The organism is Microbulbifer maximicatervae (SeqCode), assembly GCF_052467065.1.
The window spans coordinates 858,871-1,089,556 of record NZ_CP174299.1; the positions used below are offsets into that span (position 1 = coordinate 858,871).

190 protein-coding genes, 1 other RNA gene and 1 pseudogene (1 of these 192 cut by a window edge) are annotated in these 230,686 nt (G+C 48.3%); 114 read left to right on the forward strand and 78 right to left on the reverse strand.

What is annotated here, in order from left to right:
• The 3 genes from ACJJI1_RS03905 to ACJJI1_RS03915 form a co-directional block, all read left to right on the forward strand.
• A protein-coding gene (locus tag ACJJI1_RS03905; RefSeq protein WP_444958599.1) for a LysE family translocator crosses the window boundary here: on the forward strand, window positions 1-544 show its 3' portion. It extends 59 nt beyond the left edge of the window; only the last 544 of its 603 coding nucleotides appear in the window; its start codon lies beyond the left edge, outside the window; the stop codon is at window positions 542-544.
• Window positions 545-626: 82 nt separating this feature from the next.
• Complete coding sequence (locus ACJJI1_RS03910) at window positions 627-1,040, forward strand: VOC family protein (RefSeq protein WP_282931346.1); 414 nt, start codon at window positions 627-629, stop codon at window positions 1,038-1,040.
• A gap of 80 nt (window positions 1,041-1,120) precedes the next feature.
• A complete protein-coding gene (locus ACJJI1_RS03915; RefSeq protein WP_444915587.1) occupies window positions 1,121-1,846 on the forward strand; it encodes a dienelactone hydrolase family protein in 726 nt (241 codons plus the stop codon).
• Window positions 1,847-1,938: 92 nt separating this feature from the next.
• On the opposite strand, the gene soxR is transcribed toward ACJJI1_RS03915, so the two are convergent.
• A complete protein-coding gene (gene soxR / locus ACJJI1_RS03920) occupies window positions 1,939-2,427 on the reverse strand; it encodes a redox-sensitive transcriptional activator SoxR (protein ID WP_282931344.1) in 489 nt (162 codons plus the stop codon).
• An 84-nt stretch (window positions 2,428-2,511) separates the two neighbouring features.
• On the opposite strand from soxR, the gene ACJJI1_RS03925 reads away from it, so the two are divergent.
• From ACJJI1_RS03925 to ACJJI1_RS03945, 5 genes are all read left to right on the forward strand, one after another.
• Entirely contained in the window at window positions 2,512-2,667 is a 156-nt protein-coding gene (locus ACJJI1_RS03925) for a hypothetical protein (RefSeq protein ID WP_282931343.1), read from the forward strand.
• Between the two features lie 18 nt (window positions 2,668-2,685).
• On the forward strand, window positions 2,686-3,909 hold the full coding sequence (locus ACJJI1_RS03930; protein ID WP_444958600.1) for an MFS transporter: 1,224 nt from the start codon (window positions 2,686-2,688) through the stop codon (window positions 3,907-3,909).
• Window positions 3,910-4,001: 92 nt separating this feature from the next.
• On the forward strand, window positions 4,002-4,967 hold the full coding sequence (locus ACJJI1_RS03935; RefSeq protein WP_444958601.1) for an ABC transporter ATP-binding protein: 966 nt from the start codon (window positions 4,002-4,004) through the stop codon (window positions 4,965-4,967).
• Window positions 4,964-5,725, forward strand: a complete 762-nt coding sequence (locus tag ACJJI1_RS03940; RefSeq protein ID WP_413663248.1) for an ABC transporter permease — start codon at window positions 4,964-4,966, stop codon at window positions 5,723-5,725. Before ACJJI1_RS03935 ends, ACJJI1_RS03940 begins: the two co-directional genes overlap by 4 nt.
• Window positions 5,726-5,783: 58 nt before the next feature.
• Window positions 5,784-6,248: a GFA family protein gene (locus tag ACJJI1_RS03945; RefSeq protein ID WP_444958602.1), complete on the forward strand. Its 465-nt coding sequence runs from the start codon at window positions 5,784-5,786 to the stop codon at window positions 6,246-6,248.
• Here ACJJI1_RS03945 and ACJJI1_RS03950 read toward each other — a convergent pair.
• Complete coding sequence (locus tag ACJJI1_RS03950) at window positions 6,229-6,861, reverse strand: TetR/AcrR family transcriptional regulator (RefSeq protein WP_444958603.1); 633 nt, start codon at window positions 6,859-6,861, stop codon at window positions 6,229-6,231. The genes ACJJI1_RS03945 and ACJJI1_RS03950 overlap by 20 nt on opposite strands.
• Before the next feature lie 134 nt (window positions 6,862-6,995).
• On the opposite strand from ACJJI1_RS03950, the gene ACJJI1_RS03955 reads away from it, so the two are divergent.
• Both ACJJI1_RS03955 and ACJJI1_RS03960 read left to right on the forward strand, forming a co-directional pair.
• Window positions 6,996-8,114 carry an efflux RND transporter periplasmic adaptor subunit gene (locus ACJJI1_RS03955; protein ID WP_444958604.1) on the forward strand — a complete coding sequence of 373 codons (1,119 nt, stop codon included), beginning with the start codon at window positions 6,996-6,998 and terminating at the stop codon, window positions 8,112-8,114.
• Window positions 8,115-8,233: 119 nt separating this feature from the next.
• Entirely contained in the window at window positions 8,234-11,353 is a 3,120-nt protein-coding gene (locus ACJJI1_RS03960) for an efflux RND transporter permease subunit (RefSeq protein ID WP_444958605.1), read from the forward strand.
• Between the two features lie 64 nt (window positions 11,354-11,417).
• Here the strand turns inward: ACJJI1_RS03960 and ACJJI1_RS03965 are convergent, their stop codons facing one another.
• The 3 genes from ACJJI1_RS03965 to ACJJI1_RS03975 all read right to left on the reverse strand — a co-directional run bounded on the left by ACJJI1_RS03965 (window position 11,418) and on the right by ACJJI1_RS03975 (window position 14,769).
• Complete coding sequence (locus ACJJI1_RS03965) at window positions 11,418-12,320, reverse strand: MBL fold metallo-hydrolase (RefSeq protein WP_444918141.1); 903 nt, start codon at window positions 12,318-12,320, stop codon at window positions 11,418-11,420.
• Between the two features lie 57 nt (window positions 12,321-12,377).
• Window positions 12,378-13,169: a glycerophosphodiester phosphodiesterase family protein gene (locus ACJJI1_RS03970; protein WP_444918142.1), complete on the reverse strand. Its 792-nt coding sequence runs from the start codon at window positions 13,167-13,169 to the stop codon at window positions 12,378-12,380.
• Between the two features lie 163 nt (window positions 13,170-13,332).
• Window positions 13,333-14,769, reverse strand: a complete 1,437-nt coding sequence (locus ACJJI1_RS03975) for a hypothetical protein (protein WP_444958606.1) — start codon at window positions 14,767-14,769, stop codon at window positions 13,333-13,335.
• A gap of 868 nt (window positions 14,770-15,637) precedes the next feature.
• Here ACJJI1_RS03975 and ACJJI1_RS03980 point away from each other — a divergent pair.
• From ACJJI1_RS03980 to ACJJI1_RS04035, 12 genes are all read left to right on the forward strand, one after another.
• Window positions 15,638-16,069 (forward strand): response regulator transcription factor, encoded by a 432-nt coding sequence (locus ACJJI1_RS03980; protein WP_282931332.1) that lies wholly within the window; start codon window positions 15,638-15,640, stop codon window positions 16,067-16,069.
• Window positions 16,066-16,494: a CsgE family curli-type amyloid fiber assembly protein gene (locus ACJJI1_RS03985; RefSeq protein WP_413663257.1), complete on the forward strand. Its 429-nt coding sequence runs from the start codon at window positions 16,066-16,068 to the stop codon at window positions 16,492-16,494. Before ACJJI1_RS03980 ends, ACJJI1_RS03985 begins: the two co-directional genes overlap by 4 nt.
• On the forward strand, window positions 16,494-16,913 hold the full coding sequence (locus ACJJI1_RS03990) for a curli assembly protein CsgF (protein WP_413663258.1): 420 nt from the start codon (window positions 16,494-16,496) through the stop codon (window positions 16,911-16,913). Before ACJJI1_RS03985 ends, ACJJI1_RS03990 begins: the two co-directional genes overlap by 1 nt.
• Before the next feature lie 32 nt (window positions 16,914-16,945).
• Complete coding sequence (locus tag ACJJI1_RS03995; RefSeq protein WP_413663259.1) at window positions 16,946-17,818, forward strand: CsgG/HfaB family protein; 873 nt, start codon at window positions 16,946-16,948, stop codon at window positions 17,816-17,818.
• 59 nt (window positions 17,819-17,877) lie between these two features.
• The gene (locus ACJJI1_RS04000; protein ID WP_444958607.1) at window positions 17,878-18,420 is read left to right on the forward strand and encodes a hypothetical protein; all 543 of its coding nucleotides are present in this window, start codon (window positions 17,878-17,880) and stop codon (window positions 18,418-18,420) included.
• Between the two features lie 467 nt (window positions 18,421-18,887).
• Window positions 18,888-19,910 carry a hypothetical protein gene (locus tag ACJJI1_RS04005; protein ID WP_444958608.1) on the forward strand — a complete coding sequence of 341 codons (1,023 nt, stop codon included), beginning with the start codon at window positions 18,888-18,890 and terminating at the stop codon, window positions 19,908-19,910.
• Window positions 19,911-20,356: 446 nt separating this feature from the next.
• The gene (locus ACJJI1_RS04010; protein WP_444918146.1) at window positions 20,357-21,376 is read left to right on the forward strand and encodes a hypothetical protein; all 1,020 of its coding nucleotides are present in this window, start codon (window positions 20,357-20,359) and stop codon (window positions 21,374-21,376) included.
• Window positions 21,377-21,619: 243 nt separating this feature from the next.
• Entirely contained in the window at window positions 21,620-22,501 is an 882-nt protein-coding gene (locus ACJJI1_RS04015) for a hypothetical protein (protein WP_444958609.1), read from the forward strand.
• Window positions 22,502-22,912: 411 nt separating this feature from the next.
• Complete coding sequence (locus ACJJI1_RS04020) at window positions 22,913-23,797, forward strand: hypothetical protein (protein WP_444958610.1); 885 nt, start codon at window positions 22,913-22,915, stop codon at window positions 23,795-23,797.
• Between the two features lie 306 nt (window positions 23,798-24,103).
• The gene (locus tag ACJJI1_RS04025; protein ID WP_444958611.1) at window positions 24,104-24,994 is read left to right on the forward strand and encodes a hypothetical protein; all 891 of its coding nucleotides are present in this window, start codon (window positions 24,104-24,106) and stop codon (window positions 24,992-24,994) included.
• A gap of 295 nt (window positions 24,995-25,289) precedes the next feature.
• Complete coding sequence (locus ACJJI1_RS04030; RefSeq protein ID WP_444958612.1) at window positions 25,290-26,171, forward strand: hypothetical protein; 882 nt, start codon at window positions 25,290-25,292, stop codon at window positions 26,169-26,171.
• A gap of 446 nt (window positions 26,172-26,617) precedes the next feature.
• Window positions 26,618-27,493, forward strand: a complete 876-nt coding sequence (locus ACJJI1_RS04035) for a hypothetical protein (RefSeq protein WP_413663268.1) — start codon at window positions 26,618-26,620, stop codon at window positions 27,491-27,493.
• Window positions 27,494-27,542: 49 nt separating this feature from the next.
• Here ACJJI1_RS04035 and greA read toward each other — a convergent pair whose 3' ends face one another.
• The 7 genes and pseudogenes from greA to dapB form a co-directional block, all read right to left on the reverse strand.
• On the reverse strand, window positions 27,543-28,019 hold the full coding sequence (gene greA, locus ACJJI1_RS04040) for a transcription elongation factor GreA (RefSeq protein WP_413663270.1): 477 nt from the start codon (window positions 28,017-28,019) through the stop codon (window positions 27,543-27,545).
• An 87-nt stretch (window positions 28,020-28,106) separates the two neighbouring features.
• Entirely contained in the window at window positions 28,107-31,334 is a 3,228-nt protein-coding gene (carB, locus tag ACJJI1_RS04045; protein ID WP_444958613.1) for a carbamoyl-phosphate synthase large subunit, read from the reverse strand.
• A 112-nt stretch (window positions 31,335-31,446) separates the two neighbouring features.
• A complete protein-coding gene (gene carA, locus ACJJI1_RS04050) occupies window positions 31,447-32,595 on the reverse strand; it encodes a glutamine-hydrolyzing carbamoyl-phosphate synthase small subunit (protein ID WP_444958614.1) in 1,149 nt (382 codons plus the stop codon).
• Between the two features lie 330 nt (window positions 32,596-32,925).
• Complete coding sequence (locus ACJJI1_RS04055; protein WP_444958615.1) at window positions 32,926-33,501, reverse strand: YfiR family protein; 576 nt, start codon at window positions 33,499-33,501, stop codon at window positions 32,926-32,928.
• Window positions 33,502-33,669: 168 nt separating this feature from the next.
• Window positions 33,670-34,578 carry a 30S ribosomal protein S6--L-glutamate ligase gene (gene rimK / locus ACJJI1_RS04060; RefSeq protein ID WP_413665891.1) on the reverse strand — a complete coding sequence of 303 codons (909 nt, stop codon included), beginning with the start codon at window positions 34,576-34,578 and terminating at the stop codon, window positions 33,670-33,672.
• A gap of 129 nt (window positions 34,579-34,707) precedes the next feature.
• Window positions 34,708-34,992, reverse strand: a pseudogene (locus tag ACJJI1_RS04065) (ATP-dependent zinc protease family protein); the annotation flags it as partial.
• Between the two features lie 224 nt (window positions 34,993-35,216).
• Entirely contained in the window at window positions 35,217-36,032 is an 816-nt protein-coding gene (gene dapB, locus ACJJI1_RS04070) for a 4-hydroxy-tetrahydrodipicolinate reductase (protein ID WP_444958616.1), read from the reverse strand.
• 232 nt (window positions 36,033-36,264) lie between these two features.
• On the opposite strand from dapB, the gene ACJJI1_RS04075 reads away from it, so the two are divergent.
• Window positions 36,265-36,714 (forward strand): hypothetical protein, encoded by a 450-nt coding sequence (locus tag ACJJI1_RS04075; RefSeq protein WP_444911507.1) that lies wholly within the window; start codon window positions 36,265-36,267, stop codon window positions 36,712-36,714.
• Between the two features lie 125 nt (window positions 36,715-36,839).
• On the opposite strand, the gene dnaJ is transcribed toward ACJJI1_RS04075, so the two are convergent.
• The 3 genes from dnaJ to grpE form a co-directional block, all read right to left on the reverse strand.
• Window positions 36,840-37,964, reverse strand: coding sequence for a molecular chaperone DnaJ (gene dnaJ, locus ACJJI1_RS04080; protein WP_282931314.1), 1,125 nt, complete (start codon window positions 37,962-37,964; stop codon window positions 36,840-36,842).
• Between the two features lie 228 nt (window positions 37,965-38,192).
• A complete protein-coding gene (gene dnaK / locus ACJJI1_RS04085; RefSeq protein WP_282931313.1) occupies window positions 38,193-40,139 on the reverse strand; it encodes a molecular chaperone DnaK in 1,947 nt (648 codons plus the stop codon).
• A gap of 123 nt (window positions 40,140-40,262) precedes the next feature.
• Entirely contained in the window at window positions 40,263-40,883 is a 621-nt protein-coding gene (gene grpE, locus ACJJI1_RS04090; RefSeq protein ID WP_282931312.1) for a nucleotide exchange factor GrpE, read from the reverse strand.
• A 228-nt stretch (window positions 40,884-41,111) separates the two neighbouring features.
• Between grpE and recN the strand changes: the two genes are divergently transcribed.
• Window positions 41,112-42,779 (forward strand): DNA repair protein RecN, encoded by a 1,668-nt coding sequence (gene recN / locus ACJJI1_RS04095; protein ID WP_444958617.1) that lies wholly within the window; start codon window positions 41,112-41,114, stop codon window positions 42,777-42,779.
• A gap of 280 nt (window positions 42,780-43,059) precedes the next feature.
• Window positions 43,060-43,659, forward strand: coding sequence for a 1-acyl-sn-glycerol-3-phosphate acyltransferase (locus ACJJI1_RS04100; RefSeq protein ID WP_413663277.1), 600 nt, complete (start codon window positions 43,060-43,062; stop codon window positions 43,657-43,659).
• A gap of 50 nt (window positions 43,660-43,709) precedes the next feature.
• Here ACJJI1_RS04100 and fur read toward each other — a convergent pair whose 3' ends face one another.
• Entirely contained in the window at window positions 43,710-44,120 is a 411-nt protein-coding gene (gene fur, locus ACJJI1_RS04105; RefSeq protein WP_282931309.1) for a ferric iron uptake transcriptional regulator, read from the reverse strand.
• 278 nt (window positions 44,121-44,398) lie between these two features.
• Between fur and ACJJI1_RS04110 the strand changes: the two genes are divergently transcribed.
• Window positions 44,399-44,743, forward strand: a complete 345-nt coding sequence (locus ACJJI1_RS04110; protein WP_413663278.1) for an outer membrane protein assembly factor BamE — start codon at window positions 44,399-44,401, stop codon at window positions 44,741-44,743.
• Here ACJJI1_RS04110 and ACJJI1_RS04115 read toward each other — a convergent pair.
• Both ACJJI1_RS04115 and ACJJI1_RS04120 read right to left on the reverse strand, forming a co-directional pair.
• Entirely contained in the window at window positions 44,740-45,093 is a 354-nt protein-coding gene (locus ACJJI1_RS04115) for an RnfH family protein (protein ID WP_413663279.1), read from the reverse strand. The genes ACJJI1_RS04110 and ACJJI1_RS04115 overlap by 4 nt on opposite strands.
• Window positions 45,090-45,530 carry a type II toxin-antitoxin system RatA family toxin gene (locus ACJJI1_RS04120; protein WP_444958618.1) on the reverse strand — a complete coding sequence of 147 codons (441 nt, stop codon included), beginning with the start codon at window positions 45,528-45,530 and terminating at the stop codon, window positions 45,090-45,092. Before ACJJI1_RS04120 ends, ACJJI1_RS04115 begins: the two co-directional genes overlap by 4 nt.
• Window positions 45,531-45,720: 190 nt before the next feature.
• On the opposite strand from ACJJI1_RS04120, the gene ACJJI1_RS04125 reads away from it, so the two are divergent.
• The 8 genes from ACJJI1_RS04125 to ACJJI1_RS04160 all read left to right on the forward strand — a co-directional run bounded on the left by ACJJI1_RS04125 (window position 45,721) and on the right by ACJJI1_RS04160 (window position 54,993).
• A complete protein-coding gene (locus ACJJI1_RS04125) occupies window positions 45,721-47,139 on the forward strand; it encodes a sodium-dependent transporter (RefSeq protein WP_413663281.1) in 1,419 nt (472 codons plus the stop codon).
• A gap of 15 nt (window positions 47,140-47,154) precedes the next feature.
• Window positions 47,155-47,634, forward strand: a complete 480-nt coding sequence (smpB, locus tag ACJJI1_RS04130; RefSeq protein WP_282931304.1) for an SsrA-binding protein SmpB — start codon at window positions 47,155-47,157, stop codon at window positions 47,632-47,634.
• 40 nt (window positions 47,635-47,674) lie between these two features.
• Window positions 47,675-49,021, forward strand: a complete 1,347-nt coding sequence (locus tag ACJJI1_RS04135) for a sodium-dependent transporter (protein ID WP_444958619.1) — start codon at window positions 47,675-47,677, stop codon at window positions 49,019-49,021.
• A 173-nt stretch (window positions 49,022-49,194) separates the two neighbouring features.
• Window positions 49,195-49,584, forward strand: a transfer-messenger RNA (tmRNA) gene (ssrA, locus tag ACJJI1_RS04140).
• A gap of 135 nt (window positions 49,585-49,719) precedes the next feature.
• Window positions 49,720-49,998: a site-specific integrase gene (locus ACJJI1_RS04145; protein WP_157954157.1), complete on the forward strand. Its 279-nt coding sequence runs from the start codon at window positions 49,720-49,722 to the stop codon at window positions 49,996-49,998.
• Between the two features lie 180 nt (window positions 49,999-50,178).
• Window positions 50,179-50,772: a hypothetical protein gene (locus ACJJI1_RS04150; RefSeq protein WP_444915563.1), complete on the forward strand. Its 594-nt coding sequence runs from the start codon at window positions 50,179-50,181 to the stop codon at window positions 50,770-50,772.
• Between the two features lie 459 nt (window positions 50,773-51,231).
• Window positions 51,232-51,684 (forward strand): nucleoside deaminase, encoded by a 453-nt coding sequence (locus ACJJI1_RS04155; protein WP_444958620.1) that lies wholly within the window; start codon window positions 51,232-51,234, stop codon window positions 51,682-51,684.
• 747 nt (window positions 51,685-52,431) lie between these two features.
• Window positions 52,432-54,993 (forward strand): hypothetical protein, encoded by a 2,562-nt coding sequence (locus tag ACJJI1_RS04160; RefSeq protein ID WP_444958621.1) that lies wholly within the window; start codon window positions 52,432-52,434, stop codon window positions 54,991-54,993.
• Between the two features lie 578 nt (window positions 54,994-55,571).
• Here the strand turns inward: ACJJI1_RS04160 and ACJJI1_RS04165 are convergent.
• A complete protein-coding gene (locus ACJJI1_RS04165; protein ID WP_444958622.1) occupies window positions 55,572-56,459 on the reverse strand; it encodes a LysR family transcriptional regulator in 888 nt (295 codons plus the stop codon).
• Between the two features lie 110 nt (window positions 56,460-56,569).
• Here ACJJI1_RS04165 and ACJJI1_RS04170 point away from each other — a divergent pair, with 110 nt between their 5' ends.
• The 9 genes from ACJJI1_RS04170 to ACJJI1_RS04210 all read left to right on the forward strand — a co-directional run bounded on the left by ACJJI1_RS04170 (window position 56,570) and on the right by ACJJI1_RS04210 (window position 66,035).
• The gene (locus ACJJI1_RS04170) at window positions 56,570-57,544 is read left to right on the forward strand and encodes an MBL fold metallo-hydrolase (RefSeq protein WP_444958623.1); all 975 of its coding nucleotides are present in this window, start codon (window positions 56,570-56,572) and stop codon (window positions 57,542-57,544) included.
• 82 nt (window positions 57,545-57,626) lie between these two features.
• Window positions 57,627-59,459 carry an amidohydrolase gene (locus ACJJI1_RS04175; RefSeq protein WP_444958624.1) on the forward strand — a complete coding sequence of 611 codons (1,833 nt, stop codon included), beginning with the start codon at window positions 57,627-57,629 and terminating at the stop codon, window positions 59,457-59,459.
• A gap of 56 nt (window positions 59,460-59,515) precedes the next feature.
• A complete protein-coding gene (locus tag ACJJI1_RS04180) occupies window positions 59,516-60,739 on the forward strand; it encodes an MFS transporter (protein WP_444958625.1) in 1,224 nt (407 codons plus the stop codon).
• Window positions 60,740-61,451: 712 nt separating this feature from the next.
• Window positions 61,452-62,297 carry a pirin family protein gene (locus ACJJI1_RS04185; RefSeq protein WP_444958626.1) on the forward strand — a complete coding sequence of 282 codons (846 nt, stop codon included), beginning with the start codon at window positions 61,452-61,454 and terminating at the stop codon, window positions 62,295-62,297.
• Between the two features lie 847 nt (window positions 62,298-63,144).
• Complete coding sequence (locus ACJJI1_RS04190; RefSeq protein ID WP_444958627.1) at window positions 63,145-64,134, forward strand: restriction endonuclease; 990 nt, start codon at window positions 63,145-63,147, stop codon at window positions 64,132-64,134.
• Between the two features lie 204 nt (window positions 64,135-64,338).
• Entirely contained in the window at window positions 64,339-64,629 is a 291-nt protein-coding gene (locus ACJJI1_RS04195) for a hypothetical protein (RefSeq protein ID WP_444958628.1), read from the forward strand.
• Between the two features lie 96 nt (window positions 64,630-64,725).
• Window positions 64,726-65,061 (forward strand): AHH domain-containing protein, encoded by a 336-nt coding sequence (locus ACJJI1_RS04200; RefSeq protein WP_444958629.1) that lies wholly within the window; start codon window positions 64,726-64,728, stop codon window positions 65,059-65,061.
• Complete coding sequence (locus ACJJI1_RS04205; protein ID WP_444958630.1) at window positions 65,042-65,620, forward strand: hypothetical protein; 579 nt, start codon at window positions 65,042-65,044, stop codon at window positions 65,618-65,620. Before ACJJI1_RS04200 ends, ACJJI1_RS04205 begins: the two co-directional genes overlap by 20 nt.
• A gap of 82 nt (window positions 65,621-65,702) precedes the next feature.
• Window positions 65,703-66,035 carry a hypothetical protein gene (locus ACJJI1_RS04210; RefSeq protein ID WP_444958631.1) on the forward strand — a complete coding sequence of 111 codons (333 nt, stop codon included), beginning with the start codon at window positions 65,703-65,705 and terminating at the stop codon, window positions 66,033-66,035.
• A 434-nt stretch (window positions 66,036-66,469) separates the two neighbouring features.
• On the opposite strand, the gene ltrA is transcribed toward ACJJI1_RS04210, so the two are convergent.
• Window positions 66,470-67,768 (reverse strand): group II intron reverse transcriptase/maturase, encoded by a 1,299-nt coding sequence (gene ltrA / locus ACJJI1_RS04215; protein WP_282931929.1) that lies wholly within the window; start codon window positions 67,766-67,768, stop codon window positions 66,470-66,472.
• A 729-nt stretch (window positions 67,769-68,497) separates the two neighbouring features.
• On the opposite strand from ltrA, the gene csrA reads away from it, so the two are divergent.
• Window positions 68,498-68,707: a carbon storage regulator CsrA gene (gene csrA, locus ACJJI1_RS04220; RefSeq protein ID WP_282931298.1), complete on the forward strand. Its 210-nt coding sequence runs from the start codon at window positions 68,498-68,500 to the stop codon at window positions 68,705-68,707.
• Between the two features lie 140 nt (window positions 68,708-68,847).
• Here csrA and ACJJI1_RS04225 read toward each other — a convergent pair whose 3' ends face one another.
• Window positions 68,848-69,852 (reverse strand): serine hydrolase domain-containing protein, encoded by a 1,005-nt coding sequence (locus ACJJI1_RS04225; RefSeq protein ID WP_444958632.1) that lies wholly within the window; start codon window positions 69,850-69,852, stop codon window positions 68,848-68,850.
• 282 nt (window positions 69,853-70,134) lie between these two features.
• The gene (locus ACJJI1_RS04230) at window positions 70,135-70,986 is read right to left on the reverse strand and encodes an alpha/beta hydrolase (protein WP_444958633.1); all 852 of its coding nucleotides are present in this window, start codon (window positions 70,984-70,986) and stop codon (window positions 70,135-70,137) included.
• 220 nt (window positions 70,987-71,206) lie between these two features.
• Here ACJJI1_RS04230 and ACJJI1_RS04235 point away from each other — a divergent pair, with 220 nt between their 5' ends.
• Window positions 71,207-73,372, forward strand: coding sequence for a winged helix-turn-helix domain-containing protein (locus ACJJI1_RS04235; protein WP_444958634.1), 2,166 nt, complete (start codon window positions 71,207-71,209; stop codon window positions 73,370-73,372).
• A 116-nt stretch (window positions 73,373-73,488) separates the two neighbouring features.
• On the opposite strand, the gene ACJJI1_RS04240 is transcribed toward ACJJI1_RS04235, so the two are convergent.
• The gene (locus ACJJI1_RS04240; RefSeq protein WP_444958635.1) at window positions 73,489-74,412 is read right to left on the reverse strand and encodes a LysR family transcriptional regulator; all 924 of its coding nucleotides are present in this window, start codon (window positions 74,410-74,412) and stop codon (window positions 73,489-73,491) included.
• Between the two features lie 146 nt (window positions 74,413-74,558).
• Here ACJJI1_RS04240 and ACJJI1_RS04245 point away from each other — a divergent pair, with 146 nt between their 5' ends.
• Entirely contained in the window at window positions 74,559-75,683 is a 1,125-nt protein-coding gene (locus ACJJI1_RS04245) for an alkene reductase (protein ID WP_444958636.1), read from the forward strand.
• A gap of 323 nt (window positions 75,684-76,006) precedes the next feature.
• Here the strand turns inward: ACJJI1_RS04245 and ACJJI1_RS04250 are convergent, their stop codons facing one another.
• Window positions 76,007-78,796, reverse strand: coding sequence for an Ig-like domain-containing protein (locus tag ACJJI1_RS04250; protein WP_444958637.1), 2,790 nt, complete (start codon window positions 78,794-78,796; stop codon window positions 76,007-76,009).
• Window positions 78,797-79,437: 641 nt separating this feature from the next.
• Between ACJJI1_RS04250 and ACJJI1_RS04255 the strand changes: the two genes are divergently transcribed.
• The 5 genes from ACJJI1_RS04255 to ACJJI1_RS04275 all read left to right on the forward strand — a co-directional run bounded on the left by ACJJI1_RS04255 (window position 79,438) and on the right by ACJJI1_RS04275 (window position 87,350).
• Window positions 79,438-79,797: a hypothetical protein gene (locus ACJJI1_RS04255; RefSeq protein WP_413663301.1), complete on the forward strand. Its 360-nt coding sequence runs from the start codon at window positions 79,438-79,440 to the stop codon at window positions 79,795-79,797.
• Window positions 79,798-79,911: 114 nt separating this feature from the next.
• Window positions 79,912-80,292, forward strand: a complete 381-nt coding sequence (locus tag ACJJI1_RS04260; RefSeq protein ID WP_413663302.1) for a DUF5329 family protein — start codon at window positions 79,912-79,914, stop codon at window positions 80,290-80,292.
• A 26-nt stretch (window positions 80,293-80,318) separates the two neighbouring features.
• Complete coding sequence (locus tag ACJJI1_RS04265) at window positions 80,319-80,879, forward strand: DUF4166 domain-containing protein (RefSeq protein ID WP_444958638.1); 561 nt, start codon at window positions 80,319-80,321, stop codon at window positions 80,877-80,879.
• Between the two features lie 107 nt (window positions 80,880-80,986).
• Window positions 80,987-84,004, forward strand: a complete 3,018-nt coding sequence (locus tag ACJJI1_RS04270; protein WP_444958639.1) for a DUF2339 domain-containing protein — start codon at window positions 80,987-80,989, stop codon at window positions 84,002-84,004.
• A gap of 145 nt (window positions 84,005-84,149) precedes the next feature.
• On the forward strand, window positions 84,150-87,350 hold the full coding sequence (locus tag ACJJI1_RS04275; protein WP_444958640.1) for a DEAD/DEAH box helicase: 3,201 nt from the start codon (window positions 84,150-84,152) through the stop codon (window positions 87,348-87,350).
• A gap of 204 nt (window positions 87,351-87,554) precedes the next feature.
• Here the strand turns inward: ACJJI1_RS04275 and ACJJI1_RS04280 are convergent, their stop codons facing one another.
• Window positions 87,555-88,424 (reverse strand): alpha/beta fold hydrolase, encoded by an 870-nt coding sequence (locus tag ACJJI1_RS04280; RefSeq protein WP_444958641.1) that lies wholly within the window; start codon window positions 88,422-88,424, stop codon window positions 87,555-87,557.
• Window positions 88,425-88,798: 374 nt separating this feature from the next.
• Here ACJJI1_RS04280 and ACJJI1_RS04285 point away from each other — a divergent pair, with 374 nt between their 5' ends.
• The 12 genes from ACJJI1_RS04285 to mnhG all read left to right on the forward strand — a co-directional run bounded on the left by ACJJI1_RS04285 (window position 88,799) and on the right by mnhG (window position 98,923).
• Complete coding sequence (locus tag ACJJI1_RS04285) at window positions 88,799-89,536, forward strand: OmpW/AlkL family protein (protein ID WP_444958642.1); 738 nt, start codon at window positions 88,799-88,801, stop codon at window positions 89,534-89,536.
• Between the two features lie 172 nt (window positions 89,537-89,708).
• On the forward strand, window positions 89,709-90,143 hold the full coding sequence (locus ACJJI1_RS04290; protein ID WP_444940761.1) for a DoxX family protein: 435 nt from the start codon (window positions 89,709-89,711) through the stop codon (window positions 90,141-90,143).
• Window positions 90,144-90,182: 39 nt separating this feature from the next.
• Window positions 90,183-91,154: a glutathione S-transferase family protein gene (locus ACJJI1_RS04295; RefSeq protein ID WP_444958643.1), complete on the forward strand. Its 972-nt coding sequence runs from the start codon at window positions 90,183-90,185 to the stop codon at window positions 91,152-91,154.
• Between the two features lie 101 nt (window positions 91,155-91,255).
• Window positions 91,256-92,158, forward strand: a complete 903-nt coding sequence (locus ACJJI1_RS04300; protein ID WP_444940759.1) for a LysR family transcriptional regulator — start codon at window positions 91,256-91,258, stop codon at window positions 92,156-92,158.
• Window positions 92,159-92,267: 109 nt separating this feature from the next.
• The gene (locus tag ACJJI1_RS04305; protein WP_444940758.1) at window positions 92,268-92,960 is read left to right on the forward strand and encodes a pirin family protein; all 693 of its coding nucleotides are present in this window, start codon (window positions 92,268-92,270) and stop codon (window positions 92,958-92,960) included.
• Between the two features lie 219 nt (window positions 92,961-93,179).
• A complete protein-coding gene (gene mbhE, locus ACJJI1_RS04310) occupies window positions 93,180-95,465 on the forward strand; it encodes a hydrogen gas-evolving membrane-bound hydrogenase subunit E (protein ID WP_444940757.1) in 2,286 nt (761 codons plus the stop codon).
• Window positions 95,462-95,881 (forward strand): Na+/H+ antiporter subunit B, encoded by a 420-nt coding sequence (locus tag ACJJI1_RS04315; protein ID WP_444915528.1) that lies wholly within the window; start codon window positions 95,462-95,464, stop codon window positions 95,879-95,881. Before mbhE ends, ACJJI1_RS04315 begins: the two co-directional genes overlap by 4 nt.
• Window position 95,882: 1 nt before the next feature.
• The gene (locus tag ACJJI1_RS04320) at window positions 95,883-96,257 is read left to right on the forward strand and encodes a Na+/H+ antiporter subunit C (protein ID WP_444907269.1); all 375 of its coding nucleotides are present in this window, start codon (window positions 95,883-95,885) and stop codon (window positions 96,255-96,257) included.
• Entirely contained in the window at window positions 96,254-97,759 is a 1,506-nt protein-coding gene (locus ACJJI1_RS04325; protein WP_444958644.1) for a Na+/H+ antiporter subunit D, read from the forward strand. The genes ACJJI1_RS04320 and ACJJI1_RS04325 overlap by 4 nt, the downstream gene beginning before the upstream one ends.
• Window positions 97,760-97,780: 21 nt before the next feature.
• A complete protein-coding gene (locus ACJJI1_RS04330) occupies window positions 97,781-98,254 on the forward strand; it encodes a Na+/H+ antiporter subunit E (protein WP_413663317.1) in 474 nt (157 codons plus the stop codon).
• Window positions 98,254-98,589, forward strand: coding sequence for a cation:proton antiporter (locus ACJJI1_RS04335; RefSeq protein ID WP_413663318.1), 336 nt, complete (start codon window positions 98,254-98,256; stop codon window positions 98,587-98,589). The genes ACJJI1_RS04330 and ACJJI1_RS04335 overlap by 1 nt, the downstream gene beginning before the upstream one ends.
• Complete coding sequence (mnhG, locus tag ACJJI1_RS04340) at window positions 98,579-98,923, forward strand: monovalent cation/H(+) antiporter subunit G (protein ID WP_413663319.1); 345 nt, start codon at window positions 98,579-98,581, stop codon at window positions 98,921-98,923. The genes ACJJI1_RS04335 and mnhG overlap by 11 nt, the downstream gene beginning before the upstream one ends.
• Window positions 98,924-98,926: 3 nt before the next feature.
• Here mnhG and ACJJI1_RS04345 read toward each other — a convergent pair whose 3' ends face one another.
• Genes ACJJI1_RS04345 through ACJJI1_RS04360 form a run of 4 tightly spaced genes read right to left on the reverse strand, consistent with a single transcriptional unit; the run spans window position 98,927 to window position 101,688 of the window.
• Window positions 98,927-100,027, reverse strand: a complete 1,101-nt coding sequence (locus tag ACJJI1_RS04345) for a 5-(carboxyamino)imidazole ribonucleotide synthase (RefSeq protein ID WP_444958645.1) — start codon at window positions 100,025-100,027, stop codon at window positions 98,927-98,929.
• A gap of 12 nt (window positions 100,028-100,039) precedes the next feature.
• On the reverse strand, window positions 100,040-100,531 hold the full coding sequence (gene purE / locus ACJJI1_RS04350) for a 5-(carboxyamino)imidazole ribonucleotide mutase (RefSeq protein ID WP_282931253.1): 492 nt from the start codon (window positions 100,529-100,531) through the stop codon (window positions 100,040-100,042).
• A gap of 6 nt (window positions 100,532-100,537) precedes the next feature.
• Window positions 100,538-101,467 carry a sodium-dependent bicarbonate transport family permease gene (locus ACJJI1_RS04355; RefSeq protein ID WP_282931252.1) on the reverse strand — a complete coding sequence of 310 codons (930 nt, stop codon included), beginning with the start codon at window positions 101,465-101,467 and terminating at the stop codon, window positions 100,538-100,540.
• A 2-nt stretch (window positions 101,468-101,469) separates the two neighbouring features.
• The gene (locus tag ACJJI1_RS04360) at window positions 101,470-101,688 is read right to left on the reverse strand and encodes a hypothetical protein (RefSeq protein WP_444918188.1); all 219 of its coding nucleotides are present in this window, start codon (window positions 101,686-101,688) and stop codon (window positions 101,470-101,472) included.
• Between the two features lie 113 nt (window positions 101,689-101,801).
• Here ACJJI1_RS04360 and ACJJI1_RS04365 point away from each other — a divergent pair, with 113 nt between their 5' ends.
• The 3 genes from ACJJI1_RS04365 (at window position 101,802) to ACJJI1_RS04375 (ending at window position 106,330) form a co-directional block, all read left to right on the forward strand.
• A complete protein-coding gene (locus ACJJI1_RS04365) occupies window positions 101,802-102,731 on the forward strand; it encodes a LysR family transcriptional regulator (protein WP_444940755.1) in 930 nt (309 codons plus the stop codon).
• A 322-nt stretch (window positions 102,732-103,053) separates the two neighbouring features.
• Window positions 103,054-103,818 (forward strand): OmpW/AlkL family protein, encoded by a 765-nt coding sequence (locus tag ACJJI1_RS04370; protein WP_444958646.1) that lies wholly within the window; start codon window positions 103,054-103,056, stop codon window positions 103,816-103,818.
• A 151-nt stretch (window positions 103,819-103,969) separates the two neighbouring features.
• Window positions 103,970-106,330: an autotransporter family protein gene (locus ACJJI1_RS04375; protein ID WP_444958647.1), complete on the forward strand. Its 2,361-nt coding sequence runs from the start codon at window positions 103,970-103,972 to the stop codon at window positions 106,328-106,330.
• A gap of 80 nt (window positions 106,331-106,410) precedes the next feature.
• On the opposite strand, the gene ACJJI1_RS04380 is transcribed toward ACJJI1_RS04375, so the two are convergent.
• Together ACJJI1_RS04380 and ACJJI1_RS04385 are read right to left on the reverse strand one after the other, a co-directional pair.
• Window positions 106,411-107,328, reverse strand: coding sequence for a glycosyltransferase family A protein (locus tag ACJJI1_RS04380; protein ID WP_444958648.1), 918 nt, complete (start codon window positions 107,326-107,328; stop codon window positions 106,411-106,413).
• Between the two features lie 211 nt (window positions 107,329-107,539).
• A complete protein-coding gene (locus ACJJI1_RS04385; protein WP_444892036.1) occupies window positions 107,540-108,442 on the reverse strand; it encodes a bile acid:sodium symporter family protein in 903 nt (300 codons plus the stop codon).
• Window positions 108,443-108,705: 263 nt separating this feature from the next.
• Between ACJJI1_RS04385 and ACJJI1_RS04390 the strand changes: the two genes are divergently transcribed.
• The 10 genes from ACJJI1_RS04390 to ACJJI1_RS04435 all read left to right on the forward strand — a co-directional run bounded on the left by ACJJI1_RS04390 (window position 108,706) and on the right by ACJJI1_RS04435 (window position 120,164).
• A complete protein-coding gene (locus ACJJI1_RS04390; protein ID WP_444958649.1) occupies window positions 108,706-109,659 on the forward strand; it encodes a DUF1853 family protein in 954 nt (317 codons plus the stop codon).
• A gap of 124 nt (window positions 109,660-109,783) precedes the next feature.
• Complete coding sequence (locus tag ACJJI1_RS04395) at window positions 109,784-110,341, forward strand: GbsR/MarR family transcriptional regulator (protein ID WP_282931244.1); 558 nt, start codon at window positions 109,784-109,786, stop codon at window positions 110,339-110,341.
• 317 nt (window positions 110,342-110,658) lie between these two features.
• Entirely contained in the window at window positions 110,659-112,047 is a 1,389-nt protein-coding gene (locus ACJJI1_RS04400) for a cytochrome ubiquinol oxidase subunit I (RefSeq protein WP_444896088.1), read from the forward strand.
• Window positions 112,044-113,063: a cytochrome d ubiquinol oxidase subunit II gene (cydB, locus tag ACJJI1_RS04405; protein WP_444915521.1), complete on the forward strand. Its 1,020-nt coding sequence runs from the start codon at window positions 112,044-112,046 to the stop codon at window positions 113,061-113,063. Before ACJJI1_RS04400 ends, cydB begins: the two co-directional genes overlap by 4 nt.
• Before the next feature lie 205 nt (window positions 113,064-113,268).
• The gene (locus ACJJI1_RS04410; RefSeq protein ID WP_413663333.1) at window positions 113,269-113,961 is read left to right on the forward strand and encodes a TetR/AcrR family transcriptional regulator; all 693 of its coding nucleotides are present in this window, start codon (window positions 113,269-113,271) and stop codon (window positions 113,959-113,961) included.
• A 314-nt stretch (window positions 113,962-114,275) separates the two neighbouring features.
• Window positions 114,276-114,527, forward strand: a complete 252-nt coding sequence (locus ACJJI1_RS04415; RefSeq protein WP_282931240.1) for an HP1242/YdcH family protein — start codon at window positions 114,276-114,278, stop codon at window positions 114,525-114,527.
• Window positions 114,528-114,610: 83 nt separating this feature from the next.
• The gene (locus tag ACJJI1_RS04420; protein ID WP_444958650.1) at window positions 114,611-115,213 is read left to right on the forward strand and encodes a glutathione S-transferase N-terminal domain-containing protein; all 603 of its coding nucleotides are present in this window, start codon (window positions 114,611-114,613) and stop codon (window positions 115,211-115,213) included.
• A 291-nt stretch (window positions 115,214-115,504) separates the two neighbouring features.
• Window positions 115,505-117,088 carry an ethylbenzene dehydrogenase-related protein gene (locus tag ACJJI1_RS04425; protein WP_444958651.1) on the forward strand — a complete coding sequence of 528 codons (1,584 nt, stop codon included), beginning with the start codon at window positions 115,505-115,507 and terminating at the stop codon, window positions 117,086-117,088.
• On the forward strand, window positions 117,088-117,729 hold the full coding sequence (locus ACJJI1_RS04430) for an Lcl C-terminal domain-containing protein (RefSeq protein WP_444958652.1): 642 nt from the start codon (window positions 117,088-117,090) through the stop codon (window positions 117,727-117,729). Before ACJJI1_RS04425 ends, ACJJI1_RS04430 begins: the two co-directional genes overlap by 1 nt.
• Before the next feature lie 86 nt (window positions 117,730-117,815).
• Window positions 117,816-120,164 carry a DNRLRE domain-containing protein gene (locus tag ACJJI1_RS04435; RefSeq protein ID WP_444958653.1) on the forward strand — a complete coding sequence of 783 codons (2,349 nt, stop codon included), beginning with the start codon at window positions 117,816-117,818 and terminating at the stop codon, window positions 120,162-120,164.
• 140 nt (window positions 120,165-120,304) lie between these two features.
• Here ACJJI1_RS04435 and ybaK read toward each other — a convergent pair whose 3' ends face one another.
• Entirely contained in the window at window positions 120,305-120,772 is a 468-nt protein-coding gene (ybaK, locus tag ACJJI1_RS04440) for a Cys-tRNA(Pro) deacylase (protein WP_444959359.1), read from the reverse strand.
• Between the two features lie 337 nt (window positions 120,773-121,109).
• Here ybaK and katG point away from each other — a divergent pair, with 337 nt between their 5' ends.
• Entirely contained in the window at window positions 121,110-123,383 is a 2,274-nt protein-coding gene (gene katG / locus ACJJI1_RS04445) for a catalase/peroxidase HPI (protein ID WP_444958654.1), read from the forward strand.
• Between the two features lie 73 nt (window positions 123,384-123,456).
• Here the strand turns inward: katG and ACJJI1_RS04450 are convergent, their stop codons facing one another.
• Window positions 123,457-125,664: a S9 family peptidase gene (locus ACJJI1_RS04450; protein ID WP_444958655.1), complete on the reverse strand. Its 2,208-nt coding sequence runs from the start codon at window positions 125,662-125,664 to the stop codon at window positions 123,457-123,459.
• 412 nt (window positions 125,665-126,076) lie between these two features.
• On the opposite strand from ACJJI1_RS04450, the gene ACJJI1_RS04455 reads away from it, so the two are divergent.
• Window positions 126,077-126,490: a hypothetical protein gene (locus tag ACJJI1_RS04455; RefSeq protein WP_444958656.1), complete on the forward strand. Its 414-nt coding sequence runs from the start codon at window positions 126,077-126,079 to the stop codon at window positions 126,488-126,490.
• Window positions 126,491-126,628: 138 nt separating this feature from the next.
• Here the strand turns inward: ACJJI1_RS04455 and fghA are convergent, their stop codons facing one another.
• The 3 genes from fghA to ACJJI1_RS04470 form a co-directional block, all read right to left on the reverse strand.
• Window positions 126,629-127,486 (reverse strand): S-formylglutathione hydrolase, encoded by an 858-nt coding sequence (fghA, locus tag ACJJI1_RS04460; RefSeq protein WP_444958657.1) that lies wholly within the window; start codon window positions 127,484-127,486, stop codon window positions 126,629-126,631.
• 14 nt (window positions 127,487-127,500) lie between these two features.
• A complete protein-coding gene (locus ACJJI1_RS04465; protein WP_413663342.1) occupies window positions 127,501-128,634 on the reverse strand; it encodes an S-(hydroxymethyl)glutathione dehydrogenase/class III alcohol dehydrogenase in 1,134 nt (377 codons plus the stop codon).
• 174 nt (window positions 128,635-128,808) lie between these two features.
• The gene (locus ACJJI1_RS04470) at window positions 128,809-129,822 is read right to left on the reverse strand and encodes an AraC family transcriptional regulator (RefSeq protein ID WP_444958658.1); all 1,014 of its coding nucleotides are present in this window, start codon (window positions 129,820-129,822) and stop codon (window positions 128,809-128,811) included.
• Between the two features lie 233 nt (window positions 129,823-130,055).
• Here ACJJI1_RS04470 and ACJJI1_RS04475 point away from each other — a divergent pair, with 233 nt between their 5' ends.
• Complete coding sequence (locus tag ACJJI1_RS04475) at window positions 130,056-130,298, forward strand: DUF6868 family protein (RefSeq protein ID WP_444911533.1); 243 nt, start codon at window positions 130,056-130,058, stop codon at window positions 130,296-130,298.
• A 145-nt stretch (window positions 130,299-130,443) separates the two neighbouring features.
• On the opposite strand, the gene ACJJI1_RS04480 is transcribed toward ACJJI1_RS04475, so the two are convergent.
• The 3 genes from ACJJI1_RS04480 to ACJJI1_RS04490 form a co-directional block, all read right to left on the reverse strand.
• Window positions 130,444-131,019 carry a PhnA domain-containing protein gene (locus ACJJI1_RS04480; protein ID WP_444911534.1) on the reverse strand — a complete coding sequence of 192 codons (576 nt, stop codon included), beginning with the start codon at window positions 131,017-131,019 and terminating at the stop codon, window positions 130,444-130,446.
• Between the two features lie 272 nt (window positions 131,020-131,291).
• Window positions 131,292-131,708: a CBS domain-containing protein gene (locus ACJJI1_RS04485; RefSeq protein ID WP_108734525.1), complete on the reverse strand. Its 417-nt coding sequence runs from the start codon at window positions 131,706-131,708 to the stop codon at window positions 131,292-131,294.
• A gap of 74 nt (window positions 131,709-131,782) precedes the next feature.
• On the reverse strand, window positions 131,783-132,211 hold the full coding sequence (locus ACJJI1_RS04490; protein WP_282931225.1) for an Hsp20/alpha crystallin family protein: 429 nt from the start codon (window positions 132,209-132,211) through the stop codon (window positions 131,783-131,785).
• Between the two features lie 316 nt (window positions 132,212-132,527).
• Here ACJJI1_RS04490 and ACJJI1_RS04495 point away from each other — a divergent pair, with 316 nt between their 5' ends.
• A complete protein-coding gene (locus ACJJI1_RS04495) occupies window positions 132,528-132,965 on the forward strand; it encodes a host attachment protein (RefSeq protein ID WP_413663346.1) in 438 nt (145 codons plus the stop codon).
• 52 nt (window positions 132,966-133,017) lie between these two features.
• Here ACJJI1_RS04495 and yihG read toward each other — a convergent pair whose 3' ends face one another.
• Complete coding sequence (yihG, locus tag ACJJI1_RS04500) at window positions 133,018-133,920, reverse strand: 1-acylglycerol-3-phosphate O-acyltransferase, YihG family (RefSeq protein ID WP_444958659.1); 903 nt, start codon at window positions 133,918-133,920, stop codon at window positions 133,018-133,020.
• Window positions 133,921-134,490: 570 nt separating this feature from the next.
• Between yihG and ACJJI1_RS04505 the strand changes: the two genes are divergently transcribed.
• The 3 genes from ACJJI1_RS04505 to ACJJI1_RS04515 all read left to right on the forward strand — a co-directional run bounded on the left by ACJJI1_RS04505 (window position 134,491) and on the right by ACJJI1_RS04515 (window position 136,475).
• A complete protein-coding gene (locus ACJJI1_RS04505; protein WP_413663348.1) occupies window positions 134,491-135,159 on the forward strand; it encodes a hypothetical protein in 669 nt (222 codons plus the stop codon).
• A gap of 134 nt (window positions 135,160-135,293) precedes the next feature.
• Window positions 135,294-135,899 carry a cytochrome b gene (locus ACJJI1_RS04510; protein ID WP_444958660.1) on the forward strand — a complete coding sequence of 202 codons (606 nt, stop codon included), beginning with the start codon at window positions 135,294-135,296 and terminating at the stop codon, window positions 135,897-135,899.
• Between the two features lie 12 nt (window positions 135,900-135,911).
• Window positions 135,912-136,475, forward strand: a complete 564-nt coding sequence (locus tag ACJJI1_RS04515) for a YceI family protein (RefSeq protein WP_108734532.1) — start codon at window positions 135,912-135,914, stop codon at window positions 136,473-136,475.
• 48 nt (window positions 136,476-136,523) lie between these two features.
• On the opposite strand, the gene ACJJI1_RS04520 is transcribed toward ACJJI1_RS04515, so the two are convergent.
• A complete protein-coding gene (locus ACJJI1_RS04520) occupies window positions 136,524-137,918 on the reverse strand; it encodes a cytosine permease (protein WP_444958661.1) in 1,395 nt (464 codons plus the stop codon).
• A 715-nt stretch (window positions 137,919-138,633) separates the two neighbouring features.
• Between ACJJI1_RS04520 and ACJJI1_RS04525 the strand changes: the two genes are divergently transcribed.
• The 3 genes from ACJJI1_RS04525 (at window position 138,634) to ACJJI1_RS04535 (ending at window position 144,995) form a co-directional block, all read left to right on the forward strand.
• Window positions 138,634-139,608, forward strand: coding sequence for an FHA domain-containing protein (locus ACJJI1_RS04525; RefSeq protein WP_444934196.1), 975 nt, complete (start codon window positions 138,634-138,636; stop codon window positions 139,606-139,608).
• 107 nt (window positions 139,609-139,715) lie between these two features.
• The gene (locus tag ACJJI1_RS04530) at window positions 139,716-142,298 is read left to right on the forward strand and encodes a protein kinase domain-containing protein (protein WP_444958662.1); all 2,583 of its coding nucleotides are present in this window, start codon (window positions 139,716-139,718) and stop codon (window positions 142,296-142,298) included.
• 204 nt (window positions 142,299-142,502) lie between these two features.
• Complete coding sequence (locus tag ACJJI1_RS04535) at window positions 142,503-144,995, forward strand: protein kinase domain-containing protein (RefSeq protein WP_444959360.1); 2,493 nt, start codon at window positions 142,503-142,505, stop codon at window positions 144,993-144,995.
• A gap of 25 nt (window positions 144,996-145,020) precedes the next feature.
• Here the strand turns inward: ACJJI1_RS04535 and ACJJI1_RS04540 are convergent, their stop codons facing one another.
• The gene (locus ACJJI1_RS04540; RefSeq protein WP_444958663.1) at window positions 145,021-145,536 is read right to left on the reverse strand and encodes a hypothetical protein; all 516 of its coding nucleotides are present in this window, start codon (window positions 145,534-145,536) and stop codon (window positions 145,021-145,023) included.
• Window positions 145,537-146,765: 1,229 nt separating this feature from the next.
• Here ACJJI1_RS04540 and ACJJI1_RS04545 point away from each other — a divergent pair.
• The 6 genes from ACJJI1_RS04545 to ACJJI1_RS04570 all read left to right on the forward strand — a co-directional run bounded on the left by ACJJI1_RS04545 (window position 146,766) and on the right by ACJJI1_RS04570 (window position 154,090).
• Entirely contained in the window at window positions 146,766-148,547 is a 1,782-nt protein-coding gene (locus tag ACJJI1_RS04545) for a trans-sulfuration enzyme family protein (RefSeq protein WP_444958664.1), read from the forward strand.
• 110 nt (window positions 148,548-148,657) lie between these two features.
• Window positions 148,658-149,956 carry a S1C family serine protease gene (locus ACJJI1_RS04550; RefSeq protein ID WP_444958665.1) on the forward strand — a complete coding sequence of 433 codons (1,299 nt, stop codon included), beginning with the start codon at window positions 148,658-148,660 and terminating at the stop codon, window positions 149,954-149,956.
• Window positions 149,947-150,987 carry an FHA domain-containing protein gene (locus ACJJI1_RS04555; RefSeq protein ID WP_444958666.1) on the forward strand — a complete coding sequence of 347 codons (1,041 nt, stop codon included), beginning with the start codon at window positions 149,947-149,949 and terminating at the stop codon, window positions 150,985-150,987. Before ACJJI1_RS04550 ends, ACJJI1_RS04555 begins: the two co-directional genes overlap by 10 nt.
• A complete protein-coding gene (gene hisC, locus ACJJI1_RS04560; RefSeq protein WP_444915501.1) occupies window positions 150,984-152,057 on the forward strand; it encodes a histidinol-phosphate transaminase in 1,074 nt (357 codons plus the stop codon). The genes ACJJI1_RS04555 and hisC overlap by 4 nt, the downstream gene beginning before the upstream one ends.
• A gap of 76 nt (window positions 152,058-152,133) precedes the next feature.
• A complete protein-coding gene (mepA, locus tag ACJJI1_RS04565) occupies window positions 152,134-153,075 on the forward strand; it encodes a penicillin-insensitive murein endopeptidase (RefSeq protein WP_444958667.1) in 942 nt (313 codons plus the stop codon).
• A 4-nt stretch (window positions 153,076-153,079) separates the two neighbouring features.
• On the forward strand, window positions 153,080-154,090 hold the full coding sequence (locus tag ACJJI1_RS04570; RefSeq protein WP_413663360.1) for a D-alanine--D-alanine ligase: 1,011 nt from the start codon (window positions 153,080-153,082) through the stop codon (window positions 154,088-154,090).
• A gap of 53 nt (window positions 154,091-154,143) precedes the next feature.
• Here ACJJI1_RS04570 and ACJJI1_RS04575 read toward each other — a convergent pair whose 3' ends face one another.
• Entirely contained in the window at window positions 154,144-154,713 is a 570-nt protein-coding gene (locus ACJJI1_RS04575; RefSeq protein ID WP_282931208.1) for an HNH endonuclease, read from the reverse strand.
• 796 nt (window positions 154,714-155,509) lie between these two features.
• Between ACJJI1_RS04575 and ACJJI1_RS04580 the strand changes: the two genes are divergently transcribed.
• The 7 genes from ACJJI1_RS04580 (at window position 155,510) to tcuB (ending at window position 164,818) form a co-directional block, all read left to right on the forward strand.
• Complete coding sequence (locus ACJJI1_RS04580; RefSeq protein WP_444958668.1) at window positions 155,510-156,997, forward strand: PQQ-dependent sugar dehydrogenase; 1,488 nt, start codon at window positions 155,510-155,512, stop codon at window positions 156,995-156,997.
• A 50-nt stretch (window positions 156,998-157,047) separates the two neighbouring features.
• Window positions 157,048-157,362 (forward strand): exodeoxyribonuclease VII small subunit, encoded by a 315-nt coding sequence (locus tag ACJJI1_RS04585; protein ID WP_413663362.1) that lies wholly within the window; start codon window positions 157,048-157,050, stop codon window positions 157,360-157,362.
• Window positions 157,363-157,377: 15 nt separating this feature from the next.
• Complete coding sequence (locus ACJJI1_RS04590; protein ID WP_444959361.1) at window positions 157,378-158,271, forward strand: polyprenyl synthetase family protein; 894 nt, start codon at window positions 157,378-157,380, stop codon at window positions 158,269-158,271.
• 95 nt (window positions 158,272-158,366) lie between these two features.
• Window positions 158,367-160,283: a 1-deoxy-D-xylulose-5-phosphate synthase gene (dxs, locus tag ACJJI1_RS04595; protein ID WP_444958669.1), complete on the forward strand. Its 1,917-nt coding sequence runs from the start codon at window positions 158,367-158,369 to the stop codon at window positions 160,281-160,283.
• 140 nt (window positions 160,284-160,423) lie between these two features.
• On the forward strand, window positions 160,424-162,274 hold the full coding sequence (locus tag ACJJI1_RS04600) for a DUF885 domain-containing protein (RefSeq protein ID WP_444958670.1): 1,851 nt from the start codon (window positions 160,424-160,426) through the stop codon (window positions 162,272-162,274).
• Window positions 162,275-162,354: 80 nt separating this feature from the next.
• Entirely contained in the window at window positions 162,355-163,764 is a 1,410-nt protein-coding gene (gene tcuA, locus ACJJI1_RS04605) for an FAD-dependent tricarballylate dehydrogenase TcuA (RefSeq protein ID WP_444958671.1), read from the forward strand.
• Window positions 163,751-164,818, forward strand: a complete 1,068-nt coding sequence (gene tcuB, locus ACJJI1_RS04610) for a tricarballylate utilization 4Fe-4S protein TcuB (RefSeq protein WP_444925948.1) — start codon at window positions 163,751-163,753, stop codon at window positions 164,816-164,818. Before tcuA ends, tcuB begins: the two co-directional genes overlap by 14 nt.
• Window positions 164,819-164,836: 18 nt before the next feature.
• Here the strand turns inward: tcuB and ACJJI1_RS04615 are convergent, their stop codons facing one another.
• The 4 genes from ACJJI1_RS04615 to ACJJI1_RS04630 all read right to left on the reverse strand — a co-directional run bounded on the left by ACJJI1_RS04615 (window position 164,837) and on the right by ACJJI1_RS04630 (window position 170,789).
• On the reverse strand, window positions 164,837-166,915 hold the full coding sequence (locus ACJJI1_RS04615; protein WP_444958672.1) for a TonB-dependent receptor: 2,079 nt from the start codon (window positions 166,913-166,915) through the stop codon (window positions 164,837-164,839).
• Window positions 166,916-167,499: 584 nt separating this feature from the next.
• Window positions 167,500-169,434 (reverse strand): biosynthetic arginine decarboxylase, encoded by a 1,935-nt coding sequence (gene speA / locus ACJJI1_RS04620; protein WP_444958673.1) that lies wholly within the window; start codon window positions 169,432-169,434, stop codon window positions 167,500-167,502.
• Between the two features lie 10 nt (window positions 169,435-169,444).
• Entirely contained in the window at window positions 169,445-169,774 is a 330-nt protein-coding gene (locus ACJJI1_RS04625; protein ID WP_444958674.1) for a DUF2218 domain-containing protein, read from the reverse strand.
• 331 nt (window positions 169,775-170,105) lie between these two features.
• Window positions 170,106-170,789 (reverse strand): response regulator transcription factor, encoded by a 684-nt coding sequence (locus tag ACJJI1_RS04630; RefSeq protein ID WP_444958675.1) that lies wholly within the window; start codon window positions 170,787-170,789, stop codon window positions 170,106-170,108.
• 476 nt (window positions 170,790-171,265) lie between these two features.
• Between ACJJI1_RS04630 and ACJJI1_RS04635 the strand changes: the two genes are divergently transcribed.
• The 6 genes from ACJJI1_RS04635 (at window position 171,266) to ACJJI1_RS04660 (ending at window position 180,083) form a co-directional block, all read left to right on the forward strand.
• Complete coding sequence (locus tag ACJJI1_RS04635; protein ID WP_444958676.1) at window positions 171,266-172,648, forward strand: MATE family efflux transporter; 1,383 nt, start codon at window positions 171,266-171,268, stop codon at window positions 172,646-172,648.
• Window positions 172,649-172,773: 125 nt separating this feature from the next.
• The gene (locus ACJJI1_RS04640) at window positions 172,774-174,621 is read left to right on the forward strand and encodes an IucA/IucC family protein (RefSeq protein WP_444958677.1); all 1,848 of its coding nucleotides are present in this window, start codon (window positions 172,774-172,776) and stop codon (window positions 174,619-174,621) included.
• Window positions 174,608-176,527 (forward strand): IucA/IucC family protein, encoded by a 1,920-nt coding sequence (locus tag ACJJI1_RS04645; protein WP_444958678.1) that lies wholly within the window; start codon window positions 174,608-174,610, stop codon window positions 176,525-176,527. Before ACJJI1_RS04640 ends, ACJJI1_RS04645 begins: the two co-directional genes overlap by 14 nt.
• A complete protein-coding gene (locus ACJJI1_RS04650) occupies window positions 176,511-177,818 on the forward strand; it encodes an AMP-binding protein (RefSeq protein WP_444958679.1) in 1,308 nt (435 codons plus the stop codon). Before ACJJI1_RS04645 ends, ACJJI1_RS04650 begins: the two co-directional genes overlap by 17 nt.
• Window positions 177,819-177,861: 43 nt before the next feature.
• On the forward strand, window positions 177,862-179,238 hold the full coding sequence (locus ACJJI1_RS04655; RefSeq protein WP_444958680.1) for a DUF6005 family protein: 1,377 nt from the start codon (window positions 177,862-177,864) through the stop codon (window positions 179,236-179,238).
• On the forward strand, window positions 179,235-180,083 hold the full coding sequence (locus ACJJI1_RS04660) for a sugar phosphate isomerase/epimerase family protein (RefSeq protein ID WP_444958681.1): 849 nt from the start codon (window positions 179,235-179,237) through the stop codon (window positions 180,081-180,083). The genes ACJJI1_RS04655 and ACJJI1_RS04660 overlap by 4 nt, the downstream gene beginning before the upstream one ends.
• A gap of 53 nt (window positions 180,084-180,136) precedes the next feature.
• Here the strand turns inward: ACJJI1_RS04660 and ACJJI1_RS04665 are convergent, their stop codons facing one another.
• Both ACJJI1_RS04665 and ACJJI1_RS04670 read right to left on the reverse strand, forming a co-directional pair.
• Entirely contained in the window at window positions 180,137-181,024 is an 888-nt protein-coding gene (locus ACJJI1_RS04665; protein WP_413663377.1) for a carbon-nitrogen hydrolase, read from the reverse strand.
• Window positions 181,025-181,083: 59 nt separating this feature from the next.
• The gene (locus tag ACJJI1_RS04670) at window positions 181,084-182,118 is read right to left on the reverse strand and encodes an agmatine deiminase family protein (RefSeq protein WP_444934215.1); all 1,035 of its coding nucleotides are present in this window, start codon (window positions 182,116-182,118) and stop codon (window positions 181,084-181,086) included.
• A gap of 475 nt (window positions 182,119-182,593) precedes the next feature.
• On the opposite strand from ACJJI1_RS04670, the gene ACJJI1_RS04675 reads away from it, so the two are divergent.
• Window positions 182,594-182,911 carry a DMT family transporter gene (locus tag ACJJI1_RS04675; RefSeq protein WP_108734565.1) on the forward strand — a complete coding sequence of 106 codons (318 nt, stop codon included), beginning with the start codon at window positions 182,594-182,596 and terminating at the stop codon, window positions 182,909-182,911.
• A gap of 39 nt (window positions 182,912-182,950) precedes the next feature.
• Here the strand turns inward: ACJJI1_RS04675 and rsgA are convergent, their stop codons facing one another.
• Window positions 182,951-184,069: a ribosome small subunit-dependent GTPase A gene (gene rsgA / locus ACJJI1_RS04680; protein WP_444958682.1), complete on the reverse strand. Its 1,119-nt coding sequence runs from the start codon at window positions 184,067-184,069 to the stop codon at window positions 182,951-182,953.
• Window positions 184,070-184,659: 590 nt separating this feature from the next.
• Here rsgA and pulA point away from each other — a divergent pair.
• Both pulA and ACJJI1_RS04690 read left to right on the forward strand, forming a co-directional pair.
• A complete protein-coding gene (pulA, locus tag ACJJI1_RS04685) occupies window positions 184,660-187,986 on the forward strand; it encodes a pullulanase-type alpha-1,6-glucosidase (protein WP_444958683.1) in 3,327 nt (1,108 codons plus the stop codon).
• 151 nt (window positions 187,987-188,137) lie between these two features.
• Complete coding sequence (locus ACJJI1_RS04690; protein ID WP_444958684.1) at window positions 188,138-189,412, forward strand: amidohydrolase family protein; 1,275 nt, start codon at window positions 188,138-188,140, stop codon at window positions 189,410-189,412.
• Window positions 189,413-189,537: 125 nt separating this feature from the next.
• Here ACJJI1_RS04690 and ribA read toward each other — a convergent pair whose 3' ends face one another.
• From ribA to ACJJI1_RS04755, 13 genes are all read right to left on the reverse strand, one after another.
• Window positions 189,538-190,152 (reverse strand): GTP cyclohydrolase II, encoded by a 615-nt coding sequence (gene ribA, locus ACJJI1_RS04695; protein ID WP_444958685.1) that lies wholly within the window; start codon window positions 190,150-190,152, stop codon window positions 189,538-189,540.
• Between the two features lie 17 nt (window positions 190,153-190,169).
• Window positions 190,170-190,805 carry a retropepsin-like aspartic protease family protein gene (locus ACJJI1_RS04700; protein WP_444918235.1) on the reverse strand — a complete coding sequence of 212 codons (636 nt, stop codon included), beginning with the start codon at window positions 190,803-190,805 and terminating at the stop codon, window positions 190,170-190,172.
• 17 nt (window positions 190,806-190,822) lie between these two features.
• Window positions 190,823-191,311, reverse strand: coding sequence for a phosphatidylglycerophosphatase A family protein (locus tag ACJJI1_RS04705; protein ID WP_444958686.1), 489 nt, complete (start codon window positions 191,309-191,311; stop codon window positions 190,823-190,825).
• Between the two features lie 42 nt (window positions 191,312-191,353).
• The gene (thiL, locus tag ACJJI1_RS04710; protein ID WP_444958687.1) at window positions 191,354-192,295 is read right to left on the reverse strand and encodes a thiamine-phosphate kinase; all 942 of its coding nucleotides are present in this window, start codon (window positions 192,293-192,295) and stop codon (window positions 191,354-191,356) included.
• Between the two features lie 10 nt (window positions 192,296-192,305).
• Window positions 192,306-192,749: a transcription antitermination factor NusB gene (gene nusB / locus ACJJI1_RS04715; RefSeq protein WP_444958688.1), complete on the reverse strand. Its 444-nt coding sequence runs from the start codon at window positions 192,747-192,749 to the stop codon at window positions 192,306-192,308.
• Between the two features lie 69 nt (window positions 192,750-192,818).
• Entirely contained in the window at window positions 192,819-193,289 is a 471-nt protein-coding gene (gene ribH / locus ACJJI1_RS04720) for a 6,7-dimethyl-8-ribityllumazine synthase (protein ID WP_108735355.1), read from the reverse strand.
• 77 nt (window positions 193,290-193,366) lie between these two features.
• Window positions 193,367-194,488 (reverse strand): bifunctional 3,4-dihydroxy-2-butanone-4-phosphate synthase/GTP cyclohydrolase II, encoded by a 1,122-nt coding sequence (gene ribBA, locus ACJJI1_RS04725; protein ID WP_413663385.1) that lies wholly within the window; start codon window positions 194,486-194,488, stop codon window positions 193,367-193,369.
• A 78-nt stretch (window positions 194,489-194,566) separates the two neighbouring features.
• Window positions 194,567-195,229: a riboflavin synthase gene (locus ACJJI1_RS04730; protein WP_108734575.1), complete on the reverse strand. Its 663-nt coding sequence runs from the start codon at window positions 195,227-195,229 to the stop codon at window positions 194,567-194,569.
• Window positions 195,229-196,374 carry a bifunctional diaminohydroxyphosphoribosylaminopyrimidine deaminase/5-amino-6-(5-phosphoribosylamino)uracil reductase RibD gene (gene ribD, locus ACJJI1_RS04735; RefSeq protein WP_444958689.1) on the reverse strand — a complete coding sequence of 382 codons (1,146 nt, stop codon included), beginning with the start codon at window positions 196,372-196,374 and terminating at the stop codon, window positions 195,229-195,231. Before ribD ends, ACJJI1_RS04730 begins: the two co-directional genes overlap by 1 nt.
• Entirely contained in the window at window positions 196,371-196,838 is a 468-nt protein-coding gene (gene nrdR, locus ACJJI1_RS04740; RefSeq protein ID WP_108734577.1) for a transcriptional regulator NrdR, read from the reverse strand. The genes ribD and nrdR overlap by 4 nt, the downstream gene beginning before the upstream one ends.
• Before the next feature lie 153 nt (window positions 196,839-196,991).
• Window positions 196,992-198,260, reverse strand: coding sequence for a serine hydroxymethyltransferase (glyA, locus tag ACJJI1_RS04745; protein WP_108734578.1), 1,269 nt, complete (start codon window positions 198,258-198,260; stop codon window positions 196,992-196,994).
• A 219-nt stretch (window positions 198,261-198,479) separates the two neighbouring features.
• A complete protein-coding gene (locus tag ACJJI1_RS04750) occupies window positions 198,480-198,977 on the reverse strand; it encodes a porin family protein (RefSeq protein WP_444958690.1) in 498 nt (165 codons plus the stop codon).
• Between the two features lie 149 nt (window positions 198,978-199,126).
• Window positions 199,127-199,615 (reverse strand): outer membrane beta-barrel protein, encoded by a 489-nt coding sequence (locus ACJJI1_RS04755; protein WP_444918239.1) that lies wholly within the window; start codon window positions 199,613-199,615, stop codon window positions 199,127-199,129.
• 480 nt (window positions 199,616-200,095) lie between these two features.
• On the opposite strand from ACJJI1_RS04755, the gene ACJJI1_RS04760 reads away from it, so the two are divergent.
• Window positions 200,096-200,671 carry a hemerythrin domain-containing protein gene (locus ACJJI1_RS04760; RefSeq protein ID WP_444958691.1) on the forward strand — a complete coding sequence of 192 codons (576 nt, stop codon included), beginning with the start codon at window positions 200,096-200,098 and terminating at the stop codon, window positions 200,669-200,671.
• Between the two features lie 29 nt (window positions 200,672-200,700).
• Window positions 200,701-201,144: a SpoIIAA family protein gene (locus ACJJI1_RS04765; RefSeq protein WP_282931190.1), complete on the forward strand. Its 444-nt coding sequence runs from the start codon at window positions 200,701-200,703 to the stop codon at window positions 201,142-201,144.
• A 68-nt stretch (window positions 201,145-201,212) separates the two neighbouring features.
• Here the strand turns inward: ACJJI1_RS04765 and ACJJI1_RS04770 are convergent, their stop codons facing one another.
• The 4 genes from ACJJI1_RS04770 to ACJJI1_RS04785 all read right to left on the reverse strand — a co-directional run bounded on the left by ACJJI1_RS04770 (window position 201,213) and on the right by ACJJI1_RS04785 (window position 205,102).
• Entirely contained in the window at window positions 201,213-201,914 is a 702-nt protein-coding gene (locus ACJJI1_RS04770) for a putative adhesin (protein WP_444958692.1), read from the reverse strand.
• 369 nt (window positions 201,915-202,283) lie between these two features.
• A complete protein-coding gene (locus ACJJI1_RS04775; protein ID WP_444934223.1) occupies window positions 202,284-202,946 on the reverse strand; it encodes a putative adhesin in 663 nt (220 codons plus the stop codon).
• A 397-nt stretch (window positions 202,947-203,343) separates the two neighbouring features.
• Window positions 203,344-204,066, reverse strand: a complete 723-nt coding sequence (gene fnr, locus ACJJI1_RS04780) for a fumarate/nitrate reduction transcriptional regulator Fnr (RefSeq protein WP_444896046.1) — start codon at window positions 204,064-204,066, stop codon at window positions 203,344-203,346.
• Between the two features lie 169 nt (window positions 204,067-204,235).
• Complete coding sequence (locus ACJJI1_RS04785; protein WP_444958693.1) at window positions 204,236-205,102, reverse strand: SDR family oxidoreductase; 867 nt, start codon at window positions 205,100-205,102, stop codon at window positions 204,236-204,238.
• Window positions 205,103-205,404: 302 nt separating this feature from the next.
• Here ACJJI1_RS04785 and ACJJI1_RS04790 point away from each other — a divergent pair, with 302 nt between their 5' ends.
• A complete protein-coding gene (locus ACJJI1_RS04790; protein WP_413663394.1) occupies window positions 205,405-206,427 on the forward strand; it encodes an adenosine deaminase in 1,023 nt (340 codons plus the stop codon).
• A 52-nt stretch (window positions 206,428-206,479) separates the two neighbouring features.
• Here ACJJI1_RS04790 and fnr (ACJJI1_RS04795) read toward each other — a convergent pair whose 3' ends face one another.
• From fnr (ACJJI1_RS04795) to ACJJI1_RS04815, 5 genes are all read right to left on the reverse strand, one after another.
• Complete coding sequence (fnr, locus tag ACJJI1_RS04795; RefSeq protein WP_238152063.1) at window positions 206,480-207,151, reverse strand: fumarate/nitrate reduction transcriptional regulator Fnr; 672 nt, start codon at window positions 207,149-207,151, stop codon at window positions 206,480-206,482.
• Between the two features lie 127 nt (window positions 207,152-207,278).
• Complete coding sequence (gene hemN / locus ACJJI1_RS04800; RefSeq protein ID WP_444907212.1) at window positions 207,279-208,661, reverse strand: oxygen-independent coproporphyrinogen III oxidase; 1,383 nt, start codon at window positions 208,659-208,661, stop codon at window positions 207,279-207,281.
• 123 nt (window positions 208,662-208,784) lie between these two features.
• Entirely contained in the window at window positions 208,785-209,483 is a 699-nt protein-coding gene (locus ACJJI1_RS04805; RefSeq protein WP_444918245.1) for an OmpW/AlkL family protein, read from the reverse strand.
• A 397-nt stretch (window positions 209,484-209,880) separates the two neighbouring features.
• The gene (gene mmsB / locus ACJJI1_RS04810) at window positions 209,881-210,786 is read right to left on the reverse strand and encodes a 3-hydroxyisobutyrate dehydrogenase (protein ID WP_444958694.1); all 906 of its coding nucleotides are present in this window, start codon (window positions 210,784-210,786) and stop codon (window positions 209,881-209,883) included.
• Window positions 210,787-210,858: 72 nt separating this feature from the next.
• Window positions 210,859-211,965 carry an enoyl-CoA hydratase/isomerase family protein gene (locus ACJJI1_RS04815; RefSeq protein ID WP_444958695.1) on the reverse strand — a complete coding sequence of 369 codons (1,107 nt, stop codon included), beginning with the start codon at window positions 211,963-211,965 and terminating at the stop codon, window positions 210,859-210,861.
• 180 nt (window positions 211,966-212,145) lie between these two features.
• On the opposite strand from ACJJI1_RS04815, the gene ettA reads away from it, so the two are divergent.
• The gene (gene ettA, locus ACJJI1_RS04820; RefSeq protein ID WP_444907208.1) at window positions 212,146-213,810 is read left to right on the forward strand and encodes an energy-dependent translational throttle protein EttA; all 1,665 of its coding nucleotides are present in this window, start codon (window positions 212,146-212,148) and stop codon (window positions 213,808-213,810) included.
• A gap of 2,777 nt (window positions 213,811-216,587) precedes the next feature.
• Here the strand turns inward: ettA and ACJJI1_RS04825 are convergent.
• From ACJJI1_RS04825 to ACJJI1_RS04835, 3 genes are read right to left on the reverse strand one after another with little or no spacing between them, the layout of a single operon-like run.
• Window positions 216,588-218,705, reverse strand: a complete 2,118-nt coding sequence (locus ACJJI1_RS04825) for an ATP-binding cassette domain-containing protein (RefSeq protein ID WP_444958696.1) — start codon at window positions 218,703-218,705, stop codon at window positions 216,588-216,590.
• Window positions 218,695-221,427, reverse strand: a complete 2,733-nt coding sequence (locus tag ACJJI1_RS04830; protein ID WP_444958697.1) for an ATP-binding cassette domain-containing protein — start codon at window positions 221,425-221,427, stop codon at window positions 218,695-218,697. The genes ACJJI1_RS04825 and ACJJI1_RS04830 overlap by 11 nt, the downstream gene beginning before the upstream one ends.
• Window positions 221,428-221,429: 2 nt before the next feature.
• Window positions 221,430-222,614, reverse strand: coding sequence for an HlyD family secretion protein (locus tag ACJJI1_RS04835; protein WP_444958698.1), 1,185 nt, complete (start codon window positions 222,612-222,614; stop codon window positions 221,430-221,432).
• 963 nt (window positions 222,615-223,577) lie between these two features.
• Here ACJJI1_RS04835 and ACJJI1_RS04840 point away from each other — a divergent pair.
• A complete protein-coding gene (locus tag ACJJI1_RS04840) occupies window positions 223,578-223,895 on the forward strand; it encodes a hypothetical protein (RefSeq protein ID WP_444907204.1) in 318 nt (105 codons plus the stop codon).
• A 107-nt stretch (window positions 223,896-224,002) separates the two neighbouring features.
• Here ACJJI1_RS04840 and ACJJI1_RS04845 read toward each other — a convergent pair whose 3' ends face one another.
• From ACJJI1_RS04845 to ACJJI1_RS04855, 3 genes are all read right to left on the reverse strand, one after another.
• Complete coding sequence (locus tag ACJJI1_RS04845; RefSeq protein WP_444958699.1) at window positions 224,003-224,953, reverse strand: outer membrane beta-barrel protein; 951 nt, start codon at window positions 224,951-224,953, stop codon at window positions 224,003-224,005.
• A 180-nt stretch (window positions 224,954-225,133) separates the two neighbouring features.
• On the reverse strand, window positions 225,134-227,008 hold the full coding sequence (locus tag ACJJI1_RS04850; RefSeq protein ID WP_444958700.1) for a TonB-dependent receptor: 1,875 nt from the start codon (window positions 227,006-227,008) through the stop codon (window positions 225,134-225,136).
• Between the two features lie 364 nt (window positions 227,009-227,372).
• On the reverse strand, window positions 227,373-228,074 hold the full coding sequence (locus ACJJI1_RS04855; RefSeq protein ID WP_444907202.1) for a glutamine amidotransferase-related protein: 702 nt from the start codon (window positions 228,072-228,074) through the stop codon (window positions 227,373-227,375).
• 315 nt (window positions 228,075-228,389) lie between these two features.
• Between ACJJI1_RS04855 and ACJJI1_RS04860 the strand changes: the two genes are divergently transcribed.
• Entirely contained in the window at window positions 228,390-229,991 is a 1,602-nt protein-coding gene (locus ACJJI1_RS04860; RefSeq protein WP_444896033.1) for an AbgT family transporter, read from the forward strand.
• Window positions 229,992-230,686: the final 695 nt, after the last annotated feature.

Sequence of the window (230,686 nt, forward strand, 5' to 3'; positions counted from 1 at the left end):
GGTGAATATGGTTATCATTTCCTCTGGGGTGAATTATGGATTTATCCGCACCTTGCCCTTTGTATCAGGAGCCACAATAGGCTTTACACTGTTACTTGCAGCTATAGGCCTTGGGCTCTATCAGGCAATAGAAATTTATCCCCAGTTACTACGATATGTTGCGATACCAGGATCAATTTATGTGGCCTATATCGGCTACCAAACAGCGGCTGCACCTACTAATCATGCGGATATTGAGCAGTTACAGAAACCACGCTTTTACCAGGGGTTTTTATTGCAATGGCTCAATCCGAAGGCCTGGATCGCCAGCCTTTCTGGAGTGGCTATTTTCTCCAGCAGCGATAACCACAGCAATTTACTCTCATTCACCCTGATTTACTTTCTGGTTTGCTACATCTCATTAAGTATTTGGGCTATTGCCGGGGATCGAGCTAGCTTACTATTAGGGAGTCAATACCGGCGCAAAGTATTTAACAGATCCATGGGGAGCCTTCTGATTATTTGCGCTACCTACCTTCTCTATAGCCAGGCTTTTACAGATTAACTTAAAATTTCTAACATTTAATTCACTCGACAACTACCTTAGGGTCCACCTAGTCTTAGTAAAAACTAAGCTTGGGCCGCCTATGATTAAGCTCCACCATATTGACCATATTGTATTGCGTGTCCAATCCCTAAAACCCATGCTCGACTTTTACCAAAATATTCTTGGATGCAGCATTGTGCGCCAACGGGACGATATTGGCCTCTACCAACTCCGCGCAGGCACTTGCATGATAGATTTAGTGCCAGTTGATAAACCTATCGGCCAGAGAGGGGGAGCAGCACCGGGAAAGGAAGGACGGAACCTGGATCATTTTTGCTTCCGGGTTGAACCCTTTAATCCAGAGAGTATCCAGGCCTTTTTAGCGCAGGAACAGGTAAAGTTTTCGCCAGCAGAAGAGCGCTTTGGCGCCGATGGAATTGGCCTGTCAATTTACATCTCAGATCCCGAGGACAATGTGATTGAGCTGAAAGGGCCACCCACTGGCAACAACTGAAGTTTGTGCCACGCTTGCGGAGTAGCCGGGCCCTTACCGGTTTCCCAACGACTCTTTCTCGATCAGCCAGGCGACTCACTATGGAAGCGGAAGTAATTGACTACACCGTAAACGGGGATACTTTTTGCGGATATCTCGCATGGGATGAAAATATCAGTGACAAACGGCCGGGGGTTTTACTGGTACACGAATGGTGGGGGCACAATGCCTTTGTTCGCGAGCAGGCGGAGAAGCTGGCCAACTGCGGCTACCTCGCTTTTGCAGTGGATATGTTTGGCGCAGGCAAACAGACCGATGATCCACAAGAGGCACAGCAGTTCAGGGATGAAGCCCTGAAGGACCCGGTCGCCCTTGAAGCGCGCTTCCGCACAGCATTATCACTGCTCCAGCAGCGGCCCCAAGCAGACCCGGATCAGGTCGCAGCACAGGGCTATTGTTTTGGCGGCGGAGTCGTACTCGCTATGGCTCGAGTCGGCGTGGACTTGCGCGGCGTAGTCAGTTACCACGGGGCACTGGCAAGAAGTACGCCCGCACAAAACAAACCTATTAATGCTGAAATACAGGTCTACACCGGCGGCGCCGATGTGATGGTTCCACCGGACCAGGTCGGCCAGTTTGTTACTGAAATGCAGGAATCCGAAGCCAAATTAACTCTGGTCAGTTACCCGGGGGTCCTACATGGATTCACCAACCCCTGTGCAACAGACCGGGGAGAAAAGTTCGGCCTGCCGCTGGCCTATAACCGTGAAGCCGCTGAAGACGCCTGGCGGGGAACACTGGCGTTTTACGAGAAGATTTTCTCCTGAAGTGAGCGCCGGAAAACCGCTATCAGCCTTTTAGCGCGATAAAAGTACGCCTTGGGAGTTGGTAGCAGTACTCGTGTATTGCTACCACTTTCCTACTCGGTCAAATCCAAATATCGAGCTCCCCCTCCCTGCTCCGCAGCTTCATCCCCGGGATTCCGTAAAGGGCATTTCTGCATAGACAAACAACCGCAGCCAATACATCCCTCAAGGTCATCGCGCAACTTGGTTAACTGCTGGATACGCTGATCCAACTCTTCACGCCAGTGAGAAGAGAGTGATGACCAATCCCCCGCATTGGGCGTGCGCTTATTGGGAAGCTCCCCGAAGGCCTCGCGTATTTCCGACAATGGAATCCCGGTACTCTGGGCCACCTTGATAATGGCCACTCGTCGCAACACATCCCGTGAGTAACGCCTTTGATTTCCGGAGGTCCGCCAACTGGCAATCAGGCCTTTGCTTTCATAGAAATGGAGGGCGCTGACTGCCACGCCGCTGCGCTCGGCCACCTCGCCAACAGTCAGCTCCCGCTTGATTTGTTTTGACTTTACCGCTCCTTTTTCGGCCGATTCTTCAGCTGCCATAAAAATGCCCACCAACCATTGACCTAAACATTAGTTGAGGTTTTACACTGCTGCGCAACCTAATGCAAGCGAGGGAGAAAAGTGATGGAAAAGCACCAAGCAAACGGCGTTGCGCAACCAGCCGGTCAAGCCACCCCAAACCTGTTCTTACTACTAGTGGCAGCTGCAAGCCTGAACCCCAAATTTGCTAATGAAATACGCGAGTCTGGAGATACCGCGAAGAGAAACCCTGGGACCTAGAAGCAGCGACTAATAATCATGAAGCACACGACCAGCGGGATACCGTCTCAGAGCCGTATCACATTACTGTGCCTGGCAGCACTCACTATCATGTCGGGGGCCACTGTAGCCCCGTCACTACCTGCACTGCAGCAGTATTTCTCAGGGACACCCAATAGTGATTTGTGGAGCCGACTGGTAGTGACCCTACCCGCTTTGAGCATCGCCCTCTGCGCTCCATTAGCAGGCTGGATAGCTGATCGCCATGGCCGCCTGCAATTATTGAAAGCAGCCCTGGTACTCTATGGACTATCCGGTCTACTAGCCCTATTTCAGGATAATCTCGCAGGTATCCTGACTAGCCGCCTACTATTGGGAGTTGCCGTGGCCGGAACAATGACCTCGGTAACAGCCCTGGTGGGGGATTATTTCAGCCGGGAGCAACGCCTAACTTATTTGAGCCAGCAGAGTACTTTTATCAGTATCGGTGGGGTCGTATTTCTAACCCTGGGCGGACTACTGGCCAGCTTACATTGGCGCGCCCCCTTCGCAATTTACTTGTTGGCCTTACTACTAGTTCCAGCAGTTAAAATTTTCCTTTGGGAGCCCGTGCGAATAAGGCCTTTCAAGCACAGAGACCCAAAAAAAGAAAAGCAGGCTAACCCGCTTGCATTTTATGCACTACTGGCGGCGGCAACTTTAAATAGCCTGGCTTTTACCCTGATTCCAACTCAGATCCCGTTTTACTTGCGCGAGATAGAAATCTCCTCACCCAGCCTTATTGCTATGGCTATCGCCTCCAGTAATATTATGGGAGCCATCGCCTCATTACTGATTTACCGGCGAGCCCGGAATCAACTGGGAGTGCTCGGCGTTTTTATCGCAAGCTTTACTATTATGGCCGCCAGCTTTGGGCTGCTCGCCGGTGCTCAAAACCTGACGGAAATAGTTGCTTTTATTGCCCTCTACAGACTTGGAATGGGTACCCTGATACCACATATCTTTTCTACGGCTCTCGAGTCTGCTCCGGAGTCAAAAAGAGGGAAAACTGCGGGATTTCTGACGACTGGAATTTTTCTTGGGCAATTTATTTCGCCTTTCATCAGCCAGCCCTGGATTGATAAAATGGGATATTCCAGTGCATTTTCATACATGGCTTTAATTTTGGTGTTCGCCGCCTCCAGCGCGGCTTTGATATACATCATTAAAATTAAAAAAGAATTCTCATTGGCATATACTTCCGGGCTGGGATCAGGAAACTGATCCGACAGGAAAGGTATTCCTCCTTTCTGCCCGATAAATCCACCTGACAACACACAGCCAAAGCCGTACGGTAATTTTGGCAAGGAGAAAAAGTGGAATCGATTATTTCCATAAAAGGCTTGGGAAAAACCTATGCCGAGGGGTTTACCGCCCTGAAGAATATCGACCTGGAAATTCAGCGGGGAGAACTCTTTGCCTTGCTCGGCCCCAATGGCGCGGGCAAGACAACCATGATCAGCATTATCTGCGGCATCGTAAATCCGAGCTGCGGTGAGGTCACTGTCAATGGTTACAATATTCAGCGGGACTATCGCAATGCCCGCAATGAGATTGGTCTGGTGCCCCAGGAGATATCCACCGATGCCTTTGAAACCGTTTGGGCGGCAGTGAAATTCAGCCGCGGTCTATTCGGCAAGGCTCCCAATCCCACCTATCTGGAGAAAATTCTACGGCAGCTCTCCCTATGGGAGAAAAAAGATAACAAAATTATTACGCTTTCAGGAGGAATGAAACGCCGCCTGATGATCGCCAAAGCGCTATCCCACGAGCCCAATGTGCTCTTCCTCGACGAACCCACCGCCGGGGTCGACGTAGAGCTGCGCCAGGATATGTGGCAAATGGTGCGCGAACTGAAAGAGTCGGGGGTAACCGTTATCCTCACCACCCACTATATCGAAGAGGCCGAGGAAATGGCCGATCGTGTCGGTGTTATCAATCACGGCCAACTGGTTCTGGTTGAGGAGAAAAATGCACTGATGAAGAAAATGGGGGAGAAAGAACTCAGCCTGCAATTGCCCACACCACTGCAACAAATTCCAGAGAGTCTTGCTGACCTGCCACTCAGTCTCAGCAGCGATGGCAGCCAGCTGGTTTATCGCTTTGATATCAAAAGCGAAGACACTGGTCTTGCGGAATTTCTGCGCCGTTTAAATGCCGCCGATATTGAATTCCGCGATTTACACACCCGGGAAAGCTCCCTGGAGGAAATTTTCGTCAACTTGGTTCACGGTGCCCGCCTTGAACGGGAAGAGCAGCTCAGTAAGGAGGCACAGGCATGAATTGGTATGGAATTGGCGCCATCTATAAATTTGAGATGGCCCGCACCTGGCGCACCCTAATGCAGAGCATCGCCTCACCGGTGCTCTCCACATCTCTCTATTTTATTGTGTTTGGTGCGGCGATTGGATCGCGTATGGGGGATATCGACGGGGTCAGCTATGGGGCCTTTATTATTCCAGGATTGGTAATGCTCGCACTGCTCAGCGAGAGTATTTCCAACGCCTCTTTCGGAATATTTTTCCCTAAGTTTTCCGGCACCATTTATGAAGTACTGTCCGCTCCCATATCCTCCTTCGAAATCGTCACCGGATATGTGGGTGCCGCAGCGACAAAGTCCATTTTATTGGGGCTGTTGATATTGCTGACCGCTCGCTTTTTTGTGGATTACGAAATTGTACACCCCTGGTGGATGCTGACATTCCTCGCGCTGACTGCCGTCACTTTTAGCCTGTTCGGATTTATTATCGGAGTTTGGGCCGATGACTTTCAGAAGCTGCAAGTTATTCCGCTGATGATTATTACGCCGCTCACTTTTCTCGGCGGTGCATTTTATTCGATCAGTATGCTGCCGGAAATGTGGCAAAAAATTACCTTGTTCAACCCGGTAGTTTATTTGATCAGCGGCTTCCGCTGGGCTTTTTACGGCGTAGCCGATGTTAACCTGGGGCTGAGTATCGGCATGACTTTGCTCTTTCTGGTGCTGTGTCTCACCACCGTCTGGTGGATTTTCCGCACCGGATACCGCATCAAAACCTGATTCCTCCCCCACGCCGCTGTGCCAACCTTAGTAAAGGCGGTACAGCGGTGGACTTAGCATGGTGGAGGAATATCACGAAGGGGGCTGCGTTTGCGGGCAACTGCGCTTTCGCGCCCTCGGCTCCCCTCGCCGGGTCAGCCTGTGCTCTTGTCAGTGGTGTAGAAAGCGCAGCGGTAGTCCCATCGGCTTATCGGTCTACTTCAAAAAGAAACAAATAGCCTTTCTTCAGGGCCATTTGCAAACCCACACTCTTTACTCCGATGCCGGTCGCTGGATAAAGAGCCAGTTCTGCCCCGATTGCGGCAGCACGCTCACCTGGACACTGGAGTTCCTACCCGAATATCGGGGCTTTGGTGGCGGCGCCTTTGATGCACCGGAATTTATTTATCCCGAGCGCTATGTTTACAGCCGCAACAAACCGGAGTGGCTCCAGGTCGCCAGTGATATTGTCCTGTGCCCCGCGATGGCGGAGCAGCCCAAGAATACAGGCAATAATCCCGGCGCTAGTGGTGGGCACACATAAAGGTTCTCACCGCCTTTTGTACGCGCTCACGGCGCTCTTCCTGTGTCGACATTTGTCGGCAGCCGATCAAGACCTGCATATGGTGGCAACCCAGCAACAAACCGATAAAATCTTCCGCCGCTACGGCGGGATTATCCACCTTCAACATCTGTAACTGATTGGCTCTGCGCAATAGCTGCTCTATCTCCCCCAAAATCCGCTGGGGACCGGCGTCAAAAAATAGCTGGGCCATTTCCGACTCCTGGGATGCCAGGGCACACAAAAGGCGTAACAGACGCACGCTATCCTCGCTCTCCACCATCCCCATAAAAGCGTCGCCAATACGCTCCAGGACCTGCTCTACCGATTCCCCCTCTTCTAAAGCAAAGATGGGCAGGGGCATCATCATTTCACAGCGAGAGGCAATAGCGGCGCTAAAGAGCGTCCCCTTATCGGAGAAGTGGCTATAGACCGTAAGTTTGGATACTCCCGCTGCCGAGGCCACCGCATCCACGCTGGTAGCGGCAAAACCGTGGGATAAAAACAGGTCCCGGGCGGCATCCAGAATGGCTTGGCGTTTCACCGGATCCTTGGGGCGACCGCGCTGGGCGGCCGTCTGGGTCTGCTCAGACATAGCTCTCCATATACTAGACTCGTTAGTTCATTAAATATACTATACTCGCCAGTATAACATTGATGGCCGCCCGGCCATGCTTGACCCAGTCACGGATCTGCCTCGACGCGCCAGCGCCGGGGAAGGAAGCCAATATGTACCGAATGCTAATCCTCGCTGCGCTCTCACTCAGCCTTTTGCTGAGCGCTTGTGCCCCCTCTGAATCCCAGGAACAAGAAACCAAACCGCGCCCCGCTGTTATGGTGCGCCCCACCCTGGCCAGCGCCCAAACCGATGTCTATCCCGGTGAGGTAAGAGCCCGCTTCGAGCCGGCACTGGCCTTCCGTATCGGCGGGAAAATCCAGCGGCGCCTGGTAAATGTCGGCGACCGTGTGGAACAGGACCAGCCCCTGGCGGAACTGGACACTGAAGACCTGCTGCTACAACTGGATTCAGCCCGCGCCAGCCATACTTCCGCCGAGGCAGACCAGCGCCTGGCTAGCAGTGAACTGTCGCGCCACCGCAAGCTATTGGAAAAGCAGCTGGTGAGCCTCTCCCAGTTCGATACCGTAGAAACCCAATTCGAAGCCAGCGAAGCGCGGCTACAGCAGGCCAAGGCACAGCTGGATGTTGCCCGCAACCAGGCTGCCTACGCCGTACTCAAGGCGCCGGAAAGTGGCGTGATCGCCCGCCGCATGGCCGAGGCCGGCCAGGTCGTTGCCGCAGGACAAGGCATTTTTGAGCTGGCAGCCGATGGCGAGCGAGAAGTGCGTATCGACCTGCCGGAACAATCCGTCAGCCGCTTTAAAGTGGGCCAACCGCTAACTGTCGAACTCTGGTCCCAACCGGGCCAATCTTTTCCCGCACGCATCCGCGAACTATCGCCGGCAGCCGATCCCATATCCCGCACCTTTGAAGCCAGGGTCGCTTTCGAAAATAAAGTGAGCGGTGTAGAAATCGGCCAGAGTGCACGGGCGTTTGTCCCCAGGGCGGAAAAAACTGATGTACTGCAAGTTCCTATGTCAGCAGTCAGTGCCGACGATGGCGCCGCATTTGTATGGGTATTAAATCCAGAGACAAAAACACTGCATAAAACTCCGGTCAGCCTGGGCCCCTACGGTGAGGAGTTTGTCTCGGTATTTTCCGGGTTGAAACGCAACGATTGGATCGTAGCCGCAGGTACCCATTTGTTGCAGGAAGGTATGGTGGTGCGCCCTGTGGACCGTATGAACCGCCCCATCGAACAGGGGCCGTCTCTCGCCCATCAGGAATAAATTAAAGGCGCGGAAACAATAAATCTGCCCGCGCAAATTAATTCCCAATAAAGCCTCGATAACAATTTCCAAAGTGCGGCCGCGAACAGCAGAGCCGCCCTTGAAACAGAGAAACTGCCATGGGTTTTAACCTTTCCGAGTGGGCCTTAAAAAACCGCCCACTGGTGCTTTACGCAATGATCGTCCTGGGACTGCTGGGAACCTTCTCCTATACCCAATTGGGGCAAAGTGAAGATCCCCCCTTTACCTTTAAAGTGATGGTGATCAACACCGTCTGGCCCGGCGCCAGTGCCGAGGATGTGTCCCGCCAAATTACCGAACGAATAGAAAAGAAATTACTGGAGACTGGTGACTACCAGCGTATTTCCTCTTTTTCCAGGCCGGGGCAATCCCAGGTATTGTTTGTTGCCCGGGACGATATGCACTCCCGTGATATTCCCGACCTCTGGTATGAAGTGCGCAAAAAGGTGGGGGATATTCGCCACACCCTGCCGCCGGATATCCAGGGCCCATTTTTTAACGACGAGTTTGGCACCACCTTCGGCAATATTTATGCCCTCACCGGCAGTGGCTTCGATTACGCACTGATGAAGGACTACGCTGAGCGGCTGCAACTGGCCCTTCAGCGAGTTAAGGATGTCGGCAAGGTCGAGTTACTGGGACTGCAGGACGAAAAAATTTGGGTGGAAATATCCAACACCAAATTGGCCTCCATGGGCATTCCACTGTCTGCGGTTCAAAACGCCCTGCAAGCGCAAAACCAGGTCACCGATGGCGGCTTTGTGGATACCGTCAGCGACCGGGTGCGCATTCGTGTGAGCGGACAGTTCACCTCCGTCAATGAAATACGCCAGTTTCCTATTACCGCAGATGGCCGCACCCAGCGCCTGGGAGATATCGCCCAGGTCCACCGCGGCTTTAGCGATCCGGCCCAGCCCCGCATGCGCTTTATGGGAGAGGATGCCATCGGCCTCGCCGTGTCCATGAAGGAAGGGGGAGATATTTTAAAGTTGGGTAAAGCCCTCGACGAAACCTTTGCCCGACTACAGGAAGATCTGCCCATAGGTATGGAACTGCGCAAGGTCTCCGACCAACCGGCAGCAGTAAAACGCGGCGTTGGCGAATTCCTGCAAGTGCTGGCTGAAGCTCTGGGTATCGTACTGCTGGTGAGTTTTTTCTCCCTCGGCAGCCGCCCGGGATTAATTGTGGCGCTGTCGATCCCATTGGTATTGGCGATGACCTTCGCGCTGATGCACTACTTCAATATCGGCCTGCACAAAATCTCGCTGGGGGCACTGGTACTCGCCCTGGGCTTGATGGTGGACGACGCCATTATCGCGGTGGAGATGATGGCGATAAAAATGGAGCAGGGGCTCAGCCGGCTAAAAGCCGCCGGCTTCGCCTGGACCAGCACCGCCTTTCCCATGCTCACCGGTACATTGATTACCGCCGCCGGTTTTTTACCGATTGCCACCGCCCAGTCCGGTACCGGTGAATACACCCGATCTATTTTCCAGGTGGTCACCCTGTCGCTAATCGTTTCCTGGATTGCCGCCGTGGTCTTTGTACCCTATCTGGGCCACTACCTGCTGCCAAACCTGGCGCGACACGGCCACGGCGGTGAAGTCAAAGACCCCTACCAGAAACCCTTTTACCAGCGCTTCCGCCGCTTTATTACCTGGTGCCTGCGCAATCGCAAAACAGTGATCGCGGCCACCCTGGCAATTTTTGTCGGCTCGCTCGCTCTGTTCAAACTGGTTCCGCAACAGTTCTTCCCCTCTTCCGGACGCCTCGAATTGATGGTGGACCTGAAGCTGGCCGAAGGTGCCTCGCTGAAATCCACCGAGCACCAGGCCAAAAGGTTGGAAACCCTGCTGGCGCAAAACGATCAGGTAGAAAATTACGTGGCCTATGTGGGCACCGGCTCCCCGCGCTTCTACCTGCCTTTGGACCAGCAGCTGCCCGCTGCCAGTTTCGCCCAGTTTGTTGTAATGACCCGCAGTGTCGAAGAGCGCGAGCAAGTGCGCAGCTGGCTGATCAATACGATGAATGAGGAATTCCCCACCCTGCGCAGCCGTGTGTCCCGCCTGGAAAACGGCCCACCCGTGGGCTACCCGGTGCAATTCCGCTTGTCCGGCGAACATATTCGCGAAGTGCGCGGGCTGGCCCGGGAAGTGGCCGAGCGCCTGCGGGACAATCCACAGGTGACCAACGTGCACTTGGACTGGGAAGAACCCAGTAAATCCATCAACCTCAATATCGACCAGGACCGCGCTCGCGCCATGGGTGTCAACAGTGCAACCTTGTCCCAGGCTCTGCAAAGTTCCTTGACCGGTATCACTGTGAGCCAATACCGGGAAGATAACGAGCTGATCGACGTGCGTGTGCGCGGTAATGAAGACGATCGCTATGCCCTGCGCCAGTTGGGCAACCTCGCAGTACAAACCGACAGCGGCCGCAGTGTACCGCTGAACCAGATTGCCACCCTGGAGTACGGTTTTGAGGAAGGTATTATCTGGCACCGGGATCGCCTACCCACCGTCACAGTGCGCGCTGATATTTATGGGGAAGAGTTACCGGCGACCGTAGTCAATGCCGTGTGGCCTCAGCTTCAATCCATTCGCGATAAATTACCGCCGGGCTACTTGCTGGAAGTGGGTGGTACCGTGGAAGAATCTGCGCGGGGGCAAAAATCGGTCAATGCCGGTATGCCGCTATTTGTGTTGGTGGTCTTTACCCTGCTGATGCTGCAGTTGCGCAGTATGTCCCTATCCACCATGGTATTCCTCACGGCTCCCCTGGGCCTGATCGGCGTTACCCTGTTCCTGCTGCTGTTTGGCAAGCCCTTTGGTTTTGTCGCCATGCTGGGCACCATCGCCCTGGCGGGAATGATTATGCGTAACTCGGTGATTTTGGTGGACCAGATACAGCAGGATATCAGCCAGGGCCTCAGCCCCTGGGATGCAATTGTCGAGTCGACGGTAAGACGCTTCAGGCCGATTGTTTTGACAGCGCTGACTGCGGTATTGGCGATGATTCCACTGTCCCGCAGTGACTTCTTTGGCCCTATGGCGGTCGCCATTATGGGCGGATTGATTGTCGCAACCGGACTCACCCTACTGTTCCTGCCAGCACTCTATGCTGCTTGGTTCCGAGTGCGGGAAGAACACAATGAAGAAGCGGTGGAAAACAGTCCTGAATTTGGCGGGCCCATGACCCCGAACGCCACTACAGATTAAAATCACTGGGTAATCCAACAAAAAAGGCGGCGCAGGTTTTCACTGCGCCGCCTTTTTTTATTTTCTAAGATTGTGTCAGGGAGTCGTAAACGATCCCGGTCCAAATATCCGGTGTCATAAAACCCTGGCCATACTGCGCATCAAATTCCGCTGTGGGCTTTGCAGAAATCACTTCCTGCCGGGTTTTACCCTCATCCACCATCGCTTTCACTTTGTCCCTAAGCCCTGCCAATATATTGCGCTGCTGTTGCAGTTCTGCCCGATTACTGAGAGGACCGTGACCGGGAATAATTTTGGTATCTTCCCCCGCCATCGCCAAAGCGGTGTCCATAGCTGCGATCATGCCATCCACCGAGCCGCCGGAAGAGAGATCGATAAAGGGATAGTTGCCGTTAAAATAAATATCCCCCATATGAATCACATCGGCTTCGGCAAAATGCACGATGGAGTCACCATCCGTGTGCGCCGGCCCCACATGTTGGACCTTTACCCTATCGCCATTCCAGTAAAAGGTAGTGGCATCGGTAAAGGTAATCACCGGTAATGCTTCTGGAGGAGACGGCTCAACCTTCCGCTTAAATGCCTCAATAAACTGCTCGGTACTTACCCGTTTGCGCACATTCTCGTGAGCCACAATCAGGGCGCCGCTTTTACCCAGGTTTTCATTACCGCCGGTATGATCTCCATGCCAGTGGGTATTAATGACGAAGCGCAAAGGTTGCTTGGCTAATTCAGCTACTGCCTGTTGAATTTTTGCGGTCAAAGGCGCGTATTGGTCATCCACCATAAAGGTGCCGTCCTCCCCCACCAGTACCGCAATATTGCCCCCAGCCCCTTTGAGCATATAAACATTGCCAGACACGGATTCACTACTAATTTCCACATTGGCAAACCGATCCTGCGCAGAGGTAAAAGATGCAGCCAATACAGAAACCGCCAGGGCGACGGAACCTACTACGTTCTTCATAAAAACTCCCAGTTGTTATTATTTCTTTCCAATATCATCGGCAACTGATTATTTAGCTCAGGCTGCCTGCTTCAATAAAGTTTCTCGCTGCTGCGCCAACATTTCCAACAGCAGATCCGGTCGGTCAGTCACAATGCCGTGTACGCCCAGTTCAATATAGCGCCGGTAGTTTTCCGTGCCATTCACAGTCCATACCGCCAAGTGGACTTTCTTCTTATTAGCGGCGCGCACCATACTTTCAGTAACTACGGGAATACCTTTTTGCTCCATCGGTAGCTGCATCGCGCTATAGCTTGGACGCAGCAGTTTCTCTGCTCGGAGTAACTGTGCAATATAAAATACCACCGCCTCTACGGTAGGCGTGCCCGTCGCTACTTGCGGACAGAGTCGACGAAACTCATTAATCACCCCTTGGTGAAATGAGGAAACGACGACCTGCTCGCCTTTTCCACACTTTGCCAGCACATCCTTCAACACTTTTGCAGCGCGATACTGACGGCTTTTAATCTCCAGTATCATTGGCATATCCCCCACCATTGACAGCGCCTCTTCCAGAGTCAACACTCGCAGGGGCTTTTCTCTATAGGGGTAATACTCTCCATCCCGAGTCCAGAGATAGGCAACATTTAACTGGCGCAGCTGCTCTAAGGTTTTATCCTCTATAAACCCCGCACCATCAGAGAACATTTCCAGCTCCCTGTCGTGAATCAACACTAAATGGCCGTCGGCAGTGAGCCACAGATCCACTTCAATAGCATCCACGCCCAGTTGCACCATTTTTTCAAGGTAAATCGCCGTGTTTCCTGGGTAGAGGCCATTGCCGCAGTCATTACCATGTGCGATCACCATCGGCCCCTCCCCCTGAGGAAACCACAGGGGGCAAGGTTTGCCCGGTGCAGACCGGGCATAAAGAAATAGAACGACTAGGGCAATTAAAAAGAACGACAACCAAAACATGCTTCACCACACTTATTATTTTGTCAGTTTTCAAGCTGGATAGTGTTAGCTTCGATCACGCCTCTTCCGCTAATTTGGCAACAGAATCAGTGTCAGCAAGCACGGTATTCTTTTTGGGCTCTTCTTTCCCCGCCGGTTCTTTAGCCTCACTTCCAGTTCCCTGTTTCTGACGCACATATAAAGCCTGTAACCAGAGGGGAGCAAAAATAACGATGTCGTAAAAACGATTAACCAAAACACCTAAGTGCAGTGAAGCCATCGCCAAAAATCGCAGTATTAAGGTCATTCCCCGCAGGGATAAGCCCACCCCAATACCAATCACTGTTCGCGCTGAACGGATAAACTGCTCCAAAGGAATTGCCAGAAAAGCCAGAATCAAGGGAAGCACAAACCCAAGTCCCATCTGTGCCAGAGGAATTGGCCAAAGCTGCTCAGAACCTAATAACTGCTGTTGCAGAATCAACTCACGGGAGAAAGCCAGGTTTCCACCGACTACAGCCAAAACCAATAAGAGTGCCAAAGCCACTCCCAGCAATAACCTGCGCGTACTCTCACCGAGGGAACCTACCGCAGGAAACATTCGAGTAACCTGCAAGCATTCCATAATTAACAATCCGACAGTGATCTGCAAAAAGATAACCACTGCGGCTGAAATACTGGCGAGACTATAACTGCCAAGTGAAGCTTCAGCGCCCAGTAATGCCGCCATAGGCTGTGCCAGTAACTGGAAATTCACCATAGCGCCAGCTAAAGCAACCACTAATACCAGAGAAGCTGTCAGAAAGCGGCTGAAAGAGGATGAAGACAGCAAGTGAAGGCTTTTATCCGTTTCCTGCAAAATCTCTTCGTAGCGCTCCATATGGCCATCCAGCGCTTTGGCCCGCCGAATAACCGATTCTACATTTTTGTTAATACGTCCCAATGTCAAAAGCATTGCACGCCAACTGGGCAGCATACGTTTTAGTAATTGATGCCTCTCCCGGGTGGACTCACGATAGGACTCCAGAGCTTTGGACTCGGCCTTGCGCATAGACTGATTAATAGTATCGAGAACATCTGCTACCACAGGGTCCTCTTTGCCAGGAATTTCCGAAACAGCTCGAATAGCCCTGGCCCAGTTTGACGGTTCCGGTGCTATTTCAGCACTGCGTACATAGTCTTCATCCAAGCTGCTGAGTTGTTCACAGAGCTTTCTATGTAAGGTTGGATACAGTGCCAAATCCCGCTGTACGGTTTGCTCAATACGTTCAAACTCTCTTTCAATCTGGCGCTCTGCCGTGTCCCTGCCTTCGGCAAAAAGTACTTCTCGATTGCGCTCTACCAGTCTTTGTTCTGCGGAATCAATATTACTCGCCACAAAGCGCAACGCCCGATGGCCCAGACGCGCTATAGCATATACGGCGCGATGCACAGGCTCACGGGCCAGGAACAAAACAATCAATCCCAGGATACCCCAAAGCCAAAGTGGTAAACTTTGCATTAGTTGACTCATCTCTCCCCCCTTCATTATCAGCCCAATTGGCCTCTATCCTAACAGCTGCGGACAGCACATTCGCCCAAAAGTTCACAATTTGTACAGGAGTATAACGACAGCTTTGCCATTGGGATCAGGCCCTAATATTGGAAACACAGGGAAAGTTGATATAGACGCAGGGCCGTTAAAACAACCCTACAATACGGAACCATACAGGTGACATCATTAAGTAACCTGAAAACAGTTGTTCTTTTACATCAATTTAAGTTTATCCCGTTAGAAATTAAAAAAATAAACGTCTGCATCGAGTAGAGAAAATCAACAATAAAGCACAATAGTTGCCAAAGAAAAAAACAGCACCATATACGAGACACAAAATGCCAAAAAAATAAATTGCACGCATACCTTTCAAAACTTTGACCGAGAAAAACAATACATTTCCAAACTTAAAAACCACAGCCAAACCAAACCAAAAATATTCAAACCCCATAAATAAGGCACATTTTTTCCTAAGCCTTACCCCTCCTACGTCTACACTCCAAACTAAATTCTCATTGAGTGAGTGTTTTTCCCTAACACGGCAGAAACAATTTTACGCTGACTCCCACGTCGTCATGGCAGATAACGTGGGGTAATTTTGGGAACCTAAACGACAGGAGTCGATGGAAGGTCAAACTCTTATTTTAAGAGAGATCTATCTGTATCAAGGAGAGGTACGAGGTATATGCCGGTTCTTTTTTTTAGCAACTCCGGCCTTCAAGGCGATCTATTATTTTCACTGTTTTCACAAGCTATTCCCATACCCTGGGAAAAATCTAGCATTGGAAAACAAAAAAACTGCCTGCAGCATTATCAGGCTATCGTGATAGATTGCTGGCAAATTGGTGTGAGCTCTGACTCAAAGCAGTTTCTTTCAGATCTAAAGAAGATTAGTCATGCAAAAGCTTTACTGATTAATCTCCCAGCCAACCTACCCATTCATATATCGGAAAAGTTACGCCAGAAAGGTTTTCACCTACTTTGTGACAGCAATACCAGTCAGGAAAACCTTATTCACAAATTGGATACCGCGATTCACAGTGCCGAGGGGCGACAACATATCAGCCCACAAAACTCCCTCCCTCTTACCCGCAGGGAGCAGGAAATACTCGGACAACTCACTACCGGTGAACCCAACAGTGTGATCGCAACAAAATTGCACCTTAGCGAACACACTGTGAAAAATCACATGTATAACATTTTCCGAAAAATTGGAGTTAAAAACCGGCTGCAGGCCAGTAATTGGGCCAAGCTCAATCTCCAGGAAGAGAGGATATGAGACTAACCCTGTTGATGTTGACACTGTGTGCATCCCTGGCCTTTGGCCAGGATGACACAGAGGTCCCTCCAGCAGATACCGATTCTGGAAAACTCGAAGACGAAATCAGTGGATTCAATATTGATCGAACAATAACCCGTACCGGGCACGATTTTGCCCGCTACATGAGCGAATACAGAAACCTTAATTATCCAGATGCCACTTACAACTTAACTATTTACGAAAGACCCTCAGCACGTTGGGGAAATCTCATCTGGGTTACCTATAACGACAAAATTGTTTTCAGGCGTTTTATCAGTCCAAGCACCAATAATATTCATCGCTTGGCCGATGAGGCCGCGCAATATATTCACCAGGAAGTACTGCAAGCGCGTGTTCGCAGCTCACTCACAGACACCTTTGATTTGGGTAAGGATGAATTCTAATGAAGATCAAATCATTACTGGGTACCGCTTTTTTTTCTCTGGCGGCGTTTTCATATCATCACGTCTCGGCCACCGAATTAATCTATGAACCGGTAAACCCCAATTTTGGTGGCAACCCACTCAATGGTACTTACCTTCTGCAAAATGCGCAGTCACAAGATACTCACGAAGATCCGGATAAACCAGACAGCCTCTATGAACAACCCAGTGCTCTGGATAGGTTCAGCGACTCGCTGGAAACCCGCCTGCTAAACCAACTTCTAACCGATGTTGGTGATGGTAATAGTGGAGAACTGATTACAGACGACTTTATCGTACAAATCGTTGATAACGATGGTGTCCTGACAGTACTTATCACCGACCGCAGTACCGGAGATAAAAGCGAAATCGTTGTAAGCGGGCTAAACCCGACAAACTAACGAACGTTTAAATTTCAAAGGATTCTTTGGCAATGCGTAATGCAATAAAAAAAGTGATAGCTTTGCCCATCGTAGCGACATTAATGACGCTAAGTAGTTGTTCCGCGGTCAAAGATGTGGGCGATGCACTTTTTGGTCCGGGCATCACAGATGCAATGCTCACCCCGAGGAAAAACACCTATCGGGACCTGATCAACCTTCCGCAACCGAAGGGTAAAATATTGGTGGCGGTATACGGTTTCCGCGATCAGACCGGCCAGTATAAGCCCGCACCAAACAGCAGTTTCTCTACCGCAGTCACCCAAGGTGGCGCGGCCATGCTCATGGATGTTCTCAATGAGTCCGGCTGGTTTATCCCGTTGGAACGTGAAGGGCTGCAAAATCTGCTGACGGAGCGGAAGATTATCCGTGCAGGATTAACCAAGCCGGATATTCCCGTCAATAACAGCGTGCCACTTCCCACACTCGTAGCTGCGAATGTCCTATTGGAAGGCGGCATTGTTGCCTACGACCAAAACATTCAGACCGGTGGCGCAGGTGCTCGCTATTTTGGTATTGGCGCAGACGAGCAGTATCGCGTGGATCAGGTAACTGTGAACTTGCGGGCCATAGATATTCGTTCCGGGCGGGTACTCCACTCCGTATTGACATCTAAAACCGTCTACTCCAAGGCAATCAGTGCCGATGTCTTTCGCTACGTAAAATATCGGCGCCTGTTGGAATTGGAAGCTGGTACTACTTATAACGAACCTGCACAGCTTGCTATGCTTTCAGCGATGGAATCCGCTGTGATTCACTTGATCAGTGAAGGCATAGTGCACAATTCCTGGGCACTTGCCAATCCGGATGAAATCGAAAATCCGATATTGCAGTACTACCTCAATGACAGCACTGTCATTATGTAGAATCAATGACTGACAAATTATTTTTTTAAGCCCGGCTTAAAATTGGGATACTTGGAAAGATGTACCATAAATTCAGAACTATTTTTTCTGCCACCTTAGCAATGGCTGTTGTTAATCTTCCGGGTTTAGGTCATTGCTCAGACTTGGATTCCAGCAGTGAATTGGCTGTTGCGAGCGAATTAAGCGCAGCCAATCTTTACTCCGTCACAAATTTAACCGTAATCAACCAGGAAGGTGGAAACAATAACGTACGTACCCGCCAATCAGGCAGTAACAACTACACTTCTGCTCACCAGGACGGCAATAGAAACAGTTTATCCGTCACCCAATCTGGTGAAGACAATATTGTCACATCGAGCCAGGTCGGGGATTACAACTATTCAATATTGATACAAATAGGTTTTGAGAATTTTATAGATATCGACCAGTATGGAGTTGGCAATACCGCGGGCATATCCCAATTTGGAATACAAAATAGTGCCCATGTGGAAGAGATTGGCAGTTTTCATAACGTCAATATTTACCAAAGTGGAAATGGCCTTCACACCTCGGTCACTGTCACCGGAACCGCTACAACAACGTATATTAGCCAATATGACTAATAACTAATAATACTTCTCTGATTTCCCTTCATCTGATTAGACTTCTTTATTTTAATTCATGTAAGCTTATTAAGTGACAATAATTATTACAGCAACTTAGAAAATTCATCAGAAATGTGATTATTTGAACCTCGCGCCGTATAAAAGAATTTTCTGACAAGCTTTATCACCCCACCTAAAAAAAGAACTTTCTTCCTAAAGTTTCGAGACTTCTGCCCTATAGCCACAACACCCAAAGACGACAAAACTCTATTCAGCATCAAGCTGCTGTTAAAAATGATATTGCTAGATGTTTCACAAGGAATATGAAGGTTAGAAGCAGTCGGTTTCATTCCAGATAACTCACATACGCCTGGCACAGCCGTATCGTGTCCTGAGACAAAACACTCCCAATATCTAATGGTGCTGAATTCTTTTTATTTGTAAAAAGCTGTACAGCTATATTTGACATCCCTATGGAGTTACTGATGACTAAGTACACACCTATTGCCGCCAGTGTTCTTCTGGCGATCGCCAGTACCGGAGCCTTAGCTACCAACAATACCGCCATTCTCAACCAAAATGGCACTGGCAACATGGCCACGGCTGATCAGAGTGATGCCACTGTATCCAACAACCTGATCACACAAACCCAAACCGGTGACAACAACGTAGTTTATGCAGAGCAAACCAGCTTTAATGATTCCGGTGTAATTACCCAAACTCAAGTCGGGGACATGAATGACGCAGAGTCCTTCCAGAATGATTCCAGTACTGCAATTGTTACTATCACCCAAATCAACGACGGTCACTTTGCAACAACTACACAAAGTTTTGTAGATACCAGCGTTGCTACTGTCACCCAAAGTGGTAGTCCACAAACAGCAGCAGTAACCCAAGTTTCCAGTACAAATGATAATGCTGTGGTGACTCAGTCCGGCGACGGTAATGTAGGTAATGTTATCCAAACTAATGGTTCATTTAACACCGCAATATTAACCCAAACAGGAACCACCAATACTGCAACTTCTACTCAAACTTCCAGTACCTTGAGCACTGTTAACGCTATCCAGGCCGGTACCACAAACTCTGTAGTACTTATTCAAAACCTGGCCACCAACAGCACCTCAGTTTCCTTCCAGGATGGCACTTCCAACACATTCACTTCATCACAGACAGCAGGTGATGGGAATTACAGCGAGGGCTTCCAAAATGGTACTACTCAAGGCTTGACTCACATTCAAGTTGGAGATGATCACTGGGCTTATACCGAGCAAGTGGGTACCACCAATATTGGTGTGATCACCCAAACTGGCTTTGATAACTATTCTGAAGGCTACCAGGATGGAACGTTCAATAGCTTGACCGTTACCCAGCCTGGCGACTTCAATACCACTATCGCCTCGCAGACCGGTAATAACAACACTATTGCCGTAACCCAGGCAACCGATACCAACATGGCTACACCTACACAGGTAGGTGATTTCAACATGGCAATTATCATTCAATAGTAAAGGGTGTAGGCCGGCTTAATTAGCCGGCCTATTTTCAATTTGATGGGCTAAGTGCAAGCTTTAATTATTACTAGTCCAAAATTCGCATGAGACAACCATTTTCTACATTTAATGCCACCCCCCAAATCAGCTGCCATTATTTGCCATAGCTAGTTAAAAAAAGAACTTTATTCCTAAGGTTTCGGCACTTCCGTCCTATGGCTGTAACTCCAGAAGACGACAAAACTCTAATCAGCATCAAGCTGCTGTTTAAATGATATTGCTAGGTTTTCACAAGGAATGTGAAGGTTAATAAGCAGTCGGGTTCATCCCAGTTTCCTCACATACTTCAGACAAAGTTGTAGTATGCCTGAAAATGAGACTCTCCCAATATCAAATGATGCTGTTTTCCTTTTGTTTGTAAAAGCTGTACAGCGATATTTGACATCTATATGGAGTTACAGATGACCAAGTACACACCTATTGCCGCCAGTGTTCTTCTGGCGATCGCCAGCACCGGAGCCTTCGCATCGAACAATACCGCCATTCTCAATCAGAACGGTACTGGTAACATGGCAACCGCTGATCAGAGTGATCCAACGGTAACCAACAATGTTATCACCCAGACTCAAACTGGTGATACGAATGAAGTTTATGCTGAGCAATCCAGCAATAACGATTCGGGAGTAATTACTCAAACTCAAGTAGGAGATATGAATTACGCGGAATCATTCCAAAACGATTCCAATGTGCCAGTGGCTACCATCACCCAGATAAATGACGGCCAGTTTGCATCGACTACTCAGAGCTTTGTAGATACCAGTGTTGCCGTGATAAATCAAAGTGGTGGCCCGCAAGATGCAACTATTGCCCAGACTACCAGCGCAAATGACACCGCTGTAGTTAATCAATCCGGTGACGGTAATGTGGCAGTCGCCATTCAAACCCTGACCTCATTGAATAGCGCAATTATTACTCAAACCGGCACCAATGGCACCGCTTCTGCAACGCAAAGTAATAGCACGCAGAACACCATGAATATGATCCAGGCGGGTGATACTAACACTGTCGCCCACCAGCAAATATCTGCGAGCAACAGCTCGACCTTCTCCTTCCAGGATGGTTCTTTCAACACCTTGTTCTTTAGCCAGACTGATGACGGAAACTACAGTGAGGGCTTACAAAACGGTACTACCCAGACTTTGGTCCACAACCAAAGTGGCGGTGACCACTGGGCATACACAGAACAAGTGGGACTCACTAATGTTGCTGTCGTTACCCAAAGTGGTTTCGATAACTTCTCCCAGGCTGCTCAGGATGGTACTTTCAATAACCTGACCGTGACACAACCTGGCGATTTCAATAGCGCTACATCATCACAAGTTGGCAACTTCAACACCATAACTGTGACCCAAGTAGGTGACTTCAACGCAGCCGCACCCGCCCAGGTGGGCGATGGCAATGTGGCAGTAATTATTCAGTAATCAAGATAAAGGCCGACCGTTAAAGTCGGCCTTTTTTAACGAATAAATTATCTCACAAACTTTAATCTCAATTTATCCATACTAAGTTCTCATAGCCACCATAAGAGAACACTCTACAATAGTTCTGCATATATAGTGTTTAAGAAGTAAAAATCACTAAATCTACCAGATAATCAGCTTCTTCATTTCATTCAAGCTGTTCAAAATATTTTATATTCAAAATTAAAATTCCACGGAGATAAAATGATACGTTACCAAACGTTAGCCATTGGATTCTTACTGTGTATCCCAAGCTACAGTGCTATCGCATCCAATAATACCGCTACAGTTTTACAAAGCGGATTAACTAATAGTGCCACTGTGGATCAGGGCGATCCTACTGCTATTGGAAATTTAGTTACTCAAATTCAGACCGGGAATCTAAATACTGCTAATGCTACGCAGATAACAAACAGCACCTCTAATGGAATTGATCAGGAACAACTCGGAGACAGCAACTCCATTTTTTCAACTCAAACGGCAGCTACTGATACAACAGCGATGGTCTACCAAGACGGCGTTAGTCACAGCGTAACTACAAGCCAGACTAATACAACAACCAGCAGCGGTAGTGTTGAGCAATTCGGAACCCTTCAGTCTGCCACTATCAGCCAGGTCAATAGCGTTTCTGATAATGCCGACTTCGAGCAATTTGGCACTCAAAACCTGGCTACAGTTACCCAAGCAAATAGCGACTCAAGTACCACCATATCTTCACAATCTGGAGATTCAAATGGTGCTGGATATACGCAGACAGGTCTGGCCCACTTGATTGATGCCACTCAGATTGGCACCTCCAATACAATCAGTGCTGTACAAAGTAGTCAGCAGGGTTCGATCACCATTATGCAGGATGGTGACAATAACACCTCTTTTCATGGACAGTTCGGGACATTTGCAACCGGATCATCGACTCAGATAGGCTCTATGAATATGATTAATATGAATCAAGGCGGTAGTAATAACTTGGCAACCACCTTGCAAATAGGAACAAACAACACGCACCAGACCGGCCAGAATGGCATCAGCCAAACAGCCAATGCCACTCAAAATGGCAGCAATAATATGGGCTTTATTTTTCAATAACATCACGTTTAGTTGTTTATTAACGGGCTACTCTAACAGGTAGCCCAATCTGAATCTCTCTATAACTCTACAAACCATTCGCTTAAATCCGTTTATCGTATCCCTTTACAGGCACATCCAGGCAACGCAAAAAACAACAACAAAGAAGTTTTTCCTATTTTTTAGGCACTAACTTCCCATAGCAATACTTGAGGCTTACGATAAAACTCATACCAGCATCAGGGTATTATCAGGTACTCCAGTGATAATACCTATTAGGGATAGCAATAAAACAAGGTGTGCCAAACTCCTTGCGCAATAAATGCCACACCCTATCTATGGAGTCTTTTGTCCTTCCTAGGCTTGATGCTTCACCGCAACTGAAATCATGGGGATAAGAAAAATCCACCTTACCTTCAATCGGAGATATCGATGCGAATCCAGACACCAATTTCCGTGGGCATCAGTTTATGCCTTGTCGGGTCAATTGCTTATGCGGATGGAAATACAACTACCGTGGAACAAACGGGTAACAATCACCAGGTGACTGCAAACCAAGTAGACCCAACAGCAACTAACAACCTCATTGAGGTTATTCAGGCAGATGAAGCACAGGTAAGCAATAGCCTGCAAGACACTTCAACCAACTTGAGTATCATCAGACACGAACAGGTAACACTGGGGAATGAAGCTGACTCGACTCAAACTAATTTTTCAGATGATGCAGAGGTAAATATCTATCAGGAGGGCGCTGGAAATTTCGCCTCTACTTTACAAGACAGTACTTCTTCCAGCTTTGTTGACATTTCTCAGTTCGGCTCTGCAAATGACGTCATTTTCTCCCAAACAGACAGTAGTTTCGATACAGTCAATCTCTATCAGTCTGGCTTTGATAACCAGATGTTAGTGACTCAAACTACCACCATGTTTAACAGCCTAAATGTGTCTCAAACGGGTGATCAAAATAGCGCAGATGCCGAACAAACAGGGTTTGATAATCTGTTGACCACCTCGCAAACGGGCAATCTGAATACTTACTTTTCTATACAAACGGGTGACATCCTGGTAGCAACAAGTACCCAGATAGGAGATGGTAACATTAGTACCCAGACCCAGACGGGAGATATTTTGTTGGTTTCTACGCTACAAGATGGTACTGGCAATATGTCCATCGTGGATCAAGCTGGAGCAATGCAAACTGCAAGCAGTACCCAGATAGGAACAACTAACCTTCATACTATTACCCAAAGCGTCGACAATCAAACGGCTATTGGCATTCAGAATGGTGTGTTAAACCAAGGATTTATCATGCAGTAGCGGCATATTCGTTCCGGCTGAAAGTTATTATATTTTCAATATGGATAGAGGAAAGAATGCATTTTTCAATGCCAGCTTTAATTTATGAGTCACTCACAAAGCTACCCAAAGAATGGCATTCTTTCCTTACCTGATAAAAATACTGCATCAATATTTTCTTACGTAGCAGTGGTTTCAAAATTCTTCGTCTACAGTTTTCCATGTAAACGATTTCTCACATTTTGACGTTACTCACTTCACAGGTAACACAGGCAAAAGTTTTAACGACCGGATTTACCACTAGACGGTAATACACAGGAGTTAGCCGTGCAGAAGATTACCGTAATTCCACTGGTATTGGCGATATCTGCCACCAGCTTGGGTTATGCTGCAGAAAATACTACATTAATCACCCAAAGTGGCTCCAGTAACTCAGCTGTAGCGGATCAAACTGACCCAAGCGCTATCGATAATCACCTGGAGATCAGTCAGGACGGAACTGCTCATATTGCAGAGGCCGTACAGCAAAACGAAATTGAAAGCTCAATTATCCAAATACAAGAAGGCAGTCTTAACGACGCCTATAGCCTGCAAATGGATGGGATCGCAAATAGCGTAGAAATATTCCAGTCAGGCTCTAATAATCGTGCCAGTAGCTATCAATTAGCCACACAGCATGGGCAATCGACAATACGCCAGGTGGGGTCCGGTAACGAAGCAGAGATCCAACAACACCTCGGTAGTGATAATGTCTCTGTTATAGAGCAAATGGGTGAGATGCATGGTGCCTTGATTGGTCAATACGCGAGTTTTAATTCCGATGCGTTGATATTCCAGCAAGGCTCAAGCCATGAGGCCATAATCAGCCAGGAAGGCACCGGGCACTACGCCAGTATCCAACAGATCGGCGCCGCCAACAGCGCAGATGTCGCCCAGTCCGATATGTACAACGAATTGGACCTCTATCAGGATGGCGAGGGCAACATGGCCACCATCGTGCAAGTATCCTGGTATAACAGTGCCTACGTCACTCAAGATGGCTACTTAAATTCCGCCAATATTATGCAGGCCGGCAATGGTGGATTAGGCGGTGGCCATATGGTGATCGTCAATCAGTCTGGCAGTATGAATGATGCAACTGTGATTCAAAACGGTTTCTCCCAATCCGCCAATATTACCCAAACCGGTACCGGTAATACGGCAGTGGTTTTACAGTAGCGGAGTTATTACCAGTCGGAGTAAGATCAACTTATTCCGACTGGAACCCTGAAGTAAAAGCACTCAATTCCTGATACTTATTTCTCATTACATTGAGAATAAAGCCCTATAGAAACTTACTATACCGCCATCAACAATGAAAATAGCGGTAGTTGGGTCAATTCGCTTTTAGCGCCCTTAATAATTACTGTCCGGAATTTAATTTCCAGTGGTAATTTCTCTATGTTTGCCTGCCGACGCCGCACTTCAAACTCGTAATTTTCATGCTCCTTGTTATGTAGTCGTGGAGGTATTCGTGAAAAAAGTTATTTATTCGCCGGTAGTCACATTTATCGCATTTCTTTCCGTCAATTCCGCCTTTGGGAATGACCAAACGGTAGAGCAGATACAAATTGGTATTGGCAACAATGCCGTTGCCAACCAGAGGTTTCCGCTTAATGAGGGCAACTTAATCCTACAAGAGCAAATTGGCTTTTTTAATGACGCCACCGGCATTCAATCCATAGAAATCAACAGCACAATTTCCCAATTTCAAACTGGCCGTAATCATTTTTCCAGAGTCTCCCAATCTACAGGGAGCGACAATGCGGGACAGAGCGTACAGATTGGCTCTAATAGCAGATCGCTCACCCGACAAGTTAACCAAATAAACGGTTTCTCCCTGCATACTCAGGATGGCCAGGGACAGGTTGCCACTACGATACAAATTTCCGGGGCCAATAACAGCGTCAATATTGAGCAGACAGATAGAGCCAATGTCGCTGTCGTGGCACAAGTATTCAGTTTTACGGGTAATGCCTCAATCTCACAGGCGGGTTTGCTTAATTTAGGTGTCAGTGAGCAAACCGGCATCGCTCATGAATCTTCAATTACCCAGACAGGCGTACTTAACTTTTCCGAAATGGAGCAGCTGGGCACGGGAAATTCATCATCAGCTTCACAGGAAGGGTTGTTAAATTCAGCAAATTCTTTGCAAACTGGTGTTGGCAATACCAACCAATCAAACCAAATTGGGCTGGAAAATAACGTTTCATTCTCTCAACTAGGTCTGAATCAAATGGCCAATAGCACCCAGATTGGCCTATTTAACCAAGTCCAAACCAGCCAGATAAGAGCGGGAGCATCCAGCAACACCCTACAGATCGGCATTTCCAACAGCAGCCATATTTCCCAGTAAATAGGCTCGCAGCAAAATTGCCAATCAAAAACTCCGACTTAAATCCCCGCGCTATTCATAGCAACAGGCAAAAGCTATAGAGAGAGAAAAGTGAAATTAGAACTCTGCAATAGAACTTTCTTCTCAAGGATTTACAACTTCTCTCCTATAGCGACTGCCTCAATTCCCAGCAAGAATATTGAGGACGGAACGAAATTTTGGACTCCTAAGCAGTATCAGGGAAGCCATCAAAATGTATCAGTCCTACTCTCCCACTTACCTGTTTGACTGGCGGCAATGCCTTTGCGGCAACGCTGCTCCCCCTCTTTACAGTAATACCTACCCCTCCGGCTAGGTGCACCTGCTGTAAACCCTCGGCGCAGGATGACGTGCCACCCCTTTTCAGCCACTTAGGCTGGTATTTCACCATGTGATGCTCATTGAAGTTTGTAGTAATGGAGACACTCATGAAGACTTTGACCCCTATCGCTGTAGCCCTAACCCTGGCCATCAGTGGAACCGCTTACGCGGGCGGCAACACTGCCACTCAGGACCAGAATGGCGGCCACAACAATGCCACTATCGATCAGACCGGGCCGCTGACCTGGGATAACAACGCTATGCAGGAACAGCATGGCCATAGCAATGATGCAGAGATCACTCATAGCATTGAACTCGGCAGCTATGGGTACCAGTACCAGGAAGGTGATCACCACTCGGCAGAGTTGCTGCAAAGCGGCGGTGCCGGCAACGAGTCGTTCAGCTTCCAGTCCGGCAGCACAAACGTGTCTGAGACCTACCAGATTGGACAGCTGGGCAGCTACTCCGCCCATCAGCAATCTGGCGACAACCACTACGCTCTCACCTATCAATTTGCAGGTGCTGGCAACATGGTGATGATTAGCCAGATGGACAGCCACAACACCGCAACCGCCACCCAGGTTCTGAGTGTTGGTTCTGAAACCGTTATCCGTCAGAGAGGAGAACTGCACAACGCAGATACCTTCCAGAGCGGTTTTGGCCATGATGCCAGCATGCGCCAGTCCGGTGAATCCAATGATGGTGATATTCGTCAGGTAGGTGGTGATCACTACGCCCGTATGCGTCAGCGTGGCCACAACCAGGAAGCGGATATTTCCCAGGCTGGGTATGACCACAGTGCACGCGCCCGCCAGAGAGGCCACCACAATGATGTGTACCTGGGACAGATCGGTTCTGGACACACCGCTTCGGCGCGCCAATCAGGGCACAACAACAATAGCCTGGTGGGACAGTTCGGCCTCTATGAAACTGCCACGGTAATGCAGTCTGGCCACGCTAACCAAAGTTACGTTTGGCAATAACAAGATAAAAAAAGGGCGGCCCATGGCCGCCCTTTTTATCACCTGTAATTTACAGGTGCTCAACCGCATCGATTTCGTACTCCACCGCACCGGAAGGTGTTTGGACTACCACCACATCACCCACTTCCTTGCCGATCAGCGCGCGGGCAATCGGAGAGTTCACCGAGATCTTGTGTTTTTTCACATCGGCTTCGTCGTCACCCACAATTTTGTATGTGACTTCCTTATCGTCATCCAGGTGGATAATCGTTACCGTAGTGCCGAAAATTACCTTGTCACTGGGCTCGATGCTTTTCACATCAATAACCAGAGAGTGGGAAAGCTTGCTTTCGATTTCCTGGATACGGCCCTCGATAAAGCCCTGCTTTTCCCGCGCCGCGTGGTATTCGGCATTTTCCTTCAAATCACCGTGTTCGCGCGCTTCAGCAATCGCCTGTACAACGGTAGGGCGTTCAACTTTTTTCAGATTGTCCAGCTCTGAGCGCAGCGCTTCTGCGCCTTCAACGGTCATTGGTACCCGGTTCAATGTGGGACCTCCATTATTGTTACGACGAAACCGGGCCCAGTGAGATCACGGGGCCCGGTTGGATTTCACAAGTTGGTTTTAAAGCTATTAAGACAGCTTTACGACACGCTGGTGAAGGTCTTGCAGGCGGCGAACCTGTAGCGGCTGCTCCTGACGCATGGCCATCGCCATGGCCTGGGCCGCTGCCAGGGTGGTGGTGTAACACACCTGGTGGTTCTCGGCACTGCGACGGATATCCGCAGAGTCGCGAATTGCCTGGCGCCCTTCGGTAGTGTTCACTACCAATGCAATCTCGTCGTTCTTAATCATATCGACGATATGCGGGCGACCTTCACTCATCTTGTTGACGGTTGTAACGGGAATATTGCTTTCTTGCAAGACCTTGGCGGTGCCGCGGCTGGCAATTACTTCGAAGCCAAGCTCCACCAGATCGCGAGCTACGCCCACTGCGTCGGCCTTGTCGAAGTCACGCACAGAGATAAATGCGCGTCCGGACTCCGGCAGGCGGTCGCCAGCGGCAACCAGGCCCTTGTCGAAGGCTTCTGCGAAGGTAGCGCCTACGCCCATCACTTCGCCAGTGGATTTCATCTCGGGGCCGAGAATCGGGTCCACTTTCGGGAACTTGTTGAACGGGAATACAGACTCTTTAACGGAGTAGTAGTCCGGTACGATCTCTTCGGTAAAGCCCTGCTCCTGCAAGCTGATACCCGCCTGACAGCGCGCAGCCACTTTCGCCAGTGAAGTGCCGATGCACTTGGAGACGAAAGGTACAGTACGGGAAGCGCGCGGGTTCACCTCGATCACGTAGATCTCGCCGTCCTGGTAGGCCAGCTGGGTATTCATCAGGCCAACTACGCCCAGCTCGCGAGCCATGGCCTTCACTTCTTCGCGCATACGGTCCTGCACATCCGCCGGCAGGCTGTAAGGCGGCAGGGAACAGGCGGAGTCACCGGAGTGAACACCACACTGTTCGATATGCTGCATGATGGCGCCGATCACAACGTCCTTGCCATCGGATACCGCATCGATATCCACCTCAATAGCGGCATTGAGGAAGTGATCCAGCAGTACCGGCGCTTCGTCAGAAACCTGTACCGCTTCTTTCATGTAGGTGAGTAGCTCGTCTTCTTTGTAGACGATCTCCATTGCGCGGCCGCCCAGTACGTAAGACGGGCGCACAACCAGCGGGTAGCCCACGTCTTTCGCCGCCTGGATGGCTTCGGAGACAGAGCGCACAATGGCGTTCTTGGGCTGCTTGAGGCCGAGACGCATAATCATCTGCTGGAAGCGCTCGCGGTCTTCGGCGCGGTCGATCTGCTCTGGGGTGGTACCGATAATCGGCACACCTTCGTTGGCCAGGTAGCGCGCCAGGTTCAGCGGGGTCTGGCCGCCGAACTGTACGATCACGCCTTCCGGCTTCTCTTTGGCAACGATTTCCAGCACGTCTTCCAGGGTTACCGGCTCGAAGTAGAGGCGGTCGGAAGTGTCGTAATCGGTGGAAACGGTCTCCGGGTTACAGTTGACCATGATGGTCTCGTAACCGTCTTCGCGCATCGCCAGGGCGGCGTGTACACAGCAGTAGTCGAACTCAATGCCCTGGCCGATACGGTTGGGGCCACCGCCGAGTACCATGATTTTCTTTTTATCGGACGGCTGCGCTTCGCACTCCTCATCGTAGGTGGAGTACATGTAAGCAGTGGAGGTGCTGAACTCAGCAGCACAGGTGTCCACGCGCTTGTAAGACGGGAAAATCCCCAGCTTGTGGCGGAATTCGCGCACGGTCTTCTGGCTCACCCCCAACAGGTCCGCCAGGCGGCGGTCGGAAAAGCCTTTGCGCTTGAGGAAACGCATATGCTCAGCAGTCAGCGCAGAGGTGGGCAGGGACTTGAGCGGCTCTTCGATTTTGATCAGTTCTTCGATCTGTACCAGGAACCAGGGATCGATACCGGACAGGTCGTAAACTTCGCCGACGCTCATGCCCATACGGAAGGCGTCGCCCACGTACCAGATGCGCTCGGCACCCGGAACGGAGAGTTCGCTGCGCAGGCGGGTCTCAGCGCCGTCTTTGCTCGGGTCAATCTTGCTTTCCAGGCCGAAGCTGCCCACTTCCAGGCCGCGCAGGGCTTTCTGCATGGACTCCTGGAATGTGCGGCCGATCGCCATCACTTCACCCACAGACTTCATCTGGGTAGTCAAGCGCGCATCGGCTTCACCGAATTTCTCGAAGGTGAAGCGCGGGATCTTGGTGACAACGTAGTCGATGGACGGCTCGAAGGACGCCGGGGTCGCACCGCCGGTAATATCGTTCTGCAACTCGTCCAGGGTGTAACCCACTGCCAGCTTGGCCGCGACCTTGGCGATCGGGAAGCCGGTGGCCTTGGAGGCCAGTGCGGAGGAGCGGGATACGCGGGGGTTCATCTCGATCACAACTACGCGGCCAGTCTTCGGGCAAACGCCAAACTGTACGTTGGAGCCGCCAGTCTCAACGCCGATCTCGCGCAATACCGCGATAGAGGCGTTGCGCATCAGCTGGTATTCCTTATCGGTCAGCGTCTGCGCCGGGGCAACGGTGATGGAGTCACCGGTGTGTACGCCCATCGGGTCAAAGTTCTCGATGGAACATACGATGATGCAGTTGTCGTTCTTATCGCGAACCACTTCCATCTCGTACTCTTTCCAGCCGAGCAGGGATTCGTCGATCAGCAGTTCGTTGGTGGGGGAGAGGTCGAGACCGCGCTTACAGATCTCTTCAAACTCCGGCCAGTTGTAGGCCACACCACCACCGGAACCACCCATGGTGAAGGACGGACGGATAATTACCGGGAAGCCGAACTCTTCCGGTACTTTCTTCGCCTCTTCCATGGAGTGGACGATCTTGGCGCGCGGAGTTTCCAGGCCGATCGCCTTCATCGCCTTGTCGAACAGGTCGCGGTCTTCCGCTTTCTCGATAGCGTCTTTGTCCGCACCGATCAGCTCGACATTGAATTCCTTCAGGACACCGTGCTTGTCCAGGTCCAGGGCGCAGTTCAGTGCTGTCTGGCCACCCATGGTGGGCAGGATGGCGTCGGGGCGCTCCTGCTCAATAATCTTGGCAACGGTGCGCCACTCCACCGGCTCGATGTAAGTGGCATCGGCCATGGCCGGGTCGGTCATGATGGTGGCCGGGTTGGAGTTCACCAGGATCACCCGGTAACCCTCTTCGCGCAGCGCCTTACAGGCCTGGGCGCCGGAGTAGTCAAATTCGCACGCCTGGCCGATCACGATGGGGCCTGCGCCGATAATCAGAATGCTTTGGATATCTGTGCGTTTTGGCATCTTTCTTCCGTTCTACTACCGGCAAAGGCCGGCTGCGCTAAATTTCATTCGTTTCTTGTTAAAACCGCCGCAAAAGCGGCGGTTAAATGCCCTACCCTGGGCGGCTACGCCCTTAGGCGCGCTCTTTCATCAAATCGATAAAGTGGTCGAACAGCGGCGCCACATCGTGTGGGCCCGGGCTTGCTTCCGGGTGTCCCTGGAAGCTGAAGGCCGGCTTGTCCTTCAGGTGAATACCCTGCAAGGTACCGTCGAACAGGGACTTGTGGGTGACTTCCACATTGTCCGGCAGGCTGTCGGCGTCCACTTCGAAACCGTGGTTCTGCGCGGTGATCATCACCTTGGTGCTGTTCAGGTCCTGTACCGGGTGGTTACCACCGTGGTGACCGAACTTCATCTTGGCAGTTTTACCGCCCACCGCCAGGCCCAACAACTGGTGGCCCAGGCAGATGCCGTAGGTGGGGATGCCCGCGTCCAGGATTTCGCGGATAGCGGTGATCGCGTACTCACAGGGCTCGGGGTCGCCGGGGCCATTGGACAGGAATACACCGTTGGGATTCATCGCCAGTACTTCGGAAGCCGGGGTCTCCGCCGGTACTACGGTGATGTCACAGCCGCGATCCACCAGCATACGCAGGATATTGCGCTTCACACCGAAGTCGTAAGCCACTACTTTGAAGGGCTGTTCCGGCGCGGCCTTGTGGCCTTCGCCCAGTTCCCAGGTACCTTCGCTAAAGGGGTAGGCTTCCTTGGTGCTCACTACCTTGGCCAGGTCCATCCCTTTCAGACCGGCAAATTCCTTGGCCTTGGCCAGGGCTTCTTCGCGGTCGATATTATCACCGGCAACGATGCAACCGCTCTGTGCACCCTTGTCGCGCAGCAGGCGGGTCAGGCGACGAGTGTCGATATCGGCGATACCAACGATATTGCGATCGCGCAGGTAGTCCTCCAGGGACTGCTCGTTGCGGAAGCTGCTGGCCAGCAGCGGCAGGTCGCGGATTACCAGGCCGGCGGCCCAGATATCAGCACACTCTTCGTCTTCCTGGTTGGTGCCAGTGTTGCCGATGTGCGGGTAGGTCAGAGTCACAATCTGGCGGGCGTAGGAGGGATCGGTGAGGATCTCCTGGTAGCCGGTCATGGATGTGTTGAACACGACCTCGCCAACAGAACTGCCATGGGCACCGATTGCGCGTCCTTCAAAGACACTACCATCTGCGAGCACCAGCAGCGCGGGAGTTGTACTCTGCATAAAGTTGTGGGGCATGAAAGCCTCCGACGTAGGGACAGCTTTAGTCAAATTGAACTCCAATCTTCAGAACTGCTTCCGGGCGGGGTTTGCGGGCTTCGGAGCACGCGGGCTCCTGACTGGTGCGCGCATAAAAAAGCGAGATGAAACATCGCAGCTTCATCTCGCTTTAAAAATCTGTTCACGCGTGATTCTCACAAAGTGGCCGACGGTTGCCGCCAGCTTTTTAGTAGGCTCACGCTGCGCGATTCAGCTTCGCGGCACCGGCCCAAATCGGGCGCAGATTCTACGCGAATTCACCTCTGGACGCTAGTGCAAAAATACGCCAGGCTACTTTCTCTGAAAATCTCACTCCGGCTTGCGTCCCAACCGGAATAGACTGCTGCCCATTTTCAGCTCCGCCTTCTCCAGCATGGTCTTATTCATACGCAGGGCCACCTCTCGGCCGCTGTCGGCAAACTCGATCATACCGCCAGTGGCAGCAAAGCGCTCAGCATCGCTCACCGTCAGAACCGGGAAAAACTCCAATGCCACCAACGCCTTGAGCAGTGTGGGGCGATCCAGGGTACTCAGCACCACAATCTGGCACTTGCGCGCCCGCAGCATCTCCTTGACCTCGATCTTCTCAAGCTCCACATCCCGCCCATCAATACGCTGATTCTTGAACCGGGCCGCCAGTGGCTCACCGAGAGAGTCCCCACCCATCAGGCACACCTTGAACGGGGCACTGCTGTTGGCGAAGGCATTGACCGGCCACTGCAGGTGGTAGGCGAAGTGCACTATGTAATCCACCATTACCCGTCGCCCCAAAGGCGTATCGGAGAGCTGCACCGCAGCCTGGGCACCCACACCGGTGAAAAGTACTGACAGGAAAAGTAACAGGGCGGGAATAATGCGAAATGAACCTGGGCTGGATATCGTCATAGAAGCTCAAACCCTGCGGTTTGCACCTCCCGAAAGGAAGCTGCGGTGGGCTGTTACCCGCAGCGGCCAAAGCTCGCTGCGGCTCTATTTGCGCGCCAGCGAAAAGCCCGGCCACCTACTCAGGTTAGCCCAACGCAAAGGCCCCCGCCGGGACCAGAGTTACAGCGCCTAAAGATCCTCCCCCGGCAAAATTGGGCGCCACTTCAACGCCTTTTCGATAGATATGATCATGGCCCCCGCCACATCCTTGCGCGTAGCGCTCTCGATGCCTTCAAGCCCCGGGGAGGAATTTACCTCCAATAACAACGGCCCCTTGCGGGAGCGAATAATATCCACACCCGCCACCTTGAGCCCCAACACCTTGGCAGCCTTGACCGCCAGGCGCTTCTCCTCGGCGGTAACTTTAACTACTGAAGCCGTACCGCCCTGGTGAATATTGGCACGAAATTCCCCAGGTGCCGCCTCGCGCTGGATCGAGGCCACCACACGACCATCGATAACAAACAGGCGAAGATCCTTTCCCTCCGCCTCGCGAATAAACTCCTGCACCAGAAGATTGGCCTTGAGGGACTTAAACGCATTAATCACCGACTCCCCGGCCTTGCGGGTTTCTGCCAGAACAACACCGCGCCCCTGGGTTCCCTCCAGCAACTTCACCACTAGTGGCGCACCGCCCACCATTTCGATCAGCTCATTGGTATCCACCGGGGAATTGGCAAACCCGGAGGTTGGGATATTTAATCCACTTTGTTGCAGCAACTGCAGGGAAAATAATTTATCCCGCGACTGGCTGATAGCAGCGGAGCCATTGAGGGCAAAAATATCCAGGCTCTCAAAGTGCCGCGTCAGCGCACAACCGTAAAAAGTCTGGCTGGGGCGAATGCGGGGAATAACCGCATCCAGGCTATTGAGTATGCGGCCATCCCGGTAATGCACTTCCGGCTCATCAGGGTCGAGCTTCATGTAGCACTGGCGGATATCGAGAAAACTCATGCGATGTCCACGCTCGGCCCCCGCTTCCATAATCCGCCGGTTGCTATAGAGATCCGGGTTCGATGCCAGCAGCCCGATGCGCAGGCCGGTACCGGCAATATGGTGCTCATCCCGATAATATTCATCCAACTGGCTTTTCGGGATATCGCCAATACAGAAGCTCTCAGCCGGATCTACCAGCATTCGCCCAATCATGGCTTCGCGCCCCAACAACATGCGATAGCCCATGCTGTCCCGATTGGTCAGGGTCAGTTCGATATCCCAGACACTGCCACCAATGGAAATAGAGGTACGAATTACCGGGCGTTTTTCACTTTCTCCGGAGGAGCTGCGCACCAGCCTTTTATCCAAAAGCCGCGCCTCACAGCGCACTGAAGGGCGGCGCTGGTGCTGCAGTGGATGCGCCTCAAAACTCACCCAGGGTTCGCCATCGCGCTTGAAGGTATGGATGTTGTAAGCGTGCAAACAGGAAGTTTTAGCCCCGGAGTCCACACGCACCTTAATCGCCGGGACGCCGAGTGCGGGAAGCCCGCACCACTCCTCGCTGCCGACAATCAGCTTTCTTTCCAATCGAGGTTCCTCAAAGGAAGGTTACAGGGTGACCGGTCGAACGAATGTTGCCGGCCTTTTAGTTTTACCCGCAAAAATGGCGGGCAAATGAAAATCGGAAATTTCTTTCACAGCGCCCCTGCAGGCGCTGAATTTATTTACTCTAAGTAAGATTAGTTAAGGCCGAGTACATCGCGCATATCGTAGTGCCCCGGCGCCCGCGCACTCCCCTCCTCTCCCATCATCCACAGTGCCGCGCGCACGGCACCGCGAGCAAAAGAGAGCCTGCTGCTGGCGCGGTGGCTAATTTCAACCCGCTCACCTTCTGCCAGGAACATCACCGAGTGTTCACCTACCACATCACCACCGCGTACTGTGGCAAAACCGATAGTGTCCCTATCGCGGGCTCCGGTTTGACCTTCGCGGCCGTAAACTGCCACTTTATCCAGGTCGCGCCCCAGAGTTTCCGCGATCACTTCTCCCATACTCAGTGCTGTGCCGGAAGGTGCATCCACTTTGTGGCGATGATGGGCTTCGACAATCTCGATATCGGCCTCTTCCGCCATTACCCGCGCAGCAGTTTCCAACAATTTAAAGCACAGGTTTACCCCGGTGGAAAAATTACTGGCGAGGCACAGCGGCACCTGATCCGCATAAGCCAATACTTTATTTTTTTGCTCGCTATCGAAGCCCGTGGTGCCGATTACAATGGGGAGGTTTTTCTCCGCGCAATAGGCAGTATTTTCCACGGTCGCTTTAGGGGCAGTGAAATCAATAAGTACATCAAAGTCTGCCTTATCGAGGCTGTCCACAATAGCGAGGCCGCTGCGGCCCAAACCGGCAACTTCGCCGGCATCAGCGCCGACCAAGCTGGAGCCAGGCCGCACTATAGCCGCTGACAGTTCGGCCTTATCAGACAGGGACAAAGCCTCCGCCAACGCTCGCCCCATTCGACCACCAAATCCCGTCACCGCCACTTTTACCACCATCACAGCACTCCAGTCCAAATCTATAAGGTTCTGGATTCTACAACGCACCCGGTAGAGCGCATAGATACGAGTAAGCCAGTATTAGCGTGTCTAAAAATCGCTAGTCACTCCGCAAAAGCAAAACAAAAAGAAATATCCACATATTTTTAAATTGCCAAGAGGATACTTGCGCAAAACGCGATATCAGCGGCCACTGCTACGCTTTACTGTGAGGGGTAAATGGAGCGCCAATATGCGACTGATGATCCTGTCCAACCATCTACCACACATCATGGTGGTAGTGATCTCTCTGAGCCTGGCTTTTGGCAGCACGCCGGCATCTGCCCAGCAGCAAAATGCCAATCCAGACTTTTGGGAGAAGTATGATGATATTACCGATTGGGTGACGCTGCGTTTGCAGCTCACCCCGGGACAGGAAAAAACCGTATTACCCATTATGCAAAAGAGCTTCGCAGAGAAAAAAGCGGTGCTGGAAAAATACGGTTTACTCAGTGGTGAAAAGGTCGCTCTAACCCCCAAGCAACGCGGCGAAATTGGCGCTCAATTCGCAGCTATCAGCCTGGAAACACACAAAGAATTGGAAGGTACTTTAAATAAGGAGCAACTGCGTAAAGCGCAAAAAATCCAACAGGAATTCCTGAGTGAATTCGCGGCCCGTTTGAGAACAAAAACTTCCCAATAGAAGGCATTCAATTGGGGGGATAAAACTCGCCTGGAAATAAAAAAGGCTCGAAAGCCAATGCTCTCGAGCCTTTTTAAATAGGCAACCCGCAAAACAATTTAAGGTTTTGCCGGTGCTAACAGCGATTAAAGCTTCATATCACCAAAGAAGTTTTTCACCCCTTCAAACCAACCGGTCTGACGCGGTGAATTTTTCTTTTCGCTGAGGGTATTAGAGAACTCTTGCAGCAAGTCTTTTTGCTTGCCGGACAGGTTCACCGGTGTTTCTACCACAACGCGACACAGCAGGTCGCCAGTTGCACCACCGCGAACCGGGGAAACACCCTTACCGCGCAGGCGGAACAGCTTGCCGGTCTGGCTTTCCGCCGGAATCTTCAGCTTCACTTTACCGTCGAGAGTCGGCACTTCCAGCTCACCACCGAGGGCGGCGGAAACGAAACTAATCGGCACTTCGCAGTAGAGGTTCTTGCCATCACGCTGGAACAGATCGTGCTCTTTTACCACTACCTGTACATAGAGGTCACCAGCGGGGCCGCCATCGGGCCCGGCTTCACCTTCACCAGACAGGCGAATGCGATCGCCGGTATCCACACCGGGCGGCACCTTAACGGACAGGGTTTTGGTTTCCTCTACACGACCGCGACCATGACAGCTGCCACAGGGATCGGAGATAGTGGTACCGCGACCGCGGCAGTTGGGGCAGGTTTGCTGAACAGAGAAGAAGCCCTGCTGCATACGCACCTGGCCAGCACCACCACAGGTGCCACAGGTTTGCGGAGAGGAACCGGGCTTGGCACCGGAACCGCTACAGGTACCACAGGCTGCCAGAGTCGGAACGCGAATCTTGACCGTGGTGCCACGCACCGCGTCTTCCAGGTCCAATTCCAGGTCATAGCGCAGATCGGAACCGCGAGCGGGGCCGCCGCGACGGCCACCGCCGCCACCACCGAAGATATCGCCGAACACATCACCGAAAATATCGGAGAAGCCACCGAATCCACCAGCGCCGCCACCGCCCATCTGGCCTTCCACACCGGCGTGGCCAAACTGGTCATAAGCTGCGCGTTTCTCGGAATCCGACAAAACCTCGTAGGCCTCATTGGCCTCCTTGAATTTGTTCTCCGATTCCTTGTCATCGGGGTTACGGTCCGGGTGAAACTTCATTGCCACCCGGCGGTAGGCTTTTTTCAGCTCTGCATCCGAAGCGCCGCGCTCGACGCCGAGGACTTCGTAATAATCGCGTTTCGACATAAAACTATGTTCTCTGGTCCGGCATCAAGAACGGCCAAACTCTCTTTCTACTTCTCGGTTTCTAACTAAGCCCCGCGAACGGAGCACCACCAAAACTGCGAAAACTCGGCAAATATTGGCAGATACCTGAAACAACACAGGGCGCGGGCCTCTGAAAGTAAGGCGCCGCGCCCCTGAAGTTCTCCGGCGGCCACTTTAAAAGCTGCCACCGGAATTGCAAGCGAACGCTTACTTACCTTCTTTTTTGTCGTCCTTAACTTCTTCGAACTCTGCGTCTACCGCGTCGTCGCCAGCGGAGGACTGCTGCTCGCCCTGGGCACCAGCGCCAGCGGCACCTTCAGCACCAGCGGCTTGAGCCTGCTCGGCGTACATCTTCTGAGCAACCGGACCGGAAGCTTCAGTCAGCTTGGTAGTTGCAGCTTCCATCGCAGCTTTGTCGTTGCCTTTAACGGCTTCTTCCGCTTCGGTAACAGCCGCTTCAATAGCTGCTTTCTCTTCAGCGGTAGCTTTGTCGCCAGCTTCTTCCAGAGTTTTCTTGGTCGCAGAAATCAGGCCGTCGAGCGTGTTACGAGTCTGCACCAGCTCTTCGAACTGCTTGTCCGCTTCAGCATTAGCTTCAGCGTCCTGAACCATCTTATCGATCTCGTCCTCGGACAGGCCGGAGGAAGCCTGGATCACAATGGACTGCTCTTTACCAGTGGCCTTGTCCTTCGCGTGTACGTGCAGGATACCGTTGGCATCGATGTCGAAGGTTACTTCGATCTGTGGCATGCCGCGCGGTGCCGGTGGGATATCGGCCAGGTCGAAACGACCCAGGGATTTGTTCTGTGCAGCCTGCTTGCGCTCACCCTGAACCACGTGAATAGTTACCGCAGTCTGGTTGTCATCCGCAGTGGAGAAAACCTGGGACTTCTTGGTGGGGATAGTGGTGTTCTTGTCGATCAGCGGAGTCGCAACGCCACCCATGGTTTCGATACCCAGGGTCAGCGGGGTTACGTCAAGCAGCAGTACGTCTTTAACGTCACCGGACAGTACGGCACCCTGGATAGCAGCGCCCATGGCAACGGCTTCGTCGGGGTTAACGTCTTTGCGCGGCTCTTTGCCGAAGAACTCGGTTACTTTCTGCTGAACCATTGGCATACGGGTCTGACCGCCTACCAGGATCACTTCGTCTACACCGGAAGCGGACAGGTCGGCGTCTTGCAGAGCGATTTTTACCGGCTCCAGGGAGCGGGTAACCAGCTCTTCTACCAGGCTTTCCAGCTTGGCGCGGGTCAGTTTAACCACCAAGTGCTTGGGACCAGTAGCGTCTGCAGTGATGTACGGCAGGTTGACTTCGGTCTGCTGGCTGGAGGACAGCTCGATCTTGGCTTTTTCTGCAGCTTCTTTCAGGCGCTGCATTGCCAGGGGGTCACCTTTCAGGTCGATGCCCTGGTCTTTCTTGAACTCGTCTGCGAGGTATTCGATCAGTCGCAGGTCGAAGTCTTCACCACCGAGGAAAGTGTCACCGTTGGTGGACAGTACTTCGAACTGCTTCTCGCCGTCTACGTCGGCAATTTCGATGATGGAGATATCGAAGGTACCACCACCCAGGTCGTATACCGCTACAGTGCGGTCACCGCCCTGCTTGTCCAGACCGTATGCCAGTGCAGCGGCAGTCGGCTCGTTGATAATACGCTTAACGTCCAGGCCCGCGATGCGGCCGGCGTCTTTAGTGGCCTGACGCTGGGAGTCGTTGAAGTAAGCCGGTACGGTAATTACTGCAGCTTCTACTTTCTCGCCGAGGAAGTCTTCCGCAGTCTTTTTCATTTTCTTCAGGACTTCGGCAGAGATCTGCGGCGGAGCTTTTTTATCGCCTTTCACTTCTACCCAAGCGTCGCCGTTGTCAGCTTCAGTGATGGTGTAAGGAACCATCTTGATATCTTTCTGGACAACGTCGTCTTTGAATTTACGGCCGATCAAACGCTTAACCGCAAACAGAGTATTTTGGGGATTGGTCACCGCCTGACGCTTGGCAGACTGACCTACCAGAATTTCGTTGTCGTCAGTGAAGGCAACAATAGAAGGTGTAGTGCGATCGCCTTCGGCGTTTTCGATTACACGCGCTTTGTCACCATCCAGTACCGCTACACAGCTGTTAGTGGTACCCAGGTCGATGCCGATAATTTTTCCCATCTGTAAAATCCTCTTTTGATGCGCGCTGCCAGCTATGTTCTGTTTACACCGCGCGAATAATTCTTGATGTCAGCTATATTGGTGCCGGCCGCTAAATTTCAAGGCCGCTTTACACTTCTGCCGTTACGGCGCTTTGCTGACCACCACCATGGCCGGGCGAACCAGGCGGCCATTGAGGCGATAACCTTTCTGAAACACATCCAGAACCGTGTTCGGCTCCACCTCGCCGTTGGGCACCTGGGTCATAGCCTGGTGCAGCTCTGGGTCGAAGGGCTCACCGGCCGGATCGACAACTTCCACAGCATTTTTCGTCAGGGTTTCAACGAAAGATTTGTGGGTCAGCTCGATACCTTCTACCAAGGCCTTGTTGGCTTCGTCGGCCGTATCGATCGTCGCCAGTGCACGCTCGAGGTTGTCCACTACAGGCAGCAAGTCCTGTAGCAACTTCTCTACCGCAAATTTGCGCGCGCGCTCGATATCCTGTTGCGCGCGGCGACGGGCGTTCTGCTCTTCCGCCTGGGCGCGCAGGGCCATATCCTTGTGCGCTGCCAGCTGCTCCTGCAACTTGATAATTTCCTCGTGCAGGGCATCGGCACCTTCGGCCTCTTCCCGCAGGGCTTCCTCGGCAAGTTCGCTTTCTATAGATGAAGGGTCTTCAATCTCTGCTGAAACGCCCTCGTCTGTAGCTGGTGCGTGCTCCGCCCCCTCTTTAATCTGATCTTCTTCGCTGCGCTCTCTGGCCACTGCTTTCTCCGTCGCGTCGACTCTGTCAGTAATGTGAGTTGAGCCCGTCTCTCGGGCACTGGAGCCTATATGGGGACATCCCCGCACAGTTCAAGTGGTTTTTCGCGCTAGCGCACATCCTCAGAGTAATGTGGCCCCGCCCCTATAGCTAACCGGGAACGAATACTGTATAAATAACCACTAATTGGGCCGGGCGCCCGCCGATTAGCAAGGACACAAGCGATCTCTATGCTGCTGCATCTGTCTATCAGCCAATTCACCCTGGTGGACCAACTGGAGTTGGAGTTTGGTCCCGGTACCAGCACCCTGACCGGCGAGACCGGCGCGGGTAAGTCAATCACCTTGGATGCCCTCGGCCTGGCGCTGGGCGGTCGCGGCAGCGCTGAGCTTGTGCGCACCGGCGCCAATCGCGCCGACATCAGCGCCACATTTGATATCGCCGAGCACCCCAGCGCCGCCAGCTGGCTCGAGTCCCAGGAGCTGGACGCCGGGCAGGAAGTCATTCTGCGCCGCACTATTGGCGCCGATGGCCGCTCCCGCGCCTATATCAACGGCCAACCGGTCACGCTATTGCAGCTACGCGCCCTCGGCGAGCAGCTAATTGATATCCACAGCCAGCACGAACACCAATCCCTGCTGAAGAAAGAAACACACCTGCGCCTGCTGGATGAATACGCCCAGGCCCAGGAACTCGCCGCAGAGACCCGCAGCCGCTTCAAAACCTGGCGGGATCACTATCGCCGCTATCGCACCCTGGCTGACAGCGCCGAGGAAGCCGAAGCCCGCCGCCATTTGCTGGAATACCAGCTTAAGGAGCTGGATCAACTTGGCTTGAGCGAAGGGGAAATAGAGTCCCTCGAGAGCGAACAGCAACAGCTGGCCAATGCCGGGGAAATCCTCAGTGGCAGCTACCAGTTGGCCGCTTTCCTGTCCGGCGGTGAAGGCGATATCGCCGAACAACTGCACCGCGCCCTGCAACTGCTGTCCTCCATGCCCGGACAGGCTCCGGCCTTAGTGGAAGTGGCACAGATGCTCGACAGCGCGCGCATCCAGGTAGATGAGGCCGCAGCCACCCTCTCCCGACATATCGATCGCTTCGAGATGGACCCGGAGCGACTCTCCGAGGTTGAAGACAGGCTCAGCGCCATCTACCAGGCGGCGCGCAAACACCGAGTCCAACCGCAGGAGCTGCCGGCTCTGCAGCAACAGTTACAGGCAGAGCTGGACGATATCGGCAGCCCAGATGCCCTGGATCGCCTTGCCGCAGATTGTGAACAACTGGAGAAGCAGTACAGAAAAGTTGCCGGCAAGCTCAGCAAACTGCGCAGTAAAGCGGCAGCTTCGCTGGCGGAGGCCGTGAACGGCCAGCTGGCCGACCTGGCCATGCCTCACGCTCGAGTAGAGCTATCAGTACAAGAGCTGGATACGCCCAATAGCCAGGGACTTGAAGAAGCGGAGATATTAATTTCCACCAACCCGGGCCAACCGCCTCGCCCCCTGGGCAAGATTGCCTCCGGCGGTGAACTCTCCCGGGTCAGTCTGGCAATCCAGGTGGTAACTGCGCAAACCTCCCGCACCCCCACCCTGGTATTCGACGAGGTGGATGTGGGTATCGGCGGTGCCACCGGTGATGTGGTGGGCCGCCTGCTGCGTCAACTGGGGGAAACCCGCAATGGCCGCAGCGGCCAGGTGATCTGTGTGACCCACTTGGCCCAGGTAGCGGCGCGAGCCCACCGCCAATACCTGGTGGAGAAGCACAGCGATGGCGAAAGTGTTTTTGTGGCACTGCGCGAACTCACCAACGGCGAGCGCCGCGAAGAAGTGGCGCGCATGCTCGGCGGCGCCCCCACCGCCCAATCCCTGGCTCATGCCGAGGAAATGCTGGAGAGAAATTAACTCTCCAACCCCTCTCTCGGGCTGGCTATGGAGTCAGCCCCACCTCCTTCATACGATTCCAGCGCCAAATGTCACCAAAGGGCAAAAATGGTGCATTTTGGTAAGCAATCTTATACCGTAGATCAATAAATGACCGCCACACAATCCGGTATACCACCCCTTTCGTCGGATATATGTGCCGATTTAGGACAAACGCACAAATATGACTGGGAGCGGCGGCTAAAGTCACCATATACTTGGCGGCTTATTTTTCGATGTATGAGTAGTCCCGGCCGAGGTTATGCAGAGAACGATTTTCAACACCCCTATTGTCACCCCAATCCTCCGCTTGGTTGCACGGGTGCTACTGAAGTTGCACGGCTGGCGTGTCAAAGCTGACGAGCAGTCTCTCAAACTAAAGCAGTACGTATTGATCGGCGCCCCCCATACCACTAACTGGGATGGCTATTACTTTATTCTCGCCGCACTCAAACTGAAGATGACCCCGCAGTGGATGGGCAAAGACAAGCTATTTACCTTCCCGCTGGGTGGCCCCATGCGCTGGTTCGGCGGTATCGCCGTAGACCGCAGCAAAGCCAACAACCTGGTGGATGCCACCGCCAGGCAGTTCAAACTGCGCAAAGAACTGGTTATCGCTATTCCCCCCGAGGGCACTCGCGGTTTGGCGGAACGTTGGAAGACCGGCTTTTACCATATCGCCCGCAACGCCAGGGTGCCGGTAGTGCTGGGCTATATCAGCTTCCCCAAAAAAGAAGTGGGCATAGGCCCGATAGCGCAATTCAGTGAAAACCTGGAAGCCGAGCTGTTGAAGCTCAAGGAATTTTACGCTGATAAAATTGGCAAGTTCCCAGAGCTTTACACCCCACCCTGCCAGTCGTAACACTCAGCGTAAGCATTTGAAGGGTGCGGTGAATACCGCACCCGGAAGAATCACTTCTCTTTTTCTGTCACATACAGAACCAGGCTGTGGCCAGTCAGCTCATAGCCGTGCTCTTCAGCGATCTGGCGCTGTAGCTCCTCAATCTCTTCATTGTGGAACTCGATAACCTTACCGGTATCGGTGCAGACCATATGGTCGTGGTGATCGCCTCGATCCAACTCAAATACAGAGTGGCCGCCATCGAAGTTGTGGCGCACAACCAGGCCCGCGCTCTCAAACTGGGTCAATACCCGGTACACAGTAGCTAGGCCGACATCCTCTCCCGCCTCCAGCAACAGCTTATAGACATCCTCAGCACTCAAATGCTGCTCACTAGTGCTTTCGAGCAATTGCAGAATCTTCACCCGCGGCAGAGTGACCTTGAGGCCAGCCTTGCGCAATTCCTGGTTTTCGTTCGACATGTATCAATATTTCCCGGCAGGATTTTAAAAGTTATCCGAAGTTGCCCAAACCCACAGCGGCCATTTATAAAGGATTCCGACCCTGGAGTCCCGTCTGTCAGCGAGCCAACTCTTCAGGTATTATCCCATGCCCTACGGAGTCAGAGAAACCCCGTACTGCTCACTTAGGGCAGAACTGGTAAGTGGAGGAACTTTTTTTCTCCACTTGAGACTAAACTGACTGTTTGTAAGAAATCAGCGTGAGCGCTGCCGTTTGAAACCGAATAATGGAGCAATGAATGCCGCCTAGTCTGAGATTTCTCACTATCGCCTTCCTGTGCAGCTTGCTGGGAGCTTGCACACTCGTAAAATTCCCCGGTGTACACCGTATTGAGGTGCAGCAGGGCAATATCATTACCCAGGAGATGGTGGATCAGCTAAAGCCAGGGATGACGCGACGCCAGGTACAGTTTGTTCTGGGCACTCCGCTGCTGGAAGATACTTACAACCCCAACCGCTGGGATTACGTCAATCGCCTTCGCGACAAGAAAGGCAATATCACCCAAAAGACCTTTAGCGTTTACTTTGATGAAGACTCCCTGGTAGCCACCAGCGGCGACTGGCAGCCCACAGGCTGGCCCTAAGCGGAAGTCCCCTCGGCGCCTTTCTTCTTCTCAGCCATACGCTTGGCTTTCTCGGCGCGCTGCTTGCGCGCCTCTTTGGGATCGGCGATCAAGGGGCGATAGACCTCAACCCGGTCCCCGGGTTGCAGGACATAACTTTCCGCCGGCGGCAGCCCCTTACTCCCCAGCACCTGGGCAAAAATACCCATCTTTGCCGTGTCCGGATCAACTTCAGGATACTCTTTGGGAATTCCCGAGCGAATTAGCGCCTCCCGCGCAGTGGTACCCTCAGACACCAACAAACGCATTAATCGCTGTTCGTGGGGCAGTGCGTACACCACCTCCACCGAGATTGTTTTCTCTTCTGTCATTGGGATTTCCCGTAAACTTCTTCCGCGCGCTCACACATAACCGCGACCATCTGGTTGGCCAGGTCACTGAAAATTTTTCCCGCAGCCGCCGCAATCAATCGATTTTTCATCGAAAACGAAAGGGTAAAACTCACTTTACAGGCATTTTCAGCCAGTGGAGTAAATTCCCACAGTCCCTCGAACTGCTCGAAAGGACCATCCACCAGATTGAGCGTCATCGACTTGGGACGCACCAACTGATTTCGAGTCACAAAGCTCTGCTTTATACCCGCGCGCGACAAATCCAGGCGCGCCTCTAAAGTGGTGTCATCGCTGTGGATAATCTCCGCAGCGCGACAGCCGGGTAAAAATTGCGGGTAACTGGCCACATCGTTGACCAGATCAAACATTTGTTCCGCGCTGTACATCACCAGCGCACTGCGTTCTATTTCAGTCATTCCTACTGTCTAACCCAGTCCATCAGGCAAAATTACCTGGGATTACCGTTGAACGGCTAATTTTGCCAGTCGGCGCTACTCAAGCAAGACAATTCCTGCAACAATCGCATTTTTTACCGGTGGGCCACACTTAGCCCCAGCCGCAGTAACAAAAACTACAAGCATTCAAAAAATAATAGCGAGAGTACTTATGACCGCAGTGAGAGAGCATTTTGGGTCAAGGCTGGGCTTTATCCTGGCCGCAGCAGGTTCCGCCGTCGGTATTGGCAACCTGGTCGCATTCCCTGTAGCAGCCACCAAGAGCGGGGGCGGCGCCTTCTTACTGGTCTACGCTCTCTTCGTATTTCTGATCTGTCTGCCTGTGATGATGGCCGAACTCGCTATGGGACGCCGTTCAGATAAAGACCCCGTCGGTGCCTATCGGCAGATATCCAAGGGCTCCACGCTGTGGAGTATTCCCGGCTGGCTGGCCCTGATCACGCCATTTATGATCGCGGTTTTTTATCTGGTGGTCACCGTATGGGTAATGGGATACCTGGTAGAAATCTTCTCCGGCAACCTGGATAAGCTCGCCACCCCGGATTTCTTTATCCACTTTATCAATACACCCACGGTATTTATTTACCTGGTTGTCCTGATGCTGATCATCAATGCCATTCTCGCTATGGGCGTTAAAGACGGTATCGAGCGGGCCGCAAAAACCCTGATGCCCATGCTGTTTGTCATGTTATTGGGACTGGTGTTCTTTGTACTGACTCTGGATAACGCCGCCCTCGGTTTGCAGTACTACCTGGTACCCGACTTCAGCAAAATTGACGGCAACGTAATCAGTAAAGCCATGGCCCAGGCCTTCTTCTCCCTGTCTCTGGGAATGGGCATCATGATTACCTACGGCTCCTATATGAAGAAGAAGGACTCCATTCCCGGTTCTTCCCGTGCCGTAGCGATTACTGACACATTGGTAGCCTTTACTGCTGGCCTGCTGATTTTGCCGAGTATTTTCCACTTTAACCCGCAGATTGATCCGACAGAGCTGAGCGACTCATCCGCCGGTATGATCTTCCTGTTCCTGCCGAAGATATTCCTCGCTTTGCAAGACGGAATCGGCTACATGGGCGCCAGCGCCGTAGCGGCCATCTTCTTCTTCCTGGTACTGGTTGCCGCCATTACCTCACTGGTTTCCATTATTGAGGTGCCTATCGCCACCCTGCGCGACGAGCGCAACATGGAGCGTAAGAAGGCTATCTACATCGTTGCGGCAGTTCAATTTGTACTGGCCATCGCTTGCGCCGTATCATTCGGTATGGCCACTTGGTTTACAGAGTTTGTACAACTGGCCGGCGCAAACAAGTCGTTCTTTGATTTGGTGGAGATCATCTTCTACGACACCATCCTGCCTCTAAACGGCCTGCTGGTATGTCTGTTCGTGATCTACAAATGGAAGAAATCCAATTTTGATAAAGAGCTGCAAGAAGGTGACAGCAACTTTGCAGGCTCGTTTTCGCAAAAATACGTTAACTTCTCCCTGGGCACTTTTATCCCATTGATACTGCTGCTTATCTTTATCAATACCGTGGCCCTGAAGTTTTTTGGACACAGTTTTATATAGTCACTCGTAGTTTTCATGGCCAAGAAAAAGAAAGCACAAACATCCAATACCATCGCCCTCAACAAGAAGGCCCGCCACGACTATTTCATTGAAGAAAAGTTTGAGGCGGGCGTTGAGATGAAAGGCTGGGAAGTCAAAAGCTGTCGGGAGGGCAAAGCCCAGCTGACCGACAGCTATGTCATTTTCAAAAACGGTGAAGCCTGGCTGCTGGGTGCCAACATCCAGCCGCTGCCCAGTGCCTCCACCCACTTTGTTACCGAGCCCGACCGCACCCGTCGCCTGCTGCTCACCAAGCGCGAACTTTCCAAGCTGATCGCCGCTGTTGAGCAGAAGGGCCACACCGTGGTTGCCACAGCCATGTACTGGAAAGGGCATCTGGTGAAGTGCGAAGTCTGCCTTGCTAAAGGTAAGGCGAGCCATGACAAACGCGAGACTGAGAAGAAGCGCGATTGGAACCGCGAAAAGCAGCGCCTAATGCGCTCGGCGCACAAATAGTGCACAGTGAACTATTAGAAGAATAATTACGGGATTTACCATGAGTGCACCGCGAGGACAGTTCAGCTCGAATATTGGCTTTTTGATGGCTGCGGCGGGTTCCGCCGTTGGTCTCGGCAATATTTGGGGCTTTCCAACCAAGGCCGCCAGTAACGGCGGCGCCGCCTTTGTAGTCGCCTACTTATTTCTAGCCTTTGCGCTCGCCTACCCGGCCCTGATGGCCGAACTCACCATCGGCCGCCACGCGCGCCGCAATATGGTGCAGGCGCTGCGTTCCATTTCCAACGGTCCCATCAGCCGCTTTTTCGGGGGCCTGACCGGCTTCGGCGGTATCCTGGTGGCCTCCCTGATCCTGAGCTTCTACGCCATTGTGGCGGGCTGGATGGTGGCCCACCTGGCCGAACCTTTCGCCAGCCTGTTCGGTGCCCAGGAAGCGGCCCAGTGGTTGGCCGGAAACAGCACCGATCGCAATATGATCATGACTGCCATCTTCAGTGGCCTCACCATGTTGATTATCGCCAGTGGTGTTGAGAAAGGGATCGAGCGCTGGTCCACCCTGTTGATGCCATCGCTGATCATCCTGTTATTGCTGTTGATCTGCTACGTGCTCACCCAGCCCGGCGCCCTGACCGGCCTGGAAGTGTACCTGATGCCCAACTTCGACCACTTCACCCCGGATCTGCTGATCTCCGCCATGGGCCAGGCCTTTTTCTCCCTATCCCTGGGTGTAGGCACCATGCTGATTTACGGCTCCTACCTGAGCCAGCAGGAAAGCCTGCCGCGCCTCGGCGCCCTGGTAACCCTGATTGATGTGGGCATCGCCTTCACAGCGGGCTTGCTAATCCTGCCCGCCATGTATGTAGCCCAGGAAGCCGGTACCCAGATCTTCTCTGCCGACGGTTCCCTGATCGCCGGCCCGAGCCTGATCCTGCAAGTTCTGCCCGCGCTGTTCGACACCATGGGGGAAGCCGGGATATTCGTCGCCATCGCCTTCTTCGCACTGATGGTTATCGCCTCCCTCACCTCCTCCATTTCCATGCTGGAAGTGCCGGTGGCATTCTCTATCGAGAACCTGAATATCCCCCGCCGCATCGCCACCCCGATCGTTGGCCTGATCATCTTCGGCGTGAGCTGCGGCATCATCTACAACTTCGATAGCCTGTTTGGCTTGGCCGTCACTATCAGTACCGAATACGGCCAACCCCTGCTCGGCATTGCCCTGTGTATCTTTGCCGGCTGGATCTGGCGCCGCGACCAGCTGCTGAGTGAGCTCAAAAAAGGCCATGAAGATATCGAACACACCCTGTTCTGGAAGATCTGGCCCTGGTATGTGCGCATCGTCTGCCCACTGCTGATTCTGACCGCTTTCGTGCAGTCCATTCGCTAAGCTGATCTCCCTCCCGGCGGTACCTCACCGCCGGGAACCCCCTTCCCACCTAAGCCCTCCCTCAAAGCGCCTGACTAAAGCGACTCTGATCGCTCAAATGCCAATTACATAAAATTTATTGCTAACGTGAATTTTGAGGTATACTTAGGTGACACACATGAGTGTTTCTTATCGGGGATGACTTGGATTCGACGCCGGTTACGAAACCTTGGGTGCATGCCGAGATGGCAGCGAATCTCGTAAATCCAAAGCTGTATTTTATTAGTTGCCAACGACGACAACTACGGTGCCCAACTCGCTGCGTAAGCAGCTTGTGAAGCGCTAACTAAGGGTTCGTCCCTTAGCAGTCTTCAGCAAGGTTCCAGTATCGCGCTGTAGACTGTTATACAGAACTGGATCGCCGCAAGCCATACCCGTGGGTAAGCGGTTAAACAAATTTCGGGATCGCCCTATACGTCCTGACCGCCGGGCTGTAATGGGTTAAATCAATAGACGGAGCTAAGCATGTAGAGCCTCTGGCAGAGTGCTGACGGACGCGGGTTCGACTCCCGCCATCTCCACCAAATTGCTGTCTCAGACAGCCCACGAAAGCCCCGCAAACCTAGTGTTTCCGGGGTTTTTGTTTATCTGGGCCATCCCAATTAATCTAACCCAAATCCAGCCATTTTTAGTGGGGTTAATTGCGGGGGCGAGCAGGTTTGCGCCACTGCCCCACCAAGAAAAAGCACTTGGCAGCAATTGCAGACCCTACTGAAATCGGGCGCCTACTAACTGCCATAGACGACCCCAATAGTAAGAGCAGCCCTAAAACCACCCCCTCTCTTACTCTGCCCGCTAGAGAATTGCGAAAACTTGAGTGGACGGAAATCAATTGGGATGCCAAGCACATAAAACTGCCCAACGAAAAAATGAAAATGGGCCAGCCACACATTAACCCTCTTGCTGAACAGGCTCTAGCCCTGGTCACTGGGCTATGACAATGAAACCATGACCGCCCCGGCTCCCGTGCAATGGCCCGTACTCTATTAGACCGCGACACTCGGCAGATTTAATTTAGAATTCGCGTTTTCATCAAGCAAAAACCTGAATGTGGCACATTCATCTCAAATCAGAGAGGTGAAACACATTCTTCAATGGATTTACGAGGATAAAGGGATATGTCCATCAACGAACATGCAACCAAGATACAGGTGAGTCGACTGGTTAACACCGCTCTGACAGCGATTAAGGATAAAGATCCGAGATTTGATCAGACTCTGGTTCGCACTCTGGATCAACTCAACTTAATCAGCCGGAACCTGAATACCGCCAAACATAACGTACAGCACTTTGCAGGAATGATGGCGAGCGGCGCTCATGGACAAAACGCCTACCGAGTCAATCAATCCATGAACTCGAAGCTGAGAACCCTTTCATCACTTGAAGCCTTCCTCGCAGAAGAGTGGAAAAAGCTTGGTAAAGCAGTTGACGCATATAGGACACAGCTACCATGGGAAGGCAAGACCGAATTGGAACTCCTGGATATGCTTGCGGGAGAAATCGAGTCGTTCGATAAATTACTTAAAAAAAACGTCATCAAAGTTCCAAAGCACCAGACCAATACACACCAAACGATGACCCTTCAAAGAGAAATCACGCAATTAAAGGCAATACCCGCTCAAACAGCGCCAAGTATGCTTGTCTTAATTTCCATCGGCCTTCGTTTATTTGCAATGTACGTCGGCTCTAAAAGAGTGAATAGCAATAGATAATCTCGATTTCCCTTTTGGCAGATCACTAGACGCTGGAACTTTTAATCCGGCAGGCTCAATGCCTGTCGGAGCCTTCTAAATAAGCGGGGCAAATCAATATTGTGTTAGGAATACCCATATTTCTACCCATTAACCTGCTTAAAACAATACTTTAAAGAACCCACTTCGCCACTCAATTCAAAAAGAACAAAGCCTCATCCATCGATCATGTGATGCTCTCCTTACAATACTCAGGAGATGCACATATACGCGAGAGAAAAGCCTACCCACAATTAAGGAGGCCGCTCACTTGTAGACGTCGATAAAGGTTTTTTCCACATAAGTAAGAGCCACCACCAGTGGAAAAATACAAATCTATTGGCAATAGTCTTCGCCGTTACCTTAGCTGTCATTAATGCATCAATAAAGCTCTACATTCTATACTTCAAGCACCCTTAAAAACTTAAATAAAGGACTGCCATGAGCAAGTCTGAGCACGAAGCGTTTATGCAAGCAGCCATTGAGGAAGCGCGCAAGGGCTTGGCCGCAGGAGGTGTTCCCACCGGCTGTGTAGTAGTTCGTGATGGAGAAATTATCGGCAGAGGCCACAATCAGCGTATCCAGCAGGATAGTGTTATCAAGCATGCTGAAATGGACGCATTGGAAAAGACTGGAAGGTTACGAGCAATCGAATATCAAAAGTGCACGCTTTATACGACCCTTTCGCCCTGCCCTATGTGCAGCGGAGCCATACGTCTATACGGGGTTAGGAATATTGTTATCGGTGAAAACACAACCTTTCAGGGAGATGAACTGTTACTCAGATCTGAAGGCATAAGCCTAACCATCCTAAATAATTATGACTGCATTAGTCTTATGAGTGAATTTATCCAGCAGCACCCTGAGATCTGGCATGAAGATATTGGCGAGTAAAATATATAAAAATATTGAATGAAATCGGAATTAAATCAAAAACAATAAAAAATTATTGCCATCTATATAGAGTAAGTATTCAACCCCTCGATTTTATGAGGGCCCCGCCGCCAAGGCCTCACTACAAAGTGAGTTAAAAAAACTCGACAAAAAAATATTCCAGCTAACACAGAATCGGAATGCGTTAGCTCAGTATGTTGACGAGCATCTACCGGATAGGGTTGAGATTTTTTCTTTTATCATTTAGACCAGAGTCATGCAGGTTTCCCACCATGAATATCGTGCCGCATCGCATTTTCACCCCCACTAAAAAGCCCAGTCTTATCCGTCTCTTCAAAATCTGATAACAGCTTTTTGGCACGTTATTTAGCCCTCTCCTTCCTCCGCTTTTCATATCCAAGGGAACGTTTTTGATCTGTCACACAATACTCATCCAGTAGCAAAAACCTCAAGAGCTATTGATAAAGCCTTTGCTGCTGCAATAGTCCCATAACTTTTCACCGAAAGGCTTCATTTAGAACATCTCAATAACGGCGCAAAAAATGTTATCAAACAAAAGACATCAATATTTTCCCTCATAATGCCTTCGACCTTGTTGGCTGGTGCCCTTTTGAAGAGTAACTTAGGACGGGTGGCAATTTTCTAGTAGGCCTGATGTTCGATTGCCGCATCAAAGAGGGCTCGTGGTGCTACCCGGCCACTCGCCTTTTCAAAAAACCAAACTAATGAAGATTACGGAGCATCATCATGGAAGAGACTCTCACACTCTCTCCCGACAGCCTGCATCGCCGACTCAAAAAGCAAACCGCATCTCTCACACTCTCTCCTGACGACCTGCAGCGCCTGCTAGGCAAGCAAGCCACACAACTAGATAGTTCGACCTCTCTCTCTTTCGAATTCACGCCAACATCTCAAACAGACCCATTGCGACGCGACCCCGTCCTGAGCAACCTATTGCAACATGAAGCTCGTATGCTCGAGTGGCTCGGTGAATCTGAAGGCAATGCACGCCAATTCGCGCTCGACCCAATTGCGACCTTTCAGCGGGTATGCGACCCGAGCCCCGAGCTGGTCGAGGAGCTGCGCGGCCTGTTTGACCGAGAAGAGCCAAGCGACTTAATTGAAGAAGAAATTGAAGAGCAGCAAGGTCTTCAAGAAGTTGAATCCTCGCCAGACCCAGACCTTTCGCAAGGCTGGGACTTAATCAGTGCCTCGACCCAAGGAGCGGTCAACAATTGGATTAGCGAGCTCTTCGAAGGCGACTCCGGCCAATGGTCCTTCAGCGGAAGTGTCGGCAAGGGCCCCGCCAAGGTTCGCTACGAGTTCGCATTTGATTGTCCCGCCTTTATTGATCCCGAAGACCAAAAGGCGACGCTCGACCTGCCCATCACAGGGTTCATCAAGTTCCCAGGTATCACAAGCAACATCGAAGATGCACAGGGCCAAAGCCCCGGTCACGCCCGGCTCGTTCTTGACCTCAACAAAATGCAAGCCAGCGCCAGCATCAACCACTATGGGCAAGTCACCGTGACCATCAAGAAGCCCAACTGGGACATGATGGAACTTGACCTCAGCGACGTTCAACTCTCAAAGTCGATCAAGGGCTTCGATATTACCGACGCGATGAAAGGAGCAGTCGACCAACTCATCTCAAGTTTTGATTGGCCCATCAAGTACACGGTTGCTCAACACACCCCCCTGCCCGCCGGGAACCTGGACATCGGGGTGATGTATACAGCCTTTGATGGCAACTCCGGCTCAAACCTGTTCGGACTAGGGATATGCCGTGGGAATCGCCAGCCAATAGACGCGCTTCTACCACAGACTATCCCTAGCAACTGTACATCGGCACTCATCGTATCCAACGACATCATTTTGACTTCGGTGGCTGCGGCGATTGCTGAAGCAACGCCACTGACCTCTTCGCAGCTGACGGTGACCGATACCTACCCCGAAAAAATGTACCTCAACACAGACGTCGAGGATGTGATTGAGGGTGCGCATATCAAAATCAAAGAAAATAACCTCCAAACGGCGTTCAACAACGACGGCGATCTTGTTATCAGTGCCGACATCAGGGTGAAGCGTGGGGCCATGACCCTGTGGGTCTACCAGACCCTAAAGCTCTCTGCGACGATAAGCTTCAACGCCTACGACGATGTGCTCAACATTCAGGTGAAAACAAAAGCGAAGCTCCCTTTCTGGTGGGCGTTCGTACCGCTTGGCTGGGTCCTTCAACTGATCATCTCGATTCTGAGTTCGAAGAAAGGGAGTGTCGACATCGCGATTCCCGGCTTCCAGGTCAAGAAGACAAATTCGCCCGCCTATCTTCAGATTGGTGGTGACTGGGCCTATATGCCAATCAAGCTTCATTCCACCCCAATCGCGCCTCCGAATATTCAGATGATGCACATCAATCAGCAGCTGGATGAAAACGGCGGAAGGTTCCGGTTTGACTTCAGCAGATACGGCTCAGAAGTGACGAGCTTTATCGTTGCCGCCACCTACTGGTTCTTCAAATACGAAGGAAGCACGGACCACCAGACGCAAACGCTGGGCCTGTCACTCACCCAGGTTCACAACAAGAATGCCGTCCTAACCGTCACTCCTGACGCCACTTTGTACGGCCAGAAGAAAGGCTTAAGCCCCTCAGCCTCCCAATTGACATTGTCGTGCATCGCAGTGGTCGACGGCCCCAAAGACGGTGTGATCTTACCGAGAACCATCACCGGTATCCCCGATGAATCAACCAGCCCATACATCCCCCTCGATGAGCCAGAGGCTTATGCTGCCCTTGGAGGCTGGGCGTGCGAGTACCACAAGGACAACGACCCGAGCGAACCCCCAAAGGCTCACCATGTTCGCACCATTGAGCTCGATGCAACCACCGCAGTTCCGAACAACTACGAAGTGGGTATCCAATCGACTGCACAGATGCACGATGACTCGGGCAACAATGCCATCGCATCGATTGATGGCAATCTCATTGAGCTGAGCAAGAGCCCCCCTCTGATCGCAAAGTACGTGACAAACCTCCAAAAAACGAGTGATGACGCGTATGTTGAGATGGGCCAGCCTATAAGCGACGCAGCAGTGTTCCTGTCTGGCTATCGCGTCCACTACGACAGCAGTGACCACGACATCCGGCAAGTCGGCGGAGGTTCGGAAACCTACTCCACGTCAGGCTCGCAGGTCATACTGCACAATCCACACGCACTGATCGGCGACGGCGACTCGGGGAACAGCAAGCACACTCAAGAAAACAGCGAATCACACGTGTCGTTTCTAATTATCGCAGTACCGGAGTAAATCGCGCGGTTGCTCGGGTGGCCATTGCACGCCCGGGCAACCCATGCGATACCTGGCGACCTCTAGGCTGGTATTTGGTGGCACTCGACTGCTAGGGAGCCTCTGAATAACTCCGTAATGCCTCTGCGAGTCTTGAAGGCCCGCCCTTCGGGGCTTGCAGAGCGATTCACACTCCGCGTTGCGACTTCTTGAAAGGTCTAGACATTCCTGCAAAGCCGCGCCTTGATTGTGAACCGCTCTGAAAGCCAGAGGTATCACGGAGTTATTCAGAGGCTCCCTAGATATTCTCAAGAGGAAGATTTACTCGTATCAGTAGCAGCTATCTATTCAGGTTGGAGTATCAGCCTAAATTTACACAATAATTTACCACTTTCTACCGGATAACTGATTAGGCTCCCCCGCATAATAAAGTTTTTGATCATCGCTATCCTCAGTGACATTGCGAAAGCAATCCACATTTATCTATAGCTTCTTTATTAATCATTCTAAATTTAAGGATGGTAAATAATTGATAATGCTTTTACATTTATATGCGAACTGCTAAAGGACTTCTGGTCGACTATAAGATCGAATTAAAATCAGCAACTTTTAATTTGATAATTTTTTACCATATCGAACAAAATTTTTGAAAATAGCTTGACTGAATTATTCTGTGCTTTATTACCTACAGTTAAATAAAGAGACACTGTATAGGAAAATCCATGAATCATATCAATTTTACATAGCTCATTTGACTGAACATCCTCGGCAACCATATGCACCGGCAACCTGCCATAACCTAGCCCCCCCTTTACAAGGCGATAGGCCTCGTTCAAGTTGGAAACGGAGCATTTCACATTTGGCGAAAGCCAACCGAAAGAAACATCCATCGACCCGGAGTCTGCTACTAGAACTTGAGTCTCTCTCTTCAGTTCATAATAAGAAACATTTTTTTGGTTAGATAAGCTATGTTCTGGGCTACACACTAAGATAAATTCAACATCTAGCAATTTATCACTTAAGAAACCGGGGGGTGGAGTCATACCGATACATAAATCCACCGCATTATTAAGAAGTAACGCATTAGTTCCAGACATCGCTTGCTCCTTGATAGACAAGCGGACATTTTTTTGCTGGCTGTGAAACAATTTCAAAGTAGCATCGAGAATACTCTTTGGAAATGAAGTATCTACTGCAATACTCAACGTAGCTGCCGCCCCCTGTTTTAGCTGGCCAGCTAGATTCTCAATGTCATAATGTTGTCTCAGTAACACCTCAACTTGCTCACTCAAAAGTAAACCGGCATGATTTAATTTGGTTTTCCTTCCATCTTTTTCAACCAGAGTTAAACCTAAGGTATCTTGAAGTTCTTGTAGCGTATAACTAATTGTAGATTGACTCTTGCCAAGTTGATCAGCAGCTTTTGATACTGAGCCTTCCTTCCTTAAAGCATCCAAAGCTTCTAATTGTTCGAGCGTGGTTTTCACGGAAGTACACCATATATCGATAGATTCGATCCATATTATCTTTGCCGTAACTACTAATCAAACATGATGTAGGATTTCTCGCGTTTTAATAATTACCGGAAATGTCTACAATGCTTAAATCCATTACTACACTGCTGGCTGGTGTAGCTTTTACTGTGAATGTGATTGCCCAAGAGCCCGTGTGGGATGGCAATACAGTCATCCTTGAATCTCAAAAGGTTTCAGATGGCATATATGCTGTAATACCTTCAGACGCCTCTGAAAAAGCTGGCAGTGGCTATCCTATTGCAACAAGTGGCGGATTTGTTATCGGCGAAAACTCTGTTCTGGTGATAGAGTCAATGATAAATGAGCGCCTTGCCGAACAAATGATATCGTTGGTCAAGGCTGAAACAGATAAACCCATCAAGTATTTAGTTAATACAAGTTATCACGGTGATCACTCATATGGAAACTATGTTTTTCCAAGCAGTGTATCTATTATCCAGCATGAAAGTGCAAAGGATTATGTAGATAACTACTTCGAGCAAGATACTGCGTTCATGATTAGTAACTTCGGTGAAGGCAGGGGAATTGAGGATGTAATACCCAAAACCGGCGATATCTTAGTCCCCAAAAACGGAAGTATTTCTATTGATTTAGGAGGCAAAACTGTAGACATAGATGATTTTGGTTTTGCTCAAACTGGCGGCGATCTATTCGTCTCCGTTAAAGGAGAGAACATACTTTGGACAGGTAATCCCGTAGTCTCTACCAAACCTGCCTTACCTTGGCTGCTTGATGGCCATCTATTAGAAACATTAGCAACCATGAAATATGTATATGGAGCAATAGATGAATCTACACTAGTTATCCCTGGTCATGGCCCAATTACAAACCGTTCAGCAATAAAATGGCATATTGATTACTTGACTGCACTTAAAAATAAAGTGGAAAAGGCAATTGCAAGAGGACTATCCCTTGAGGAGACGGTTGAGAAAGTTCAACTACCAAAATACCAAGGGTATGCCCTTCACGGGTGGGTTCACTCTGGATTGAATGTCCCCGCAGCATATAAAGAGCTTTCCTCTTCTAAAGTTAAATAACCCTCTGATCTCATTCCTCCATAAGCGCTTACTATACCTCCTGAGTAGGTAGGTGAGCGCTTTCAAATCTAAGAAATCTAGTATGTCATATTCAAAATATATATGGCGAAAACGCCTAATCTTAATGGGTGCCGCCACGGTTTTGGCTGCATGTAAAAACGCAACCATCGCAAATGAGGGGATGATAGAAAATTTCGACAGTGCCGTTTATGCGGATATGATCATTATTAATGCAAAGGTAACGACCCAAGATAAGAACAAGCCAGTTGCCCAGGCCATAGCGGTTAGAGACGGAAAGATTCTGGATGTAGACACCGATGAAATAATACATCAGTACAGAGGTGAAACGACTGAAGTTATTGATGCGAAGAATAGACGAGTTATACCGGGCTTGATCGACTCTCATTCACACTTCTTGCGTAGCGGATTAGCTTATACGAGGGAGTTACGTTGGGACGGTGTGCCCGATCTAAAGACAGCATTAAACATGTTGTCGAAGCAGGCAAGTAGAACACCAAAAGGTGAATGGGTAAGAATTATAGGTGGCTGGTCTCCATGGCAATTCAAGGAAAAACGGTTGCCAACTATTGCTGAAATTAATAAGGCAGCTCCCGACACCCCAGTATATATCCAATATTTCTATAGTGTTGGAATGCTTAACCAAATGGGTATGGATAAACTTGGAATCAACAGAAATACGGAAGATCCAAAGGGCGGAAAATTTGTACGTGACTCACATGGAACACCCACAGGGTTAATGCTAGCACAGCCACATCCTGGAATTTTTTACGGCAAGATCGCAGCTCTGCCAGACACTTCAGAAGAAGTAAAAGTAAATTCAACAATTCACTTATTTCACGAACTGGCAAAATTTGGTTTAACGTCTGTTATTGACGCTGGAGGTGGCGGGTTCGGTTATCCCGATGGATATAGTGTCGCAGAAAAACTGGCCACAGAAGGAAAACTACCACTGAGAACATCCTTCTATTTATTTGCACAGAATCCAGGGAAAGAGCTGGAAGACTACCACGATTGGACAAGGGGAAATAAAGCGGGGACAAACACTGACAGTACTAAAGAGCACGGCTTTGAAATTGATGGAGGAGGTGAGTATCTACTATGGAAAGCTGGAGACTTTGAAAATTTTAGATCCGACAGACCAGTGTTGGATGCCGATATGGAAAAAGATCTAACGCCAATTATTGAGTTACTGGTAGAGCGTAGATGGCCATTTAGGATTCATGCAACCTATGATGAATCAATTACCAGGATTTTAGACGTTATTGAAGACGTAAATAGCTATAAACCGCTACGCGGACTTCGATGGTCGATTGAACATGCCGAAACGATAGGCCTGAAAAATATCGAGCGTATAAAGTCACTTGGTGGCGGCGTTGCCATTCAAAGTCGTATGGTATTCCTTGGTGATGACTTTTCTGAACGGTATGGAGCTGAAAAGGCAAAAGCTACACCTCCATTGAGAATGCTTGTCGATAAAGGTATCCCTATTGGTATGGGTACTGATGCCACACGGGGCTCAACCTTTAACCCTTGGGTAGGCCTACACTATTTAGTCACCGGTGAAACCGTCAGTGGCCGCAAGCTCTATGAGTCATCAAATCTTTTAACGCGAGAAGAGGCGCTCAGACTTTATACAATTGGCAGTGCCTGGTTCTCAGGAGAAGAGCATATCAAAGGAAGGTTGTCTAAAGGTCAATTAGCAGATTTTGCAATTTTGTCGAAAGATTACATGGAAGTCCCCCTGAAAGAAATCAAGTCAATCAGATCTGTACTAACTGTTGTAGATGGAGAGGTTGTATATGGAGATGGGGATTATCAGTCTTTATCGCCAAAACTAGAGCCCCTTCTGCCTAGTTGGTCACCTGTAAAATTCTATGGCAGCTACTGGCCATAAATAGCTTCCACAGAAAGGCCACTTTAAGTAGTGGCCTTTATAAAGAGAGTTAAGCCTTGACTTCCCTTGCCCCATTCAAAAATAAACTGTTTTTGATCATTTGGACTGCAACATTAATCTCAAATACAGGAACATGGATTCATGAGATTGGTGCAAATTGGCTAATGATTTCACTAACCTCATCACCATTTTGGATCGCTATGGTTCAATCTGCAGCATCCTTACCTACACTATTTCTTGCGATTCCAGCTGGTGCCTTCGCAGATATTGTCGACAAGAAAAGATATTTAATAATATTACAAATATGGATGTTCCTGCTCACCTCCATATTATGCCTTCTTACAGCAACCGGATCGACATCTATTTTATCGTTACTGACGTTAACCTTTTTAATTGGTATCGGAACTGCATTAATGGTGCCAGTCTGGTCTTCTATAACACCACTAATAGTAACCAAAGCAGACTTACCCCAATCCATAGCCCTAAATAGCATGGGAATTAATCTGGCAAGAGTGATTGGTCCAATACTCGGCGGAGTACTTTTGATCTATTTTAACCTGGAGGTACTTTTCGCTTTAAACGCTATTTCTTTCTTATGTGTCATAATCGCTCTTAGCTATTGGACACCGAATAGAAACGGCGCAACAATTCAACATAGTGAGAATTTCGTATTAGCAATAAAAAATAATCTGAAATACATAAAGCGAGAATCAAAACTTCAACATGCACTGGTTCGAGCGTTGTCGTTTTTTATTTTTGCTAGTGCTCTATGGGCGTTACTCCCCACTTTTTCATCTCAATTATATACAGACGATCCAAAAGCATACAGTTTATTAATGTCATTTTTAGGGCTCGGTGCAGTAAGTGCTGTGTTTTTCACCAATAAGCTCCGCACAATCTTTAAAGTAGATAATTTACTGTGTATCGCATCTATTGGCTATGCTACATCCATGTTATTACTGTCATTTCTAACCAGCTATACCCATGTATCAGTAGCAATGTTCACTGCGGGATTTTGCTGGTTACTCTTTTTATCTCCGCTTATTCTGGCTACTCAGGAAATGCTACCAAATTGGATAAGGGCAAGAGGAATGTCATTTTTTATGGCAACATATATGGGCGCTATGGCTATAGGAGGTATGCTCTGGGGAAAAACAGCTTCCTACGCAGGAACATCAAATACGCTGCTAATTGCTTCATGTTTTTTGCTTGTCGCAACAGTATTTGTAAGAAATCAGCTTGTAGGCCCTGCAGACCAGGAGGCCTTGAATATCCCCTAGCAGAGTAGACCTAAAACTCTTATTTTAATAACTTATGATACCAATAAGGAGCTCCCACTATAGCCTTGAAAAATCAACTGTCATTAAGCTTGAAAAAAGTAAACCCATAATAGCTATTCTCAAAGGCACAGAAAGCACCCATGGAAGGGATACAAGCTTTTAATCCCGATTAAGACAAAATACTCATAAATACCATGAAACTCTAATCCACAACCGCCAAAGAACCTAAAGACAAGCAACTCACTATAAGTATTTATCACAAAAATAGTTGAGTCCAATACATATTAGTTTTCTAACTGTTATCTAATTTACCTTTCCCGGAAAGACAACTTAAAACTAATATAAGCCCACTTATTGGAACAATAAAACAGATACGACGTTGTAAACCGGCACCTCATTTTAACATCACCTCAAAATATAATGTTCCACTCTATTATTTTTGTATCAACATATCTAACAATGACTGTAATCCACTTAACCCAGCCAGCTTCCTCTGACAATTCTAATAAATCGAACGAATACATCTATATATTCATATTTTACCACTGTCGATATGGCTTTAAACTTCCCCACATGGGTCTTTATCTGAACTATGTTCATCAATAGTCTTCCTTTGAAATTTAAAAGTGGAGCATGAATAGACACAATCAATCTGATGAAGCCTTTGATCCTACCCATCAACAACGAAGCCGATTAATTCAAGGAATTTACTATGTCAAACGGTATTAGAGAATTAAAGTTCTCAACATCTGGTGAACAGGGTTCTGATGGAGCCGGAGTAAAGCTAACTCGCTTGATTGGGACACAAAACCTGGAAATGCTGGACCCCTTTCTTCTATTGGATTCATTTGAAAGCGACAACCCCAATGAATATATTGGAGGCTTTCCCAACCATCCGCATAGAGGTTTTGAAACTGTAACTTACATGATAAATGGAAAAATTAGACATAAAGACAATATGGGAAATGAAGGTGTTATAGAGCCAAATGGCGTGCAATGGATGACTGCAGGTAAAGGTGTCATACATTCGGAAATGCCTGAGCAAAAAGATGGATTGTTAAGGGGCCTTCAACTGTGGGTTAATTTGCCTAAAGATAAGAAAATGATTGATCCTGACTACCAGGAGTTTGAAGAAAGTCAAATTTCGTCTGAAGCAACTACAAAAGGCCAAAACATCAAAGTCATTGCTGGGACAACTAATTTAGGCACAGAAGGTGTTGTGGAAAATAGATACGTTTACCCCACCTATATTGATGTAACCTTGGCGCAAGACCATAAATTTGTACAGAATCTAGAAGAAACACATAATGCATTTATTTATGTAATTGAAGGTTCTCTAAATACGGGATCAAAGAAGTCAAAGTTGGATGAGCGTCAACTAGGTATTTTAACAAAAGGAAGCCAAGTTTTAATCGAAGCCGGTGGTAAAGGTAGCCGCTTCATACTAGTTGCGGGGAAACCTCTAAATGAGCCGGTAGTTAGGGGCGGCCCTTTCGTAATGAATACAAAGGAAGAGCTTTTTCAAGCATTTTATGATTTTAATAATAACACGTTTTAGAATTATCATGTGATTCTACTGACTAAGGGCACTATAACTTGGAAATATTGAAACCGATGGTACTTTTTCAAAGGTACTATAAAATCTGGAAATGAATTCCTAAAGGTAATCAGGATGTACTGAAATAGTTCGATCAGATTTGAGTATGGATAGAATTCGTAACCCAGTATTCGAGCCTTTCATACAATATTTCTTAAGACCACAAATTAGTCTGTCCCGTAGCGATTATGCGTGCCACTATTTTCTGAGTTCACAAAATAAAAACCGCAAGACCCACGTAGATAATAATCACCTTTATTATAAGGGGCTCTAATGCCACAACATCAATACAACCTACAAGCTCCCCCTGCCGGTATAGTAGGCCAAGAGCAAACCAGGGTGGAGGTTATCAAATGTGTTATTGATGGAGCAGCAAGATGATCCACTTATCGTATACGGGAGTTTCAACCACTACTTAAAGCCAATTGTTATAAAATAGTTAGAGTTACAAGCTTTCTGTCTAGCGCCAAGTTTTCAAACCTCTAGCTTTCCTATAGGCTAGTGTCACTCATTAGAATGAAAGTAACTAAAAGAGAATATTGAATAAAGTTTAATTCAGGTAGCAGATTGCATTGACCTTCAAGTTACCTGGAGTTGGTTCTGGTAATAAGCCATTTAAAGGTCGGTAACTCATTAACTTAAGAGTTGCCTGGTTTGTGGCGACTTATTTTTGATCTCTGGTCTTGACACACCTACACCAAGTTTCATTGAATGCTACTCAGAACCACCACTCCTTGCGCAAACCATGTAAGGGTTACAATGTATCGACTAATTGATTAAATGAACTGGAAAATAGGGAAATCGAAGTATGACCAACGCATGGATGATCCGCGCCGGGCGCGGTGGTATTTACAGTGAAGACTTCGAGAAAGGCTTTGCCGCAGTGGGTTGGTCACAGCTGGGAGACCTAAGCCAGTATTCAAGCACCGAGCACTTGCGGGATGAATACATCAAGGTTTACGGCAATGACAAGCCCTCGGCCACTGCCAACGCCCTCGCTATGATCCTGAAGTTTCGCGATCAGATTGCCGCTGGCGATTATATTGTGAGCTACAACCCGGAAACCCGTAATTACCTATTAGGGGTCGATAAAGGGGAATACCTCTACCAGCCGGATATTATCGGTGACTACGCCAACCTGCGTAAGGTGGAGTGGCTCGGCAAAGTCAGCCGCGACCAGCTGCCCCAGAAAGCAAAGAACTCCCTCGGCTCCACCCTCACCCTCTTCTCCCTAAGTCAGGAAACCATAGATGCCTTCTTAAACATATTCGAGGGCCGTACAGTAACGCCCCAGGAAGACGAAGCCGCAGAAACCGATAGCGCACAACTCAAAGACGAAACCGTGGCCCAGAGCCATGAATTAATCAAAGATAAGATTGCCGCACTGCTGCCCGAGGAAATGGAAGAACTGGTGGCGGCGATACTGCGCGCAATGGGTTTTAAGGCTAAGGTATCTCCCAAGGGCCCGGATCGCGGTGTGGATGTGATCGCCTCACCGGACGGCCTGGGCCTTACCCAGCCGCGCATTAAAGCCGAGGTTAAACATCGCAACGGCTCCATGGGCGCCCCCGCCATCCGCGGCTTCATCGGCGCCCTCCGGGAGGGGGATTCTGGCCTGTTCGTCAGCACCGGCGGCTTCACCCGCGAAGCCCGCTACGAAGCCGACCGCTCCACCTTTCCCCTCACCCTAGTGGATCTCGATGACCTGGCCGATCTTATCGTCAGCCATTATGAAAGCTTCGATTTGGAAGGCCGGGCACTCATGCCGCTGGTGCGGATTTATTGGCCGGTGGATTAAGGGCACTTTCGCATGGATTCACCTAACTGTATTTTTAATATGGTTAATGTAGAAAGGCTTTAACAACCTAAAAGACACGAAATCTCAAAAAATTGACTGGATTTCTCATTCGAAAGAATCCAAATCTTGATAAAATCCCGGTAAGGGATTAGCCCATTCAGCATTATGTAAATTTCTTGGGTGATAGTAATACGGAGATAAGTTGTGGAATATGATCATGGACAGCGTGTAACCCCAGAGGTTTGGGAGTTATCGCCACTCGACCTATCCATCTATCAGTACGAGCAAAGGTGTAAGAACTACCACTATCGTAAGTGTAAAGTGCCTAATGAAACTGAGGCACAACGTGAAAAACGATTGAAAGACCTGAAGGAAGCTCGCAGGCTGTTAGATCTTGAATATGGCCGCATCATGTCTTTGATATCTGTTGATGGTCAACTTCAAAAATATCGTGATGAGCATAAGAGTTTATCTAAGAAGGAAAGACGCAAATAATATAAAGAAGAAGAGCATCACCCAACAAAGGTATTGGAGGAAAACCTCAGGTTAGCTGGACGTGCTCAGCCTAGCCCTAGATTCACAGCTCATCATTTGGTAGAGGGCAAAGGAAAGCTTCCAACCACCAAGCAAGCTCGATTACTTCTCTTTAGGAACGATATTAGAATTAATGATCCAGACAACGGAGTTTGGATGCCCCGTGATGAAAGTGATCGGGGGCACTGGTCCATGCCAAGTGCTGTCCCTCACAGTCGTATCCATACTCACAACTATGAACGATGGATATATGGTCAGATTCAACATTTAAAAACAGAGGCAGAGATTAGAACTAAGCTCTCGATATTAAGAGCCCACCTTATGAATGGCACCCAACCTGAGCAGGTGTTAAAGAAACCAAACGAACAATGGGATGGCCGAAGTGACATATAAAATCAGCTTTAATTACACGGATTTCTATAACTTAGATTTAGACCTTGAAGAACTTGGGGATACCCTTGATGAAACTCTGGGTGAAGATGAGTTCTACAGTTATAGCTGGGACAATATCTCTCTTAAAGATTATTGGGTAGATATAGGCGCAAAGTTTGTAGACGTCGGGCTTAACAACAATGCAAACCCCGATATTACAACATGGAATGGCGCAAACTTAGTATTATCGCCGCATGCCTATGACAAACTGAAAAACCACCTCAGCTCATTGGGGGAGTTTCTACCACTCACCATCAACAATCAGACTTATTTTGTTTTCAACTGTCTAAATACTGTGCAGGCGGACAAAAGTGTAAGCGAAGCAGACATTGTGGATAATTTATGGATGGGAGTGAAAAGCATAGGATTTGATGAAAGTAGCGTTAAAGACAATCTAATTTTCAAGAGCAAGTTTGACCGCTGTTCAGCGCTCTATTGTGGAGATAAGTTCAAAAATTTAGTAGAAGAGCTAGGCCTTAAGGGGCTTATATTCAATAAAGACCTCCTAACCTCTTTTTAATTTATACGTTAGTGGCACAGTAAATTGGAAAGTAAATTCGTACAAGATAATTAGTATATTGAGTAAAATGAAAACCTAATATTTGCAAGCGATGATTGAATTTAGCGAGCACGAAACCACTATCAAGGGTGTGGCATTATATTATTCCAGAGAATTAGAAAATCAATTTGCCGAGGATCTCATACTCGGAATAAATGATATCAATTCCGCTAACGAAGCCAGAAAGCTCACCCAGTTTTTCTGGGACATGGCAGACCAAGCAGCTGAAGATTACCAGGCCGACGAAGAGTTAGAGTTTGAAGTGGATCTTGAGACCTGCATGGAAAGACTAATGAATATCTTCATCGGCTATACCAAAAGAGCAGGCTTTAACCAACAATGGATTGAAGAATCCAATAGGATTAACGGTTCATAGTCCCCATTAAAAGGATCACTATTTTGGGTTCCATTTTCAATGATCAATTGCTATTCGGCAAAATGAACTCATAAAAAATATAGGCGCCCAAATAATCTTATTGGATTTTATTAAGTTTTCTTCAGCGTCAAAGCTGCGTAGAATCGATTGATATTTATCAAGATTCTGGGCAATGATAAAACCGGCTTCGACAAGCCAACAGCCTAAGATAAAATAAGAATACCGAGAATTTTCTAAAAGACCCACTCTCAAAGGAGAACGGTAGCGTGACGTAAGAGACAGTAAAAGGCGCTGACCCAAGGTGCGGCAACACCCGGGGCCAGCTAACCAAATTGATACCATAATTATCAAAGGTCGAGTAGACCAAAGGAACTTCCCCTTCGACCTCTCACAGAACCGTACGTGAACCTCTCAATTCATACGGCTCTTCGTATTCAGCACATTTTCAATCTTCCCATTCTCCAGTGTGCAAACAAGCCGCGCATTTGTTGACGAACTTTTCCAATAAAGGCCCAACTCTTGAAACAGCTTCGCTTCAGATGCTTAAACTTCTTCCTGGCCCAACGCATCAGTGTTTGGTCAAGATACTTCTGAAGTCGATAAACACCATATCTCCGCCCAAAGTGACCATAGTAGTTCAGCCAACCCTGTATTGCGGGATTAAGTACTTTTGCCATTTCAGATAGTGATCGATCCACCCAGTTTATTACTCGCCATTGCCTGACCTTATCCTTAATCCTCTTGAAGGCCTTAGGGCTCATTGAAGGACTAAATGCGGTGAAGATCTGTCCTTGGCGATTCCTTGCTTTTCTGGGACCAAATCGAAAGCCCAGAAAGTCAAAGTGGATCACTGGGTGGGAGTCTTTACGATTACTGTTCTTGCAATAGACCTTGCGCGTTTTCTCTGGATGAGCCTCAAGCCCGCAGGTAGTCAAGCGTGCTTTTAGAGCCGCCAGTAAGCGATCCGCCTCTCGAGGATTACGACAATGGTAAACAGCATCATCCGCGTAACGCTCAAAAGGAATATCTCTGTGCGTTCTCACCATCCAGGCGTCCAGCGCGTAGTGCAAAAACAAGTTTGCCAGTAGAGGGCTGATTACACCCCCTTGTGGAGTACCTTGTGTTCGCTCTTCAAGCTGTCCGTCCCGATGTTGTACTGGAGCCGTTAACCAGCGCTGTACATAGAGTCTGACCCACTGATGATTATTATGTTTATCTAATGCCTTCAGCAGGAGTTCGTGATTAATATTGTCAAAGAAACCCTTGATATCTAAATCAACTACCCAGATTCTATCCCAGCATCGTTGTCGAGCTCGGCGCACTGCGTCTATAGCAGATTTGCCTGGCCGATAGCCGTAGGAGTCAGGGTGAAATACCTTCTCCAATTCTGGCTCCAGCAGTTGCTTAGCCACCATTTGCGCAATGCGATCTTCGATTGTGGGGATACCCAGTGGTCGCAGGCTGCCATCGAGTTTCGGAATATCCACTCGTTTGACGGCTGATGGAAAATAGCTGCCAGATGACATCCGATTCCATAGCTTGTACAGGTTTTTGGCGAGATTCGATTCATATTGCTCTATCGTTATCTCATCAATCCCCGCTCCGCCGCCATTGGCCTTGATCTGCTTCCACGCTTCCCAAACCGCTCGCTTGGGAATATTGAATGGCTTTGCGCTAATCGTTAATTCCTCCCCATCTGGGTTGATTACACGGTTAGTCGCCGAATACGACAACCCCTTCGCTCCACGTCCATTACAGCCGCTTCTCCACTACTACGGGTTGTTCCGCCCCTGTGACCAGTCTTGGTACTCAACGTCTTGCAGGGCCTCTACTTGACGCTCTTCCTTAACACCTGGACGACAGGTTCTCCTGTTCCACCCAAAAGCCTGTTGTGTGTTCACGCCACCTCTATGCCGGATGCCACTCGGTCGGTAAACAGGTAACCTCCAAGCTTATCCCCGCACTTAGCCAGTGCACGGGTTTTGACATCATCTTGGTAATACGCTTTCGACACCTCATCAGTGGTTCATTTGCATTCGTCTCTACACAACATACCTGACGTATCTCGTACGCCTTTTCCTCAAGCGCTTCTAACCAAAGCTCTTTACTCCGATCACCTTGAGGGGGTTTGTTATCACTTCCTGCAAAGCGATAACGGAGGGCCGACCTCCATCTCCTGGATAGCACGTATTTTTTTTATTTATAAAAATAAAAAATAAAAAAATACTCAGGACGCACTGGCTCCATGAATGGTACGCTAGAAACCCACTCGTCTTCAATAAAAGGTTGCAAATTCAGTAACCTGAGGCGATTCCCCAAGCACTGGGAGTCTAGCGCCCGCCTTTTCTTCTTTTACGCCTACCGTTCTCGCGCCCCTCCTAATACCTGCAACCGATATTACTTTCCTGGCCTTCCCCTTGCGGGAGGTTTGCCAATGCTTTGCGTCTCATTAGGAAACCAATATGTTGATTTTAAACCGCCGTACTGGCGAGAACCTCAGGATTGGGGAAAACGTCTCAATCACAATATTAGAAGTTAAAGGTAATCAGGTGCGGGTAGGCATAATCGCCCCCAAGACCTTGGCGGTTCACCGCGAAGAAATTTATAGGAGAATCAAAAGACAACAGAGGCAAGACAATGGGGATAAAAAGCAAATTTTTCCAGTAGAGTGAGCCCTAACAATCCTGCTTTGGTCCTACTACTTCAAAAACGATAACTACCGCAACCCTTGTGTAATCGAAAAATCTGTCCAGCATTTAGGGCTTCCTTATTCCAGAGGCCCTAAATGCTGGACAGAAAACTTTAACAGTGCTTAGGCAAGGTCAATTAATGTAACAATTTGGCCAGCTGTACCACTTAATGCAGAAGATACAAAAGCCGGCAAAATACGTTGTTCTATCAAGCCCAGAGTTTTGTCATCATCTCTGTGGCCCGTGATCGCAATCACTAAATCAAGGTCTTCAATAGTCATTACATACTGGCCACCACCGCCCCAGCCAAACTTCGCGATATATTTTTTGTCGCCAACCTTCAGGGGCGTTCGCCAGAAGAAGTAGCCGTATGAAAAATTGGTATAGTCAAACTCATCATCTGTGGGAACAGCTACTTTTCCGGTGGCCTTAGCAATAAACGCTTCAGGGATTAACTGGTGGCCGTTCCATTTTCCCTTATTAAGTACCAAAGTGCCCCACTTAACCATACTGCGCGATGTCATCATGGCCCTTGACCCTGCCTGGGGCACGCCGCTGACCGCTTCCTTCCAGTGGTAGTTGTCGATCTCCATCTTCTCTAGCAGCTCTTCTTTAATAAAGTCGCTCGCGGAACCGGGAACAACAGCATCCAGCACCAACATTGCGATCATTGGGTCTGAGCCTTGGTATAAGTAGGTTTGCGATTCTGAGGTTATCGGTTTGCTATGGCTTAAATAGATTTGGGCCAGCTTTTTTCCTGTCAAATGCTCTGGATTTTCCAGTAAGGCATCCCGTTTTTTTTCATCAATACGAATTCCAGATTGCATACTCATGGCATGGTTCAATGTCACAAGATCTGCGCCTTTAACAAGCTTCGTCCTATCCAGCCCTTTCAGGAGGGAAGTGACGGGCTTATCTAAGTCTTCCATGGTTAAATAGCCCAACTGTATCGCCCGCCCAATCGCCAGGGCTGTATAGGCCTTGCTGGCAGAGGCTTGTGGGTGCGGAAAATTAACACGACCAAGGGAATAGTAGGATTCAAATACCAGTTTGTTATTTTGAGCAATTAGTAGGCTATCGTAGGGTGTGTGTTGGTTGTCTGCTATTTCCCGTGCCAGTTTTTCCAAGCTCTCCTTGATGGTATCGATTTCACCAACAGGAATACCGTCTTTTCTATCCGCTGGGGCTGTATCAATAAATGCTGTTTTAAGCTTTGGTATTGATCTCTCCAGGCCTGTGAGGTCGCTACTATAGTCGGCCATATTGACTTCTGGTGCCTGGAGGTCTCCTGCGCTTACAGTAGTACATATCCCGTACGTTAGCCCGATTGTGATTAGCTTCTTGATAAGCATTTTATATCCTATATTTAATTTTTAACGGTTTATTAATATGGCTCGATATACTATTGATTAGTGTTTCACTTTATCCGCAAGCCAATAAATACTGCGTATTGAAGTCTTTGGAAACGCCGTTGTGTGATTAGCCGATTCAATAACCACCGGTTCTATGGATAAGTTAGCCAGCTTTTGGCTCTTTAACTCACTAACAAACCTTTCTACCGTCGCACCCAGCTCCTTTTCTAAAGCGCCGTAGGCAATAAATACATTGGTTTGTTTTGGTAGTTCTATCAATGGTTTGTTAGGCTCTAGTTCAAGACGAGAATCCATATAAGTGCCGATCAATCTTGATGGGCTACCGATAATGTAGTTCTGAAAAGTATCCGGTTGGCTTATTAAGGCATAGACTCCAAAGAGACCACCAAATGAGTAACCGAAATATGTCCGATTATCTGGATTCGCGCGGTAATTGCTTTCGATATACTTTATAACGTCATTTCTGATAAAGGCGAGATGCTGATGGGCCTCTCCTTTAAAGGATTCTTTATCGTTAGCTTTATTATCTGAGGGTAGTGTTGGTTTAAAGTCCCGATATCGACTCGACCATTCATTTTCATCAGCTGGCATACCTTTCCGCCAGCCAATGCCCACCAAAATTGCATCTTCCAGTGCATACTCTGTGGTGGCCGACAGTATTTCAACCGCCCACAAAGCATCTGTATAATAAATAACCGGATGCTTTTTGGTGTCACTCTCCTTATATTTCTCAGGCAGCTTGATATACAGCTCGTATTCCCTGTTATTGCTGGAGTCCTGAATGGGTATCACTTGGATTGTGGATAACTCCAGGGCTTTATGCTCACCGGCTTCAAGGGCAGCGATAGGTAGCAACAGGAGAAAGGCGACTAGTAAACGCTTTTTCATATCAGTATTTATACCGTTACATGTGATCGGAGAAGCGTTCAATCTAAACAAGGAGCCTATGAAACACCTGAAGTGCCCCTGACTTTTGAATGACTTTGTTCTGTTGCTATAAAGTGCTTATTTATCAACAAGTTACAAAGTCTGCTTTAGCTGTAATCAGGGTTTATGCTAGTATCCATTGCCAAAATTTAGCTCATATTTTGTTCAGGTAGATACATCAATGACTTCACAATATTGGGTGGGTGACTTCTTTGTTGATTTATCCAGAAACCAGATCACCCGACATGAGCACTCGCAAACTGTCCCCCCTAAAGCCCTTGCTGTCTTAACCCACTTGGCAAGACATCAGCGAAAAGTGGTGAGCCAGGATGAGCTACTGTCTGAGGTCTGGCCGGATACAATAGTCACACCCAATACGCTGCAAAGAAGTATTGCGCAACTTAGAAAAGCCTTTGGGGAAGATCGGAAGCAGCAGTCTTATATTAGGACCCATGCGAAACAGGGTTATAGCCTGGAGTGCGATATTGTTTGGCAAGATGGTGATTCTATTCCACAGGGTAAGACAGCACCGGAAGAGGAAGCTCCCTCCCCTACTCCCCCTGAGCATGAAATAGATATAACACCGGTTAATCCAAACCACCAAGCCCAGACGATCAAACCAAATCGATTTCCAATCTTTGCACTTGTCGGGTTGGTATTATTAGTATTTGTTATATTTAAACACTCTCCGCCCGAGCAAAGCTCTCAGCTTGTATTTGATCGATTACAGGCGGTAACTGCAACTGACCGTAAAGAGTTTAGCCCCTCTTATTCGCCTGACGGTGAATATATTATATTTAATCGTTACTTAGATAAGCTCTGCGTTAATAAAATCTGGGCCAGAAATATTCATACACAGAAGGAAACAGAGTTAACCCCAGAATGGGGTACTTATGGCCGCCATACATTATCACCGGATGGCAAAAAGCTGGTATTTATTTCTGAAGAAGACTGCACCATACCGCTAACCCAGAATACCTGTTACAACCTGGTAAGCCTGGATTTCCAAAAAGCACTAGTGAGCCCACAGCAGCCAAATGTTTTAATGCGCTGTAGAAATTCCGCGATTAAGAACCCGGTATGGCTAAATAATAATGATCTCGCTATTTTGCACAAAGAGACTGACCGTTGGCGGTTGATCAACTATTCAGTCAAGGATAATGCCAGTCGGGTTCTTTATGACCTGGAGAATGGAAACCTGGCCTATTTTGATTACTCAATAAGTGAAGGGTTAATAGCCGTAACCAGTCATCATCAAGATGGCCAGCTTTATATAGATATGCTGGATTCCAAGGGGGCGCTTTTATCCAGCCACCCGATAGACTATCCGGATGAAATCCCCCAGCGCAGGACCATATCCCCTAACTTTTCGCCGCTTACAGATGAGTTAATCTTTAGCACAGGGCGGCGACTCTTCTCTCTCACTTATGATGGAAAGGTCAGTAAGCTTGATTTACCCCTGGATCAGTCTGCCAGCTCGCCGGAATTCCACCCAAATGGGCAGAGGGCACTTCTGATTAAGGGCCGATACGATAGTGACATTGCATCAATACCGCTTAACCAACCTGAGTCAATCGATACACCTTCGGACGAAGATGTAAGCGAACTCTACCCAAGCACAACACGGTCGATTTTGGGAGAAGATGATGGCATTTTCCAACCCAATGGCAACTTGATTGCATTTACATCCAGGCGCTCTGGTGAAGATCAGGTGTGGATAACTGATGGCAGCGATTTACGGCAAGTCAGCCAGTTTCCAATGGATACCAATATCTACGGCATTAACTGGTCTGCCGACGGCCAAAGCATACTGGCGAGTGCCAATCAGATACTGACTAAAATCTCCCTGAACGGTAACAGAGAAGCCTTCTCACTAGTCCATCCAGTTGACCGGCTATTCCAGTGGGATAGTGTGAGTAACCTCGCACTATTAACTTTAACAGTTAAAGGCGTTACAAAGTTTGCAGAAGTAAACTTGGATAATCTTGAAGTTAGCATTATCAACGATACCCAAGTTAACTGGGCCCAACGAAGCGAAGATGGCCGGCTGATCTATATGGATCATATGAACCGCTTCTGGCAACCCGGCCCAGCGGAAGATCAACTAATCGAAGAGCTGGTTCATCAGGGTAGTGAGAAAAGGTTTGTGCTCAAAGAGAATGTGATTTACTCAATCAATCGAGATGATCAGCTGTGGTCATACGATCTCAGCACTGGTGACTTTTCTATCTTGAGGGAAGTGCATAGGGATATCGATTACCTGACCGATATTAATCAGGAAAACCTTATGATTACCTATGTTGTTGCCGCCAAAAAGGAAGTGGCAGAGTTATTCTTACGGGAATAGAAATATAGCCTATTTTAGTTTTAAAAAATAAGATGGTTCGCTATAAACCATCTTACTTCCCAACCGCGATTTAATTCAAGATATCACTCTTTTTTTCTATCAACTAAATTGCATGGCTACTTAAAAAGTTTCATAAGCTGTTCAACCATCCACATATGAAGCTGGCTGTGGTTAGATCGACTATGCCATGCTGCTATAACTTCAAATTTTGGTGTTTGCGTGTCCAACTTAAGAGGAATAACTTTTTTATTGGGTAGTAGTCTTGAGGGGTAGAACGCAATTGTGTTTGTAGCTGCAATTATATCTGGGGCAGCAGAGAAGCTGGGTATCGACATAACAATATTGCGTTTTAGCCCCTGCATCGCAAACCACTCATCGTGTGATCCTTTGAGGTTTGCCCGTGATGGTGAAATGATCAATTGCGGAAGCTCGGCCACGTCTGCCAACGTTAATGACTTACCCTTCAGTGAAGATTTTTTTCCCGCGACACAGACATGCTGCTCCTCAAATAGCAATTTGTATGGTAGGTCATCCGGAATGAAATCAGGAAAGGTGAGCGCTAAGTCGATCTCACCAGCCACCATTAACTGATTGAGATTATCTGTTTCAAAGTCCCTGACGATTACTTTAAGTTCCGGGGCAGATTTACGGACAACCTCTAATAGCTGTGGCAGCACCGATTGAATCGCGTAATCCGTGGCACTAATACTAAAAATCCCTTTATAAGTTGCCGGATCAAACGCTATTGGAGTTAGCAGTGACTCTACATCCTTCAAAATACTGCTGATCCTGCCTCCCAGCTGCTCAGCAACAGGGGTAGGCACCATACCGTTGCCTTGCCGGATAAACAGCCGGTCATCAAACACTTCTCTCAGCTTACGCAACTGTTCGCTTATCGCTTGCTGGGTTAACCCCACCTTTTCAGCTACCCGGGATAGATTTCTCTCTTGAAGCAGTGCTTCCAGTATACGTAGCTGTTTTAGGTCCAAGCGGCTTATACCATTCATATTTGTAACCAAGACAAAGAGTAGTTGTTTCAAATTGTATCCTTGCACCTCTAGTATTCCCACCATCACAAGGCACAGCCAAAACTCGCTGGGGCTATTCAGTTGCCCTTATCACCGCTGCTTTTTACTTGTGTCTTTTCAAACACTCACTGCAGTCAGTTTTTAACAGGAAGGTCATTATGAAAAACGAGTCACTATTCAGTGAGATCAACCTCGGCCCTTACACCCTAAAAAACCGTATTGTTCTACCGCCACTGACCCGATCACGCAGTAGCCAGCCTGGCAATATTGCCAATGACTTGATGGCTAACTATTACTCACAGCGTGCTGGTGCTGGGTTTATGGTTACAGAGGGCACACAAATCGAACCCAGGGGCCAAGGCTACGCTTGGACACCTGGAATCTATTCAAAGGAACAGATCGAAGGCTGGAAAAAAGTGACCAAAGCCGTGCACGATCAAGGCGGTATTATCTTTGCCCAGCTATGGCATGTTGGACGTGTATCTCACACTTCACTACAGCCTGGCAATGCAGCGCCCGTTGCGCCATCAGCTATCCGCGCAGATGCAGTTAAGGTATTTATCGAAACGGGGCCTGGGGCCGGCGCATTGGCGGACCCCAGTGAACCCCGCGCGCTGACAACAGAAGAAGTTAAAGAACTGGTCCAGATGTATGCTCAAACTGCACGCAATGCTATGGAAGCAGGCTTCGACGGCGTTGAGTTGCACTGTGCTAACGGCTATCTGGTGAACCAGTTTATTTCAGAACATACCAATCATCGCGACGATGAGTATGGTGGTAGCCTGGAAAACCGTCTGCGTTTTCTTAAAGAAATTGTCGCAGCGGTATCAAGGGAAGTCGGTAGCGATCGACTGGGTGTTCGTTTTGCTCCGCTATTTGAAAGTACCGATGAGGACAGAGTCTACCTTGGGCTGGTAGAGAGTGACCCCCACAAGACCTATATCGAAGCTATTAAGCTGCTAAATGAAGCTGGAATTGCCTATCTGTCACTGGCCGAGGCGGATTGGGATAACGCACCGGATTTACCTGAGAATTTCTATCGAGAAGTACGTGAAATCTTTGGCGGAAGCATCATGTATGCAGGAAAGTATTCCCCCGAAAAAGCTTTGCGGGTGCTTGACGCAGGTCATGGAGATATCTTTGGCTTTGGCCGACCTTTTATTGCCAACCCGGATCTTCCCACGCGTATTCGCAATGAATGGCCACTCAATCAGGTTGATCCAAACACTATGTATGGCGGCACCGAAGTGGGGTATACGGACTACCCCCTCTACCAGCCGTGATCTGGTGTAGGCTGGACTTGTTCATTATGAATTGCTAGCTGTAAGTGGCATTTCTATAAATATTTCTAAAGTCTATCAGCGCTATTCAAAAGGCATAAGCGCTTATTGATTAGAAATAGATAGCCTCAGAGAATTCTATTTTCTGGGGCTTCTTTTATTGAGCTACTGTAGAATTATTTATTGCCGTTTTTAAAGGACTTGCCATTCAAGCAGGGCCTCCAATACCGATCCAGAATCATCTCGTAGTTCCAGCACCTGCTATACAAGCCTCGTAATTCGATATAAAGATACCGGGCCCCCTTTATTTGGGACCCGGTAGACTCCTATTTGGAAGCCAGTGCGCGTTGGCCAGAACGCAAGTCAATAACAACAACTCCTTGCACGCCATTCGAGCCACCATCGTAGGCAAAGAGACGGCGGCCTTCTGTGTCAATAGCCATGGAGGAGAGGCTCTCCACTTCAATTCCGTCACCACGGCAGTCGCTATCACAACCCTTACCACTAGATAGAATTGACTGTGAAAAGTCGTCCATATCAATGGCTACTAAATTTCCGCTGCGGGTACCTACTAAAAGACGGTTACCAATTGTATCCAAAACCACATCATGAGGGTCCATATCTGCGGTGCCGCCATTCACAGACGAAACAAAAGTGCTTATTTCACCGGTAGTCAGTTCCACTTGCCAGATACCACCAGTCCCGTAATCGCTAACAAACGCACGGTTATTAGTGAGATCCAAAGCTAAGCCGTTGGCGGAGTCAAAGGAGGGCCCTATGCCGGTATTATTATCAGAGATAACTTCCCTATCGCCACTATCAAGATCTACGCTTACTAACCCTGTATCCTGTAGCAAAACCATGTGATTGTTAGTGGCATCCAACTCCATGGCTTCTACGCCACCGGAGAACGCAGGGCCTTCACCAATACCAGGCGCAGAGATACTCTCGAATTCACCACTTTCCAAATCAAGCTTAATTAATTCATCGTTGCTCTCATCGAATATATATGCATATTGACCTGAGTCATCCGGAACAATCGCAGACGGTCGAATACGAGCTGAAGCGGGCGGAATAAATTCAGCCGCGATGGTGCGGTTGCCGTTTTGTAAATCTATTTCCGCCGCTATGGAACTATCTACAACAACAGTCAGTAACCGGTCAGTCTTACGGTTATAGCTTATATGGTTCCAAACATAGCTGGGGCCCGTACCAACATGATTGGAGGAAATTTCTGTACGATCTCCCGTATTGATATCGACAGACATGATCACCGGGTCGAAGAGAATTCCGGACACCAGAAGGCTATCGCTACTGACCCCTTGACTAATTGACTGGGGATTTACAAGCCGCAATCCTTCCCCCTTAGTCCAGTCAGTGACAACTGTGCGATCACCGGTTGATATGTCCACTTGCAGGATATTCTGAACTTGGCCATTGGTAACATAAATCTTGCCACTATCAACATCGACGATTAAACCCTCTGGTTGCGATACGGGTTCGCCGCTGCCGATACCATTACCACTTATTGTTGTTCTATCACCGCTTGCAATATCTATTCTAAGTATAGAATCTGTGCTGTCGTCACCTACGTAAAGCTGCCCATTTGGCTCATCTAGCGCAATACCCTTTGGATAAATCATGTCAGCGCCAGCGCCAATCGGGGACGATGAATTAGAACTGGATATCACAGAGTAACCTCCATTCAGCAGGTCAAATTCAATAATTTCTCCATACGATCCCTGTGCTCTTGTGGCGTAAGCAATACCTCCATAGCCAGTCAATGCCAATGAAGTGAGATCTGCCGGAACCCATGTGGACAATTGTGTACGGTTACCGGTTGTCCGTTGTACAGAGTAGATACTCCCGTCCCTATTCAATACGACAAAGTAGTCATCAGCTGGATTGGCGCGCACCGTGGGGAATTTTTGTACCATATCGATTGGATTCAGAGATGGACCGGACCCAACCGATGGCCCAGAAATTTCCCGGCGCGTAGATGTAAAATCTATCTCAAATATCATGTTCAAGCCGGTATCAGCGAAATACCGACTTCCATATAAATTGTCGTAGGACACCCCCACTGGCCAATGGATTAAAAGTTCATTCTTGACAGAGTGAAAACTTTGAACCGTTTCGCCTGAGACGAACTGGGCTGAAAGAATATAGGAGTCGCGACCTTTATCAACCGTGCTATCGAGATACCAAATTGACGAGGACGTTGCATCCATAATTGGTGACTGACTATCAATCGTGATGCTAGACAATTGCTCGGTAGTATTTTCGCCACTTTCCAGGTCTAAGACCCTGGTAGTAAGAGCGAGGCTGGAAAGCTTCCCTCCCATATTGGCACCCGCAGTGGGGAAAACCATACGAGGGGAAGGTATAACTAGATCAGTCACAGACACTTGTAGCGTAAGCTGGTTGTCGACTCCTTCACTATCAGCAGCGCTGATTGATAGCTGATAATAATTATCTTTGTCACTATCTGCAGGAGACTCAAAATCTGGAGCAGTGTTAAAGCTAAGTTCACCGCTAGCAGAATCAATAGAAAACAATGCAGTATCAGCATCGTCGCTCAATGAAAATGTGACCTCATCTCCATCTGGGTCCTGAGCCATAGCGGTGTAAAAAACCCCGCTTACATCTTCTTCGACTGTAACTTCTGTTGCAGATGAAAACTCGGGAGCGCCATCGTTGACATTAGTAACTGTTACCACAATTTCCTGGCTCATCTGACCTCCGTTGCCATCGCTAGCCTCGATTGTCACCTGGTAGATATTATCTCCATCTGCGTCGGCAGGATTCTCGAAGTCTGGAGCAAATCCAAAGCGCAACTGGTTACCGTTATCTATCAGAAATCGGGACTGGTCTTCGCCGCCAATAGTGTTGTAACTAATGCTGTCCCCATTGGCATCACTAGCGGATAGTGTAAGCAAAGTACCGGTACTATTTTCCTCAGTAGTGACTTCACTTGCAGAGACAAACTCAGGAGCGCTATTAGTTGAACCACCACCCGAACCACCTTCATTCGAACTGCCACCGCCGCCTCCACCTCCACAAGCGGAAATAGCAATGATAGAGCTGAAGCACAGAACTTTTTTAAAGCTACCCATTAAATGAACTCCCCAAGAACTTTTAACAAAAATTTTTTGTTGTACTTTTATGGGGCGCAACTTTAGCAAAGAAAATTATGGAAAAATTAAGGATATTTATAGATTTTACACATAAATCGTACCAACTAGGTTAATGACCGGGCATTCACTGTATAGACCTTTGAACAAAGTGATCCTAGAGGTTAAGTAGCAATTTCTTCTGATCTTTTTTATCACTGACTTGATTGAAATAACCTTTTTGGGTCTCTCCAAGATTATTAAAGAAAAGACTAGAAACCCAATAACTAGACAGATCAGAAACCTTTGACTCAGAAACTCCTATAGGACGCACGAGTGTCGAAATTTGAGCAGAAGACAATAAGTTCAATATAGCTAGGAAGCATTCCATAATACTAATTATAGAAAAAACACTTAGAACCACTTACAAACCAGTTTCTAGTACGAAAGCTCTATCTTACATGTATTTTTATCAACCAAATTGAGCGATATATAATCAGTCCTGCCCGATTATTAACTACAATTCGAGTTCTGTTACGACTCTATAAGGCGACTCATGTAAAATGATCCTCTAGACTTCTGAACGGTAGGCTTACCGTTCTATCAAGGGTTAAACACTACAATTTCCAGAGCCTAAAGAAGAAATGAACAAATTCTTAACCATTATTGCAATAGCCTTGGCCACCACTTCCTGTATGACGCTTGAGGTACAGCCTGGCAACGTTATCGGGGACACTGTAGATGCGGGTAAAGAGGCGTTCCAAAGCATCAAGCGAAGTCGTAATGGTGAAGAAGAAAGAGACTTTTCTCACAAAATCAATTACGACCCGACTACCTCTAATGCAATCAACATTACCAACTGTAAAAAGGAAATGATGGAGGTGATCTCTGCCTCTGAACTTACCGTCTCAAAAATTTTGACTGAATCTTCTGAAGTTGTTGGAGAGGAAGCTAGCAAGAGCGTACAGTGCACTGCAAAAGTGGTAGTCACTAAGAACACTTAAAGCACCAGGCTGCTGGCCTTGATATAGTTCTGGTATAGAGCTCCTCTTGACCCTATACCAGTTCTCGGCCCGCTAATGAACTCCCCTGATACTCCACAGCCAAGGAATGGGAAAATGATTAAAAGTCTCTCAACTTTACTTACTATTATCTCGCTAAGTATGTCCTCCATCCTGGCTCAGGCAGATACTCCTATCAACGAAATAAACCACCTAATGGAGTTTGTCTCTGCTTCAGAGTGTACCTTTATCCGCAACGATAGTGAGCACACTAGCCAGGAAGCAGTGGAGCATATGGAGAAGAAATATAAGTATTTCTCCAACAAAATTGATAGCGCGGAGGATTTTATTAGGCTAAGTGCGACCAAGAGCACCTTTAGTGGTAAGCCCTACCATATTCAGTGTGCCGATAAGCCTAAAGAAGAATCCCAAAGGTGGCTTCTGAACGAATTAGCACGCTACCGTGAAACGACACAGCTAAGATCCAATGCTAATTGAGAAACTAGCAATGCAATCAAAATAGCATGGTAAATGCTGTCACCAGTTGGTTTGGCTCCGACTTCAACAAGCTAAACCCGCTACTACAACGCCTACATACAACAGGGGCAAAGCTCTCCGGGGAGGTTAAAGTTCAGTTCGGCTCTGGACTAGCTGGAATTATAGGCAAACGAATTGCTGGAAAGCTGGGTGTCCCACAAAATACAAAGGAATCTCCTTTTTCAGTAAATATTCAGCACACCCAGCATAAATTAGTCTGGTCTCGTACTTTCTCAAATAGCCATTCAATGATTTCAGAATTTGTACCTATAGGGACAAGAGAAAAAGCTGGTTATTGGATTGAAAAAACAGGGATAATTAATATCCGACTTGGCGTTTCCATAGAGAAAGGAAACTGGTTTTGGGACCCACAGTCAGTTTCTATTCTTCATATCCCAATTCCCTCGATCTTAAGGCCCAGGATCGTCGCAGGCAAATCAATCATTAACAATCAATATCACTTTGAGGTATCGATTTCGTTACCGATGATAGGGTTCTCATTTGGCTATTCGGGAATATTGCGTGAACAACTCCCTGAAACTAGATAGCTGTGCGATTAACCTCTGGTAAAAGGTATTTCAAAAACCTTGATTACATATACTTGTAGCCGAGCGTAACGAGAGATAATCTCACTAAAAACAATAGTGAAAGATATATGGAAAGTGAACTGCAATCACTTCGCGCGGAACTAGCTCTGCTGGAGCGAGACAATCGCCGTCGCATTGAGATATTCGAACAGCGGTTATCGGCTTTAGAAGCGCAGACACAGCAAGATACTAGGGATCAGTTAGCAAGCCAGCTCCCGACAGTGGATGAGCCAGAAGATGAGCTATCCCAATTGATGGGTACGCATCCCTCCAGATCCCCGTCGACAAAGCAACGTAATCCCTCTCTTCCTGAAACCCCAACCCAGCCAGCAAGTACTATTACCAATGCTCCTAACAGAACCGAGAAGCCTGGTAGACAGGCTAAATGGCTATCTGAGGAGCTACCGAGCCTATTGGAACCTGCTCTCGAACCCATGAGCCGAGTGTGGGGCTCCCTAATGAGTTTCTACCGGCACTACCAAAGCCAAGGGAAGGCTCCTGTCTTCTTTATGACCGCTGCCGGCATCCTGGCGCTGGTGTTTGGCTTTGCTTACCTGTTGCAGTTTTCTTTCAATGCCTATTTGGGGCCTGTAGGTAAAGTGACTTTAGGCTTCCTGGTAGCAGCGGCGACTACTACTGGTGGAGTAATGTTCAGGCGGCGCATGCCCAACATGGCGGATTACGGCTCAGGACTGATCGCTCTCGGGGTCATACTGCTTTACTTATGTGGTTACTTTACTGGGCCTTACTATCAGCTGGTTCCGATTCCTATCGCTGTGGGGCTGCTTGTAGTAACTACCGGAGTTGCTTATTTACTCGCCCTACTATTCGAGACCCGGGTTGTTTCCATGGTGACTCTGCTGGGTGGAGCCACGATGCCCTTGGTGGCCAATCATTTTGATCCATCCGCAGTTATTTATCTCAGCTACTTGTTGGTGCTCGCGCTCGCAATGCTGCGTTTGTCCAAGTTGATTCAATGGCCTCAGCTGGCAGTGGTCACCATGGTGCTCAGCGCAGGGATGTTCGAGTTTTCAGTCGCAAACTTGGGCGAGTCTAGCTCAAACTGGGGTCTGTTACTGATACTGCATGGTTTCTTCTACGGGTTTGCCCATTACATACTGGGTGGGCTTAGTGGCAAGGAAATCGATAGGAGGCGCCTCGGTTTGCTGGTAGCAAACCTGGTGCTATTTATTCATATTAGCTGGTCTCTAGCACCCACTGCTAATGCACTAGGTGTGGTTTGGTTACTCAATCTAATACCCTGGGCCGCGCTCGCCATCTACTCACGCCACCTGTTCGGATACAGTGTTAATAGTTCCTCGGCCCGTAGTATCCTCGCAATGGCTTTACTCCATGGGGGCTTGTTAACAGGCCTGGCAATTCTGGCACTTTGCAGCCCTGACTTTTTGGGCATTGTGTGGTGCCTGGAAGGCCTCCTGCTGATTTACCTTGGAATACATTTTGGTTTTGTCAGCGTGCGAAGTGAGGGCTATATCGCTCTAGCCCTCGCCGGCGTAACCTTATTCTTGCAAGCTCTCGTATGGGTGGCTGAGAGCTTGGTTCCTGCTCCACTACTATTATCCTTAGAGATGAGTGCAGGCTGGACTCACTGGCTGACCCTCACTGCTGGGGCCTTTGCTCTCACCCAGTTATTACGCCGTAGTGTCGGTAAAATCACTCCCGCAGAACAACGTTTCACTTATATCGCAGAGAATGCCTTCGGACTGCTTTTATCTGCGAGCTTCCTGCTATCGGTGGGTATTATCTGGCCGCAAGGGATGTGGTTGCTGGCACCACTGCCAATGACTTTCCTGATCTGGCGCAGCCAGCGCATGAATTCAGCATTTAGCGAATGGCTCGGTCTCTGGCATTACCTTCTGTTGTTTGTCCCACTGTTAGCCAGTGCATCGGTTGTAGGCAACCTTCATTTCTACGATCAAATCCCCTACGGAAAAATCGCCAGTATTGAAGCTTTCCTGGGACTTTGGTTGCTTGCGGAGCTTTATCACCAGCTGAAAATACAATCACCAGGGCAGAAGCTGGCATTGGCACTGCGTAAACTCTTTTACGCTTTACTACCCATTATTGCCTTACCCACCATACTGTATAAAGCCAGTGACTACTTCACTGTTGCTATATGGTTCTCGTGTGGTATTGCCTTATTCCTCTACACATGGCTGCGGATGGAACATCTAAAACAAGAAGTTCGCATTTTGATTTCTGCTGCAAGCCTTATCACTATCGGCGGTTGTCTCCTACAAGAGTTTGTCGGCTGGCAGGGCAAGGCGATGGAGGGGCTATTACTGGGAGTCGCCAGCTTCATAGGGCTCATATGGCTTGGCCAGGGCTTAAAGCGATACCCCGCAGGTAGGGAGTGGCAGCATGCTATTCACTGGGCGCTGAAGCCTGTATTCCCGATGGCCTTCTACTATTTTGCGGCAGTACTGATAGCTGTCAGTTACACTTTAACTCATGACTTTGTCCTGTCATTACTACTCACCCAGCTCTATTTTGGAAGCCTCTTTTTCAGCCAACCCAAGCTGGGACCAGTACGCAACCAGCTTACGCCCTTCTACATACTGACACTGGGTATTTTTGAATTAATAACACTGATTCAAGTCGGAGCTGTCATTGTGAAATCGCACAATGCAGAGTGGATTGGAGCCTATAACCTGGTCTCTCTTGGCATCGCTGTCCTGCTGGCTTACCACAAAACCCTGCCTACGAGAGCCGTTTGGTCTGGTCATCGAATGGCAAATATGTGGCTGGTGCATGTTACCGCGATTATTGTTTACGTAGCTCTATTAGCACAGCTATTTGATGCCATGTGGCTACCGGCAGTTTCTTTCGCTCTCGTTGTCCATGCAACCCTACTATTGTTCCAAACATTAAAGCCCGAAACCCAGAAACTACTTAAGTTGTCACTAATTATCTACGGCATAGCTGCACTGAAGATTGTGCTCTGGGATATGCAGGACTTCTCACTAATACAGAAGATAGTCGTTTGCATGTTAGTGGGATTGTGTATGCTGGGGGCGGCCTATCAATACCAGAGATTCCTACCAAATAAAAGGCTGCCTGAATAGGCAGCCTTTTTTCATTATCGACATAAATTTATTCAGAAATCCCTTAGCTATTAGCAAATTAAGCTCCTTAAAAGAGGGTATTATTAGAGCAAAGAATATTCTTCAAACCTCAACCGCCAGCCAGTAGTCATTACACAACCCAAAAATGAACAACCCTATCGATTTCAGTAGTATTTCCAATCAACTTCCCACTAATAGCCTGTCTAGAGGGAAAAATTACTTCCGGAATGGTTTTGTCGAAAGATTCAATATTTCTCAGGATGGCAAAACGATCACCGGGAAAGTGAAAGGCTCCTACTCTAGTCACTACCATCAGTATATATCGCTAACTGAAAATCCAATTTCGGGAACCTTTGAAATTGATGGAGAATGCTCCTGTCCAGTAGGGTACAACTGTAAACATGTAGCTGCAGTGCTAATAGCGGTAATTGCTGAGCATAAACGTCCATTAGGGCAACCATCAGTCAGTCGTACTTGGGACAACTGGCAACAAGGTGTAAAAGAAAAATATCGTGACTCCGAGCAGGACACATCATCTAATCGCGACCTGCTATACACCTTGGACTGGAGTGATCAATATACCCCAGCTCATGCCCGAATTAGCGTATATTCAGCTCGACGCCTCAAGAAAGGCGGCTATGGAGCGCCTCAGCGAGAATACTTCCATATCAACAGTAGCCTAGCCACTTCAAAAGTCGACCAAAAAATATTCGGCCTTCAACAGCTGCTTTCCCAGTCCTCGTTCAAAAAGAGTATTTCAGGAGAAGAAGGCGCAATGCTGTTGAAAAACCTACTAGCCAGTCAGCGTTTCTTCAGCGATATCGATTCCCTAACCCCGATTCATTGGGGAGAGGCAGTCAAACTGGAGCTCAGTTGGAAGGAAAGTAAGAGTAGTGCACAGTTGCAATTAGATGTACCTGACCTCCCCGATGATTGGAAGCTCATACCTACCGAACCACCTTGCTATTATTCACCACAGGAAGACATCATTGGTCCCATCATCAGCCCGGTGGATGGGGAAGCGCTTAATGACTTTACAACCATGCCCGCCATTTCTAAAGATGAAATAGGCAATGCTATTACTTTCCTCAATAAACAATATGGCAGTGAACAATTACCCACGCCAAAGTCGGTGCCCATCATACCTGTAGATGATTTGTTACGGCCGGTATTAACCCTTAACTCAATTTCTATTCGAGAAGGGGCTGAAAGTCTCCATACGGCAAGTTTTCTTATTAAATATGGTCCGGTAGTAATCCGCGCGGAAGAAATTCTTACAGAGAATCGTCCTGAGACTAATATCTACCCCCAAAAAGATAAACTATATAAAGTAGAGCGAGACTTCAAACATGAAGCCGCCGTACTGAAGGATCTCTTGCAGTGGCAATTTAGCTTGGGGGCGGACGAAACTGGTGAACCCGTTTTATTCTTCTCCGATAGTGGGCCAGGCCAAACTCCTATTGAGCGCTGGCATGAATTCCTCAATGAGGGTATCCCAAGACTTGAGGAATCTGGCTGGATAGTTGAATTCGAGGATAACTTTTCTTTAAAAGTACACGAGATTGAAGATTGGGAATGGCAAACAAAGCAATCTTCCAACGACTGGTTTTCCCTTTGTGCAACTGTAGATATTGAAGGGCAGTCTATTCATTTAGCACCATTATTATTGCAATATTTGGAATCGGGGTATGTGGCTACAGACGAAGAAGACATATTGGTTCCTCTTGGTTCAGACCAGTATATCCGCCTACCCAGTGCTCTATTCCACAACTTATACGCAATTTTAGAGGAGTGGTATGACAGCGACTCCCAAAGCCTCAAAGTGCCCAGGTTTGCTGTGCCGGATCTGCCTAATGCAACTTCAGCCTGGCAGGGCAATAAAGACTTAAAATCGCTGGCTAAAAACCTGCAAAAAGGCCCGCAAAGCATAAAACCACCCAGGGCCCTGAAGGCACAATTACGCCCCTATCAACAAACGGGTTTTGAGTGGCTGCAATACCTGCGTAAACTCAATATGAATGGCATCCTGGCCGATGACATGGGCCTGGGAAAAACTTTGCAGGGACTGGCCCATATCCTCAAAGAGAAAGAAAGCCGGCGCCTGGCCAAGCCTGCCCTGGTGGTTGTACCCACCAGCTTGGTAGGTAACTGGCTTAACGAGGCCCATCGCTTTGCCCCGACCTTAAAGCCACTACTACTTCACGGCAGTAACCGGCATGAGGATTTCCCCCTCATTCCCGAATCCGATCTGGTTATAACCACCTACCCCCTTATTGTGCGGGATAGCGAAATATTAAAAGAACATGACTTTCATTTATTGATCCTCGATGAAGCTCAGGTTATAAAAAACCCCAAATCGAAAGCGGCACAATTACTCCGCACTCTGAGTGCAAACCACAAAATGTGCCTAACGGGAACACCGCTGGAGAATCACTTGGGTGAGCTGTGGGCACTATTTGATTACCTGATGCCCGGTTTTCTACACAGCCAGAAAAGGTTCAATAGCCTTTATCGGAACCCCATTGAGAAGCAGGCTAATGAGTACAAGCAGGAAGTTCTGAACCAGAGGATCTCACCATTTATTTTACGCCGCACTAAACAGGAAGTAGCCACAGAACTTCCTCCAAAAACAGAAATTATACAGCGGGTTACTCTCGATACCACCCAAGCTGCGCTTTATGAGACAGTGCGTTCAGTGATGGAAAAGCGGGTTAGGGACCTGATGAAGAAGAAAGGTCTAAATCGCTCTCATATTGAAATCTTGGATGCCCTATTAAAGCTGCGACAAATCTGCTGCGACCCCGCACTGGTCAAACTGGACAAGGCAAAAAAGGTTAAGCAATCGGCCAAGCTGGAAGCGCTGATGGATATGCTCCCGGAGATGGTGGAGGAAGGCCGCAAGATACTTTTATTCTCCCAATTTACCGAAATGCTCGGCAAGATTGAAACCGCCCTTGAAGAACAGGCAATACCCTATGTAAAACTCACCGGGCGCACGCGCAAACGTCAGGAAGCGATTGACGCTTTCCAGAATGGCAATGTTCCTGTATTCCTGATTAGCCTAAAAGCCGGCGGTGTAGGCCTAAATCTTACCGCTGCCGACACAGTTATTCACTACGACCCCTGGTGGAATCCCGCAGTAGAAAACCAGGCTACCGACCGCGCATATCGCATCGGCCAGGACAAGCCAGTCTTTGTGTATAAATTTATCTGTGAAAATACCGTAGAAGAAAAAATAGTCGATATGCAGGCGCACAAGCAAGCCCTGGCTGATGCGATTTACAGTAAAGATGGGAAAGATATAACTATGGATTCAGAGCAATGGTTATCATTGTTTGAGGGGTGATTTACGCGATAAAAAAATGAGTGGCAAGGTATGTCGTAGATAGAACCCCATCAGTCATATAATTTCGGTTTTATTGTCGGCTTCCATAAGCTTATTTATAACCAGCCCTCACAATAGGGTAGCCTACAGCAGCTTTGAAAAAAATATTCAAGCGGAATTAGGGCAACCTAATTCCGCTATGCCTACTAATTTACAGTAAATTCGCTAGCTTACAAGTTTGGCCAAACCAGCTTCTTTTGTGCTTTCTTTACTCTTCTCGTAGTCCAAAAAATCCGTCACAGACTCTACTACCGAGGTATCCCAGACTATTTTCCGGTGTCCCACACCACTAATTTTGATCATCTCCGCTGCTGGCCAGGTTTTGTGAATTCTCTCTCCGTGAAAGATCGGCACTTCATCATCTTCAGTATCGTAAATCATCAGAAGCGGAGTCTCTTCCGGGGTATACATTTTACACTGTAACAATTCCTGCCAAGAGTATCCTATCTGGCCGGCAATCTTGTCTTGGCATATCTCTATAGTTTCAGAGCTTACCTTCAACAAATTTTTCATAATTTCAAGAATCGGCAGAGGTGCACTCGGTGAGCCGAGTACAGCATAACATTGAGCTTTAAGCCCAAATTCCCGTGCTCTCATCGTCATCATTCCACCCATCGAGTGGCCGACGACGGCAAATATTTCCGAAAACTGACTGGCCAGAGAATAAATATCTTTCGCCATAATATCGAAATTACAAACCTTTCCCTCGGAGTGACCATGAGCAGTAGCATCTATGGCCACCGCTTGGAAGCCTTGCTCGGCAATTGCCATCGCCATAGTGGCCATTTTTGCGGCTTTGGCCTCCCAGCCGTGGCAAAGAATCACTACCGGGCCCTCACCCCAAGACCAGGCCGTATTTTCTGTACCTAAAGCACCCCGGTAGGTAATCTTCCTGGCTTGGGCTAACTGCGCTTTCTCGCGTTCTGAATCTGGATAGCGCCTGGGCCGGGAGGCCATATACATCGCTATATTTGCTGATAATTTGGGGGATAGTCGCCCTGTGAGTTGCATTATTCCCTGTATTATCTTAAGCATATTATTAAATCTCTGATATCCCGTTTTATATGATCATTGATGGTGTTTAATACGCAATAGGAAAATTACACTGATCAATGGTCTCTGATGAGATTTCAACCTAAAAACATCCAATAATACAGGGCAGTTTCATCCAACAGATTAACCGATTCGATGATTAGTCTTCTTCTGAAATATTTTCCTAACGAAATAAGAAGTTTTTCCTAGAATAGATCTTTATAGTTATATCAATAAAATACTGCGTCACCGCTTTTGTTATCTACATGCCCAGTCCCCCAAGACATCTACACTAATAATCTGGCAGTAGATTAGGGCTCTCCTACCCCTATCAGTTCTCCTACTTACTATTCCATCGAATCTCTGGAAAGTTGGACATGAAAGGAATCAATCTGACAATAGTTTTTTGCATGGCACTATTGCTCACCGGCCATTCCGTGGCGGACTATCAAAAGGGAGATTTTATCGTTCGCGTTGGCGCTGCTGCGGTCGATCCAAACGACGACTCTGGCAGACTCCGCCTAAATGGCACCCCCTTGGACTACACCCGGGTCTACGTGGATACAGGCTACTCCGCTAGCATCACTGGTACCTGGTTATTTGCAGACCATTGGGGGCTGGGATTACTGGCAGCTGTACCTTTCCGGCACGATCTTGATGTTCGCGGTTTACCGGACCCGGATACCGGTAATCCACTGGGTCGGGTATCCCTGGGTGACATCAAGCACCTTCCCCCAACCCTCAGCGTACAGTGGTATCCGGTATGCACCGAGTCCTGGGTACAGCCTTATATTGGTGTGGGAATTAACTACACCCATTTCTTCGATGAAGATATCAGCCGCACGGCACAAAACTACTTCGATACGGCCCTGGGTGCAGACTCAAGAGCATCCCTGAGCCTGAGCAATTCCTGGGGCCTGGCAGGGGAAGTGGGCATAGATATTGCCTTTGGACGAGAGAGCAACTGGCTGTTTAATGCGGCCATCTGGTACTTGAGCATCGATACCAAGGCCAAAATTCGCTTCCGCACAGAAGATAACGACTACGACCGCATCAATGTCGATGTGGATATCGACCCTTGGGTTTACTCGGTGGGCATCGGTTACCATTTCTGAACTAAGGCCCTATTGCACCTGATGATAAGATAGGCTCAGCAACCATTCTATTTTTTCGAATAGTTTGGTCGAATTTAACCAATTTTCATTCTATCGATCCTCTGTAAACTGCCTCTTACTCACAGCAGCGACTACTGAGTAGCGCAAAATTCACAGTTTTAGGAGCGATACCATGAGCACATCCACTTTATCCACAAGCGCCAATATCGACGGCAGCTCCCTGTTTTCCGCAAGTGCTGACTTGGCTGGCCGTATCAGCTTGGCGGCGATCTTCCTGTTGGCGGGAATGAACAAGATCCAAAATTATGAGGGCAGTGCACAGTACCTAACCTATGGCGGTCTGCCAGAATTTCTGCTGCCGCTTGTTATTCTATTTGAAATAGGTGGTGCGCTCGCACTAGTCGCCGGCTTCCAGGTTCGCCTGACCGCCTTGGCGTTTGCTGGCTTTAGCTTAGTTACTGCCGCCTTGTTCCATAACAATCTGGGCGATCAGATGCAGTTTTTGATGTTTTTCAAAAACCTGGCGATTGCCGGCGGCTTTTTGGTAGTGGCAGCCCATGGCGCCGGGCGTTTCAGCTTGGATCACCGCAAAAGCACCAAGCAATAAATTCCTCTGGACCAGAAAATACCGATTGTGGAGTAAAAAATGGGACTGTTAGTCAATGGCCAGTGGCACGACCAGTGGTACGACACCGAGAATTCCGGTGGGAGCTTCAAGCGCGAAGCGGCGCAACTGCGCAATTGGGTGACTGCTGATGGCAGTTCAGGTCCCAGTGGTGACAGCGGCTTTAAGGCGGTGTCTGGCCGCTATCACCTATATGTTTCACTGGCTTGCCCTTGGGCCCATCGCACGCTTATTTTCCGCAAGCTGAAGAAACTGGAAGACCATATCGATGTTTCGGTAGTAAGCCCCGATATGCTCGATCAGGGATGGAGCTTTAACGTCGACGAAGGTAGCAGCGGGGACACTCTGTTTAGCTATCAGTTTATGCACCAAGTATACACTCGTAACAAGTCTGACTACTCGGGCCGGGTGACGGTACCAGTACTCTGGGATAAACAAAAAAACTGTATCGTTAGCAATGAGTCCTCTGAAATTATCCGCATGTTCAACAGCGCGTTTAATACCATTACCGGCGATACACAGGACTTTTTTCCCGAAGAGAAGCAGCAGGATATAGATACCATTAATCAACTGGTCTATGAGAACATAAACAACGGAGTTTATCGCTGCGGCTTTGCCACAACCCAAGAAGCCTACGAGAGTGCTTACTATAATTTATTCTCTGCTTTAGACCAGGTTGAGAAAATTTTAGGGGAACAGCGCTATCTGGTCGGAACAGAAATTACCGAGGCAGATTGGCGACTGTTCACTACCCTTATTCGCTTTGATGCTGTCTATCATGGACACTTCAAGTGCAACCGCCAGAGACTGGAAGACTTTCCTAATCTGCGTAACTATGTACGCGAGCTATACCAGTGGCCGAAAGTTGCTGAAACAGTAAATTTCCACCATATTAAACGTCACTACTACTTCAGCCATACATCGATCAACCCAACCCAGGTTGTGCCTGTAGGGCCGGAAATCAATTACAACAGCTCTCACAACCGCAGCTAAAAACCCTTGCCTATCCAGCCTGGGCCAGTCAGGATATTCAGGGCTGCCCCAGGCTCCTTAAACCTTGGAACAGCCCTCCGTAGCCCTCAAAGAGTACCCAGATGCAAAAAACCACTCTGGAACAGTGGCGAATGTTTAAAGCTGTCGCAGATGCCGGCGGCTTTAATCAGGCCTCTTCCCACGTTCACAAAAGCCAGTCCAGTATCCACAATGCAGTTAGCAATCTGGAAGCTGCTCTCGGCGTAAAATTGTTTGAAGTCTCGGGTAGAAAAGTAGTAATTACTGAAGCCGGTAACTTAATGCTACGCCGGGGCCAATACCTACTGGATGAAGTCTCACGTATTGAGGATATTGCCGGATCCCTTAACCAGGGAGTGGAATCCGAGCTGCGCATTGCCGTAGATGGCGCCTTTCCCCAAAGTGTCGTTTTTCAGGCTCTGGAGAGAGTTTCCGCAATTTATCCACAGGTGAATATTGATATCGTTGATACAGTACTATCCGGCACTAATGAGTTGATCCAGGAGGGGCTGGTAGATCTGGGACTTTCCGCCTTCCGCATGAAGAATGCCCTCAACGATGAGATTTGTCGTATCGAATTTGTGGCTGTAGCCCATAAGAACCATCCACTACATCAGCTGGGATACGAGCTGAGCTATGAAGACTTGAAGTCCTATCGCCAGATTATTGTGCGGGACTCCGCACTGCAGACCAATAGGGATTCCGGCTGGCTGGGGGCAGAGCAACGCTGGAAAGTGGGCAGTCTACGGGCATCCGTGGATTTAATTGTACAGGGAATGGGGTTCGCCTGGCTGCCATTGCCAATGGTCTCCACACTACTCGAGAATGGCACTTTAAATCGACTCCCCTTGAAAAATGGTGGAGTGCGCTCCAGCAGCTTTTACCTGAACTTTAAAGACCAGGATAAATTAGGCCCCGTGGCGAGGGAGTTTATTGGCGAGCTTCGATTACTCACTTTAGATATGCCCACCTCTGAGGAAGGCTGAGTATTCTATTGATACGAATAATAAGCTTCTTTTTACCCAATATTCCCTTATACCGCAAAATACTATCATAGCCTTAATATTCTATTTACTGCACTAATAGGAGCTGGCTATGTATTACTTCAGACCGTCACAAGAACGCGGTCAAGCCCGATTTGGCTGGCTGGACAGCAAGCATACCTTTTCATTTGGGCACTATTACGACCCAAAACACATGGGTTTTTCTGCACTGCGCGTTATCAACGATGATACAGTAAAAGCAGGGGCCGGGTTTGACGCCCATGGACATCGGGATATGGAAATCGTTTCCTATATTCTGGAGGGCTCGATCGAGCATCGGGATAGCGAAGGCAATCACTTTGTCGTTCCCGCTGGTGAAATTCAAAGAATGAGTGCGGGTAAAGGTATTACTCATTCAGAATATAACCACTCAAAGACTAAAAACCTTAAATTCCTACAAATCTGGATTCAACCTAACCGGAAAAATATTCAGCCCAGCTATGAACAAAGGGCAATCACTCAAACTGGGGCATTAACTCCATTGGTAACGCCCAATGGACGCGATAATTCACTAACTATTCATCAGAATGCCAGCTTATTTCGTCTCCAATTACGCGCTGGTGAACGTTTAAAATTGGATACTCTAAAGCGACCAGGGTATCTGCATATCATCACTGGTAATGCCGAACTCAATGGCAGCCACCTGCTAGTGGCGGGAGATGGCTTGGGAATTTATCGGGAAAAAATAGAATTAACCGCTTCAGAAAATGATCTTATCGCACTATGGTTCGACTTGCCTCGATAATAGGTGATCTATCAACAGACTAATTCTTTTTGGGCTGTAAACCTGCTCTAAGATACCGCTTCTCGTAATAGGCATTAAACTCTATCTAACCGGCATGTTCATATTCACAAGCACAAGACTACTCACCCTAAAAGCGACAATCTCTGGTTTACACCTAAACTATTAACTTGGCAGTGAATCACTGCTGTATACAGGCATCGAGTCACCAGGGATAAAATAATGGGATCAGAAGGCGACATGGAAAGTCGCAATGGCGATAAAAAAACGCCGGGAAGATGGATCTCCCTGCTTTCTCCGATTCCTCCGGCCATTATCGCCTTGTCATTGCTTTTTCATCTGCCCGATATTTCCGCTGGTAGAGAGTTTTCTTTTGGCATTAGCTGGGTTCCAGAACTGGGCGTATCCCTACGCTTCTATATTGATGGCCTCAGCTTTTTATTTGCCTTATTAATCAGCGGTATCGGCTTTTTTATCACCATTTACGCCGCTGAGTATTTACGCGGGAATCCACTATTGCGGCGCTTCTTTCTCTATCTCTATCTCTTTATGGTCGGAATGCTGGGTTTGGTATTGGCATCCGATCTCATTACTTTATTTGTGTTTTGGGAAGTGACGACGGTCGCAAGTTACCTCCTGATTGGCTTTAACCACTCCAGTGCTGTTGCACGACGCTCAGCTTTACAGGCTTTACTAGTGACCGCCTTAGGGGGGCTTTGCTTACTAACTGCTTTCCTATTAATGGGAGAGATTGTCGATAGCTATGATCTTGAAGAATTGTTAATTAAAGGGGAACAGATTAAATCCAGTTCACTGTATCTTCCTATCTTGATACTGGTACTTATCGGAGCATTCTCAAAGTCGGCACAGCTGCCCTTCCATTTTTGGTTGCCCAATGCCATGGCGGCGCCAACACCGGTGAGCGCATATCTACATTCCGCCACTATGGTCAAAGCCGGTATTTACCTTCTTGCGCGCCTACATCCGGTACTGGCTCACACTGAATACTGGGAGTGGATTTTAACCTGCACCGGTATTGCCACTGCCGCAGTAGCGGCATTGGCCGCCCTGCGTCAAACAGACCTGAAACTGGCCCTCGCTTATACCACCGTGATCGCTCTGGGCACTATCACCATGTTTCTGGGTTCTGATGCTTCAGCTGCCGTCGCCGCTGCAATTACTTTCTTGCTGGTTCACTCTTTTTATAAAGCCGCACTGTTTATGGTGGTGGGCATTATCGATCGGCAGACAGGTACCCGGGATTTAACCAGGCTGCACGGTCTGGCGAAATTATTGCCCTTTGCTTTTATAGCTGCACTGGCTTCAGCCCTATCCATGGCCGGATTCCCGCCGTTCCTTGGGTTTATTGGTAAAGAACTAAAATATGAAGGTGCGTTGGCGGTAGCTTCAGAGCCCGCACTGGTGGGCACAGCAGCAATTTTTGCCAATGCGGTAACGGTGACAGTAGCCGGCATGGTGGCCATCAAACCTTTCTTTGGCCCTCCCCCCAAAGATGCCAGTCGTATTCGCTGGGCACCTCCTGGTTTGTGGATAAGCCCACTGGTTTTAAGCGCCTTCGGCCTCACATTTGGTTTGGCCCCGGACTTAGTCGGTGGCGGACTGGTGGAACCGGCACTGACAGCAATACTTGGCCTTCCGGAAACCATCGACCTGAAACTCTGGCACGGTATTAACATTCCACTCCTGATGAGCATTCTTACTTTTGTGCTCGGGGTGATTATGTATGTCAATTTAAAACGTATGCGTGCCTGGCTAAACTGGGACTTTACCCATGCGCCAACTAGCGCCGATCTACTGTGGGATAAATCCTTAGAACTATTAAAAGCTTTTGCCGCACTGCAAACACGCATATTGCAAAATGGAATTATGCGTCGTTATCTCACAGTCATTTTTGTTACGCTCTCGATGGCCCTTTTTTATGCCTTTGTTCATACCGGCCACTTCTCACTCGAATACACTGCGCCACGACTCAATTTAAAAGAGTGGGCAGCCATACTGCTGACGGTAGGAGGTACATTTACTGCGGGTTTTGCGCGTAAACCTCTCACCGCCATTTGCGCTCTCGGCGCTCTCGGTGTGGGTATCGCTCTAATTTACCTCTTCTTTGGTGCACCGGATGTGGCCATTACACAGATTCTGGTGGAAACACTCTACTTGGTATTAATTGCTGCGATTCTTCCGCGTCTGCCCGTATTTACTCCCGGCAAGAAGGAAGGCTTTCGTCCCAGGGATGCACTGCTGGGTGCCACAGTTGGCCTTTTATTTACCATTAGCATTCTGGTGGTTCTGCAAACCCCATTCGAGAGCCCTGTGAGTGAATTTTACAAGGAAGCTGCTGTACCCGAGGCTCATGGGCGCAATATCGTCAATGTCATTCTGGTGGACTTCCGGGCCCTGGATACTTTCGGGGAGATTATTGTGGTGTTTACCGCGGCTGTCGCTGCGGTGACCTTACTCGGTCATCATTTAAGACGGGGCAAGCAGTGAATTCTATTATCCTACAGACAGCGACCCGTGTGTTGGTAGCCCTGATCTTGGTCTTCTCCATTTATATGCTGTTGCGTGGACACAATTATCCCGGAGGCGGATTTATTGCTGGATTAATTGCCGCTTCTGCTTTTGCCTTATTTGCCATGGCTTGGGGTATGGAGGCGGCACAAAGTGCTCTGCGCATACCTCCAGGGACTCTCGCCGCCTGGGGGGTTGTCATCGCCGGATTATCTGGATTGATGGCTCTATTTTGGGGAGACGGTCCCTTTTCCGGACAGTGGTTTGCCATAGTAGGCAGCAAGGAAGATGGCGGAATCATTATCAGCAATCTTTTGTTTTTTGATATTGGGGTTTACCTGACGGTACTCGGAGCCGTTCTCACACTCATTTTTGCCTTGGAAGAGGCCAGTTGATATGGAGTCTCCCCTCGCCGTTGTCGTCGGTATTCTGATTGCTACCGGCGTATATTTGATGCTTGCCCGCCACCTGTTGCACTATCTATTTGGCTTGGTACTAATTAGCAATGCCGCCAACCTGGCAATTTTTATCGCCGGGCGGTTGACTCGCGCCTCACCACCCCTGGTACCCGAGGGCCAGGAAGCCCCACAAATTATCGTTGCCAACCCCCTACCCCAGGCCCTGATCCTAACTGCGATCGTAATTGGCTTCGGCCTGCTGGCCTTTGCCCTGGCCCTGATCGCCCAGGCTTACCGTGAGCTGGGTACATTGGATGTGGATAGCATGCGTATTGCCGAGCCTGTGAAACCCAAGAGGAAGAAGACCACTTGAGTTGGTTATTGGCCCTGCCATTCCTAATCCCTATCGCCACGGCGTTAATCACATTTCCCGCTCGAGGCCGTAGATACCTTTGCTCTGGTATTTCGATATTGGGGTGCCTTACCGCCCTTTGCATTAACCTTTATATTCTTGTCCTGGTAGAAAGCCAGGGCCCTCAAGCTGGGCAAATGGGAGACTGGCAGGCTCCCTTCGGAATCACATTGGTCGCCGATCGGCTCAGTGCGGTAATGCTGTTGATCAGTGCCATCGTGGGTCTGTGTGTCTCTCTATTTGCCATTTCAGATATCAGTGAGAAGCGGGTGAAACTTGGCTTTCACAGTTTCTTTCAACTGCTGTTGGCCGGTGTCAGCGGTAGCTTTATCACCGGCGACTTATTTAATTTGTATGTGTGGTTTGAGGTGATGCTGATTGCCTCTTTCGCACTGCTGGTGCTGGGAGGTGAAAAAATACAGCTGGACGGTGGCATCAAGTATGTAGCATTAAACCTTGTATCCACGCTGTTGATGCTGACCTCTTGCGGGTTGCTTTATGGACTCACCGGCACCCTTAATATGGCACAGCTGCATATTTCTCTGGCCGAGGTACAAAATCCCGTCGCGATTTCAACATTGGCAGTTATTTTTATCTGCGCTTTTGGAATTAAGGCGGCAATATTTCCACTCTTTTTCTGGTTGCCCGCTTCATACCATGTTCCACCGGTCGCTGTAACCGCTGTATTTGCCGGTCTTCTGACCAAAGTCGGCGTCTATGCGCTAATTCGCACCTTTACTTTAATATTTCCCAATGATTTGGACTTCACCCGGGATATTTTATTGGGAGCTGCATTACTCACCATGCTGACGGGTGTTTTGGGCGCAGCAGCACAGTACGAATTCCGCAAGATACTCGCATTCCATATCATCAGCCAGATTGGATTCCTGGTATTGGGATTAGCACTGAACAGCCCTTTAGCATTGGCCGGATCTGTGTTCTACATGGTCCACAATATTGTGGCAAAGACAAATTTATTCCTGATTAGCGGTACTGCCCAGCGCCTTACTGGCAGTTATGAGCTCAATGAAATTGGTGGTTTATATCGCGCCAGCCCACTTCTCTCTACTTTCTTTTTTATCGCCGCATTTAGCTTAGCGGGGTTCCCACCATTATCTGGATTCTGGGCGAAACTGCTATTAGTCAAAGCGAGCCTCGACCAGGCCGCCTATATCGTCGCTGCCGTCGCACTGATTACCGGGGCGCTTACCCTGTTTTCAATGAGTAAAATATGGGCAGAGGCGTTCTGGAAGCCACACCCCCAGGAGCACTGCAAAAATTTATATAGCCTCAGCGGCGCAGAGCGCTTCCAGCGGCTGTTGCCAGTCGCGTTATTGGCATTAATCACTTTGGCTTTGGGGTTGGTTCCCGAGCCTTTTATCGAATACTCCCTGGGGGCTGCCGGAGAGTTATTGGAGCCTGATGATTACCTGAACGCCGTGTTACCAGGTACCACTCATTAACTTTGGGATGGATAAATAGAAATGCGTATTTTTCTATTAAATTTATTGCTCGCGATCAGTTGGTCGGCCCTGACCGGCAATGCTTCCATGGCAAATTTTTTCTTTGGTTTTCTGATCGGATTTCTGGCACTGCGAGTCTCACCTATATTACCCGGGGCACAGACTTACTTTACCCGCTTGCCCCGTTTGGCTCATTTATTCTTTTTCTTTATCGAGGAGCTTGTTTTATCCAGCCTGCGTGCCGCCTACGAAGTCTTTTCGCCCCGCTTGCAAAGCCGGCCCCTGGTAGTACGACTACCCATGGAGAGGCTCGATAGAAACCAGATTTTTATTCTCACTAATTTAATTTCGCTGACACCGGGCACTATGGTATTGGATGTCACACCCAACAATGATGCCTTAATCGTACATACTATGTTTGTCAGTGATCCAGAAACCTTTCGCGAGGAGATTAGGGAGGGATTTGAGAAACGGGTTAAGGAGGCCGTTTCCTGATGTTTCTCACTATTATCGATATTCATTCGCCACTGGTCACAGTAGCAATCAATATTGCTTCTTTTCTATTGTTACTCGCCCTGGTGATGTGCTTCCTGCGTATCGCTTTGGGCCCCACCTTAGCAGACAGGGTTGTCGCCCTGGATGTTCTCAATATTTTGGCGGTAGCCTACTGTGCACTACTGGCAATTGCCTCGGGACAACCCGTGTATCTGGACGCTGCCATCGCCCTGGCCCTGGTCGCATTTTTAGTGAGTGTGGCCTTTGCCCGTTTTATTGAAAAAAGCGGCTCGCGCACAGTCACCCACAGCCATAGGGATCATGATGACATTTGATGAAATTTTTATCGCTTTGATAATTCTGGTGGGCAGTTTTTTTGGGTTCAGCGCCGCTTTGGGCTTGCTGCGAATGCCGGACTTTTACACTCGAATGAGTACATCGGGAAAAGGGGCTACGGTGTGTTGCGGGTTATTGCTGGCGGGCGTAGCAATTCTTTTTAGTGACGCTCAGGTGACAGCCAGGGCCATAGCCGCCATATTGTTCTTATTACTTACAGTGCCAATCGGTGTACATATGATTGCCCGGGCGGCTTATCGAGCCGGCACTCCCATGTGGCGGGGTACCGGCTACAAACTCAAGTTCAAGAACCCGATGCGCAATATTCAGTAAGCACTAAATCTTCTCGCCGTAAAGTTCTTCAATCATACTTTCGCTGCGCTGACGCAGGTGCTCCATATCCGGGTCCTGTAAAATGACATGACCCATTTTGCGCCCAGGGCGAAGTGCTTTGCCGTACAGCCAAACACCATCGTTATCCTGCTTCGGAGCTACATCAACCCCCAACATATTGACCATCGCAACTGGCACCGGGCAGGCAGTATCGCCCAGGGGCATATCCAGTATCGCGTGGATATGATTGGCAAATTGGCTAGCCTCAGGGCCGACAAAGGTCCAATGACCGCTGTTGTGAACTCGCGGTGCCACTTCGTTGACAATCAGGCCGCTCTCACTGACAAAACATTCAACGGCCAATACACCCACATAGTCCCAGTCCTTCAGCAGGGTCGCCAGGTAACCCTCTGCGGCCTTGAGCAGCTCCGGGTTGTCGTAGGGAGCGGTGGACAGCAGTAAGGTGCCGTTGCGGTGGCGGTTTTCCGTCAGCGGATAAGCTTTGATTTCACCGGATGCCGAGCGAGCACCGATAATGGAGACTTCACAGGCGAAATTCACCCCAGCCTCAACCACACACTCCTGATCACCAGCTTGGGGAATGGCAGCATCCAAGTCTGCAGCACTCTTCACACACCATTGGTTCTTGCCGTCGTAGCCATTTTCACAGCTCTTAATAAACGCCGGATATCCCAGTTGGTCGACCGCTTCCCGCAGCTCTTTTTCACCCTGTGCTGCTGCGAAAGGTGCAACAGGCAGTCCAGCGTCTGTGAGTGCTCGCTTCTCACGCAAGCGGTGCTGGGCCTTCTCTGTAATATGCGGGTCCGGATATACCGGACAGAAGGGCTGAAATGAGCGCAGCAAGTCCACACTCACTTGCTCTCTCTCACTGGTGATCACTTCCGGGCGTCCCAATGCCTGATACAAGGCCTCAGGGTCCTGTCCCGGTTCCATCTCCACGATAGTCCCCAGTCCCTTCACACAGTCGGTGTTTTCACCGGTCTCAGCCAGGAAACTGAACTCCACTCCGAGGGGCTGCCCCTCTTGAGCCATCATCTGTGCCAACTGCCCACAGCCAATAATGGCAACTCGTCTCTTACTCACAACGATCTCCTATCACTCAACCGTGATCGGGACTTGCTCGGTCTGGCGCTCACGCCAGGCGATCAGGCGCTTCTGCAATTCCGCATCAGCCAAAGACAACATCTGCGCAGCCATTAAACCTGCATTGTAGGCACCGGAAGCACCGACCGCCTGGGTTGCTACCGCCACACCGCGAGGCATCTGCACAATGGATAATAAGCTGTCCATACCCGTCATAAAGCGGCTCTCAACCGGCACTGCGATCACAGGCAGGGGAGTCAAAGCAGCGATCATACCCGGCAGGTGGGCGGAGCCGCCGGCGCCAGCAATAATCACTTCGGTACCGGATTCGTGGGCACGGCTGGCAAATTCAACCATGCGCTGGGGAGTTCTGTGGGCCGAAACCACAGCAGTAGCAAAGGGAACTTCGAGCTCTTCCAGAGGCTTAGTCGCGTTGCTCATGGTGGCCCAATCCGAGCGGGAACCCATTACGATAGTGACTTTTTCAAAAGGAATCGGCTTCACTTGCGATTAACTCCAATATTGAACGAGCGCCAGATAGACGGGAATCGCCACCAGCACATTGAAAGGAAAGGTAACTGCCAGGGACAAAGTGATGGACACACTAGCATTGGCCTGCGGCAGGGCAACGGACATAGCCGCAGGCACAGCGATATAAGAGGCACTGCTACCGAGCACCGCGAGCAGAAAGATACCACCAGGCGACAAACCCAACAAACTCCCCAAGATACCGCCAGCGGCACCGCCAATCAGCGGCATAAAAATGCCGAAGCTGAGCAGGAAAGCACCCTGCCCTCTAACATCGGCCAACCGCGCCGCAGCGACACGCCCCATTTCCAGCAGAAAGAGCGCCAATATGCCATGAAACAGGGTCCCAAACAAAGGCATTACTGAAGCGGTGCGCTCTCCAGCCCAGGCTCCGATAACGATTCCCCCCAGGAGCAACAGTACTCCCTGGTTGCAGGTGACCTCGTGAAACACCCGGCGCTTGCTCGAACTGCCCATCGATTGCCGTGCCAACAACATGCCGACAATGATTGCCGGGACTTCAAGAAGCGCTACAAACAGAGGGAAATACGCTTCGTATTCAATATTCTGTGACTGTAGCAGGGCTACAGCCACCGCGTAGGTGGCAACACTGACAGACCCATAGTGCGCCGCCGTTGCCGCCGCATCCACACGTGACCACTTGCCAATCCAGCGCAAGATAGGGAAAGCCACCAGGGGTAACAGGGCACCAAAAGCCACCACCGCCAGGGACTGGGGAACCAGGGTGGCAGCGGAATACGCACTTAAAGCAGCACCACCTTTCAGGCCGATGGCGATTAGCAGGAAGATAACGCAGCTCTGGTAAAGACCTTTGGGTAAACGCAGGTCACTGCGAACCAGCTGGGCAAAGGCGCCCAGCAGAAAGAAACCAACAACAATATCCAACTGCATCTCTATCGCTGTCCCCGGCGCTGTCTGGAGCGATTATTGGAGATACGTATACGTTTCGGGGTTTGCTGCGCCATCAGCCAGTAAGCAGCATTGGCCAGAACCACCACTAGGCCTACAGCCATCAATGGAACCCCGTTCATACCGGCAAGATTTACTGACAAGCCTGCGCATAAAACTAACAAGCCGACAACCACGCCAAAGAAGAGTTGTGATCTCTGCATTGATAATGCCCCCACTGGTTATTGAAATTGACGCATTATCGGAATTGCTATTGATAGATAAAAATAGATATTTATTATGTAAACTATAAATTCAAACCTATACAGGTGATTTTGTGCCCCTAACTCGTGCCCATGCCCGCATTGGAACCGTTCGACAACTGGAGATCCTGCTCTGTGTCTATGAGTTGGGCAATATCAGCGCCGCAGCCAGAAAGCTGCACCTAACCCAGCCAAGCGTATCGATGCAACTGGCCAAACTCTCCGATGCGGTGGGTTTACCTCTGTATTACTCGGTGGGCAGGCAACTGCAATTTACGGAGGCCGGGCAAACCCTGGTAGAAAGTGCCCGGGACATCCTGAAGAGTTACGAGTATCTGGACCTGAAACTGGCCCAATTGCGAGGGTTGGATACCGGCAGCTTACAACTGGCAGTAGTGACCACCGCCAAATACTTTATCCCCCACCTGATCGGGGAGTTTTATCAGCAGCATCCGCGACTGGATATCCACTTCAGGGTGGGCAACCGCCAACAGATCATTGATTACACTGGTGAGGATGAAGATGACTTCTACGTATTCAGCCACCCTCCAAAGAGCCAGGACCTGGAGCTGGTGGAGTTTCTACCCAACCGCTTACTGGCGATAGCGCCTGAGAACCACCCACTGGCCTCCCGCAAAAAAATCTCCCTGCAAGAATTTGCAGGCTGTCAGTTCCTTCATCGGGAGGAGGGCTCCGGTACACGCCATGCCATTGAACAGTTCCTGCGCAAACGCAATGTAGACCTCAAGCTCCGTATGACCATTGAGAGCAATGAAGCCATTAAGCATGCGGTTATGTCCGGTCTGGGGGTCTCTATATTATCAGAGCATACCCTGGCATTTGGCGGACGCGCAGGCTTGTCAATTCTCGATGTCGAAGAGCTTCCTATTGTCACCCACTGGTATTTGGCTCGACGCAAATCACGTCCGCTGTCACCAGCAGCACAGAAGTTCCTGGAGTACGCCCGCAATCTGGAAAAGGTGCCCCTGGGTAACCTCCCATAGCCCAGCCTTATCATTGGAAAAGAGGGAAAGAATACACTGCACCCAAGACTCGCAGTGGAAATTTCCCTGTAAACTCGAATAGACACTTATACCCCCAAAGGCACCAAGCGCATTATTCTTTCTCTCCTTATAAATTCCCTTCTCCCTGTAAACCTAGCTAGATAATTTAGGCCTCAAATTTTGAAAAATTCCCTGCGGTCTTTTTCAGTCCTGCTACTTTTTGGGGTACTTGGCCCATGCACTGCCAATAATTATCAACCAAAGCACCAATGGCAGATAAGCTGTTTTGCCTGTGTCCGGATTTTCAGAGATGGATATCGAGATGACCGCAAAAGGAATTAATAAAGGAATTATTACTCTACTTTTCACTCTCTCAGCACTATCGACCCATGCCCAGGATGATTGGCGTGATATCGAATGGGGTGAATTTATTGTTCGTTTTGGCCTGACTTATGTTCAGCCAAACGATGAGGGCACAGCGCTTAAATATAGAGTTTTACAACAATGGGATTTATACAATAGCAGTTGGCAAATCGACACGACCCATGCATGGCAAATATCGGGAGTGTGGCGGCCCAGCGATCGCTGGGGCATAGAATTAATGCATATTAATGGCGCCAGCTATGGTACAAAACTGGATAATTTCACCGGCAACCCTGGGCGAAACCAAATCCAGCTCGGCGACTTTAGCACTACAACGACAATGGTTTTCGGCAACTGGTACTTCTTAGATCCATCCTATCGCGCTCGCCCCTATATCGGTGCAGGAATCAATTACACCAATTTCCACACCGTTGAAATCAGCCGCCAGTTTAACGAATACCTGATAGATTCAGAGCTCTCGGTCGCACCGGGATCATTTAATATGGGGCACTCGTGGGATTGGGGGCTGCAAGCCGGCCTGGATTATATCTTTGATTTCCGCGACTGGAGATATCCTCTACTACTTAACGCATCCGCGATTTATTACCTGGCAGACACCGATGCCACTATCGACTTCCCCACTGAATTGGGTAGGGATCGCCTCTATGCCCATTTTGACTACAACCCCTGGATCATAAATTTCGGGGTGGGTATTAAATTTTAGTTATCGAAGAAATTTCATACAGTTGGGCGACAGCGAATACTCTTAAAATTTGAAGTTATTTCATACACGAGCTGCGTTGTCCCCAACTATAACTTTGTCGCTAAAAACCTAATTGGTATTACAACTATCTGGCACAATAAAAGGAATAACTGTGTCCCCCCAAAAAACTGGTTTCCAGCTTTCTTCTGTAGGATTCGTAAAAATATTCCTACTCATTATGACGCTTTCTGCACTGCTTGTTTTTAGCCGCAACTCTCTAGCACAATGCAACCCCGGCAATAGTGGCACCTCTGCCGCAGATGAAATCACCTGTGACGAAGACAATGACCCCGATGGTGCGGACATAGAAACTTATGCCGGCAACGATACCATCATTCTCAACGGTGGGACGGCGGAAAATGTACTTGCGGGAGAGGGAGATGACGAAATTATTATCACTGGAGGAGTTGTTACCTTATTTGCCGACGGTGGCGCTGGCAACGATACGATAACTCTCGACGAGCGATCCAGTGATGTAGGGAATTATCTCGGGGGAGGAGGCATTCATGGAGGCGATGGAGATGACACCCTGATTCTACTCGATGGGCTGTCCTTTCACGTCTGGGGAGGAGAAGGAAACGATACCATCACCTTGGATGGAGGGTTCATTTTTAACTACCTGGATGGCGGAAACGGCGATGACTACATCTATTGGGATGAGGGCATCAGTAACGAAATTCGAGGCGGCTCCGGATCAGACACCCTACTAATAGATTCACACTCTTTCGATGGAGACGTAATACTGGATGGTGGTGATGATCTCAGTGCAAATGATGGTGAAGTCGACAATTTAATATTTAAATTGGATTACTCCGTTGATGGGACTCTTCTAAATAACTGGGAAAGAGTCGTTATCTGGGGAAGCTCCAAAATGACATTCACTGGCAGTTTAGCTGTCGGAGGAGGTCTCGATTCTGAAGGAAATTCCCTCGGCCTGGATATTCGCTGGGGTGGACAGGCATTTTTTGATAGCGACAGTTATGTAATTTCAGGAGATGTATCCAATAGTGGAACCATTGATCTATCCAACAATAGGTTCAACACCCTCACCATAGCCAAAGACGATAATGGAAATTATGGGCAATACCGCTCTAATAATGGGCGCCTATGGGTAGACGCCGTCCTTGAAGATGATTTTTCACAGAGCGATCAACTAATTGTGGAAGGAGACAGCTCTGGCACCACCACTATCTCTGTCTTTAACCGCTCAGGTAAAGGAAAGCGGACAGAGGGCAATGGTATTAAGGTGGTTTCCGTCAAAGGCGAATCAAATGCACAATTCACCCTGGCAGGGGACTTTGTCAGTAAAGATGATCAGCAGGCAGTGATAGGTGGAGCCTATGCTTACACATTGCACCAGAACGGCGCAGGAGGAAGTGATGATGGCAGCTGGTATTTGCGTTCAACTGTGGATAACTCTTCGGTATTTCCTGAAGGCGGTATGATTCGCTGGCAACCTACTGCAGTACTCTACGAAGCCCTCCCGCAAATTCTCAGAACACTCAATATTCCCTCTTCACTGCGCAGCCGCCTGGGCAATCGCTATTGGGTAGGCACAAGCTATTTGGACTTGGCCAGTAGCGAGTATAGCGATGCCCAAGAGCAGGCAATTGATAATCGTGGACTTTGGATCAGGAACTCTGCCCGACATATTACTCTTGATCCCAATGAGTCCAGTACCCGTGCAGACTGGAAACAGACTTACTATCAAGTACAAGTGGGCTTTGATTTACCAATACAAGTCTCCGTGTTTGGAAGCCAACTTATTGGCAGCGCCGCTTTGCACTACGGAGATTCAAATAACGATGTGAGTTCATTTTTTGGTGATGGCTCAATCGATGCGAGTAACTACGGCGTCAGCGCATTTGTCACCTGGTATGGATTGGATGGCATTTTTATTGATAGTCAACTTAAGCTAAATTGGTTTGACTTTGAAATGGATGCCAGGTCACTACGCGAACTCAATAATAGCGATGAAGCATTTGGTTACGCCTTGTCTATCGAGGGCGGAAAGAGTTTTAAACTGCATGATTACTATTCCTGGACACCCCATGCGCAATTGATTTACACCTCGGAGGAAGCCAATAACTTGCAGGATATCTATGCCGTACAAGCTACAGATATCAATAACAATGGCTTCCTATTACGCTTGGGAACCATCTTTGAAAAGCGCAAGAGTCAACGTAAGAGTAGTCGCAATATGTATGGCTCAATTCCCCTGGAAAGGTTCTCTCTATTCGCAACTCCGAGCCTTATTTACAATATCGACCAGAGGACCAATTTACTCGTATCGGAAACCCGACTCAGTCAAAAACCTGATACCTGGTACGGTGAATTGCGCTTGGGCGCGAGCTACGATGAGTGCGGTGATCACTGTTCTATCTATTCAGAAATTTATTACAGTAGCAGTTTGGAAAACCTGGGGAATAGTTTTTCCGGAGGCTTGGAATTAGGATTTCGTTATAAGTGGTAGCAATTTGAGATTAAACTGAAAGCCAAATATTAACCTTAGAGTGCGACAACTACATTACCTCTAGATTAAGCAGCGCCTATTCACTCTAACAGTAACTGAGATAAATTATATTCAGAGAATACTCTGCGTATTTTCTTATCGTTACCACACTTTCCCTTTAAATTTTGTTTCTTCAAGCCGCTAGCCTGACACCCAGGGATTGTTAAAAACCTATCCCTCCAGAAACGAACATCTGGCACTCTTGCACAACGGACTCCTTGCCTCATACTCATGGCTTTAAGCCAGATATCATCCGCATTAGGACATAACTCCAAAAACTTATCTTTATTCAGAACATCGGGATGTAAAGAGCCGGGATAATATAAAACACCCCCAACTCCAGTAGGAAAAACGCGATAAGAAGGTTTGATATTCATATTGCACTTCCAAGTTTCCCGCGTTGTCCTCCATTTATTGTAAGGCAATATATTGCCTTTTTTATCAACACCTATCCTGTGAGCTCGATGACAGAAAATATGTGACGGGAACTTTAAATATGACTGATACAGCATATCGATGGTATCCATCGGGTAGAGGATATCGTCATCCACCGTGACTATCAAGCTATCAGGAAATTTTTGAAGCGCGTAATAATACTTTGTGTAAGGTCCTAGATCTTCATCAACAAATTCAATTCTCAACCCACGATCCACCTGCCTCATTAAAATATTGGGCAACATATAATCTGGAAATTCTTTGGTCGACAGCCAAAGTACAATTAAATCCGCCTTTAGCGACTGCTGAAATAAACTCTCGATACACAAATGGATATCATGGATTCGCTTTCCATAGCTAGTCAGAGAAACAACAATACTGTGTTTAGCCGCATTACCTACCCCAGAATCACTACCACTGAGGGTCGACTGCTCCAATATTCTCTTCCAGACTAGAGCATCTAATTTTAGGTTGTTGTTGATTGTATTTTTCTTGCTGCGCTTCGCCGTAAAACCCTTGAACATATTGACTTTACAATCTGGGGTTGAGACAACTCAATGCCTGGTTTTAGACATATACCTAAAAAAGATATTCAGTAATCCGTGGCCGCACATTAGAATTATTGAAATTCATAGTGCAGTAACAGAAATTGGTATAGGCGAGCTCAATTTTCCAAGATCGACCACACCCTCAATAGTAAAGGTATGGTCTAGTTTTCGGTAAATGCAACATTTACTACCCTACTTCACCTGCTCCTTCCGTCTCAGAAGCCAGTTTTTTCGTTGCACCACGGCGACCATATAACGCCAAAAGAACGCCAGATGGGAACATCAATACACCGTAAACTGCTGAGGGCACGGACATCTCACTCGAGTGTAAGAGCGTGAGGGTTACCATCATTCCGATGGTACTGTTCTTAATACCGAGTTCCGTTGCAACCGCAACCCCTTCCCGCTTTGGCAGGCCAGCAACCCGGCTGATAAGAAGCCCCAATAGCACACCACAGAGATTCAATAGAATGACCGAGGGTCCAGCTTGAACCATCAAGTCTGCAAGGCGATCGCGAATTCCCCAGATAAGGCCTGCTACCAGTGCAAGCAATACAACCCCGCCAAAAATACTGACTATTCCCTCTGCGCGGCGAGCCAGGTGCGGTCTCCAGGCACGAAATAGCATCCCTATCACAACAGGCAATAGGACAATACTGGATAACATCACTACTGTACTGGCGAATGGCAGAGTTATAGTCTGGTCAGCGCCGAAATAAGTTCGAAGCGCATAATTTGCGAAAAGCGGTAAACTGGCAATAGTAATCAGGCTGGCAGAAACTGTTAATACAATAGAAAGCGCCACGTTGCCGCGAGCCATCAAGGTAAACAGGTTCGATGTTGTGCCTCCCGGACAGGCGGCAATAATGACTAGGCCAACAGCAATGGCCGGTGGTAGATTTAATCCCCAGCAGAGGCCAATTGCTATAGCTGGCATCAGGAGAATTTGGGTAAAAGTTCCGATAATAAGGCCAATGGGCTTTACCGTTACCTGATGGAAATCCCTGGCAGTTAGGGTCATCCCTATTCCCACCATGATGATAAACAGCGAGATAGGCAAGCCGATCGAAATAAGGGGACCTGATTCCACGATTTTCTCCAGTATCAGTCACTGTAAGAAAAATACCCGACCAAAATCAACTTCCAGAATACAGCTGGCACTGGAGATGGATAACGAAATCAAGGCAGAAACTTCACTGCCAGAGGACTTATTTCGACATCGGTAATTCGCTGATTTTCTTGGTGCTCGGATCGATTCTTATAAGTGTAATTATTATTTTTAGTTCAGATGGTAAAGCAATCATAGATGACTTCACCAATCTGTCTTGTATTTTAGCAATATACAGAAGTTTAATGACTCAGGAAACGATACAGAAGGCCATGATTTCCTCCCTAAAAAGCGGACAGGTAGATAATTGGGACAACTTAATGTGGTCCGTGAGAAGTTCGGATATTCCCACTAGCGAGGGCTCCGTTACAGCTTTTAGTGCAGCTAACCAACTCCCCTGGCTTCTACCCACGCGACGAAAGTCCCTATTGGAATACTTTTCCTGCCCGAAAGTAAAAGATGTACTTTCCCCTGAACTGGATAATTACCTGCACGAACTCAGCCTCAATAAACCCAATAACCGCTTGGGCACTTACTTTGAAAGGCTCTGGTCATTTGCCTTTGACAAACACCCCGACTACCAGCTGCTCTACCAAAACCTCCCTCTAAGGTCTGGCGGCAAGACACTGGGGGAACTCGACTTCGTCGTGCAACACCTGCCCAGCAATCAGTGTGAACACTGGGAGATTGCCGTAAAATTTTATCTCCAGGTTACCGATATCCATTGGGTAGGGCCCGGAATCAAGGACCGACTGGATATCAAACTGGCAAGAATGGCAGATCATCAACTGCCACTGATTGACATGCCGGCAGTTCAATCAATGCTGAAAGAGCACGGCCTAGAGATAGATCGCCAGTGGGCGCTAATGCCCGGGAGACTATTCAAACCCCTGGATACACTTCACCGGCCCTCCAGTCATGATCTTTGGTGGATATCGTTATCCGAGTTTCGGTCATTCTCCCTGAGCCAGGCAAACCGCAGTGCTCTCGAGTGGCTGGCGCTCCCCAAGCAAGCCTGGCTGGCGCCTCAGAGCAGCACCACCGGCATGACTGCCGATCAATTGCTAGAGGCGCTGCTGTCCGAAAGCTTTACCCACCCCCTGTGCATCGCCGCCGTCGATAAAAATGGCGAAGCCTGCAGAGGCTTTATCGTGCCCGACAACTGGTACCAAAGAGCCAAAAGTAGCTTGAGCATATAACCAGCCTCTCCCCAGATCAGAATCAGGGAGCCTCTGCTGGCCTCACATTATTTTCTAAATTGGTGATTGACATAGATCAATTTACATTTACAATTTTCAGAAATTTCTGAAACTTAAGAAGTAAATGAAACTATCGAGTCAAGCCCAGGCATTCGTACTGCACTTTGGTGAAATGGGTAGCCGCTGGGGGTTCAATCGCACGGTGGGGCAAATGTTTGCCCTACTCACCATTCATCCCACGCCACTCAATGCCGAGCAATTGGCCCAGGCCCTGAAGATCAGTCGTGGCAATGTCAGTATGGGGCTCAAAGAGCTACAGGCCTGGCGCTTGGTTGAGCTGCACCATCAACCGGGCGATCGCAAAGATTATTTCACTGCAGCTGGGTCAATCTGGGACCTCGCTCGCACTGTCTTCGAAGAGCGCCGCAAGCGAGAGCTCGACCCTACATTAAGTCTGCTTCGCCAGCTGCTGCTCAATGAGCCCCAAGATGAGCTGGATGCCCAGGCACAGGAAAAAATCCAGGAAGTTTACAGCTTGCTGGAGCTACTCGAAGAATTTGCCAACACACTCAGCAAGCTAGAACACCAGGACCTGCTTAAATTGATGAAGCTAGGCTCCGGTATCGTCAAGCTACTGGAACTCAAAAGTAAGATGACAGGTGGACAGAACACCTCAAACTAGCGAAAAAAACGCTAGTACGAGGAATATACCGCTGCACTCAAAGCGAAATAACACCTTCATCTGAAGCACTTATTCCGGGGAGAAACCCATAGGGCCAAATCCATGGCTAAAAGCCCCGGCATATTTTTAATCCAGCAGCCCATAGTGCTGGATTAAAAACGGCACAAGGCCGTGCCGCTGCCGATCCAAAGTCGGCTCCTGCAGGATTGTATACGCGGGAACACACACCTGCCTCTATATTTTCTTGCAGTGCCGATTAGCACAGGAAGTGCTAATCGGCTCACTGGTTCAAAGATCTCAGACCAGCAGAGGCTCTCATGCTAGATACCCTGATCCTTTCCAGGATACAGTTTGCCGCAAATATCAGCTTTCATATTCTATTTCCAACAATCACCATCGCACTCGCGTGGATCGTTTTCTTTTTTAAATTACGCTACGACCAAACTAATAATCCGGTCTGGATGCGCGCATATCGTTTTTGGGTAAAAGTCTTTGCCCTGACATTTGCTCTCGGCGTAGTGAGTGGCATCACCATGTCATTCCAGTTCGGAACAAACTGGCCCGGCTTTATGGCCCAGGTCGGCAATATCGCCGGCCCGCTTCTCGGATACGAAGTACTTACTGCATTCTTTCTCGAAGCAACCTTTCTCGGCATTATGTTGTTTGGCATTAATAAGGTGCCAAGCAAAATACATACTTTATCTGCCTTTATTGTGGCAACAGGAACCACTCTATCGGCTTTTTGGATTATCGCTCTCAACTCCTGGATGCAAACACCTGCCGGATTCGATTTACGGGATGGGGTCGCCTACCCGGCAAGCTGGATGGAAATTATCTTTAACGCCTCTTTCCCCTACCGACTTACACATATGCTGCTGGCTTCGGGTTTGACGGCATCTTTCTTTGTCGCGGGGATTTCCGCTTATCGGATTCTTAAAGGAGACCCCAAACGCGCGCCCCGGCTCGCCCTTAAAACAGGACTGATTCTCGCTGCCATCTTTATTCCGATTCAAATCTATGTGGGTGACTTACACGGACTCAACACTTTTGAGCACCAACCTCAAAAAGTCGCCGCAATGGAGGGAGTCTGGGAAACAGAGCGCGGTGCGCCCCTGCTGTTATTTGCGATACCCGACGGAGAAGAAAAAACCAACCATTTGGCGATCGGCATTCCCAAGATGGCCAGCCTTATCCTTACCCATGAGTGGGATGGTGAGATCAAGGGAATAAATGAATTCCCCGATAATCACCCACCGGTAGCCCCCGTATTTTTCGCCTTCCGCATTATGGTCGGCATAGGCATATTGATGCTGCTAACCGCTTGGGGAGGGGTCTATCTATTGCGTAAAGGTGAGCTGCCTCGCTGGATGCTCAAAACCCTGGTCGCGATGACATTCTCCGGCTGGATAGCCACTTTGGCCGGTTGGTATGTCACAGAAATTGGACGCCAACCCTGGCTCGTAACAGGAGTACTGAAAACCGCCGACGCTGTTACTCCAGTACCACCTTCTCATGTCGGTTTTTCCCTAACCCTTTATCTGGTTGTCTACGTGATATTGCTCTATGCGTACATAAGAACCCTGAAAGTGATGGCCCTGAAGTCTGTAAAAGTCGAGGAGTTTGAAACTCAGGAACTATTCGCCGGCACTAGCTTAACCAACCGCCCAAAAGATACCGAGAAAAATGACAAGGGAGAAGGCAAATGACCGGTAGCGCTTCTGCAGCGGCCTATTGGCTGCCTGTCGCCTTTGTCGCCCTTATGGGCCTGGCGGTAATAGTCTACGCAATTCTGGATGGCTACGATCTTGGTGTGGGCATTTTGCTCCCCATGGGAGAAGAGGAGGAATCGCAGCGGGATACCATGATCGCATCCATTGGCCCCTTTTGGGATGCCAACGAAACCTGGCTGGTACTGGCAATCGGTTTGCTCCTGATTGCATTCCCAATCGCACACAACCTGGTGTTAATGCACCTATATATACCAGCTGCGATTATGCTGGTCGGGCTAATCATGCGAGGAGTGGCATTCGACTTTCGTGCCAAGGCTGCCATCGACAAAAAACTAACCTGGGATCGAACCTTTAAAGCGGGGTCTATTATTACCAGCCTTGCACAGGGGTACATGCTGGGGCAGTACGTGATTGGCTTTAAGCCCGACTGGTCTGCACAGCTTTTTTCAGCGCTCAGCGCTCTGGGAGTTACCGCCGCATACGCCTATATTGGCGGCGCCTGGCTGGTTCTTAAAACCGAGTCGGAGCTGCAAAAACGAGCGACTACGTGGACCCGTTACGCAGGGCGGGCCACCCTGCTTGGGGTGGTTGCAGTATCGGCCATCAATCCTCTGGTAAACCCAACAGTATTTGACCGATGGTTTACCTACCCTCTGGTTATGTTTGTACTACTCGTCCCCACCCTGTGCTTTATTGCCTTTGTCTCCAATGATGTTCTGCTGGCGAGAATGCCTAAGCCTGCGGACAGACATAAAGCGGTTCCTTTTTTTACCGTCGTTGTTATTTTTCTGATGTGCTTTGTCGGCCTGGCTTTCAGCTTTTTCCCTGATATTGTTCCCGGCCAACTAAATATTTGGCAGGCAGCCAGTGCCACCGCCTCATTAAAATTTATTCTTGTGGGTGCGGTAATAGTAGTTCCCGTCATCCTCGCCTATACCGTTTTCTCTTATTACGTCTTCCGAGGAAAGGCGACAGAGCTACATTATCACTAGCTGCATTTCCATTCGGCTGGCAGAAATACCTGCTAGCCGAATTTAATTAATTAATGTGGAACTACCCCACAAATCAAACAAGTTCTTCTTGCTCGCCTGAATTTGGTACGATTATAATAATCAATTCCAAAAGACAATTTTTTACATGGAAGTAAAGCGTATGCTAGCCCATGGCCAGTACCGCTTGTCTATAGGGGGAGGTAATTTGAACCAAATCGATCGACGAGCTATCAGCCGGCGCGACACTGCCAGTCCGCGCAAACCACAACGCAAAAATGGTCGGGAGAAGTATGAAAAGCTTCTTGACGCCCTTGAAGTATTAATTACTGAACAAGACTCTACGGATATTAGCCTCGCAAACCTTAGTCAGGTTGCAGGTGTTCCAGCAGCGTCTGTTTATCATTTCTTCCCAAGTGTAGATGCCAGCTTAACCGCCCTGGCCGAGCGTCACTATAAGTCTTTCGGTGACGTAGTATTGGGCCATTCGGATTTTTCTCCGTCAGAAAGCTGGCAGGATATGCTGAATCAGCTGTGCGACCTTGTGCGCGGCTACTATGAAGAGAATCTCGCGGCACTAAAAGTACATTTTGGACCTCAGTCCAGTTGGGCATTACGCCAACTACAAATGGAAAACAATTGGCGCCTGGCAGATACTCTGATCAAAAACCTGTCTCGGGAGTTTGAGTTGCCACCCTCTCAGGATTGGCGAGACCGGTTTATGTGTGCCATCAACATTAACGACTCTTTCTGCTCCCAGTCTTATTCCCGCTTTGGGAAAATAACAGAAGACTCCGCAGCAGAGGGGAAACGGGCCGCTGCAGCCTACTTAAAGCTCTACCTCGGTGAGCTTTTGCAGCGGCGCCAATTGCGCTTTGCCCCACTGGAGGCTTCGGCCTAAGCCCAGTAGCAGAACCGCAACAAAAAAGCCCGACAAGTAATTGTCGGGCTTTTTTGTGCCCGTCACTTCCTCCCAGCCCTCTGTTTAAGCCTCACCTGACTAACAATTACCAATAATCAAAAAAAAGAGGGTAAAAAATATTTGCTAATAAAATAGCTTCAACTTTTATATATATCAAATGGCTATATACAGACTTATATTAACTTCACTTTATAACTATGTTGATTAAGGGAAGCAGCGCTAGAATTGCATTTTTGTGACTGGCAAGACTGAACCTACACTTCATTAACTAATATCGATTGTGGAGGTCCCTTATGCCCATTGCTTCACACGAGCTCTCGGTGGATTTCCCAGAATATGCAGACACAATCAAGCAGCTCATCGAAGACGATATTCAATTCAAACTTGAAAACGACATTTACAGCAAACTGGATAAACAAATAAGAGGCCTTCAGGATAGTGGTATTGGCACCGACGACGATCACTATTCCAGCCTCAAAAAACAAAGAGCCTACTTGAAACAGCACCTCTATAACCGCATTACTTCAGTGATTACCCATCACTAAAGTACGCGTTAACAGTTGCTCGTAGCAGCACTGGCGGTCACTGCAGTTGCTGAAAGGGCACGCAGCCAAAAAGAGCTTGGCCTATGCAACTGTACCTGACCTTTTCCTCCCCATTTGCGCGCAAGGCGCGCATTGTTGTGCAAGAACAGCGCCTGCACTCTGTGGTAACAGAGCATTTCTCTCACCCCTTTCACAATGACGACGAACTTATTTCCAGTAACCCCTTGGGAAAAGTCCCCTGCCTAACCCTGGATAATGGCTCCTCGATCATTGACAGCGAAGTCATCTGTGCATTTCTTGATAAAAGCTTAGGGGATGGTCACTTATCTGCACCACTGGACAACAATTGGGACCTCTATACTTTTCACAGTGTCAGCTCTGGATTAATGGACGCAGCAGTGCATCTGCAAATGGAAAAGCTGCGTGCACGGGAAGAACTTAGGTCTGATTTTTGGTGGCAGCGCTACTTCAGTGCTATTGAGAGATCTCTAGATTACCTGGAAAATCACCTGGACCGATTACCCGCCAGTCTTAGCTTGCCGCATATTAACTTGTGCTCAGCACTATCCTATCTTGATTTTCGCCATGAAGATTTTGACTGGAGAAGTGACCACCCGAGACTTATGGCCATATCAGAAGATTTGGAAAAAAGTGAAAGCCTGAATAAGTGTCAGCTACACGAATAGTTACAGAATGCGGAATACCAACAAGAATAAGTTATCCCGCTATTTGTTCTGAACAGGTCAAAATACTGAGTAGTAAACTATTGTGTCAGGTGGAAAGGACACTCTACAACTGAGACTCGCTGTGATTACATCTCGGTAAGCTCGGAATCGGCATTCATTCTTGATGCGTTACTACAGCGCAGCGCATTCCTCATTTTAAGGCGCCGTGACTCCATCAGCAGAATGTAGTCTATTTTAATTAATATAAATGCCACACTTTTTTACTAGCCTAATCCCTTTTGGAATACTCCCATGGCCAAACAACCGAAGAGTACTCTTTGGATAATCCTGCACAGTGTGGCCATTGTTGCAGTTTTATGTAGCCTGCTAACGGGGCTCCGTATCTCCACATTAACTAAGCCAAGCATTGGAAATATCGAAGAACTGTTACCCCAGGGACATATTCATGATATTCACTTCTTTGTAGCAATTGTTACTTCAGCCATCCTTCTCTGCTACTTATCCTATAAAGTAACAATTAAAATAAAAAATACAAACTCGCAAAGCAAACCTCATAAAACATCAATTAGCTACCATAGGGTAGTAACACGCATTGGCTCATTTTTTTTAATACTCATGATCTTAAGTGGCTGGATTTTATTTATTGGTTCCGGCAATCCTTCTATCTTTCGCCAGGCACACTTTTATAGTGCTTTTGCGATCTTATTCTATATATTCCTTCACGCTGGCGTTTACCTAACAACCTATGGCCTGAAGACTTTGAGTTATTTACTTCCCAATACTCGATCGGGCTATCGAACTTCAATTTTCACCTACTTATCTACCGGCTGTATCACTTTATTACTTTGGATTATTGTTACAAATAACAGTTACCACGATCTTACAGTTGAGAAAATACGTCCGGAAACCTTTATCAACATAGATGGAATCCCCCAAGAATCCGCATGGTCCTCAGCCATATCACTTAAAATCCATACTGACGGAGGTGCTAACTTTATTGATGGTAGCTCAACCGTCAACTTGAGAGCCTTGCATAACCAACAAGAAATATTTTTTCATATCACCTGGGAAGACCCTACTGAAAGCCTGAAACACCTACCACTGAAAAAAGTAGATTCTGGCTGGGAAATACAACAGCAAGGTTTTCAAAATTTTAATGAAACCCGTCACTATGAAGATAAGTTTGCCATCCTGCTCTCCAATTCCTGTGATTTCGGTGCTTCGGGAACCTCTCACCTGGGCCGCAAACCATCAGCACAGTTGCCCGCAAATTGGCATGGCAAGGGCTACCATTACAGCTCATCCGATGAAATACACGATCTCTGGCACTGGAAAGCAGTAAGAACCAATAAAATGCACCTGGCAGATGACAATTATGTTGGCAAGCCTGATATTGTAAGGCCAGGAGCACGCCGCTATACCGCAGGATATCTCCAGGATGGCAAAGAGTCCGGGGCATACTTAATGAACTGGAAGTGGTACTCCGCAAAAAACGTTACACCAAAACGACTACCCAAAAGTCCCTCCAGCCTGACGCCATATCAAAACGAGGATACAAAAAGCGATTGGACTATTTCCTGGTTTGATTACCAGCCATACACGGCTGAAGATGACAATTATCCTATCAATACGATTATGCCTTCAGTCCTCTATACCTCAAATCGCTTTGAGGGAGATCGTGCCGATGTAAGGGCCTATGCTGTTTGGCAGGACGGCTACTGGTCTATGGAGCTGGTGAGAAAATTAGATACTGGATCAGCGTTAGATGTAGCAATAAAAGACGGTATTTGCCTCTGGGTTTCTGCCTTTGATCACTCGCAAATCGCCCACACTCGCCACGCTCTCCCCGTCAAAATCAAGTTGGCAAATCGGTAATGTTTGTGCGCATATTTTGGGTATTCATTTTTCCTGCAGTCACGGTCTGTGCAGTCATACTGCACCAACCATCACAACCTCTGCCAAGGGAATACCACTTAGTTAAAATTGATAAAAATGGGGAGCCTATCGAGGCTTGGGCAGGCCCCTGGTCCTGTATCTGCGATACCGATACAGGGCTTCTTTGGGAAGTAAAAACCGACGACGAAGGAATTCACGATGGAAGGTGGACCTATTCATGGTATCAATATGAAGAAGGTATAGAAAATAATGGAGATTGTTATTTTGAAGAAGAGCGGTGTGATACCGAGGATCTGATTCGCAATACCAATCAACAGAAATTGTGTGCAACGCAAAACTGGAGGCTCCCCGATATTACAGAGTTACGATCCATTATCCTGCAGGAGAGTAGATCTGGCAGACCTCTAATTGCGACTGAATATTTCCCGAAAACTCAAAGGGGAGATTACTGGACCCGTAATTTTGACAGGCCTTTATACGATGTTTACCAGTACCTGAAAACAGGGGCGGGGGCAGTTAATTTCATGAACGCAGAAACTATCACAATTCCTTATAGAAACGCCGCTTTTGTACGCTTAGTCTCCAACCATTCAACCGCCTGTAATAATAATCCCGAATAATTCCGGCGCGCTGCATCCAGCTTTCACAACTAACTTTTCAAATTGCAGCGCCTTCAGATAATAACCACTACTTACAGGAATCCCCCATGAGACGGTTCTTAAGCACTGCTTTTGCTTTCTCGACTCTATGTTTGGCAATTGATGCCAACTCAGCGACCAAATATCACAGATTGGCCTGGGATGGCGATGCCTCTACCAGTGCTGTCATTGGATTTTCACCGGACGGTAATAGCAATAACCCTTATATCAATTTTGGCTACTCAACCAATGAAAATAGTTGGAGCAGTCGAGCAGTTGATGCCGCAGCTACGTTCGACGGCAGCTTAAATAGCTACTTTGTAAGACTGGAAAACCTGACACCGAATTCAGAGGTTTATTACCGGGTCTGTGACCAGGATGGCTGTGGCGATCGTTTCTGGTTTAAAACTGCACCTGACGATGAGTCCCCATTTGTGATTATTGCTGGAGGCGATACCCGCACCGGACACACAACCCGGCGCGAGGGGAATACACTGCTGGCTAAGATCCGTCCACTGGCTGTTATGCACGGCGGCGATTTTACTAACGCCAACAGTGCATCAGAGATGGATGAGTTTTTACAAGACTGGACCCTGACTTATTCCAGCGATGAAATTGATGGGTATAGCTACCAACGCATTTACCCCTTAATTCCCACCCATGGAAATCATGAAGATGACAACTACTCCACTATTTGCCAGGTATTTGGTGTCGACTTCAATGCAGATAGTAGCTGTAGTCCCAGCGATACTTACGGCGCCGTACAGATTTCCCCCCTCTTACGCGTCTACACCCTAAACAGCCAATTTCAGGAAAGTGGCTGGTCATCCTATGCAACGGCTATGAACAACTGGCTGGAAGATGATTTAGCTACAAGTGGCGCCTACAGCAATTGGCGTTTTGCCCAATATCACAAGCCCATGTTCCCCCACTACAGTGGCAAGTCCGATAACACCACATTATTCAATTGGTGGGCAGAGCCATTTTATGACTACGCCATGAACCTAGTGGTCGAGTCAGATACCCACCTGACCAAGCTCACTGAAGTTGTCGCCCCGGGCAATAGTGATTTTTCTACCAGTGATACCGGAGGCACTGTCTATGTGGGTGAAGGCAGTTGGGGGGCACCGGCCCGTTCCGCCAATGATGCCAAGTTTTGGACCATCGATATGGCCAGTATCCAGCAGTTTAAAGTGATACAAGTTAGTCCTGATGAGCTGAGCGTCCGCACGGCCCAATTTGACGACAGCGCCAGTATCCTGACCCGTGAAGATCGCGCCAATGACCCCCTTGCTTTACCAGAGGACATCAATTGGTGGAGTGCCAACCGTATTGGCGAAGCTATGGTTCTCGCACAAAATAGTGTTGGCAGGAGTGTCATTGTCGAGGATAGCAGTGACAACGGTGAGGTAACCCTACCCGTAGCAGATGATGCCTTTATCTCTTCCCGCTATTCATCCAGTAATTTCGACAGTGACTCAGACGGGCTACTAGCAGATGGTAGCGATAGTACCTACGGAACTCTCTACTCATTAATCAAATTTGACCTCTCCAATATCGCCAATTGTTCAGCAATAAATTCAGTTGAGCTTGAATTAAATATTACCAACCGCTCCACCAACAATTATGGAATTTACCTGGCCGAATCTGACTGGGACGAAGAATCAGTCACTTGGGATTCAGTCGGCGGATCGGGGGTGCTTTCACAATTGGCAGCCAGCTTTATTCCTTCGTCCACTGGAACCCTAACCCTGGATTTAAGCTCCTCTGGTATTCTGGAAGACTGGCTAAACGCTGAAAATACCGGGATGGTCATCGCCGCGCAAAATGGAAGCAATGGCGTAGATATCTCATCAAAGGAAACCGGTATTGCACCAGCCCTCAAGGTGGTTGCAGACTGCAGTGACACTGTCAGCGAAAAGATATCCCAAGTTGCCTCAGATGATGTCTTTATCTCCTCCAGAAAGGAAGATGACAATTTCGATGGTGACAGCGATGGACTTCTCGCCGATGGTAGCGATTTGATCTACGGCACAATGTATAGCCTGATTCGCTTCGATTTATCCGGTTTAAGTTGTCAGCAATATATTGATGCGACACTCGAACTGAATGTCACCAATACATCCAGCAACAGCTATGGCATATATATGGCGACACAAAGCTGGCGAGAGGAATCCGCTACATGGGACTCTGTCGACGGCAGCTCGATTCTTGGGCTTCAGGTGGGTAGCTTTACGCCCTCTTCTACTGGTCGACACCTAATTGACCTGGGAGCCTCCGGTATAGTGGACCGCTGGCTCAACGCTAGTAATCACGGCCTGGTGATCGCTTCAGAGGGAGGCATTAATGGCCTCGATATAAGCTCCAAAGAGAGTGGACAGAGCCCTCTCCTGACAATGCAGACAGTCTGTAATTAATACTTTTTGGGCTCTCCCCAGGGAGAGCCCAGTTTCAATAACAACTAACTTACTGATTTCTTCATGCACTACTTTTGAGAAGGCAATAGCTATTCACCTTGAAGCTAATAAACCCTCACATCAGGAACTGCCCGGCTCAGTTACTCACAAATTTTAGCTAGATTGCCATCGACAGCCTTTATCAGGTCATCTGGACTTAACTCTATTTCCAGTCCCCTACGGCCAGCACTCACAAAAATGGTTGAGTGATTTTGAATCGATAGATCAAGGATAGTCTTCAAGCGCTTTTTTTGCCCAAGCGGGCTAACGCCCCCCAAAACATAACCTGTTGATCTCTCTACATCAGCTGGAGCGGCCATTATCGCCTTCTTTGCCCCGGCAGCTCTTGCAATAAGTTTCAGGTTAAGCATGGTCGAAACCGGAACAACACCAACAACTAACTTTTTATTGCTCAGCGCAACTACCAACGTTTTAAACACTCTCTCCTCAGCAACTCCTAATTTTTGTGATGCTTCTATACCGTAAGAATCACTTGAAGAGTCGTGTCTATACTCATGAACCTTGTGACTGATATTATTCTTTTTTAATAAGGCAATTCCCGGAGTCATATAACCCACAACCTATATATTCCACCAAACGACACCCATATAATAATGCAATAGGCCCCTGACAAAACACCCTATAAATAAAACTACCCCAGCCCGTATCGCCACTCAACAAATAGGCTTGGTTATTAAGTTTTTCAATTTACCTTATTGATTACTTTTAATCCTTATACCGGTAAATTCTTATACTATTTACCCGCTATACTATCTGCTGGATAGATGAATCAGGTGCTATCGTAAACCGAAAGGCACCTTACTAAATCGCAGCAAGTCGCCTATATCATTACAAGAGTAATAGTAAAACGAAGGATGTATCAACGATCGTACGGAGACACTTTCGATGCTAATAAAATATAATCGTAGTTGTGCCGCTTTAATAATCTCAATATTTATAACCGCGCCACTCTATGCCGCAGACACCAAAGAGGAAGTGGTGACTGATCCCGTCATTCTTGAGGGCGCAGTTGAAGGGCAACCAAAGTCCAATAGGTTCTGGTGGCCAGACCAACTCGACCTACGCCCGCTCAGACAGCACTCCCCCAGATCTAATCCACTGGGTGACGATTTTGATTACGCTACAGAATTCCAGACACTGGACCTCAAAGCTGTAAAACAGGATATCGAGACTCAACTAAAAACTTCCCAGGATTGGTGGCCAGCGGATTATGGCCACTACGGCCCATTTATGATCCGAATGGCCTGGCACAGCGCTGGCACCTACCGGATCGGTGATGGTCGCGGTGGTGCCCGTGGCGGCCAACAGCGTTTCGATCCCCTCAACAGCTGGCCTGATAATGCCAATCTCGATAAAGCCCGCCGTCTACTCTGGCCCATCAAACAAAAATATGGGCGCAAATTGTCCTGGGCTGATCTTATGGTGCTAACCGGCAATGTAGCCCTGGAGTCCATGGGATTCCCCACTTACGGATTTGCCGGGGGGCGACAGGATGACTGGGAGCCCGACCTGGTTTATTGGGGGCCCGAAACGAAGATGCTCGCAGATGAGCGTTACACCGGCAACCGAGAGCTGGACAAGCCCCTGGGCGCTGTGCAAATGGGGCTTATTTATGTCAACCCGGAGGGCCCCAATGGCAATCCCGATCCGGTGGCTGCCGCCACAGATATCCGCGAAACCTTTGCCCGCATGGCAATGAATGACGAAGAGACTGTAGCCTTGATTGCCGGAGGCCATACTTTTGGTAAGGCTCACGGTGCAGTGAAAGCTGATTGCCTCGGCCCAGAGCCCGCCGCCGCCCCAATTGAGCAACAGGGGCTTGGCTGGAAAAATAAGTGTGGGAAAGGAAATGCCGACGACACAATGACATCCGGCCTGGAAGGGGCCTGGTCTGCCGCCCCGATCAATTGGAGTCAACAGTATCTGGACAACCTGTTTAAATTCAATTGGGTCAAAACAAAAAGTCCAGCTGGTGCCGTTCAGTGGATTCCCGATGATCAGAGCGCGGCAAATCTGGTGCCCGATGCATTCGACAAGAATAAGCGCCATGCCCCTATCATGTTTACCACGGATTTGTCCCTTAAGTTCGATCCCAGCTACAAAGAAATTGCCAAGCGGTTTCAGGAAAATCCGGAAGAATTTCAACGCGCCTTTGCCAAAGCCTGGTTCAAGTTGACTCATCGGGATATGGGCCCTCGCGCGCGCTATTTGGGAGCGGAGGTGCCCGAAGAAGATTTAATTTGGCAAGACCCTATCCCCAAAGTTGATCACCCTCTGATTGACAGCCGGGATATAAATTCTCTCAAAGCAAAAATACTGGCGGCAGGCATTAGCGTTCCCGATCTGGTGAGGACTGCCTGGGCCTCTGCTTCTACCTTCCGTGGTTCAGATTTTCGCGGTGGCGCCAATGGTGGCCGTCTTCGCCTGGAACCCCAAAAGGACTGGTCGGTAAATGATCCCTCTGAACTATCACAAGTCCTGGCATCGCTGGAAAAAGTCCAGCAGGAATTTAACAGTTCCCAATCCGGGGGCAAAAAAATCTCAATGGCAGATATCATTGTACTTGGAGGCGCAGCAGCCATTGAAAAAGCAGCAGAGCAAGGCGGACATAAAATTCAGGTCCCTTTCAAACCTGGACGCACCGATGCTTCCCAGGAACAAACAGATATTAATTCTTTTGCGGTACTACAACCTCTGGCCGATGGTTTCCGCAACTACTTTGGCGATGGTTATGGGAGAACCCCTACAGAGTTATTAGTTGATAAAGCCAGTCTGTTAACCCTGAGTGTGCCTGAAATGACTGTTCTGGTTGGAGGAATGCGCGCACTTAATGCAAATACCGACTCCTCACAGAATGGTGTACTTACTCAACGCCCCGGCACACTGACGAATGATTTCTTTGTGAACCTGCTCGATATGTCTACTGTCTGGTCCAAGTCGGCAAAATCAGAGGGTATCTATGAAGGAAAAGATCGCAAAAGTGGCCAGGCAAAGTGGACAGCCACACCTGTAGATCTGATTTTTGGTTCAAACTCTGAATTAAGGGCGGTCGCAGAGGTTTATGCTTCCAGTGATGGCGCTGACAAGTTTGTAAATGATTTTGTGCAGGCCTGGACCAAGGTAATGAATTTGGATCGGGTTGATCAGCCTCAGTCTTAAGAATCATATACGTCAATAAAGAAAAAAACCGAGGCTAGCCTCGGTTTTTTTCTTCTGGGAGATTATTTAAGTTTTAATCCTGCCCCTTTAAATGCCGATCAAAAAAGCGCTTGATCATGCTGTATTGATGGATGCGAGTCTGCTTACCGCGCAAGCTATGCTTCTTGCCTGGATAAGTCATCAGCTCAAATTGTTGGCCGTTATCCTGCATCTGTTTTATGAGTTTGGTGGTATTGGTAAACAACACATTGTCATCTGCCATGCCATGATAAATCAGCAGATCACCTTGTAAGCCCTTCGCATAGGGAAACACAGAAGATGCCTCATAGGCATCCATATCCTTGGTTGGATTGCCCATATAACGCTCAGTGTAATGGGTATCATACAGCGTCCAGTCCGTAACCGGCGCACCCGATATCCCCGCCTTAAAGTAGTCTCCGGCTTTGAACATACTCATCAGTGCCATGTAACCACCGTAGCTGTGACCGAAGATACCTACTTTATTTTTATCAACGTAAGGCAGGGTACGCAGGAATTCAACGCCGGTAATTTGATCTTCCACTTCAGGAGATCCCATATTCTTAAAGATAGGATTCTCAAAAGTGGTACCGCGGTTTGCTGAACCACGATTATCTAGGGAAAAAACAATATAACCCTGTTGGGCCATATACTGGTTGAATAGTTTATCCCAGCTATTGGTAACCACCTGAGCGTGTGGACCACCATAGACAAACACCATTACCGGGTAACTTTTCTTCGCATCAAAATTAGCAGGTTTGTACAAGCGGTAGAAAAGCTCCTGGCCATGGGGCGCCTCAATACTGCCAAATTCCGGAGTGATCCATTGATCTTTAAAAGGATAGAGAGGGTGATCACGAATTACAGCGTTCTGCTCAAGCCAGGTAACTCTGGTCCCTGAGCTGCTGTGCAGGCTCACCTGAGGGGGCGTGGTAACGCTGGAAAATTTATCAATATACCCAGAGGCATCCTCAGAAAATTCGATAGAGTGCATGCCACTACGCTGTGAAATTCTCTTAATATCGCTCTCCCCTTGCAGGGATACTTCATAGAGATGCCTCTCGATTGGAGTATCTTTTCGTGCGGTAAAATACAGACGGTTAGCCTGCTCATCAACAGCCTCTAACTCGTCAACCACCCAATCTCCCTTAGTCAACTGTGCCTGTAATCTGCCGCCAAAATCATATTTATACAGGTGTTTGAAGCCATCCCTCTCCGATGACCAAATAAAAGCATCGCTATCTTCCAAAAAGTGGAGATCATGGCTCAGGTTAACCCAGGTATCGCTGGACTCGGTAAGGAGCGTTCGGGTTTTTCCCGTATTGAGATTGTAAGCACGAAGCTCTAACTTTTGCTGGTCTCGAGATTGCCACTGGAAAGTTAACAGGTGATCACGGGCCCATTTTACTCGGGGAATATAAATATCCTGATTATCTCCCAGGTTGACCCAACGGATATCCCCCGAATCAATATCTATAAGGCCAAGTCGGATTTTTGCGTTCGCACGCCCAGCAGCGGGGTAACGTTGCTGTATCATTTCGATACGATCCGCATAGATTTCGCTACGGGTTACCTGATCAACTGGCGACTCATCAACTTGCAGGAATGCAATATGCCGATCATCAGGAGACCACCAGTAACCGGTCATCCGGTCCATTTCCTCCTGGGCAACAAACTCAGCCATTCCATTTTTAATATGATCTTTGCCATCGCTGGTTAGCTGCTTTTCCCTACCGGTTTTCAGATCGACAATATAGATATTTTGGTCGCGAATAAACGAAACAAAGTGCCCCTCGGGAGAAACCTTTACATCGGTTTCAAAGGTTTCCGTTTCGGTCAGTCGACGCGAAGAACGGTCTTTGAGATCGTAATAGTAAATATCGCCGGCCAAAGGGAACAACAGAGACCGACCATCCTCTGACCAGCTGTACTCCATTATTCCACTACCATAAATTCGCTGGCGCTCCCGTCTTGCCTTTTCCTCATCCGAAAGAGTTTCACTACCGCTGTGCAGACTATCGGAATTGACCAAAATTCGGGACTGACCGTCTTTCAGGTTGTACTCCCAAAGATCGTAACGGTTGTAATCTTCAACTCTCCCTTTGAGGAAAGTTACGCGCTGCCCATCAGGTGAATATTCCAGCGCTCGGGGAGCGGTACCACTCAGAGCCGGGTCGGAGAATAACCGTTCAATGCTGAGTGACTCTGCAGAACATATTCCTGCAAAAGTACATCCAAGTAATGCAAGCAGTGCTTGTTTCATAGGAAAACTCTTTATATTAAGTATTGTTGGCAATTCACATACCACTTTGCTAGCAGGGGTATTATTTAGAAAATTCTGATTAATTCCATGTTATCTCCGGCTTCCCTAGGAGCCGGCCTAAATGACATCCAGGTAAGCCATAGCTTCTCTTTGGGACTTGTTCTGGTCACCAGAAGTATCTCAAATTTATCGGAAACCCTCTAAAAAATGCAGCTATATTGTGGATAGAGCAAACCGGTGAAGGATTCTACAACGGAACCTTCCGGGACATGCAGTACCTTACAGTTTTGGGTTTGCGCACAAACAATCCTGCTGCAATAGCCCCCCTTTACAAATGTTTACTCTGCTTAACCAACATTTGTGGTTAGCTAATGTCGGACTAAAGCTTTTATCAAAATATGGGGTAACAATAATGAAGGTTCATCTCTTTGCATCTGCAGCTGTGATTTTGATCGCTGCTGGCTGTAGCTCTACACCAGAGATCCCCACCACTGAATCGTTTGTCACTGACATCACCGAACTGGGCCATCGTCGCTTTACCTATAAGGCAACCATTGGGGCCGGCCCCAAGGGGCAAGGCAGCAGGCGTGGAGGTCCGGGTGGTGGTGGTCCCGGTGGCGGCGGTGGTAAGGGTAGTGGTGGCCCAGGCGGTGGTGGCGGCCCCGGCGGCGCCAATTCTGGAGATGTGAAGAAAGTTGCCCGGCAGAGAATGGAGCTCTTGCTAGCCGAAAGTGGCTTCTGTCCCAATGGCTGGTTTCTGATCGAACAAACTTTTGACCAGAACAGAGCTGAAATTATTGGCGAGTGTCGGGCGGTTGCACGATAAGCTTACGCCTCTCATTTTGGCTCTATATATTCTGCTCGTATCGCTTTATACATAGCAACTTGCCCAGGGCGCGAAACCCTTTACCCAAACAGCCCCTCAACTGAGGGGCTAACTTCACTAGTCCGTAATTTATCCAGCCTAATACCTATGCCTGCTCAACAGTGAGTCTGCATGGAACCTTAAGTGCTCCTCAATAAATGAAGCGATGAAATAGTAACTGTGATCGTAGCCTGCGTGATGCTCTATCCGAAGAGGATAATCACTGGCTTCAGCAGCTGTTTGCAGGGAATGTGGTCTCAGCTGTTCCTCAAGAAACTCATCCTGTTCCCCCTGAGAAACCAAAATCGGAGTTTTCTCTACAGTGCGCCCCATTAGCACTGTTGCGTCATATGGTTCCCAGCTCTTGGGATCAGCTCCCAAGTAAGTTCCCAGCGCCTTTTCTCCCCAAGGACAAGCAATAGGATTGCAAATTGGACTAAAAGCAGAAATTGATTGATATCGCTTGGGGTTTCGCAGACCGATGACCAGGGCACCGTGCCCGCCCATGGAGTGCCCGCAAATCCCGCGTCGACCATTGGTGGGGAAATGAAGTTCTACCAGGCTTGGAAGTTCATCCACGATGTAGTCATACATTTGATAATGCTGCTTCCAGGGTTCTTGAGTCGCGTTCACATAAAAACCAGCCCCCTGCCCCAGATCATAACCCGGGTCATCCGCCACATCGTCTCCTCTGGGGCTGGTATCGGGTATCACTAAGATAATCCCTAACTCTGCAGCGACTCTCTGAGCACCAGCTTTTTGACTGAAGTTTTCATCCGTGCACGTCAAGCCCGAAAGCCAATAAACAACAGGATATTTCCTCTGTGTATTCCCCTCTGCATCCTGTGGTAAAAAAATGGAGAAGACCATAGAACAGTTGAGCGTGCTGGATTTATGTCGGTAACGCTGCTGAAAACCGTCAAAAGATTTAGTACTGCTAACCAATTCAATCGACATTTTAAGTGGTCCTATCAAGCCTGCTGGAAATGAATAACACTGCGAATACTTTTACCTTCATGCATTAAATCGAAGGCATCATTTATTTGCTCAAGGGGCATTGAGTGAGTAATAAAGTCATTCAATTTAAATTCTCCAGCCAGGTAACGCTCTACGAAAGAAGGCAATTCAGAGCGCCCCTTTACACCGCCGAATGCTGATCCCTTCCAAACCCGCCCTGTAACCAACTGGAATGGGCGGGTGCTAATTTCCTGTCCCGCACCTGCCACTCCAATAATAATGGATTCCCCCCATCCTTTGTGGCAAGACTCCAAGGCAGCTCTCATCAGGTTAACATTGCCCACACACTCAAAAGAATAATCCACTCCGCCATCGGTAAGCTCTACGATAACCTCTTGAATAGGCTTATCGTAAGCCTTGGGGTTAATACACTCAGTGGCTCCCAGTTTCTTCGCCAGCGCAAATTTGTCCTCATTAATATCGACACCAATAATTCGTGAGGCGCCAGCCATCTTGGCTCCGATCACTGCGGATAAACCAATTCCACCCAAACCAAAAATTGCCACACAGGAGCCCGGCTCAACCTTGGCGGTATTGGTAACGGCTCCCATTCCCGTAGTAACACCACAGCCCAGCAGACAAACCTCATTTGAGGGGGCTTCGGGATTAATTTTGGCCACAGATATCTCAGGAAGGACTGTGTACTCAGAAAAAGTAGAGCATCCCATATAATGGAAAATGGGTTTCCCATTCACCGAAAAGCGTGTCGAACCATCAGGCATTAACCCTTTGCCCTGGGTGCCCCTGATTTTTTGGCACAAATTGGTCTTTCCAGAGAGACAAAACTTACATTCGCCACATTCGGGGGTATACAAAGGAATTACATGATCCCCGACAGAGACACTGGTCACCCCCTCACCAACGGACTCAACAACTCCCGCACCTTCGTGACCGAGGATTGCCGGGAACACCCCTTCAGGATCATCTCCTGACAAAGTGAACGCATCTGTGTGACAAACACCTGTGGCGTGTAATTTCACGCGAACTTCACCCCGTTGGGGAGGCATAACATCGACATCCTCAATAACCAAACGCTCCCCAGGCCCCCAAGCTACAGCTGCTTTACAACGGATTGTCTCTGCACTCATTTTCAATTCTGCCTTTCATCATTCGCTCCAGTGGCGCCCAGCATAGTCCCCTAAGATTATTGGTGCAAAGCCAAGCGCCGCTGCTGAAGTAAAATCAGGAAAAATTTAAAAGCTCACCCTTATAGTAATAATTGGTAGCGCTGAACAATTATTCAAAATAATTCCTTTAATTGATTAACAATTAATAGCTTGTCGCTTCCTCCACTGCAGTGGGGAGCTTCCATGAATGGCTCGAAATGCTTTTGAGAAAGCACTGATATCGGTGTAGCCCAAACTTGCTGATAGTAATCCCACATCAATACTTGAGGCCCGTAGATGCCAGCGAGCAGTCTTCATTCGCGCCCCCTGTACCAACTGCTTAAAGGAGGTTCCCGCTTCATTTAAACGGCGCTGAAGCGTTCTCATTGGCATACCGAGTAAGCGAGAAATTTGCTCCAGGGAGTGCTGCTGGGCCCCGAGAGTTTGAAGGATTAAGACTTGAACCTGTCGGCTGATATCACCCTTGTGCTCTGCCAATAAGCACTTGGAAAACTCCTCAAAATATCTCATAAGACCACTACTGGGTTTAGCGAGGGGATAGTTCATCAATGATCCATCAAAAACCAAGCGATCTCGATCTTGCTCAAAACTAGCCTCAATGCCAAAAAAATTTTGGTAACTACTCAGCGAAGATTGGGGCTTATGCCGAAATGAAACAGAGCGGGGAGATACTTTAGAGCCAACCATCTCCTGTATCAGGCGATAGGCAGCGCCTACTGAAAGTTCAGTATACTGTTGCGCGGGAATTGCGTCGGGGAAGTGATTAACTCTCTCTGCAATCAAGCAGTCATCGGTTTGGTAAATTTTCCAGTGGTCCGCCTGGTTGTGTAACACCATATACCGATGAGTTACTGTCAAAGCACTGGATAGATTCTCACTTTCCAGTATCAGCTTACCAAGGACGCCCAGCATACGTAGCCCTTGCTTCCCCGCCAATCGCAAGCCAAAGTCACTACAGGACAAGTCCCGTGAACACAAATTAAGGAGTTCCACCAGCGTTGCAATGGGGATCAAGATATTTGGACGACGTGTACAATCCGCAGGAAGCCCCACTTGCGCTAAAAAATCTGATGACTGACCACCGAGCTGTGGCACCAATAGATTAAACCCAGCCAGCGCACCACTGCGAATTTCATAGATAGGCTTCATGTTTTATAGCTACCATATTGCCAACCTCTCATTTGCACTATCACACAGTGTCTAGGAATAATGAGCATCGGACAATAGCTATATCATATAACATAGCTCTTCAACTAACTGGGACTACCCCTATCCACAAACGCAACTTATTTGAAGGCTAGTGCCTGACTATTGTGGCACTTTCCACTATCTACTCATAAAACTATCGGTTTATACGAGAAAGAACTGCAAGGAAATTTCACATGGAAACTGAAAATCTAACACTATTTTTAGGCTGGGCTTCGATTATAAACATATTGATACTACTGCTATCAACTATTGGACTTGTCTGCCTGAGGAAGTCGATCACCAGGATTCACGCACGAATATTTGAGCTTAATGAACAAGATTTAGGCCGTGCATATTTTCAATATCTAGCACAATACAAAATTGCTATTATCGTCTTCAATATTACACCGTATTTTGCTCTAAAAATTATCAGTTAATTGATAAAAGCGGAAATATTTTGCAAAAAAATAAGAAAGGTAAACTATACCTTTCTTATTTTCATAATTAAGACGGACAGGGGAGTATTTCGGGTCCGCCGGCAGATACCCTTTTCAGAAAATGAAGTTATTTCTGAAATATTTATCAGCCACTCTTTTTCACAAACTTTGTCAGAATTACAATTCTCTGACCCTCGACCCGTCCTTCGATATGCTCAGGGTTATCGCTTAAGCTGATACCGCGAACTGCCGTTCCCCGTTTTGCAACCAAACTGCTTCCTTTTACATCCAAGTCTTTGATAATAACTACATTATCTCCAGCTTGTAACTGGGCACCATTACTATCCAGATGAATCACCAACTCACCAGCCTCTGGTATTGCCCCGGCCTCTGCCCAGGCCAGCAAATCGCCATCCAAATACAACATGTCAAACAAGTCTTGGGCCCAGGTCTCGCCAGATAAGCGCTTTAGAATACGCCATGCCAACACTTGAATTGCCGGCTCGGTACTCCACATAGACTCCGACAGACACTGCCAGTGCGCACTTTCCAGCTGTGCAGGATTTTCCAGCTGGTCCCTACAGGTTTGACACAATAGTACTGCCGCATCTGGATAGCCCTCTGACTGGGGTACGTCATAAACCGCCAAGCCATTTTCTGCTTTACAGAGCTCGCACTGATTTCCACTGCGTTGTGCCAACTGCTCCTGAGTCACAGCCATAAGTAACCTCAAAAAAAGTAGGGATTATACGACTGATTCTTCCTGCACGCCTCCCAAATAATCACATTTAACGGACATCGGGGTCGACCGTGAACATGATCAAGCTCAGGCAGGAAGTAAATAAGACTATCAACAGCCCAGTAGTAGATGGAGCCATTAGGTTGCCGAGGGATTCACAGGCTTCAGACAAGACACTCTAGAGCACTAAAACTTCCAACAGCCGCCAATATAGATTGACGACTGTAAAGAGCATTATGCGTTAAGTACCACACTCAGTGGTGCGAGGAGACCGCTGCTGCGAACTGCCCACCCTGCTTGCTGGCGATGGCACTGGTAATATCCCCTAAACTGAGAATACCGACCATACGCTTTTCACTATTGAGTACCGGCATTCGTCGTAACAACTGTTGCTCCATTTTGTGGACAGCAGACAGCAGATCATCCTCTTCCCAGCACCATTCAATCCCCTCTGTCATAACATCTCGGGCGGACAGCGAGCTGAGATTACCCCCCTGAACCACACCGCGACATACAATATCTCTATCAGTCACTATTCCTACAAGCCTGTCATTTTCTCCGATCGGCACTGCACCAATATCTTCATCTCGTAAAATTTTTGCCAACTCCTGTAATGGAGTATCCGGGGTGCACCAGGTAGCCCCCTCATGCATTGCGTGTTTAACTTTCATAGGTACCTCAAAGCTCTTTAGACAAATGCCAAAGAGAGTGACGGGTAAAACCCATCACCCTTAACCCCTATAGATCAGTGCACTTCAATCCGCTTTCTTTGCGGGGGATGCCCCTCATGTTTTGGTACCGTGAGCGTGAGAATCCCATCTTTGAAATTTGCATCAATCTCACTTTCGCGAACATCTTCACCAAGATTGAAACTGCGCAAGAACTTGCCGTAACGCCGCTCCTGACGAAGCACGCGGCCATCCTTCTTCTCCTTAACCTCGCGGTGCACCTCAGCTTCAAGAGTCAAAACCCCATTTTCTAGGGTTACACTGATATCGTCCTTACCCACTCCCGGCAGCTCAGCGCTAATTTCATACATATTCTTGCGCTCACTCACATCAATACGCGGAGAAAAAAATCCCTCGCGTTCAGAGCCGATTGCACGGGTCGGTGAGAGCATTTGTTCAAACATATTATCAAGGTCCAATAGGGACCCTCTGGGGATCAGACTCATATCTACAACCTCTTTTTACGCTAAGCCGCAAAAGGCGCCAGAAAAACTCAAGAGTCCGTCTTGCGCCTGTTACATCTTGAGTACAGTCTAGGAAATACTGCGATAAACGAAGGGATTAAGTGCCGATAAAAGCCATTACAAATTGAATATGAGAGCTGTCGTATATTTCTTTTGTACATATAAATATTAAAAACTTCCTTTCCAAGTGCACCTAAAGAGAATTTCCACCTCCATATCCATCAATAAGCAACCAGGGCTCGTGGCCAATATGGCTATTTACTAGGATTACATAAGGCAGTTAAACGAGGATATGTTCATGGCCTTAGCATGGGTCCTTGTGGCTAACCAGTCCCAAGCGCGAATTTTTGAAGCCAACAAACGCGCGGGAAATCTCAATGAAATCCAGGCACTTCTCCATCCAGAATCACGGCTCTCTGGCAGAGACCAAGAGAGTGATGCGCCCGGACGCACTTTCGACAGCTATGGTCAAGGAAGGCACTCAGTAGGTAATTCTGCAGGATTACATCGCCGTGAAGGTGAGAATTTTGCCAGAGAAATTGCACATACCCTGGAGAGGGGAAGACAGGAGGGCCAGTACGAAAAACTGTATATTGTCGCAGAACCCTATATGGTTGGCAGTTTGAGGGATGCCTTGAAAACTCCAACCCGCGCAACAATAGCAGGAGAAACAGGAAAAAATCTGGTGGCTTGTGAACCCGAGGAGATCCGGGCTCAGCTTCCTATTTGGCTATAGTGACGTTCGGCCAGTAGAGAGGGTCACGAGTGAACCTCTCTACGAACCCCGCTCAAGCCCTGCTTTCCATTAAAAGCTTATCAATCAGGGCATCCTTTTCAGTCCATAACTCATTTACCCACTGATTAAACTCCACCCGAAACTCCTGATCGGTTGCGTAGTCTCTCTCAAAAAACCGGCTCGGCAACTGGACTTTCTCAATGCGAACAATCACTTTCTTTAACTTACCGGAAAGGAAATCTTTAAAGGTAGGTATACCATCCGGGTAAACAATGGTGACATTCAGTAGCTGGTTCAGCTGCTCACCCATACAGTGCATTGCAAAGGCAATCCCTCCGGACTTGGGCTTTAAAAGATGTTTGAAAGGCGATTGCTGTCTTTGATGCTTCTCTTTGCTAAACCTTGTTCCTTCAAGAAAGTTCATAATACTGGTGGGTATTAGCTTAAATTTTTCACAAGATTTTTTCGTCGCTTCAAGATCCTTACCGCGCATCTCTGGATGTTTTTTCAAAAATTCTTTGCTGTAACGCTTCATAAATGGAAAGTCGAGTGCCCACCAGCACATTCCAATCACAGGAACTTTGATCAACTCTTGCTTCACAAAAAATTTCAGGAATGGAATTCTTCGATTAAAAATCGACTGCATAATAAAGATATCAACCCAGCTTTGATGGTTCGCTGTGACCAGATACCATCCATGTTTATCGAGATACTCTATCCCCTGTACATCCACCTGGGTTCTTTGGGTCAGCTTCATCCAGCCTTTATTTAGGGTTATCCACATTTCTGCCCAAGAAATAAAAAAACCCATGAAAATTTTTTGTAGAAAGGCAAAAGGGAGAATAAATCTAAAAACTGAAAACAAGAGTATGGGGGCTGCACAAACCAATGTGCTAACGGCCAGCAACACCGAAGATATGACCAACAGTAAAAACGAGGGGAGAAAGTTAAACATCTAAAGGCTCTTTTAATTTTCCGGGTTTACAGGTCAGGCTGTCACGCCATATTCACAGGTTACCCGTTTCTTTTTTAATATCTTGAAATCCACTTATCACAAACTAAGCAGACTCTGCTCTCATCAGTGTATTTACATATTCCGGGCTACAGGCTGCCTATCGTAATTAACATGGCTGTGTATATTTATGGCTCATGGGAAACTGCTCCACTGCAATAAATTCATGTACCGAGCGCCTAAGCTTTAGCCGCGCCAGAGGCAATATCAAACCGCAGCAACTCTGGGAGAGTAACACGCATTTCAACCCCATATTTTTTGACTGAACAGTCTGGATATATCGGCGATACATCAGCGCAAACTGCACGGATAAAACCAGTGACAGCAGCCCAGTGAGCGGCCTCATTTTTTCAGTATGTCCTGGATATGAAAAGGCGCCATTGTACCCTTTCTATAACCATGGATTAGCAACTTTTATCTTCCCACGCCGCAAAGGCACGATAGTAACTGGAGCAGCGTTGCACCCTGCTAAACTTGAGGCTCCAGGTCGTAGAATTGCGCCGGGAGAATAGAATGGGAATTACAGGTAATAAGCAACACTTCCACCGCAAGCAGTGGCTCAGCGTACAACAGGCCGTTGACCACCTGAGTGCATTGTCTGAAGAGCCACTAACCAGTGCACATCTTGCAGACCTGGCCGATGAGCAGCTTCTTAACCTGTACTGGTACCGTCCAGGCCAAAAACTGTCCTTGGAAGATCACAAGGGGACCCGTGAACTGGTAGAGCCCGTCAGGCTCTGTTACGAAAATGCCAGTGACTGGCACGCCATCGTGGATATATTGCGGAACAATCCAGCGCTGCCCGCCTACGAACATGACACCCCGCTTTTGGAAGATGCCGACGGAAACCGGCTGCGAATCACCTTCGACTACCACCAGCGGCCAGAACCGTTTAGCAGCCGCTGGTACCCTACCTATGCGGAGTTAGTGCTCAAGCGCAACGATTTGGAACAACTGGAACCCCATCTGTTTACCAGCCAGGCGGTTGAGACCGGGTTTGAGCGTGAGACCCTACTGAATGTTATCTGGCAGCTGGAACAACTAGCCCTTGGGGATGAAGAGCACTCCACCAGCTGGCTGGCAGACCAACTGGCACAGCGCTCTTCCGCGCTGGATCGGCTATCTTGTGAGCGCATCCTTCAGGCGGCCGAGCGCGAAAGCTCTCCGGGGCGCTCGATATAGCACGGCATTTCCTACTAACACCTTTGACTCCTTTCCCATACTCAGGAACTCCCCATTGGTGGTAGAGCCCAAAGGCTGTACCCTAGTGGCACTTAGTAAATCTAAGTGTGACGTACTACCAATAGGAGAGAGAAGTGCAGGCCAAAAACAGCTCCTCCAGCTACGGCTGGGTAGCCATCGCCCTCCATTGGATAATGGCCCCTGCGATCATAGGGACTTTTATTCTCGGTTGGTGGATGCGCCAGCTATCCTACTACGATCCCTGGTATCAACGAGCCCCTGAAATTCACAAAGGGGTGGGCATCATCCTGCTTGCGTTTCTACTCTTCAGGCTGGCTTGGCGCTTTGCCAACCCATCTCCGGCGAGCAACCCCCAAACTCCCAACTGGCAGAAATTTGCCGCCACCGCCACTCATGGACTGATTTACCTGTTACTACTGGCAATCATGGTTTCCGGCTATCTGATTTCTACCGCCGATGGCCGCCCTATCGATGTCTTCGGCATAGTGAGTATCCCTGCAACCTTACAAGGGATTCCCAATCAGGAAGACATTGCGGGATCTATCCACGAAATCCTTGCCTGGGGCCTAATTGGACTCGTAGCAGCACATGTCTTGGCAGCCCTCAAGCATCACTTTATTGACCGTGACGGTACACTGCGCAGAATCATCGGCATCCGTGTAAAGGGTTCTACAGACGATCACTCACACGTACAAACAACACTCTCAACCACCAAATAAGGAAAAAATGACATGAAGAAGCTCTCTGTATTTCTTATTGCAGCTCTGATGGGGACTGTAGCTCAAGCAGCGGAATACAAAATCGACACCAAAGGGGCTCACGCTTTTGTGCAGTTTCGTATCAAGCACCTTGGATACAGCTGGCTGTACGGCCGTTTCGATGACTTCAACGGCTCCTTCTTTTACGATGAAAAGCAGCCAGAAAAATCTTCTATCAATGTCGACATCGATGTAACTAGCCTCAACAGCAATCACGCTGAGCGAGACAAGCACCTGCGCAGTGATGACTTCCTCGATACCGCAAAATTCCCCACTGCTACTTTCAAAAGCACTAGCTTTGAACCTTTGGAAGACGGCAAAGCCCGTCTAAATGGCGAACTGACCCTCCGCGGTATCACTAAGCCAATCACAATTGACGTTACCAATATCGGTGGCGGTAAAGACCCTTGGGGCGGCTACCGCCAGGGCTTCAGTGGAACCACTGAGTTCGAGCTGAAAGAATTCGGTATCAAATCCCTAGGCCCAGCCTCCCAGAAAGTTGAGATGATCCTGGATATCGAAGGTATCCGTATCTAACAACAAAAAAGTACGCCCCCTGAGCCCGGAAATACCTCCGGGCTCCCCCTAACTGCGCTTCGCAACACTCCAATAAACAACGCAAGCAGCAGCCGCAGCCAATAGCCAGTCGACACCTGCCACCAACCCTCTCGGTAAGAAAAAAGCCAGCATCGTGATAACAATACATGTCGCCAATAAAGTCAGTAGTGCACGCGGGTTCCAGCCACAGAAATAGTAATAACGCCCATCACTTTCGCTGTAATACAAACGCCCTACATCCATCTGGCGCTTCTCTACTAAGTAGTAGTGAGACAATATGACACCGTAGGCAGGCGCCAGAAAAACCCCCATCCAGTTTACGAACGCCACAAAACCGATTTGTTTGATAACAGCGGGCCACAAAGCACTAATCAGAAAGGCCAGAAACAGCGTTATCAATGCCGCCCTGCGAAACCCCAGGTACTTTGGCAGAAGATTTGAAATATCGTTAACTGGAGCCACAAAATTCGCCACCACATTGATACCGGCCGTTGCTGTAAAAAAAACAACCGCGGCGATCAATGACAGTTCCAGATTCCCAAGCTTCTGCACGATATCAGTGGGATTTGCCAAGTTCTGGTGGAAAACTGACTGGGCGGCGATAGTGGTGAACAGAACAATTATCGCAAAGCCAGTCATGTTTATAGTGATTCCCAGCCAATTTCCCCTTCGCATAACAGACTCGTTCTTACAGAAACGAGCAAAATCTCCGTAACTTAGGATTATCGGCGCATAGAGAGCCAACATAGTACCTGTGACTTTGATGAGCTGGACCAAGCCATCGCCCCAGGATGCTATAGACCGATCAAAGAAAGTAGAAACAGCAAATGAAAACTGTCCGTCACTGCGAACCACTAGCATCCACAACAGCGCGAGCATCACCCCATAGACACAGGGCGCAGCCATGTTGATAAACCAACGGATCGTATTGATACCTTTGAAAAATAGAAGAGCCTGAAATAAGGAGACAAGTACGAGGGAGGCCCAATCGATCCGGTCCATTGCCAGCCACTGCCCTCCGACAGCTTGTGGCCACCGCTCTCTCAGCAACAAAGACATGGCATGGGCAGCAAACCAAGTCTGCGCACCGTACCAAAATATTGCCACGCTCCCCCGAAGCAGCGCAGGGACGTTAGCACCTCGGATCCCCATGCTCGCCCTGGCCAATACGGGAAACGGTATACCGTATTTAACACTCGGTTCACCGATTAAATTCAACAGGATGATAATTAAAATTGCTGCAATAGCGATCCCAGCGAGAACCAGCCAAGCATTCGTATTGGGACCGAGGAATAGAGTTGCCGCCAGGGTATAGCCAGCGAGACTTTGTGCAGCGTTGGCCCAAAGGTTAAATATCGTCAGAGTGCCCCAGCGTTTTGCTTCGGGCTTCACCACCGCTAAATTTTCATTCTTTAGCTGCAAAGTGTCACCTAAGTGCATTTGATTAATAACGCGCCAAAGCAGCTACTTCAAATCAACCTTTTCAACAATGACATACTAGCCGTCAAAAGTGCCAAATTTAACGGTTAATAATATATATTCTCTTTTACAATTGAGACTTATTTTCAATAGCAGTAAAAGTGGTATCCATTTACCAAATTAGCAGTAATGCCGCTAGCACTGGCGCACAACTGTGAAATATATTGTGTTGCCATCGATTAAAGAAGATGCGATCGACAAAGATGCATGTAAGTATCCATTAAACTAGTGTGCAGCCGTGTACTTGGAGAACATTAACCAAGTCACAAGTAAAAGTACGAAAAGGTCTTTAAGATTTTTGACGGCGGCACAACTTTTCAGCGAAAATGGAAGCAATTACTGACAATTATTGCACTCCCTCTAGAGACAGTTATCAAGGGAGCGCAAAAATAGAACAATTTCCAAAAATCGTAGTGACTAAATCATTCAGAACTGGGGCAATCCTCTCCGAGACAAGCAGTGAGACAGCGGCGCAGAACAGCGCCCATCACAACAAGTAGTGTCTCAGCTCAAGGGAAATAATCGCCGCAGATGGTAAGCCAAGACTCCGTACTGCTGAGGTATTCGCAGGACAAGCACAGCGGGCATCCACCAGTATGAATGAACTTTGTCGCAATCAGGCCACAACTTGCGTTGGCCACGGCAGAAGGGTAGGAATATGGCTTGCTTACAGCATCCAGATAGGGAACAACCAGTTTACTTAATGGCACACCACACCATTGGGCGCCGGCAGGGTGCAGTAGACACAAGAATCACAAGTGCTGAAATATCGGGCATCCATGCCGCAGTGCAGTGGACCGGTACTCATTGGAATATCCGCGACCTAAGTCGCAATGGCACTTGGCTAAATGGCCAGCAGCTGGTGCCAGCTAAGAGCTACCCACTCCAGACCGGTGATAAGATCGCTTTTGGTCGGGCTAATAACCCAGCCTGGATCGTCGAAAACCTCGACGCTCCCGAGAACTTGCTGATCGATATTCACTCCGGCGAGGCACAGCCACTGGAACAATACCACCTGCTGCCCGACGAAAATGAGCCTCTCGCCAGCCTTCAATACAGCCCCCTAACAGGGCAGTGGCTGTACGAGTTCACAGGCCCATCCGCTGAAGACGGCGATAAGATCCTGGTAAATCATGGCGATCGTATCGATTGCGGCCTGCATAGCTGGCAGCTATTCCTGGCGGACAACCAAGGGGCAACGAAAGAGTTGTCACTGCAGCAGCTGTCTATTGTCGACTTTGAGCTGAAGTTCTCTGTGAGCTCCCACGAAGAGCATGTACAGTTACAACTGCAGCGGGAAGGTATGAAGCAATCCTTACCAGCAAGAATCCACAACTACCTCTTGTTGTACCTTGCTCGTGCCCGCCACAAAGATATGCAGAGCGGCATGGATACTGACTCCCAGGGCTGGGTTTCTATTCAGGTAGCCACTCACGAGCTGGGTATCACTGTTAACCACTTGAACACCCAAATTTTCCGCGCCCGCAAACAAATCTCTGAATCCCTACCTGATGCAGTGGATACATCGAGCCTAGTAGAGCGTCGATCCTGGGAAATCCGTATTGGTTGCCCGCAATTCGAAATTTATAAAGGCAACCAACTCGAGGCAAAAACAGAGCCGGAAACGGTATAGCTTCATCTCCAGAAAGGGGGCTTAAGGCTAAGCCCCCTTATCATCTATTCAGTAATTATTTGCCAGGGTGGCGGAGCTGAATCTCTTATCCCTCGGCAAGAATTACAATGTCAGCGCAACCACCCTCTTATATCGGCCGGTACAAGATCATCAGGCAGCTTGGAGCCGGGGGAATGGGAGTTGTGTACCTCGCCAAAGATGAGCGACTTAACCGAGAGGTCGCTATAAAGCGATTGCTCAACAACCCTGAAGACGAATCTGCCTCACGGCGAATTCGCCAGGAAGCATTACTGCTCGCACAACTAAACCACAACCATATCGTACAAATTTATGATGTTGTGGAGGAGCAGAACGATGTAGCCCTGGTTATGGAGTATGTTGATGGCCGCCCACTCACCTATTGGGCACGGGAGTTTAATCCCAGCCGCTGCCAGAAAATCCAGCTACTCAAGCAAATCACTACCGGTCTTGCGCGTGCCCATGCGGCTGGAATTATTCACCGCGACTTGAAAGCTGACAACATCCTTATTGACAGCAATAACATCGCAAAAATCGCTGATTTTGGAATTGCGCGGAGCTGGCAGGATACGAAAGAAATTACCCGCGAGCAGCATATCGCTGGCAGCTGGTACGCAATGTCTCCCGAGCAGGCCCTCGGCGAGAAACTGGATAACCGCTGTGACTTATTTGCCCTGGGGATGCTCGCCTATCACCTACTGTGTGATCAGCCTCCTTTCGGCAAGCATGGAAGTCCATACGTTATTATCGACCGGATCATCAACAACCCGCACCCACCCGCAGGGGTCATAAACCCCGGACTTCCTACGGAGCTGTGCAAGTTACTGGATAAGCTGCTAGCCAAAAACCCGAACAAACGCCCCGTCAGTGCTGCCGTTGTAGCCACCGATTTGGATGTGATACTGAGCCAATTAACATCGGATCATGAAACCGCCGATGACCATGACATCACGATCACCACGGAAGACTTTCATGTACAACATCGACGTACAAACAAAGGACACAAACTTCTAGCCGGCATACTCCTGGCATCCGGTGCGATGTTACTAGGCTTAACCGCCGCTGTTTTTCCTGAACTTTCTCTATGGGGAAGTAAAGAACCCTCGGCAAAGTACATTGCGATTATTGAGCCAGACTTATCAAACCTGCGCAGCCGAGAGGAAAAGCTACTGGCCAATAACCTTCTTAGCTCCATCAAACAGGGGCTTTCCGATCAACCAGCGCTACTACTGGTGCCCTATTCGGAATCCCAGCAACTAAAAGGCAAGCCTTTGCGCGAGCAGGCGCAAGCGCTCAACGCACAGCTGCTGCTCCAATTTGCCCTAAACTGTGAAGCCACCGCCTGTGAAGCTTCATTTGCCCTTATAGAAACCGAGGGGTTTGCTGAAGTCGCCAACCGTAGTGCCATGCTGAACCTGGATGCACCGCTGGAGAGCCGCGCACGTGTTTTGCAGCAACTGCACTATCTACTTCCCAACTACCCAACAGGAAGCCTAAGAGTTCAGTTCAGCCTAAGCCCTGAAGACTACCAGCAATACCTCGAGATATTCGAACAGCGCAATAATGAAGCTAATGTTGCCGAGGCAATTACCAAAGTTGAGGCTCTGTTAAAAAGGAACCCCTACTTCCCCTCCTACTATGAACTGTTAGCGGATCTATTAGCCACCCACCTATATCACTCGCGGGATACCAAAATACGCGGCCGACTCACAGGGCTTCTCAACAACATACCTACAAAGATTTCTAACCACCCAACGGTGTTGATCACTAAGTTGCGTATTGCCATCTTCCTGGCAGATACAGAGCTTACAGAGTCCTTACTTGCAAAACTAAAGCTGCAACTACCTGATCAGGCTCTCTACTACTTCCTGCGCGCGAAAGCCCACCAGCGAGGGGGGAATTACAGCCGTGCGCTGGAAGTCATTAACCAAGCGCTTAACATTCGTACCAGCCCCCTGTATCTTCGCCAAAAGGCTCTGACCTTGACCCTGATGGGGCAAATGGAAAAAGCGAGGCCTTACCTTTTACATGCTATCCGTCTCAACAATCAATATATTGATGCTATCTCCCTACTTGCAGCCAATGAATTGGATTCAGGCCGCCCCAAAGAGTCTATCCGGCTCCTTAGTGAGGTGGGCTTAGAGCATTTAGGGGACCGGGATACCTTCAACCTATGCTTGTCCTATTACATCGAACAGCAGCTGCAGGATACAAAAAACTGCCTGAGCCATGTTGCTGAACGGGCCCCTAACGATCCCCACGTATATCTGCTGCTGGCAGAAATTGCCCGTCTGGAAAATAGACAGCTGCAATCACAAGAGTTTGCTCAGCGCGCTCTGGCCTTGGCACAAGAGCAGGAGGACTGGCTTGGATTGTTACTGCGAGCAAGAGCCTATTCTGAACTGGGCCAGGGTGAGCAAGCCATTGAGACACTATTAGAGATGGATAACACCGCGCCAGACGGCCTATTTGTCAATTACAGCCGCGCCCAGGTTTACATGGCCAGCGGCGATATGCTTTCCGCCAAAGCCTATATACGAAAAACTTTGGAGTTAGGCATGGCTCCAGTCTGGTTCACAACAATTGGCTTTCAACCTATTTGTACTTTGGCAAATTTTGAAGATTTACGCACTAATTATCCAAAACTATGCTCTGACAGGATTGGCAGCTAAACAGTCATAAGCAAGTCGAACAGAATGGAATAACGTGAACCATTTCCCTTTAAGAGGCGACAGATGCCTTCACGAAATTGTACTATCAGGTAAAATCCCCCATCCATCCGAGAAGAATTCAATACAATGGACGTAGTTGCGTTGGAAAAAACCGAGGAATATCAAGGCCGTTACAGGGTTGAACGCACCCTGGGTGCCGGCGGCATGGGGGTCGTTTACCTCGCTGAAGATATCAAGCTGGGGCGTAAAGTTGCAATCAAGCAACTACGATCAGATTTAACCGGCAATTCCGCTGAAGCGCGCTTTCGCAGTGAGGCCCAGCTTCTAGCCAGACTCAACCACCCCAACATTGTTCGTTTATACGATGTACTTGAAGAGCAGCACAGTATTGCCCTGGTAATGGAGCTGGTTGAAGGGGTAACACTCAAGGAGTGGATGCGGGAAAACTCCCCGACCCTTGCTGAGAAGTTAGATCTTTTGATGCAAATTTGCCAGGGCCTGGGCAAGGCCCATTGCTTGGGCATAATTCATCGCGACCTAAAGCCGGAAAATATCCTTGTTACCATTGATGGCGTGGCCAAGATCACAGATTTCGGCATCGCCAAAGCTCTCGACTGCGACCAACAACTTACTCGTGAAGATCATATCGCTGGCAGTGTTCAGGCGATGTCTCCAGAGCAATTGCAAGGGACAAAACTCGATGCCCGCAGTGACTTATTTAGTTTAGGCAGTATCGCCTATGAGATACTGTGCGGAGCCAAACCATTCAAGCGCGATGATATGAATGCGCTGGCATTCGCCCATCATATTACCAGCAAACCCCATACTCCTGCGCACCAGGCCTGGCCAGAAATTCCAACGCCGTTATCAGCGCTATTAGATCGCCTGCTTGAAAAACGCCCCGAACAACGCCCCGATGATGCCCAGCAGGTATACGAAGCGCTGGAGTTGGTACGCAAGCATGGTATTGATGATAGCACTCTGCAGTATTCTGAAACCGTTACGCAACTTCTGATTAAACCGCGAAAGAAACGTGGGCGCTTGGGCTTTATACTGGGAGGGCTCGCCGCGATTAGTCTGCCAATCTATTGGGCCTGGCATACTTTTACACAACTTCCACCTCAGTATATTGCTGTCCTCCCAATTGAGTTAAACGGCACAATTCCAGGTGGCGAAAATAATAAAGCACTAATAACAACCTTTGTACGCCAAGCCCTAGTCAGCACACCATCAAAGCTCAAGTCATCAGCTTTAATTAGCTTTACACCAGAAAAGAATGCTAATTTAGATAAGCATCTCAAAGAGTTGCAAATCCTAGGAACTACCGATGCCCTTTTTGCTCGACTTGACTGTATTGAGCAGCGCTGCAATATTGAACTTCAAAGAATCAACCCCCAAGATAGCAGAATAACAGGCCAAACAAGTTTCACATTCCTTACCAATAGACCGCAAGAAGCCCAGTACTCTATCGGCACTTCAGCCGTGGACTTATTTCCTAGTAACTACAAAGGTGGGGAAGTTGCCGGTATCAAGATGGCTCCCGCTGATTACGCCTTATATATTAGGACTATCTCAAAGCTTGGAAATCCTAAAGTTCTGCTGGAGACTACGTACAGTGATTTGGATATAATTGAAGAGCTAATCAGTAAATACCCACAAAATGCAAATCTTTATCGCTCTTATGCTGATGTAGCTTTCGCTATATGGGTTTCAACTAATAACAACAAAGTACTGACCTCAGCATTGGGTGTCCTTGCAAACGCAGAAGAGAGTAATGTAGACAAAATTGCCATACTCGAAGCTAAACTTGTCATCAAGTCAGTTGGAAATGATAAAGAAGGGTTTAAAAACACTATCGAAAAACTCCGATCAGCAGGATACCCTTCCTCACACCTATTTACGGAACTTTCCAGGTTTGTTTATATTCAGGGGGATTACACTCAAGGGGTAGTCTATGCGCAGCAAGCGATAGACCTCAATCCTTTATCCGCTAAGTCTTACTATGCTCTTGCTATTAATGAAGTAGCCGCAGGAAAGTACCTGAATGCAAGGAAAACCGTAAAAAAAGTTGTCGAGCTTTCACCGGGTTATTGGGCTGCCTACGCCTTATTGGGTGTAATAGAACTAGAAACCGGCAACCTATTAGCTGCGGAAACAGCTATTTCATCAATCCCCGAACACTTAAGAAGTTGGGGTACAAAATCAAACCTAGGCACAATTCTTTTTTTACAAGGGAGATATGATCAAGCCTTGAGAAACTATCTCAATCTCCTTGTCGTATTTCCAGAAAATTTGACAATTTTAAACCAAGTTGCTGAAACCTACTTAATGCTTTCTGACGATAACAAGGCTAAAGAATATTTTTCTAAAGTAGTCACTATTACAGAAGGAAGTACTAACCTGAAGGCTTGGCGCTATAGAGCGGAAGCACTTGCATACCTAGGTAAAACATCTGAGTCAATTGCCCTGATCATGAAGCTGATACGGCAGTCCCCCGATGATACCTATGTTAAACACACAGCTACCCAAGTTTACGCACTTGCTGGCGAGTGGCAATCTGCCAATTATTACCTGGAGCAGCTACTAGAACAAAAGATGGGCTCAAACTGGTATTCATTGCCCTCCTTTCAGAAAATGTGTAACCAACCCCAGGTTTCTCAGATGGTAATCGAAAAGTTATGCAGCTCGGAGAATTAAATCTAGAGAGTTAATGAGCTTGTGCTCACTCTCCGCCACCACCTTGGCCTGTTCCACCACCCAAGCCAGGGTCAATTACGGCCTCCGGATCACCAGAAACAAAGTGCATTCCAGTTTCCTGATCGACACACATCCACAAGAAGTTGAACCGATCAGGAATCTCGGCCTTGTCCTTGATCTTAATCACCAGCTTAGTAAATTCTCCGTCAACTTCTTTCGCGCGCGCACGGAATTGGTGGCGGAAATCCGGGCTCAGGGCAATAAGTCCATCCAACTTATGATTCTGGCTGTAACGAACAAATTCCAGCTCCCGACCCTTCACATCGGACAAATCCAGGGAGACCTTCAAGGTAAGAACCGCACCTTTATCTAACTTAAAGTGCATGTTTCCGAAGTGCTCTTCAGGATTATCAGCATTAAACAACGGCCAGTACTGAGTTTGCCCACCCACCTGCTCTTTGGGCCGTAAAACCAAATCGAGTGTCAGCCCCTCTTTGGGCACTTCACACTCAAGCTTTGGTAAATCAGCGCAATTGACCATCTTTTCATTCCCCTATAAAAATATGTTATTTGGCGTCATCTAAGAACGTTTTATTTAATGTAAAATACGTCCGTGACTGCGTCATCATAACCTGCTCAGCCCCCAAAAAAAGCCGGCGGTACTGAAATTGCCGGCCCGAATTGATGATCCCAACCATCAACGGTTACAACAACACTATCAAGAGCAAAATTCGGCATCCGTGCCCGGATAAGCATATCCAGTTGGATCGACCAAAGCTCTGCACCTGCCGACTCCAGCTTGACCGCTCAGCTTGCGCTGAATCCCTTCACTCCCTAACGCGCAATGGGCGATAAGGGAATTAAATCCATCCGAAATTTTATTGTGGGAGCTACCCTTCCATGGCGAGGTAACTGTTCCCACAATCACCTGTACTCCCTCAACTGGACCTCAATGTACAGACTTAAGGACTACAGGTCGATCACACCTTATTACAGACAATCACACACCAAATATATAAAAGGGGCACATAGCGCGCACAGAGTCATCGTACGCCAAAAATAATATTTAATCAGCGCTCAACTTAAGAAGAACCGAGACGCAAGGATTATTCCTTTTCCACTATTGCGACACTGAGACCAAAATCAGGCCATATTTTTTAAAATAAATATAAAACTGTTCTTGGAGCTTGTTGAAATCAATTAATGATCCCTTTCGCCAATTTAATCTAATTTGAATTGCATCACAGAAGCTTATTGGGTTCTACACGGCAGGCTTAAAGACTGGAAAATACTGTATGGGTAATAGCTCTCAAAATGGAGTCCAAATTAAAAAAAAGCCGGCAGTAATAAAACTGCCGGCCCGAAATGATGGTCCCAACCATCGACGGTTACAACAACACTATCAAGAGCAAAATTTGGCATCCATGCCCGGACAAGCTCATCCAAGAGAATCGACTAAGACTCTACACCTACCGACTCCAGCTTGACCGTTCAGCTTGCGCTGAATCCCTTTATTTCATCGCGCCACCTAAGGCTACGAGGAAATTAAATCCTGTTTAAATGTTGTGGGGGCTGCCTTTCCATGGCCGGCAACCAATACCACAGCCACCTACCCCCTCAACTGGAAGCTACTGTACAGATTTCCAAATTACAGATCGATCACGCCAAAACACAGCAAATTACACACTAATTGCCCGCCAAGTGTTTTATGCGCCGCACAGGACTGTTAGAGTCGCCATATAACAAAAAGCATCACGTAGTGAGGACACAATGGAAGCGAACCTAGAAGATGTAAAAATTCTCTCTCCCCGCCGCAACAGCACCGAGGCAAAAAATATTGATGAACTGGCAAAAGAGCAATTGCAGCACTTTTGTATTGATAGTGAGTCAGCACATGGAAAACTGTTAGAACAGACCGCAACCCTGCTCTACCAGGCACAGGGCAATCTAAGCCAGCTGTGGAGCCAGGTAACGGACACACTCCAACGCTTAGACAAGTCTGACAAGATTGCCTATTTCAATGCCAAGCGATTTATGAGTTTCCAGCTGGCTAAATTATTGGACACCTTACAAAACCCATTGCGAGCTAGCTTTCAAAGCCTACAGGGGGACGACTTTAATATCACCACACGGGGTGGTTATCCCCTGTTCGATAATATTCCCGCTATTTTTTCTGCAACCCCGGTAATTGCCCGCACGGCAACTTACATTTATGCCTGCACCGAGTGGGTGGACGATGCTTTCCGTGGGCGCGAACCGAGCCACGATATTTATTCACGTTTACTCAACCCCACTTCCATTTCCCTGGCCAATGCTATTGTGGATTTGGAATGCGGACCTGAAGCCAGTGAGTATATGGCCTGGAATTTTAATTCCGGTATGGCTGCAATCGATGCACTCCTGTCAAATCAATTGCGCCACGGGGATATTTTAATTGTTTCCAGGAATATCTATGGCGGCACTCACCAGCTGTTACAGGATTTCTACGCCCGCAAAGATAAACTGTCTATCAATCTGGCCTGGTTTGATGGCACTACCGGTGAAGAGTTCGAAAAGCTACTGGCTGATACCCAGCATGCATACGCAGACGCAATCACTGCCGGAGCAAAAATACACGTCTATATTGAGTCTCCATGCAATCCCCACGGGATCATGCTGGATGTACCGGCTATTTGTAAAACCGCTCACCGGGAAAATATCCTGGTAAGCCTGGATGCCACCCTGGCAACCCCTTTCCTATATCAGCCACTACGCCGCAAAGATAGGGAAGAGAGACCGGATTTTGTTGTTCACTCCTACACCAAGGATATCGGTGGCACCGGTGCCGCTACTGCCGGTGTGGTTATCGGCGAAAACCACCGCATGTTTATCCCTAAAGGCGACAGCGCAAAAGGCCTTAATTGGGATCAGTGCATGTTCTGGGATGTTTATTACATCAAGGGGGCTTTCCTGGATGCAGATAAGGCCTGGGAAGTGCATTGCGGTATGCGCACCCTGGAAATGCGCATGCTCACCAAGTGCATTAATACTTTGAGCCTCAGCCATTTCTTCGCCAGTCACAGCAAGATTCGTGTCAACAGCCATGCAGTGGAAACCCATCCCAATTCCGGGCTGCGAGAGTCACTGATGCGCTACCAGTTCCCCACACCATTATTCAGCATCGACATGGAAGCTGCGCAAATTCCCACCGAAGCCTTTAAAAGTTTCTTTGACGCGCTGGAGCCCGCGTTCGGGCAGATGGTGAGCTTGGGCCAGACAAATACCATGGTGCTGTGCCCCGCCCTGACATCTCACTCAGAGTTATCACCTGAAGCGATGGAAGCGGCGGGTATATTCCCAACCACTATCCGAATTTCTGTTGGGGATGAAAATATGGCGCAGATGGCCGCCCATGTGATCAACTGCGCGCGCCTGCATCTCGATCCAGTTAGCCCTGGTTTTAGTGAGGGCTTTATCGCCCCGGAAGAAGCCGACAAACTCTTCAGTCGCTTTTATCTCGAGTCGCACCAGAAAGTGATAGAGACACAGCCAAAAATTGTAGACTATCTCTAACCATCCAAAACAAACCCATCACTGGTAGATAGCGCCGGTGATGGGCGCTTGTTGCACTATCCTATATCCCGTAGTATCACGCTTCCTGTCCACAATTTAATCAATTCAAAATGCCGAAACTTTCCACGTGGCTCTTCGCCTGGATTCTGTGCTGCTTATCCACTGTTGCAATGGCGCAAGGCTATGAAAAGCTCTACAGTGATTATCGCGGCAGCCTCTATCAAATTCGACTTATCGAAAAATCCTCCAATTCAAAAGCCGGCCTGGGGTCAGGCTTTCAAATCTCTCCCGATGGATTGATCGCCACCAATTACCACGTAGTGGCTCAAGCGGTTAGCGAGCCGGACGAATATTCCCTGGAATATCTTGCAGTTAATGGCACCCGGGGAAAATTAACACTACTGGATATTGATGTAGTCAATGACCTGGCGCTGCTGCGCCAGGAGAAACCGGGAGACGAATACCTGGAATTGGCGACAGACACCCCCAAAAAAGGGGAAACCATTGTCTCCCTGGGCAACCCATTGGACCTGGGCATGACTTTGATTCCCGGGACCTATAACGGTATTGCCGGCGGTAGCTTCTACGATCGTATTCACTTTGCCGGATCTATCAATCCGGGAATGAGCGGCGGGCCAGCGATCAATACCCAGGGGCAGGTAGTCGGCATTAATGTGGCAACTGCGGGCAACCAGGTTAGCTTTCTGGTGCCAGTGGATAAGCTGTCGTCGCTTTTAAAACACTACCGCGCCGAGGGCGGCACTCTCAACCTGAAGCAAGTAACTTATCAACAGCTTTTAGATAATCAGCAAAAAATTATCGACTCAATACTGAGGGCTGACTGGCAGCGTCGCGCCCTCGGTGAGGCCCAGGTTGTCGGTGAAATAATTCCAGCCATTAAATGCTGGGGAAACACCCAAGAGAGCGAAACCAGTCCGATCAAACGAATTGATAAAGGCTGCACCGGACAAGATGTTATTTTCCTGTCCGACGACTTCAACACCGGGCGGGTAGAGTACGAGTTTTTCTGGCTGCAGGCCGAGGAACTTCTGCCCGCGCGCTTTTATGCCGAGTACGAAGGGCAGATGGACTCCTTTTACCCAGGCAATAGCGCTGGAGAAGAAGATGTAACCAATTTCCGCTGCCAGCAAGGATTTACCTCTCAGGAGCGCGGCAATGAAACCTCGGTATCAAAGCCGGACCGCAATCGCGAGCCCCTGATCGCGCGCACCAGCTACTGTGTCAGGCGCTACAAGGACTTTCCTGACCTCTACGATATTTTCTTCCTGAGCCTAAGTGTGGATCAGAAAAATCGCGCACTGGTCAGCCACTTTACCTTGTCCGGCTTTACCCAGGAGTCCGCCGACGCCTTTACCCAGAAGTTTACGAGCGAGATCCAATGGCCCTGATTATTGAAGAACTCAATCGCGCCCACCGGGTGCAGCTGCGCTACCGAATGGACGGGGATAAATTTACCCTGGGCCGCGCTTACGACAATGATGCAATTCTGGAGGACATCCACTCCGATGCCCACCATGCCGAAATCAAGCGGGGAGAGGACGGCCAGTACGTCTTACACGACCTCAATTCGATCAACGGCTGCCAGCTTTTGGGAAACCTGAAAGACAAATCTATTAAACCCGATACCATCGCTCAACACAGGATTTCCTCCGGTGACTTGCTGCAGTGTGGGAAGTCACGCTTCCGGGTTTTCCATACGGATGACCCGGTACCTGAAGCTACCCCTCTCCATTCACTGGAAAACCTGTTTTCCAGCTTGTCCCACCCCCTGGGAGCAATACTGCTGCTGTTGTGTTTTGGCTTCGCCAGCGTACTGATGAGCTACCTCGGTTACGCCCGTAACTATCAATGGACTATTGCCGTCAACATTCTTGCTACGGCCATAATTGGCATGGTGATTTACGCCGGAGTCTGGGCGTTTATCGGCAGGGTTGTCAGGCATGAAACGCACTTTTTCACCCATCTATCCATCGCCGCCATAGGTGCACTTACTTACACTTTTTGGGAATGGCTGAGGGGGCTAATCAATTTCAATTTTGCCATCGGCACCACTATTCAGGTCCTGGATTTCCTGGTTCTCGCCATCATATTACCGGCAATGCTCTGGTCCGCCTGCTATCTGGCCACCAACCTCGCCAGGGGCTGGCGCTGGACAGTGGCACTGACACTGCCACTGGCATTCCTCGGCCTGGGCTTAGCTGAAAGCGTTAACAATATGGACGAATTCAGCGAGGTTCCGCCGATATCCACAGAGCTGAAATACGATAATATGCTATTCCGCAACCCTGTTCCCATGCAGAAATTTATTGGAAATTCGGCCGACCTGTTTGATATCCCCATCAAGAAAAAAGAAACTAAAGAGGGCGCTGAAGGCTCCTCCAGCGACAATCAAAGTAGTACCGCAGAGGTAGAATCATGAGCAAGATTTATTGGAGCCCAGGGCTCGACCAGCTGGAACCCTATACACCCGGGGAGCAGCCCAAGAGTGAAACCCTGATAAAGCTCAATACCAATGAGAACCCCTACCCTGCCTCTCCCGAAGCTTTAAAGCTCCTGGAGCAGCACGACTTTGCCGATGCATTGCGCCGCTATCCCGACCCGGAGTCCTGTGAATTGCGCCGCGCTATTGCCGATAAGCACAATCTCTCTGCTGAGCAAGTATTTGTGGGCAATGGCTCCGATGAAGTGCTGGCTCTGAGTTTTTACAGTTTTTTCCGCCGCAGCGAGCCCCTGCTATTTCCGGATATCACCTACAGTTTCTACCCGGTTTATTGCCAGCTCTTCAATATCAAAAGCCGCACTGTTCCCCTGCACGGTGATTTCTCTATCCAGCTTGAGGACTATGCAGCCCCTGCAGCCGGTGTAATTATTCCCAACCCCAATGCACCCACGGGACGGTACCTGCCGCTAGAGCAAATTGAACAGCTATTGCGCTCACAGCCTGAAAGAGTGGTGGTTATTGATGAGGCCTATATCGATTTTGGCGGACAGAGTGCAGCAACACTCATCGATCGCTACCCCAACCTGTTGGTGATACACACACTGTCAAAGTCCTATGCCCTCGCTGGGCTTCGCCTCGGCTTTGCCATGGGGCAGAAACACCTGATTGAAGGATTGCTGAGAGCCAAGAACTCCTTTAACTCCTACCCCATTGATGCCATTGCCCAGCGTGTGGCCACTGCAGCGATCCGCGATACCGCCTGGCACAGCGACAATTGCGGCAAGGTCATCGCCACCCGCGAGCGCTGTGAGCGGGCGCTTACAGACCTGGGGTTCGAAGTGATTCCCTCCCAAGCCAATTTCCTTCTGGCCAAACCACCGGAGCCCGGCGCAGAAGCTCTGTATCTGGCACTGCGGGAGCGTAATATTCTCGTACGTTACTTCAACAAGCCCCGGATCAGTGAGTACTTGCGTATCTCTATTGGCACCGATGAGGAAATGGAGCAGCTGATACGGAACTGCAAAGAGATACTTGCGTCACAGAGCTAGCACTCTGTCTGTCTATACTCGTCGAGCGCCACTTGAGGTGGCCCGACAACTGTGACTTATTGGTATCCAGGGACCTATGCACCCGAAAGCTCAAAATTCAGTATCCACTACCGAGGCCGTTAGCCCCTTTAAAGCGGGATTTTTACGGCAAATAACCCACACCCTGATTCTCGCCTCGGCCCTAGCGAGCGGTGCCGCAAGTGCCAACGACTGGGATAAGGTCGAAGGGCCCAGTGCACAGACACCATCGAGTATTGGCACCTACACCAATGGCTGCCTGAGTGGCGGGGAGACCCTACCATTGAGGGGAGAGGGCTATCAGTTGGTGAGGACTGGCCGCGATCGACATTTTGCCCACCCCCAGACCATTAACTTCCTGAAGGAGTTTTCCCAGAGCGTGGCGCAGAAAGATCTGGGCAGAATCCAGATCGGTGACATGTCTATGGCTCGAGGGGGCCCTTTCGGCAGTGGTGGGCACAACAGCCACCAAACCGGCCTGGACATAGACATCTGGTATTCCCAGGATCGGCGAGCCGCAGAGCGTCCCCTCACCCCGTGGGAGCGTGATAATATTTCTGCTGTTGCCTTGGCTAATGAGCGCAAACACCGCCTAATCCCTGAAAACTGGGACGACCGGGTTCCCAAAATCCTGCGCTTGGCCTCAGAGGACCAGCGGGTCGAACGAATTTTTGTACACCCGACCATCAAGCGCCACCTGTGCGAAATATCCGGCGAAGATAACGAGTGGCTGCGCAAAGTGCGCCCCTGGTGGGGGCACAATTACCATTTTCATGTGCGCCTGGCCTGCCCAGAGGGAAGCACCAACTGTAAGCCCCAGGCTCCGGTGACCACTGCAGCCTGTGGCAGTGACTTGGATTGGTGGTTTAGCGATGACTTCTATGCAATTCTCAATGGCACTAAACCCCAGCCGAAACAGAAAAAGCCGAAACCAAAGACCTTGCCTCAACAGTGCGAACAGGTATTAACCGCACCTTCGGCAGGCACTACGACGGAATAATTTTATGATTAACACCTTGCTTATCTGCGGCGGTGGCGGCAGCGAGCACGACGTATCCCTCAGAACTGCTGATTTTATCGAGGACAAGTTGTCAGCGGCAGAGGACATCGCCCTATTGCGGGTGGAAATGGATAGCAGTGGCTGCCTTACCGACAGCCAGGGCCGGGTTTACCATATCTTTTACGATCGCAAAATTCGCGATGAAGAAGGTAACTCCTGGGATGTGGACTACGTAATTCCTGCAATTCACGGCTACCCGGGAGAGACTGGCGATTTGCAGTCGCAACTGGATATGTTCGGCATCCCCTATTTCGGCTCTGCACCTGAGCCCAGCAAAATCTGCTTTAACAAAATTAAAACCAAGATGTGGCTCAGCGCTCTGGGTATTGAAAACACACCTTACGAGTTTTTGCACAGCACTGAAGTCGAGGAACTACAAAAAGCTCACGATGCCCTGGAGAACTGGGGCGAGGTATTTGTAAAAGCCTCCAATCAGGGATCTTCCGTAGGTTGCTTTAAGGTCCGTGACAAAGAGGAGTTAGAGGCCGCGATCGAGGATGCCTTTAAACTCTCCCCTTATGTGCTGATAGAAAAAGCATTGAAAGCCAGAGAGCTGGAAGTTGCGGTTTACCACTACAACGATGATGTGATCGCAACCCGCCCGGGAGAAGTACGCGCCCCAACGGATACTTTTTACACTTATAAGGAAAAGTATGCCGAGGGCAGCCGCGCGGTCACCTTTATCGAAGCTGCTGATCTTCACGAAGAACAGCTTCAATGGATAGCCGAAGTATCCCTGCGCACTTTTAAGGCCCTAAAGCTGAAGGATTTGTCCCGCATAGACTTTTTCCTGACAGAAACCGGCGAACTCTACCTCAATGAGGTCAATACTTTTCCCGGTATGACCCCAAACTCCATGTTCCCCAAAATGATGGAAAACCACGGGCACAATTTCACCGAATACCTGGCCGGTCTGATCCGCTCTGCGGTATCTTCACCTAACGACAAGACATAATTAAAAGGGGCTTATTGGCCCCTTTTCTTTTTTGCTCATTTCGATCCGACGGGCTAGTGCAACAACCACCCCTGTTGACGTCGCCGTGAAAACTGGCCGCGCAGAAACTCCATCTGATCGCCGCGAATCCGCTCACTGTTAATCAGGGCAAGGTATTCAGCTGCATTGGGGCAGAAGGGCAAGGCCAACAGCTCCATGTCGATATTTTCCAATAATTGATTGCCCTTATGCTGGTTACAGCGCCTGCAGGCCGCGACCACATTTTCCCAGGAATCAACTCCGCCTTTGGAAACAGGAATAACATGGTCCCGTGTCAAATCCACACTTTTAAAGAAATTACCGCAATAAAGACAAGTATGGGAATCGCGAAAAAACAGTGCTCGATTTGTTAGAGGTGGGCGCCGGCGCGGACGGGCCATACGTGCACCGCCACAGGCGATAATAGCGGCCAGATCAAGGCTGGAACGATCGCCATTGCGATTAAAGCCTCCTCTCACCCGCTGGACAACACCTCCCAGCGACCATGTAACCAGCTCCCGCACGTACAGACAGGATGCCTCTTGCCAACTCAGCCATTCCAGCGGTTGTCCCGCCAGGTTTAAACGCAATATTCTCGCGTGCATAACCTCGCCTCCCCACAGTCGAATAGAACAAGGCAGCCCCGGAACTGTTTCCGTGTAATCACAACGGTTTTTATAAAGAAGAAAAAAGAAGTTTTGGAGTGACAGATCGAAGGGACTGGATGACGATGACAGAAGCTGGCGCGATTCGCAGCATTAGAAAAAACTGCCACCTTCGAAAGTAAAAGCTTGCTCCCAGACAAGATGGAGGAGTCTGAAAGCTTTTTTACCAACGAAAATACAGATGCCCACAGGCGTAGTTTTGCCTTGGGTAATACGGGCACTTCTGCTGGTAGATTACTGAATGCGCCACCCTCCGCCGGCCCATGGGTAATTTGGCCGGCCTATCAACATTAAAGCGGATAACTATTACAAATTCCAGACAGCGACATGCCGCTGATGGAATAACAGCAAATTACAAAAGAAAGGTGTAAATTGTGGAAAGCGTTGCAGGCAGCAACAGGCAGGTTAAGGCAGAATGTAAAACACCGCCCAGGCAATCCGGCCCGGGCGGTGCGTCTCACAGGATGGTGCCCATATCCCTAGGGCGAGCGGCGCAATCCATTTATCCATTGCCGCAGTAGTGCAGTCCCTTTCGCGTCCTTGCAAGTTAATTATGGACATCAAGGGAGAAAAAAGTAGGGGAAATCTGCTGAATTTTGTGTAAGAGATATCTCACAAACTGAGTTACCTGTTACAAAAGGGAGGGAAGACAGGAAATTAATCCCGTGTTAACTATAGGGGTAAATAGATAAGCGCGGCAACTATAAACATCTTTATTTCAAGTTCAATCGATACCATGAAGAAAACGTTGAAATATACGCTAATATTTTTTATCGCCCTCGGCGCGGTGCTTTCTACCGCCTTAGCCACCTTTAAATCCAGCGTCAGTGTGCCTTGGCGCCAACTGGTCGGTGGTGTCAAAACAACAGAAAAAGAAGTGACAGGCCGGCTGACCGCAGCAGATGGATACTCGGTCCAGTTATTTGCAGGGGATGTTCCCGGCGCACGCTGGCTCACAGTGACCCGCAATGGAGACATCATCGTCTCTCAGCCTAAACATGGCAAAGTTTCACTTTTATTACAAGATAAAGACGGCGACGGCCGCAGTGACGGGCAAAAGACCCTAATTGATAATCTTCAACGGCCCCACGGATTATTGCTACACGACGGCTGGTTATATATTGCCGAAAGCGACGCAGTTGGACGGGTTCCCTTTGATCATTCCGATGGGCGACTGGCAGGGCGCTACCAGAGAATTATTGAAAATCTTGAGGACGATGGACACTGGACAAAAACTATTGATATGAGTCCCGATGGATGGCTTTTTCTCAGCAGTGGTTCCAGCTGCAACGTTTGTATTGAAAAAGATCCTCGCCGCGCAACCATCATGAGAATGAAACCAAACGGAGATAATTTTGAAATATACGCCACCGGCCTGCGTAATAGTGTGGGGTTCGATTGGTCTCCAAAAGATGGCGGACTTTACGCAACAGATAATGGCCGCGATTGGCTCGGCGACAACCTGCCGCCAGATGAGCTCAACCTGATTCGCAAAGACCAATTCTACGGATGGCCCTACGCCTACGGTGACCGGGTTCCCGATCCGGATCTTGGGGTGGATGCAAGCTCTGAAATCCAGCAAAAGATTGCTGACTCAATTCCTCCTGTGTACGAATTTCGCGCTCACAACGCGCCACTCGGGATTAAATTTTTGCACAGTGTGGAACAGCCTAAGGATTATCGCCATGCAGCGCTGGTCGCCCTGCACGGCTCGTGGAATCGCAGTGTGAAAGATGGCTATAAAGTTGTCTCCCTACACTGGAGTGGCGACGGGGAAATTCAACAGAGGGATTTCCTGTGGGGATTTCTCAGTAATGACCGCCAAACGGTTTACGGCCGCCCTGTCGCCATCGCCGAGGATAAACTGGGCAATATCTATATTTCCGATGACTACGCCAGTGCAGTTTATCGTGTGAGCCAAGGGGCCCCTCGCCAAGCTGTATTGACAACACAGCAGCCACAACTGCAAAAAACATCCACGGCCAACGCGCTTTCAATAGATGCCGAGGTGGTTCAACTGGGCGCGCAGCTCTATCGGTCTAACGATTGTGCCCACTGCCATCAGGCCCAGTTTCCCCTGCGCAACCTGTCCGCTAAATACACAGCGCAGACCCTGGCTGACTACTTCGATGCCCCAACACCACCAATGCCTAATTACAACTTTACGGCGGTGCAGAAAAAAGCCCTGGCGCACTATCTTTTATCCCGGGAGTCGAGCCTCTAGGAATTGCACGCCTAAACGACACTGAGAAGAGGCTCCCGGATGAGGGGGCCATGGAATTGACCCCCGCAGCGCCAGCCGCTAAGGTTGCCCCGCAATTAAGAGGCGATGCTATGGCGGCAAAGAAAAAAACAGCAACTTTTGAAGAGAGTCTCGAGGCGTTGGAACAGCTGGTTGAGCGACTCGAAGGCGGAGATCTCCCATTGGAGGAGGCTCTCGCTGATTTCGAAAAGGGAGTGAAACTCACCCGGGAGTGCCAACAGAAGCTCGCCAAAGCCGAGCAGAAAGTGAAGCTGTTAATTGAAGAGAGCGGCAATATCCGCGAGCTCCCCTTTGATGCCGACGACAACTCCGGGGACCCAGTTTAAGTGAGTTCCGCAAACCTGCCAGAGGAGCTGAAAGCCTTTCTACAGGCCTCCTCCACACGCGTCGAAAGCCGAATCCAGCAGGCGCTCAACACCCCGATCGACGGCTCAGAAAAGCTGTTCGAAGCAATGCGCTATGCCGCACTGGGCCCCGGCAAACGCCTGCGCCCCGCTCTCGTCTACGCTTGTGCCCAGGTTTTTCGGGGTGTCGATTTTGACCTGGCCTATTGCGATAGCACAGCGGCGGCCCTGGAGTGCATTCACGCCTACTCCCTGGTCCACGACGACCTGCCGGCAATGGATGACGACGACCTTCGTCGAGGTCGCCCCACCTGTCATATCGCCTTTGACGAAGCCACAGCCATTCTCGCCGGCGACGCACTGCAAACCCAGGCTTTCGAGTTGCTTCTCGCAGAACCGCTCGCGCCTCAATTGCAGTTACAGTTAATGCGTGAGCTCGCCACTGCGGCGGGGGCCCGAGGTATGGTCGCCGGCCAGGCTATCGACCTGGACTCCGTTGACCAAACCCTGACCCTGGATCAGCTGGAGCCCATGCACCGCCTGAAGACCGGGGCTCTGATTTGTGCCAGCGCACGTATGGGCGCACTGCTGGGGGGTGCCAGCGAGAGGGAGCTGGAGGTTATTACCGGCTACGCCCAAGCTATTGGCCTGGCATTTCAGGTTCAGGACGATATTCTCGATATCACTGCTGAAACCGCGGTTCTGGGCAAAACCCAGGGCGCCGATGCCCTGCGCAACAAACCCACTTATGTCTCTCTGCTCGGCGTCGACGGCGCCCGGGACAAGCTGACAAAACTGCACGCCCAGGCCTCCCAGGCACTGCAAAGTCTCGATGGCGATACCCTGCTACTGCAGCAGCTCGCAGACTATATCGTGCAGCGCGGACACTAAGTCACAGCCTTGCCTGTGGGGTTTGGGATGCAATATGCCCGCCACGGGCATACAATCCCCCTCAATATCACCATCTGTTGCAACTGATACATTTGATGCTCGAAGAAATTCCACGCACGCGCCCGCAGACACCGCTTCTCGACTCGATCGACGACCCAGCGCAGCTGCGCGCCCTCGATGAACGCCAATTGCCGGAACTCGCCAGCCAATTGCGCGAGTACCTGCTGTATTGTGTCGGCCAGACCGGCGGGCACTTTGGTGCCGGTCTCGGTGTGGTGGAACTGACCATCGCCCTGCATTACATATTCAATACCCCGGAGGACCGGCTGGTTTGGGATGTGGGCCACCAGACCTACCCCCATAAAATCCTCACCGGTCGCCGCGAACAGATGCTGTCCATGCGTCAGCAAGGGGGACTGTCCGGCTTCCCCAAGCGCAGTGAGAGCCCCTACGATACCTTTGGTGTCGGCCACTCCAGTACTTCGATCAGCGCCGCCCTGGGTATGGCCCTGGGCTCCTCTGACGATCGCAAGGTAGTGGCGGTGATTGGCGATGGCGCCATGACGGCGGGAATGGCTTTCGAAGCCCTGAACCACGCCTCGCATACCGGCAAGGACATGTTGGTTGTTCTCAATGACAACAGTATGTCTATCTCAAAAAATGTTGGCGGCCTGGCTACCTATTTCGCCAAAATCCTGGCCAGCAAAACCTACCTGAACATGCGCGAGGGCAGCCGTAAGATACTGTCTGCCATCCCCAAAGCCTGGCAATTGGCGCGACGTACCGAAGAGCACGTCAAAGGCATGATCACGCCGGGCACCCTGTTCGAAGAACTGGGTTTTAACTACGTGGGCCCCCTGGATGGCCACAACATGCACGACCTGGTCCACACCCTGCGCAACTTGCGCAGCCAGCCGGGCCCGCAACTCCTGCATATTGCCACCACCAAGGGCAAAGGCTTCGGCCCTGCTGAAGAAGATCCGGTGGGCTACCACGCGCTGAACAAGCTGGAGCCGGAAGCCAAGGTGCAAGTAGCCGTACCCGGCAAGAAGAAGCTGCCCAAGTACCAGGATATTTTTGGCCAGTGGCTGTGCGATGCCGCAGAACAGGACGAGCGCCTGGTCGCTATTACCCCGGCCATGTGCGAGGGCTCCGGTATGGTGGAGTTCTCCAAGCGCTTCCCGGACCGCTTCCACGACGTAGCCATTGCCGAACAGCACGCCGTCACTCTCGCTGCGGGCCTCGCCTGTGAAGACCAGAAGCCGGTAGTTGCTATTTATTCGACATTTTTACAGCGCGGCTACGACCAAATGGTGCACGATGTGGCAATCCAAAACCTGGATGTCACTTTCGCCATCGACCGCGCCGGCCTGGTTGGGGAAGACGGCCCCACGCACGCGGGTAGTTTTGACCTCACATTTATGCGCTGCCTGCCCTACCTGGCTATCGCCGCGCCCAGTGACGAAAACGAGTGCCGCCAGCTGCTCTATACCGCCTACAAACACAACGGCCCCACTGCTGTGCGCTATCCGCGCGGAACCGGTATGGGTACCGCCATCAACAAGGAAATGACAGAGCTACCGATCGGCAAGGGGCGCCTGTTGCGCCAGGGCAGTGGTGTAGCCATCCTCAGCTTCGGAACCTTACTCGGCCCCGCTATGGCCGCTGCAGAGCAGCTGGGGGCCTCCGTCGCCGATATGCGCTGGGTAAAACCCCTGGACGAAGCACTGATCGATGAACTTGCCGAGAGTCACCAACTCTTAGTTACCATCGAAGAGAACACCATTGCTGGTGGTGCTGGCAGTGCCGTACTCGAATACCTCAATAGCACTGCGCGGTCGGTACCGGTGCTGCAACTGGGGCTTCCAGATCAAATTATTGAGCACGGCAAGCACAAAGACCTGCTGGCGGCCATCGGCCTCAATGCCTCCGGTATTGAGGAACAGATTCGCAGGCGCTTGCAACTGATCAATCACCAGGAGTTTGGCAGTCGCACAGCGGCAGCCAACTGACCCAGCCCGCCTTTGGCAGCCAGCTAATGCGGCTGGCTGCTCTTCAAATGCCCGGCAATAAATTGCCGGCAGTGGTAACAAACCACCCATTGACTAAATCCGGCCACTATTTGGGCCACACGTTTTCACTTGAGGGGATTATGTCGTTTATCAGAAAAGCCCTATTTACATCCCTGGGACTTGTTGTGAGCCTCAATGCCTCAGCGATGGACCAGGACACCTTCCGAAAAGCTTATAAATCCCTTCCGGAGAACAGTGCCTCAGAGCGACTCACCGCCCTGCAGGATTTACGCTATCGCTGGATTATGGAGAGTTACCCCAGCCAGGCAACCTACGAAGGCTACCCAGGGCAAAATCATCGCTGGGTGGATAACTCTCTTAAGTCTGTGGAACTGCGTCAAAAGCAGACCAGGATCCTTTTAGGGGCTGCACGTAATATCGATCAAAGCGATCTGCCAACCGAACAGCAATTGGATTACCAACTGCTTTACCAGGACTTGTTGGGAGAAGTGAAAGGCTTCCAGTTCCCAGATCATCTGCAACCGCTTACCCATATGAGCGGCATCCAACGCAGCATACCGGAAGTGATCAATAGCATGCCCAAGCGCACTGCAGCCGATTACGAAACAATAATCAGCCGTCTGGAAAGGTTGCCAATCCTGATTGAACAAACCCAGGGGCTGATGCGCCGGGGTCTGCGCAAAGGAGTCACACCACCACAAATCACCCTGCGCGACCTGCCGCGTCAAATACGCGCACTGGTACCTACCGCGCCGGAGCACAGCCCATTGCTGACAGCATTTAATCAAATGCCTGAGGCCATTCCAGCAACTAAGCGGAAAAGTCTGCAGCAACGCGCCTATGCCATTTACAGCAAACAACTGGTACCGGCCTGGCAGGGTATGGCTGAATTTGTTGAGCGCAAATATATTCCCGAGGCCCAGGTGGATACCGCTTTAACCAGCCGCCCTGACGGTCTGCGCTGGTACGCCCATAAAGTGGAAGAGAATACCACCACCGACCTCAGCCCCGAGGAGATCCACCGCATTGGGCTTTCGGAAGTGAAGCGAATTCGCGGGGAGATGGATAGAGTTATCCAGAAGACAGGCTTCCAGGGAGACTTCAAAGCATTCACCGAGTTTCTGCGTACCGACCCGCGCTTTTACCACACCAGCCGGGAGGGGTTACTACGGGATTACCGCGATATTGCCAAGCGCATTGATGCAGAGCTGCCTGCCCTGTTCGGCACCTTGCCGCGCCTGCCCTATGGTGTGAAACCGATACCCAGCTATTCAGAACAATCCCAAACAACGGCTTATTATCTGCCCGGCTCCAACGAAGCTGGCCGTGCAGGTATCTTCTTTGCCAATACTTACAACCTGCCCAGCCGCCCGAAATGGGAAATGGAAGCGCTCACAGTGCACGAGGCAATGCCGGGCCACCACCTGCAAATCGCCCTGGCACAAGAGCAAACTGATATTCATCCTCTGCGCCGCATGGCGCTCTACACTGCATTTGTAGAGGGTTGGGGCCTTTACTCCGAGAGTCTCGGTTACGACCTGGGCCTGTATAAAAACCCCTACAGCGAGTTCGGTGCACTCACCTACGATATGTGGCGTGCAGTTCGCCTGGTAGTGGACACCGGTATGCACCAGCTGGGTTGGAGCCGCGAGGAGGCAATCGAATACTTTATGGAGAACAGCGCCAAACCGCTCCATGATGTCACCGTCGAAATCGACCGCTATCTGGTTTGGCCAGGCCAGGCTCTAGCCTACAAGCTGGGGCAGCTCAAAATTAAAGAGTTGCGCAAAGAGGCAGAGGAAACCCTGGATAGCAATTTTGATATTCGGAACTTCCACGATGCCCTGTTGGGGGCTGGTGCGCTGCCGCTCAATATTCTTGAAGAGCGCATGGACAACTGGCTGGAAAGCCAGGCCTCTGTATCTGTTCACATCGACATGCAGCAAGCTGAACAACCCGCCACCAGCTGACGATTTTTTGCGGCAGGAATTGCCTGCCCGTCTATTTATTCTCAATTTTCACCTACCTTTTGCAATGGAACACTGATCCATTGCAAAAGGGTTTTCTACCGGTGAACAACCACTACGACCTCGCCGTAATTGGGGGTGGCAATGCCGCTCTGTGCGCAGCTATAACTGCTGCCGAACTTGGGGCCAAGGTGATTATCCTGGAAACTGCCCCCAAGCCCTATCGAGGCGGCAATTCCCGCCACACCAGGGATATACGCTGTATGCACCGAGGCCCCCTGGGTCCACTGGAAGGTAATTACAGTGAAGACGAGTACTATGAAGACCTGCTAAAGGTTACCGGGGGTAAAACCAATGAGCAGTTAGCTCGGCTGGTTATACGCTCATCAGAAAAAGCGCTTCCCTGGATGCAAAAGCACGGCGTTCATTTCCAGCCGCCTCTGTCCGGCACTCTATCCCTCACACGTACTAATGCCTTTTTCCTCGGCGGCGGTAAGTCCCTGGTTAACGCCTATTACCGAACTGCAGACAAATTAGGCATTGATGTGCTGTATCGGGCACACGTTAAGCACCTGCAGCTGAAAGGCAATCTTATTGCTCGTGTCGACTATGTTTACGAGGGACAGCAATACCAAATTGAACCCAGGTCAGTTGTAGCAGCCTCCGGCGGATTCGAAGCCAATCTTGAGTGGTTGGAAAAAGCCTGGGGCCCAGCTGCCGAAAATTTCCTGATACGCGGAACACCTTATAACCGGGGTGTGGTCTTGGAAGATTTACTGGAGCAAGGCGTGCAGTCCGTCGGAGATCCCACCCAGTGCCATGCAGTGGCAATTGACGGGCGAGCGCCGAAGTTTGATGGGGGCATAGTAACCCGCCTGGATTGTGTCCCCTTTTCCATCGTCGTTAACAAGGATGCCCAGCGCTTTTATGACGAGGGAGAAGATATTTGGCCCAAACGCTATGCCATCTGGGGCCGCCTTGTCGCACAACAGCCAGACCAAGTGGCTTTTGCAATTATCGACTCCAAGTCTTTAAAAATGTTTATGCCGTCAGCATTCCCTCCTACCGAGGCGAATACCTTGGAGGAACTCGCGGAAAAAACCGGTTTACCCTCTGAAAAACTGATCGATACCATAGCAACCTTCAATGCTGCTTGTGGCAGTAGTGACGCTTTTCACCCCACCGAGCTGGATAGTGTCGCCACTACCGGCCTGACACCAGAAAAAACTAATTGGGCCCGCCCCATCAGCGAGCCACCATTTTACTGCTATAGCTTGCGCACCGGGGTTACCTTCACTTATCTGGCGCTCAAGATTGATGAGAATGCCCAGTGCAGCACTGCCACAGGGCCGGTAAAAAACTTGTGGGCTGCAGGGGAAACCATGGCCGGGTCAATCCTTAGTCAGGGATATTTGGCTGGGTTGGGTATGATGATCGGCACCGTTTTTGGGCGTATTGCTGGAAGGGAAGCCGCTAACTATGCAAATGGATAATTTGGAAGAGGCACGGCGGCAAGCAGAAATCTGTAATGCCTGTCGCTATTGCGAGGGCTACTGCGCCGTTTTTCCAGCACTTCAACTACACCGCTCTTTCTCAGAGGGAACCATCACCCAGTTGGCCAATCTCTGCCACAACTGCCGAGGTTGTTACTACGCCTGCCAGTATACCGATCCCCACGAATTCAATATTAATATTCCCCAAGTCATGGCCGAAGCGCGACAGAAAAGCTGGGAAACTTTTGCCTGGCCGGGAGGTATTGCTAGAATGTTCCAAAAACGCGGCAGTCTGATCGCCCTGGCTACTATCATCGGATTTGCCATCATCTTTTATGTAATAAGAGTATTGAAACCCAGTGGTGGTGAGGGCTTCTACGCAATTGTTTCTCACGCCACTATGACCAGTATTTTTTTACCGGCCTTTCTTTATCCGCTGTTTAGCCTGGGGATAAGTTTACGTCGCTACTGGAGGAAAGTCGGCGGGGAAAAAATTACCTGGGGTCAATTTAGAAGTGCATTAATTTCAGCAGGAAAACTAAAGAATCTATCCGGGGGACACGGAGATGGATGTAACTTCGAAGAGGAAGACCGATTCAGCAACCAGCGACGATACGCGCACCAAGCTGTTCTATACGGCTTTTTATTGTGCTTTGCAGCCACCTGTTCGGGCACAGTAATGTATTACTTTCTGAACATGCCAGGGCCATACTCGATTTTTTCTGTACCCAAATTACTTGGTATCCCCGGTGGATTACTCATATTAGTGGGGTGTAGCAAGCTTATTCAGCTAAAGCTCAAGGCTGATCCAGAACTTGGCTCAGCAAGGGTTTGGAGCGGGGAGATGGGGTTTGTTGGCCTACTGTTATTCATCGCACTCAGTGGTCTCCTACTATTTGCCCTGGGGGGAACAGCCGCACTCCCCCTACTATTGGATTTACACTTGGGTGCAGTTCTCGCATTTTTTTTACTTACGCCCTACACCAAAATGGCTCATGGTTTTTATCGGATGGCAGCTTTGATTCGTGATGCTCAAATGAAACCTGAAAATTAAAAGCAAGCCCTTTCTACATCACCAATCAAAATTAATTCCGAAGTAAATTGAGCGAGGCTCTCCGGGGAAATAGCGGCTACCACTAAAACTACTGTAATCCGCGCGCTCAGCATAGGCTTTATCGGTAATATTCAGTATTCGAGTAGAAATTTGATATTGTTTCCACTGCCAGGCCAAATGGAGGTTCAGTAAGTCATGTCCTGGATACCGATGAGCATTTTGAGGATCTGTAAAATAGCTACCCTGATGTAACCATTCAAGCTCCGCTGATACCAAAGAATTCGGGGACCAGTGAAGTCGATAATTACCAAAGGTCTTTGGCGCAGAATCTACAAGCTTTCCATCCAGTTCTACACCTTGCAACTCCCTTTGATCTGCATAGCGATGTTCTGCATAGCTGGTACTCACCTCTAGCCGTAAGCTTTCAGTGAATTCATAATCTACAGCCAACTCAACTCCCCAGTGCCGGGTTTTGCCATTGGACTGGTTAAAATAGTCGGCATCACGAAATATTACATTCTCCTTTTTCATCGTATAAGCCACCCACTCATATGACAAAGAGTCGCCTATTTTCCTCAGCCCTACTTCAAAGCTATTAATTTCCTCTGGATCCAGCTCTGCTACCGTCTGCTCTCGCTGTAATCGATATAACTCAGTCGCTTGGGGTACACGATAACCCTGGGCCAATTGAGTAAAGAGTTGTAGTTCATTACTTAACCATAATAGCGCTCCCAACTTGGGGGATATATTGTTAAAGCTATCTTTTCGGTCATTTGGCCGGCTAAACCGACAGCCTCCAAAGTCACAGGGTAATCCATTTTCATCTGTGCGCCCGGGAAGCATTTGATTGTCGTAGTCATAGTGTGCAGATTCAATCCTGACTCCACCAGTGACTTCTAATTGATCATTAACCTTCCAGGTTGCCGATGCATAGGGGGCGATATTCCAGGCTACGATTTCATAATCGTAGTGCTTTCCCTCTGGTATGGTTGCCTGCAGAAATTCAGAGCCCTCGGTAACACTCTCTTGGGCTTCCAAGAGATATCCTTTACTTAATTCAGTATCAATACCGGTTAGCAGATTAAGCTTTTCACCCAGCTCCAGATAATAACCGCTTCTTATCCCAACACTCTCCTGGCCATTTTCCTCCATTGGTTGCCCCGGTAAATAATGCTGCAGAAAACGCATGTCAGTTTTACGGAGGTAAGGAGCCAAATGTAATTGACTAGTTTGATTCATAGGTATATCAATCAGAGAGTAAAATCTGAGAGAATTGGCATCTCGAAACGCCTCTGGATTAGGGTTGGTACGACTCAATCGACGATTGCGGTAAACTCCGTCACCCTCGAAGTAACCAGCCGTCTCCTGATTTAAGCTTGTCGCTACTAGACGAGTTCGAACTCTGCTATCACCGACCTGGTGGGTATACTGGATGCTAGCCTTTTGCTGGTCCAATCCTGACTGATCCCTATATCCTCCATCAGTCATCAAATACAAATCTGCACTGATCACATCACCTTCACTACTGAGGCGATGATCTGCTGATACACCCAATCGATAGTAATCGTGGGGCCCCGCTTCAGTGTTGAGAGATCCATTCTTTCCTTCTACAGGATCGCGGCTGATAACATTGATCAATCCATGCATTGCATTAGAGCCATAGAGGGTACCAGCAGGCCCTCTAACAACTTCGACATGCCGAGCTGTCTTGCTGAAGGATTCAAATAACTCATTGATATTACAAAATCCATTTGCTCTCAGTGGAATCCCATCCTCTGCTGTCAACAAACCACCACAGGCTCCCGCACCAGTCAGTACCGGGGAACGTAGGGCTGGCAGGTATTCCTGTCCATTCCCTCTTGCTAGGTTTGCTCCAGGTACACTCACCAGGCTTTGTTGAATATGGGTATTACCACTTTTTCTGAGTACATCATTATTTACAACAGAAATACTCTCCACCCGCTGTGAAATATCCTGTTCATATCTACCCGCAGTCACAACGATAGTTTCAATCTGAGTTTCACTGCTATGTGAAAAACTGATCGGAAGCAGAGCCAGTGCAATATAACCCAAAGTGATCTTATTTATGATCCTCAAGTCCACATCCCTATTCTTTAAAAGATAGAATATCTTATGTTGTGACCAGATAATATCAGAAAATCATATTCATGATCCTTATGAATATTAGCTAACCCTAGCTTCCTTACTAAATGGCGTAAAATTTAACATTTTAATTCTCGTTACTTTTTACGCAATAAAAAATGCAAGTAACAATCAGACAAAGAAACAAGAAAGATCAAAACTCTTAACAATTTTTACAGAGAGGTTATCTTTCGAGTACAAGCACACTAAAGTATAAAAGTAAGTATATTCAGAGTTCTACACTAGCCATAAAGAAGAATAGACTCTATATAATTGTATATACTATCACCACAGGAAATTAGCTGGCACTAAAGTAACCAATATAAACCTAAAACAATAAATCAGGATAGGTGCTAACAGCATAACCATATAAAAACAAAGAATTTATTAACGTGGTCAGGAGCTAGCTTCACAGAGCAGGGCTTAAATATTTTAGCCAGATCGAAGATCTGGCATGGTCGACATACTTAGATTTAAGCCTTCATATATACAGATAAAGATTTAAACAGGTCATGCCTCTCACTGTTTTCTGCTCTATTCTAATCTCTTTCATAATAGGTATAACCTTGCATACTTGCATTGAAGGTCTTAATTATTTGCTGACGTTCACGAGCGCTAATACGCCCACTGCGAACAGCCGCTTCAACCTTATTACGAAAACGCGTCTTTACTTCATGCGGCTGATACTCGACATAACTTAAAACATCCTCAATAGTATCCCCATGAACCTCTTTCACAAACTCAAAGCTGGCATCTGAATTCAGTCTCACACTGACAACATTCGTATCACCAAATAAATTATGCAGATCACCTAGAGTTTCCTGATAAGCGCCCACTAGGAAAACACCGAGGTAATACTCCTCGCCGTGCTTTATTGAATGCAGAGGTAAGGTTTTTTCGACTTCCTGGTTGACTACGAATCGCTCAATTTTTCCATCACAATCACAGGTAATGTCGGCCAAGATAGCACGCCGACTTGGAGTCTCATTTAGTCGATGAATAGGCATAACAGGAAATAACTGATCAATAGCCCAGCTATCAGGTAAGGACTGAAATAAACTAAAATTACCGTAATAGATATCAGCTAGTGAATCTGCCAAGCCTTCCAGATCTTCAGGTATTCGCTCCATTTCTGAAAGAGTCTCTTTTATACGATGCAAAACATTGTAATAAATTGTCTCTGATACAGAACGAACACGAAGATCTATTTGGCCACGCTTGAATAATTCGCGAACTTCGTCCCGATAAAACTGCGCATCATTGAAGCACTCTTGCAATCTTTGAGGCTTCAAATAAGTCAGAATTTCACGCATATTTTGAAGCAATTGATGCTCATCTTCCTCAGCTTCTTTTAGCTCTTCTGAGTCGAAACTTACAACATCAAGGATATTAAAGAGCAAAATTGATGTGTAGGCTACAGTAGCACGACCAGACTCCGTAACAATTATCGGGTGGGGTAAGTCATTGCTATCTAATGTACTCTTAATTGTATCAATAATATCTTCGCAGTATTCCTCAAGTGAGTAATTGCGGCTTTGCCCAGTACTTGACTGTCTACCGGTGTAGTCAACTGCTAAACCACCACCTAAATCAATATACTTTAATGCCGCGCCCTCTTTACATAAATCGGAGTAATAGCGACAGGCTTCTAGTACACCACCACGGATATCGCGGATGTTAGGAATCTGAGAGCCCAAATGGCAATGTAGTAACTCAAGGCAATTGAGCATTTGATGCTCGTTTAAGTAATCAACCACATGTATAAGTTGACTTGATGACAGTCCGAATACACTTCTCTCACCACTGGTAGCACTCCAATGCCCACTCACTTGAGTCGTCATTTTAACGCGCACGCCAATATGAGGGAAAATATCTAACGCTTGACTTCGCTCTACAATAATCGGCAGTTCGGTTAAGGTTTCAATAACAAAGATACATTTCAATCCAAGTTTTGTTGCCTCTAACCCCAATTCTATAAATTCTTGGTCCTTATAGCCATTACAAATAATTAGGCTATCAAGTTCTTCGATGGTGGATAAAGCTGCAATCATTTCGGCTTTACTACCAACTTCAAATCCATGTTGATAGCGAGAACCAAATTGAGCTACTTCATCGACAATTTGGGCCTGCTGGTTTACTTTAATTGGATAAACACCTTGGTATTTATTCTGGTAATCCAGTTTTTCGATTATCTGACGGAATGTTTCATTAAGTGAGATAATACTTTTATCAAGAATATTCTCGACACGCAGTAAAACAGGCATATGTAAACCGCGGTCCTGCATGCCCTCTATAATTTGCATCAAGGGAACAGCGTCTGCCTCATCATCACTAGGATTTTTTACGACAACATTACCCTGTGCATCTATATCGAAATAACCATTGCCCCACTGGTTAACACCATAAATATTCCCTGCCTCAGCCATATTCCACTGAGTATTAACTTCACTCTTGAGTTTATCTTTCTCTAACATCTTTTTACCATTAAGAATTCATTAGATTCCACTGAAGTGAACATTCCACACCTTTCGCAAATCGTAAGAAGTGGGAATCAATGCAATCTATGATCTCTTTTAACTCCGCATCAGAGTTAGCGCCACAACGAAAATCCAATTGATCTCCACTTCCGTTCATATCACAGAAACCCATATCAAACTCAATATGGCCGCAATCGCTGCTCCAGTGGGCATTAACTTTGTGAGCGAAGTGCTTACATAAACGCCTAATCATCCTCTCGCTGTCAATGTGAATTACCGCTGAAAAAGCTAAAAATTGGCTATCATGCTCAGCCTCAACTTTATTAATAGTGCTCATATCCCCACTTCTCATTTAAATCACTTTATGCCGAGCCAACTTTTAAACGAAAAGATGTATTCAGCAATTAACATCTTTGGTAATGATAATCATTATCAAAGATGTTAATTGCTTTCATGGCCGAAAAAAACCACTTTTACAATTGTTACAGCAGCATAATAGCTAATAAAAACCGTCGATAATTAAAATGTTTTGAACTCAAAGACAGCTTTAAGCTTGCTAATGTTAAACAAGCCTGATTAGAATTTTAGAAAGGAGAAAATACTTGAATAATACCTAAACCGATACTTAGCACACCTAAATTTACCGTTTAACTTAAGCTAGTCTTTTATTATGAAAATCTATAACCTTTGCCATGAATCGTAGCAAAGCGGTCAGCTGATATACCAACTTCAATAAACTTTTTCCTGATACGACTAAGATGCATCTCAAGGCTTCGATCATAACGGGAAAATTGCCTGTTGAGTACCGCACGATATAAAAATTGCTTACTAACTACCTTGAATCGGTTCTCAGCGAGTATCCAAAGTAATCGAAACTGAATAGGTGTAAACGCTAAATTATCTCCCCTATAAAAAACCTGCTGCCTTGATTTTAATAACCTTAAATGATCGATATCAATCTCACCCTCAATGTTACTTTCCCCCTTGTAAGTCCTACGCAGTATTGCGTTTACACGCAGTACTATCTCGGTGGAATCAATCGGTTTGGATATAAAATCATCAGCCCCTTGCCGAAGGCTCTCTATCCTTTTTGCAGTTGTATTAATTGAAGAGAGAACAATTACAGGCGTTTGCCCCCAGCTACGTATAGCCTGTAAAGGTGATAAATCATCATTGGTGGGCAAAAACGCATTAACTAAAATAAGATCAAAATAGTCTGCGGGCATTACCATCAACCCTTCACTAACATCTTGACATTGAGTGACATTAAATCCTTGCTTTTGCAAAGTGCCGCTCAATTGTCTGCTTATTTCTGTATCACTTTCCAATATTAAAATATGCGCAGTTGCCACAACAGCCTCTTATCCACAACCAAATTAAAACTTGAATTTTTTGAATCCAAAACTATTCATAGCGCAAAAATACTCTCGCTCACCGACGACCTTAATATGGGGGAACCCGACTGGAACCTACACATAGCTCTTACTTTTGACGTCTGACAGTAATTTTAATAGTACATTTTCTAAACTATTTTCAATGGATACACATATGACTTACCAAGACATTTAGCACTGCAAAACATCAATACTGCTGCGCACTTCCTGTACAACCATTGCACGGGACACGCCACCAACACGCTTAATGCCCAACACAATATTGCATTGGCTCAAACACAAATCTATTCACATTTAGAACATCAAAACTTCACGATGCAGCTTTATGTATCAACCTAAATTTACCGATATTAATGATAATCACTATCATTTGCAACAAGTGGATTATATAATACTGCCTTAGAACCTATTTTCTCATGATTTGAGACACTTTAATGTCAGCCCAAAATCCAGCGCTTTCCGGTCGTATCGTCAAGACTTTTTTTTACTATGTACTACCTTCAATAGTCGGCTTAGTTGCAATAACAAGCGCCAACCTGATTGATGGCTTTTTTGTCGGCAACACCATAGGTACAGACGCTCTCGCTGCAATCACTCTGATGATCCCGTACTTCACCTTGTTGATAGCTATTGCCATCATGCTGGCAATAGGCGGGGCTGTGAGCGTAGGTAAAGCCATAGGTGAGAAAGATCTGAAAACAGCAAACGCGATCTTCAGCCAATCCCTTATTGCCGCTGTGGTTATTAACACTCTGTTAGCGCTGGGCAGCTTAGCCTTCAACGATTTACTTTTTGAAATACTCAATATTTCAGCCCAGGTTGCTGTATTAGCAAGGGAATATTTCGACGTCATTCGCTGGGTGTTCATTTTACAGTTAACCACAATGGTGCTGTATTATTTTGTACGTGCTGATGGCCATCCGATATTAGCCACATGTGCATTAGTAATCGGCGCTGTTCTCAATATTATTCTCGATGCCTGGTTTATCGTGTACTTGGAATTCGGATTAGCCGGGGCTGCTTATGCAACTGCAATAGCACAAGTTATACAATTTTTAGTATTGAGCCGTTATTTTTTTAGCAAGAAAAGAACACTTAAGTTCGAATTACAACAAAGAAACTGGAAACTGCTTCTTAACTCAGCTTATAACGGTATATCAGAGTTTATAAACGAGATATCTGTTGGTATTATTTTTTTCATTCTAAATACTTTAATGATAATGCGGCTAGGCGTAGATGGTGTAGCGGCATTTACTCTGGTCAATTACTTCATTTTCTTAAGTGTCATGCTTAGTTATGGTTTAGCTGATGCACTTCATATCGTTGTCAGTCAAAATTTTGGCGCTCGGCACTTAAATAGAGTGAAATCTTTTTTGTCAATTGCAATATTAAGTACCATCTGCCTGGGTATCATAATTGTTGCGCTGCTCGTTTTTTGGCCAGAAACTGTTCTGAGTTGGTTTACCAATGAACAAGATCAGGAAATATCCCGAGTCAGCATGCAATTGCTGCCATTGTTGCTTCCACTATTTTTAATTAATGGGACTAACATCGTCTTAACCTGTTACTTAACAGCAATACACAAACCAAAACCTTCAGCTTTAATTGCTATTAACCGCAGCTTATTATTCCCCGCCGTATTTTTGATTGCCTTTTATTATATGTTGCCCAGCTGGCACTTATTACCAGCAGCAATAAGTGATTTATCATTTATTGTTGCGCTGCCATTAGCAGAATGGTGCACCTTTTTGTTGGCCGCGTATTTTTGCTACCAATACAGGCCTACGAAGCTGAAAGTGAATCAAACTTCAGTCTAAGTAACGCCAAGTGAGATACAGCTCTAAAACAATAGTAACAATTGTAAACTTACTTGCTGGTGAGAATGTGTATCATTATCATCTAGGCAAGTTCTTTTACTTAGTATCTCCAGGAGAATATCGTCATGCCATTCACCGCAAAAGAGCTGGCGGAAAAGGCTTCTTTTCAAGCATTTGCTAATGCATATATAAGAGAAGTTGACCCCGGTGTTTGGCATACAAGCTCTGATTGGCAATTACAAACTGGTGTGGCCCTTGAAGAAGAAAATGGTTATGCACTAGAACTTTATTTAAACGGAACTGGAGTTACACTTGCTTTAGAGGCTTCTTATCGTTCAATTGTCGGCCGACATGTATTTACTAAAAGCTATCGCAAATTAGCAAATCAATGGAATTGGCAACCCATAGATTTTACTTCTGCGATTATGATGTTAATAGATAACATTTATGCAAAAGATAATAACCAAAACAATAAGCCAAATACTCCAGCCAACAAAATAGAACTATTAAATCGCACTTTAGAAAGTCTTCAAATCATGCAGGATTATCTTACTAAGCGACTAGATGATCCTACACTTAATAGCTCCGATTATATTTGTTCTGAACAGTCTCTGTTATTTGGACATTGGCTTCATCCAACACCCAAGTCACGCCAAGGCATTCACTCTTGGCAACATGAAAAGTATACACCGGAATTGAAATCTAAATTTCAATTACACTTTTTTGCCGTGTCAAAAGATCTTCTGGAGCAAGATTCTTTACTCGACGAGAGCGTTGAGGAAATTATCAATAATATATTAGGGGCCGATATCGATATTGATATTGATGTCGATAAACAACTAATACCTGTACATCCCCTACAAGCACAGTGGCTGTTACACCAGGACTATGTTCAGCATTTACAACGTGACGGATTAATTGTCGACTTAGGTCTTATGGGTAAGATGTTTACGCCCACTTCTTCTGTCCGCACTTTGTACTGCAGTGAGCTGAATTATATGATTAAGCTCTCGATCCCTGTAAAAATAACTAATTCGCTAAGAAAAAATATGGCTCACGAATTAGATCCGGGATTAAATGTTGGAAAGTTGTTCTCATTAAGTAACTTCAAGCAAAAATTTCCACAGTTTGTTTTAATTGAAGATCCTGCCTTTATTACTGTTAAATTACCTAATATGCAGGAAACAGGCTTTGAAACTATTATACGGAAAAATCCATTCAGTAAAGATACAAACAGTCTAGAACTACCCACAGTTTCAATCGCTGCATTGGTACAAGACCCTATCTTATCCGGAACTCAGTCTAAATTAGCGCAGCAAGTTTTAAGCTTGGCTTCCAAGCAGGGCATTAGCGTAGAAGAAGCAGCGTTAAAATGGTTTAATTGTTATTGGCAATGTGCAATTGAACCAACAATTAGACTTTACGATAGTCAGGGTATTGGTTTAGAGGCTCACCAACAAAATTCTCTATTAACTATTTATGATGACTGTCCAATTAGATACTACTATCGAGACAATCAAGGTTTCTACTTGTCAGAAAAAATGCAGGATGAGTTGCTCGAAGCTGTACCTGAGTTGAGGAATAATCCTGACTTATTTTATCCTGACAATATGATTGCAGACCGGTTTGGATACTATCTTTTTGTCAATCAGTTATTCTCAATTATTGGCCGTATGGGACAAGATGGCCTTATTGATGAGAATAAACTATTACAATTAAGTTACAGCAAGCTTAATCTTCTAAATTCTAGGGTACTGACAAGCGTCGGCAAAAACTTTACAGATAGATTATTTAATAATTCTAGTATTCCCTGCAAGGGAAATCTTCTAACTCGCGTTGAAGATGTTGATGAGCTGGAAGCGGAAAAAGAATTAGCCGTTTACACTAATATACGAAATCCTTTCTTCGACCTGCATCAAGAAAGCTTGACTACCCATAAGCAAGTTAACGAGGTGACTCTTGCTCACAGTTAACCCACGGCAGTATTTATCTCAACAAGACCCAGAAATCTCTCCTTATAAAAATTCTGACAGCTACTTAGCTGAAGAAAAAAGAGTGATTCGCCAGCTCCTGGAAGCATTATTGTTCGAGCATCTTTGTGATTACTCTTATCATGATGGTTTTTTCTATTTTACATTAGGAAGACATTTTTATCGTGCCTCAGGAAGAATTTCTGGTTTTAGTCGAATTAGAATCAATGCAGAAGAAATGTTTTTTTCTCAAAGAGATGAAATGCATGTAGATACAAAATTTCAGGCACAATGGATAAAAGATAAATCTCAAAGTATTGATTGGCAACCAATAACACTAAATGCCCTCATTGAGGACTTGCCTGCTTCTGTAGCAGTAAAGAAAAAGCTAGCGATTGAGCTTGAACAAACTGTTAAACTTTGCCAGTGGAACAATGAGCATTTAAACCGTCATATAAGCCGTCGTGAATTAACATATACCCAGTTAGAGTCTGCAATTGATGAAGGGCATCCTTATCATCCATGCTTCAAGGCACGAACTGGGTTTAGCGAGCTGGATCATAAACTTTATGGTCCAGAGTTTGGCAATAATTTTCAACTACATTGGTTGGCGATTAGACGGTGCTATTTGAAGCGTAGATTTAATTCTGTTAATGAAAAGATATTTTGGGAAACTGAGCTTGGCGAACAATGTTACCAGCAATTAAATACAAAAGTTAAAAATCTAACTTCCGATAGCGCTGCATTTTCATTGATGCCAATTCATCCGTGGCAGTGGAAGTACTTAAAAGATAAACTTGAGACCGCTATTGCTGATGGACAAGTATTTTATCTTGGAGAGGCTGGCGATCAATATCAAGCCAGCATTTCTATTCGTACATTATTAAATATTAGCCATCCTGAAAAAGCTAATATAAAACTACCCCTGAACATAATTAATACTTCTTCACTACGCACTATAGAAAGTCACACTATTTGTACTGCACCAGCTATATCAAACTGGTTAATACAAATTCTGGAGTCGGATAACTACCTGAAGCAAAATATGATTTTGCTGGCGGAGTACGCCGGAATAAGGCCTACAAATGATGGCACTGAACATCAGGCATGGATTGAGAATCTTGATGGTCAATTGGGTGTAATCTTTCGACAGAGCCTCCTCTCATACTGTGATGAGAAAAATGTAATACCTTTTGTAGCCCTAAGTATAATAGAACAAGATGACAGTCCTTTTATCGAGCCCTGGATTGCCGAATATGGTTGTCATAGTTGGCTGGAGAACCTGCTCGAAAAGGTGGTTATTCCCATATGGCACTTACTAGTTCATCACGGTATAGCAATTGAGGCGCACGGGCAAAATATCTTATTGCAACATAAAGATGGTTGGCCTGAAAAAGTTATAGTGCGCGATTTTCATGAAAGCATGGAGTACGTTCAGAATTACTTAGCACAACCGGAATTAGCGCCTACTTTTACTGACTTCGAGGAAGAATATAGTTTTGGCGGGCCAAACCAATATTATTGGATGGAAAGTGTCGAAGCTTTGCGCGAACTTTTAGTAGATACCTTATTGGTTTTTAATTTATCTGACCTGGCCGTATTACTTGAAGATTACTACCAATTTCCAGAAAGTGAATTCTGGAAATCAGTTTATCAAAGCTTTAGAAACTATCAGCAATCAAACTTAACTGATCAAAAGCGCATAGCCCAAATCGATTTATTCCAGCCGGAAATTAAAACCGAATCACTATTGGATAAGAAATTTCGAGGGAATCGTGAAACAGAATTTCATCATCAGATAAGAAATCCGTTAGCAGACGCTGCTTTACATGATGCCCAAAAGGAAACCTCCAAGACATCAATATCAGTGCCAGCAGTACCAGGAAAATCCTATGCTTACAATAAATGATAAGTTTTATAGTAAAGAAGACTTTAACGAGCAACAGCAGTCCTATGTCTCAATAAATACTATTAACGAGAGTAACGCTGTTGCGGTATGTGTTGAAGATAATTTTGTTTGGTTGACTCTATGTTATTACTTAAAGTCAAAGAAAATATCTGCCATGCCTATCCACCCCAGTGTTCCAAAGGATACTGCAAAGCGTATGGCAGAAAAGGCTGGCTGCGAATTGCTGATTTATGGCGACTTAGCAGGATTAATTGAGCTATCGGCAACTAATTTGAATAAATCAGAAGCAGGTATTATTCAAATGAGCTCCGGCACCACAGGTGAACCAAAATGCATATTGCGAAGCTGGGCGGATATTGATATTGAGATAAAGAGTTATTGCCAGGCTTTTAGCGAGCCGGATAGCATGACTCCAGTTGTCGCTTGTCCCGTTACCCATTCATATGGATTAATTTGTGGCGTAATGGTTGCTCTGAATCGGGGTCAGTCACCACTGATAATTAGTAATATAAACCCTAAATACCTTATCAAGAAGCTGCAGAGTTGTCAGCGTCCGCTTTTGTATTCTTCTCCGGTAATGTTGCAGGGATTATTACGTTTATGGCCGGCCAATAGCAAACTATTTGCTGCTATGACTTCAGGTTCCACTATGCCACAACAAGTATTTGAGCAAATTCAGGCACGTGTAGAAAACTTATATCAACAGTATGGATGCTCTGAAGCGGGCTGTATTAGTATAGGACAAGATTTATCTGCTGCTAACGATCAAGGAAAGCCATTACCTCATGTCGAAATTACCTGTGGTAATCTCGACAATAAACAGCAAGAGATAGTTGCTTATGTAAAAACGGCATCAGGAATTAAAACTGTTAAAACACAGGATGTCGGCTATTTGAGTGAAAATGGTCGACTGCATTTTCTTGCACGAATGGATGACACAATCATCGTATCAGGCCTAAATGTATATCCTGCAGAAGTAGAAGATATCATACTTGAACACCCGCAAGTTAATGATGTAGTGGTATTTAAGATAGATGATCAATTTGCAGGCCAACGAGTTTGCCTACAGTATGTCGCTTCTCCAGCAATAGACCCCGCCGAACTACGCCAATGGTGCAGTCAACACTTAGCACTATTTCAGGTACCGCAAATATTACAGCCGGTCGATGAGATAATGCGAATGGCTAACAGTAAAGTGAACCGTAAGCAGATTGCGCTGAACTATCAACAGAACATACTAACCAGAACAAATAGAAGCAGTGAAGGAAAACAAGCTGAAAGAGCCAACTAGTAAGTAGGGGCTATCTATAGAGCAAACAAACAATATATTAATTATGCAAAAGACTGAAATAGTAGATTCGATTCAGAGCATACTTACTAATGAGTTGAATCTAACACATATAGAAGATGTTCAGCTTCACTCCAAGCTAAATGAAGATTTATACCTTGACTCCGTACTGATCCTGCAAGTACTTATTAGCTTGGAATTAAAGCTGGGAATTGATATACCCGATGAAGCCTTGAACTTGAAGGATTTTGATACAGTCGATAGCTTTAGTGAGTTTATATTAGGCCGGGTTAACTATAAGAGCGAGAATGGCGCTTCTCCCAAAGATACCGATCCTCAAGAGAAATCAGGAGTCGAAATAGCTCCAGCAGAACAAGCTGAAGAGCAGACAGAAGAGTTTGAGGATATTAAAGTACATTGTTTTGTGAGTTGTCTATGCGAGAGTATCAAAGCAAATGATCATGTTGACCATAGACCATTTTATTTTGGCGTATGGGACGCCGATGTTGTAGTTGATGATGATTATTGTATCAACTATCACGCCGAGAATTTGAACCATGACTTCTTTCGAAACTGGTTCGAGAAAATTTATGGTGTCGAGATAAAGTCCTGGTACAACCAAGGCTTATCCAAAAGTGACAATATTAAGACATTACTAACATTACTAGACAATAAATCTGCCAGTCAGAACATAATGGTAATGCTAGATATGTATAGGTTGCCAGAACGCGAAAATAAGTTTAACCAGAATCCATTCCCTCACTACGTAATGCTGGAAAATAGCCAAGATCCAGAAATGTTATTTATGTGGGATCCTGATTTTCGCTGGGAAGGAGAGCAAAATAAAAAACAAGTATTACACGCAATTGAGTCGGATGCTGTTGCTGGCGGTTATATCTTTGATAGCAGCCAAATTAAACCAAGCTCCAATCAGGCAATCCATGACTATTTTACTGCCTGTTTGAACTTAAACAACAATCCGATGACGGATGCTGTGCGAAAAATTGTCAAGGCACATTTGGCTCCTGAAAGTCAGCTATGCCCCTCTAATTTAAGCCATGCTCTCACTCAGCTTCCCGTATTGGCTATTCGAAAGTATGCCTACGAACATGGCTTAGCATATTTTATGTTGCAGCTGAATTTGGATTTTGATGAATTTGAAACATGGTGCGACATTATTGAAGAGTTAGTTTCCACCTATAAACAGATTCAATTTCGTTCTATGAAAATTGCGAATTACGCTACTGAAGAAAACTATCCATCCGAATTATCGACAGATATTAAAACAGAAATCATGCAGCTACTGGATCAACAAGATCAGCGAGAATTTAAAATCAAACGTCAGCTACATACATTATTTCAACAATGGCAAAACCATGTAGCTATTACTAGCAAAGAACGTTTCAATGAGGTGTGCATATGATTTTATCTATCTGTACAATCTCTTTTCGCCACCAACTGGTTTCAATTGATCATTTGGCAAAGTGGGCGAAGCATAATCATTTTCAGGGTATTGAATTGTGGGGAACTCACGCAAAAAATCTCGCCTCTCAACCAGAATACAATAAAGATTGGTTGGCGGGCTACGGCCTAAAAATCACGATGTTAAGTGATTATTTAGCACTATATGCCACTGAAGCAGAATTACATAAACAAGTAGAACATTTATGTTACTTAGCAAAACATTGGGGCGCTAAGAAAATTAGGACTTTTGCCGGCTCCGAGGCAAGCGCAAACACATCTGAGCATGGCTTTGCACGATTAACAAAGACGTTGCGCAAGGTCTGTCAATGGATGTCCCGACATGATCTCAACTTAATTATTGAAACACATCCCAATACATATGCGGATTCCGTCCCAGCAACAAAGCATTTATTACAGAGCGTTGCTTGTGACAATCTTCAAATCAATTTTGACGTACTCCATGTCTGGGAATCAAAAACTGAAGTAATCCCAGCTTTTGAGGCTTTAAAAGATAATATTAATCATATCCACTTAAAAAATGTAAGTTCTGCAGAATTCCTGAATGTGTTCTCGCCTGCTAATGTATATTCTGCTTCTGGCTCGCGGGAAGGTATTGTCCCGCTGTTTGATGGCGCTGTTAACTATCAGGAATTCGTAAGTCATATTAGTCAACATCCAGACAAGAGAGTCCGCAACATTGAAGCTTCACTGGAATGGTTTGGTAATGACTGTAAAGAAACACTAGCTAGAGATAGATACCTAATTCAACAACTTCAGCAGTGTCGCGAACCACTAGCCATTTAGTAAATTGGGTCTGCTAATTTCTGGGAAATCTGGCAGACCCAAACTATCAACTCTTAATCACGGTAAATTTTCGTTAAGTCTTGGTAATGATCGACACGTCTATCTCGCAAGTATGGCCAAATACGACGTACTTGTTCACTTTTCTCCATATCTATATTCGCAATTAGTATCTCACCATCACTTTCACTTGCACAGGCAAGTAGCTCGCCCTGTGGACCACAGATAAAGCTATTACCCCAGAAATCAATGCCGGCAGAACTTCCACTGGAATCACTTTCATGGCCCACACGATTACAACTAATAACTGGTACGCCATTCGCTACCGCGTGGGACCTTTGTACAATTTTCCAGGCTTCAAGTTGCCGTTGCTGCTCAGCCGCATCATCGCGCGGGTCCCATCCAATTGCGGTTGGGTAAATCAGTAATTCTGCTCCAGCCATTGCCATCAGTCGGGCAGCTTCAGGAAACCATTGATCCCAACAAACCAATATGCCCAACTTGCCAATACTCGTATCTATAACTTCAAAGCCCAAATCACCAGGCGTGAAATAAAATTTTTCGTAAAATCCCGGATCGTCCGGAATATGCATTTTTCGATACTTTCCGGCAATAGAGCCATTTTTATCCAATACCACTGCAGTATTGTGATAAATACCTGCAGCACGCTTTTCAAATAAAGAGGTCACTATGACCACGCCGAGTTCTTTTGCAAGCCTTCCAAAATAATCCGTACTGGGTCCAGGGATCGTCTCAGCTAAATCGAATAAACTCACATCTTCTGACTGACAAAAATACAGACTACGATGCAACTCCTGCAGCACTACCAAATCAGCACCTTCACTCGCTGCGGCACGTATTCCCTGAGTTGACCTATCAATATTTTGTTGGCAATCAACAGTGTTATCTTGCTGAACAAGTGCCACTTTAACTATGTTACTCATTAATAAATTCGCTAGATTGTTTAATTTTAGATTAGATGCAAAAAAATTTTTTTTAACGCCTAATTAGCCAAGAGGTTTTTCGGCAGCTGCATAGTTAAACAATGCAAACTACCGAACTGTTCGATAATGGGCCGGCAATTAACCGCAACTATCTGATGCTCCGGAAATGCCATCTGGAGAGTTTGTAACGCCTCAGTATCTTCTTCAACATCATATACAGGAGCTAGTACCGCATCATTGATAATTAGAAAGTTGGCATAAGTGGCAGGTAAACGCTCGCCACTTGCATTTGCTTGTCCGCTAGGCCATGGTAATTCCAGCAAATTAAATGGTTTCCCATCAAGCGAGCGCATTTGTACTAAACTCTGCTTCATTTTCTCAAGTTCATCAAAAAAACGATAACCACTTTCATTACAGCCCTGATAGACAATAGTTTGGCCAGGTGCGAACCGTGCAAGAGTGTCGATATGACTATCTGTATCATCGCCCTCTAATGCGCCATGATCCAGCCATAGAATATTCTTTGCACCTAACTCAGTTTTTAGCAGTCCCTCGATATCCGCTCTTGTCATGCGGTGGTTACGATTTTTATTTAGCAGACAGCGCTCAGTCGTTAAAAGGTTGCCCTTTTCATCAATATCTATTGCTCCACCTTCAAGAACGACGTCAATTTTCCGCCAATTACAGATACCCAATTGCTTAAACATTTCCTGGTTAATCTGATTGTCTAAATCAGCCGGGTATTTGCTTCCCCATCCATTAAACGTAAAATCGAGAGCAACAACTTCTCCTTGGCTGTTCACTACTGAAATTGGGCCATGATCTCTCGCCCAACTATCATTTGTGGCAACAACAACAAACTGAATATTTTGAATTATTACATTAGCCACATGTAATAGCTGGCTAATATGTTTTTTTAAAACCTCATCATGACAAACGACTACCAGTTTTTGTCGAGCAGTTATAGCTTCGCAAATAGAAACATAAACCGCTTCTACTTCGCTTAGTATCGGCTTCCAATCAGTATCCGCATGAGGCCAAGTGAGCATTATTGCATCTTGCTTTGCCCATTCAGGTGGCAATCTATTTGACATAAGTTTTAATTACTTTATCTGATAGTTATTTTAAATTTACAGGGGTATTGAACCAGCACCAAATGATAATAATTATCATTACAATAATATAGAAAAATTCATTTCGCGCAAGTTTGGGCTCGGATTTAAATAGACTTTCGCACAGTTTTATCGTTTTCCTGATTTCATCTGGAAAACAATGCAAAGCCCTCTCAGTAAAGATTTTATTTATTTAGCATGCTCCAACTTCCTCCGAAACAATGCACTTGGCAATGTAACTAATAGATAGCGTTTTAAGAGCTCAAACAGGTGCGGCTGCACTTTGAGATTAATTACTGGATGGGAGCGAGGCACAGCTCTCCACCTGACTTTCAATAAAGCCATCTCAGCTATTCTCAACTATATCTGTTCTAATACGGGAAAGACTTGTTTACTGACATGTCAACATTGATTTCTCTGCTAAAAGCAAATCGCCGAGTCTCTTTAAAGGAGTATCATGGCCTGGTTCTACTTAATACTCGCCGGACTATGCGAAATTGGTTGGGTGCTGGGACTGAAAATTTCACAGGGCAGTAACACCCGCCTTCTGGGTGTGGTTATGGCTGTGGTATTTATTGGGGTCAGTGGATTTCTTCTATGGCTGGCGCAACGGGAGATACCTATTGGTACTTCCTATGCGGTCTGGACTGGAATTGGTGCCGCCGGAGCCTTTGCGGTAGGGGTGCTGTTCTTTGGAGACTCCACCAGCCTTGGACGCTACCTGGGAGTTTTGCTCATTATCTTAGGCGTTGTCACGTTAAAACTCTCTCATTAATTGAGAAGCACCCGGGAAAATTTCCGGGCGCCAGTTCTATTAATCCTCTGAATATTTGTGTTTACGTGCCTGGTTTTGCACAGATCGATACATCTGGGATAGCGCTCTCTCCCCTGCCCGCTTCTGCGCGAGAGTTTGACCGTTACGGCTTAGTTCCTGTTGCAGTTTTTGCCAATTGCGCAAGCGCCGATCATCCAGCGAATCGCCCGTTATTGCCTCTTGTACCGCACAGCCTGGCTCTGACTGGTGCTGGCAGTCAGAGAAGCGACACTCTCTGGACAAGGCCTCGATATCAGAAAAAGTCTCCGCCACGCCATCTTCAACATGCACCAATCCTAGCTCCCGCATTCCAGGGCTATCGAGTAACAGCGCTCCCCAACTCAGGGAGTGAAGAGAGCGCTTCCGTGTAGTGTGGCGCCCTTTGCTGTCGGCTTTACGAATGGTCCCAGTCTCAGCCAGGGATTCGCCAGACAGCGCATTTAGCAAAGTGGATTTACCCACTCCAGAAGAACCTAACAGCGCGATAGTTTCCCCAGGTAAGCACCACTGGCGCAGCTGTGCCACGCTTTCTCGATCCAGGCTATTTACCAGTGCAGCGGGTAATTCGCCGAATGGACGCAATGCCTGAAGAAAAGGGGCTGTATCTTCACACAGATCGGTCTTAGTCAGTATCAGGTGTGGGCTGCAACCAGACTCCCGAGCCAGAGCCAAATAGCGCTCAATACGTGAGAGGTTAAAGTCATCATTCAGAGACGAAACAATAAAAACACTATCGACATTGGCGGCGATCATCTGCACCTGATGCCCCCCAGGTGCCATGCGCTCAAACTGGCTGCTGCGGCTCAACAAACGCACGAAATATCCACTGCTCTTCTCTAACAACAGCCAATCCCCCACCGCGGGCAAATTAGCCACAAGACTCCCGGTTAGCGGAAGGGACACAGCCCCCTGCTCGCCGGCCAACTCCAGGCGACTGCGGTGTACAGCCATAACCCGCAGCGGCAAACACTGCTCGAGTTCTTCGAGCGTCAGCTGCTGTTGGAAAAAAGGCTTCCAACCGAGTTTTTGCAGCGGAGAAGCTTCCCGCTCAATTTTGATAGATGGGGATTTAGTGCCGAATCTATTAACAGACCGGCGGGTAAAGTGAGATTTACTCAAGATTGAAACCCTCTGGGCGCAACAAAGCACCAAGCGACCGCACATACGCGGCCAACAGAGCTTTCTCAGGGAAAGCCCGACGTCTAGGAATCTATCGCCGGGCGTGGGCAGCTGGAGGCTGCTACTGGACCCGGCGGAGGGTTGCAACAATCATCAATCATCCTCCGCAGTCATTGAGTTCTGGATTCCGCCATAGTACCTGGCGGGTTATGGGCAAATTAGCACTACCCGGGGATAGGAGCAAGGATAAAGCCGGGAAGCCTCTCAGTAATTGCCCCGCCACAAAAAGCAAAGCCGGCAAAAGCCGGCCTTCGAATCCGATTACAGCGAGTGCATCACCTTTCTCGACTCACCATAACCCGATCAGTTGAGTATAGATCCGGCTTTTTCTTTCGCCATCGCGTTTACTCGAGAAGCATCTTCTCCTGCGGGTATTTCCACCAAGTGACGAATTTATAAAGGTTTTATGACACCCCCAACCACCTCCCCCAGACCTCCACCTCCTCGGGGTGGGAGGCCGTCAATGCGTGACTGCGATTCAATACCAACTGAGAGAACCGCAACAAGTACAAAAAAAAATGGGAAGCGCTATGCCAACAACAAAATTTACAGGGCCCGGCACAAAGGCCGGGCTGATTCTGGGGGCAGTCTTCTGCTCCATCCAAATACCGGTGTGGGCATCTGACACACCAGATCCCACAGAGGTCAATATTCCCGGCAACCTACAAAGCCAACTGGGCTGCGATGGCGACTGGCAACCAGGTTGTGTCGCCACCCTGCTCAGCTATGACAGCGAAGACAACAAATGGCAAGGCAGCTTTTGGATACCCGCCGGCAACTGGGAGTACAAAGCCGCTCTCAACAACAGCTGGGATGAGAATTATGGCTCGGGCGGCCAGCGGGACGGCGGTAATATTTCCCTTAGCCTGGATGAGGCCCGCGAAGTTAAATTTATCTACGACCACGAGACTCACTGGATCACCGACAACCACAATAGCGTGGTCGCCGCTGTAGCCGGCAACTTCCAATCCCTGCTCGGGTGTCCGGGAGACTGGCAACCCGGTTGCCTGCGCAGCTGGATGCAGGATGCCGATGGAGATGGCACCTACACCTTTATCACCTCAGCGCTTCCTGCCGGCTCCTATGAATTCAAGGTAGCCCTGCACGAAGGCTGGGAGGAGAGCTACGGCAACAATGGAGCCAACGTCAGCTTTACCGTGGCTGCCGATTACGATGAAATCTACTTTGCTTTTGACTCGAATAGTAAAGAAGTCACCGTCAGCAGTGATGGCTTCGCCAAGGGTGACCTGAGCAGCGATAAAGCTCACTGGGTGGATACCAGCAGCTTTGCCTGGGATATCCAGGTGCAGGAAGGTATCGAGGTTAAATTGCACTACAGCAACAGCGCCGAGCTAAAACTGGAGGACGGTGATATCCGTTCCGATGGCACCATCGATCTCACCCCTCTCGCCACCCTGCCCGACAGCGCCCAACAAAAATTCCCGCACCTGGCCAGTTTCAGTGCCTGGCAATTGCCGGGGCAGGCTTCCACTAGTGATCTGGTCACCCAGCAACTCGCACTCGCCGCTTACGATGCGGAGGGCACGTTACTGGATGCGACTGGTGTGCAGATGGCCGGTGCCCTCGATGACCACTTCTACTACGACGGTGAACTCGGTGCCCGTGTCGGCGAGGAGAGTATCCAGCTCGATCTTTGGGCGCCCACTGCACGGGCAGTAAAGCTGCACCTGTTTACAGACCCCAGCAGCGATAACGCCGATCACGTGGTATCCATGCTGCGCGATGAATCTACCGGGGTTTGGAGTGCCGATATCGATAAGCAGTGGGACCGCAGCTTTTACCTCTATGAGGTCGAGGTGTATTCCTACTTCAGCCGTCAGATTGAAACCAACCTGGTCACCGACCCCTACTCCCTGAGTCTCTCCATCAATAGCGGCAAAAGCCAGATCGTCAACCTGGATGACCGGGACCTGAAGCCACACGGTTGGGACCGCCTGCGCAAGCCCAAGTTAACCCAGCCGGAAGATATCAGTGTCTACGAGCTGCACGTACGCGATTTCAGTATTGCGGATCAAACTGTCCCCGAAGCAGAGCGCGGCACCTTCAAGGCTTTCACCCGCAAGCACAGCGACGGCATGCGCCACCTCAATAAACTGGCCCGCGCCGGCCTCACTCATATCCACCTGCTGCCGGCCTTTGACTTTGCCACAGTCAATGAGGATCGCATGCAACAGCAGCAAACACCGGACCTCTCAGACTACGCATCGGACAGCAGCGAGCAGCAGGCCCAGGTAGATGCAATTCGCGATACCGATGGCTTTAACTGGGGCTACGATCCATTGCACTACACGGTCCCCGAAGGCAGCTATAGCAGCGCTCCCGATGGACCTGCGCGCATTCGCGAATTCCGTCAAATGGTGCAAGGGTTATCTCACTCCGGCCTGCGACTGGTGATGGACGTGGTTTACAACCACACCAGCTCCTATGGCCAATACGACAACTCCGTACTCGATAAAATCGTCCCCGGCTATTACCACCGCCGCAATCTGGAGGGCGGAGTGGAGATGAGCAGCTGCTGCGCAAATACCGCCAGTGAGCACGCCATGATGGAAAAGCTGATGATCGATTCCCTGGTCACCTGGGCCCGATCCTACAAGGTGGACAGCTTCCGTTTCGATCTGATGGGACATCACAGCCTCGACAATATCCTCAAAGCGCAAGCGGCACTGCAATCACTGACCCCGGCAGCCGATGGTGTCGATGGCAGCGCTATCTATCTGTACGGCGAGGGCTGGAATTTTGGCGAAGTGGCTGACGATGCTCGCTTTGTACAGGCCCGCCAGGGCAATATGGCAGGCAGCGGTATCGGCACCTTTAACGATCGCCTGCGCGATTCCGTGCGTGGTGGCAACCCCTTCGGAGGCTTTGAGGAGCAGGGCTTTGGTACCGGTCTGTTCACCGACAGCAACGGTAAGTTTGAGGGAGAAGATGAGCGTGCCACACTGCTAACCCTGGCAGATAAAGTCCGCGTTTCCCTCGCCGGCAACCTGGCGGATTATCCTTTTGAAGATGCCAACGGCAATATCATTACCGGCAGCGAGCTGGTCTATAACGGCCAGCCCACCGGCTATACCGCCGACCCGCAGGAATCCATTAATTATATTGCCGCCCACGACAACGAGACGCTGTTCGACGGAGTACAGATCAAAGCCAGCGACAGCGCCGACTTGGCTGAACGAGTGCGTATCCAGGCATTCAGTAATTCCCTGGTTCTGTTCGCCCAGGGAGTGCCGTTTATCCACGCAGGCCAGGATTTCCTGCGCTCAAAGTCGATGGATCGGGACAGTTACAACTCCGGTGACTGGTTTAATGCACTGGACTTCAGCCTCGCCACCGATAATTGGGCTGCGGGTTTACCTATCGCAGATAAAAATGAAGATAACTGGTCCCTGATGCAACCTTTACTGGCAAACCCGGAACTGGCTCCCGAGCGCCGGCACCGCTTGTGGAGTTCTGCTCTATTCCGCGAGCAACTGGCGATTCGCAACAGCTCTCCCCTGTTCCGCTTGTCTGATGCAGAGTCCGTAGAGGCACACCTCAATTTCCTCAACACCGGACCCGACCAGATTCCTGGGCTGATTGTAATGGAGTTATTCGATTCCAGTGGCAGCATCGATCGCCGCTTTGAACGTATTGTGGTGCTGTTTAATGGCGATGACGAATCATTGGAATTTACCAGCGAAAACCTTATTGGTGAGTACCTGTTCAAGCACCCACGTCAGCGCCGATCAGTAGACTCACGCCTGCACAAAGTAAAATTTGATAGGAGCAGCGGCACCTTTACTCTGCCTGGCCGAACTACCGCAGTATTTGTGCAGCCACGCCGTAGATATTAATTCTTCATAAATTTTAAAAGGCCGGATTTTCCGGCCTTTTTTTCATTTTTTAGAAACTATTTCCCGGCTCTAACCAAGTAATCAGCTCGCAATTGTCATATTCCGCAGATTGATTTAGCGTGTACCTAAATAATAAATAGGTGTACAAATCATGAAGCGTCTCCTTCTCTGCGGCATCGCAACTCTTCTCTCATCCGCGACACTGGCAAAAACTACTGTTATCCATGCAGGCACACTACTCGCCGTTCCCGGTGAGAAACCTTTACAAGAGCAAAGTGTAATTATCGAGGACGGCAAGATCAGTGCTGTCAGATCCGGTTATGTAAGCCCGGGTAACGCTGAAGTCATTGATCTTAAAAATAGTTTCGTAATGCCGGGCTTAATGGATATGCACGTGCATTTACAAGGTGAGCTGGGCCCTAAAAATGATACCGAGGCTCTCAAGATGTCCATGCCGCTGACCCAGATGCGCTCGCAAATGTTTGCCATGCGAACCCTGGAGTCTGGTTTTACCACTGTGCGCGATGCTGGTAACAGTGGTGAAGAAATGTATGCGATGCGTGATGCGATCAATAAAGGTTGGGTAGATGGCCCGCGAATTGTTGCAGCCGGCAGGGTGGGAATAACCGGTGGCCACGCAGATATCAGCGGGGTAAGCCCAGAGTTAATGGAGCTGCACGATGACAAGACCAAAACTGTATGCGACGGCCCCTACGAGTGCCGACGCGCGACCCGCCATGCGATCAAATATGGTGCTGACTTTATCAAGATTACCTCTACCGGTGGTGTGCTCACCGATCGCGCTACCGGAACTGGTCAGCAGATGGAAATGGATGAGTTAAAAGAGGTGGTCCTTGCAGCCAAACGTATGGGTCGCAAGGTGGCTAGCCACGCGCACCAGGAAGAAGGCATTATCGCCGCACTGGAGGCTGGTGTAGACAGTATTGAGCACGGCACCTACGCAGGCCCCCGCGCCCATAAGCTATTTAAAGAAACCGGCGCTTATCTGGTTCCGACACTTCTCGCCGGCGATACCGTAGTACAGCTGGCAAAAAATACCGATGTCTTATCTGAGGCTCAGAAGGAAAAAGCCATTCGTGTTGGCACAGACATGCGCGGCAATTTCCGTAAAGCGGTCAATGCCGGGGTAAAAATTGCCTTCGGTACCGACTCAGGTGTATCCAAGCACGGCATCAATGCCCGCGAGGCGGTACTGATGAGTGAAGCCGGTATGGACAATATGGCCATCCTGCAATCCGCTACCGTTAACGCCGCCGACCTGATCGATATGAGCGATTCACTGGGCACCATTGAGTCCGGTAAGTACGCCGATATTATCGCCACCGATGGCTCGCCACTGGATAATATCGATGAGCTTTTAGATGTGGATTTTGTGATGAAAGGGGGCGAGGTCTTTAAGAATTAAAAGCCTCTGAATAGTTTAAAACCGAGCTTGAAATATCCGAATTCAGTTTTAAATAATTTCTTCAAAATAAAAAAGGCCGGATAACTCCGGCCTTTTTTATTGGGGTGCTTAAAGAAAAGTGAAAGTTAGTTTTCTTTTCCTTCTTCATCCTCATTTTCGATCAGGTGACCAAGTTTGCCTTTTTTGGTGGACAAATACTTGGCATTGTGGGGGTTGCGTCCGGACTGGTGCGGCAGGCGCTCAGTCACATTGATGCCCAAGTCCTCCAGAGCTTTAACTTTGCGCGGGTTATTGGTCATCAAGCGAATGGCATGGATACCCAGGTGTTCGATCATTGCTTTCAGAATCGAGTAATCCCGCATATCGGCGCCAAAGCCCAACTGCTCATTGGCTTCCACCGTATCCGCACCACAATCCTGCAAATGGTAAGCGCGAATCTTATTTAACAGACCGATACCGCGGCCCTCCTGGCGGAGATAGAAAATAGCTCCACGCCCCTCCATAGCTATGCGATGCATCGCATGTTGTAGCTGGGCACCACAGTCACAGCGCAGGGAGAAAAGTGCATCCCCGGTCAGGCACTCAGAATGAATACGGGCCAACAGAGGCTCTTCGGTATCGAAGTCACCCATGGTGAGCACTACGTGCTCTTTTCCGGTTTCCACTTCCTCGAAACCGTGCATCTCAAACATACCCCAAGAGGTGGGCAGTTTTGAGGATTCCACAAAACGAATGGTCAACTTAATACCTCTTTAAATCAGTGTCGGGCGCGCAGTACCAGCACACCGCCCTGCTGTTCCATATCAACCTGGCTGAGAAAGCTGTTGCCAAGAAGTACCACCTGGGGGAAGTCATCGGCATGAACTGTCGCATCAACATTGTGAACTTTGATTCCACCTATGGTGACACTGCTAAGATTCACTCGATAAACACTAGTAATACCATTAGCAGTAGAGACTAGTACTTCCTCGGCATTATCCAGATTCAGCCTTAGGCGACGAGCGGTAGGATAATTAATAGCAATATTGGTAGCGCCGGTATCCACCATCATCGGCACTCTCAGGCCATTGACCCAGGCATTTGTTAAATAATGTCCACGGCTATCGGCGGGAAGCCGTACTTCTGCTTTCGCCGCCTTGGCAAAACTGGTTGCTATAGGTGCATCCAAGGTCAGCTTTTGCTCCCGTCCAGACACACTAATCCGTGCATAACGAGTAGTCGCTTCCAACAGGGTGACACCCTCTGGGGATTTTTGTCCCGCCTTAAGAATTTTCTGGCGGCCATCAATTTCCAGCATGGCGCTATCGCCAAATAATCCCTTTAATTGAACCTGCTGTGCATTAGCACTCAGAGCAATCAAGAGACTTAAAAAAAATACAAAATAGCTGCGCATTGATCTTCCCTATCAATCTAAGCGCCCAGTACCCACGCCGTTAATTGCAGTACCAGGGACGCATAAACGGCGGCCAGTATATCGTCGAGCATAATCCCAACGCCACCTTGCACCTTGCGATCGGCCCAGCCAATGGGCGGGGGCTTGGCAATATCAAATACCCGGAAGAGGACAAAGCCGTATAGCGCCCAAGCCCAACCTGCAGGAGCCATAAACATGGTGAGCCAGTAGCCCACCATTTCATCCCAAACAATACCGCCGTGATCGTGAACTCCCATTTTCTTGGCAGCTGCACCACATAGATAGCAACCTACCACACCGGTAACAAACACAATGGCCAGATACCAGAATGGAGGCAAATCCTTCATCAACCACCAAAAAGGAATCGCTGCCAGGGTACCAAACGTACCCGGCGCTTTGGGTGCCAGCCCGGAGCCGAACCCAAATGCCAACAGTAAGGTGGGATCGCGCAACAGCTGGGAAAATGTCGGGTTGTTAATGCTCATATTATTGAATTCTCACAAAGGCACTATGGTCTACACAATGACTTAAAAGTGCCTATAGCCTGGCGATTGAGCAACCCAGGGGTTCCCGTGATAGGAGCAACGTACCTGCGGCTCCCCCTCAACGAGTTTCCCTATGGGTGTAAAACCCAACTGACGAACTTGCTCAACTGCGGCTGCCGGTGCGGTAAAACAAAGCTGGTAGTCATCCCCTCCACAGGCCGCCAGCTCTACGGCAGTATCAGCTGCCAATCGATTGGCTAGGGGGGCTATGGGCAGAGACTCCAGGTTTATTTCTGCTGCCACACCGCTCGCTTTGCAGATATGGCCCAGATCCCCCAGTAATCCGTCGGAAATATCCAACGCACTGGTAGCAATGCCTGCAATCGCGTTGGCAGTTTCTAATTGCGGCTCGGGAAAATAGAAAGCCTGCTCCGCTTCCCGCCGCACTGACTCAGTCACATTCCGCTCTGCCAAAACAACGGGCAGGGCTGCTGCGGCAGCGCCCAGTGGGCCGCTCACATAAATATTGTCGCCGACAGAAGCGCCGTCCCGCCGGAGGGGCTTTTCGGTATGGCCGATCACCTGAATCGTAATGGATAAGGGGCCAGCGGTAGTGTCACCACCCACAAGGGAAACCCCAAACTTGCCAGCAGTTTCCAGTAGGCCACTGGCGAATTTCTCCAGCCAAACAGAGTCGCTATCGGGTAAGGTCAGGGCAAGGGTAAACCAGAGGGGGCGGGCATTCATGGCTGCCAGATCACTGATATTCACACGCAGTGCACGGCTGGCAAGCATGAATGGGTCGGCACCTGCGGGGAAGTGACGGCCTGCTACCAGGGTGTCCATAGAAGTGGCCAACTGCCCGTTGACAGGTGCTTGCAAGAGCGCGCAGTCATCGCCAATCCCCAGGGCTACGCCTTCGCCCTGGGGAGCGCGGGCGAAGTAATCGCGGATGATCTCAAACTCCCCCGGCGCTTTAGACATAATTGCTGGCTCAGCCCTTCTTGTCTGCGGCTACCTCTGCCGAGCGCAGGTCCGCAGCGGTCTTATCCAAAATGCCATTGATAAACTTGAAGGCATCGGTGGGACCAAATTTTTTCGCCAGTGCCACCGCCTCATTAATGACAACCTTGTAAGGTACATCGATACGGCTTTTCAGTTCGTAAGTGGCCATGCGCAACAGCGCGCGGGATACAGGATCCAGGTCTTCCACTTTGCGATCCAGGTGCGAAGTGTAAGCGCCCTCTACCTCATCGAGGTTTTTCGCTACGCCGTGGAAAATATCGCGAAAATATTCCACGTCGGTTTTGCTCATATCATTATCGGCGTGAAACTCGGCCTCAATGGAATTGAGGCTGGCGCCGGCCATCTGCCACTGATAGAGCGCCTGCATGGCGTAGTGACGTGCCTTACGGCGGGCGGATGCAGTTACGGTCATTGTCTTTTCCGGTAGATACTTCACAGAATGGGCCGCACCGACACACCTTTTGTGTCGGCGCGCCGGCAATTAAATCTTGCCGAGTAGGGAAACCATTTCCAGGGCGGTTTCGGCGGCTTCACAACCTTTGTTGCCAGCCTTGGTGCCGGAGCGCTCGATAGCCTGCTCAATGGAGTCCACAGTCAGCACGCCAAAGGTGACGGGAATGCCAGTATTCATGGATACCTGAGCCAGGCCTTTGGTGCACTCGCCAGCCACATACTCAAAGTGCGGGGTGCCACCACGGATAACCGCGCCCAAGGCAATAATGGCATCAAACTTTTTAGTCTCCGCCAGCTTCTGTGCCGCCAGGGGAAATTCGAATGCGCCCGGGGCGTAGTAGATAGTGATATCTTCATCCTTGATACCCTTGCGGCGCAGGGTGTCCAGTGCACCATCCTTTAGACTTTCAACCACAAAGCTGTTCCAGCGGCTCACCAACAGTGCGTATTTGCCCGTACTGCCGACAAAGTCCCCTTCGATCACTTGAATATTGCTCATAATTTTCAATCCGTATTTCTTGTCCATCGCCGCCGCTATCAGGACAGTAGCGGCGCTTCAGTATTGTTACTCTTTTATTAGGGTTGCGGCGCCTCTACGTTCAGGTATTCCTCTACCTCCAGGTCAAACCCGGAAATAGCACTGAACTTGAACGGTGCGCTCATCAGGCGCATTTTGCGCACCTTGAGATCCCGCAGAATTTGCGAACCGGTACCTACCTGCTTGTACACCAGGTCCTGGCTGGGGCGCTGTTGCTTGCCGCTGATCAGCCAATCAATACTCTCTTCGATTTCTTCGGTGGTTTCGTTGTGGCAGATCAGTACCACAACACCCTTGCCCTCTTCTTCAATACGCTGCATCGCGCGACGGAAGGTCCACGGGGTGAATTTTTCATCGCCGCGCTGAATCGTAAGCACATCGCGCAGAGTATTTCCCACATGCACACGAACCAGGGTCGGCTCTTCTGGGGTGGGGTCGCCTTTAACAAAGGCAAAGTGGCGCTCGCGGCGGGCCTTATCGAGATAAGTGCGCAGCTTGAACTCACCGAACTCGGTGCGCACCTTGCGCTCATTAACGCACTCAACAGTTTTCTCATTCAGGGCGCGATAGGTAATCAGGTCGGCGATAGTGCCGATCTTCAGGTTGTGCTCTTTCGCGAACTTTTCCAGGTCCGGGCGGCGGGACATGGTGCCGTCTTCATTCATGATCTCAACAATCACCGCAGCCGCCTCAAAACCCGCCAGGCGGGCCAGGTCGCAACCGGCTTCGGTGTGGCCTGCGCGGCTTAATACACCGCCGGGCTGGGCCATAATGGGGAAGATATGGCCGGGCTGTACAATATCGCTGGGCTTGGCATTTCTGGCCACAGCGGCGCGAACCGTGCGCGCGCGATCGGCGGCGGAAATACCGGTGGTGACACCCTCTGCCGCCTCTATGGATACGGTGAAGTTGGTGCTGAACTGGGCTCCGTTGTCCCGCGACATCAGCGGCAGGTCCAACTGCTCACAGCGCTCTTTGGACATGGGCATACAAATCAGGCCACGGGCATGAGTGGCCATAAAGTTGATGTCTTCAGCGCGAATCTGCTCCGCAGCCATCACCAAGTCGCCCTCGTTCTCGCGATCTTCATCATCCATCAGGATTACCATTTTGCCCTGGCGGATATCGTCGATCAGTTCTTCAACCGTATTTAGTTCCATGGTTAACTCTGGATAAATTTATCAATTGCAAATAGAGCGGCTATCGCTGCTGTTTTCGCCGTGGTGCACGGCCCATCTTTAGCGCTTGTAAAACCCGTTCTGGGCCAAAAATTCGAGGGTCATACCCCCACCACTAGGCTTGGCTGCCTCATCACCGAGGAGTAGCCGCTCCAAGTAGCGCGCAATCAGGTCCACTTCCAGGTTGACCCGAGTACCGGCGGTATAGCCGGCCATAATCGTTTCCTGCAACGTGTGTGGCACTATGGTGAGTTCAAACTCAGCCCCATCCACCGCATTGACCGTGAGGCTGGTGCCGTCGACGGTGATAGACCCTTTATGGGCAATATAGCGAGCAAGATTTTCCGGTGCGCGCAGGCGGAACCGCTCGGCGCGAGCCTCGGACTTGCGCCATACCACCTCGCCAATACCATCCACATGGCCGCTGACAATGTGTCCACCCAGGCGGGTCTGGGGTGTCAGTGCTTTTTCCAGATTGACCCGGTCGCCTTTTTTCCAGCGGCCCACCGTTGTCACATCCAGGGTTTCCGCAGAGACATCCGCCCAGTAACCATCACCGGGCAGGTCAACAACCGTGAGACAAACACCATTGGTGGCGATACTGTCCCCCAGTTGCACATCACCCAGATCCAGCTTACCGCTGCGCACACGCACACGCAGGTCGCCGCCCTGGGGTTTTAACTCTGCAATCTCGCCTAAGGCTTCAATAATTCCGGTAAACATCAGCGCTCGATATCGGTTGTTGCAGTAATGCGCCAGTCGTGACCAACTGCGCGCATATCGGTAATCGTAATCGGCAGCATCGAGCCCATACGTTCGATAGGCAGTTCAAACAGCGGCCGCCCGGTGCTACCCAGCAGTTTTGGCGCCATATAAACAATTATTTCGTCGACATGGCCCCGGTAGAGGAATTCACCAGAGAGGGTCGCACCGCTCTCTACCAAAACTTCATTGCACTGGCGTCGCGCCAACTCCTTGAGCAGGGCGAGCAGGTCTACGCGACCTTCTTTGTCATGGGGTAAAACCACGACTTCCGCACCCGTTTTCTCAATACGCTCGCGGCGCTCGGCCTCCGCGCGCTCTGTCGTGCACACCAATGTGGGGGCATCCCCCTGCAAAATAAAGGCTCTCGCTGGGGTGCGCAGCTGGCTGTCAACAATTACCCGCAGCGGCTGCACTTCGGCGGCTCGCTCTGCGGCCAGCATTTCCAGTGCCATTTCATCGGCGCGCACATTGAGATTGGGATTGTCGAAACGCACCGTCTCAACCCCTGTGATCACTGCACAACTGCGAGCACGCAGGCGCTGTACATCGGCGCGAGCCGCAGGGCCCGATACCCACTTTGATTCCCCACTGGCCATAGCGGTGCGCCCATCCAGGCTCATGGCGGATTTGCTTCGCACCAGGGGCAGCCCCAGGGTCATACGCTTGATAAAGCCGGGGTTTAGAGCGCGACACCTCTCTTCCAGGATGGGGCCTTCCACTTCGATCCCAGCATCGCGCAATATTTGCAATCCGGCACCGCTGACACTGGGATTCGGATCCTGCATTCCGTAAATAACCCGGGCCACGCCGGCCTTTACCAACGCCTCGGCACAGGGACCTGTGCGGCCGGTATGGCTGCAGGGCTCAAGAGTGACATAAACCGTAGCCCCCTGAGCCAGGTCGCCGGCATCACTCAGGGCTTCGATCTCAGCGTGGGGTTCGCCGGCCCGCTTGTGCCAGCCTTCGCCGACAATATTGCCATCCCCGTCAGTAATCACACAGCCCACTCGCGGATTCGGCATAGTGGTGTAAAGACCGCGCTCTGCCAACTGAATAGCGCGGGCCATCAGTGCTTCCGCACTGTGTACAACAGTTTGACTCATTCTGTCTTCGATCCCTTACTGGTCAGTCGCTCAATCTCTTCTCTAAACTCGCTGACATCCTCAAAACGGCGATAGACAGAAGCAAAGCGCACATAGGCCACCTGGTCCAGCTCACGCAGCTGCTCCATCACCAATTCACCAATAGCACGCGCCGGCAACTCCCGTTCTCCGGTCGCCTGCAGGGCGTGTTTTATTTGAGATACCGCCGACTCCACCCGCTCAATACTCACCGGGCGCTTTTCCACAGCGCGCTGAATACCCGCGCGCAACTTGTCTTCATTAAACGGCTCGCGCTGGCCGTTTTGCTTGATCACTCGCGGCAGCAGCAGCTCCGCAGTTTCAAATGTGGTAAACCTCTCGTGGCACTCCAGGCACTCGCGCCGGCGGCGTACTTGGTCGCCCTCAGCCACCAATCGGGAATCGACTACTTTTGTTTCTTCTGCGCTGCAGAACGGACAGTGCATGTGGGATTATCCCCGGAATGGAAAATGGGCCGCAGTTTACCACAGCCGTTGCACTGTGTGACCGCGCCACGCACAGCCACAGTGCATCGCAAATTCAACAGGGACACATAAAAAAAGCGGCTCTATGAGCCGCTTTTTTGTCAGCAGTGCTGATCAGCCTTTTTTATACACAGGAAACTCTGCGCAAATCCCCAGAACCTTCTGCTTCACATCGGCGATAGTGGCTTCAACATCACCTTTCTCCAGTGCATCCAGTACGTCGCAGATCCAGTGAGTGAGCTGTTGGGTTTCCTTTACACCAAAGCCGCGAGTAGTGATTGCCGGGGTACCGACACGCAGGCCGCTGGTAATGAAAGGAGAGCGCGGATCGTTGGGTACCGCGTTCTTATTAACGGTGATGTTGGCGTTACCCAGGGCTTCATCCGCATCCTTACCGGTGTACTCTTTGCCAATCAGGTCAACCAGCATCAGGTGATCATCGGTCCCACCGGATACAATGTTGATACCGCGATCGAGGAAGGTCTCCGCCATTGCGCGGGCATTTTCCACAACCTTCTTCTGGTAGGCCTTGTATTCAGGGGTCATGGCCTCTTTGAAAGAAACCGCTTTCGCCGCGATCACATGCATCAGCGGGCCACCCTGACCACCGGGGAATACAGCGGAGTTGAGCTTCTTCTCAATTTCTTCGTTGGCGCGCGCCAGGATGATACCGCCGCGGGGGCCACGCAGGGTTTTGTGAGTAGTAGAAGTCACAACATCGGCGTGGGAGATTGGGGAGGGATACTCACCAGCGGCAACCAGGCCTGCAATGTGAGCCATATCCACAAACAGGTAAGCACCCACTTTGTCAGCGATCTCGCGGAAACGCGCCCAATCCATCACTCGGCTATAGGCAGAGAAACCAGCCACGATCATCTTCGGCTTGTGCTCAAGCGCCAGGCGTTCAACTTCCTCGTAATCCACTTCGCCAGTTTCCGGGTTCAGACCGTACTGCACTGCATTGTAGATCTTGCCGGAAAAGTTAACGCGGGCACCGTGGGTAAGGTGGCCACCATGGGCCAGACTCATGCCCAGTACAGTGTCACCTGGGGCACAGAGCGCCTGGTAAACAGCCGCATTAGCCTGTGATCCAGAGTGCGGCTGCACATTCGCGTAGTCAGCACCAAACAGCTCCTTGGCGCGCTCAATGGCCAGGGTTTCCACTTTGTCCACGTACTCACAACCGCCGTAATAACGCTTGCCTGGATAGCCCTCGGCATACTTGTTAGTCAGGCTGCTGCCCTGAGCTTCCATTACCATTGGGCTGGTGTAGTTCTCAGAGGCGATTAACTCGATATGGTCTTCCTGACGAGAGTCTTCCTCCTGGATGGCTTCCCAAATTTCCGGGTCGTAAGAAGCTAAAGTGACAGATGAATCAAACATGGTGTTCCCTCGGTAAAGCGGGCTTGAGTAGAGGCTTGTAAAACTCGATACCACAGCGCCCAGACTTATGAGTAGGACCAAAGGCTCCCAGCGTGGGATGGCCCTACTGCTCAATGCATTCTGGGCATTTTAGAAAGGCGCGCATTGTACACCAAGGGCAGCATGAATGCGCAAATGCAGAGACGTGGCGGGACCAACCCGTCCACCTTAAAAAGACGGTCAGAATTTGTACACCACAGAGCCAGACCAGTAATTCACATCTGACTCAATGATGGTGTAATCCAGTTCCAGGGTCGCCTCGTCGGTCAGTTTGAAACCAGCCCCGAGCCCGGCAGATGCCCCGTTATCCGAGTACTCTTTCTCCCAGTTATCTATCTCCAACTCCTCATGGAGGTAGCCGATACGACCTTTCAGATAAATGTTGCCCGGGCTGCGATAGGTGGCATAAACAGCTTGTGTTGCCAGGGAGTAGTTGTAATCGTACCAGTAGTAGTCGAACTCACCATCAATGACAGAGTCGGTGACTTCTGCCTCGAATCCCCAGCCAGAACCCCAGGTATAACCGGCTCGAATCCCCCCATTTAAAGGACTCTCCCCCCTGGCATCAACATCCAAAGCACCGAAGACGCCACCGATATACGCACCCTGCCCATAAGCGGTAGCGGAACACAACAGAGCGGTAACTGCAGCCATTGCCTTGAGATTAAAGCCCACCATCTTCCCCTTAAATCTCGAAGTCTGATCAAAGGGCAGGGATTATAGGGGCACAATCAACTGGCACAAGTGTTCACTTAGACAGGTCAGTATGTAACCTGGGAACTTTTAAAAAGAGGTGTCACCATTAGTCAAACTTAGGAAGGGGGCAATTAAAATCTCAGGCTAAACCCGCCTGACCAATAACTGACATCCTTCTCTAATACGGTGTACTCAAGCTCCAGATGATAAATTTCATTCAGGCTATAACCAATTCCAGCCCCTAAGCTGACACCCAAGTCATCACTACTTGCACTGCCAACAGAAACGTCTTCATAGAGAAGGCCCAGGCGTCCTTTCAGGTACCAGTCCCCCTCTGTTCTGTAAGTCGCATAAGTAGCAAGAGTACGTATGTCTACATCCACATTCCGACCATAAGCCTCAGTCTCACCACTTAATAGTGAACTGGTATATTCACCTTCCACCCCAAAACCCGAGGCCCGCACATAACCTGCTCGCAGTCCCAAATTCAGTGGATTATCGACCCCCTTGAAATCAAAATCTGTTATTCCGGCCACGCCCCCCCAGTAGGCGCCCTCGGCAATTGCGCCCGTTGAAACAACGAGTGCCAGCACACCTATACCAGCCTTAACTATTTTCATTAACACTCCCATCCTGTTGCATTAACTTTGTCGTGACACATAAATAGAGCGCTGCGGAATAATTCGATGACAACCTACTACTTCAGCACCAATAAATTTATTGAACAACGGGAAACATCGCAGCATGCTTAAATGTGCAACAACACGTCATTAGAAATTATTAAAATATGAAGGATCAGACACACCCTTATCTAGGTCCGACAGAAGAGCGTACTTGTGGAAAAAACTGAAGAAAGGGCTACTCGAAAATAGGTTTAATTTATCTTGTGGTCAAATACAACGAGGTACAGATAAGAGTTGACCCAAGGAATTCAGCGGCATGGTCAGCCTCATACCTATTGATAACCCCAGCCCTCCCCTGAGTAGGTAGCGGTAAATTCCACCTTGAGTCCCACTAAGTCCCCCTCACTTGATCCAAATCAACTTTGGATTGGTACATATGGCAACAATAGACCCATCGACAAATCGCGGAGGTCTGGGATGAATGCCATCTACCGACAACTGTGCTGTGACCATAAACATATGCAAGAGTTGCTCAACGCCTTTGAGCAATTACTCCTGGATCTTTTTGGCTGCAGCGATCGCGATCCAAACACCTTGTCACTGATCCTTGATGCTTTGGATTATTTATCGGCGTACCCAGATAGATATCACCACCCAGTTGAAGACTTAATATTTTCCCGACTGTTGACTAAGCCAGTACATGACAGGGAATCAATTTACGAAGCGCAAATGCAGCATGAAAATATAGCCGCAGCGACAAAACACATGTGCGCTTTATTTTACGCTATTGCCAATGATGCAACCGTTGAACGGAGAGTGCTGCAAGGAGCTTGCAACACCTACCTGAAGCTGCAACGCAAGCATATGGACTTGGAAAATAAATCTATTTTCCCACAGATCGAACAGTACCTGGGGACTACCGACTGGATTTATATTCAGAAACAGGTCAGTGAATTAAGCTGCAGATATTTCGACAGGGCAACCAGAAAAATTTACGAGTCCCTGCACGAAGATCTGACACAACATCAAATGCCCGCGCAGGCATTAGCTTAGGTCACCAAAACAGCAGGGAGGAAATATTAATGCAGTTTAAACGCCACGGCATATCCATTGGCATGGAACGCATAAATGATGAATTTTTCCTTTACATAAAGGCAATTGGTGAGTTAACCCATGAGGATTATGAGCATATAACACCACTATTAGAATATGCTCTGGAAGGGGTAAAAAAACCTCAGGTTCAATTACTGATTGATCTCCGGGATTTCGAGGGCTGGGGGATGCACGCGATCTGGGATGAGTTCAAGCTGGCCTTAAAGCACGGCAATGAATTCTCGCATGTCGCTGTACTTGGGGATGAGGAGTGGCAGCAAATAGCCACAAAAGTCGGGAGCTGGTTTGTTAGCGGTGAAGTCCGCTATTTCAAGCAGCAACAAGAGGCCATGGATTGGCTACAGGAAACAAGGAAGACGGGTATTGGTCACAAGGAATCTGAAAAGGAATTAGCTTTCTCCACACACTCCTGATAAGTAGTGGATTAAGGGGGCGTTTACGCCCCCCTTTTTTTGCCCGTAAATTACTCAGTTACTTATTTCTAAGTATTCACCTTCCTCTTTTTACTGTCCCAGGAAGGCGTTCCCAATATAAGATTACCTACGCTCAACTCGTTACGGCAAAAAGAACAGTAAATATTCTCATAATGTAAGTTGTTCCGATGCAGAATATTGAGCACATCAGCCAGAGTTGGACTCTTTTGATTGTGCCTATTTCGAATCGTCAAGAAGTTAGCTTCCATCTTTGTGGTGTACAAAGAAGCACCAACCTTTGCGTCATACAGAGACTTTTGAAAGGGATCATTTAAGTCATATTGCTGCAGTCTTGCCTGATTCCGAACAGCTTTCACATTGTGTTTATGGGCTTCATCCACAACACTCTGGATCTGGGCGTAACTCTCACCATCATTAATAAATCGGCGTGATAGGCGACCGAAAATCTGTCCGGCTGTACTGCCGTGGTACCCCTGGAATTTTTTCAGCATATAGTTACGGCATATCTTACCCTTGCCAATATGCTCATGAACTTTTGCTTTCCCATCTACAACATCTTGTAGACCAGGGTCTTCCAACGTGTAACCGTGAGGTGCAAAGAAAAGCAGGTTATCGCCACCGTGACCTTTATTATAAAAAACCTGCTTGGTTGCGGCACCGTGGGCAGAAATCACCAGGGACGGCGCATCTCCAACATTGGTACCTTCCGGCGCAAAAATTTTGACCAAATCCAATTCACGAACAGGCATATGACACCTATCTAACGTCGAGTACAGAAATAAGAGGGTCACCCCCCCAAACAAAACAACCGTGCCAATAACCTACTATGACCATTCATCCACACTCAAGTTTTATTGCATGATTTTTGACATTAGTCACGAAGAGGAAAATTTTTTGGACTAAGCATTAGTCAAATAAGTGGGGTGTGAAATAAATATGACAGAAATAAGGAGGAATTGAGGAAGGCAGTGCAGACCCGGCAAACTCAAAGCTCAAAAAAGTGAGCCGTAACAAATTGGTAGATGGTGACCCATAATAACAATGCATTCACATTTTTAGCTTAACGGGCACCATCTTCTTTCTACTTAAGAATTGAATACGAAGTTAAAAAACACCGATTAGGTGGTTGGTCGCTGCATTTTGCTGTCCCAGGATGGGGTTCCAATAAGGATATTGCTAAAACTCACTTCGCTTCGACAAAAAGAACAGTAGATATTTTCATAGTGCAGATTATTTCTATGCAGAATATTTAGAACATCCACTAAGGTGGGGTTATCCATTTTTACTCTATTGCGAATAGTCAATAAATCCGCCGACATTACCGGCTTAACCCCTTTCTTAATATAAGGTTGATGCATGGGATTATTGGGATCCAGATTTCGCACCATCTCATTGTGCTCATGGGCATTATCCACAGCCTTTTGCACATCAGCATAGCTCTCACCTTTTATAAAAGGCCGGGTAATACGCCCTAAGATCTGGCCAGTAGTTGACCCGTGATACCCCTGATATTTACTCAGGGTATAGTTATGGCAAACCTTTCCCTTACCAATCCATTCATGATATTTCGCGTTGCCACTCAAGACACTACCAATACCTGGATCATTTAGAGAGTAACCATGGGGAGAAAAGAAAAAGAGGTTATCCCCTCCGTGTCCTTTGGGATAAAAAATTTGCTTAGTTGTTGCACCGTGAGCGGAAATTACCAGGTTGGGAGCATCTCCCACCTGCGTTCCTTCCGCTGCAAAAATCTTAACTAGATCAAATTCTCTGACAGGCATACTTCCCTTCCTCTCACTTCTTATTTTGTTGAGGCTTACTGACTAGCGCTCTGTGACAAAGGCTACTATGGCTTATTGGATATTTGCTAGAGGTGTGAAATACAAAAAATACCAGGCAAGGGAGCTACAAATATCCAAGCTATACAGCTAAACCCTCTTAAACAAAGGAGAAAAGAAAACGTTCCCAAAATAGCGGCATTTAATTAGAACCATCGTACCCTTTTTGAGCGGCAGTATTCGCAGTTATTTTGGCTGAAATGGCCCAAGTGCTGCCAAAATAGGCAGGTAAGAGAAACTAACCTCAGGAAGAATTATGCGCCAATACCCGCAAACCAGTCTGACTAAAAAGAACTAGCTTCAAGAAAATCAATTGGAAAAATGAAAGCCTTTACTACTGTCAATCGTAGCCGCAATGGGTTCCAGCCAATTCACTCAACGCCAACAAGTCAAGGATTTCAACCATTCGACCACTAACATTCACCAGGCCATCTCGCTGAAAACGCGAAAATAAACGGCTCACCGTCTCCGCTGTTAACCCCAAGTAATTGGCGATGTCCGTCCTCGGCATAGAAAGTACAAATTCACGGGGGGAGTAACCACGACATGCATAGCGACTGGAAATATTAATCAACAATGCCGCTAAGCGGGCATCAGCAGCACGCTTTCCCAGCAACATTAAGATTTCATTTTCCTGCCGCAACTCTTCGGAAAAAATGCTATAGATTTGCTGCTGCAGTGCTGGAACTTCCTGAGCTAAGGTTTCCAGTTGGTCAAATGGCAACAAGCACACACTGCTGTCTTCCAGCGCCTCCGCATAACTGGGGTGAACCCGACTACTATAAGCATCGAGCCCCAACAGCTCACCAGGAAGGGCGAAATGTGTTACCTGGATATTCCCATCTGCACCAATGACTACCGTTTTGACACTTCCAGAGCGAATCGCATAGAGATTTTGGAAAGGGTCACCTGCTCGATACAAGGTTTCACCCGCTTTAATTACCTTTTTCTTGCGGGTAACACGTTCAAGCCGATCAATATCTGCCTGCACCAGCCCTGCAGGCAAGCACAAACGCCTGACTGAACAGTTACTACAACTTACGGCCTGCGCTGACTTGGTCATAGCTAGGCAACCAAATTCTTTTACTGACAGTAATACTATTGCCGGCCATGAATCAGCTTTTTGACTCTTTCATAAACGGCTTGTCCTGGTAAATACACTCCATAATACTAAGCAACACACATGGTAGTTAGTAACTTGCCCTATGTGCTAAATTCGTAAAGTTAAAAGATTAAAATTCAGGTAAAAAGCTTTCGATTACCATTCGTTGCTGTTTTTTACCATCCTGATCCAAGCCGCTCTTAAAATTGCAAAGTTCATTGGCCCACTTGGATGTTCTGACCCGAATAGGTGGCTCCTCAGCCTGTACCACTTGTAAAACCACGTCGGCTACTTGGTCAGATGTCTGGTATATCTCAGCTGTCTGCTCTGGGCTTCGCGACCTCATACCACCAATATACTGATTGAAGACCCCCTGGTATTCATCTTCGGGATACCCCTGGCTCCGCTCCAACTGCGAAAGCACATTATTGGCAAACTCTGAGTGGATTCCACCGGGCTCGACAGCGGTAAAATTAATATTAAAGGCAGGGGTTATATAACTTGCCAGAGCCTCTGTATAACCCTCAACAGCAAACTTTGCCGCACAATACAGCTCATTGAACGGCTGCCCAACTAGCCCCCCCACTGACGAAATATTGATAACGTGTCCACTACGAGCTTCGCGCATATGGGGTAAAACTGCTTTAGTGCAGCGAACTACACCGAGGTAGTTCACATCCGTCACCCAACGTATCTCTTCTTCGCTGGCGTGTTCAGTGGTCTTTACAAAACCAGCGCCAGCATTGTTGATCAATAAATCGATACGCCCAGCATCCCGGATAATGGTATCGACGCAGTTCTGAATACTGTCAGAATCTGTTACATCCAATTCCATCACTTCGAGAGCCGCCCCCTGAGGAGCCGGATTTATCAGCTGGTCGGCCTTGGAGAGATCTCTCATGGTGGCAAAGACCCTAAACCCCTGCTTGGCCATTTGCAGCGCCAGACTCTGCCCCAGCCCTGTAGAAGTCCCGGTAATCAAGGCAACCTTACTCATTGCTCTCTCCTCAGTATCTGTTAGTCAATCTCAAAATGTAAACTACTCAGTGCAGTATACACATGAATAGCAGAAAGTAAACCGATCAGTGTATTTTCTGGCAATATATCTGGCTGCTGCTAAACAATAGGGCTGGCGAGTCAGAATAAGCCGTAAAATAAGCTCCGCCAGCTTTATTCTCAGAGGGCGTAACCTGATACCATTAGCGCCCTTCTATAGCCCAGACAGTTTCTGTGAATCGGAATGTTGGATAGCCTCCGGCGCATTCACGTTCACAGGTAGTCCCGCAACAAGGTATTTCTATGTCCATTGCCGATTTGAACTTTTTGAAAGCACTGCCAAAAGCCGAGCTTCATCTCCATATCGAGGGTTCACTGGAACCGGAGCTAATGTTCGAGTTGAGCAAGCGCAACAATATTGAAATTCCCTTTTCCAGTATTGAGGAAATTAAAGCTGCTTATAAATTTCATAATTTACAGTCGTTCCTCGATATTTATTATCAAGGCGCTTCGGTCCTGATCCATGAGCAGGATTTTTATGATCTGACCATGGCTTATCTCAAGCGCTGTCGTGAAGACAATGTTGTCCACACAGAGATCTTCTTTGACCCCCAAACCCATACAGAGAGGGGCATTGATATCGGTGTGGTTATCAAGGGCATTAACAGCGCTCTTGATGATGCAAGAAATGAGTGGGGAATAAGTAGTCACCTTATTTTGTGCTTCTTACGCCACCTGAGTGAAGAGGAAGCAATTGCCACCTTGGAAGCGGCAAAACCATACCTCAACTTGATAAAAGGTGTAGGGCTGGACTCTTCTGAGCTGGGTCATCCACCCAGCAAATTTGAAAAAGTATTTGCTATGGCCAAAGAGCTAGGGCTTGAGAGAGTTGCCCACGCTGGTGAAGAGGGGCCTGCCGATTATATCGTAGAGGCTCTCGATCTTCTGGACGTGAGCCGAATCGACCATGGGGTTCGCTGCGTTGAGGACGAAGCACTAATTGAGCGCCTGAAAGCGGAAAATATCCCCCTGACCGTTTGCCCGCTCTCCAATACCGCACTCTGTGTGTACGACAATATGAACCAACACCCCATTTTGTCACTCCTCGAGCGCGGCCTGTGTGTCACTGTTAATGCAGATGATCCCGCTTACTTTGGCGGTTACGTTAATAAAAATTATCTGGCCCTTAGCGAAAGTCTGGGCATGACTAAAGAGCAGGCGAAAAAACTGGCCCTGAATAGTTTTAAAGCGAGCTACATTTCAGAGGCAGATAAAGAAAAGTGGGCGGAGGCAATATCAGCAATCGAAACGGTTGCTGAAGTTTAGTGGATTGGATAGTGTCCTGACTGATCATAAAGCCAGGACACTATTTCAAAATTCAGTCTTCATCATATCCGCAGTGAGTACCCGCTAGCTCACTGAGTTCAATTAAATTAATAATCTCAACTGATCGGCCACTCACCTTAATTAATTTTTCTCGCTGAAAACGCGAGAAAAGCCGGCTGACAGTTTCCGCTGTCAAACCCAGATAATTAGCGATATCAGTGCGCGGCATCGATAAAACAAACGCACTGTGAGAGTATCCACGGCGAGCGTAACGGCTGGAAATATTAATCAGAAGAGCCGCCAAACGAGTATCGGCAGAGCGCTTGCCCAACAACATTAAAATATCGTTTTCCTGGCGCAACTCTTCAGAAAAAATGCTGTAAATCTGCTGCTGCAGGGCTGTCACCTGCTGGGCCAAAATTTCCAGTTGAGTAAAAGGCAGCAGGCAAACACTGCTGTCTTCCAATGCTTCCGCATAACTCGGATGTACCCGAGTACTGTAGGCATCCAGACCGAGCAGTTCCCCAGGTAAAGCGAAGTGGGTGACCTGAGTGTCACCATCTGCGGCAATCACCACAGTTTTAAAACTACCTGAGCGAATTGCATAGAGATTGGCAAATGGATCGCCAGCTCGGTAAAGGGTCTCCCCCGCTTTAATTATTTTCTTTCGACGCGTGATCTGCTCTAGCCGATCAATATCAGACTGACACAAACCAGCTGGCAAGCACAAACGCCTGACTGAACAGTTGCCGCAACTAACAGCTGTAGAGGAATCCATCATACTAAACCGGTCGGTAAACTAATTTGCCGCAATTGTAACGGCTGTCGAGCCGTTAGTCTCCTGCCGGTAGCTATAGAACACGTGAATATTTCGCATCTGTTTCTTGACTGTGCAAATACATATCAAATGCAGCGGCAACATTTCTCACGAACCAGCGGCCTTCCTCGGTAACAATAATATTTTCGTTATCCTGATAAATTAGACCATCGTCAAACATAGGCTGTAAGCGCGCTAATTCCTCAGAGAAATACTCCTCAAAGGAAGCACCTATACGCTGTTCAACAAGGTTTTTATCCAGGCGCAAACGACACATTAATTCACTAATAATCCACTGGCGCAAACGATCTTCATCATCCATTAACCAGCCGCGGCAGGCTGCAGATTTCCCTTCTCCAATCGCCTGAGTATATTCTTTTAAGCGATGTAAATTTTGCCAGTAGCCATCGCGACTGTAGCTGATCGCCGATGCCCCCAGACCGACCAAAGCATCTGCCGGCATTAGGGTGTAACCCTGGAAATTGCGCTGCAGCATACCGGCATGGGCTGCCTTAGCCAGTTCATCCCCAGGACGGGCAAAGTGATCCATCCCCAAAAATTCATACCCCGCCTTACCCAGGTGCTCTACAGCCGCCAGCTGCATCGCCACTTTTTCTGCGGCAGAAGGGATTAAATCCGTATCAATCAGGCGCTGGGCCTTAAATCGGTGTGGCAGGTGTGCATAGTGATAAAGAGCGATGCGGTCCGGTTGCAGCTCCAGCACTTTATCCAAAGTGCGGTGCAGGCTGCTCAGCCCCTGCTTGGGTAGTCCGTAAATCAGGTCGTAGGAAATGGACTCAAACCCGCGCTCACGCGCCGCTACGGTCAACTCCGTGACTTGGTCGGCACTGCAGATACGATTGATTGAACGCTGAACTTCGATATCGAAATCCTGCACCCCCAGGCTCAAGCGGTTAAAACCCAGTTCTCGCAGGGTATCCAGGGTCTCTAACTCAAGGGTACGTGGATCGGCCTCAATACTGTATTCAACCCCGTCGCCAGGGCGCAAATCAAAAACTTCAGCCAGCCCTCCCATTAAGCGACGCATATCACTATCACTCAAGAATGTCGGCGTACCACCGCCCAAGTGCAATTGGGTAACGGGGACATCAGCCACCTTATCCCGGTACCACTGGGCTTCCTGCAGCAAGTGATCCAGATAACTGGAAGCCAGTCCATACTGGTGAGTGATTACTTTATTACAAGCGCAGAAGTAACAGAGAGAACGGCAAAAAGGAATATGAACATAAAGGGACAAGCTGCGAATATCCTGCAGTGCTGCCCAGGGCTCAATTCCATTTAATGTGTGAAAACGATCGGCGGTAGGATACGAGGTGTAGCGCGGGCAGGGTCCGCTATAACGGGATAAGAGTTCTTCAGACAACCCTCCCACGGGGCTTTTAATCTCTTGCTTCATATTCATTCACACCTCGTTCGGTAGTTTGCTTGGAAATCCGACACAAACAAAAAAGCAGCCACCGGGTCTTCGACCAGAAAACCACAGTGACTGCTCTACCCCAGACCTATTTATTGCTACCTTTTAGAAGCGGTAGCCCAGACCAGCCATGTAAACCAGCGGATCAATATCCACATTGGCAGTCACTTCACCCAGGCCAGGTACTTTGACTTTGGCGTCGGTCTCGATGTCCATCCAGAACACAGACATATTGAACAGCCAGCGTTGATCGGCACCGAAGGTAAAATCGATACCGGCTTCTGCTGCCAGGCCAAATGAATTGTCCAGGGACAGTTCTGCATCACCGGTGGCGCCAAGGCCTTCGAAAGCGCTATCGGCGGTGCTGCTGATTTCTTCATCAAAGAAAGCGGTGTAGTTCACACCCAGGCCAACATACGGCTGAATGTTGGACTGTGGCTCCATCGGATACCATTGAACCAACAGAGTCGGCGGCAGGTGCTTGGTTTCCCCCAGGTCGAAGCTGCCCAGGCCCTCGCCAACAACTTCGATATCGTGGCTGAACGGCGTTGCGGCAACCAGTTCCAAACCCCAGTGATCGCGGAACATGTAGACGCCAGTCAGGCCCAGTGCGGAACCGTTATCCACATCAACACCGGTTTGGTTGATGCCGGTTCCATTCAAGGAAAGTACGCTGGAATTAGCATCGGGTGCTACAGTGGCCATGCCACCGCGCAGAATTAAACTGCCTTGTTCATAGGCCAGTGCGGGTGCAGAAAGTACGGCGGTCAAAGCGGCTGTCGCACAAGCAGTTATACGATTCATTAACTTCTCCATAAAGCGATTAGGCATTTTTCCCGACTCAGGAAGGGCCCCCCTCCAGGCACAATCACAAGTCGCGGACAGGTTACTCGCTGACTGCCTGAGACTGCTTGATCCAAATCAAGCTGCCGAATTACCTGGAAAAAAATCCATTGGAATATGCAGCAGCAAGATAATTGCGCTGTTTAAGGGAGACCCGTTTCCGGGAAGGGGCGGGGAAGATAGCGGCTCAAAAAGTCCGAGGGAACCGAGCACCCAACTGTATTTGATACGATCTTGCCAAATTGAGAACTACCGCAAATTTTTTCTTTAGATGACAGGGTTGAGGGCAAACAAAACAGGCAAAAACTGCACCACTGCCGACATTGCCAGACTGTGGTGCAAGGCCTTTAAACAAGCGCTAAGTAAGGCTACCCGCCGGGCGCCGGAACATATTCTGAATACTGGAGAAATCCAGTTGCTGGTTTTCCTCACTGGCGCCATGCAGTTGGAAAAGATTTTTCGCCAGGGCTCCCATCGGAGTAGAGGATGCACTGGTTGAGGCGGCATCCATAGCCAGCCCCAGGTCCTTGAGCATCAATGCCACACTGAAACCGCCGGCATAGCCCTTTGCCGAAGGCACGCTCTCCATAGTGCCCGGGTAGGGATTGTAGTTAGCCAGGGACCAATTATTACCCGAACTTTCCCTCATAATATCGCTCAGTACCTTGGCATCCAGCCCCTTATCCACTCCCAGCTGTAAAGCTTCTGCGGTACCGGTCATATGGATCGCGAGCAGCAGATTGTTGCAAATCTTTGCCACCTGCCCGGCACCTGCAGCACCGGCGAGAAATATCTTGCTGCCCATCACCTGCAACGGGGCCCGCGCTGCATCAAATGCCGCTTCATCCCCGCCGCACATAAAGCAAAGCGTCCCCGCCTGTGCCGCAGCTGTACCACCGGATACCGGAGCATCTATCGCTCTCAACCCATGCTCCCCGGCAGCCAGGCTGACCAGGCAGGCGTCCTCTGCAGAGATAGTCGAACAGTCGATAACCAGGGTATCGGCCGGGAGTTGCTGCAACAGCCCAGTCTCTCCCAGGTAGAGCCCTTTCACCGCATCGCCACTAGGCAACATGGAAATTACGATATCCGCGCCCTCAACAGCCTGTTGGGCGCTGTCACAGGGCAGGCAGCCGTCTCGCTGTGCCTGCTCCAGAGCAACAGGGCTCAAATCAAATGCCGCTACGGTATAGCCGGCCTTCGCCAAGTTGGCAGCCATGGGGCCACCCATATTACCCAAACCAAAAAAGGCTATCTTTTCCATAAAAGCCACTCCCTATTTTGTTGTTGGTATCCCTGGCGATTAACAGCCCGGGACGCTCGGTAAATACGATATCTACAGGTCGGCCAGCGGGTGCTCACCGCCCCAGGGTCCCTCAAAGCAGCTTTCCACCTGCGCAGGTGTAATCTGTTCCAAGCTGTCAGGTTGCCACTGGGGTTCGCGGTCTTTATCAATCAACAGCGCGCGCACCCCTTCCTTGAAGTGGCCACTGGCACAGAGGTTTACCGCGAGTGCCAACTCCATGCGGTAGATATCCGCCAGGGACAGGTGTCGAGCCCGCTGTAATTGCTCCCACACAATCCAGGGGGTCAGCGGAGAGCCACCTGCCAAAGTGGCAGCTGCCCGCTGCAACCACTTATCCACACCCTGGTATGCACTGATGGCGGCACAAACCTCTGGCAAGGTGGCAAAATCGGTAAGCTGCTGGATTTGGTCATAATGCTCTCGCAGAGCAGACTCAGGCCGCTCCAGAAGGGGCAGCTCCTGGGATTTAAGGCAATTGCTAATTAACTGGTGATTGGCTTCCAGGTTTTCACCAAAACTGAGCTCCGCTAACGCAGACAAGACTGACTCCCGCTGGCCCTGACCGATTATGCGGTCCGCCAGACCGGCAAACAGGGCATCGGCGCCATTAAACTGCGCACCGGTCAGCCCCAGGAAAAGTCCAAGGCGCCCGGGCATACGATTCAGGAACCAGCTGCCCCCCACATCGGGAAACAAACCAATCGTAATCTCCGGCATTGCCATGCGAGTGGTTTCGGTCACAATCCGGTGGCTGGCTCCCGCCATAATGCCGATACCGCCTCCCATCACGAAGCCACCGCCCCACACCACGACGGGCTTGGCGTAAGTGTGAATCTGGTAGTCCAGGCGATATTCGCGGGAGAAGAAGTCGGTGGTGAAGCCGTAGTCCGGTGTCTCACCATAGGCGGCGGACTCCCGATACAGCGCCACCACATCGCCGCCAGCGCACAGCGCCTTGTCGCCACTGCCATCGATCCAGACTGCTGCAACTTCAGTGCCTTCAGCCCAGCGGTCTAGCTGGGCCGACAACAGATCGATCATGGATGAATTTAAGGCATTGAGAGCCTTGGGGAGGTTTAGTGTCGCGATCGCCAGGGCGCCGCGCCGGGAAAACAACACCGGGGAATCCTGATCCATTTTTATTCGTCTTATAGCTCTTGTACTAGATAGTGTCGCAGTTAAACACAGATCACATTTGACGTCAGCCACACGCGAGTACAGCGGGCTACCTAAGAGATGCCCGGTTGCACTTTTTACGCAAACTGATAAGTTGCGCGCAAAATCTGACCGATTCCAACACCCATTACGGAACCCCAAATGGCCGAATACGTATACACCATGAACCGGGTGGGCAAAGTAGTGCCCCCCAAGCGCGAGATCCTCAAGGACATCTCCCTCTCCTTCTTCCCCGGCGCCAAGATCGGCGTACTCGGTCTAAACGGCGCAGGTAAATCCACCCTGCTGCGCATCATGGCCGGGGTCGACCAGGACTTTAACGGCGAAGCCCGCGCAATGCCCGGCATCAAGGTCGGCTACCTGCCCCAGGAACCGCAACTCGATGCCAGCAAGACCGTGCGCGGCAACGTAGAGGACGGTGTACGCGAAGCCATCGACGCCCTCGCCGGCCTGGAACAGGTCTACGCCGATTACGCCGAGCCCGACGCGGACTTCGATGCCCTGGCCAAGAAACAGCAACAGTTCGAAGACATTATCCAGGCCTGGGACGCCCACAACCTGGAGCACCGCCTGGAAGTCGCCGCAGACGCACTGCGCCTGCCACCCTGGGATGCGGACGTCAACAACCTGTCCGGCGGTGAAAAACGTCGTGTGGCCCTGTGCCGCCTGCTGCTGTCCCGCCCGGATATGCTGCTTCTCGACGAACCCACCAACCACCTGGATGCGGAATCCGTATTCTGGCTAGAGCGCTTCCTGCACGATTTTACCGGCACTGTGGTTGCCATCACCCACGATCGCTACTTCCTCGACAATGTTGCCGGCTGGATTCTGGAACTGGACCGCGGCCACGGCATCCCCTGGGAAGGTAACTACACCACTTGGCTGGAACAGAAAGAAAAGCGCCTGGAGCAAGAGCAGCGCGGCGAACAGGCCCGCGCCAAAGCCATGCAAAAGGAACTCGAGTGGGCCCGCCAAAACCCCAAGGGCCGTCAGTCCAAGAACAAGGCCCGTTTGTCCCGCCTTGAAGAAATGCAGTCCCAGGACTTCCAGGCCCGCAACGAGACCAACGAAATCTACATTCCGCCCGGCGAGCGTCTCGGCGACAATGTGATTGAGTTTAAAGATGTGAGCAAAGGCTTCGGCGAGCGCCTGCTGATCGACAACCTGTCTTTCCGCGTGCCCAAGGGCGCAATTGTAGGTATCGTCGGCGGTAACGGTGCCGGTAAGTCCACCCTGTTCCGTATGATCAGCGGCACCGAGCAGCCGGACTCCGGCGAAATCAAGATGGGTGAAACCGTTAAGGTCGCCTACGTTGAACAGGGCCGTGAAAATCTGGATGACAGCAAGACCGTATGGGAGGCCATCTCAGACGGCCACGATATGCTCAAGATCAACAACTACGAAGTGGGCTCGCGCAACTATGTTGGCCGCTTTAACTTCAAGGGCAGTGACCAGCAGAAGCGCGTAGGCGAACTCTCCGGCGGTGAACGCGGGCGCCTGCACCTGGCCTATACCCTCAAGCAGGGCGCCAACGTACTGCTGCTGGACGAACCCTCCAACGATCTGGATATCGAAACCCTGCGCGCCCTGGAAGAAGCCCTGCTCAACTTCCCCGGCTGTGCCCTGGTAATCTCGCACGATCGCTGGTTCCTGGACCGTGTTGCCACCCATATCCTCGCCTATGAGGGTGAGAGTGAAGCGGTATTCTTCGAGGGTAACTACACCGAGTACCACGAGGACTTTGTACAGCGTAAAGGTGAGGATGCAACGCCGCATCGGATGCATTATAAGAAACTTAAGACTTGATCATCTGATATCTATATAGCCTACTGGCTATTTATCCCTTATAAAAAGCGAGCCATTGGCTCGCTTTTTATTGAGACTAAAATGATATAGCCAGCTACATTAGTAGCTATGGCTTACTTCTACTCCACTTATTCTATGGGTAGCCTTTTTCAAAACACTATATTCAATGCGTTTTTTATATTGAACTGTCCGTATGAATAATGATCGACTATTTAACTTGAATTTATAGTAAAGGCTAATAATTCATTAAGCACATAATAATTCTGTAGTTAGCATGCTTCCGAAAAAATAAAATTACTCAACCCCTGATTCATTTATCGTTTTTTTGTAATCTTGATCTTAAGGCATGGCAAGGTAGTTAAAGAATCAACTGTTTAATCAAATCCTTAACTCCATGTAGTCGCAATTTATTCCCAAGTTTGAGTGCTCCATCGAATATACGACTGCCTTCAAGACAAAAACACTGCAGCACCTCTATAAGATAACCCGCCATGCATAACCTTCGACTTTTCCACGGAAAGCTTTTAAATCACGCTTATCGAAAATATTCGATTAGCAAATTTGGACTATTTCGAAATAGATTAGAACCATCATCGCTGCTCAATGATAAGTCAACTCAGCAAGAAGGTTAAGTAGCAGTCTCACCTATTGATATAGATTTTCCTGAGAAAAAATATAAAACTTTCTATTAAAAAGGCTCTATTATTGTCGTTAAAAACACCTAAGACTAAGAAGGAAAACTTAACTTTCCTTATACTTAACTTCTTAATACTTAACTTCTTACCAACAGCCCTTATAAAGTATAGATTAATAACAATCAAAACCTCGCATATACCCAGGTATATGCATTCAAACCTTTTGATCTATATGCCGCTTACAATCCACAAGCAAGAAATAACTATCAATCACTTGGATACAATCAGGCGTAAAATCCGACCTTCACACTCAATACGTCGAAAATGAAAACTTATAAAGAAGCACACTTAAAACTGAACATTTGTGCCAATTACAGATATCGAAAACTAACCAAAACTTCTTTGACCTAGCTGGAAACCCAGTACTGGTAGAGTCAGAGCCAGCCAAAGGGCATCTATTTGATTGCTATCGACCATACTCCAACTCTACACATTTAGCTCATCCTATCAGTTCGGCGGAAAGTCAGGACGAACTGCTTCTGGACCTGCTGTGATATCGGTCTCATAATTCATGATATTTCTCCATTTAAATATTGAGTTTGCAGCTCAAGCCAATAAACTGCCGAGCTTTTAGAAGCTTAACCTGAACAACACCGAGTTGGCCATAATTAGTTTAATTTCACATGCAATTAATCAAAAAATGTAGCTAAACGGTGCCTACACAGTTCACATTTTTCTATCACGCAAAAACCAAAGGTGAAATTTCAACCAACATAATAAACACTCAGCTCTTCGCTTTTTTAACTTCTTACTCAAATGTCAGCAATTACTAAGCTTTCCCCTACCCAAAGTCCAGTAGCAAGAAAAAGAACACAGTAGTGCACTCCTACTACGAATCCTGCCATCATAGATATTCCTCACCGCCACTACCAAAGCACAGATAAAATCCAACAAGAATCGTTTTTTTTGAAGCATTTACCCCGAATTCAAAACATTAAAAACTCCAAGAACATTCATATAGTTACAAAAAGTACCATCAATATAATAAAAAGCCATCTGCTATCAAAATCAATAATTTTTAAACCTTAGCACAATGATTCAGATTCATTACAGCTTGCCCACCCAGTTTAAGCATCAATCAATTCGCAAAGGTTTTACCGGGGAAGTATTGGATCAACTATCGAAATCCAATACCAACCAAACCAAATTGGTACCATCTAACCAACAAAAAATAAATAATGAGCCAACCAAGTGGAAAGAGTAACACTTTCCACTACCATGATCTGTACCCCAATCACTCTTCCAAACGCAAGAAAATATGCCAAGTTACGCCAAACAAATCTTATGGAATCAATTATCATTCAACTAATATAAAAGTAGATAAATTTAACAAAAACCATTTTCTAACCTGCCACACGAAGAAAACCAGCTGCATTATCAGCCAAGACTTAAAATAAGTTAACTTCCTATCAGTACCAAGCTTAAATTTATCAAAAAAAATAGTACTACCACTGCATTCACCCAGCAGCTCATCAACAACAAAACAGAGTCATATCTTGATCAGGATGGATAGCCACTCTAATTATGTTCATATCTGCACATTAATAGCTTCGCACAAGCTCTTCAGTTAGCAGTCTATACAGAACCTCAGATACCCTCGGCCTTACCTATCTTGCAGTATTAACATCCATCTAAATGGAAACAATACTCAAGAAAACTCTATACCTACGTAACTTTCATCCATCATGCAATAGAAGTATTTACAACACTGAACTCAACCATAAAATTTATATGGAGAACCAAAAAAACCAACAAAAAATAAAAATAAAAATAAAAATAAGCAACTAAATAAAAGTCATGGCACTTTCAAATATAAATACCTATTCAATATATTCTTTCGAATATTCTATAGTCTTTACTCACACAAACACTCAAACATACCAAAAGCGTATAGCCCACCTATCCCAAAGATTCAGACTAACAAAGCATGAAATCAATTATATTACCTGAAAAGTATCGAACGCATGGGCATAAATATAGAAATCAACCTCAATATCAAACCACTAATGAAAATCCTTTCTAAAATTAACAAATCATTTAAAAGCTCTTATAAATGAAAGAATCTTTCACCTAGGTACTCTGCTATGGATGAGCAATAATAATTAATGTCCTTGCATGCCTTTGGACACAAGCTAATCCAGTACGCAGATTTTCCGGGTCAAGAGCGGCAAAACTCTCATCCAAAACTACCATCTCAGCATTTTGCAGAAGCGCGCGAGCGATAAATAACCGGCTCATCTCTCCGTGGGACAGACGCCACCCCATCTCTCCAACCGTCTGTAGGATTCCAGCAGGCATTTTTTCTAGCAGCGGGGTGAGCCCCAGCTCATCACAGATAGTATAAGCTCTTCGCAGTCCCTCTTGGCTGGGCGGCCACTGATCCCCCATCAACAAATTGAATAAGAATGAGTCCCCCAATACATGATTTTCATGAAATTGTGGGGCGGAGGCTACCATTCTACGCCAAGGTTCTGCACCTATACTCATTCGGTCATAACCATTAAGCAGTAGTAAGCCATCATCTGGCACCTGAATACCTGTCAACACATTGGCAAGAGTGGACTTTCCGGAACCAGAAGTGCCCCGTAGTAAAATCCGATCCCCGGGATAAACACTGAGATTACAACCTGCCAATATCGCTTGATCCTTTCCCTCATAGGTAAAACGGACATCGCGTAAATAGCACAGCGGCAATGAGGAGTTTTGCTTCCCCGATGGAGCTGTCATCACCGGCCTCACACCTTCTTTTGAATTGCAATCCTCCAAAGAAAATAATTCATTTACTTTTCCCCAGGAAACTACTGTACCCAGTGCGTGGGTAAAGCCACTCATACACTTTAAAACTGCACGATAACCTAACAATATGCCACCGAAAATAATTGCAATCTGTGAGCTGCTAGCGTCGCCAGTAATAAATATTGGAGCCAATCCCACTATTCCTAGAAGTAACCATAGCCGTGGCAACAGAGCCACTAGACGTGCCATGCTGTTGTCCATTCGCAAGGAGCTTTCAAAATAATTGTTTAATTCACCATCTTCGCTCCGATGCCACTCACCGGGTGCTTGCTGGGCAAGTCGAGTTCGGTGCCCAATCATTTTTTCGATCAAACGGTGAGTCATTGACAACCGTTGTGCCGTCCACTGACGGCAACTTTGGTATTGCGCTTTTCCCAGAAAAAGCGCACTTAGTAGAAACAATGGAAAAATTGCAGCATAAACAAGTCCGCTTGTTCCCAGTAGCAATATTAAGACTGCTATTAACAACTCCACACAGCCCAGCAACCATAAAAAAGCACCTTGCAATGCACCGACTTCAATATTCTCTGCATCGTAAACTCTACCCAGAACCTGACCCGAGCCCATATGGCGAATTCGACTGGGGCTGACACGCAACGCACTGGCGAGCAATCGCTGTTTGAGAAGTGCGCCTGCCTCGACGGAAATCACACCGCGCAATCGGGCTGTAAGCAGCGATAGGGGAACCTGAGTAACCAGCAATAATATCCAGGCAGCCAACCAACCAGAACTGATGTGGCCCTCAAGTACCGCTCTACCAATCACCCACCAACCACATAAGAAAAGAACCATCTGTATACTGTGGCAGGCAAGCATGGCGGCAAATCGCCAGTAAAGCCCATGGTGGCGAAGCTGCGACCACAAGGAGCGATGAGACGGTTGGCGCAACAACCAGCAATCATCCAGCCGCACATTTGCAAGGTTTTCACGCAACAACGCTGCCATGGCTCCCTTACGCCGGCGCCCTTTAATTTTTGCACTATCCAATAACTGACTGATACGCTGGCGCTGAGGTTCTTCGAGTTCCCAAGCCAGCTGGTGTATTACACTCTCAACGTGGATTTTCTCTATACTTAATGTCGGAGTAAGCAGGTATAACTTACGCCCGCGGCCTCCACACAATGCTATAAAATAGTCCTCATCGCAGAAACGTATCCTCAATAGTGCAGGGGCGGCTCGCAAAAGAGTAGATTCCAGTTCGGCATAACTGCAGTTCACTCGCTCTACCTGTAAATCCAAGGCTTCGGCCTCCGCTTGCAACCTGGAATTAAATTCCAAGACAGCCCCTTGGGTTTTACTTTCTGCCACTAACGGATTTAAACCACAGCGCTTCGCTAGCGCTTGCAGTGCAGCTTCTAATTGTGACGCAGGCCAGCAATAGGAAATCCATTCTTCAGTGCTCACCAGAAACCTCCTTGAGTTTAGAAGCTCGTGAGGTAACAGGCACTCCTTGCAGTTCCGTCAGTTGACCCTTGGCCATATTCAGGTGGCGCCAACTGGTACTCTGCCAACACTCTTGCCAAAGGCTTCTTTCAGCTGCTAGTAATTGCGCATATCGAGTATCACTCTCCGTTTGAAGCTCACCAGGCTCACCATCTTCTATAATTTTGCCTTCATCAACAACTAGAACACGTGGAAAATCCAGGGTTTCACTAATATCATGGGTAATACAAATCAAGGTGATGCCGTGCCAGATTTCTCTTACGCGACTCATCAAGTTCTGTCGCTGCTGACGATCAAGACCTCTGAAAGGTTCATCCAGGATCACACAAGCCGTTTCTTCACGGCCAAGTGCACGTCCCAGCCGCACACGCTGCCCCTCACCGCCACTCACCAGAGCACCACCTTCACCCAAGGTACTCTGCAATCCATCCGGTAACGCTGCCACCAATTTGAGCAAATCCGCTTGTTGAAGAACGGGATAAAGGGGTGCTCCAGGCTTATTACCGTAACTCAGATTTTCTAAAAGACTGCTATTCCACAGTTGAATAGCAGGATCAACCCAGGCACAGTGAAGACGAAAACGATTCAGAAATTCCCCTTTCAGCTCATTGCCGTTTAACATCACACGACCACTAGCAGGTTTATGCCAGCCCAATAGCAATCCGGCCAAGCTCGACTTACCAGCTCCAGATGCCCCTACAACCGCAACTTGTTCACCCGGGCTTATCTCAAGGTTTACCTTGTCGAGAATAGTACGACCACTGGCATTCACACTCACATTATCAAATTTGATTCCCACCGGTTTCCGTGAGGAGAATACAACACAATCCTCAAACTCTTTATCCGTTTCTGTTTCCATAACCGCCTGAAGTGGCTCCAGTGCCCTCAGTAATAAATTTCGCTGGCGTGGGTAACTACGCATTAATCCAGCAATTTCTTCTCCCAATGGCGGTAATGCCAAAACCCAATAAATAAGTAGCAGTAAGTCAGGACTTGCTCCTCTAGCAGCAACACAATAAATCACTAGCGCACTGCTGAGACTACAATTCACTAATAGCTGCACCGCTTGGCTATTGAGTTGAAAACTCAATGAGGAATAACCAGCTTTTATCCACTCGACGAGTAGGTTTTCGTGCTCTCGCCGAACAGATTCACTGGCCCCATGTGTTCTAATTGGTATTACTCCCAGTAGGGCATCCATATAAAAGCGAGCCAAAGCTCCTGCGTGAGTCTGTACTCGCATACTGTAATCAGTCAGTACTGGATGGAATATCAACGGTACAGCAACCTGTAACACAACCATGATGAGTACTAGTGGCGCAGCAGTCGGTACAAGCCAGATAATTCCCATTGCAGTTGCCAGCAGAGTAAAAACCTTAAAAATAATACTGGTCCCAAGTACAGGTAAATCTCTCAAGGCAGAAATACGGTGTGCCCGCTCGGCAGTATCAGAAGTGGGGCGACTTTGAAAGAAGTGATCGGGTATTTTAGGTAGTGCAGCTAGAAAACGTATACGAAAACGGTTTTCCAAACGGCGCCCTATCATCATTTGAATTTTTGCCGTGGGAAACTGTAATAGCAATAGAGTGAACATAAAGCCAATTAGCAGCCCAATCGTGCTAACTCGTTGTACGTCTGTCGCTAATTCACTATGAATATCTATCAGTCCGCGGAAAAGCAATGCTTCAAACATTAATCCCAGCACCGATCCAATCAGAGCGATAAAAATAGTAAGTGGAGCAACTACTCCATCTTCACGCATAAACCTCCAGAGTTGCTGGAGAGGTTTAACCGGTGGTTCACTTAAAGCCCTCGATAGCGCTTCTGATTTCGGTTTTACTTTACTGAGATCACCTACGCCTTTTACACTTACAATGACCGCACCAGTAAACTCCAATAGCTCAGGAGCAAGTTCAATTTTTTCTTCAGATTCACCTCCTGGTCGGCGAGGTGGAAGTGCGCACCAGTAATTCTCTGGTACTAAAGAAAATGCTTGACTGGTATCCATAGAAAACTCAACGGACAACCGCTGCAACATACCACTAACTTCAGTTCCGCGCTTTATCGCCCCGGATGTAACTAATGAGCCGAGCATTCGAACGGATGCATCGAGAAATGCCAGCGAGATCCAATTCTCATCCTTTAGCGCTTTTTCACAGAGCGAGGTGGCCACCATATTGCCAACCTTTAACATTGCAATACGCTTTTTCAGCGGGACAATAAAATCATCACCACCTGCCCAGTTTCTCCAGCCCTGAGGGGGCACCCGTGCAGTGTGAACATGCAATTCATCCAAAAAACGGCGTGCGCTGGGCCAACGTCTACCGCTTGCTGGATCCATTACTTGTACAATACCGTGATGATTTCTCCAAGCGACGACAAAGTGGGTATTACCATTGGGCAACCGCACAACAACCAGCCCGGGCAGGTAACCAGGATTATCTAGTAATAGATGGTCAACAGGAACCACCATCTGAGTAGCATCCAATCCCAACTCTACTGCAATTTTCTCCAGTGTATTTATGGAAGTACCATCCACATCTGTCTGGCAGGCATCACGTAAATGGCCGTAGTGTGTACTTACACCAAAACCCTCAAGTAAGCATTTTAAAGACGCCGGACCACAATCCATATTGGAGGTTTGCACCACCTCAGGAACCAACCAGCGTAATTTCTGTTTCAAAGTCACGCTCCCTCCACCATAATCTCTTCGGTGGCTTTACCTGAGAGCATTTCTCCTGCTCGCTGTAAAAGCAGCTGATAAGGTGTCTTCTTACCTGTGGCAATTTCTACTCTGGCTGGCAAATCATGTAATAGCGGGAGTTGTGGTGGTACTTCACCTTGTAGAGAAAGCTGTACGAGGACTTTACCTTGTTGAACGGCACTGGCCACTCGCTCCACACGCGCTTCCATTTGCCCATATCGGGCCCAGGAAAAACCATCCAATTTTACCTGAGCCTGCTGCCCGGGCCGGATATGTCCCAGAGCTAGTGCCGGTGGAAAAAATGCCTGAATCGAGATAAGGCCCTCTGCTTGAATAGTCGCTATTTGCTGACCTGCCGCTAGAACTTCGCCCTCCCTAATTTCTGCAAGGGCAGCAAGTGTACCGGCGATTGGCGCCCGCAATTTTTGCTCACTCACAGCTAGGTGGCTTTGTTGAATACGGGTATCTACTTCTGCAAGCTTGCCATCTATATCTTGATTTCGTTGCCTGAGGGTACTCACCTCCAACTCATATTCACTGATCAGCTGTGCTCTTCGATCCTCCAAAGCACGAATATCCGCTTGTATTTTAAGTGTCGCCATTGCCATTTGTTGGTAGGCACGTTTTGCTGCTAAATAATCCAACTCTGAACTTTGTTGTTTCTCCAGTAATCGCTCATAACGATCGGCTACCTCAGCTTGTATCTTTTGATTACTAACCTGAAGATGGTACCTTTGTTCCAGTATCTTCAATTGATCGCTAAGGGCTTTCTCATCTTCGCCAAATTTTTTATCTAGTAACCGTCGCTCTCGCTGAACAGAGTCAAGTTGCTCCTTCAGGCTTTCAGATATTTTGGTATCACCCTTTAAACTCAAATCAAGTACAGACGTATCAAGTTGTACCAGAATATCCCCGACCTCAAGGGTATCACCTAGCTCAGCATCAACAGTGATCACCCGGCCAACCCTCTGGGTGCTTACATGAATTGTGTTTTGCTCCTGCTCCAACCTAGCATCATCACTTACACTGTAGATCGTAATATCTTTCGTAAAAAACCAAATTAACCAAGCAATCAGAAGCAAAAACCCTAACAAGGTAACAAGAACCAAAGCATGGATAGAGTCTGAGGCAATAGCTCTAGTAGTATGAGAAAAAGGCGTTGACAATGCTGTAAACCTATTAGTCGACCTGCAAGGCAGGTAAAGAAGAAAATCTATGTTTTTGCAGATTATTGTAAACTAACTACTCAAAATTAGATTTGCTAAATTTAAATTTCTTACATTAAGGATGTCAATTAAAATCTATACTTCATTTCTCGACAAATAACAATCATTTCACACTTCTAATCTACTCGTTACAAGTGTGCTTAGAAAAACCCCTGATGCTCCCAGTATCAATTCATTCAGAGCTTCTCTACCAGAATTAGTCAATAAGAAGCAGGATATATTGAGGCCATATATATTGATTTTAAGTTTGCATTAGGCCGCATAGAAATATAATTTCCGGACAGAAGCACCCTAGAATTATTGAAAATTTTTTCCATCAAAAGCCTTAGCTGGAAAAGAAAAACTAACCAGTCTACAAACTTCGCTCTTACATACATCTTATTCATATGGCCAACACATTAGCTACTTCTCCTAGATAAGCTATACTTCTCGACAACTGAAAATCATTTTCACGTTTAACAGATCTACCCAAGGATATGGGGAATTAATTCGAGTCATTAAACACTCTAAATCAAAGCATATTTATTATTTATACCAAATAAAAGTGGCAGCCATCTTTGCCCCCCACAAAGCCGAATTAAAAGTTATTTACGGCATTGCGTATTTCGCAATACATTTCGCTAACAATTGAACTTCCACCAAAGCAATATATTAATCTCATCAGTCGACCAACCATCTTTCATATATAAAATATCGCTATATAAATGCACAGACAACTTAAAAATTTTGATTTACAGACATTAAAATCCACTCTATGAAAAGTATAATCAGCTACATTATTCAGACACTTTTCCTTATTAAAAGCTAAAATTAGACCTTAAAGAATGACCAACCAAGAGAAATTTACGGTAGATACACTTTAGGACAGATACTAATTCAACTAATTCAAACCGGAAACTAAGTATGGCCAGCTGCAAAATTTATCTTGATGAGTCTAAGCTATCTCCAGATTCAACCCCATCCTTTTTAACAGAGCTACTAAACCGGGAGCTTGATGTAGAAGAAGATACTGCTGTTGTGATCATACCTGCCACCTTAGCAGTTCCTGCAGGCTGCTATATTGAAATATTATGCAAAAAGCAACCCAACAGGACTCATCAGGTCCTACAAAGTCTTGCCATTCAAATTGATGAATCCGCTCGTAGATTATTTCAAATCGAAGAGCCAATTAGAGTTCGAATTATTATGCTGGAAGAAGATTTTTTCTTTGGGGTAAATTAAAAAGAATAAAGCTTATAGCACAGACAAACAACCAAAGATTAAACCATATAAGTCCAGGCAAGTTTTTACTTGCCTGGACTTAATAAACATTAAGTTAAAAATCAAATCTAGTTAAAATCATATCTAAAACCTAAGCGAATACTGCGAGGAGTTTGATAATAATAAGCACGCCCAAAGTATTCATATGGCTCTGATGTCCCATCAAGATCACCTTGTTCCTCTACTTCTAAAACAGCATCATCATTAAATACATTAAAAACATCCAAACTAACCAACAACCTCTGATTGTCGGCAAGCTCAATCGGGTATTGCGCATTTAAGTCAAGGTTCCAGTAATCATCGGTTCTTCCCAAACTACCCCGTGAATTGAGTTCCCCTTGACAATAAAAAGATTCAGATCCATATGCTTGGGCAAAAACATCAGTGGGATGCATTCCAAAGCAATTTTTTGGGCGACCCGTTTGCCACATAAAATTAGTCCCTAATCTCAATCCCATATCAAAGCTGTAAGTACCAAATGCCTTTACCGTGTGCCTGCGATCATTTGGCAAGTTACCATACCCACCTTGTATCAATCCCGGTTGATCAAAGTTAGTTGTTAAACCTGAATCTGTTTGCCCATTATCTGAGCGAACGTAACCTTCATTATTACCCCAGCTATGCCCCCAAGTATACGAGGCATCTAATGACCACCTGCCATCAAATGGGCGCTTGAACGTAAATTCAACTGCACCATATTGTCGCTTCGCTTCTGGATACCTTAATTGAGCTGCCGATAAATTGATATATTCACCCTGTTCAGGGATATAAATCCGCATATCGTTGCCGGGGTTAGTCAATACGTACTGATGGAAGCCTCCAAATATATCTTCGACACTTGCTCCATCAACTTTGGATGCATCCCAAGTACCTGACGAGTTATAGTAGTCAATTACCGCAGCATCAATTGCCAAGTCTTCCAACGCGACTTCCAAATTGCGATAAATACCACGTACACCCAGCTGAATACCACTATCCATAATATATTCGTATCCAAGTATATACTCAGACTGATACATCGGATCAATATTCTTATCTACAACACTTTCGGTGTCCTTTAAGCTCCCATCAGCATAGTAGCCAAGACCGTCAGATTCACCTAAGTTACACGGAGTTGCGTCATTATTCAGGCAAGAACCATCCCAGTCGAACCACTCAGTGGTATATAATTCTGTACCCGCAAGTCTTACATTCGTATTTTAAGCCACAGGAAGGTAATAAAGGCCAAAATTTGCAAATACCTTTTGCTTTCCTTCGCCAGTTGGGTCCCACACAGTAGAAAATCGAGGTGCCCACTGATCACTCACATCAATAAATTTCTCTCCAGCAGCATTTTTATTGGTAAAAGTCTCATTCCGTAAACCCAACTGAACAGACCAGTCATCTGTTATCTGCCAGGTATCCTGCAAATAAAAAGCTGTAGACTCTGTTTCAAAGCTGCCTACATTTTCATAAATAAGGTTGCGAGCCCGCCCTAGCTCTGGATAGAGCCTCCACACCTCTCCTCCTGAATATGTGGTATTTTCTGTAAGACTATTTGCCTCATTATCAATACCAACTTCAACAAAGTGATCATTAATAGCCCAAGAAAAATCTATACGGAACATTTCCCGTGTATCTTCACCAACTTCCACTGTCGATCCAACCCAATCACCGATTGATACCCGACCCGGGTTATACCAATAAACAGTAGAAGCATCTTTATTCTCTGGTATTTCACTTCGGTCCTGTGTATTTTCGCCATAGGAAATACTTAAAGTCATATCATCATTTAAATTCCCGATGTAGGAAGCTATCCAATTAAAACCTCCCCTTCCATAAACAATATCTCCGATATAGTCGCCTGTTTGCTCTATGTCGGAATCATAGTTATAAATACCTTCTACAATATCTCTCTCATCACTAAAGGCGGTAAGCTCTATTCGATGGTCTTCAGTAATATAGCCATCTATTTTCACTCCCCAAAAATCTGATTCGGTCTCCTCTTTATAGCCACGACCACTGGTCATCCCATAGTATTCTTTGTTTTTTAAAACACCACTATAGAGAGCATAAAAGAACAACCTATCTTCTATGATTGGCCCTGAAGCATAAATATTTGCCTCCCGGGTATTTAGTTCATCCTGATCATTATCGTAGACAAAGGTATTTGGAGCGGTTTCAGTCTCCTCATCATAATAAAAACTAGTACCAAATTTAAATTCATTAGAACCACTCTTGGTAGTGGCGTTCATTACCCCACCCGTAGAGCGGCCAAATTTGGCTGAATAGCCACCAGTTTTTACCTGTATATTGTCGTAAAATTCAAATGGAACTGTAGAGTAACCCAATCCGTTTCTAAAATTAGTAGTATTTAATCCGTTAATATAACTAACATTTTCTGCAATTGATGCTCCAGCAAAACTAGTCCCACCACCAAATTCATCAAAGGTACGATCGCCTCTGGAAACACTTGGCGCCAAAAGCGTTACAGAATCTAAATTTCGAGCTACAGGAAGCTCAACAATTTCATCTGATGAAATAACCAAACCTGATTCGGCAATCCCTGTATCCAACTGAGAAATTCTCTGCCCTTGAACAATAACTTCCTCCATTTCAGAAGTATCGCCAAGAGCAATATTAATAGTCCCCCCCAAACTCACCGATACTGAACGAGATTCCGTAACTTGGCCATCTGAATAAAGTTCTAGCTGGTACTCTCCAGGCGGCAAGCTCCCCACTCTAAACTCGCCTCCATTACCTATAGAAACATCTTTGGAAATACCTCGAGCAATATCTGTGACTCTTACTTTGTCTGCTTTTTCAGTATTTAACACAGCCCCCCTAATCGTACCCGTCGTATTGTCCGCCAGAACAATTGAGCTTATCGAAAGAGCTGCACCAATAGAGATCGCCAACAGGCTTTTAGAGAACCCTTTCTTAACTTTACATATAGAAACCATAAAACCCCCAGAAATTATCTTTATTTGAATAACTGGGACGCAATCTGGTACATCGAGATAAGCATCCCGAGAAAACTCATTCTCAACTCTGCAAATAAAAAACACACATGAAAATTGCAAATCAGTTCTCAAAAATAACAAAACCTTAAAGGGTTTTAATAAAAATCAGACAAAAGTCTGATATGCGTTATAGAGACCATACACACGCTCAATAAAGAAAAAATTAAAACGCCATTAAAGCAATAAGACGAATTACAAACTCAGAAAGTGTTACGAAAAAGCTAACTGTGAAAGCTGAATATTTAACGCTTATATATTCCTCATTATATGAAGAAAACGAAATAAACTAATAAACAACAAGCCATTTCTACTTGAAAGGGAATGCCAACATCAGCCATCGAATTTAGTCTATTGAGTATTAATCAAATATTTGTATGAGGAGAATCAAGTATAAAAAAGGTGGGCTACCCCACCTTAAAGTTTAGTTGGCGTAATGCTACTTACGTAAAAACTCCAGCATCCATCTGGCAACTGCATTTTCATGGATATCGTTCTTGAGCGACTCCTGCCCTTTATCAACCACAGCTTCACCAAAAGCCTGCCGTCGAAGCTCCATTAAGCTATTCGAGTAGGGCTTAGTAAATTCCGGATGCGCCTGGAAGCTAAGCATATGATCATCCACCTGCACCATTGCCATGGGGCAGAACTCACTGGAAGCCAGTACTCGCCCACCAAGCGGCAGCTGATCCACCTGATCCTGATGTGTTACTAAGAGACTAAAGTTGGGGGCGGGTTCAGACATCCAGCTAGGCGTCTCCTGCATTTCGTAGGTGTGCACCCCCAGCCCCCAGCCCTTATCTGACTTACGAGCCCGGCCTCCCAGTGCCTGGGCAATTAACTGGTGACCAAAGCAAATACCAATGGTCGGCTTTTTCTCACCATGTAACTTGCGTACAAAATCCATTAAGGGCGCAATCCAGGGTTTGTCGTCATAAACGCCGGTCTTGCTACCGGTAATCAGGTAAGCATCTACTTCATCTATATGGTCGGGATACTGGCCGTGCTGGACTTCGTAGGTGTTAAACTCCAAATTGGAGTCCTGGTCGCGCAACAAGTCGGCAAACATCTCCGGGTACTCCCCAAATTCGCCGACAAGCTCTTTGCGCACATCATCGGTTTTTAAAATTCCAATCTTCATTATTTTCACCGCTGAATTGACTACATAGTATTGGGATTATGGCATATCCAGTCATCAGAGACCGCTATCAGAAAGACTTACCCTGATATGACAAGCGCCATAACAGCACATCTTTCATCATAGATCTTTTACCTATCCGGGTCGTCTGATAGCTCTTTCGCCTACCGCCTAGGAGCAACATTTCTCTCTGGGCATTCTTAGCTGAAGTAGTTTTGTGTATGATCTCGGCTTTAGCACATTTTTCAGCCAACCCTTCGGCTACAAGGCGGCCCAGAGGCAATTAGGGTCGCTTGCAGTAACCACTGAGGACCAACAATGACCACAACAACCTCCCCGAGCGATCGGCAGGACAGTCCCCCAGGGCGCAAGACAGCCTTTATCCGCTTTTTAGATGCAGTGGAATGGCTCGGCAACCTTCTCCCCCACCCAATCACACTGTTCGCACTATTCGCCGTTAGCGTGATAGTCATTAGTGGTATCGCTTCTTACTTTGGCCTGTCTGTCCCCGACCCCCGCCCGGTTGGCGCTGCTGGCCGAGCGCCAGATGGCGTCATTGAGGTCTTCAACCTTATGAGTGGCGATGGACTCAGGATGATCGTTACCAGTCTGGTTAAGAATTTCACCGGATTTGCTCCTCTGGGGACAGTTTTGGTGGCTCTATTGGGGGTTGCGATTGCCGAGCACTCCGGCCTGTTAAGTGCCGCTGTTCGCGGTCTGGTACTCCAGGCTTCCAAACGCACAGTCACTGTCATAGTGGTTTTTGCCGGCATCATCTCTAATACCGCCTCTGAATTGGGCTACGTGGTACTGATCCCATTAGCCGCAATGATTTTCCACTCTCTCGGTCGACACCCTATCGCTGGCCTGGCTGCCGCGTTTGCTGGTGTCTCTGGCGGCTACAGTGCTAACCTGCTGCTGGGAACGGTGGACCCGCTGCTATCGGGGATCACAGAATCAGCAGCCCATATGATCGACCCGACCTACTCCGTGGGCCCGGAAGTAAACTGGTTCTTTATGATTGTCAGTACCTTCCTGATCACCGGAGTTGGTAGCTGGGTGACCATGAAGATCGTAGAACCCAAGCTGGGCAAGTATGATCCCAGTGAAGCGTCTGTCGACCTGACTCAAGACAAAGTTGGCACCTTGACCGACGCCGAGAAGCGCGGCCTTAAGTACGCAGGTTTGGCTGTTTTGGGCGTATCTGCAGTACTCGCTTTGACGGTGGTGCCTGAGTGGGGCGTTTTACGTAACCCCGAGACAGGCTTGGTCGCGGGCTCTCCGTTCCTTAAGGGTATCGTCTCACTGATCCTGGTGTTCTTCGCTATCCCGGGATTTGTTTACGGTAAGGTTGTCGGCACCATGAAGAATGACCGAGATGTCATTGATGCCATGGCCAAGAGCATGAACAGTATGGGGATGTACATTGTCCTGGTGTTCTTTGCTGCACAGTTTGTCGCCTTCTTTAAGATCACCAACCTGGGCACCATTTTTGCCGTTTTAGGTGCTGATGCGCTACAAAGCATCGGCCTCACTGGACCACTACTGTTCCTGTTCTTCATCATGATGTGTGGCTTTGTGAACTTGATGTTGGGCAGTGCCTCTGCTCAGTGGGCGGTGACAGCTCCCATCTTTGTACCCATGCTGATGCTGCTGGGCTACGCCCCCGAAGTAATCCAGGCGGCCTACCGTATCGGTGACTCTGTGACCAACGTTATCACGCCGATGATGAGTTACTTTGGCCTGATCATTACTTTTGCTGCGCGCTATAAGAAAGACTTGGGCATGGGTACATTGATCGCCACTATGATTCCCTATTCCATCTTCTTCTTTATCGGATGGACAGCCCTGTTCTTCATCTGGGTTTTTGCCCTGGGACTGCCCGTCGGCCCCGGTGCAGCTACTTACTATGGTGGCTAATCCACTGATTAATCAGTAATCCTAGAGCCCGCTTATGCGGGCTTTTTTGTCTCCCCAAAATGACCATACCTTTGAAATGGTCATTTATATCCGCTGGTAACTACCCAAAAAGTGTTAAAGCGTTCCTGAAATCACCAGTCATTCAAGATAGCTTTAGGCAAGGGTAAAAAAGTGGATAAATTAAGAAAAAATTATTATTCCCAGATATGGAGTCACCATAAAACAAAAAAATTTTTTTGCTGTCATAAGGGAATAAAGTTTCAATGTATTAACTTTAATTGGTATTTTTTTTCATTAGGTGACATTTTGATTATGAGCAAAAGCCAAAAGCCCTTCGAATCCACAAAAAAAAACAAGTAATATAGGCCTTGAAATAATACTTAGCGGAGACTGATAGGCGGATTACGCCAGTTTCGGCTGCCTTGTTTTAATCTCATATATTATTTTCTCAGGATGAGTCGTGTGCACTTTGTGGTAGTTAGTGCAGTAACAGTTATCCATAGCGCACAATACATATCAGGAATTCGAAATAAAACAGGCATTCGCCAATATGACGGTTTTGCAAATCCGTCAGACAATGCCCAGGAATGTGTAATCCTGGAATTTGCATTTATTTGTAGATTCCTAAAATTATCGGGCGCGCCTATCAGTTGAATATTTTCGCTCAAATAGAAGTTGCGACCCGGCACGCCTAA

What these genes read in the sequence shown, in the direction of transcription:
- ACJJI1_RS04705 (WP_444958686.1), bottom strand. Translation starts at nt 191,311, where the DNA reads ATGAGCATTAACAACCCGACATTTTCCCAGCTGTTGCGCGATCCCACC.
- ribBA (WP_413663385.1), bottom strand. Translation starts at nt 194,488, where the DNA reads ATGGAACTAAATACGGTTGAAGAACTGATCGACGATATCCGCCAGGGC.
- ACJJI1_RS04775 (WP_444934223.1), bottom strand. Translation starts at nt 202,946, where the DNA reads ATGCCTGTCAGAGAATTTGATCTAGTTAAGATTTTTGCAGCGGAAGGA.
- ACJJI1_RS04540 (WP_444958663.1), bottom strand. Translation starts at nt 145,536, where the DNA reads ATGGTCAATTGCGCTGATTTACCAAAGCTTGAGTGTGAAGTGCCCAAA.
- ACJJI1_RS04760 (WP_444958691.1), top strand. Translation starts at nt 200,096, where the DNA reads ATGAATGCCATCTACCGACAACTGTGCTGTGACCATAAACATATGCAA.
- ACJJI1_RS03960 (WP_444958605.1), top strand. Translation starts at nt 8,234, where the DNA reads ATGGGTTTTAACCTTTCCGAGTGGGCCTTAAAAAACCGCCCACTGGTG.
- ACJJI1_RS04185 (WP_444958626.1), top strand. Translation starts at nt 61,452, where the DNA reads ATGTCAAACGGTATTAGAGAATTAAAGTTCTCAACATCTGGTGAACAG.
- ACJJI1_RS04175 (WP_444958624.1), top strand. Translation starts at nt 57,627, where the DNA reads ATGTCATATTCAAAATATATATGGCGAAAACGCCTAATCTTAATGGGT.
- dnaK (WP_282931313.1), bottom strand. Translation starts at nt 40,139, where the DNA reads ATGGGAAAAATTATCGGCATCGACCTGGGTACCACTAACAGCTGTGTA.
- ACJJI1_RS04465 (WP_413663342.1), bottom strand. Translation starts at nt 128,634, where the DNA reads ATGAGTGCAGAGACAATCCGTTGTAAAGCAGCTGTAGCTTGGGGGCCT.
- ACJJI1_RS04665 (WP_413663377.1), bottom strand. Translation starts at nt 181,024, where the DNA reads ATGAGTAACATAGTTAAAGTGGCACTTGTTCAGCAAGATAACACTGTT.
- ACJJI1_RS04160 (WP_444958621.1), top strand. Translation starts at nt 52,432, where the DNA reads ATGGAAGAGACTCTCACACTCTCTCCCGACAGCCTGCATCGCCGACTC.
- fghA (WP_444958657.1), bottom strand. Translation starts at nt 127,486, where the DNA reads ATGTCGATTGAATTGGTTAGCAGTACTAAATCTTTTGACGGTTTTCAG.
- ACJJI1_RS04435 (WP_444958653.1), top strand. Translation starts at nt 117,816, where the DNA reads ATGAGACGGTTCTTAAGCACTGCTTTTGCTTTCTCGACTCTATGTTTG.
- ACJJI1_RS04655 (WP_444958680.1), top strand. Translation starts at nt 177,862, where the DNA reads ATGCAAAAGACTGAAATAGTAGATTCGATTCAGAGCATACTTACTAAT.
- katG (WP_444958654.1), top strand. Translation starts at nt 121,110, where the DNA reads ATGCTAATAAAATATAATCGTAGTTGTGCCGCTTTAATAATCTCAATA.
- ACJJI1_RS04320 (WP_444907269.1), top strand. Translation starts at nt 95,883, where the DNA reads ATGGAGTCTCCCCTCGCCGTTGTCGTCGGTATTCTGATTGCTACCGGC.
- cydB (WP_444915521.1), top strand. Translation starts at nt 112,044, where the DNA reads ATGACCGGTAGCGCTTCTGCAGCGGCCTATTGGCTGCCTGTCGCCTTT.
- mmsB (WP_444958694.1), bottom strand. Translation starts at nt 210,786, where the DNA reads ATGGAAAAGATAGCCTTTTTTGGTTTGGGTAATATGGGTGGCCCCATG.
- thiL (WP_444958687.1), bottom strand. Translation starts at nt 192,295, where the DNA reads ATGTCTAAAGCGCCGGGGGAGTTTGAGATCATCCGCGATTACTTCGCC.
- ACJJI1_RS04415 (WP_282931240.1), top strand. Translation starts at nt 114,276, where the DNA reads ATGCCCATTGCTTCACACGAGCTCTCGGTGGATTTCCCAGAATATGCA.
- tcuB (WP_444925948.1), top strand. Translation starts at nt 163,751, where the DNA reads ATGCAAATGGATAATTTGGAAGAGGCACGGCGGCAAGCAGAAATCTGT.
- ACJJI1_RS04670 (WP_444934215.1), bottom strand. Translation starts at nt 182,118, where the DNA reads ATGTCAAATAGATTGCCACCTGAATGGGCAAAGCAAGATGCAATAATG.
- ACJJI1_RS04815 (WP_444958695.1), bottom strand. Translation starts at nt 211,965, where the DNA reads ATGGATCAGGATTCCCCGGTGTTGTTTTCCCGGCGCGGCGCCCTGGCG.
- ACJJI1_RS03995 (WP_413663259.1), top strand. Translation starts at nt 16,946, where the DNA reads ATGCGTAATGCAATAAAAAAAGTGATAGCTTTGCCCATCGTAGCGACA.
- ACJJI1_RS04650 (WP_444958679.1), top strand. Translation starts at nt 176,511, where the DNA reads ATGCTTACAATAAATGATAAGTTTTATAGTAAAGAAGACTTTAACGAG.
- ACJJI1_RS04135 (WP_444958619.1), top strand. Translation starts at nt 47,675, where the DNA reads ATGAGTGCACCGCGAGGACAGTTCAGCTCGAATATTGGCTTTTTGATG.
- ACJJI1_RS03940 (WP_413663248.1), top strand. Translation starts at nt 4,964, where the DNA reads ATGAATTGGTATGGAATTGGCGCCATCTATAAATTTGAGATGGCCCGC.
- ACJJI1_RS04020 (WP_444958610.1), top strand. Translation starts at nt 22,913, where the DNA reads ATGCGAATCCAGACACCAATTTCCGTGGGCATCAGTTTATGCCTTGTC.
- ACJJI1_RS04635 (WP_444958676.1), top strand. Translation starts at nt 171,266, where the DNA reads ATGTCAGCCCAAAATCCAGCGCTTTCCGGTCGTATCGTCAAGACTTTT.
- ACJJI1_RS04505 (WP_413663348.1), top strand. Translation starts at nt 134,491, where the DNA reads ATGGGAATTACAGGTAATAAGCAACACTTCCACCGCAAGCAGTGGCTC.
- ACJJI1_RS04755 (WP_444918239.1), bottom strand. Translation starts at nt 199,615, where the DNA reads ATGAAAATAGTTAAGGCTGGTATAGGTGTGCTGGCACTCGTTGTTTCA.
- ACJJI1_RS04575 (WP_282931208.1), bottom strand. Translation starts at nt 154,713, where the DNA reads ATGCACGCGAGAATATTGCGTTTAAACCTGGCGGGACAACCGCTGGAA.
- ACJJI1_RS04855 (WP_444907202.1), bottom strand. Translation starts at nt 228,074, where the DNA reads ATGAAGATTGGAATTTTAAAAACCGATGATGTGCGCAAAGAGCTTGTC.
- ACJJI1_RS04370 (WP_444958646.1), top strand. Translation starts at nt 103,054, where the DNA reads ATGACCGCAAAAGGAATTAATAAAGGAATTATTACTCTACTTTTCACT.
- ACJJI1_RS04455 (WP_444958656.1), top strand. Translation starts at nt 126,077, where the DNA reads ATGAAGGTTCATCTCTTTGCATCTGCAGCTGTGATTTTGATCGCTGCT.
- ACJJI1_RS04265 (WP_444958638.1), top strand. Translation starts at nt 80,319, where the DNA reads ATGGTAAATGCTGTCACCAGTTGGTTTGGCTCCGACTTCAACAAGCTA.
- ACJJI1_RS03925 (WP_282931343.1), top strand. Translation starts at nt 2,512, where the DNA reads ATGGAAAAGCACCAAGCAAACGGCGTTGCGCAACCAGCCGGTCAAGCC.
- ACJJI1_RS04675 (WP_108734565.1), top strand. Translation starts at nt 182,594, where the DNA reads ATGGCCTGGTTCTACTTAATACTCGCCGGACTATGCGAAATTGGTTGG.
- ACJJI1_RS04230 (WP_444958633.1), bottom strand. Translation starts at nt 70,986, where the DNA reads ATGAAAAAGCGTTTACTAGTCGCCTTTCTCCTGTTGCTACCTATCGCT.
- ACJJI1_RS04430 (WP_444958652.1), top strand. Translation starts at nt 117,088, where the DNA reads ATGTTTGTGCGCATATTTTGGGTATTCATTTTTCCTGCAGTCACGGTC.
- speA (WP_444958673.1), bottom strand. Translation starts at nt 169,434, where the DNA reads ATGTTAGAGAAAGATAAACTCAAGAGTGAAGTTAATACTCAGTGGAAT.
- ACJJI1_RS04120 (WP_444958618.1), bottom strand. Translation starts at nt 45,530, where the DNA reads ATGACTGAAATAGAACGCAGTGCGCTGGTGATGTACAGCGCGGAACAA.
- ACJJI1_RS04390 (WP_444958649.1), top strand. Translation starts at nt 108,706, where the DNA reads ATGACTCAGGAAACGATACAGAAGGCCATGATTTCCTCCCTAAAAAGC.
- ACJJI1_RS03975 (WP_444958606.1), bottom strand. Translation starts at nt 14,769, where the DNA reads ATGAGTCAACTAATGCAAAGTTTACCACTTTGGCTTTGGGGTATCCTG.
- ACJJI1_RS04295 (WP_444958643.1), top strand. Translation starts at nt 90,183, where the DNA reads ATGGGACTGTTAGTCAATGGCCAGTGGCACGACCAGTGGTACGACACC.
- ACJJI1_RS04580 (WP_444958668.1), top strand. Translation starts at nt 155,510, where the DNA reads ATGAAGAAAACGTTGAAATATACGCTAATATTTTTTATCGCCCTCGGC.
- ACJJI1_RS04480 (WP_444911534.1), bottom strand. Translation starts at nt 131,019, where the DNA reads ATGGCTGTGACTCAGGAGCAGTTGGCACAACGCAGTGGAAATCAGTGC.
- ACJJI1_RS04205 (WP_444958630.1), top strand. Translation starts at nt 65,042, where the DNA reads ATGGCCGAAGTGACATATAAAATCAGCTTTAATTACACGGATTTCTAT.
- ACJJI1_RS04840 (WP_444907204.1), top strand. Translation starts at nt 223,578, where the DNA reads ATGGCCAGCTGCAAAATTTATCTTGATGAGTCTAAGCTATCTCCAGAT.
- ACJJI1_RS04360 (WP_444918188.1), bottom strand. Translation starts at nt 101,688, where the DNA reads ATGCAGAGATCACAACTCTTCTTTGGCGTGGTTGTCGGCTTGTTAGTT.
- ACJJI1_RS04420 (WP_444958650.1), top strand. Translation starts at nt 114,611, where the DNA reads ATGCAACTGTACCTGACCTTTTCCTCCCCATTTGCGCGCAAGGCGCGC.
- mnhG (WP_413663319.1), top strand. Translation starts at nt 98,579, where the DNA reads ATGACATTTGATGAAATTTTTATCGCTTTGATAATTCTGGTGGGCAGT.
- mbhE (WP_444940757.1), top strand. Translation starts at nt 93,180, where the DNA reads ATGGGATCAGAAGGCGACATGGAAAGTCGCAATGGCGATAAAAAAACG.
- ACJJI1_RS04190 (WP_444958627.1), top strand. Translation starts at nt 63,145, where the DNA reads ATGACCAACGCATGGATGATCCGCGCCGGGCGCGGTGGTATTTACAGT.
- recN (WP_444958617.1), top strand. Translation starts at nt 41,112, where the DNA reads ATGCTGCTGCATCTGTCTATCAGCCAATTCACCCTGGTGGACCAACTG.
- ACJJI1_RS04055 (WP_444958615.1), bottom strand. Translation starts at nt 33,501, where the DNA reads ATGACGATATCCAGCCCAGGTTCATTTCGCATTATTCCCGCCCTGTTA.
- ACJJI1_RS04395 (WP_282931244.1), top strand. Translation starts at nt 109,784, where the DNA reads ATGAAACTATCGAGTCAAGCCCAGGCATTCGTACTGCACTTTGGTGAA.
- ACJJI1_RS04490 (WP_282931225.1), bottom strand. Translation starts at nt 132,211, where the DNA reads ATGAGTCTGATCCCCAGAGGGTCCCTATTGGACCTTGATAATATGTTT.
- carA (WP_444958614.1), bottom strand. Translation starts at nt 32,595, where the DNA reads ATGCCCCACAACTTTATGCAGAGTACAACTCCCGCGCTGCTGGTGCTC.
- ACJJI1_RS04330 (WP_413663317.1), top strand. Translation starts at nt 97,781, where the DNA reads ATGCGTATTTTTCTATTAAATTTATTGCTCGCGATCAGTTGGTCGGCC.
- ACJJI1_RS03955 (WP_444958604.1), top strand. Translation starts at nt 6,996, where the DNA reads ATGTACCGAATGCTAATCCTCGCTGCGCTCTCACTCAGCCTTTTGCTG.
- ACJJI1_RS04280 (WP_444958641.1), bottom strand. Translation starts at nt 88,424, where the DNA reads ATGCTTAAGATAATACAGGGAATAATGCAACTCACAGGGCGACTATCC.
- ribH (WP_108735355.1), bottom strand. Translation starts at nt 193,289, where the DNA reads ATGAGCAATATTCAAGTGATCGAAGGGGACTTTGTCGGCAGTACGGGC.
- glyA (WP_108734578.1), bottom strand. Translation starts at nt 198,260, where the DNA reads ATGTTTGATTCATCTGTCACTTTAGCTTCTTACGACCCGGAAATTTGG.
- nusB (WP_444958688.1), bottom strand. Translation starts at nt 192,749, where the DNA reads ATGACCGTAACTGCATCCGCCCGCCGTAAGGCACGTCACTACGCCATG.
- ybaK (WP_444959359.1), bottom strand. Translation starts at nt 120,772, where the DNA reads ATGACTCCGGGAATTGCCTTATTAAAAAAGAATAATATCAGTCACAAG.
- pulA (WP_444958683.1), top strand. Translation starts at nt 184,660, where the DNA reads ATGCCAACAACAAAATTTACAGGGCCCGGCACAAAGGCCGGGCTGATT.
- hemN (WP_444907212.1), bottom strand. Translation starts at nt 208,661, where the DNA reads ATGAAGCAAGAGATTAAAAGCCCCGTGGGAGGGTTGTCTGAAGAACTC.
- ACJJI1_RS04860 (WP_444896033.1), top strand. Translation starts at nt 228,390, where the DNA reads ATGACCACAACAACCTCCCCGAGCGATCGGCAGGACAGTCCCCCAGGG.
- ACJJI1_RS04235 (WP_444958634.1), top strand. Translation starts at nt 71,207, where the DNA reads ATGACTTCACAATATTGGGTGGGTGACTTCTTTGTTGATTTATCCAGA.
- ACJJI1_RS04485 (WP_108734525.1), bottom strand. Translation starts at nt 131,708, where the DNA reads ATGAAAGTTAAACACGCAATGCATGAGGGGGCTACCTGGTGCACCCCG.
- dnaJ (WP_282931314.1), bottom strand. Translation starts at nt 37,964, where the DNA reads ATGTCGAAACGCGATTATTACGAAGTCCTCGGCGTCGAGCGCGGCGCT.
- csrA (WP_282931298.1), top strand. Translation starts at nt 68,498, where the DNA reads ATGTTGATTTTAAACCGCCGTACTGGCGAGAACCTCAGGATTGGGGAA.
- ACJJI1_RS04805 (WP_444918245.1), bottom strand. Translation starts at nt 209,483, where the DNA reads ATGAATCGTATAACTGCTTGTGCGACAGCCGCTTTGACCGCCGTACTT.
- ACJJI1_RS04660 (WP_444958681.1), top strand. Translation starts at nt 179,235, where the DNA reads ATGATTTTATCTATCTGTACAATCTCTTTTCGCCACCAACTGGTTTCA.
- carB (WP_444958613.1), bottom strand. Translation starts at nt 31,334, where the DNA reads ATGCCAAAACGCACAGATATCCAAAGCATTCTGATTATCGGCGCAGGC.
- ACJJI1_RS04750 (WP_444958690.1), bottom strand. Translation starts at nt 198,977, where the DNA reads ATGGTGGGCTTTAATCTCAAGGCAATGGCTGCAGTTACCGCTCTGTTG.
- ACJJI1_RS03950 (WP_444958603.1), bottom strand. Translation starts at nt 6,861, where the DNA reads ATGTCTGAGCAGACCCAGACGGCCGCCCAGCGCGGTCGCCCCAAGGAT.
- ACJJI1_RS03970 (WP_444918142.1), bottom strand. Translation starts at nt 13,169, where the DNA reads ATGGTGATCGCACATGGTAATGACTGCGGCAATGGCCTCTACCCAGGA.
- ACJJI1_RS04475 (WP_444911533.1), top strand. Translation starts at nt 130,056, where the DNA reads ATGGAAACTGAAAATCTAACACTATTTTTAGGCTGGGCTTCGATTATA.
- smpB (WP_282931304.1), top strand. Translation starts at nt 47,155, where the DNA reads ATGGCCAAGAAAAAGAAAGCACAAACATCCAATACCATCGCCCTCAAC.
- ACJJI1_RS04075 (WP_444911507.1), top strand. Translation starts at nt 36,265, where the DNA reads ATGCGACTGATGATCCTGTCCAACCATCTACCACACATCATGGTGGTA.
- ACJJI1_RS04570 (WP_413663360.1), top strand. Translation starts at nt 153,080, where the DNA reads ATGATTAACACCTTGCTTATCTGCGGCGGTGGCGGCAGCGAGCACGAC.
- ACJJI1_RS04000 (WP_444958607.1), top strand. Translation starts at nt 17,878, where the DNA reads ATGTACCATAAATTCAGAACTATTTTTTCTGCCACCTTAGCAATGGCT.
- dapB (WP_444958616.1), bottom strand. Translation starts at nt 36,032, where the DNA reads ATGGTGGTAAAAGTGGCGGTGACGGGATTTGGTGGTCGAATGGGGCGA.
- ACJJI1_RS04765 (WP_282931190.1), top strand. Translation starts at nt 200,701, where the DNA reads ATGCAGTTTAAACGCCACGGCATATCCATTGGCATGGAACGCATAAAT.
- ACJJI1_RS03945 (WP_444958602.1), top strand. Translation starts at nt 5,784, where the DNA reads ATGGTGGAGGAATATCACGAAGGGGGCTGCGTTTGCGGGCAACTGCGC.
- ACJJI1_RS04400 (WP_444896088.1), top strand. Translation starts at nt 110,659, where the DNA reads ATGCTAGATACCCTGATCCTTTCCAGGATACAGTTTGCCGCAAATATC.
- ACJJI1_RS04155 (WP_444958620.1), top strand. Translation starts at nt 51,232, where the DNA reads ATGAGCAAGTCTGAGCACGAAGCGTTTATGCAAGCAGCCATTGAGGAA.
- ACJJI1_RS04170 (WP_444958623.1), top strand. Translation starts at nt 56,570, where the DNA reads ATGCTTAAATCCATTACTACACTGCTGGCTGGTGTAGCTTTTACTGTG.
- mepA (WP_444958667.1), top strand. Translation starts at nt 152,134, where the DNA reads ATGCACCCGAAAGCTCAAAATTCAGTATCCACTACCGAGGCCGTTAGC.
- ACJJI1_RS04305 (WP_444940758.1), top strand. Translation starts at nt 92,268, where the DNA reads ATGTATTACTTCAGACCGTCACAAGAACGCGGTCAAGCCCGATTTGGC.
- ACJJI1_RS04010 (WP_444918146.1), top strand. Translation starts at nt 20,357, where the DNA reads ATGACCAAGTACACACCTATTGCCGCCAGTGTTCTTCTGGCGATCGCC.
- ACJJI1_RS04600 (WP_444958670.1), top strand. Translation starts at nt 160,424, where the DNA reads ATGTCGTTTATCAGAAAAGCCCTATTTACATCCCTGGGACTTGTTGTG.
- ACJJI1_RS04785 (WP_444958693.1), bottom strand. Translation starts at nt 205,102, where the DNA reads ATGAGTAAGGTTGCCTTGATTACCGGGACTTCTACAGGGCTGGGGCAG.
- ACJJI1_RS04290 (WP_444940761.1), top strand. Translation starts at nt 89,709, where the DNA reads ATGAGCACATCCACTTTATCCACAAGCGCCAATATCGACGGCAGCTCC.
- ACJJI1_RS04125 (WP_413663281.1), top strand. Translation starts at nt 45,721, where the DNA reads ATGACCGCAGTGAGAGAGCATTTTGGGTCAAGGCTGGGCTTTATCCTG.
- ettA (WP_444907208.1), top strand. Translation starts at nt 212,146, where the DNA reads ATGGCCGAATACGTATACACCATGAACCGGGTGGGCAAAGTAGTGCCC.
- ACJJI1_RS04335 (WP_413663318.1), top strand. Translation starts at nt 98,254, where the DNA reads ATGTTTCTCACTATTATCGATATTCATTCGCCACTGGTCACAGTAGCA.
- ACJJI1_RS04545 (WP_444958664.1), top strand. Translation starts at nt 146,766, where the DNA reads ATGGAAGCGAACCTAGAAGATGTAAAAATTCTCTCTCCCCGCCGCAAC.
- ACJJI1_RS03930 (WP_444958600.1), top strand. Translation starts at nt 2,686, where the DNA reads ATGAAGCACACGACCAGCGGGATACCGTCTCAGAGCCGTATCACATTA.
- ACJJI1_RS03910 (WP_282931346.1), top strand. Translation starts at nt 627, where the DNA reads ATGATTAAGCTCCACCATATTGACCATATTGTATTGCGTGTCCAATCC.
- ACJJI1_RS03985 (WP_413663257.1), top strand. Translation starts at nt 16,066, where the DNA reads ATGAGACTAACCCTGTTGATGTTGACACTGTGTGCATCCCTGGCCTTT.
- ACJJI1_RS04380 (WP_444958648.1), bottom strand. Translation starts at nt 107,328, where the DNA reads ATGTTCAAGGGTTTTACGGCGAAGCGCAGCAAGAAAAATACAATCAAC.
- ACJJI1_RS04250 (WP_444958637.1), bottom strand. Translation starts at nt 78,796, where the DNA reads ATGGGTAGCTTTAAAAAAGTTCTGTGCTTCAGCTCTATCATTGCTATT.
- nrdR (WP_108734577.1), bottom strand. Translation starts at nt 196,838, where the DNA reads ATGCACTGTCCGTTCTGCAGCGCAGAAGAAACAAAAGTAGTCGATTCC.
- ACJJI1_RS04470 (WP_444958658.1), bottom strand. Translation starts at nt 129,822, where the DNA reads ATGAAGCCTATCTATGAAATTCGCAGTGGTGCGCTGGCTGGGTTTAAT.
- ACJJI1_RS04245 (WP_444958636.1), top strand. Translation starts at nt 74,559, where the DNA reads ATGAAAAACGAGTCACTATTCAGTGAGATCAACCTCGGCCCTTACACC.
- yihG (WP_444958659.1), bottom strand. Translation starts at nt 133,920, where the DNA reads ATGTTTAACTTTCTCCCCTCGTTTTTACTGTTGGTCATATCTTCGGTG.
- ACJJI1_RS04790 (WP_413663394.1), top strand. Translation starts at nt 205,405, where the DNA reads ATGTCCATTGCCGATTTGAACTTTTTGAAAGCACTGCCAAAAGCCGAG.
- ACJJI1_RS04260 (WP_413663302.1), top strand. Translation starts at nt 79,912, where the DNA reads ATGATTAAAAGTCTCTCAACTTTACTTACTATTATCTCGCTAAGTATG.
- ACJJI1_RS04115 (WP_413663279.1), bottom strand. Translation starts at nt 45,093, where the DNA reads ATGACAGAAGAGAAAACAATCTCGGTGGAGGTGGTGTACGCACTGCCC.
- ribD (WP_444958689.1), bottom strand. Translation starts at nt 196,374, where the DNA reads ATGAGTCAAACTGTTGTACACAGTGCGGAAGCACTGATGGCCCGCGCT.
- ACJJI1_RS04770 (WP_444958692.1), bottom strand. Translation starts at nt 201,914, where the DNA reads ATGCCTGTTCGTGAATTGGATTTGGTCAAAATTTTTGCGCCGGAAGGT.
- ACJJI1_RS04550 (WP_444958665.1), top strand. Translation starts at nt 148,658, where the DNA reads ATGCCGAAACTTTCCACGTGGCTCTTCGCCTGGATTCTGTGCTGCTTA.
- ACJJI1_RS03915 (WP_444915587.1), top strand. Translation starts at nt 1,121, where the DNA reads ATGGAAGCGGAAGTAATTGACTACACCGTAAACGGGGATACTTTTTGC.
- ACJJI1_RS03990 (WP_413663258.1), top strand. Translation starts at nt 16,494, where the DNA reads ATGAAGATCAAATCATTACTGGGTACCGCTTTTTTTTCTCTGGCGGCG.
- ACJJI1_RS04150 (WP_444915563.1), top strand. Translation starts at nt 50,179, where the DNA reads ATGTCCATCAACGAACATGCAACCAAGATACAGGTGAGTCGACTGGTT.
- ACJJI1_RS04700 (WP_444918235.1), bottom strand. Translation starts at nt 190,805, where the DNA reads ATGCGCAGCTATTTTGTATTTTTTTTAAGTCTCTTGATTGCTCTGAGT.
- ACJJI1_RS04110 (WP_413663278.1), top strand. Translation starts at nt 44,399, where the DNA reads ATGCCGCCTAGTCTGAGATTTCTCACTATCGCCTTCCTGTGCAGCTTG.
- ACJJI1_RS04285 (WP_444958642.1), top strand. Translation starts at nt 88,799, where the DNA reads ATGAAAGGAATCAATCTGACAATAGTTTTTTGCATGGCACTATTGCTC.
- ACJJI1_RS03965 (WP_444918141.1), bottom strand. Translation starts at nt 12,320, where the DNA reads ATGAAGAACGTAGTAGGTTCCGTCGCCCTGGCGGTTTCTGTATTGGCT.
- ACJJI1_RS04535 (WP_444959360.1), top strand. Translation starts at nt 142,503, where the DNA reads ATGGGGGTCGTTTACCTCGCTGAAGATATCAAGCTGGGGCGTAAAGTT.
- ACJJI1_RS04640 (WP_444958677.1), top strand. Translation starts at nt 172,774, where the DNA reads ATGCCATTCACCGCAAAAGAGCTGGCGGAAAAGGCTTCTTTTCAAGCA.
- ACJJI1_RS04450 (WP_444958655.1), bottom strand. Translation starts at nt 125,664, where the DNA reads ATGAAACAAGCACTGCTTGCATTACTTGGATGTACTTTTGCAGGAATA.
- fur (WP_282931309.1), bottom strand. Translation starts at nt 44,120, where the DNA reads ATGTCGAACGAAAACCAGGAATTGCGCAAGGCTGGCCTCAAGGTCACT.
- ACJJI1_RS04495 (WP_413663346.1), top strand. Translation starts at nt 132,528, where the DNA reads ATGGCCTTAGCATGGGTCCTTGTGGCTAACCAGTCCCAAGCGCGAATT.
- ACJJI1_RS04275 (WP_444958640.1), top strand. Translation starts at nt 84,150, where the DNA reads ATGAACAACCCTATCGATTTCAGTAGTATTTCCAATCAACTTCCCACT.
- ACJJI1_RS04690 (WP_444958684.1), top strand. Translation starts at nt 188,138, where the DNA reads ATGAAGCGTCTCCTTCTCTGCGGCATCGCAACTCTTCTCTCATCCGCG.
- hisC (WP_444915501.1), top strand. Translation starts at nt 150,984, where the DNA reads ATGAGCAAGATTTATTGGAGCCCAGGGCTCGACCAGCTGGAACCCTAT.
- ACJJI1_RS04035 (WP_413663268.1), top strand. Translation starts at nt 26,618, where the DNA reads ATGAAGACTTTGACCCCTATCGCTGTAGCCCTAACCCTGGCCATCAGT.
- ACJJI1_RS04555 (WP_444958666.1), top strand. Translation starts at nt 149,947, where the DNA reads ATGGCCCTGATTATTGAAGAACTCAATCGCGCCCACCGGGTGCAGCTG.
- ACJJI1_RS04515 (WP_108734532.1), top strand. Translation starts at nt 135,912, where the DNA reads ATGAAGAAGCTCTCTGTATTTCTTATTGCAGCTCTGATGGGGACTGTA.
- ACJJI1_RS04270 (WP_444958639.1), top strand. Translation starts at nt 80,987, where the DNA reads ATGGAAAGTGAACTGCAATCACTTCGCGCGGAACTAGCTCTGCTGGAG.
- ACJJI1_RS04845 (WP_444958699.1), bottom strand. Translation starts at nt 224,953, where the DNA reads ATGTATCAGTCTGAGTATATACTTGGATACGAATATATTATGGATAGT.
- soxR (WP_282931344.1), bottom strand. Translation starts at nt 2,427, where the DNA reads ATGGCAGCTGAAGAATCGGCCGAAAAAGGAGCGGTAAAGTCAAAACAA.
- ACJJI1_RS04300 (WP_444940759.1), top strand. Translation starts at nt 91,256, where the DNA reads ATGCAAAAAACCACTCTGGAACAGTGGCGAATGTTTAAAGCTGTCGCA.
- ACJJI1_RS04425 (WP_444958651.1), top strand. Translation starts at nt 115,505, where the DNA reads ATGGCCAAACAACCGAAGAGTACTCTTTGGATAATCCTGCACAGTGTG.
- ACJJI1_RS04730 (WP_108734575.1), bottom strand. Translation starts at nt 195,229, where the DNA reads ATGTTTACCGGAATTATTGAAGCCTTAGGCGAGATTGCAGAGTTAAAA.
- ACJJI1_RS04530 (WP_444958662.1), top strand. Translation starts at nt 139,716, where the DNA reads ATGTCAGCGCAACCACCCTCTTATATCGGCCGGTACAAGATCATCAGG.
- ACJJI1_RS04100 (WP_413663277.1), top strand. Translation starts at nt 43,060, where the DNA reads ATGCAGAGAACGATTTTCAACACCCCTATTGTCACCCCAATCCTCCGC.
- ACJJI1_RS04355 (WP_282931252.1), bottom strand. Translation starts at nt 101,467, where the DNA reads ATGCAGTTGGATATTGTTGTTGGTTTCTTTCTGCTGGGCGCCTTTGCC.
- ACJJI1_RS04585 (WP_413663362.1), top strand. Translation starts at nt 157,048, where the DNA reads ATGGAATTGACCCCCGCAGCGCCAGCCGCTAAGGTTGCCCCGCAATTA.
- ACJJI1_RS04005 (WP_444958608.1), top strand. Translation starts at nt 18,888, where the DNA reads ATGACTAAGTACACACCTATTGCCGCCAGTGTTCTTCTGGCGATCGCC.
- ACJJI1_RS04625 (WP_444958674.1), bottom strand. Translation starts at nt 169,774, where the DNA reads ATGAGCACTATTAATAAAGTTGAGGCTGAGCATGATAGCCAATTTTTA.
- fnr (WP_444896046.1), bottom strand. Translation starts at nt 204,066, where the DNA reads ATGACCAAGTCAGCGCAGGCCGTAAGTTGTAGTAACTGTTCAGTCAGG.
- dxs (WP_444958669.1), top strand. Translation starts at nt 158,367, where the DNA reads ATGCTCGAAGAAATTCCACGCACGCGCCCGCAGACACCGCTTCTCGAC.
- ACJJI1_RS04525 (WP_444934196.1), top strand. Translation starts at nt 138,634, where the DNA reads ATGGCTTGCTTACAGCATCCAGATAGGGAACAACCAGTTTACTTAATG.
- ACJJI1_RS04255 (WP_413663301.1), top strand. Translation starts at nt 79,438, where the DNA reads ATGAACAAATTCTTAACCATTATTGCAATAGCCTTGGCCACCACTTCC.
- ACJJI1_RS04015 (WP_444958609.1), top strand. Translation starts at nt 21,620, where the DNA reads ATGATACGTTACCAAACGTTAGCCATTGGATTCTTACTGTGTATCCCA.